The sequence below is a fragment of the Vibrio sp. LQ2 genome (assembly GCF_023920125.1).
Taxonomy (GTDB): Bacteria; Pseudomonadota; Gammaproteobacteria; order Enterobacterales; family Vibrionaceae; genus Vibrio; species Vibrio fluvialis.
This window is the reverse complement of record NZ_CP085308.1, coordinates 4,258,237-4,488,922: the sequence shown is the minus strand read 5'-3', so window position 1 is coordinate 4,488,922 and position 230,686 is coordinate 4,258,237. Positions and strand designations below refer to the sequence as shown.

227 protein-coding genes, 7 tRNA genes and 2 riboswitches (2 of these 236 running past the window's edge) are annotated in these 230,686 nt (G+C 51.3%); of the genes, 69 read left to right on the top strand and 165 right to left on the bottom strand.

The genetic code is table 11. From position 1 onward, the window contains the following. Positions 1-447: the start of a glucose-6-phosphate isomerase gene (pgi, locus tag LGV68_RS20975; protein ID WP_252535995.1), read on the bottom strand. 1,206 nt of this gene lie to the left of the window's left edge; the window shows 447 of its 1,653 coding nt (coding positions 1-447); it begins with the start codon at positions 445-447; its stop codon lies beyond the left edge, outside the window. Between the two features lie 285 nt (positions 448-732). On the opposite strand from pgi, the gene LGV68_RS20970 reads away from it, so the two are divergent. Beyond that, entirely contained in the window at positions 733-1,152 is a 420-nt protein-coding gene (locus LGV68_RS20970; protein ID WP_020433737.1) for a secondary thiamine-phosphate synthase enzyme YjbQ, read from the top strand. Between the two features lie 10 nt (positions 1,153-1,162). On the opposite strand, the gene alr is transcribed toward LGV68_RS20970, so the two are convergent. Both alr and LGV68_RS20960 read right to left on the bottom strand, forming a co-directional pair. After that, positions 1,163-2,248, bottom strand: coding sequence for an alanine racemase (alr, locus tag LGV68_RS20965; protein ID WP_020332711.1), 1,086 nt, complete (start codon positions 2,246-2,248; stop codon positions 1,163-1,165). 13 nt (positions 2,249-2,261) lie between these two features. Further along, a complete protein-coding gene (locus tag LGV68_RS20960; RefSeq protein ID WP_020332712.1) occupies positions 2,262-3,671 on the bottom strand; it encodes a replicative DNA helicase in 1,410 nt (469 codons plus the stop codon). A gap of 172 nt (positions 3,672-3,843) precedes the next feature. Here LGV68_RS20960 and LGV68_RS20955 point away from each other — a divergent pair, with 172 nt between their 5' ends. Then, positions 3,844-4,611 (top strand): DUF481 domain-containing protein, encoded by a 768-nt coding sequence (locus LGV68_RS20955; RefSeq protein WP_020332713.1) that lies wholly within the window; start codon positions 3,844-3,846, stop codon positions 4,609-4,611. Between the two features lie 75 nt (positions 4,612-4,686). Here the strand turns inward: LGV68_RS20955 and rplI are convergent, their stop codons facing one another. The 15 genes from rplI to fkpA form a co-directional block, all read right to left on the bottom strand. Then, entirely contained in the window at positions 4,687-5,136 is a 450-nt protein-coding gene (gene rplI, locus LGV68_RS20950) for a 50S ribosomal protein L9 (RefSeq protein ID WP_020332714.1), read from the bottom strand. Between the two features lie 33 nt (positions 5,137-5,169). Beyond that, complete coding sequence (rpsR, locus tag LGV68_RS20945) at positions 5,170-5,397, bottom strand: 30S ribosomal protein S18 (RefSeq protein WP_000090472.1); 228 nt, start codon at positions 5,395-5,397, stop codon at positions 5,170-5,172. A gap of 15 nt (positions 5,398-5,412) precedes the next feature. Beyond that, positions 5,413-5,715: a primosomal replication protein N gene (gene priB, locus LGV68_RS20940; protein ID WP_086027247.1), complete on the bottom strand. Its 303-nt coding sequence runs from the start codon at positions 5,713-5,715 to the stop codon at positions 5,413-5,415. An 8-nt stretch (positions 5,716-5,723) separates the two neighbouring features. Next, positions 5,724-6,092, bottom strand: coding sequence for a 30S ribosomal protein S6 (gene rpsF, locus LGV68_RS20935; RefSeq protein ID WP_004723737.1), 369 nt, complete (start codon positions 6,090-6,092; stop codon positions 5,724-5,726). Positions 6,093-6,288: 196 nt separating this feature from the next. Then, positions 6,289-6,765: a bacterioferritin gene (gene bfr, locus LGV68_RS20930; protein ID WP_020433766.1), complete on the bottom strand. Its 477-nt coding sequence runs from the start codon at positions 6,763-6,765 to the stop codon at positions 6,289-6,291. Positions 6,766-6,834: 69 nt separating this feature from the next. Then, entirely contained in the window at positions 6,835-7,023 is a 189-nt protein-coding gene (locus LGV68_RS20925; protein WP_020332718.1) for a (2Fe-2S)-binding protein, read from the bottom strand. 286 nt (positions 7,024-7,309) lie between these two features. Further along, positions 7,310-8,494, bottom strand: a complete 1,185-nt coding sequence (tuf, locus tag LGV68_RS20920) for an elongation factor Tu (RefSeq protein ID WP_061056950.1) — start codon at positions 8,492-8,494, stop codon at positions 7,310-7,312. A gap of 107 nt (positions 8,495-8,601) precedes the next feature. Beyond that, entirely contained in the window at positions 8,602-10,698 is a 2,097-nt protein-coding gene (fusA, locus tag LGV68_RS20915; RefSeq protein WP_020332642.1) for an elongation factor G, read from the bottom strand. 75 nt (positions 10,699-10,773) lie between these two features. After that, entirely contained in the window at positions 10,774-11,244 is a 471-nt protein-coding gene (gene rpsG, locus LGV68_RS20910; RefSeq protein ID WP_014203959.1) for a 30S ribosomal protein S7, read from the bottom strand. A gap of 102 nt (positions 11,245-11,346) precedes the next feature. Further along, a complete protein-coding gene (gene rpsL / locus LGV68_RS20905; RefSeq protein WP_014203960.1) occupies positions 11,347-11,721 on the bottom strand; it encodes a 30S ribosomal protein S12 in 375 nt (124 codons plus the stop codon). Positions 11,722-11,904: 183 nt separating this feature from the next. After that, positions 11,905-12,180, bottom strand: a complete 276-nt coding sequence (gene tusB, locus LGV68_RS20900) for a sulfurtransferase complex subunit TusB (protein WP_252535994.1) — start codon at positions 12,178-12,180, stop codon at positions 11,905-11,907. Between the two features lie 14 nt (positions 12,181-12,194). Next, positions 12,195-12,551: a sulfurtransferase complex subunit TusC gene (tusC, locus tag LGV68_RS20895; protein WP_075989016.1), complete on the bottom strand. Its 357-nt coding sequence runs from the start codon at positions 12,549-12,551 to the stop codon at positions 12,195-12,197. Next, the gene (gene tusD / locus LGV68_RS20890) at positions 12,548-12,940 is read right to left on the bottom strand and encodes a sulfurtransferase complex subunit TusD (protein WP_020332639.1); all 393 of its coding nucleotides are present in this window, start codon (positions 12,938-12,940) and stop codon (positions 12,548-12,550) included. Before tusD ends, tusC begins: the two co-directional genes overlap by 4 nt. Next, positions 12,937-13,659 carry a transcriptional regulator gene (locus tag LGV68_RS20885; RefSeq protein ID WP_020332638.1) on the bottom strand — a complete coding sequence of 241 codons (723 nt, stop codon included), beginning with the start codon at positions 13,657-13,659 and terminating at the stop codon, positions 12,937-12,939. Before LGV68_RS20885 ends, tusD begins: the two co-directional genes overlap by 4 nt. A gap of 178 nt (positions 13,660-13,837) precedes the next feature. Continuing rightward, entirely contained in the window at positions 13,838-14,626 is a 789-nt protein-coding gene (fkpA, locus tag LGV68_RS20880) for an FKBP-type peptidyl-prolyl cis-trans isomerase (protein ID WP_252535993.1), read from the bottom strand. A gap of 139 nt (positions 14,627-14,765) precedes the next feature. On the opposite strand from fkpA, the gene LGV68_RS20875 reads away from it, so the two are divergent. Both LGV68_RS20875 and LGV68_RS20870 read left to right on the top strand, forming a co-directional pair. Beyond that, entirely contained in the window at positions 14,766-15,746 is a 981-nt protein-coding gene (locus LGV68_RS20875) for a hypothetical protein (RefSeq protein WP_252535992.1), read from the top strand. 2 nt (positions 15,747-15,748) lie between these two features. After that, positions 15,749-15,976, top strand: coding sequence for a SlyX family protein (locus LGV68_RS20870; RefSeq protein WP_020332635.1), 228 nt, complete (start codon positions 15,749-15,751; stop codon positions 15,974-15,976). Positions 15,977-15,992: 16 nt separating this feature from the next. On the opposite strand, the gene LGV68_RS20865 is transcribed toward LGV68_RS20870, so the two are convergent. The 9 genes from LGV68_RS20865 to tsaE all read right to left on the bottom strand — a co-directional run bounded on the left by LGV68_RS20865 (position 15,993) and on the right by tsaE (position 25,323). Continuing rightward, a complete protein-coding gene (locus tag LGV68_RS20865) occupies positions 15,993-16,181 on the bottom strand; it encodes a DUF2065 domain-containing protein (RefSeq protein ID WP_024374461.1) in 189 nt (62 codons plus the stop codon). A gap of 71 nt (positions 16,182-16,252) precedes the next feature. Further along, complete coding sequence (gene hflC / locus LGV68_RS20860; protein WP_020433624.1) at positions 16,253-17,236, bottom strand: protease modulator HflC; 984 nt, start codon at positions 17,234-17,236, stop codon at positions 16,253-16,255. Between the two features lie 2 nt (positions 17,237-17,238). After that, entirely contained in the window at positions 17,239-18,429 is a 1,191-nt protein-coding gene (hflK, locus tag LGV68_RS20855; RefSeq protein ID WP_020332631.1) for an FtsH protease activity modulator HflK, read from the bottom strand. 45 nt (positions 18,430-18,474) lie between these two features. Then, positions 18,475-19,764 (bottom strand): ribosome rescue GTPase HflX, encoded by a 1,290-nt coding sequence (gene hflX, locus LGV68_RS20850; protein ID WP_020433626.1) that lies wholly within the window; start codon positions 19,762-19,764, stop codon positions 18,475-18,477. A gap of 41 nt (positions 19,765-19,805) precedes the next feature. After that, positions 19,806-20,069, bottom strand: coding sequence for an RNA chaperone Hfq (gene hfq / locus LGV68_RS20845; protein WP_020332629.1), 264 nt, complete (start codon positions 20,067-20,069; stop codon positions 19,806-19,808). Between the two features lie 195 nt (positions 20,070-20,264). Continuing rightward, positions 20,265-21,197 carry a tRNA (adenosine(37)-N6)-dimethylallyltransferase MiaA gene (gene miaA, locus LGV68_RS20840; RefSeq protein WP_020433627.1) on the bottom strand — a complete coding sequence of 311 codons (933 nt, stop codon included), beginning with the start codon at positions 21,195-21,197 and terminating at the stop codon, positions 20,265-20,267. After that, positions 21,194-23,134 (bottom strand): DNA mismatch repair endonuclease MutL, encoded by a 1,941-nt coding sequence (gene mutL, locus LGV68_RS20835; protein ID WP_252535991.1) that lies wholly within the window; start codon positions 23,132-23,134, stop codon positions 21,194-21,196. The genes miaA and mutL overlap by 4 nt, the downstream gene beginning before the upstream one ends. 12 nt (positions 23,135-23,146) lie before the next feature. Next, positions 23,147-24,865, bottom strand: a complete 1,719-nt coding sequence (locus tag LGV68_RS20830; RefSeq protein ID WP_222750471.1) for an N-acetylmuramoyl-L-alanine amidase — start codon at positions 24,863-24,865, stop codon at positions 23,147-23,149. Then, positions 24,859-25,323, bottom strand: a complete 465-nt coding sequence (gene tsaE / locus LGV68_RS20825; RefSeq protein ID WP_020332624.1) for a tRNA (adenosine(37)-N6)-threonylcarbamoyltransferase complex ATPase subunit type 1 TsaE — start codon at positions 25,321-25,323, stop codon at positions 24,859-24,861. Before tsaE ends, LGV68_RS20830 begins: the two co-directional genes overlap by 7 nt. A gap of 211 nt (positions 25,324-25,534) precedes the next feature. Here tsaE and queG point away from each other — a divergent pair, with 211 nt between their 5' ends. Continuing rightward, positions 25,535-26,647 carry a tRNA epoxyqueuosine(34) reductase QueG gene (gene queG, locus LGV68_RS20820; protein WP_020332623.1) on the top strand — a complete coding sequence of 371 codons (1,113 nt, stop codon included), beginning with the start codon at positions 25,535-25,537 and terminating at the stop codon, positions 26,645-26,647. Positions 26,648-27,225: 578 nt separating this feature from the next. Here queG and LGV68_RS20815 read toward each other — a convergent pair. The 8 genes from LGV68_RS20815 to orn form a co-directional block, all read right to left on the bottom strand. After that, positions 27,226-27,302: transfer RNA gene (locus LGV68_RS20815), tRNA-Met, on the bottom strand. 42 nt (positions 27,303-27,344) lie between these two features. After that, positions 27,345-27,420, bottom strand: a tRNA-Gly gene (locus LGV68_RS20810). A 34-nt stretch (positions 27,421-27,454) separates the two neighbouring features. After that, a tRNA-Gly gene (locus tag LGV68_RS20805) sits at positions 27,455-27,530 on the bottom strand. Between the two features lie 33 nt (positions 27,531-27,563). Continuing rightward, positions 27,564-27,639 (bottom strand) — tRNA-Gly (locus LGV68_RS20800). Positions 27,640-27,673: 34 nt separating this feature from the next. Continuing rightward, a tRNA-Gly gene (locus tag LGV68_RS20795) sits at positions 27,674-27,749 on the bottom strand. Between the two features lie 33 nt (positions 27,750-27,782). Beyond that, positions 27,783-27,859: transfer RNA gene (locus tag LGV68_RS20790), tRNA-Met, on the bottom strand. Between the two features lie 55 nt (positions 27,860-27,914). After that, positions 27,915-27,990 (bottom strand) — tRNA-Gly (locus tag LGV68_RS20785). 213 nt (positions 27,991-28,203) lie between these two features. Beyond that, positions 28,204-28,749 carry an oligoribonuclease gene (gene orn, locus LGV68_RS20780; protein WP_020332621.1) on the bottom strand — a complete coding sequence of 182 codons (546 nt, stop codon included), beginning with the start codon at positions 28,747-28,749 and terminating at the stop codon, positions 28,204-28,206. 160 nt (positions 28,750-28,909) lie between these two features. Here orn and rsgA point away from each other — a divergent pair, with 160 nt between their 5' ends. The 7 genes from rsgA to LGV68_RS20745 all read left to right on the top strand — a co-directional run bounded on the left by rsgA (position 28,910) and on the right by LGV68_RS20745 (position 38,701). Beyond that, a complete protein-coding gene (gene rsgA, locus LGV68_RS20775; RefSeq protein WP_020332620.1) occupies positions 28,910-29,971 on the top strand; it encodes a small ribosomal subunit biogenesis GTPase RsgA in 1,062 nt (353 codons plus the stop codon). Positions 29,972-30,101: 130 nt separating this feature from the next. Next, entirely contained in the window at positions 30,102-30,959 is an 858-nt protein-coding gene (asd, locus tag LGV68_RS20770; protein WP_020332619.1) for an archaetidylserine decarboxylase, read from the top strand. Between the two features lie 167 nt (positions 30,960-31,126). Then, positions 31,127-32,542: an SLC13 family permease gene (locus LGV68_RS20765; protein WP_222777368.1), complete on the top strand. Its 1,416-nt coding sequence runs from the start codon at positions 31,127-31,129 to the stop codon at positions 32,540-32,542. Positions 32,543-32,807: 265 nt separating this feature from the next. Beyond that, positions 32,808-34,688 (top strand): methyl-accepting chemotaxis protein, encoded by a 1,881-nt coding sequence (locus LGV68_RS20760; RefSeq protein WP_238828481.1) that lies wholly within the window; start codon positions 32,808-32,810, stop codon positions 34,686-34,688. A 122-nt stretch (positions 34,689-34,810) separates the two neighbouring features. Further along, a complete protein-coding gene (locus tag LGV68_RS20755; RefSeq protein ID WP_020332616.1) occupies positions 34,811-35,698 on the top strand; it encodes a DMT family transporter in 888 nt (295 codons plus the stop codon). A gap of 164 nt (positions 35,699-35,862) precedes the next feature. After that, positions 35,863-37,395: a 2,3-bisphosphoglycerate-independent phosphoglycerate mutase gene (gpmM, locus tag LGV68_RS20750; RefSeq protein WP_024374077.1), complete on the top strand. Its 1,533-nt coding sequence runs from the start codon at positions 35,863-35,865 to the stop codon at positions 37,393-37,395. Between the two features lie 169 nt (positions 37,396-37,564). Further along, positions 37,565-38,701: a murein hydrolase activator EnvC gene (locus LGV68_RS20745; protein ID WP_024374076.1), complete on the top strand. Its 1,137-nt coding sequence runs from the start codon at positions 37,565-37,567 to the stop codon at positions 38,699-38,701. 50 nt (positions 38,702-38,751) lie between these two features. Here the strand turns inward: LGV68_RS20745 and LGV68_RS20740 are convergent, their stop codons facing one another. The 4 genes from LGV68_RS20740 to nudC all read right to left on the bottom strand — a co-directional run bounded on the left by LGV68_RS20740 (position 38,752) and on the right by nudC (position 42,638). Then, positions 38,752-39,708: a DHH family phosphoesterase gene (locus LGV68_RS20740; protein WP_222787368.1), complete on the bottom strand. Its 957-nt coding sequence runs from the start codon at positions 39,706-39,708 to the stop codon at positions 38,752-38,754. A 93-nt stretch (positions 39,709-39,801) separates the two neighbouring features. Then, positions 39,802-40,437 carry a TetR/AcrR family transcriptional regulator gene (locus tag LGV68_RS20735; protein WP_020332612.1) on the bottom strand — a complete coding sequence of 212 codons (636 nt, stop codon included), beginning with the start codon at positions 40,435-40,437 and terminating at the stop codon, positions 39,802-39,804. Positions 40,438-40,533: 96 nt separating this feature from the next. Next, the gene (hemE, locus tag LGV68_RS20730; RefSeq protein ID WP_020332611.1) at positions 40,534-41,601 is read right to left on the bottom strand and encodes a uroporphyrinogen decarboxylase; all 1,068 of its coding nucleotides are present in this window, start codon (positions 41,599-41,601) and stop codon (positions 40,534-40,536) included. Between the two features lie 251 nt (positions 41,602-41,852). Continuing rightward, positions 41,853-42,638, bottom strand: coding sequence for an NAD(+) diphosphatase (nudC, locus tag LGV68_RS20725; RefSeq protein ID WP_222761322.1), 786 nt, complete (start codon positions 42,636-42,638; stop codon positions 41,853-41,855). A gap of 176 nt (positions 42,639-42,814) precedes the next feature. On the opposite strand from nudC, the gene LGV68_RS20720 reads away from it, so the two are divergent. Beyond that, the gene (locus LGV68_RS20720; RefSeq protein ID WP_032080022.1) at positions 42,815-43,309 is read left to right on the top strand and encodes an Rsd/AlgQ family anti-sigma factor; all 495 of its coding nucleotides are present in this window, start codon (positions 42,815-42,817) and stop codon (positions 43,307-43,309) included. 94 nt (positions 43,310-43,403) lie between these two features. On the opposite strand, the gene rpoC is transcribed toward LGV68_RS20720, so the two are convergent. The 12 genes from rpoC to LGV68_RS20660 form a co-directional block, all read right to left on the bottom strand. Next, entirely contained in the window at positions 43,404-47,606 is a 4,203-nt protein-coding gene (gene rpoC, locus LGV68_RS20715) for a DNA-directed RNA polymerase subunit beta' (RefSeq protein WP_020332607.1), read from the bottom strand. Positions 47,607-47,708: 102 nt separating this feature from the next. Further along, positions 47,709-51,737 carry a DNA-directed RNA polymerase subunit beta gene (rpoB, locus tag LGV68_RS20710; RefSeq protein ID WP_020332605.1) on the bottom strand — a complete coding sequence of 1,343 codons (4,029 nt, stop codon included), beginning with the start codon at positions 51,735-51,737 and terminating at the stop codon, positions 47,709-47,711. Between the two features lie 230 nt (positions 51,738-51,967). After that, on the bottom strand, positions 51,968-52,336 hold the full coding sequence (gene rplL, locus LGV68_RS20705; RefSeq protein ID WP_020332604.1) for a 50S ribosomal protein L7/L12: 369 nt from the start codon (positions 52,334-52,336) through the stop codon (positions 51,968-51,970). Between the two features lie 59 nt (positions 52,337-52,395). Beyond that, positions 52,396-52,890, bottom strand: coding sequence for a 50S ribosomal protein L10 (gene rplJ / locus LGV68_RS20700; RefSeq protein ID WP_020332603.1), 495 nt, complete (start codon positions 52,888-52,890; stop codon positions 52,396-52,398). A gap of 282 nt (positions 52,891-53,172) precedes the next feature. Further along, positions 53,173-53,874, bottom strand: a complete 702-nt coding sequence (gene rplA / locus LGV68_RS20695) for a 50S ribosomal protein L1 (RefSeq protein ID WP_020332602.1) — start codon at positions 53,872-53,874, stop codon at positions 53,173-53,175. Positions 53,875-53,878: 4 nt separating this feature from the next. Next, entirely contained in the window at positions 53,879-54,307 is a 429-nt protein-coding gene (rplK, locus tag LGV68_RS20690) for a 50S ribosomal protein L11 (protein WP_020332601.1), read from the bottom strand. 144 nt (positions 54,308-54,451) lie between these two features. Beyond that, positions 54,452-55,000, bottom strand: a complete 549-nt coding sequence (gene nusG / locus LGV68_RS20685) for a transcription termination/antitermination protein NusG (RefSeq protein ID WP_020332600.1) — start codon at positions 54,998-55,000, stop codon at positions 54,452-54,454. Between the two features lie 12 nt (positions 55,001-55,012). After that, positions 55,013-55,393 carry a preprotein translocase subunit SecE gene (gene secE / locus LGV68_RS20680; RefSeq protein ID WP_020332599.1) on the bottom strand — a complete coding sequence of 127 codons (381 nt, stop codon included), beginning with the start codon at positions 55,391-55,393 and terminating at the stop codon, positions 55,013-55,015. Positions 55,394-55,641: 248 nt separating this feature from the next. Beyond that, complete coding sequence (gene tuf / locus LGV68_RS20675) at positions 55,642-56,826, bottom strand: elongation factor Tu (protein WP_075989032.1); 1,185 nt, start codon at positions 56,824-56,826, stop codon at positions 55,642-55,644. A gap of 411 nt (positions 56,827-57,237) precedes the next feature. After that, positions 57,238-57,762 carry a menaquinone-dependent protoporphyrinogen IX dehydrogenase gene (gene hemG / locus LGV68_RS20670; RefSeq protein ID WP_222737248.1) on the bottom strand — a complete coding sequence of 175 codons (525 nt, stop codon included), beginning with the start codon at positions 57,760-57,762 and terminating at the stop codon, positions 57,238-57,240. A 10-nt stretch (positions 57,763-57,772) separates the two neighbouring features. Then, positions 57,773-59,230, bottom strand: a complete 1,458-nt coding sequence (locus LGV68_RS20665) for a TrkH family potassium uptake protein (protein ID WP_024374751.1) — start codon at positions 59,228-59,230, stop codon at positions 57,773-57,775. A gap of 33 nt (positions 59,231-59,263) precedes the next feature. Further along, entirely contained in the window at positions 59,264-59,887 is a 624-nt protein-coding gene (locus LGV68_RS20660; RefSeq protein ID WP_047461738.1) for a YigZ family protein, read from the bottom strand. A gap of 216 nt (positions 59,888-60,103) precedes the next feature. Between LGV68_RS20660 and fadB the strand changes: the two genes are divergently transcribed. Beyond that, positions 60,104-62,275: a fatty acid oxidation complex subunit alpha FadB gene (gene fadB, locus LGV68_RS20655; protein WP_252535990.1), complete on the top strand. Its 2,172-nt coding sequence runs from the start codon at positions 60,104-60,106 to the stop codon at positions 62,273-62,275. A gap of 25 nt (positions 62,276-62,300) precedes the next feature. Next, complete coding sequence (fadA, locus tag LGV68_RS20650; RefSeq protein ID WP_024374754.1) at positions 62,301-63,464, top strand: acetyl-CoA C-acyltransferase FadA; 1,164 nt, start codon at positions 62,301-62,303, stop codon at positions 63,462-63,464. Positions 63,465-63,518: 54 nt separating this feature from the next. Here the strand turns inward: fadA and punR are convergent, their stop codons facing one another. Next, on the bottom strand, positions 63,519-64,424 hold the full coding sequence (gene punR / locus LGV68_RS20645) for a DNA-binding transcriptional activator PunR (RefSeq protein ID WP_047461745.1): 906 nt from the start codon (positions 64,422-64,424) through the stop codon (positions 63,519-63,521). Between the two features lie 153 nt (positions 64,425-64,577). Between punR and punC the strand changes: the two genes are divergently transcribed. Further along, entirely contained in the window at positions 64,578-65,780 is a 1,203-nt protein-coding gene (gene punC, locus LGV68_RS20640; protein ID WP_047461748.1) for a purine nucleoside transporter PunC, read from the top strand. Between the two features lie 31 nt (positions 65,781-65,811). On the opposite strand, the gene LGV68_RS20635 is transcribed toward punC, so the two are convergent. Then, on the bottom strand, positions 65,812-66,585 hold the full coding sequence (locus LGV68_RS20635; RefSeq protein WP_252535989.1) for a transporter substrate-binding domain-containing protein: 774 nt from the start codon (positions 66,583-66,585) through the stop codon (positions 65,812-65,814). 96 nt (positions 66,586-66,681) lie between these two features. Between LGV68_RS20635 and LGV68_RS20630 the strand changes: the two genes are divergently transcribed. Then, positions 66,682-67,416, top strand: a complete 735-nt coding sequence (locus LGV68_RS20630; protein WP_143683435.1) for an amino acid ABC transporter permease — start codon at positions 66,682-66,684, stop codon at positions 67,414-67,416. Between the two features lie 30 nt (positions 67,417-67,446). Here the strand turns inward: LGV68_RS20630 and glmU are convergent, their stop codons facing one another. From glmU to LGV68_RS20515, 23 genes are all read right to left on the bottom strand, one after another. After that, the gene (gene glmU, locus LGV68_RS20625) at positions 67,447-68,808 is read right to left on the bottom strand and encodes a bifunctional UDP-N-acetylglucosamine diphosphorylase/glucosamine-1-phosphate N-acetyltransferase GlmU (protein WP_143683436.1); all 1,362 of its coding nucleotides are present in this window, start codon (positions 68,806-68,808) and stop codon (positions 67,447-67,449) included. Between the two features lie 153 nt (positions 68,809-68,961). Then, the gene (locus LGV68_RS20620) at positions 68,962-69,384 is read right to left on the bottom strand and encodes a F0F1 ATP synthase subunit epsilon (protein ID WP_024373977.1); all 423 of its coding nucleotides are present in this window, start codon (positions 69,382-69,384) and stop codon (positions 68,962-68,964) included. Between the two features lie 18 nt (positions 69,385-69,402). Further along, positions 69,403-70,806, bottom strand: a complete 1,404-nt coding sequence (gene atpD / locus LGV68_RS20615) for a F0F1 ATP synthase subunit beta (protein ID WP_032082197.1) — start codon at positions 70,804-70,806, stop codon at positions 69,403-69,405. Positions 70,807-70,840: 34 nt separating this feature from the next. After that, a complete protein-coding gene (gene atpG, locus LGV68_RS20610) occupies positions 70,841-71,707 on the bottom strand; it encodes a F0F1 ATP synthase subunit gamma (protein WP_020430349.1) in 867 nt (288 codons plus the stop codon). Between the two features lie 43 nt (positions 71,708-71,750). After that, positions 71,751-73,292 (bottom strand): F0F1 ATP synthase subunit alpha, encoded by a 1,542-nt coding sequence (atpA, locus tag LGV68_RS20605; protein WP_020430350.1) that lies wholly within the window; start codon positions 73,290-73,292, stop codon positions 71,751-71,753. Between the two features lie 13 nt (positions 73,293-73,305). Next, positions 73,306-73,839, bottom strand: coding sequence for a F0F1 ATP synthase subunit delta (gene atpH / locus LGV68_RS20600; protein WP_020430351.1), 534 nt, complete (start codon positions 73,837-73,839; stop codon positions 73,306-73,308). Between the two features lie 15 nt (positions 73,840-73,854). Next, positions 73,855-74,325 carry a F0F1 ATP synthase subunit B gene (gene atpF / locus LGV68_RS20595; RefSeq protein ID WP_024373978.1) on the bottom strand — a complete coding sequence of 157 codons (471 nt, stop codon included), beginning with the start codon at positions 74,323-74,325 and terminating at the stop codon, positions 73,855-73,857. A gap of 78 nt (positions 74,326-74,403) precedes the next feature. Then, positions 74,404-74,658, bottom strand: a complete 255-nt coding sequence (atpE, locus tag LGV68_RS20590) for a F0F1 ATP synthase subunit C (protein ID WP_002540812.1) — start codon at positions 74,656-74,658, stop codon at positions 74,404-74,406. A gap of 54 nt (positions 74,659-74,712) precedes the next feature. Beyond that, positions 74,713-75,525: a F0F1 ATP synthase subunit A gene (gene atpB, locus LGV68_RS20585; protein ID WP_020430363.1), complete on the bottom strand. Its 813-nt coding sequence runs from the start codon at positions 75,523-75,525 to the stop codon at positions 74,713-74,715. 3 nt (positions 75,526-75,528) lie between these two features. Next, positions 75,529-75,924: a F0F1 ATP synthase subunit I gene (locus tag LGV68_RS20580; protein ID WP_024373979.1), complete on the bottom strand. Its 396-nt coding sequence runs from the start codon at positions 75,922-75,924 to the stop codon at positions 75,529-75,531. 187 nt (positions 75,925-76,111) lie between these two features. Beyond that, entirely contained in the window at positions 76,112-76,993 is an 882-nt protein-coding gene (locus LGV68_RS20575; RefSeq protein WP_222740300.1) for a ParB/RepB/Spo0J family partition protein, read from the bottom strand. A gap of 23 nt (positions 76,994-77,016) precedes the next feature. After that, positions 77,017-77,790 carry a ParA family protein gene (locus LGV68_RS20570; protein ID WP_252535988.1) on the bottom strand — a complete coding sequence of 258 codons (774 nt, stop codon included), beginning with the start codon at positions 77,788-77,790 and terminating at the stop codon, positions 77,017-77,019. A 15-nt stretch (positions 77,791-77,805) separates the two neighbouring features. Beyond that, positions 77,806-78,438, bottom strand: a complete 633-nt coding sequence (rsmG, locus tag LGV68_RS20565) for a 16S rRNA (guanine(527)-N(7))-methyltransferase RsmG (RefSeq protein WP_020430370.1) — start codon at positions 78,436-78,438, stop codon at positions 77,806-77,808. Beyond that, positions 78,438-80,333 carry a tRNA uridine-5-carboxymethylaminomethyl(34) synthesis enzyme MnmG gene (gene mnmG / locus LGV68_RS20560; RefSeq protein WP_047461791.1) on the bottom strand — a complete coding sequence of 632 codons (1,896 nt, stop codon included), beginning with the start codon at positions 80,331-80,333 and terminating at the stop codon, positions 78,438-78,440. The genes rsmG and mnmG overlap by 1 nt, the downstream gene beginning before the upstream one ends. A 496-nt stretch (positions 80,334-80,829) precedes the next feature. Then, positions 80,830-81,264: an FMN-binding protein MioC gene (mioC, locus tag LGV68_RS20555; RefSeq protein ID WP_024373982.1), complete on the bottom strand. Its 435-nt coding sequence runs from the start codon at positions 81,262-81,264 to the stop codon at positions 80,830-80,832. 299 nt (positions 81,265-81,563) lie between these two features. Beyond that, on the bottom strand, positions 81,564-82,925 hold the full coding sequence (gene mnmE, locus LGV68_RS20550; protein ID WP_100268764.1) for a tRNA uridine-5-carboxymethylaminomethyl(34) synthesis GTPase MnmE: 1,362 nt from the start codon (positions 82,923-82,925) through the stop codon (positions 81,564-81,566). A gap of 94 nt (positions 82,926-83,019) precedes the next feature. After that, on the bottom strand, positions 83,020-84,642 hold the full coding sequence (yidC, locus tag LGV68_RS20545) for a membrane protein insertase YidC (RefSeq protein WP_020430377.1): 1,623 nt from the start codon (positions 84,640-84,642) through the stop codon (positions 83,020-83,022). 2 nt (positions 84,643-84,644) lie between these two features. Continuing rightward, positions 84,645-84,902 carry a membrane protein insertion efficiency factor YidD gene (gene yidD, locus LGV68_RS20540; protein WP_075989131.1) on the bottom strand — a complete coding sequence of 86 codons (258 nt, stop codon included), beginning with the start codon at positions 84,900-84,902 and terminating at the stop codon, positions 84,645-84,647. Next, the gene (gene rnpA, locus LGV68_RS20535) at positions 84,869-85,192 is read right to left on the bottom strand and encodes a ribonuclease P protein component (protein ID WP_020430379.1); all 324 of its coding nucleotides are present in this window, start codon (positions 85,190-85,192) and stop codon (positions 84,869-84,871) included. Before rnpA ends, yidD begins: the two co-directional genes overlap by 34 nt. A gap of 46 nt (positions 85,193-85,238) precedes the next feature. Next, entirely contained in the window at positions 85,239-85,376 is a 138-nt protein-coding gene (rpmH, locus tag LGV68_RS20530; RefSeq protein ID WP_004728723.1) for a 50S ribosomal protein L34, read from the bottom strand. Positions 85,377-85,630: 254 nt separating this feature from the next. Next, complete coding sequence (locus tag LGV68_RS20525; protein WP_252535987.1) at positions 85,631-86,368, bottom strand: amino acid ABC transporter ATP-binding protein; 738 nt, start codon at positions 86,366-86,368, stop codon at positions 85,631-85,633. Further along, positions 86,365-87,036, bottom strand: coding sequence for an amino acid ABC transporter permease (locus tag LGV68_RS20520; protein WP_024373985.1), 672 nt, complete (start codon positions 87,034-87,036; stop codon positions 86,365-86,367). Before LGV68_RS20520 ends, LGV68_RS20525 begins: the two co-directional genes overlap by 4 nt. Positions 87,037-87,109: 73 nt before the next feature. Continuing rightward, complete coding sequence (locus LGV68_RS20515) at positions 87,110-87,856, bottom strand: amino acid ABC transporter substrate-binding protein (protein ID WP_100268763.1); 747 nt, start codon at positions 87,854-87,856, stop codon at positions 87,110-87,112. A gap of 309 nt (positions 87,857-88,165) precedes the next feature. On the opposite strand from LGV68_RS20515, the gene dnaA reads away from it, so the two are divergent. The 5 genes from dnaA to LGV68_RS20490 all read left to right on the top strand — a co-directional run bounded on the left by dnaA (position 88,166) and on the right by LGV68_RS20490 (position 94,995). Beyond that, positions 88,166-89,572, top strand: a complete 1,407-nt coding sequence (gene dnaA / locus LGV68_RS20510; RefSeq protein WP_020430386.1) for a chromosomal replication initiator protein DnaA — start codon at positions 88,166-88,168, stop codon at positions 89,570-89,572. A gap of 63 nt (positions 89,573-89,635) precedes the next feature. Next, complete coding sequence (gene dnaN, locus LGV68_RS20505) at positions 89,636-90,736, top strand: DNA polymerase III subunit beta (RefSeq protein WP_020430388.1); 1,101 nt, start codon at positions 89,636-89,638, stop codon at positions 90,734-90,736. Between the two features lie 17 nt (positions 90,737-90,753). Further along, positions 90,754-91,833: a DNA replication/repair protein RecF gene (gene recF / locus LGV68_RS20500; RefSeq protein WP_020430389.1), complete on the top strand. Its 1,080-nt coding sequence runs from the start codon at positions 90,754-90,756 to the stop codon at positions 91,831-91,833. A gap of 18 nt (positions 91,834-91,851) precedes the next feature. Continuing rightward, entirely contained in the window at positions 91,852-94,269 is a 2,418-nt protein-coding gene (gene gyrB, locus LGV68_RS20495; protein ID WP_020430391.1) for a DNA topoisomerase (ATP-hydrolyzing) subunit B, read from the top strand. 288 nt (positions 94,270-94,557) lie between these two features. Then, a complete protein-coding gene (locus LGV68_RS20490) occupies positions 94,558-94,995 on the top strand; it encodes an Hsp20 family protein (RefSeq protein WP_020430395.1) in 438 nt (145 codons plus the stop codon). A 40-nt stretch (positions 94,996-95,035) separates the two neighbouring features. Here LGV68_RS20490 and LGV68_RS20485 read toward each other — a convergent pair whose 3' ends face one another. The 3 genes from LGV68_RS20485 to glyQ form a co-directional block, all read right to left on the bottom strand. Next, the gene (locus LGV68_RS20485) at positions 95,036-96,286 is read right to left on the bottom strand and encodes a valine--pyruvate transaminase (protein WP_222756884.1); all 1,251 of its coding nucleotides are present in this window, start codon (positions 96,284-96,286) and stop codon (positions 95,036-95,038) included. A gap of 186 nt (positions 96,287-96,472) precedes the next feature. Further along, positions 96,473-98,539 (bottom strand): glycine--tRNA ligase subunit beta, encoded by a 2,067-nt coding sequence (gene glyS / locus LGV68_RS20480; RefSeq protein WP_047461808.1) that lies wholly within the window; start codon positions 98,537-98,539, stop codon positions 96,473-96,475. Between the two features lie 14 nt (positions 98,540-98,553). Further along, entirely contained in the window at positions 98,554-99,471 is a 918-nt protein-coding gene (glyQ, locus tag LGV68_RS20475) for a glycine--tRNA ligase subunit alpha (RefSeq protein ID WP_024374365.1), read from the bottom strand. A 213-nt stretch (positions 99,472-99,684) separates the two neighbouring features. Continuing rightward, positions 99,685-99,799: riboswitch (yybP-ykoY riboswitch) on the top strand. A 91-nt stretch (positions 99,800-99,890) separates the two neighbouring features. Between glyQ and LGV68_RS20470 the strand changes: the two genes are divergently transcribed. Together LGV68_RS20470 and LGV68_RS20465 are read left to right on the top strand one after the other, a co-directional pair. Then, positions 99,891-100,445, top strand: coding sequence for a TMEM165/GDT1 family protein (locus LGV68_RS20470; protein WP_020332593.1), 555 nt, complete (start codon positions 99,891-99,893; stop codon positions 100,443-100,445). Between the two features lie 141 nt (positions 100,446-100,586). Next, a complete protein-coding gene (locus LGV68_RS20465) occupies positions 100,587-100,847 on the top strand; it encodes a hypothetical protein (protein WP_020332592.1) in 261 nt (86 codons plus the stop codon). Between the two features lie 35 nt (positions 100,848-100,882). Here LGV68_RS20465 and tusA read toward each other — a convergent pair whose 3' ends face one another. Beyond that, positions 100,883-101,131, bottom strand: a complete 249-nt coding sequence (tusA, locus tag LGV68_RS20460) for a sulfurtransferase TusA (RefSeq protein ID WP_020332591.1) — start codon at positions 101,129-101,131, stop codon at positions 100,883-100,885. A gap of 137 nt (positions 101,132-101,268) precedes the next feature. Here tusA and LGV68_RS20455 point away from each other — a divergent pair, with 137 nt between their 5' ends. Both LGV68_RS20455 and LGV68_RS20450 read left to right on the top strand, forming a co-directional pair. Continuing rightward, positions 101,269-101,454, top strand: a complete 186-nt coding sequence (locus tag LGV68_RS20455) for a hypothetical protein (RefSeq protein ID WP_024374367.1) — start codon at positions 101,269-101,271, stop codon at positions 101,452-101,454. A 135-nt stretch (positions 101,455-101,589) separates the two neighbouring features. Continuing rightward, the gene (locus LGV68_RS20450) at positions 101,590-102,546 is read left to right on the top strand and encodes a LysR family transcriptional regulator (RefSeq protein WP_020332589.1); all 957 of its coding nucleotides are present in this window, start codon (positions 101,590-101,592) and stop codon (positions 102,544-102,546) included. 34 nt (positions 102,547-102,580) lie between these two features. On the opposite strand, the gene LGV68_RS20445 is transcribed toward LGV68_RS20450, so the two are convergent. The 6 genes from LGV68_RS20445 to ilvG form a co-directional block, all read right to left on the bottom strand. After that, positions 102,581-103,561, bottom strand: a complete 981-nt coding sequence (locus LGV68_RS20445) for an MDR family oxidoreductase (RefSeq protein WP_158125553.1) — start codon at positions 103,559-103,561, stop codon at positions 102,581-102,583. A 161-nt stretch (positions 103,562-103,722) separates the two neighbouring features. Next, positions 103,723-105,255 (bottom strand): threonine ammonia-lyase, biosynthetic, encoded by a 1,533-nt coding sequence (gene ilvA, locus LGV68_RS20440; RefSeq protein ID WP_158125554.1) that lies wholly within the window; start codon positions 105,253-105,255, stop codon positions 103,723-103,725. 3 nt (positions 105,256-105,258) lie between these two features. Then, positions 105,259-107,100, bottom strand: coding sequence for a dihydroxy-acid dehydratase (gene ilvD, locus LGV68_RS20435; RefSeq protein WP_222728527.1), 1,842 nt, complete (start codon positions 107,098-107,100; stop codon positions 105,259-105,261). A gap of 12 nt (positions 107,101-107,112) precedes the next feature. Continuing rightward, the gene (ilvE, locus tag LGV68_RS20430) at positions 107,113-108,054 is read right to left on the bottom strand and encodes a branched-chain-amino-acid transaminase (protein ID WP_020332585.1); all 942 of its coding nucleotides are present in this window, start codon (positions 108,052-108,054) and stop codon (positions 107,113-107,115) included. Between the two features lie 11 nt (positions 108,055-108,065). Further along, positions 108,066-108,350: an acetolactate synthase 2 small subunit gene (ilvM, locus tag LGV68_RS20425; protein ID WP_014204160.1), complete on the bottom strand. Its 285-nt coding sequence runs from the start codon at positions 108,348-108,350 to the stop codon at positions 108,066-108,068. A gap of 11 nt (positions 108,351-108,361) precedes the next feature. After that, positions 108,362-110,008 carry an acetolactate synthase 2 catalytic subunit gene (gene ilvG, locus LGV68_RS20420; RefSeq protein ID WP_020332584.1) on the bottom strand — a complete coding sequence of 549 codons (1,647 nt, stop codon included), beginning with the start codon at positions 110,006-110,008 and terminating at the stop codon, positions 108,362-108,364. A 483-nt stretch (positions 110,009-110,491) separates the two neighbouring features. Here ilvG and LGV68_RS20415 point away from each other — a divergent pair, with 483 nt between their 5' ends. Together LGV68_RS20415 and LGV68_RS20410 are read left to right on the top strand one after the other, a co-directional pair. Then, entirely contained in the window at positions 110,492-112,015 is a 1,524-nt protein-coding gene (locus LGV68_RS20415; protein ID WP_222747590.1) for a YifB family Mg chelatase-like AAA ATPase, read from the top strand. Positions 112,016-112,118: 103 nt separating this feature from the next. Continuing rightward, positions 112,119-113,012 (top strand): acyltransferase, encoded by an 894-nt coding sequence (locus LGV68_RS20410; RefSeq protein WP_222757769.1) that lies wholly within the window; start codon positions 112,119-112,121, stop codon positions 113,010-113,012. 40 nt (positions 113,013-113,052) lie between these two features. Here the strand turns inward: LGV68_RS20410 and LGV68_RS20405 are convergent, their stop codons facing one another. The 4 genes from LGV68_RS20405 to LGV68_RS20390 all read right to left on the bottom strand — a co-directional run bounded on the left by LGV68_RS20405 (position 113,053) and on the right by LGV68_RS20390 (position 116,666). Then, complete coding sequence (locus LGV68_RS20405; protein ID WP_061057048.1) at positions 113,053-113,652, bottom strand: thiol:disulfide interchange protein DsbA/DsbL; 600 nt, start codon at positions 113,650-113,652, stop codon at positions 113,053-113,055. Between the two features lie 30 nt (positions 113,653-113,682). Continuing rightward, positions 113,683-114,669: a serine/threonine protein kinase gene (locus LGV68_RS20400; protein ID WP_252535986.1), complete on the bottom strand. Its 987-nt coding sequence runs from the start codon at positions 114,667-114,669 to the stop codon at positions 113,683-113,685. Between the two features lie 44 nt (positions 114,670-114,713). Next, a complete protein-coding gene (gene ccoG, locus LGV68_RS20395; protein ID WP_020332579.1) occupies positions 114,714-116,138 on the bottom strand; it encodes a cytochrome c oxidase accessory protein CcoG in 1,425 nt (474 codons plus the stop codon). A gap of 261 nt (positions 116,139-116,399) precedes the next feature. Beyond that, positions 116,400-116,666 carry a DUF1040 family protein gene (locus tag LGV68_RS20390; RefSeq protein ID WP_020332578.1) on the bottom strand — a complete coding sequence of 89 codons (267 nt, stop codon included), beginning with the start codon at positions 116,664-116,666 and terminating at the stop codon, positions 116,400-116,402. A 600-nt stretch (positions 116,667-117,266) separates the two neighbouring features. Here LGV68_RS20390 and LGV68_RS20385 point away from each other — a divergent pair. Both LGV68_RS20385 and LGV68_RS20380 read left to right on the top strand, forming a co-directional pair. Next, the gene (locus tag LGV68_RS20385) at positions 117,267-118,058 is read left to right on the top strand and encodes a sporulation protein (protein WP_252535985.1); all 792 of its coding nucleotides are present in this window, start codon (positions 117,267-117,269) and stop codon (positions 118,056-118,058) included. Between the two features lie 77 nt (positions 118,059-118,135). After that, on the top strand, positions 118,136-118,780 hold the full coding sequence (locus LGV68_RS20380) for a hemolysin III family protein (RefSeq protein WP_020332575.1): 645 nt from the start codon (positions 118,136-118,138) through the stop codon (positions 118,778-118,780). Here the strand turns inward: LGV68_RS20380 and LGV68_RS20375 are convergent. From LGV68_RS20375 to def, 6 genes are read right to left on the bottom strand one after another with little or no spacing between them, the layout of a single operon-like run. Beyond that, positions 118,777-119,355 carry a DUF3157 family protein gene (locus tag LGV68_RS20375; RefSeq protein WP_061057044.1) on the bottom strand — a complete coding sequence of 193 codons (579 nt, stop codon included), beginning with the start codon at positions 119,353-119,355 and terminating at the stop codon, positions 118,777-118,779. The two genes, LGV68_RS20380 and LGV68_RS20375, sit on opposite strands and share 4 nt — an antisense overlap. Positions 119,356-119,363: 8 nt before the next feature. Further along, complete coding sequence (locus LGV68_RS20370) at positions 119,364-120,809, bottom strand: TrkH family potassium uptake protein (protein ID WP_252535984.1); 1,446 nt, start codon at positions 120,807-120,809, stop codon at positions 119,364-119,366. Between the two features lie 12 nt (positions 120,810-120,821). Further along, positions 120,822-122,198: a Trk system potassium transporter TrkA gene (gene trkA / locus LGV68_RS20365; protein ID WP_020332571.1), complete on the bottom strand. Its 1,377-nt coding sequence runs from the start codon at positions 122,196-122,198 to the stop codon at positions 120,822-120,824. Positions 122,199-122,257: 59 nt separating this feature from the next. Then, positions 122,258-123,538 carry a 16S rRNA (cytosine(967)-C(5))-methyltransferase RsmB gene (gene rsmB / locus LGV68_RS20360; protein ID WP_158129878.1) on the bottom strand — a complete coding sequence of 427 codons (1,281 nt, stop codon included), beginning with the start codon at positions 123,536-123,538 and terminating at the stop codon, positions 122,258-122,260. 50 nt (positions 123,539-123,588) lie between these two features. After that, on the bottom strand, positions 123,589-124,536 hold the full coding sequence (gene fmt, locus LGV68_RS20355; protein WP_024374491.1) for a methionyl-tRNA formyltransferase: 948 nt from the start codon (positions 124,534-124,536) through the stop codon (positions 123,589-123,591). Between the two features lie 18 nt (positions 124,537-124,554). Next, entirely contained in the window at positions 124,555-125,067 is a 513-nt protein-coding gene (def, locus tag LGV68_RS20350) for a peptide deformylase (protein ID WP_208552002.1), read from the bottom strand. 139 nt (positions 125,068-125,206) lie between these two features. On the opposite strand from def, the gene LGV68_RS20345 reads away from it, so the two are divergent. The 4 genes from LGV68_RS20345 to LGV68_RS20330 are packed head-to-tail and all read left to right on the top strand — an operon-like array spanning position 125,207 to position 128,537. After that, positions 125,207-126,325 carry a LysM peptidoglycan-binding domain-containing protein gene (locus LGV68_RS20345; protein ID WP_252535983.1) on the top strand — a complete coding sequence of 373 codons (1,119 nt, stop codon included), beginning with the start codon at positions 125,207-125,209 and terminating at the stop codon, positions 126,323-126,325. After that, positions 126,325-127,440: a DNA-processing protein DprA gene (gene dprA, locus LGV68_RS20340; RefSeq protein WP_252535982.1), complete on the top strand. Its 1,116-nt coding sequence runs from the start codon at positions 126,325-126,327 to the stop codon at positions 127,438-127,440. The genes LGV68_RS20345 and dprA overlap by 1 nt, the downstream gene beginning before the upstream one ends. Positions 127,441-127,442: 2 nt before the next feature. Then, entirely contained in the window at positions 127,443-127,919 is a 477-nt protein-coding gene (locus tag LGV68_RS20335) for a DUF494 family protein (RefSeq protein WP_020332565.1), read from the top strand. Between the two features lie 30 nt (positions 127,920-127,949). Next, positions 127,950-128,537, top strand: coding sequence for a type I DNA topoisomerase (locus tag LGV68_RS20330; protein WP_024374494.1), 588 nt, complete (start codon positions 127,950-127,952; stop codon positions 128,535-128,537). A 33-nt stretch (positions 128,538-128,570) separates the two neighbouring features. Here LGV68_RS20330 and LGV68_RS20325 read toward each other — a convergent pair whose 3' ends face one another. Further along, positions 128,571-129,704 (bottom strand): 5-(carboxyamino)imidazole ribonucleotide synthase, encoded by a 1,134-nt coding sequence (locus LGV68_RS20325; RefSeq protein ID WP_222783821.1) that lies wholly within the window; start codon positions 129,702-129,704, stop codon positions 128,571-128,573. A gap of 3 nt (positions 129,705-129,707) precedes the next feature. Continuing rightward, positions 129,708-130,193 carry a 5-(carboxyamino)imidazole ribonucleotide mutase gene (gene purE, locus LGV68_RS20320; protein ID WP_020332562.1) on the bottom strand — a complete coding sequence of 162 codons (486 nt, stop codon included), beginning with the start codon at positions 130,191-130,193 and terminating at the stop codon, positions 129,708-129,710. A 198-nt stretch (positions 130,194-130,391) separates the two neighbouring features. Here purE and LGV68_RS20315 point away from each other — a divergent pair, with 198 nt between their 5' ends. The 4 genes from LGV68_RS20315 to LGV68_RS20300 are packed head-to-tail and all read left to right on the top strand — an operon-like array spanning position 130,392 to position 133,043. Beyond that, entirely contained in the window at positions 130,392-130,949 is a 558-nt protein-coding gene (locus tag LGV68_RS20315) for an L-threonylcarbamoyladenylate synthase (RefSeq protein ID WP_154183775.1), read from the top strand. A gap of 19 nt (positions 130,950-130,968) precedes the next feature. Continuing rightward, positions 130,969-131,883: an oxygen-dependent coproporphyrinogen oxidase gene (hemF, locus tag LGV68_RS20310; RefSeq protein WP_252535976.1), complete on the top strand. Its 915-nt coding sequence runs from the start codon at positions 130,969-130,971 to the stop codon at positions 131,881-131,883. Between the two features lie 60 nt (positions 131,884-131,943). Further along, positions 131,944-132,774 carry a shikimate dehydrogenase gene (aroE, locus tag LGV68_RS20305; RefSeq protein ID WP_024374801.1) on the top strand — a complete coding sequence of 277 codons (831 nt, stop codon included), beginning with the start codon at positions 131,944-131,946 and terminating at the stop codon, positions 132,772-132,774. Positions 132,775-132,776: 2 nt separating this feature from the next. Continuing rightward, positions 132,777-133,043, top strand: coding sequence for a DUF1488 domain-containing protein (locus LGV68_RS20300; RefSeq protein ID WP_165881602.1), 267 nt, complete (start codon positions 132,777-132,779; stop codon positions 133,041-133,043). On the opposite strand, the gene LGV68_RS20295 is transcribed toward LGV68_RS20300, so the two are convergent. Then, positions 133,036-133,584 (bottom strand): gamma carbonic anhydrase family protein, encoded by a 549-nt coding sequence (locus LGV68_RS20295; protein ID WP_020332557.1) that lies wholly within the window; start codon positions 133,582-133,584, stop codon positions 133,036-133,038. The two genes, LGV68_RS20300 and LGV68_RS20295, sit on opposite strands and share 8 nt — an antisense overlap. A 977-nt stretch (positions 133,585-134,561) precedes the next feature. Between LGV68_RS20295 and LGV68_RS20290 the strand changes: the two genes are divergently transcribed. Continuing rightward, positions 134,562-135,023, top strand: a complete 462-nt coding sequence (locus tag LGV68_RS20290; RefSeq protein ID WP_024373767.1) for an RNA-binding protein — start codon at positions 134,562-134,564, stop codon at positions 135,021-135,023. On the opposite strand, the gene murI is transcribed toward LGV68_RS20290, so the two are convergent. The 3 genes from murI to LGV68_RS20275 form a co-directional block, all read right to left on the bottom strand. Further along, entirely contained in the window at positions 134,986-135,786 is an 801-nt protein-coding gene (gene murI, locus LGV68_RS20285) for a glutamate racemase (RefSeq protein ID WP_024373766.1), read from the bottom strand. The two genes, LGV68_RS20290 and murI, sit on opposite strands and share 38 nt — an antisense overlap. A 73-nt stretch (positions 135,787-135,859) precedes the next feature. Beyond that, positions 135,860-136,534, bottom strand: a complete 675-nt coding sequence (locus LGV68_RS20280) for an ATPase (protein WP_024373765.1) — start codon at positions 136,532-136,534, stop codon at positions 135,860-135,862. Positions 136,535-136,577: 43 nt separating this feature from the next. After that, positions 136,578-138,401, bottom strand: coding sequence for a TonB-dependent receptor (locus LGV68_RS20275; RefSeq protein WP_252535975.1), 1,824 nt, complete (start codon positions 138,399-138,401; stop codon positions 136,578-136,580). Between the two features lie 48 nt (positions 138,402-138,449). Beyond that, a riboswitch (cobalamin riboswitch) is annotated at positions 138,450-138,648 on the bottom strand. 150 nt (positions 138,649-138,798) lie between these two features. Here LGV68_RS20275 and trmA point away from each other — a divergent pair. After that, positions 138,799-139,908, top strand: coding sequence for a tRNA (uridine(54)-C5)-methyltransferase TrmA (trmA, locus tag LGV68_RS20270; RefSeq protein WP_032081106.1), 1,110 nt, complete (start codon positions 138,799-138,801; stop codon positions 139,906-139,908). Positions 139,909-139,957: 49 nt separating this feature from the next. Here trmA and LGV68_RS20265 read toward each other — a convergent pair whose 3' ends face one another. Together LGV68_RS20265 and fabR are read right to left on the bottom strand one after the other, a co-directional pair. Further along, positions 139,958-140,329, bottom strand: a complete 372-nt coding sequence (locus LGV68_RS20265; protein WP_020331975.1) for a YijD family membrane protein — start codon at positions 140,327-140,329, stop codon at positions 139,958-139,960. After that, a complete protein-coding gene (gene fabR / locus LGV68_RS20260) occupies positions 140,329-140,970 on the bottom strand; it encodes an HTH-type transcriptional repressor FabR (RefSeq protein ID WP_020331974.1) in 642 nt (213 codons plus the stop codon). Before fabR ends, LGV68_RS20265 begins: the two co-directional genes overlap by 1 nt. A 289-nt stretch (positions 140,971-141,259) precedes the next feature. Between fabR and sthA the strand changes: the two genes are divergently transcribed. Continuing rightward, the gene (gene sthA / locus LGV68_RS20255; RefSeq protein ID WP_020331973.1) at positions 141,260-142,660 is read left to right on the top strand and encodes a Si-specific NAD(P)(+) transhydrogenase; all 1,401 of its coding nucleotides are present in this window, start codon (positions 141,260-141,262) and stop codon (positions 142,658-142,660) included. A gap of 59 nt (positions 142,661-142,719) precedes the next feature. Here sthA and dinF read toward each other — a convergent pair whose 3' ends face one another. The 4 genes from dinF to LGV68_RS20235 all read right to left on the bottom strand — a co-directional run bounded on the left by dinF (position 142,720) and on the right by LGV68_RS20235 (position 146,112). Then, positions 142,720-144,024, bottom strand: a complete 1,305-nt coding sequence (gene dinF / locus LGV68_RS20250) for an MATE family efflux transporter DinF (protein WP_222756765.1) — start codon at positions 144,022-144,024, stop codon at positions 142,720-142,722. A 110-nt stretch (positions 144,025-144,134) separates the two neighbouring features. Next, positions 144,135-144,947 carry a class I SAM-dependent methyltransferase gene (locus LGV68_RS20245; RefSeq protein WP_252535973.1) on the bottom strand — a complete coding sequence of 271 codons (813 nt, stop codon included), beginning with the start codon at positions 144,945-144,947 and terminating at the stop codon, positions 144,135-144,137. Positions 144,948-145,033: 86 nt separating this feature from the next. Continuing rightward, a complete protein-coding gene (lexA, locus tag LGV68_RS20240) occupies positions 145,034-145,660 on the bottom strand; it encodes a transcriptional repressor LexA (protein WP_047459704.1) in 627 nt (208 codons plus the stop codon). Positions 145,661-145,749: 89 nt separating this feature from the next. After that, positions 145,750-146,112: a diacylglycerol kinase gene (locus tag LGV68_RS20235; RefSeq protein ID WP_158125508.1), complete on the bottom strand. Its 363-nt coding sequence runs from the start codon at positions 146,110-146,112 to the stop codon at positions 145,750-145,752. 203 nt (positions 146,113-146,315) lie between these two features. Here LGV68_RS20235 and plsB point away from each other — a divergent pair, with 203 nt between their 5' ends. Beyond that, complete coding sequence (gene plsB, locus LGV68_RS20230; protein ID WP_020331966.1) at positions 146,316-148,739, top strand: glycerol-3-phosphate 1-O-acyltransferase PlsB; 2,424 nt, start codon at positions 146,316-146,318, stop codon at positions 148,737-148,739. Positions 148,740-148,795: 56 nt separating this feature from the next. Here plsB and ubiA read toward each other — a convergent pair whose 3' ends face one another. Both ubiA and LGV68_RS20220 read right to left on the bottom strand, forming a co-directional pair. Beyond that, entirely contained in the window at positions 148,796-149,650 is an 855-nt protein-coding gene (gene ubiA / locus LGV68_RS20225) for a 4-hydroxybenzoate octaprenyltransferase (protein ID WP_252535972.1), read from the bottom strand. Then, entirely contained in the window at positions 149,651-150,190 is a 540-nt protein-coding gene (locus tag LGV68_RS20220; protein WP_020331964.1) for a chorismate lyase, read from the bottom strand. It lies immediately after the preceding gene. A 166-nt stretch (positions 150,191-150,356) separates the two neighbouring features. Between LGV68_RS20220 and LGV68_RS20215 the strand changes: the two genes are divergently transcribed. Then, positions 150,357-150,764, top strand: a complete 408-nt coding sequence (locus LGV68_RS20215; RefSeq protein ID WP_020331963.1) for a flagellar basal body-associated protein FliL — start codon at positions 150,357-150,359, stop codon at positions 150,762-150,764. 54 nt (positions 150,765-150,818) lie between these two features. Here the strand turns inward: LGV68_RS20215 and glpG are convergent, their stop codons facing one another. The 6 genes from glpG to ftsY form a co-directional block, all read right to left on the bottom strand. Beyond that, a complete protein-coding gene (gene glpG, locus LGV68_RS20210) occupies positions 150,819-151,664 on the bottom strand; it encodes a rhomboid family intramembrane serine protease GlpG (RefSeq protein ID WP_020331962.1) in 846 nt (281 codons plus the stop codon). 3 nt (positions 151,665-151,667) lie between these two features. Beyond that, positions 151,668-151,988 (bottom strand): thiosulfate sulfurtransferase GlpE, encoded by a 321-nt coding sequence (gene glpE, locus LGV68_RS20205; protein ID WP_024373756.1) that lies wholly within the window; start codon positions 151,986-151,988, stop codon positions 151,668-151,670. A gap of 397 nt (positions 151,989-152,385) precedes the next feature. Further along, positions 152,386-153,243, bottom strand: coding sequence for an RNA polymerase sigma factor RpoH (gene rpoH / locus LGV68_RS20200; protein WP_020331959.1), 858 nt, complete (start codon positions 153,241-153,243; stop codon positions 152,386-152,388). Between the two features lie 167 nt (positions 153,244-153,410). Continuing rightward, the gene (gene ftsX / locus LGV68_RS20195; RefSeq protein ID WP_061057099.1) at positions 153,411-154,379 is read right to left on the bottom strand and encodes a permease-like cell division protein FtsX; all 969 of its coding nucleotides are present in this window, start codon (positions 154,377-154,379) and stop codon (positions 153,411-153,413) included. Next, positions 154,369-155,043, bottom strand: a complete 675-nt coding sequence (ftsE, locus tag LGV68_RS20190) for a cell division ATP-binding protein FtsE (protein ID WP_020331957.1) — start codon at positions 155,041-155,043, stop codon at positions 154,369-154,371. The genes ftsX and ftsE overlap by 11 nt, the downstream gene beginning before the upstream one ends. Positions 155,044-155,110: 67 nt before the next feature. After that, entirely contained in the window at positions 155,111-156,280 is a 1,170-nt protein-coding gene (gene ftsY / locus LGV68_RS20185) for a signal recognition particle-docking protein FtsY (protein WP_252535968.1), read from the bottom strand. Positions 156,281-156,563: 283 nt separating this feature from the next. Here ftsY and rsmD point away from each other — a divergent pair, with 283 nt between their 5' ends. Both rsmD and LGV68_RS20175 read left to right on the top strand, forming a co-directional pair. Beyond that, positions 156,564-157,163, top strand: a complete 600-nt coding sequence (rsmD, locus tag LGV68_RS20180) for a 16S rRNA (guanine(966)-N(2))-methyltransferase RsmD (protein WP_100268550.1) — start codon at positions 156,564-156,566, stop codon at positions 157,161-157,163. After that, entirely contained in the window at positions 157,160-157,426 is a 267-nt protein-coding gene (locus LGV68_RS20175) for a DUF1145 domain-containing protein (RefSeq protein ID WP_020331953.1), read from the top strand. Before rsmD ends, LGV68_RS20175 begins: the two co-directional genes overlap by 4 nt. Positions 157,427-157,450: 24 nt before the next feature. Here LGV68_RS20175 and LGV68_RS20170 read toward each other — a convergent pair whose 3' ends face one another. The 4 genes from LGV68_RS20170 to LGV68_RS20155 form a co-directional block, all read right to left on the bottom strand. Then, positions 157,451-158,038 carry a YhgN family NAAT transporter gene (locus LGV68_RS20170; protein WP_020331952.1) on the bottom strand — a complete coding sequence of 196 codons (588 nt, stop codon included), beginning with the start codon at positions 158,036-158,038 and terminating at the stop codon, positions 157,451-157,453. A 97-nt stretch (positions 158,039-158,135) separates the two neighbouring features. Then, entirely contained in the window at positions 158,136-158,372 is a 237-nt protein-coding gene (locus LGV68_RS20165) for a YecH family metal-binding protein (protein WP_020331951.1), read from the bottom strand. 67 nt (positions 158,373-158,439) lie between these two features. Beyond that, positions 158,440-159,075: a lysoplasmalogenase gene (locus LGV68_RS20160; protein ID WP_226976467.1), complete on the bottom strand. Its 636-nt coding sequence runs from the start codon at positions 159,073-159,075 to the stop codon at positions 158,440-158,442. A gap of 877 nt (positions 159,076-159,952) precedes the next feature. Further along, positions 159,953-160,321, bottom strand: a complete 369-nt coding sequence (locus tag LGV68_RS20155; RefSeq protein WP_252535965.1) for a DUF4145 domain-containing protein — start codon at positions 160,319-160,321, stop codon at positions 159,953-159,955. A gap of 227 nt (positions 160,322-160,548) precedes the next feature. Here LGV68_RS20155 and LGV68_RS20150 point away from each other — a divergent pair, with 227 nt between their 5' ends. Continuing rightward, positions 160,549-160,878: a DUF2500 domain-containing protein gene (locus LGV68_RS20150; RefSeq protein WP_020331947.1), complete on the top strand. Its 330-nt coding sequence runs from the start codon at positions 160,549-160,551 to the stop codon at positions 160,876-160,878. Here LGV68_RS20150 and LGV68_RS20145 read toward each other — a convergent pair. Then, positions 160,875-161,888, bottom strand: coding sequence for an acyltransferase (locus LGV68_RS20145; protein WP_047459720.1), 1,014 nt, complete (start codon positions 161,886-161,888; stop codon positions 160,875-160,877). The two genes, LGV68_RS20150 and LGV68_RS20145, sit on opposite strands and share 4 nt — an antisense overlap. Positions 161,889-162,117: 229 nt before the next feature. On the opposite strand from LGV68_RS20145, the gene LGV68_RS20140 reads away from it, so the two are divergent. Continuing rightward, positions 162,118-162,588 carry a Dps family protein gene (locus LGV68_RS20140; RefSeq protein WP_055452912.1) on the top strand — a complete coding sequence of 157 codons (471 nt, stop codon included), beginning with the start codon at positions 162,118-162,120 and terminating at the stop codon, positions 162,586-162,588. 21 nt (positions 162,589-162,609) lie between these two features. Here the strand turns inward: LGV68_RS20140 and arsJ are convergent, their stop codons facing one another. The 6 genes from arsJ to rhtB all read right to left on the bottom strand — a co-directional run bounded on the left by arsJ (position 162,610) and on the right by rhtB (position 167,695). Continuing rightward, complete coding sequence (gene arsJ, locus LGV68_RS20135) at positions 162,610-163,836, bottom strand: organoarsenical effux MFS transporter ArsJ (protein ID WP_032372310.1); 1,227 nt, start codon at positions 163,834-163,836, stop codon at positions 162,610-162,612. 48 nt (positions 163,837-163,884) lie between these two features. Further along, the gene (locus tag LGV68_RS20130) at positions 163,885-164,382 is read right to left on the bottom strand and encodes a cyclin-dependent kinase inhibitor 3 family protein (RefSeq protein ID WP_222750149.1); all 498 of its coding nucleotides are present in this window, start codon (positions 164,380-164,382) and stop codon (positions 163,885-163,887) included. Then, the gene (locus LGV68_RS20125; RefSeq protein WP_252535964.1) at positions 164,379-165,383 is read right to left on the bottom strand and encodes an ArsJ-associated glyceraldehyde-3-phosphate dehydrogenase; all 1,005 of its coding nucleotides are present in this window, start codon (positions 165,381-165,383) and stop codon (positions 164,379-164,381) included. Before LGV68_RS20125 ends, LGV68_RS20130 begins: the two co-directional genes overlap by 4 nt. 10 nt (positions 165,384-165,393) lie before the next feature. After that, positions 165,394-165,729 (bottom strand): metalloregulator ArsR/SmtB family transcription factor, encoded by a 336-nt coding sequence (locus tag LGV68_RS20120; protein ID WP_020331937.1) that lies wholly within the window; start codon positions 165,727-165,729, stop codon positions 165,394-165,396. Positions 165,730-165,820: 91 nt separating this feature from the next. Continuing rightward, positions 165,821-167,047 carry an EAL and HDOD domain-containing protein gene (locus LGV68_RS20115; RefSeq protein ID WP_020331936.1) on the bottom strand — a complete coding sequence of 409 codons (1,227 nt, stop codon included), beginning with the start codon at positions 167,045-167,047 and terminating at the stop codon, positions 165,821-165,823. Between the two features lie 30 nt (positions 167,048-167,077). After that, a complete protein-coding gene (gene rhtB / locus LGV68_RS20110; RefSeq protein WP_020331935.1) occupies positions 167,078-167,695 on the bottom strand; it encodes a homoserine/homoserine lactone efflux protein in 618 nt (205 codons plus the stop codon). An 84-nt stretch (positions 167,696-167,779) separates the two neighbouring features. Between rhtB and LGV68_RS20105 the strand changes: the two genes are divergently transcribed. Then, positions 167,780-168,760, top strand: coding sequence for an alpha/beta fold hydrolase (locus tag LGV68_RS20105; RefSeq protein WP_252535962.1), 981 nt, complete (start codon positions 167,780-167,782; stop codon positions 168,758-168,760). 114 nt (positions 168,761-168,874) lie between these two features. Next, complete coding sequence (locus LGV68_RS20100) at positions 168,875-169,702, top strand: Cof-type HAD-IIB family hydrolase (RefSeq protein ID WP_020331931.1); 828 nt, start codon at positions 168,875-168,877, stop codon at positions 169,700-169,702. An 86-nt stretch (positions 169,703-169,788) separates the two neighbouring features. Here the strand turns inward: LGV68_RS20100 and LGV68_RS20095 are convergent, their stop codons facing one another. Then, positions 169,789-170,250, bottom strand: a complete 462-nt coding sequence (locus LGV68_RS20095; RefSeq protein WP_061057093.1) for an EVE domain-containing protein — start codon at positions 170,248-170,250, stop codon at positions 169,789-169,791. A 41-nt stretch (positions 170,251-170,291) separates the two neighbouring features. Here LGV68_RS20095 and LGV68_RS20090 point away from each other — a divergent pair, with 41 nt between their 5' ends. Together LGV68_RS20090 and LGV68_RS20085 are read left to right on the top strand one after the other, a co-directional pair. After that, positions 170,292-171,821: a hypothetical protein gene (locus tag LGV68_RS20090; protein WP_252535961.1), complete on the top strand. Its 1,530-nt coding sequence runs from the start codon at positions 170,292-170,294 to the stop codon at positions 171,819-171,821. Next, entirely contained in the window at positions 171,818-172,414 is a 597-nt protein-coding gene (locus LGV68_RS20085; RefSeq protein WP_252535959.1) for a DTW domain-containing protein, read from the top strand. Before LGV68_RS20090 ends, LGV68_RS20085 begins: the two co-directional genes overlap by 4 nt. Positions 172,415-172,442: 28 nt before the next feature. On the opposite strand, the gene LGV68_RS20080 is transcribed toward LGV68_RS20085, so the two are convergent. The 7 genes from LGV68_RS20080 to LGV68_RS20050 form a co-directional block, all read right to left on the bottom strand. Beyond that, entirely contained in the window at positions 172,443-174,926 is a 2,484-nt protein-coding gene (locus tag LGV68_RS20080) for an EAL domain-containing protein (RefSeq protein ID WP_252535957.1), read from the bottom strand. A 107-nt stretch (positions 174,927-175,033) separates the two neighbouring features. After that, on the bottom strand, positions 175,034-175,753 hold the full coding sequence (yigB, locus tag LGV68_RS20075) for a 5-amino-6-(5-phospho-D-ribitylamino)uracil phosphatase YigB (RefSeq protein WP_165881492.1): 720 nt from the start codon (positions 175,751-175,753) through the stop codon (positions 175,034-175,036). Between the two features lie 3 nt (positions 175,754-175,756). After that, a complete protein-coding gene (gene xerC, locus LGV68_RS20070) occupies positions 175,757-176,686 on the bottom strand; it encodes a tyrosine recombinase XerC (protein WP_020433058.1) in 930 nt (309 codons plus the stop codon). Further along, entirely contained in the window at positions 176,658-177,362 is a 705-nt protein-coding gene (locus LGV68_RS20065; RefSeq protein ID WP_020433060.1) for a DUF484 family protein, read from the bottom strand. The genes xerC and LGV68_RS20065 overlap by 29 nt, the downstream gene beginning before the upstream one ends. A 12-nt stretch (positions 177,363-177,374) precedes the next feature. After that, complete coding sequence (dapF, locus tag LGV68_RS20060) at positions 177,375-178,205, bottom strand: diaminopimelate epimerase (protein ID WP_020331923.1); 831 nt, start codon at positions 178,203-178,205, stop codon at positions 177,375-177,377. Positions 178,206-178,216: 11 nt separating this feature from the next. Then, the gene (gene lysA, locus LGV68_RS20055) at positions 178,217-179,470 is read right to left on the bottom strand and encodes a diaminopimelate decarboxylase (RefSeq protein WP_020331922.1); all 1,254 of its coding nucleotides are present in this window, start codon (positions 179,468-179,470) and stop codon (positions 178,217-178,219) included. A gap of 30 nt (positions 179,471-179,500) precedes the next feature. Then, positions 179,501-179,713 carry a lipoprotein gene (locus LGV68_RS20050; RefSeq protein WP_171934015.1) on the bottom strand — a complete coding sequence of 71 codons (213 nt, stop codon included), beginning with the start codon at positions 179,711-179,713 and terminating at the stop codon, positions 179,501-179,503. Between LGV68_RS20050 and cyaY the strand changes: the two genes are divergently transcribed. After that, positions 179,693-180,007, top strand: coding sequence for an iron donor protein CyaY (cyaY, locus tag LGV68_RS20045; protein ID WP_020331920.1), 315 nt, complete (start codon positions 179,693-179,695; stop codon positions 180,005-180,007). The genes LGV68_RS20050 and cyaY overlap by 21 nt on opposite strands. Before the next feature lie 64 nt (positions 180,008-180,071). On the opposite strand, the gene LGV68_RS20040 is transcribed toward cyaY, so the two are convergent. Next, positions 180,072-182,600, bottom strand: coding sequence for a class I adenylate cyclase (locus LGV68_RS20040; RefSeq protein WP_024373660.1), 2,529 nt, complete (start codon positions 182,598-182,600; stop codon positions 180,072-180,074). A gap of 351 nt (positions 182,601-182,951) precedes the next feature. Here LGV68_RS20040 and hemC point away from each other — a divergent pair, with 351 nt between their 5' ends. Genes hemC through LGV68_RS20020 form a run of 4 tightly spaced genes read left to right on the top strand, consistent with a single transcriptional unit; the run spans position 182,952 to position 187,039 of the window. Beyond that, positions 182,952-183,890, top strand: coding sequence for a hydroxymethylbilane synthase (gene hemC, locus LGV68_RS20035; RefSeq protein WP_020331918.1), 939 nt, complete (start codon positions 182,952-182,954; stop codon positions 183,888-183,890). 3 nt (positions 183,891-183,893) lie between these two features. Further along, on the top strand, positions 183,894-184,622 hold the full coding sequence (locus LGV68_RS20030) for a uroporphyrinogen-III synthase (RefSeq protein ID WP_252535956.1): 729 nt from the start codon (positions 183,894-183,896) through the stop codon (positions 184,620-184,622). Between the two features lie 18 nt (positions 184,623-184,640). Beyond that, positions 184,641-185,858 carry a uroporphyrinogen-III C-methyltransferase gene (locus LGV68_RS20025; RefSeq protein ID WP_233921242.1) on the top strand — a complete coding sequence of 406 codons (1,218 nt, stop codon included), beginning with the start codon at positions 184,641-184,643 and terminating at the stop codon, positions 185,856-185,858. After that, positions 185,858-187,039 carry a heme biosynthesis protein HemY gene (locus LGV68_RS20020; protein WP_158125524.1) on the top strand — a complete coding sequence of 394 codons (1,182 nt, stop codon included), beginning with the start codon at positions 185,858-185,860 and terminating at the stop codon, positions 187,037-187,039. Before LGV68_RS20025 ends, LGV68_RS20020 begins: the two co-directional genes overlap by 1 nt. A 67-nt stretch (positions 187,040-187,106) precedes the next feature. On the opposite strand, the gene hemN is transcribed toward LGV68_RS20020, so the two are convergent. From hemN to LGV68_RS19995, 5 genes are all read right to left on the bottom strand, one after another. Then, positions 187,107-188,495: an oxygen-independent coproporphyrinogen III oxidase gene (gene hemN, locus LGV68_RS20015; RefSeq protein WP_020331914.1), complete on the bottom strand. Its 1,389-nt coding sequence runs from the start codon at positions 188,493-188,495 to the stop codon at positions 187,107-187,109. Positions 188,496-188,633: 138 nt separating this feature from the next. Further along, positions 188,634-189,122: a DUF2489 domain-containing protein gene (locus LGV68_RS20010; RefSeq protein ID WP_020331913.1), complete on the bottom strand. Its 489-nt coding sequence runs from the start codon at positions 189,120-189,122 to the stop codon at positions 188,634-188,636. Between the two features lie 9 nt (positions 189,123-189,131). After that, positions 189,132-189,698, bottom strand: a complete 567-nt coding sequence (gene yihI, locus LGV68_RS20005) for a Der GTPase-activating protein YihI (protein ID WP_222778496.1) — start codon at positions 189,696-189,698, stop codon at positions 189,132-189,134. Next, complete coding sequence (locus LGV68_RS20000; RefSeq protein ID WP_020331911.1) at positions 189,698-190,336, bottom strand: class I SAM-dependent methyltransferase; 639 nt, start codon at positions 190,334-190,336, stop codon at positions 189,698-189,700. The genes yihI and LGV68_RS20000 overlap by 1 nt, the downstream gene beginning before the upstream one ends. Positions 190,337-191,028: 692 nt before the next feature. Further along, a complete protein-coding gene (locus LGV68_RS19995; RefSeq protein WP_020433074.1) occupies positions 191,029-191,646 on the bottom strand; it encodes a c-type cytochrome in 618 nt (205 codons plus the stop codon). Between the two features lie 146 nt (positions 191,647-191,792). Here LGV68_RS19995 and yihA point away from each other — a divergent pair, with 146 nt between their 5' ends. Next, the gene (gene yihA, locus LGV68_RS19990) at positions 191,793-192,458 is read left to right on the top strand and encodes a ribosome biogenesis GTP-binding protein YihA/YsxC (RefSeq protein ID WP_047459763.1); all 666 of its coding nucleotides are present in this window, start codon (positions 191,793-191,795) and stop codon (positions 192,456-192,458) included. A 725-nt stretch (positions 192,459-193,183) separates the two neighbouring features. Here the strand turns inward: yihA and polA are convergent. From polA to hemB, 3 genes are all read right to left on the bottom strand, one after another. Further along, positions 193,184-195,982 (bottom strand): DNA polymerase I, encoded by a 2,799-nt coding sequence (polA, locus tag LGV68_RS19985; protein ID WP_252535955.1) that lies wholly within the window; start codon positions 195,980-195,982, stop codon positions 193,184-193,186. Positions 195,983-196,670: 688 nt separating this feature from the next. Next, positions 196,671-197,105 (bottom strand): GNAT family N-acetyltransferase, encoded by a 435-nt coding sequence (locus LGV68_RS19980; protein ID WP_055452926.1) that lies wholly within the window; start codon positions 197,103-197,105, stop codon positions 196,671-196,673. Between the two features lie 117 nt (positions 197,106-197,222). Continuing rightward, positions 197,223-198,266: a porphobilinogen synthase gene (gene hemB, locus LGV68_RS19975; protein ID WP_020331906.1), complete on the bottom strand. Its 1,044-nt coding sequence runs from the start codon at positions 198,264-198,266 to the stop codon at positions 197,223-197,225. A gap of 184 nt (positions 198,267-198,450) precedes the next feature. Here hemB and LGV68_RS19970 point away from each other — a divergent pair, with 184 nt between their 5' ends. Beyond that, positions 198,451-199,212, top strand: coding sequence for a TatD family hydrolase (locus LGV68_RS19970; RefSeq protein WP_024373651.1), 762 nt, complete (start codon positions 198,451-198,453; stop codon positions 199,210-199,212). A 307-nt stretch (positions 199,213-199,519) separates the two neighbouring features. On the opposite strand, the gene tatC is transcribed toward LGV68_RS19970, so the two are convergent. The 7 genes from tatC to rmuC form a co-directional block, all read right to left on the bottom strand. Next, positions 199,520-200,263, bottom strand: a complete 744-nt coding sequence (gene tatC / locus LGV68_RS19965) for a twin-arginine translocase subunit TatC (protein ID WP_020331904.1) — start codon at positions 200,261-200,263, stop codon at positions 199,520-199,522. 63 nt (positions 200,264-200,326) lie between these two features. Further along, entirely contained in the window at positions 200,327-200,728 is a 402-nt protein-coding gene (tatB, locus tag LGV68_RS19960; protein WP_055452929.1) for a Sec-independent protein translocase protein TatB, read from the bottom strand. 3 nt (positions 200,729-200,731) lie between these two features. Then, positions 200,732-200,974: a Sec-independent protein translocase subunit TatA gene (gene tatA, locus LGV68_RS19955; protein WP_020331902.1), complete on the bottom strand. Its 243-nt coding sequence runs from the start codon at positions 200,972-200,974 to the stop codon at positions 200,732-200,734. A 50-nt stretch (positions 200,975-201,024) separates the two neighbouring features. Continuing rightward, a complete protein-coding gene (gene ubiB, locus LGV68_RS19950; RefSeq protein ID WP_032082410.1) occupies positions 201,025-202,659 on the bottom strand; it encodes a ubiquinone biosynthesis regulatory protein kinase UbiB in 1,635 nt (544 codons plus the stop codon). A 7-nt stretch (positions 202,660-202,666) separates the two neighbouring features. Then, positions 202,667-203,275, bottom strand: coding sequence for an SCP2 domain-containing protein (locus tag LGV68_RS19945; RefSeq protein WP_032082409.1), 609 nt, complete (start codon positions 203,273-203,275; stop codon positions 202,667-202,669). A gap of 10 nt (positions 203,276-203,285) precedes the next feature. After that, positions 203,286-204,068, bottom strand: coding sequence for a bifunctional demethylmenaquinone methyltransferase/2-methoxy-6-polyprenyl-1,4-benzoquinol methylase UbiE (gene ubiE / locus LGV68_RS19940; protein ID WP_020331899.1), 783 nt, complete (start codon positions 204,066-204,068; stop codon positions 203,286-203,288). 49 nt (positions 204,069-204,117) lie between these two features. Then, a complete protein-coding gene (gene rmuC, locus LGV68_RS19935; RefSeq protein ID WP_252535953.1) occupies positions 204,118-205,650 on the bottom strand; it encodes a DNA recombination protein RmuC in 1,533 nt (510 codons plus the stop codon). 146 nt (positions 205,651-205,796) lie between these two features. Here rmuC and LGV68_RS19930 point away from each other — a divergent pair, with 146 nt between their 5' ends. Then, the gene (locus tag LGV68_RS19930; protein ID WP_055452932.1) at positions 205,797-206,702 is read left to right on the top strand and encodes a DMT family transporter; all 906 of its coding nucleotides are present in this window, start codon (positions 205,797-205,799) and stop codon (positions 206,700-206,702) included. A 26-nt stretch (positions 206,703-206,728) separates the two neighbouring features. Here the strand turns inward: LGV68_RS19930 and LGV68_RS19925 are convergent, their stop codons facing one another. From LGV68_RS19925 to LGV68_RS19900, 6 genes are all read right to left on the bottom strand, one after another. After that, positions 206,729-207,559, bottom strand: a complete 831-nt coding sequence (locus LGV68_RS19925) for an HDOD domain-containing protein (protein ID WP_222738738.1) — start codon at positions 207,557-207,559, stop codon at positions 206,729-206,731. Between the two features lie 80 nt (positions 207,560-207,639). Further along, a complete protein-coding gene (araC, locus tag LGV68_RS19920) occupies positions 207,640-208,479 on the bottom strand; it encodes an arabinose operon transcriptional regulator AraC (protein WP_024373648.1) in 840 nt (279 codons plus the stop codon). Between the two features lie 65 nt (positions 208,480-208,544). Continuing rightward, entirely contained in the window at positions 208,545-209,060 is a 516-nt protein-coding gene (locus tag LGV68_RS19915; protein WP_055452934.1) for a hypothetical protein, read from the bottom strand. A gap of 44 nt (positions 209,061-209,104) precedes the next feature. Continuing rightward, positions 209,105-210,607, bottom strand: coding sequence for an L-arabinose isomerase (gene araA, locus LGV68_RS19910; protein WP_238856224.1), 1,503 nt, complete (start codon positions 210,605-210,607; stop codon positions 209,105-209,107). 13 nt (positions 210,608-210,620) lie between these two features. Further along, positions 210,621-211,370, bottom strand: coding sequence for an L-ribulose-5-phosphate 4-epimerase (gene araD, locus LGV68_RS19905; RefSeq protein ID WP_047459789.1), 750 nt, complete (start codon positions 211,368-211,370; stop codon positions 210,621-210,623). Then, a complete protein-coding gene (locus LGV68_RS19900) occupies positions 211,363-213,066 on the bottom strand; it encodes a ribulokinase (RefSeq protein WP_252535951.1) in 1,704 nt (567 codons plus the stop codon). The genes araD and LGV68_RS19900 overlap by 8 nt, the downstream gene beginning before the upstream one ends. Before the next feature lie 362 nt (positions 213,067-213,428). Here LGV68_RS19900 and LGV68_RS19895 point away from each other — a divergent pair, with 362 nt between their 5' ends. Genes LGV68_RS19895 through araH form a run of 3 tightly spaced genes read left to right on the top strand, consistent with a single transcriptional unit; the run spans position 213,429 to position 217,010 of the window. After that, positions 213,429-214,430 carry an arabinose ABC transporter substrate-binding protein gene (locus LGV68_RS19895; protein WP_020331889.1) on the top strand — a complete coding sequence of 334 codons (1,002 nt, stop codon included), beginning with the start codon at positions 213,429-213,431 and terminating at the stop codon, positions 214,428-214,430. 60 nt (positions 214,431-214,490) lie between these two features. Beyond that, entirely contained in the window at positions 214,491-216,005 is a 1,515-nt protein-coding gene (gene araG / locus LGV68_RS19890) for an L-arabinose ABC transporter ATP-binding protein AraG (RefSeq protein WP_055452938.1), read from the top strand. Between the two features lie 18 nt (positions 216,006-216,023). Beyond that, on the top strand, positions 216,024-217,010 hold the full coding sequence (gene araH / locus LGV68_RS19885; protein WP_024373643.1) for an L-arabinose ABC transporter permease AraH: 987 nt from the start codon (positions 216,024-216,026) through the stop codon (positions 217,008-217,010). A gap of 73 nt (positions 217,011-217,083) precedes the next feature. Here the strand turns inward: araH and LGV68_RS19880 are convergent, their stop codons facing one another. The 3 genes from LGV68_RS19880 to ftnA all read right to left on the bottom strand — a co-directional run bounded on the left by LGV68_RS19880 (position 217,084) and on the right by ftnA (position 219,301). Further along, positions 217,084-218,271: an NAD(P)/FAD-dependent oxidoreductase gene (locus LGV68_RS19880; protein ID WP_020433408.1), complete on the bottom strand. Its 1,188-nt coding sequence runs from the start codon at positions 218,269-218,271 to the stop codon at positions 217,084-217,086. A 104-nt stretch (positions 218,272-218,375) separates the two neighbouring features. Next, positions 218,376-218,699, bottom strand: a complete 324-nt coding sequence (gene uspB / locus LGV68_RS19875; protein ID WP_020331884.1) for a universal stress protein UspB — start codon at positions 218,697-218,699, stop codon at positions 218,376-218,378. 74 nt (positions 218,700-218,773) lie between these two features. Continuing rightward, positions 218,774-219,301, bottom strand: a complete 528-nt coding sequence (ftnA, locus tag LGV68_RS19870; RefSeq protein WP_020331883.1) for a non-heme ferritin — start codon at positions 219,299-219,301, stop codon at positions 218,774-218,776. 163 nt (positions 219,302-219,464) lie between these two features. Between ftnA and uspA the strand changes: the two genes are divergently transcribed. Both uspA and LGV68_RS19860 read left to right on the top strand, forming a co-directional pair. Continuing rightward, positions 219,465-219,890, top strand: a complete 426-nt coding sequence (gene uspA / locus LGV68_RS19865; RefSeq protein WP_020331882.1) for a universal stress protein UspA — start codon at positions 219,465-219,467, stop codon at positions 219,888-219,890. A 56-nt stretch (positions 219,891-219,946) separates the two neighbouring features. Continuing rightward, complete coding sequence (locus LGV68_RS19860; RefSeq protein ID WP_047459799.1) at positions 219,947-220,831, top strand: carboxylate/amino acid/amine transporter; 885 nt, start codon at positions 219,947-219,949, stop codon at positions 220,829-220,831. Between the two features lie 53 nt (positions 220,832-220,884). On the opposite strand, the gene LGV68_RS19855 is transcribed toward LGV68_RS19860, so the two are convergent. The 3 genes from LGV68_RS19855 to LGV68_RS19845 form a co-directional block, all read right to left on the bottom strand. After that, complete coding sequence (locus tag LGV68_RS19855; RefSeq protein ID WP_252535950.1) at positions 220,885-221,292, bottom strand: hypothetical protein; 408 nt, start codon at positions 221,290-221,292, stop codon at positions 220,885-220,887. A 77-nt stretch (positions 221,293-221,369) separates the two neighbouring features. Next, complete coding sequence (locus LGV68_RS19850; RefSeq protein ID WP_020331879.1) at positions 221,370-222,158, bottom strand: class I SAM-dependent methyltransferase; 789 nt, start codon at positions 222,156-222,158, stop codon at positions 221,370-221,372. Positions 222,159-222,222: 64 nt separating this feature from the next. Further along, positions 222,223-224,514: an EAL domain-containing protein gene (locus LGV68_RS19845; protein WP_252535949.1), complete on the bottom strand. Its 2,292-nt coding sequence runs from the start codon at positions 224,512-224,514 to the stop codon at positions 222,223-222,225. A 100-nt stretch (positions 224,515-224,614) separates the two neighbouring features. On the opposite strand from LGV68_RS19845, the gene asnC reads away from it, so the two are divergent. Further along, positions 224,615-225,079 carry a transcriptional regulator AsnC gene (gene asnC, locus LGV68_RS19840; RefSeq protein ID WP_020331877.1) on the top strand — a complete coding sequence of 155 codons (465 nt, stop codon included), beginning with the start codon at positions 224,615-224,617 and terminating at the stop codon, positions 225,077-225,079. Between the two features lie 40 nt (positions 225,080-225,119). Here asnC and LGV68_RS19835 read toward each other — a convergent pair whose 3' ends face one another. Beyond that, positions 225,120-225,401 carry a hypothetical protein gene (locus LGV68_RS19835; RefSeq protein WP_004724296.1) on the bottom strand — a complete coding sequence of 94 codons (282 nt, stop codon included), beginning with the start codon at positions 225,399-225,401 and terminating at the stop codon, positions 225,120-225,122. Between the two features lie 104 nt (positions 225,402-225,505). Beyond that, positions 225,506-226,666, bottom strand: a complete 1,161-nt coding sequence (locus tag LGV68_RS19830) for a multidrug effflux MFS transporter (RefSeq protein ID WP_172560585.1) — start codon at positions 226,664-226,666, stop codon at positions 225,506-225,508. Positions 226,667-226,810: 144 nt separating this feature from the next. On the opposite strand from LGV68_RS19830, the gene LGV68_RS19825 reads away from it, so the two are divergent. The 4 genes from LGV68_RS19825 to betB form a co-directional block, all read left to right on the top strand. Then, positions 226,811-227,752: a LysR family transcriptional regulator gene (locus LGV68_RS19825; RefSeq protein ID WP_252535947.1), complete on the top strand. Its 942-nt coding sequence runs from the start codon at positions 226,811-226,813 to the stop codon at positions 227,750-227,752. A gap of 114 nt (positions 227,753-227,866) precedes the next feature. Beyond that, positions 227,867-229,657 carry an aminopeptidase P family protein gene (locus LGV68_RS19820; RefSeq protein ID WP_252535946.1) on the top strand — a complete coding sequence of 597 codons (1,791 nt, stop codon included), beginning with the start codon at positions 227,867-227,869 and terminating at the stop codon, positions 229,655-229,657. Between the two features lie 286 nt (positions 229,658-229,943). Continuing rightward, positions 229,944-230,549, top strand: coding sequence for a transcriptional regulator BetI (gene betI, locus LGV68_RS19815; RefSeq protein ID WP_158142509.1), 606 nt, complete (start codon positions 229,944-229,946; stop codon positions 230,547-230,549). Positions 230,550-230,557: 8 nt separating this feature from the next. Then, on the top strand, positions 230,558-230,686 hold the 5' end (the start) of the coding sequence (gene betB, locus LGV68_RS19810) for a betaine-aldehyde dehydrogenase (protein ID WP_222761251.1). The gene runs 1,332 nt beyond the window's last position; only the first 129 of its 1,461 coding nucleotides appear in the window; it begins with the start codon at positions 230,558-230,560; the stop codon falls past the right edge of the window.

The following is a 230,686-nucleotide window of genomic DNA, read 5'->3' as shown; positions in this document are numbered from 1 at the left end:
AGTGATCGCTTTGCCAGTAAAGCCTTTCCACTCACCGCCAATGATACGTTCAGAGAAAGATTTCATTTTCTCAAGCACAGCATTCACTGCTGGCATGACATCTTCGCCTTTCACCATCACTGGCGTATTGCTGCGATTACGCAACGCGGTGTGCAGCACAGAACGGCCTTCAGTCTGGTTGATCGCTTCACCACTGAACATCGCCTGAATCGCGCTTTTCACGTCGGTCTCTTCAGCCAGAGCGAACAGGTGCTTCATGGTTTCTTCATTGACCAGGTTCTTAGAGTAGTCGACCAGAATGTCGTTACCGAAACGAGTCGAGTATTTTGCGAAACGCTGGCTGTCCTCTGCGAACAGAGTTTTGAGGTCCATATCCTGCGCCGATTCAAAATGCGCGGTCAGTGCTTTCCAAGCTTGAGTTTGCGTTGGATTGATATTTTTCAACATGGTATCTATCCCGATGTTACTGTCGATTTTATTCCACTAATCTTAGTCACTGGCGCCAAGAATGCAGAATCCCCGATTAAGCAAAAAGAAAATGATAAAATTCTCTGCCTGAAGCAGATCAAAGTGTAATAAATTTTCAATGCACAATTATGACTCAGCTCATGTACCCCCACATTGAGTTAAGTCACGTAAACGCCGAGTGTTTACCCAATTGTGTTGCAATCACTTGGCGCCAACCATAGCGTTTATCTGCCCGTTTGCCAATCAGATTATGGAGAGATGAGAATGTGGGCTCAACAGCAAATTCACCTGCGTGCATATCCACGAGGCTTTCATTTGATTACTGATGAAATTGAACAACAATTACCTCAGTTGGCTGATATTTCTGTCGGTTTGCTACATCTGTTTATTCAACATACATCCGCCAGTCTGACCATCAACGAAAATGCGGATCCAACGGTTCGTTCGGATATGGAACAGCACTTTAATCACTTTGTTCCCGAACGCGCACCGTATTATGTCCACACCTACGAAGGTGATGATGACATGCCCGCTCACATCAAAGCGTCGTTGCTCGGCTCCAGCGTGACGATTCCCATTTCGCAAGGTCGTTTAGCTTTGGGAACATGGCAAGGCATTTACTTGGGAGAGCACCGTAACCACGGCGGTAAACGCCGCATCATTGCCACCCTGCAGGGCGAATAAAAAAGCAGGCCTATAGGCCTGCTCCGTAATACGACATGTCGACGCGGGATGTCAGTTTGGTCACCAGCTCATAGCCCAAGGTACCAATATGACTGGCGACTTCTTCTACGGGAAGCTCACTGCCCCACAAAATGGCTTCATCACCGACTTTGTCCTTGGCGTCCGGTCCTAGATCGACCGTCAGCATATCCATCGAGACGCGACCAGCCAAAGGCACAATACGACCATTGACCACCACGGGTGTACCATTCGGTGCCGTGCGTGGATAACCATCACCGTAACCAATCGCAATCACACCGATTTTGGTGTCACGTGCGCTGGTCCAGATAGCGCCATAACCGACACTCTCCCCGGCTTTCACATCACGAACCGCAATGAGGTGTGATTTCAGAGTCATCACCGGTTGATAACCCAGCTGCTGAGCATTCTTGTCAGCAAAGGGCGACACGCCGTACATGATGATTCCAGGGCGAACCCATTCCATCTGGCTTCGCGGCCACGCCAGCAAGCCTGCCGATGCCGCCATTGAGCGTTCACCTTCACAGCCGTTAGTCAACGACAAAAATAGTTCAATTTGTTCGTTTGTCGTGGATTTATCCAGCTCATCGGCACAACCAAAATGGCTCATATAGCGCAGTGGCTTCGCCACATTGTTGCAAGCATGCAACCGTTCCACAAACTGCGCGTACTGCTCCGGACGTACACCCAAACGGTGCATGCCACTGTCGATTTTCAGCCACACCACCACCGGCGTTTCCAGCTCGGCGCTTTCCAGTGCCTGCAACTGTTCTTCGCAGTGCAGCACGGTTTGAATATTGTTGGTCACCAAAACTGGTAAATCACCCGCTGAATAGAACCCTTCAAGCAGCAGAATCGGTTTAACCACACCGCTGGCACGTAATTGCAGCGCTTCTTCGATACGAGCCACGCCAAAGGCATCTGCACCTAAAGCATGTTTAGCAACATGACGCAGACCATGCCCGTACCCGTTTGCTTTCACCACGGCCATCAATTTACTGTTGGGCGCTTGCTGCTTAATCTGTTGCAGGTTGTGCTGTAGAGCGTCCAGGTTAATACAGGCCGTCGCGGCTTTCATGTAACTCATCGTTTTACTCATCGTCGTCAAATGCCGGTCCTGCATAATTATCAAAGCGGGAGAACTGGCCCTGGAAGGTCAGACGTACAGAACCGATAGGGCCGTTACGCTGTTTACCGATGATGATCTCGGCGGTGCCTTTGAGCGCACTGTCAGGATGGTAAACCTCGTCACGGTAGATAAACATAATCAAGTCCGCGTCCTGCTCGATGGAGCCGGATTCACGCAAGTCCGAGTTAACCGGGCGTTTGTCGGCTCGTTGTTCCAGCGAGCGGTTGAGCTGCGACAGCGCCACCACTGGCACATTCAGCTCTTTCGCCAGCGCTTTCAGCGAGCGGGAGATCTCAGCGATTTCCAGCGTTCGGTTATCCGACAACGCAGGTACACGCATCAGCTGCAGGTAGTCGACCATGATGAGCGACAAACCGCCATGTTCACGGGCAATACGGCGCGCACGTGAGCGCACGTCGGTCGGCGTCAGACCGGAGCTGTCATCGATGTACATGTTCTTCTTCTCCATGAGAATACCCATGGTCGAAGAGATTCGCGCCCAGTCCTCATCATCGAGCTGACCGGTACGGATTTTGGTTTGATCGACGCGAGACAGCGAAGCCAGCATACGCATCATGATCTGTTCGGCGGGCATCTCCAGCGAGAAGATCAGCACCGGCTTTTCCTGCTCCATCGCCGCGTTTTCACACAAGTTCATCGCAAACGTGGTTTTACCCATCGATGGACGTGCCGCGACGATGATCAAATCAGACCCCTGCAAACCTGCCGTTTTCTTGTTGAGGTCAGTAAAGCCGGTATTCACCCCGGTCACACCATCCTGCGGCGTTTTATAAAGCAGCTCGATACGCTCAAGCGTTTTTTCCAGAATGTTGTCGACGTTCTGTGGGCCTTCATTTTCGGTGGTGCGCGCTTCTGCAATCGCAAATACTTTACTTTCCGCCAGATCGAGCAGGTCTTCAGAACTGCGGCCTTGCGGATCGTAACCCGCATCGGCAATTTCATTCGCCACCCCAATCAGATTGCGCACCAGCGCACGTTCAGCCACGATCTCCGCATAGGCGTTAATGTTGGCCGCACTCGGAGTATTTTTAGCCAGATCCGCCAAATAGGCAAAACCGCCCACGTCTTCCAGCTGTTCACGTTGCTCAAGAAATTCCGACAGCGTGATCAAATCGAGTGGCTTACCCGCATCCAGAATCGACTTCACACCATCAAAAATCAGGCGGTGCGGACGGCTGTAAAAGTCCGATGTCAATACACGTTCAGAGACCGTGTCCCAGCGTTCGTTATCCAGCAGCAAGCCGCCGATCACGGACTGCTCAGCTTCTAAGGAATGGGGAGGAACTTTAATCGCATCGACCTGCGCATCGGAAGGTTTACGGTTTCGGTTATCTGTTCGGGGATCAGCCATGACTTCACTCGGTAACTCTTTAATGACCGTCCATTATAGCGAGAATCCGTAATTTGTAATTAACGATGCGAAAGTTTGTGTGTAACAACAGCAGAATTAACCGTCACATGACCCAATTGGCCAAACAGATGCTTATCATGCAACGATTCAACCCGTTTATCAGAGGTAACGCGTGTCCAAAGTCTGGCTTCTTAGTCTTAGCCTGTTGACGAGCTACAGCGTCTATGCGAACGAGGATCCCAAGAACGATAAGGACATCGAGAAACCTTCTTCTCATTGGAGTAGTCAGGTCGAATTCGGCTACCAGTCGCATACCGGCAATACCAGTTCGGAGTCTCTGAATACCCGCCTGAAAGGTGAATACATTCAAGGTCGTCACCGGACCAACGGCGAATGGCGTTTTTACAAGCTGGATAAAAATGGTAAAGAGAATAAGCGCCAATCGAACTACTCATTGCAAACCGACTACAAGCTTGGTCCCAAAACCTATTTGTACGGCAGCTTTAAAGGCATTGATTCACGCTACAGTGCTTATTTTAAAGATTACACCTTATCTGGCGGTCTGGGTTATCAGGTGACGCACACGGAAAGTTTGTTGGTCGAACTGGAACTGGGTCCCGGCTATCGATATCAGGAACCGAATCTGGATGAGATTGACAAGACCGACGTCGTCTTTCCTGACATCGTGCAGGAACCGATTTTCCGCAGCAATTTGAAGACCGAATGGCAGATACTAAAATCGCTTAAGTTTGCCGCCGACCTGACGTTAGTCAATGGTGAAAGCAATACCCGTTTGGATTCAGAACTGAGTGTAATCAACAACATCACCGACGATATCGCGCTCAAAATCAACCAGTCTCGCCAGTACCATACCCGTGTACCAGACGGCATGAGCAAGGCCGACAGCGTACTGTCTGTAAACCTGATCTTTCTGTTCTGACAAGCGAATACTTTTCTTCAGACATAAAAAAACACCAGCCGAGGCTGGTGTTTTTGATTCGTCTGTATACTGAAATTACTCAGCAACAACCTGTACTTTCGCAGTTGCGAAAACTTCAGAGTGAAGTTGAACGCTAACTTCGAATTCACCAGTGTTGCGCAGAGCGCCTTCAGGTAGGCGAACTTCGCTCTTAGAAACTGCAACACCAGCCGCTGTGATAGCGTCAGCGATGTCACGAGTACCGATAGAACCGAACAGTTTACCTTCGTCACCAGCTTTAGAAGCAATAACAACTGCTTCAAGAGCGTTAACTTGGTCAGCGCGAGCTTGTGCAGCAGTCAGTTGCTCAGCAACTTTCGCTTCTAGCTCAGCACGACGGCCTTCAAACATTTCAACGTTAGCTTTAGTTGCCATTACTGCCTTACCTTGTGGGATAAGGAAGTTACGAGCGTAACCAGATTTAACGTTAACTGTATCGCCAAGACCACCTAGGTTACCGATTTTATCAAGTAGAATAACTTGCATTGCTTAATCCTCTTTCTTAATAAACGGTGCCAATTACTGATGTTTGTCAGTGTATGGCAGTAGAGCTAGGTAGCGAGAACGCTTGATTGCACGAGCTAGTTGACGCTGATATTTAGCGCTAGTACCAGTGATACGGCTTGGTACGATTTTACCAGCTTCAGTGATGTAGTTCTTAAGAGTTGCTACGTCTTTGTAATCAATCTCTTGTACGCCTTCTGCAGTAAAACGGCAGAATTTACGACGACGGAAGAAACGAGCCATGGGCTATCTCCTGATCTAAATTTGGATAATGTTGTCGGCATGTAGCACCAATTTCCCCACGCCATTTCGGCCGGTTTGGTAAGCCAAGAAACCACTTACCTGAATGATGCTGCCTTGTACTAAATTTTGAGTTAACGCTTTTGACCTTTGCCCACTGACAACCACCGGGATTCGGCAATACACCTGTCGCGGTAGGTCAGCTTCGATCACCGTAGAGCGATGCTCTAGCCAGAAACGGCAGTGTTCGATGCCCGAAGGGCTTTGGCTTCGAATCGGAGGTTTAGCGATGGAACCACTTAACTCCATTCGATTGGTCATCAATGAAATTACTCAGCGTCTGCTTCAAATTTCGCTTCGTCACGCTTAGAACGCTCTTCTTTAGCTTTCAGCATGATTGAAGGTTCAGTGATAGCAGCTTTAGTACGCATAATCATGTTACGCAGAACCGCATCGTTGAAACGGAAAGCAGTTTCCAGTTCATCGATAACAGCTTGGTCAGCTTCAACGTTCATCAGAACGTAGTGAGCTTTGTGAAGCTTGTTGATTGGGTAAGCCAGTTGACGGCGGCCCCAGTCTTCTAGACGGTGTACTTTACCGCCAGCTTCAGTGATTGAACCAGTGTAACGTTCGATCATGCCAGCAACTTGCTCGCTTTGATCTGGGTGCACCATGAATACGATTTCGTAATGACGCATTATTTGCTCCTTACGGATTATTCAGCTTCCAGAGTTGGCCCGGTCATCCAGAGGAAGCAAGGAACTAATGATAATTGACCGAGAATTAAGGAGCGGGAATAGTACAGAAAGACAGCAGCTTTAGCAAGGGAAATATTAGCGCGGAAAAAGCAGGGAAAACAGCCAGAGCCGGGGAATGACTCTGGCTAGATTACAGTTAATCTTCGTCGACAATTTGCGCCTGAAGATAGTTTTCGATGCCCGTCATTTCTATCAGGCCGAGTTGGGTTTCAAGCCAGTCAACGTGCTCTTCTTCGTCTTCAAGAATGTCTTGGAACAAGTCACGTGACACATAATCACGAATATCTTCCGCATAAGCGATCGCATCACGCAGATCCGGAATGGCAGCCAACTCCAGCTTGAGGTCACACTCCAGCATTTCCTTAGTGTCTTCCCCAATCATCAGTTTGCCAAGATCTTGCAGGTTAGGAATGCCTTCTAGAAACAGAATGCGTTCGATCAGATGATCTGCATGTTTCATTTCATCGATGGACTCGTGGTATTCCTTATCCGCGAGATGTTTCAAGCCCCAATCTTTATACATACGGGCATGAAGAAAATATTGGTTGATGGCAATCAGTTCATTACCGAGAATTTTATTCAGGTGTTGGATGATGATTGGATCACCTTTCATGACAAAGCCCTCCTCTTTGGCTCTTATAACTGTAGAACCAATTGAGAAGGTGTCAAAAAGGTCGTGCGCTTAGCTGGCCTGTTGATACTGAACGACTATCGTTTCGCTAAGGATCTCCTTCGCCTGCTTGACGCATTTACCACATTGCGAACCCAACGCAGTGCAACGTTTAATGCCGCGAATATCTGTGATCCCCTGCTCCAGAGCAAGCTTCTTGATCTTCTTATCCGATACACCGTGACACAAACAAACGTACATACTGCAACCTCAAAATCATTGTTGCCAGAACTATAAAAAAGAATCGTTCTTATTACCAGTTGGTTTTATGCTTCATTAAGATCGTTTCGTTATATCAAACCACGGAATTTTGATGGCTGGATCACTTAGCTTCAGTGCAAGAAATAGAGGTAAATCTAACCCTTTGTTTAATCTCTAAAGCCTTTGCATCTCACTTTCTTTGCCGCAAATTTTTTTATAACCGAAATGCAAAAAGGGAAGCCGAAGCTTCCCTTTTTTAATGCGAGGTTCGCAGTAAGATTATCGATTAAGCGATGATCTTAGCAACAACACCAGCACCAACTGTACGGCCACCTTCACGGATCGCGAAGCGTAGACCTTCGTCCATTGCGATTGGAGCGATCAGTTCAACAACCATTTGTACGTTGTCGCCTGGCATTACCATCTCTACGCCTGCTGGCAGTTCGATGTTACCTGTTACGTCAGTTGTACGGAAGTAGAACTGTGGACGGTAACCTTTGAAGAATGGAGTGTGACGACCACCTTCATCTTTAGACAGTACGTATACTTCTGATTCGAACTTAGTGTGTGGAGTGATTGAACCTGGTTTAGCCAGTACTTGACCACGTTCTACTTCATCACGCTTAGTACCACGTAGTAGCGCACCAACGTTCTCACCTGCACGACCTTCGTCCAGCAGTTTACGGAACATTTCTACACCAGTACATGTAGTGGTTGTAGTGTCGTGGATACCAACGATTGCTACTTCATCACCTACACGTAGGATACCGCGCTCGATACGGCCAGTTACTACTGTACCACGACCTTGGATTGAGAATACGTCTTCGATTGGCATCAGGAACGGCATGTCTACTGCACGCTCTGGCTCTGGAATGTACTCGTCCAGTGCTTTAGCCAGCTCAAGGATTTTCTCTTCCCACTGTGCTTCGCCGTTTAGCGCGCCTAGTGCAGAACCTTGGATAACTGGTAGGTCATCACCTGGGAAATCGTATTCAGACAGAAGTTCACGAACTTCCATTTCTACTAGTTCTAGCAGCTCTTCATCATCAACCATGTCACATTTGTTCATGAATACGATGATGTAAGGAATACCAACCTGACGGCCTAGTAGGATGTGCTCACGAGTTTGTGGCATTGGACCATCTGTTGCAGCAACAACTAGGATACCACCGTCCATTTGCGCAGCACCAGTGATCATGTTTTTAACATAGTCAGCGTGTCCTGGGCAGTCTACGTGTGCGTAGTGACGGCTTGGAGTGTCATACTCTACGTGAGAAGTAGAGATTGTGATACCGCGCTCGCGCTCTTCTGGAGCGTTGTCGATTGACGCGAAGTCACGTGCTGCACCGCCGTATACTTTAGACAGAGTAGTACAGATTGCTGCAGTTAGAGTTGTTTTACCGTGGTCAACGTGGCCGATAGTACCAACGTTTACGTGCGGTTTCGTACGTTCAAATTTTTCTTTAGACACGATCGTGTTCCTTCCTAGTTATGATTCGCCTTAAGTCACGTACACTCAAGGCGCGCCAGAAATTGCTATTTTATGCGCCAACTCTCGTCAGCGCAATAGATTCATTATTAACCGCGCTCTGCCACAATTGCATCAGCAATGTTTTTAGGCACCTCGGCGTACTCAGAAAACTCCATAGAGTAAGAAGCACGACCTTGGGTTGCAGAACGTAGGTCAGTTGCGTAACCGAACATCTCAGAAAGTGGTACGCGCGCACGAATGATTTTCAGGCCAGCAGGACCTTCATCCATACCCTCGATGATGCCACGACGACGGTTCAAGTCACCGACCACATCACCCATCCAGTCTTCCGGAGTGGTTACTTCAACTTTCATCAGCGGTTCAAGAATGACAGGTTTTGCTTCAAGCGCACCTTTCTTGAATGCCATTGAGCCAGCGATCTTAAACGCCATCTCACTTGAGTCGACATCGTGGAATGAACCGTCGAATAGTGTTGCTTTGACATCCAGTACTGGATAGCCCGCCAACACACCGTTGTTCATTTGCTCCTCGATACCTTTCGCTACCGGGCCGATGAATTCCTTAGGAATCGCACCACCCACGATCTCGTCAACGAAGACAAAGCCTTCGCCTGGTTCAGAAGGTTCAATCTTCAGCCATACGTGACCGTATTGACCACGACCACCTGACTGACGAACAAACTTGCCTTCTACTTCCGCTTTGCCACGAATGGTTTCACGGTATGCAACCTGAGGTTTACCCACGTTGCAATCAACGTTGAATTCACGTTTCATACGGTCAACGATGATGTCTAGGTGAAGCTCACCCATACCTGAGATCAGAGTCTGACCGGTTTCATTGTCGGTTTCGACACGGAAAGATGGATCTTCTGCTGCCAGTTTACCCAGCGCGATACCCATTTTTTCCTGGTCTGCCTTAGAACGAGGTTCTACTGCGATCTGAATTACCGGCTCAGGGAATTCCATGCGTTCCAGAATCACTTTATGGTCCTGGTCACACAGAGTATCACCTGTCGTCACATCCTTCAGGCCGATCGCTGCTGCGATGTCACCTGCGCGAACTTCTTTGATTTCTTCACGTTTGTTTGCGTGCATCTGTACGATACGACCAAAACGTTCTTTCTTCTCTTTCACAGAGTTGTAGACAGCATCACCTGAATTCACAACACCAGAGTAAACACGAATGAAAGTCAGCGTTCCCACAAATGGGTCAGTCGCGATCTTAAATGCCAGCGCAGAGAACGGTTCGTTGTCGTCAGCGTGACGCTCAACTTCGTTCTCACGTTCATCGATACCTTTGATAGACGGTACATCAACCGGTGATGGCAGGTACTCAACGACTGCATCCAGTACGGCCTGTACACCTTTGTTCTTAAACGCACTACCACAAGTGGCCAGTACGATTTCATTGTTCAATGTACGCTGACGAAGTGCCTGCTTGATTTCAAGCTCAGTCAGTTCGCCTTCTTCCAGGTATTTTTCCATCAACTCTTCGTTAGCTTCAGCAGCCGCTTCAACCAGATGGTTGCGCCACTCTTCTGCAAGCTCGAGCATGTCGGCCGGAATGTCTTCGTATGTGAACGTCATGCCTTGATCGGCATCATTCCAGTTGATGGCTTTCATCTTGATCAGGTCGATGACACCCTTGAACTCCTCTTCCGCACCAATGTTCAATTGGATTGGAACTGGGTTCGCACCAAGACGATGTTTAATTTGGTCTACAACGCGTAGGAAATCTGCACCCGCACGGTCCATCTTGTTCACAAATACCATACGTGGAACGTGGTACTTGTCTGCCTGACGCCATACAGTTTCAGACTGAGGTTCAACACCAGATGAGCCACAGAACACAACCACTGCACCGTCAAGTACACGAAGAGAACGCTCTACTTCGATCGTAAAGTCAACGTGTCCTGGGGTATCAATGATGTTGATGCGATGATCTTGGAACTGTGCTTCCATACCACGCCAGAAGGTAGTCGTCGCAGCCGAGGTGATGGTGATACCACGCTCCTGCTCCTGCTCCATCCAGTCCATGGTTGCGGCACCATCGTGAACTTCGCCGATTTTGTGAGAAAGGCCAGTGTAGAACAGAATACGCTCAGTAGTGGTTGTTTTTCCTGCATCTACGTGAGCACAGATACCGATGTTACGGTAGCGCTCAATAGGAGTTTTACGAGCCACGATTGTATCCTCTTACTAAGGTTCACCTTAGAAAATAGAAATGTGCTGCGAGAGAACCTCGCAGCACAGAAGGTATTACCAGCGGTAATGAGCAAACGCTTTGTTCGCTTCTGCCATACGGTGAACGTCTTCACGTTTCTTAACAGCAGTACCTTTGTTCTCTGACGCATCTAGCATTTCAGCAGCTAGGCGTTGAGCCATAGATTTTTCACCACGCTTACGCGCAGCTTCAACCAACCAACGCATAGCAAGTGCGTTACGGCGAACCGGACGTACTTCTACTGGCACTTGGTAAGTTGAACCACCAACACGGCGAGATTTAACCTCTACCGCTGGGCGAACGTTTTCAAGAGCTTCTTCAAATACAGCTAAGTGATCTTTACCAGATTTCTCAGCCATAGCATCTAGTGCAGTGTAAACGATTTTTTCTGCAGTAGATTTTTTACCGTCAACCATAAGGATGTTAACGAATTTTGCCAGCAGTTCAGATTTGAACTTTGGATCTGGAAGGATCTTACGCTGACCAATGACGCGACGACGTGGCATGGAATATTCTCCGTTGTCTTCTTCAGGTTTTATCCAAAACTTTTCAGTTTTTTCAAAAAATTAAAAAATAATTTAGTGTTTGGCCTTACTTAACGGAATCCATTAAGACTTAGGACGCTTCACACCGTACTTAGAACGAGCTTGTTTACGGTCGTTCACGCCTGCACAGTCAAGTGCACCACGAACAGTGTGGTAGCGAACACCTGGAAGGTCTTTAACACGACCACCGCGGATCAGAACAACTGAGTGCTCTTGAAGGTTGTGACCTTCACCGCCGATGTACGATGTTACTTCGAAGCCGTTTGTCAGACGTACACGACAAACTTTACGAAGTGCTGAGTTAGGTTTTTTAGGTGTAGTAGTGTAAACACGAGTACATACACCACGTTTTTGTGGGCACGCTTCTAGTGCTGGCACGTTGCTTTTAGCAACTTGCTTTGCACGAGGCTTACGTACCAACTGGTTAATAGTTGCCATTAACTAGCTCCTGAATTTACTTGAAAGTAAGCTTTGTGAAAAATCTAGCCCCAAATGCACTTTGCGCAAATAGGGACGCAAAATTCTATGCAGCAGTGAGAGGTGTGTCAAGAAATATACAGATCTTTTTTGCGGGGTAGAAAAAGCAGGATGGACAATGTGGTGTACAGCTCATGGCTACCACTACCAACTTATTGATTTGTCGTAATTAACCGTTAATTCGACCCAATCAGCCACATTCATAATCTGAATGTTCTGCGCGCAACGATTCAACCAACCTCTGGCCTCGAGATCCTCTTTGAGCACATAAACCGGATTGTGGTTGTTGAAATAGCCAAAAAATGGCGATTGTTCGCTCGTTGCGTACACCGCATTTTCGACCAGCACGATAGCGTCATTCGGCTGAAGATACCGACTGGCGATCGCGAGTTGCAGAGGATGTTTAATAATGTGTAACACAAACGTTCCTGTGATTAGAAGGTAACAATCTGATCGAAAGCCTGCCATTGCGAGCCGATGGCTTGTGGATCCAGACTTTCAACGTCCACCAGCAGATCCTCGCAAGTCAATCCCCACTCAGCCAGGCTGGCGGCACACACGAAGCGCTGTTCAATGTCATACAGATCCAGTAACTTAAACGCGCTGATGTAATCGCGGCTGAGCACCGACTGTGGTTGCTGATCTTTGACCAGTTGCAACACGCCTTCGCCGACGAAATACACCGCCAGATCTTCGCTGTACGCCGACGCGGCTAACAGCGCATCTAAACCTTCACGGCCAGCACTGATGGCGTGCGGCGCGGAATGAAATACAAACGCGACTTTTTTCAAAACTGTACCACTCTGTCCTGGCTTAATAGCGCTTCTGCCAGACTACCCAACCCGGTTTGCTCAAACGGGGCCGCCAAGTTCGCGCCTGGCAATTGGTGCTGCTCAGCTTCACTCTGACTCACCACACCACGGCGTAGCGCTGCTGCCACACAGGTTTCCAAACGCACCTGATGCTGCTCAGCCAGTTGTTGCCACGCTTTAACCAAATCAAACTCATCGTTGGCTGGCGCAGTGAGCGCCGAGCCATTTTGTACGCCGTCCTGATAGAAAAAGACGCTCTTGAGAGTATGGCCTTTTTCTATCACTGCCTTGGCAAATAAATAAGCGTTGCGCGCCGACTGCGTACCGTAGACCGACCCATTCACCAATAAGGTGTAGGTGAGGCTCACTTTTCGTCATCCTCAGTTTTGCGCTGACGGATGTAAAGATACACCGTGTGCTTCGAGATATTGAGGCGATCCGCCACGCGGTTAATCGCATCTTTAATATCAAAGATACCCTTATCAAACAATGCCATGACGATCTGACGGTTTTTAGTGTTGTTCGACACCGATTTGTCCGCATTGATCTCTTCAATCGTCCGCTCAACCGTTTGGTCAACCAACTCTTCCACATCGCTGGCGAAGTTGACTGATGACGCGGCTTCCTGCGCTTCCTGAGTTGGCATGAACGATTGCAAGACCTGAGAGAAAGGCGCATCAAGGTTGACGTTGATACACAACAAGCCGATCACACGATTCTCACCATTGCGAATGGCAATCGTGATCGACTTCATCAGCACACCGCCTTTGGCGCGCGTAAAGTAAGAACGTGAGAAGTTTCGCTCCGATCCTTCAATATCACGCAGCATCTTCAACGCCAGATCCGTGATCGGCGACCCCACCTGACGGCCCGTGTTTTCGCCGTTAGCAATTTTGATCGCCGAGGTGTTCAGATCTTCCAGCGAGTGCAGAACGATTTCACAAAAAGGGCCAATCAAGCTGGCGATCCCATCCACCACGGCTTCGTATGAGCGCAGAATTACTTTGTCATGCTCTGTAAATGGTTTCACATGCACGGATTCCATCTCAAGCAACATATCGGCATTAATAGTATCTGTCGTTGTCACTGTACTTTGACCTTAGAACGAAAAATCAACAAATTGGTGTAAGTTTATCAGAAAATTTTAGCCGAAGACTCTGCTATATTGCCAACAAGTGATTTAGAACAACTTCTGTTGCAGTTCTCGACCGGGATCAAAAAGGGCCTGAACAAGTCAGGCCCTATTTCGTTCCAAACCGTGACGATTATTGCGCAGCTTTGTCGCCGTTGTCGATTTTCAGCAGCTCAACTTCGAACACAAGTGTCGAGTTAGCAGGAATGGTCGGGGTATCTTGTTCGCCGTAAGCCAGCTCTGGCGGAATGACGAACTTGTATTTTGAACCGACTTGCATCAGTTGAACACCTTCTGTCCAGCCAGGGATCACGCGGTTCAGCGGGAATGTCGCTGGCTCACCACGATCGTAAGAGCTGTCAAACTGAGTACCGTCGGTCAATGTGCCTTTGTAATGCACTTGCACGGTGTCAGTATCTTTTGGTGAATCACCTTGTGCTGGCGTCAGAACTTGGTACAGCAGGCCGGTTGAAGTTTTCTTCACGCCTTCCCGCTTTTCGAACTCAGCGCGGAATTCATCGCCAGCTTTCTTGTTCGCTGCCGCTTTTTCAGCCGCTTGAGCTTTCATTTTTTCTGCTACACGTTTGTCCAAAGCTTCCAGAGCCGCACGGGTCTCTTCTTCGGTCATTTCCGCTTTCCCAGCAAATACATGCTGGATACCCTGAAGAACCATATCTTTGTTCAGATTGATGCCAATTTCACTTGGTTTTTCAATGCTGCTGCTCAGGTAGTTCGCAAACGAAACACCAATTGCGTACGCTGCTTTGTCATCTTCAGACTGGAAAGTTACGGTTTTCGCTGCCGTAGCTTGCTCAGCTGCGGCTGGTGCTGCCGTTTCTGGTTTCGCAGCTTCTTCTTTCTGACAGCCGACTGCCAACACAACGGTAGCGGCCAGTAGCGACACTTTAAAAAGTGATTTCATTGAATTCTCCAATTTGTAGGCAAACCTTTTGTCGTTGTGCACAAATCTTGGTTTCAAGCTGGTGCACAGCACAGAGTTGTACCAATATAGCCTTATGTTTTCAGATTGTCTTTACACACTTGGCGGATAATTAGAACTGATGCGAATAATTTCTCATTCCATCCTGCTGTTTGTTGTCATTTCCTTGTTAAATGGCTGTTTTTTCTCTGACCAGAATGTCGAACGCTGGGATTTAGAGCCTGAAGGGTCCACCAGTTTCGGACTCAGCCGGGATGGTCGATTTGCCCTGATTTACTCCAAGGAGCATCAATTGGTGCTGTGGGATCTCAGTGAGCACAAAAAACTCGCGGACCTCGGCGCGCAGGATCCTCAAGCGAGCACAGTTTCTCAGATCCGCCTCTCCGATAACGGCCGTTATGCCGTGACCGCCAGCCAAATCAACTTCGCGGTCTGGGATCTCGCCTGGACGCAGGCCAAAGGCCTTTGGTCTATTTCAGACGGTTTAATTCGTGACGTCGACATCACCAGCGACGGCGAACAAGTGCTGCTTGGTCTCTCCAACGGCAAAGCCATTTACGTCGATTTAGTCACCGGACGACGCCTTGAGTTCCTTGCCCACCAGGAAAAAGTCAATTCCGTCGCGATTTCCCCCAATGGTCGCTATGCCCTGACGGGAGGGAACGACTACGCCGCTTATTTGTGGGATACCAAAACAGGCCAGATTCTGCATAAATTTGAACACGAACAACGGGTCAACCGCGTGGCTTTGCAGCGTGACGGCAAGCTGGCGTTTACCTCTGATGGCGGTAATCAAGCCATTGTGTGGGATTTAGAGACAGGGAAAAAACGCAGCGCGCTCAGCAGTTTCTCACGCCAGCTGATATTTTCCGCAGCCCGCTTTTCCGACGATGGCTCGCGCCTGGTCACTGGCACTCCGTCCAGCCGTGTCGATATCTGGAACACCGAAACCGGTAGGAAGCTCGACAGCTTTGAAGCGGAACCGCGAAAAGATGCCCGCCCGCCGCGTGCGGTAGTGTATGATGCGGCTTTCGATTCACAGCAGCGTGTCATTTCCGGCACGTCTGCCGGTATAGCTCAAGCCTGGAAACTCGACGATTAATCATGAAAGACGATATGTTGACTTCGCTGCGACAGCGCATAGATGACCTGGAATGCAAAGTGGCGTTTCAGGAGCAGACCATTGACGACCTCAATGAAGCGTTAAGTCATCAGCAGCTGTTGATTACAAAAATGCAGGATCAGATGAAATTTGTGGTGGGTAAGGTGAAGAATATGGATACATCCAATCTGGCCGACCCTTCACAGGAAACCCCGCCCCCACATTACTGAGCGCGAGAACGGGTGTTTAGCGGATAAAGCAATAAGCGATGACGGCACCCGCCACCACCAGACAACCGCCAATCCGGCGCAATTGGTTGTCTGGTTGCTCACTCAACTGAGCCACCATTTGTCGCCAGCCATTCGGTGCAATCAAAGGACCGAGTCCTTCGGCAATCAACACCAAACCAATTGCGACCCAAATTGAATTAGACATGGGCTCTCCCATCGGTTGATAGACAAACAATAAAGGCTCCTTACGGAGCCTTTATGTTATCTGCTCAGCGATTATTTCGCTGTCGCAGCACCTTTCGAGTTATTCATGTACTGGAAGAAGTCACTCTTCGGATCCAGTACCAGAATGTCACTCTTCTGGCTGAATGATTTTTCATACGCACGTAGTGAACGTAAGAAGCTGAAGAATTCCGGATCTTTGTTGTAGGCATCCGCATAAATCTTCGCCGCTTTCGCGTCCGCGTCACCGCGTGTTACACGAGCTGTTTTATCCGCTTCGGCCAGAATGGTCGCCACTTCAAGCTCAGCTTGTGCTTTGATAACTTCGGCTTTTTCACGGCCTTGAGAACGGTGTTTACGTGCTACCGACTCGCGCTCTGCGCGCATACGACGGTAGATAGATTCACTGATCTCATCCGGCAGGTTGATTTTCTTCATACGGAAGTCAACCACACGCACACCCAAGTCTTTCATGGCGCTCTTACGGGTATCTTCCAGTACGTTTTCCATGATCTGGTCACGTTGACCATCAATTTCTAACGCCTGTTTTGCCGCTTCAGTCGTCACAACATCGGCATCCGGGCTCGCTGGCAACACATCGCTGTTACGAGGACCAGATACGATCTGCTTGATTTCACGCGCACCAATTTCCGAACGCAGCACGTCTGTCACTTTACGTTCCAGCAGAGCTTCGGCTGTCAGCGTGTTACCGCCACCAGTCGCCAGATAGTACTGACCGAAATCTTCAATACGCCATTTCACGTATGAGTCGATGATGACGTCTTTTTTCTCAGAGGTCACGAAACGGTCTGAACGGCCGTCCATAGTCTGAATACGTGCATCCAGCGTTTTCACACGATCGAACAGAGGCATTTTGAAATGCAAACCCGGTTCGTAAATTCTCGATACATCATTGTTGTCTTTCAGCACTCGACCGAAACGAATGACGATACCACGCTCTCCTTCCGGGATAACGAACATCGACATCAGCAGCAACGCCAGAACAACAACGACAACAGGGATCATTAACTTACGCATTCTTAGTATCTCCCTTGACGTGTACTGGTTGAGCGAGATTGGGTATCGGTTTCCGTATCAGTGCGCTGAGATTCCAACTCAATCTGATCGTAAGCAGACGATGACTTCGTTTGGCGCTTAGTCGCTTCACCTTCCTGACCTGCTAATTTGTCGATTGGCAGGTACAGCAGGTTACCGCTGGATTTCGAGTCAATCAGCACTTTAGAGGTATTCGAGTACACTTCCTGCATCGCATCCAGATACAGACGATCACGCGTAACTTTTGGTGATGCCTGATATTCTGGCAACAGTTTCTCAAACTGCGCTACCTGACCGAGAGCTTCATTCACGGTACGTTCGGTGTAACCCTGAGCTTCTTTCTTCAGACGCTCAGCACGACCGGTCGCTTTTGGCAGAATTTCGTTTTTGTACGCTTCGGCTTCACGAATGAAACGCTCTTCATCTTCTCGCGCAGCAATCGCATCATCAAACGCGTCTTTCACCTGTTCTGGTGGACGCGCTGACTGGAAGTTCACATCAACGATGATCAGCCCCATGTCGTAACCGTCGATGATCTGGTTCAGGGTTTCCTGAGTGCTTTGACGAATTTGCTGACGACCACTCGTCAGAATGCTATCCATCAGAGAGTCACCGATCACGGCACGCAATGCAGAGTCGGTCGCCTGGCGTAGGCTGTCATCTGCGTTGGTTACTTTGAACAGGTACTTGTACGGATCCGCTACACGGTACTGAACGTCCATCGATACCGTGACCACGTTTTCGTCTTTAGTCAACATCAGACCAGACGCACGCAGCGAACGAATCGCTTGCACGTTAACCGGTGTCACTTCATCGATAAAACGTGGGCGCCAGTTCAGGCCCGGATCGACGATACGATCGTATTTACCGAGGCGCAGCACGACACCACGCTCAGCTTCACCAATTGTGTAGAAGCCAGCAAAGAACCAGATAGCGACAGCAATCGCAGCAATGACACCAAAGCCGATTGCACCACCACCGGAGAAAGATGGTCCTTTACCGCCGCCTTTCTTACCAAACTTGCCACCCAGCTTCTGACTCAGCTTATTAAACACTTCGTCTAAATCTGGCGGACCTTGTTCACGGCCACCTTTACCGCCGCGATTATTATTACCCCATGGGTCATTATCGCGGCCGTTGTTGCCGTTGTTATTTCCGGGCTCATTCCACGCCATTAGAAAGCTCCATCATTTGATATGACGTTATACTCTAGCAGTCCTTTAAGTAACTATAAAGTCACGTAAAACTGCCTCTTCTCTTTTTTCTAGTCTAGACCAATCCACTTGCTGCATACGAACTGTGATCAGTAAATTGCCTTCCGGATCATACTCTTCTTGTTGTATGCACTTCATTTGGAAGAAAGTACTACGGATTCTGCCCTGATGTTGAGGCGGAATTCGCAAGCGGTATTGGACAATCTGACTGACCAAACGCTCAGTCAGCGCTGCAAACAGCAAATCAATGCCCAGACCATCCATGGCCGAGATCCACACCGCTCTCGGTACGCCCTCGTCATCTCTCTCTATACGAGGTTTCTGGTCTTCCAGATTATCGATTTTATTCATCACCAGCAGGGTTGGGACTTCATGCGCCTCAATTTCCTGCAGAACTTCATCAACAGCTTGGATATTCTCACGAAATCGTTCGTCACTGGCATCCACAACATGTAACAAAATGTCAGCTTCCTGAGTTTCTTGTAACGTTGCTTTGAATGCAGCCACCAGATCGTGCGGCAGATGACGAATAAATCCTACGGTGTCTGCCAGTACTGCCGGGCCGACATCGTCTAAATCAATTTTACGCAAGGTCGGATCCAACGTCGCAAACAATTGGTCTGCGGCGTAGACGCCTGCTGATGTAATACGGTTAAACAGGGTCGATTTACCTGCGTTGGTATAACCGACTAAGGAAACCGTAGGTATTTCCGCCCGGTTTCGTGCACGTCGACCTTGTTCACGCTGTTTAGCGACTCGCTCTAAACGGCGCAAAATTGCTTTGATACGTTCACGCAATAAACGACGGTCCGTCTCCAACTGGGTTTCACCCGGACCACGTAAGCCGATACCACCCTTTTGACGTTCCAAGTGCGTCCAACCACGAATCAGACGAGTAGAAATATGGCGCAACTGGGCCAGTTCCACTTGTAATTTACCTTCGTGAGTACGCGCGCGCTGAGCAAAGATATCCAGGATCAAACCGGTACGGTCAATCACTCGACACTGGCAGAGGTGTTCAAGGTTACGTTCTTGGGCAGGAGAGAGGGCATGGTTGAAAATCACCACATCAGCGCCAGTCAACTGGACTGCCTGAGCAATTTCTTGGGCTTTGCCCTCACCGACATAATATTTAGGGTGAGGAGTCTGTCGGCTACCGGTAATCACCTGTAGTGTCGACACTCCTGCGGAAGAGACCAGCATTTCACATTCTCTGAGATCTTCCCATTCACCCTCTTGCGTGAAGTTGATATGAACAAGTACGGCTCGCTCACCGGCTTCATAACGGTCAAACAAGCTACCAACTCCTTAATAAATAATAATTTGTGTACAGAGAATTAATCTTCTGATTTCTCTGCGCCGCGATCATTCGAAGGACGTTCGCCGCTGTGGTGGCTAACTGGACGCGCCGGTACCACGGTTGAGATAGCGTGCTTGTAAACCATTTGGTTCACAGTGTTCTTCAATAGGATCACAAACTGATCAAACGATTCAATTTGGCCTTGCAGCTTAATGCCGTTCACAAGGTAGATCGAAACCGGAATACGCTCGCGACGTAGTGCATTTAAGAATGGGTCTTGTAGAGATTGCCCCTTAGCCATTTTATTTTCCTTATTTGTATTTTGTTGTAGTTATTTAGCTAGCGGTGCACGAAAATCTGTGCGGCCTTTGCATCTGAGCTAAACGAATAAAAACTCCCCGTTGTTACTGATCATTGGGGCTTGCGCACCAAAAACAAGTAACGGATCCTTTACAGGGCACATCACGCAAAAGCGATCACATTATACACAGCTAACTCAATCAGATGCTATGGCATTTGAGAGAGTTTCCAATGCTTGTTCAACGTTTTCGCTATCTAACCAAGTTAAATCATCCCAGCTGCGTAACCAGGTGATCTGTCGCTTGGCCAATTGACGAGTTGCACAGATTCCGCGAAAAATCGCTTCATCAAGCGTACAGTTCCCGTCTAAGTAGTCCCACATTTGTCGATATCCCACACAACGGATCGACGGTAAATCAGGGTGAAGATCTTTTCGAGCATAGAGTGCTTTTACTTCATCTTCAAACCCTGCTTCGACCATCTTTTCGAATCGGAGTTCAATTCGACGGTGGAGCTCAGCCCTTTCCTTGGGAGCTATAGCGAACTGCTTGACGCGAAATGGCAATGCTTCGCCTTTCGTTTGGGTCAGTTCAGTAAGAGTTTTACCTGAAATCCGATAAACTTCCAATGCCCGAGATAATCTTTGTGGATCATTTGGATGAATTCGCTCGGCAGAAATGGGATCAATCTGACGTAATTGTTCGTGCAACGCCGCCCAGCCCAGTTGCTGAGCCTCTTGTTCGATCTGCTGACGAATCTCAGGATCGGCCGCTGGCAATGGCGATAAGCCTTCCAGCAAAGCCTTGTAGTAGAGCATGGTTCCGCCCACCAGCAACGGAATTTTGCCTTGTTCAACAATCGCCTGCATCTCTCTCAGCGCATCGCGGCGAAAATCAGCCGCCGAATAGGCTTCACTCGGATCGAGAATGTCGATCAAGCGATGTGGCGCCAACGCCAGTTCATCTTGGTCTGGTTTGGCAGTACCGATATCCATGCCTTTGTAGATCAACGCAGAATCCACGCTGATGATCTCAACCGGAAATTTTTGACGCAGGCGAATGGCCAGATCGGTTTTACCGGAAGCGGTCGGCCCCATCAGAAACAGGGCTAAAGGTAATTGTGTGCTCATGAGTTTAGTGCTGCAATGGTCGCGGAAAAATCCACAGGTCGGACAAAACGCTCGTCGTGCAGTGGGAGGTTGCCCTGCCACATCTGCTCAATCTCTGCAATCAACTGGATCGCTTCTGACAAAGTGTAGTCAGCTTTCGTGCTCACCACACGATCGCTCAGCCAATCAGCGAGCGAATTCAGATCCAGCGGCTTGTCGGCCTGCTCAAAATTCAAAGACGCGTAAGATAACAGATCTGGGATCAGAATTTGTAGATTTTGCTGTCTGAGTGGCTGCGGCACGCCCATCACCATCAAGGATCCCGGATTGCGCGGTTTAAGTTCCAAGCCTAATTGTGTCAGCAGCGGCTGATAATGATCCAAAGCCTGGGCTTCCTGCGCCGACATCTTCAACGACAGCGGCACCAAGAGTGGCTGACTCTTCAATGCGCCTTGCTGTGCATTTAACTGGCCGCGCACTTTCAGCCACGCAGCCTGACTGAGTGACAACAGCACGCAGCCTTGCGGAGCATTCATCAGCAGATAACGCCCACGTACCACCGCCACCGCTTTCCCCAGTTGCTGCACCGTAAAAATGTCCGCTGGTGCCTGCTTCGCCACTACGGTGGCCGGTTCCTGCTTGGGCGTCGCGGGCAATTCCGGTGTTTGCATCAGCGCCTGATAGGCGCGTACTTCAGCCCGAGAAGGCGAAGGTGCACTGACTCGTTCTTGTACTGGTTTACCTTTTGCTTTCGGTGATTCAACCCAGTCACTGTGTCTAGGGGCTTCGCGCACCTGATCACGAGTCGATTCACGCGCTGGCTGTTCATAGTCGCTGCGACCAGGATAAGCAGGCGTGCTCTCGACAGCCTGTATCAACCGCTCTGGCACCGCTGACGCCAGTTCAGGCTCGTCGTGATAGTGGAAAGCCGATTCGTTGTGCGCTGGCGCATCAATGTGCTGACTTTCAGCCAGCGCGCTGCTCAGCGCCTGATAAATGAAATCGTGCACCAGACGCGCCTGATGGAAACGCACTTCGTGTTTGGCAGGATGCACGTTGACATCGACCTGATGCGGATCCAGCTCGATAAACAGCACGTAAGTGGCAAACTGATCTGGGCGCAGGCTGGTTTCATAGCTCTGACGAATCGCGTGGTTGATCAGTTTGTCACGTATCATGCGACCATTGACGTAGCAGTATTGCAGATCGCTCTGCTGGCGAGCGCCTTCCGGCGTAGTGATCCAGCCATGCAGCGTCAGCCCTTGATGTTCCAGCTCGATTTTCAGCATATGGCGCACAAACGGCGCACCACACACTGCCGCAATGCGTTTCTCCATCTGAATATCGGTTTTTGCCGCTCGGTACTGACGCACTAATTTGCCGTTATGACGCAGGTTGAACGTGACGTCAAAGCGGCTGAGTGCGATCCGCTTCAGCAGTTCATCAATATGGGTGAATTCGGTTTTTTCAGTGCGCAGAAACTTGCGCCGTGCTGGCGTATTGAAGAACAGATCGAGCACTTCCACTGTGGTACCAATCGGGTGTGCCGCAGGTTGCAACTGCACTTGCATGTCCCGACCTTCACTGTACGCCGACCAAGCTTCTTCCTGAGTTGCCGGGCGTGAAGTGAGCGTCAAACGCGACACCGAACTGATACTCGCCAGCGCTTCGCCGCGAAACCCGAGGCTGATGATGGCTTCCAGATCATCCAGTGTATGGATTTTCGACGTAGCATGACGACTCAGCGCCAACCCGAGTTCCTCTTTATCAATACCGCAACCGTTATCACGAATACGGATCAATTTGGCACCGCCCTTTTCAATATCAATATCGATACGGGTTGCGCCGGAATCGAGGCTGTTTTCCACCAGCTCTTTCACCACCGAAGCGGGTCTTTCGACCACCTCTCCGGCAGCAATCTGGTTCGCCAGTCGCGCTGGCAGAATGCGAATCGTCATACTCGCCCTGTGTTATTTGTTCGGAATAATCAGTACCTGACCAACCGCCAGCTGATCAGAACGCAGTTTGTTAGCATCGCGGATGCTCTGCACACTGACGTTATACTCACTGGCGATTTTGCCCAGAAACTCACCGCGTGCCACTTTGTGTTTACGCAACGGCTTGTCTTTGAGACTAACGGTAATTTTCAGTTTCTGACCCAGCTTGAGTGTGTCGGACTTAAGGTTATTTTCCCGCTTAATTGTCTCGACGGAGACTTTGTAAGTACTGGCAATCTTGCCAAGGTAATCCCCCGATTTGACCACGTGAGTGATGGTTTCGGTTTCGACCGGATTACTCACCACAGGCACGGGCACCGGACCTCGACTGCCACCAGGAATCGTCAGCACCTGACCAACCGCCAGACTGTTACTTTTCAGTTTGTTAGTCTGAACAATTTCATCCACACTAGTGCCATATTTGCTGGCAATCACCGACAGCGATTCGCCACGCTGCACTTTGTGTTTCTGCGTCTTACCGCGGTTAGCAAACAGGGTACCTTCCGGTGGGTTGTCTTCAAAATATTGCACCAAGGCTTTGGTCAGAGCATGCGCCAATTTGTCCTGATGACTGCGCTGGAACAGCAGCTTCTCTTCACTTGGGTTGGAAATAAAGCCCGTTTCGACCAGCACCGATGGAATGTCCGGCGATTTCAGCACCGCCAGACTGGCATTGACCGGCTCACGTTTATGCAGATACGCGACTTTACCCATTTCACGGAGAATATTGGTCGCAACTTTATAGCCTTCTTTTTGTGAATGGCTGAACTGCAAATCCAATAACGTTTGGCTCACATTGCGGTCGGCATTGTTTTTCGCCAGCACTTCCCCGGCACCGCCGAGCAGTTCCGATTGCTGCTCATGGTTTTCGACCCAGCGGGCAATTTCGGTGTTGGCACGACGAGTATTCAGTACGAAGACCGAACCACCACGCGGCTGCGGCGTATGGAAAGCATCGGCGTGAATCGACACCAGCAGATGCGCTTTATTCTTCCGCGCAATCTCAGAGCGTTTATTCAGGTTAACGAAGTAGTCACCGCGGCGGGTCAACACCGCTTTCATACCCGGAACTGCATCAATCTGGTCTGCCAACTTTTTGGCCACACTCAGCGTGACATCTTTTTCGTACTTGCGGGTTGGCCCGATAGAGCCCGGGTCTTCACCACCGTGACCCGCATCAATCGCAACAACAATATCGGCAGTACCATACAACTGAGAGGCATCGCGACTGACTTTAGTTTCGCTGCTCGGTTTGGCCGCTGGCTGGCTGCTGCTTTCGCCATGGGGCAGATCGATCACCAGACGATGGCCGTACTGGCCACCCGGCGTCGGTGCCAGTTTGAATAGCTGAGGTGCGGATTTCTTTTTGAGTTCCAGCACCAGACGATAGGTCGATTTTTCTGGTGGCGAACTGGCGCGGATTTTGGTCAGGATCGCGCTGTCGCTGACATTGACCGGTAATTTGGTGCCGAGTGAGGTCTGTTTGAGATCGACCACCAGTCGGTCGGGTCCGCTGAGGGTGAAATAACTGAAATCAACTTCGGACTTCACGTCGATCACGACGCGCGTTTCGTCCGGAGAGGGCCAGACTCGAACCCCCTCCAACACATTAGCCTGCGCAGCACTGGCAAGGAAAGCGGTCGCCAGGGCAAGCCAGACGACCAAAGAACGACAAACTTTAACGATCAACATAACTCCAACTGACTCAGTAATGTACGCCCATAGTCGTTGTTGGCGGTCAGTACCGCCTGACGCTGGCTGCCATCGTAACGCATTTCGAGATCAATATCCGACGTCGGTAGCATGCCATAGCCCTTTTCCGGCCATTCCACTAAACAAATCGCGTCGTCGGTAAAATAGTCACGGATCCCCATAAACTCTAACTCTTCAGGATCCGCCAAGCGGTAAAGATCGAAGTGGTACACCTGCCACTGTGCCAGTTGATAAGGTTCTACCAAGGTATAGGTCGGGCTTTTCACATTGCCTGCATGACCCAGTGCTCGAATAAAACCGCGGCTGAACGTCGTTTTACCTGCACCAAGATCGCCGTGTAAGTACAAGGTGGTTTGTTGAGTACACAGTTTTGCCAGCGCTGTGCCTAGGTCTACCGTCGCTTGTTCATCTTTAAGGGTGAAGGTCTTAGTGCTCATTGAAAATATCTCTAACGTGTCGGACATCGACTATATAAAAACCAAAAGAAACCGAATAGTAAACTGGGTTGGATTTGAGAGACAAGCTCTCTTCTGTAAGCAAACCGAAAAATATTCGCCAATTGGGTAGGAAAAAAGCGAGATCGTGCCGCTGGATCCACCGCCAGAGATCCGCTAAGATCCCCGCCCCCTTTTACCGAGCTGAACCGTTATGGACTATCACGCACTTGCAGATCAAATCAAAAGCTGGGCTATTGAGCTCGGGTTTGAGAAAGTCGGGATCTGCGATGTGGATCTGAGCCAACATGAAGCCAAGTTGCAGCAGTGGCTTGATGCCGGTTATCACGGTGAAATGGATTGGATGGCGCGTCACGGCATGATGCGCGCGCGCCCTGCAGAGCTATTACCCGGTACAGTACGAGTGATCAGCGCCCGGATGAACTATCTGCCGCCGCAAGCCCAGTTTGCCAGCAACCTGAATAATCCGGCACATGCCTACATCAGTCGCTACGCTTTGGGTCGCGACTACCACAAACTGGTGCGTAATCAGCTCAAAAAGCTGGGTGAGAAAATCGAAGCCGCAGTTGGTGAGCTCGGTTATCGGCCGTTTGTCGACTCCGCGCCAATTCTGGAGCGCCCGCTGGCACAGAAAGCCGGACTGGGCTGGACTGGCAAACACTCACTGATTCTGGATAAAGACGCCGGCTCCTGGTTCTTTCTTGGTGAGTTGCTGGTTGATATTCCGCTGCCCGTCGATACGCCGTCTGTAGACCAATGTGGTAAATGCCGCGCCTGCGTGACGTCCTGCCCGACAGGTGCCATCGTCGCCGATGGCGTGGTCGATGCGCGGCGCTGTATTTCTTATCTCACGATAGAATACGATGGCGTGATTCCTCTGGAGTTTCGCAAAGCGATGGGCAACCGCATTTATGGTTGTGACGATTGCCAACTGGTGTGCCCATGGAATCGATACGCCGACCTCACGCAGCAATCTGACTTCCACCGCCGCCCGGCTTTCAACGAGCCCGATCTGGTCACTTTGTTTGAATGGGACGAAGCCACGTTTCTGCGCAATATGGAAGGTTCTGCCATCCGCCGCATTGGCCACCAGCAATGGCAACGCAATCTGATTATTGCCATGGGGAACGCACCTTATTCCTCCCGCATCATCGATGCCTTAACGCGTAAGCAAGGCCAGTCTGAGCTGCTGGACGAACATATCCAATGGGCGCTTGAGGAACAAGAGCGTCAGTTACCGTTCAGCAACACGAAACACCAGCGACTGGTACGTATCGTTGAGAAAGGACTGCCAAGAGATGCGTAGATGAGAACCGTTTGCACAAACAGTACGCACAGACTTTGATATGCTTCTCAAATATTCCAAATGTGGAAAAAATTTTTAATGAGACATTGTTTTCTAAATCTCAGAAAAGTTAGTCACATCAGCAGGAAATGATTAGGATCAATGAAAATACAGTTAATGATCGTTTTTTGTTGGAATGCTTGTTGCAGAGAAATGAATTAAGCTCATAAAAAACAATGAGTTAAGTGACATCCTCTAATATTTCAGAATCTGAATTGCCGAAAAAGATCCTGCCGCAAGTCACCATTCCAGCTACTGAAAAACACTTTATGCACCAAGTTATCCACAGAAAAAAAATGTGGATAAGTCTGTTAATGAACAGTACAAAGTGAGTCTGTATCCGGTTAAACAGGCTACCCGGCTGGGTATCACGTTCAGAAAGACAAAAAAATCACACTACTTTTCAGCAGCGCGTTTCTTTTAGGGGGGCTTATGCTTCACAGCATTATAGAAAGAGCATTGGCGATTTGCCAAACTTTTGCCGTTTTAAGAGTAAAAAAATCTGCGTCTAGCGCAGTGATCTCTTGAAACGAAGAAATTGGTTGCGGGGGCCGGATTTGAACCGACGACCTTCGGGTTATGAGCCCGACGAGCTACCAAGCTGCTCCACCCCGCGTCCGTATTGTGTCATCGTTAAGCACGATGAGGGCTTTTAAACTGGAGCGACACACGAGGTTCGAACTCGTGACCTCAACCTTGGCAAGGTTGCGCTCTACCAACTGAGCTAGTGTCGCATGTCATCGTTGAGCACGATAAAAGCTATCAATCTGGAGCGACACACGAGGTTCGAACTCGTGACCTCAACCTTGGCAAGGTTGCGCTCTACCAACTGAGCTAGTGTCGCATGTCACCGTTGAGCACGATGAAGGCTATCAACTGGAGCGACACACGAGGTTCGAACTCGTGACCTCAACCTTGGCAAGGTTGCGCTCTACCAACTGAGCTAGTGTCGCATGTCACCGTTAAGCACGATAAAAGCTGTCAATCTGGAGCGACACACGAGGTTCGAACTCGTGACCTCAACCTTGGCAAGGTTGCGCTCTACCAACTGAGCTAGTGTCGCAAAGATTAAATGCCGTGGCACTCAATCTGAATTTGGTTGCGGGGGCCGGATTTGAACCGACGACCTTCGGGTTATGAGCCCGACGAGCTACCAAGCTGCTCCACCCCGCGTCCGTATTGTGTCACCGTTAAGCACGATGAAGGCTATCCACTCTAACAAAGAAAGTGGAGCGACACACGAGGTTCGAACTCGTGACCTCAACCTTGGCAAGGTTGCGCTCTACCAACTGAGCTAGTGTCGCATCAACAACGTTTTCCGTCGTTTAGGGCTGCGAATTATAAGAGCATTTCTGTGTGATGCAAGAACTTCTCGCGAAAAAAATCTAATTTTTTTTCAGTTGATGAAAAAGCACTCAAATCAGGCGATTCAACAACCAGAATGTGCTGAACTAACCATCAACACTCTCTTTCACAGCCCTTTGGAACAAGCTGATATTCGGCATGGGCGCCGGAAATTAGATGTTGAAAATGGTGCCGCGGTAAAATTTCAGCTCCGCAATCGACTCTCGAATGTCATCCAAAGCCAGATGGCTGCCCTGTTTAGAGAATCCATCCAATACTTCTGGCTTCCAGCGACGAGTCAGTTCTTTAATCGTGCTGACGTCGATATAGCGGTAATGGAAGTATTCTTCCAGGCGCGGCATGTGTTTGTACAGGAAACGGCGATCCTGGCCAATGCTGTTACCACAAATCGGCGATTTACCGGCAGGTACCCACTGCTCAAGAAACGCGATGGTCTGCGCCACTGCATCGTCTTCATTTACTGAGCTTTGACGCACGCGCTCAACCAAACCACTGTTGGTGTGAGTATTGGTACACCAATCGTCCATTTTCTGCAGCTCAGATTCCGGCTGATGCACCGCCAGTACCGGACCTTCCGCCAGAATATTAAGCTGGCTGTCAGTCACAATGGACGCAATTTCAATGATTTTATGGGTTTCAGGATCTAAGCCTGTCATCTCTAAATCGATCCAGATTAGGTTTTGATCGCTAAAAGACATAGAGGAGTACCTATATAGGTTTGCCGATAAAGCAGGTACTATATACCCAAGTCTGTACAATTCAAATTATCAGCTCACGCTGGTAAGTAGGATTTCAACCGGACGGGTGCGACGTATTACGCGTCCTACATCCCGTCCTGCAACGCGAAAGTAGAACAGAGTGGCAAAGAAAAAGAAGCTGACAAAAGGCCAGGTAAGGCGTGTACGAAGCAACCAGCATAAGAAACTGAAACAGGAAGAAACCGTTCAGTGGGATGAATCGATGCTGGAAAACGCAAAAACTGGCTTGGTGATCACCCGTTTTGGTCAACATGCGGATATTGAAGATCCTGAAACTCAGGCCATTCATCGCTGCAACCTGCGCCGCGGCATTGAGAGTCTGGTCTCTGGCGACCGTGTGATCTGGCGTCCGGGTATCGAAACGATGGCGGGCATTTCCGGCGTGGTGGAAGCGGTCGAACCGCGCAGTTCGGTGTTAACCCGTCCGGATTATTACGATGGTTTAAAACCAGTGGCCGCCAACGTCGACCAGATGGTGATCGTCTCTTCCGTGTTGCCAGAGCTGTCGCTGAATATCATCGATCGCTATCTGATCGCTGCTGAAACCCTGTCGATTGCACCGCTACTGGTGCTCAACAAAGTCGATTTGCTGGATGAAGAAAAGCGCGCACTGTACCAACAATGGCTCACTGAGTACGAGAAGATCGGTTATCAGGTACTTTACGTGAGCAAAAACAGTGGGGAAGGTATCGAAGCACTGGAAGCCAAGCTGCGCGATCGTACCAACATTTTTGTTGGCCAGTCCGGAGTGGGGAAATCCAGCCTGGTGAATGCCCTGATGCCCGAACTGGAAGAGATGGTCGAAGAGGGTGAGATTTCAGAAAACTCGGGCCTTGGCCAGCACACGACTACCGCAGCACGTTTGTACCATATTCCGTCCGGTGGTGACCTGATCGACTCACCGGGAGTGCGTGAGTTCGGTTTGTGGCACTTAGAAGCGGAAGACGTTACCAAAGCCTTTGTCGAATTTCGCCCTTACTTAGGTGGCTGTAAATTCCGCGACTGCAAACACGGTGATGATCCGGGCTGCTTGTTGCGTGAAGCGGTGGACAAAGGCGAAATCAGCGCCACTCGCTTTGAGAACTACCACCGTATCATCGAAAGCATGGCCGAGAATAAAGCCAACCGACAGTATTCACGCAACAAAAAAGCGGACCTGTAATCACATCCCGCTCTTGGCTTTGAGATAAAACGAGAGCGGTCTTTCTTCTCGCGGGGATAAATGCTGACATCACTAACGAATTTCAGTAACATTCCGCGCCCAAAGATTAAACACATTGGAATGACTTACAATGGACAAGATTAAAGTTGGACTGCAATACTGGATTCCACAACACGGCCTGACCCGTTTGATGGGTAAACTGGCTTCAGCCAAAGCCGGCGGTCTGACCACAGCCATCATTCGCTGGTTTATCAAGCAATACAACGTCAACATGGACGAAGCATTGCATTCAGATCCTAAGCATTTTAAAACTTTTAACGAATTTTTCGTGCGTGAACTCAAGCCAGGAATGCGCCCGGTCGCAGAGGGTGCTGATGTGATTACGCACCCGGCCGATGCCTGCGTGAGCCAGTTTGGTCCCATCAATGATGGCAAACTGATTCAGGCCAAAGGCCACGATTTCTCAGCCCAAGAACTGCTGGGCGGCGATGCCAAACTGGCAGAAGAATTCCGCGACGGTGAATTCGCCACACTGTATCTCTCGCCTCGCGATTACCACCGCGTCCATATGCCATGCGATGGTACCCTGCGTCAGATGATTTATGTACCGGGCGATCTGTTCTCTGTGAACCCACTGACGGCAGAAAACGTGCCAAATCTGTTTGCCCGTAATGAACGTGTCGTATGTATTTTCGATACCGAATTCGGCCCAATGGCTCAGGTACTGGTTGGCGCAACTATCGTTGGCAGCATCGAACTGATCTGGGCAGGTACAGTCACGCCACCGCGCGGCAATACCGTTTACCGCTGGGATTATCCGGCGACGGGCAACACATCTGTGGTGCTGAAGAAAGGCGAAGAAATGGGTCGCTTCAAGCTTGGCTCAACGGTGATTAACCTGTTCGCGAAAGACGCGATTCGTTTTGATGACAGCATGCAGCTTAATGCTCCGACTCTGCTCGGTACCCCATACGCGCACAAAGCTTAATCGCTTTAACATCCCGGCTCTGGCCGGGATGTTTGTTTTTGACGTTCTGCACACTTCCTGGTGCGAACGGCGCATAAAATGCAAAACTTTGTCTCCCCTCTAAGACCTTTTTGTTTCAAAGCTTTACCCTGTCTGCAGTCATATTCTCATTCATCAAGGAAGACGCTATGCAGACTCTGGATAAGGGCCTCCTCCTGCGGCTCGCGCTCAGTTTCGGGCTCCCTCTACTGGTGCTGATGCTGCCCATCGATGCCATTCCGATCAACGACCTCACGCTGGTGCAACATCGTCTGTTGGCGATATTTCTGCTGGCCGCACTGTTGTGGGTATTGGAACCAGTGCCCGTCTTTGCCACCTCGATTCTGATCATTGCCCTTGAACTGGTGATGATTTCCGACAAAGGGCTGCATCCGTTTCGCGCCCCTGTCGAGGGCCATGACCTCGGCCATCTGTTGCCTTACACGGAAATTTTCAGCGCCTTTTCATCACCGATCATCATTCTGTTTATGGGCGGCTTTGCACTGGCCATCGCCGCCTCGAAGTATGAACTCGATAACAACCTCGCCCGCGTGCTACTCAAGCCGTTTGGTAATCAACCGAAATACATCATGCTCGGCCTGATGTTAATCACTTCCGTGTTTTCGATGTTCATGTCCAACACCGCAACCACCGTGATGATGCTGGCACTGTTGGGGCCGATTGTCGCATCGGCACCGAAAGGTGACCTCGGCATTAAGGCGCTGGTGCTGTGTATCCCGATTGCAGCCAATACTGGCGGTATCGCCACCCCCATCGGCACACCGCCCAACGCGATCGCACTGCAATATTTGACCGGTGAGAACAGCATCAGCTTTTTGTCGTGGATGATGATGGGTTTACCGTTTGTGCTAATCCAACTGACGATTGCCTGGTTCCTGCTGCAAAAACTGTTTCCTTCTTCACAACCGACCATGACGCTCAAACTCGATGGCACCTTCCAGCGTAACTGGCGGGCAGTTGTGGTTTACGTTACCTTCGCCGCCACAATTTTGCTGTGGATGACCACCTCACTGCACGGCATGAACACTTACGTGGTATCGATTATTCCGCTGGCGGTATTTACGCTGACGGGCATCATGGGCAAAGAAGAACTCAAGCAGATCAACTGGGATGTTCTGTGGCTGGTTGCCGGGGGGATTGCGATCGGTATTGGTCTGGAACAGACCGGACTGGCGACAGCACTGGCGCACGCCATCGATTATGAATCCCTGTCACCGATGTCGGTGGTGATCACTCTGTCGCTGGTGTGCTGGGTCATGGCCAACTTTATGTCCAACACCGCAACCGCCAACCTGCTGATGCCCATCGCAGCAGCGATTGGTGCGACCATGAACAGCCTGAGCGATGTCGGCGGCCTGCAAGGCCTGTTAGTGGTCGTGGCCTTTTCCGCCTCACTGGGGATGATTCTGCCGGTATCGACACCGCCTAACTCACTCGCCTACTCAACCGGCCTCATTCAGAGCAAAGACATGGCCAAAACCGGCTTAATCATCGGTGTTATTGGCCTGACGATTGTCTACATCGCCGCCGCCATTCTCGGCTGAAACGCCAGCCCGTGACTTGTATTTTATTGGACACAAGTCACGGGCTCGAAATTTTCGTCCATAATTCCCTTATTAACCGGGTTGCTGAGCAATTAATAATCGATCGCGATCAAATTAATCCGCACGATAATTTCTTACGCTTTTGCTGAACAATCACTAAAATTAACCGCATTTCAGTAATTTAAATTAACTATTCACGCTTATTGGATTAATTTTCAGTTATTTCTATCAGCAGGATGAGATTGTCCTGCAGGAAGGGCAGAGTATGAGACATACGATTAAATTCAAAATTCAGGTCGCGATTGCGATCATCATCGCCATCGTCAGTGGCGTGCAGGCATGGAACTCCATCAGTCAGTTACGTCAGGAGACCACCAAATCCATCAACAGTGAAATGGCTAACGTCAGCCTGGCCACCAGCCGCTATATCAGCGACTGGTTGTCGATTCGCAGTGACATGATGCTGGCCAACGAATCCCGCATCGCCAGCGGTGAAAACACCGACCGTGAGCTGCTGGTGACCAAACACGCCGGTCAGTTTCTCTCGGTGTACGCTGGTTTCAGCGATGGCGCGATTGCCTACGGCGATAAAAGTGAAGACTGGCCCGCCGATTACGACCCTCGCACTCGCCCTTGGTATCAAGATGCGATGGCCAATTCCGGCTTAGTATTGACTGAACCTTATCAGGATTTCGATGGCAGTATCGTGGTCAGTTTTGCCAAAGCATTTCGCGGCAGTCGTCAGGGCGTGTTGGCCGCTGACCTGACCGTCACCAACCTGATCAAGCAAGTGTTGAGTATCAAGCTCGACAACAACGGCTTTGCATTTTTAGTCGACGGTAACAATAAAATCGTCGCCTATCAGGATGAAAAACTGAGCCAGAAACCGCTGACCGAACTCAACCCTCAACTGTCCGCACAGACTATGCAACAACTGGCGGCGGCAGATCACGCCAGTCAGATACAGTGGCCGAGCCGCGATGATCAGTTGATCTACGTGAGCAAAATTGCGGGCACCAACTGGCTGCTGGGTATCGTGGTGGATCACGGCATGGCTTACGCGTCGGTCAGCGACCAGATTACTTTTACTTCAATCGCTACGCTGATTCTGTACGTGCTCATTGCCCTGGTCAGCACCTGGGTGGTCAATCGCCTGCTGCAACCGCTGCAAGTACTGTCCGGCGCCCTGCAAGAGCTGTCACGTGGTGAAGGTGATCTGACCCAGCGTGTCAACATTGAACGCAAAGATGAAATTGGTGAACTGGCGGAGAAGGTCAATCAGTTCATCAGCCAGATGCAAACCATGCTCAAAGACATTGTGGAGCACAGCCATAGCCTGTCGTCTCAGGCGCAACACGCCAAGTCTCTCTCGATTCAGTCCACTGATCGCGTTAAACGCCAGCAGGATGACGTCAACCAAATCGCCACCGCGATTCATGAGATGTCAGCGACGGCGGCTGAAGTCGCCAGCCATGCAGAGCTGACCGCGAATGCTTCGCAAGCCTCGGCGTCGGCTTGTGAAGAAGGTCAATCCGTGATTGGTAAAAACCGTCAGGCGATCACCGATCTGGCCAATCAGGTCACCAATGCGGCGAGCGTGATCCGCGAACTGGAAAGCAACGCACAGAGTATCAACCAGATCCTGTCGACCATTCAGGGCATTGCCGAGCAAACAAACCTACTTGCTCTCAACGCAGCGATTGAAGCGGCGCGAGCGGGCGATCAGGGCCGCGGTTTTGCTGTGGTGGCCGATGAAGTGCGCGTGCTGAGCCAACGTACCCACGGCTCGACAGAAGAGATTCGCACCATGATTGAAACCCTGCAGCGCAACACGCAGCAGGCGGTCGAAAGCATGGAAAGCAGTACCTCACTGGCCGACAGCAGTGTCTCCTATGCCCAGCAGGCTCAAGACAGCCTCGCGAGCATCACTCAAGCCATCACGGAAATCAACGACATGGCATTGCAAATCGCCAGCGCGGCCGAAGAACAACGTGCGGTGAGCGAAGACATCAGCCGCAATACACAAGGCATCAAAGATGCCTCAGACGATCTGGCGTATCAGGCACAACAGAGCAGTGAAAGTGCAAGCGAGATGCACAGCGCTGCCGATGCGATGCGTCATGAGATCAGTCGATTTAAAGTCTGATTTCATTGGCCCTCATGCCCTGTAAATACAGGGCATGATCGACCGTGAATTTGCTTTGTTTTACCTATCCTTAATGGCATATTGAGAGCCTATTTCTCCCGCGCACTGTCAAGGACGATTCTATGGGATTCGAGTGGCTGGCTCTCGCCGCTGCCTTTCTGTGGGCCATTGCTGGCCTGATGTCTGTTACCCCTGCCCGCCATCTGGGCACCTTTGCCTATAGTCGCTGGCGCATGGGATGTACTTCTGTGATCCTTGGCACCATTGCGCTGCTCAGCGGAGGCTGGTCGAGTGTCGATACCAGCGCCGTCACTCCGATGATGCTCTCGGGCTTGATCGGTATTTTCATTGGTGACACCGCACTCTTTGCCTGTTTAAACCGCATGGGACCGCGTCAGGCTGGCCTGCTGTTCTCTTGTCATGCTGTTTTTTCTGCCATTCTCGGCTACTTCCTGTTCAGTGAAAGCATGACACCGGGGGAATTACTGGGTTCTGCACTGGTCTTTTCCGGCGTATTGACTGCAATCTTTTTTGGTCGCCGTGGTCAAACCAACAATAGTCTGGAGACGATCAGCGGCAGCGTTTGGGTCGGCGTCGGCCTCGGCCTGACGGCAGCGATGTGCCAGGCGCTGGGTGGCATTATTGCGAAACCGGTTATGCAAACAGCGATCGACCCGGTGGCGGCTTCTGCGATTCGCATGATGACCGCGTTTGCAGCTCACTCACTGCTGCGCGCCAGCGGCGCGCGGATTGCCCGCCCAACTCAGCCGATGAATGGCAAAATATTTGCTATCACCGCCGTGAACGGTTTTCTGGCCATGGCGGTGGGCATGACTCTGATTTTGTATGCACTGCGTGAAGGCAATGTCGGGATGGTGGCGCTACTTTCCTCCACCACACCTATCATGCTTTTGCCTATACTTTGGGTCTATACCAAGCAAAGGCCGAACCGATTCGCCTGGCTTGGCGCACTGGTGGCCGTGATGGGTACCGGAATATTGGTGTACTAAGACCGAGCCTGTCCTGACAGACGGTCAATTTTGATCAATAGGCAACGTTTTATTGCATTGATAGGGAGAATCATTGATCTTAACCTACTGCAAGCACACCAAAGTGTAGTAAAATTACGCTAATTTCGATTTCTAGTTACTTTGAATTTGACGAGGTCATAACTATGTCAGCTAAGAAGCCTATGGCTCTGGTGATCCTGGATGGATGGGGTTACCGTGAAGACAACTCAAGCAACGCGATCAACAACGCAAATACTCCGGTTCTTGATGGTCTGATGGCGAATAACCCACACACTCTTATCTCGGCTTCAGGTATGGACGTAGGTCTGCCTGACGGTCAAATGGGTAACTCTGAAGTGGGCCACACTAACATCGGTGCCGGTCGCATCGTGTATCAAGATCTGACTCGCATCACTAAAGCGATCTCAGACGGCGAATTCCAACAAAACCCAGTACTGGTTACCGCTATCGACCAAGCAGTCGCAGCGGGCAAAGCCGTACACCTGATGGGTCTGATGTCTCCGGGTGGCGTTCACTCTCACGAAGATCACATCTACGCAGCCGTTGAAATGGCAGCAGCACGTGGCGCTGAGAAAATTTATCTGCACTGCTTCCTGGATGGCCGTGATACTCCGCCTCGCAGCGCAGAAGCATCACTGAAACGTTTTGACGAACTGTTCGCAAAACTGGGTAAAGGCCGCATCGCCTCTGTGGTTGGTCGTTACTACGCGATGGACCGTGACAACAACTGGGAACGCGTTGAAAAAGCTTACGATGTACTGACTGCGGCGCAAGGTGAATTCACTTACGGCTCTGCGGTAGAAGCACTGCAAGCGGCTTACGCTCGCGACGAAAACGATGAGTTCGTAAAAGCCACTGAAATCCGTGCTGAAGGTCAAGAGTCTGCAGCAATGCAAGACGGCGACGCGGTACTGTTCATGAACTACCGTGCTGACCGTGCACGTCAAATCACTCGCACTTTCGTGACGGATTTCGCGGGCTTTGAGCGCAAAGTCTTCCCAGCCCTGAACTTTGTTATGCTGACTCAATACGCAGCAGACATTCCACTACCCGCTGCTTTCCCACCAGCATCACTAGAAAACACTTATGGTGAATGGTTGTCTAAAGCAGGTAAAACTCAGCTGCGTATCTCTGAAACTGAGAAATACGCGCACGTGACGTTCTTCTTCAACGGCGGTGTTGAAAACGAATTTGACGGTGAAGAGCGTCAACTGGTGGCATCTCCAAAAGTTGCGACCTACGATCTTCAGCCTGAAATGAGCTCTAAAGAGCTGACTGACAAGCTGGTTGCCGCGATCAAATCAGGTAAATACGATGCGATCATCTGTAACTACCCGAACGGCGACATGGTAGGCCACACTGGCGTTTACGAAGCTGCGGTTAAAGCGTGTGAAGCGGTTGACGAATGCATCGGTCGTGTTGTGGAAGCCATCAAAGAAGTGGATGGTCAACTGCTGATCACTGCAGACCACGGTAACGCGGAAATGATGGTGAACCCAGAGACTGGCGGTGTGCACACTGCGCACACCAACCTGCCAGTACCGCTGATCTACGTGGGTAGCAAAGACATTGCTCTGAAAGAGGGCGGTAAACTGTCTGACCTTGCCCCAACCATGCTGGCACTGACGGATCAAGAGATCCCGGCTGAAATGTCTGGTCAGGTTCTGTTCGCGTAATTCACGCGCACGAACGATTGCACAAGCCCCGATATCATCGGGGCTTTTTTTATCTTTTTTACCGTTCACATCGGAACAATTGCAAACTTTTTACCTGCCACACTCGCCTCATGCGTCACATTGGGTATACTGAGTGCTCAGTGATTCCAATCGTGATTATCGTAAAAACATGACGTTATCAACTTTCCAGCCCTCTTCGCGTCTCTGCCGAAGCCTGTTATTGGTGTGTCTCAGCGCCGGATTACTGCCGTCCAGCGTCTTGGCTGCCTCACAACAGGAGCTGAAAGGCGTTAAAAGCGAAATCTCGCGCCAGCAACAGTCGTTATCACAACAACAGAAAACACTGGATCAACTGCAACAGGCCCTCAAACAACAGGAAGTGGGTATTTCCGGTTTGGAAAACCAGATCAAGCAGACCAAAAACCAACTGGCTGAAGCCAACGCCAACATTGGCCGCTTGAAACAAAAAATTGCCGCACTGGAAAGCCAACGTAAACAGCAGGCGGATAAACTCGCTGAGCTGCTGCAGACTTACTACATTACTCAGCGTGCCAAAGCGAGCGGCGATTTACTCAACAACGGTGTTGAAGAAGACCGTATCAGCCAGTATTACCAACATTTGGCCAAAGCCCGAACCGATACCATTGCCGAATTAGAGGCCACGCGTCAGGCTCTGAACGACAATGAACGCCAACTGCAACTCGAGCGCGATCAGATCACCTCACTGCTGGAAGAACAGACGCGCAAGCGCGATCAATTAGCCAAGACGCAATCTGACCGCCGTCAGACTCTGGGCAAAATTCAGAAAAGCATTTCTGGTGACAAAGTGTATCTGGCAGAACTGCAACGCAACGAAACCCGCCTCAAAGCGGAAATTGCCAAAGCAGCCAAACGCAACGCCGTGCCGATGGACGGAATCAGTCAGCAGCGCGGTAAACTGCCGTGGCCACTCAAAGGTCAGGTGCTGCATCAGTTTGGTGAGCGACAAACCGGTCAGATCGATTGGAAAGGTTTAGTGATTGATGCCAATTACGGCCAGCCTGTTAAAGCCGTCTATTCCGGCACTGTGGTGTTTGCCGAATATCTGCGCGGTTATGGCTTAGTCGTCTTGCTTGATCACGGTAAAGGCGATATGACGCTGTACGGCTTCAACCAAACGCTGATGAAAAAAGAAGGCGATAAAGTCACTGCTGGTGAAACACTGGCACTGGCAGGCGATACCGGCGGTCAGTCCCGCCCGGCACTCTACTTTGAAATCCGCCGCAACAGTAAAGCGGAAAACCCACGTAACTGGCTGACCCGCTAAGCTAACCTATGTTTTTAAACAAGGCCGCTCTGTGAGCGGCCTTGTTACTTCTAGGCGTAATACGCTTCAACGCTGGCGATCAAGCACGCTAAATCTTGCTTTGGCAGCCGATTGATCCCCGCTGCCGCTTCCCGCCCCCCCCCCGTAGCGAACTGACTGCACAGCGTGCCCGCGCCGCGCTTTTTGTTCAAAGGGGCACGCAGCGAGACCGTATAGCTCTCATCGTCTGCCACCGTCAACACCACATGCGCTTGATCCGGCTTTTGATTCGCCAGCAAATTACCATATACCCCACTCACCCGGTGTGATGCCGCTTCATCGGCAAGTGCAAATACGCGCAGTGTTTGGCTCTCATACACAGCTGGTTTGGCCAGCGCCTGAGCAATATCCTGTTCGTACGCCTGTTTGAGTACAGCATAAGGCGATGTCGGGTCAGCAATCACCTCAAACGGCGATGAGTAGCCTAGTAGTGCACGGAACAACTCTGCGGGATGGTAATGTAGGTCACTGACGGATTGACCATAGCCGTTATAGTTGATCAGGGTGCCCAACTCTTTTAACTGCTCGGCTTGTTCAGGACGTAAACCCGCCTTGGCTGCCAGAGCATCGGCAACTCTGAGCAAGTTATCTCCGTAAGCTGCGGTGATGGCCCAATGGTGAAACTGGCCTTCGAGCAGCGTATCCACAATCAATGCGGTACACACATTGGCATCCAGATTGATGTGAGCATCTAACAGCTCATGCTGAGGAATGTCACCAGCCTGATGGTGGTCGGCATAGAATACCTGAGCGCCGCTGGCCAACACAGTTAACAGTGCATCCCGGTTTTTTGCCATAGAGATATCCAGTACCGTCAACGAATCGCCGCGCTGGGCGGTTACATTCGCCAGAAGCTCAATATCGCGTTTGACGCCGGTTATCAACTGACTGTCTCGGGGCTTAGCCAGACGCAGCTGAAGAAGTGCGATGATGCCATCGGCATCACCATTAAATATGTCGTAATGCATAATGAGCGCTACTTTTAATCCCTTGTAATAACATCAGAAATTAGCAGTTTCACGCCCACCAGCACAAGAATGAAAGGTTATATGTCATCCCTTTTAGGCATGCATCGCTCGCACGCCATCTTCCAGCAATTGTAGCTGCTCCAGCCCCTGCTCGGTCGCATTCGGCTTCATCACCGAAATGATTTGCAGCATCCCCTGATGAATCACCTGCTCGGTGATCTTAGTTTTTGGTGACATCGCTGACTGATAAGCCAGCCAGCTGCAGGCGATCAGATGCAAAGTGGTGACCAGTTTTTTCATCTCATCTTCATTGAGCGCCAGCAACTGCATCTCGACAAAAGCACGCATAATGTTGACTAAGTTGGTTTGCAGCTTTTCCTGCACGCGAATGTAATCGTCGTGCAACTCTTCATCCCGCTGCAGAATTTCGGGCAAATTGGCGTAGAAAAAACGGTATTTCCACATCAGGGTGAAGATAGAGTCGAGGTAGTGTTTGAGCAGAGTCAGGCTTTCATACTGACCTTGCAGCGGCGTAAAGCGCTCAATCAGTTCTGCTGAGTAGAGTGCAAATATCTCACGCACAATCTCCTGCTTATTGCGGAAATGATAATAGAGATTACCGGGGCTGATCTCTATGTGCGCAGCAATATGGTTAGTGGTCATCGGGCGTTCACCATGCTCGTTAAACAGCTCTAACGCCGCATGGACAATTCTGTCTCTTGTTTTCATTAATGGTTCACATTCCTTCCTGATTACCTGCAGTATAAAACAGCTCCATTGAATGGTAAAAAAAAGCGCCCGTTTCCGGACGCTGATGTCATTGGTTTATTTATGATATGGCTTAGATAGCTCATGGACCGCGTTGACAAACACGCCTGCGTTTTCTGGCGGTACATCCAGATGGATACCATGGCCAAGGTTGAAGACGTGACCAGTACCACCGTGACCAAAACCGTCCAGAATGGAAGCCACTTCTTCACGAATACGCTCGTGCGGGGCATACAGCATAGAAGGATCCATGTTGCCTTGCAGCGCCACTTTGTCACCCACGCGCGCTTTGGCATCGGCGATATTGATGGTCCAGTCCAGGCCTACTGCATCACACCCGGTTGCCGCAATCTGCTCCAGCCACATCCCGCCGTTTTTAGTAAACAGTGTCACTGGCACTCGGCGGCCTTCGTTTTCACGGATCAGGCCATCAACAATCTTGTGCATGTATTGCAGTGAGAACAGATTGTAGTCACGCGGAGTCAGTACGCCGCCCCAGGTATCAAATACCATTACAGACTGCGCGCCAGCTTTGATTTGCGCGTTAAGGTATTCAATCACGCTGTCCGCCAGCTTATCCAATAGCAGATGCAGAGTCGCAGGCTCAGCGTACATCATCTTTTTAATCTTGGTGAATGCCTTAGAGCTGCCACCTTCAACCATATAGGTTGCCAGTGTCCAAGGGCTGCCAGAGAAACCAATCAGCGGCACTTCGCCTTGCAGATCTTTGCGAATCTGACGCACAGCATTCATAACGTACTGCAGTTCACCTTCCGGATCCGGCAGGCCAATCTTGTCGACGTCTGCCTTGCACGTGATTGGGCGGTCAAACACCGGGCCTTCACCAGCAGCAAAGCGCAGCCCGAGTCCCATCGCATCAGGAATAGTCAGGATGTCAGAGAACAGAATCGCGGCATCGAGTGGAAAACGGCGCAGTGGCTGTAAAGTCACTTCAGAGGCCAACTCAGCGTTTTTACACAGAGACATAAAGTCGCCCGCCTGAGCGCGCGTGGCACGGTATTCTGGCAGATAACGTCCAGCCTGACGCATCATCCATACTGGCGTGCAATCAACAGGCTGCTTGAGCAGAGCGCGTAGATAGCGGTCGTTTTTTAATTCAGTCATTCCGTATTCCACTTCTTTTCTAGGCTTATTAGTTTGGGGCGTATTCTAGCACTGATTTGCCCTCAGGAGCGGAGAGCTTTGCAACCCAGATCAAGTTATTAACTTTTAAATCAATGCTTAATTTGCGTACAATCTTTTTCGATGTTACAAATTTGTTCGCTAGCGAAAACTACAATTATAAACTGAGTATTCAGTACTCAGCATCTCATAACGACATCTTACTTACCCCCTCCCTAATCGGAGGGTTTTTTTTATCCCTTGGACGACGTGAGACGAATATCTTCCAGAGTTCGTTCGATCAATGCCCGGGCGATGGTGCCTTCTGGCGCAACAGGTGGCATGGTTTCGGGAGTAAACCACTGTGCATCGCTCAATTCAGAGTAATCCGGTTTAATATCACCGCCTGCGTAATCCGCCAGAAACCCCATCATCATGCTCGATGGAAAAGCCCAGGGCTGACTGCCGAAGTAACGAATATCGGTCACATCAATGCCCGTTTCTTCTTTGATTTCGCGTGCCACGCATTGCTCGAGCGTCTCTCCGACTTCCAGAAAGCCAGCAATCACAGTATACATGCCACCACGATGGCGCGGATGCTGAGCCAGCAAAATCTCGTTGCCCTTACGCACCGCGACAATAATGCACGGGAAAATACGCGGATAATGCAAAGTACGACAGTCATGGCACTGCATCGCTAAATCGCGATGGTTGAGATAATTTCGTCCCCCACACTGTGGGCAAAAACGCAAGCTTTGGCTCATATGGCCATACTGAATAGCCTTGCTCGCCATCAAAAACAGGGGTTCCGGCAGATGCAGCAAATCACGCAGTGACGTCAGTTCAAGATCGCGATCCAGATCCGAGACATTGACCCAATAGACTGGCGCGCCCTGATGATGATCGATTTTGATCGCGGCATCTACGGGCAGATCCCACTGCTCACCCCGGCCAAAAGGGAGTGCTCCGTCAACGGTCCAGATCTCACTGCCTGAAACGACGCACCAATAAGCGGATTTTGTGTCACTGTTTTTTAACATGCCAACTCCTGTTTGCTTGCAGTTCGTTCATTTTACTGGCAATCTAAATTCATACCAGAGTTTGTACAGATTTGATTTTAAATCTATAAATTCTAGTAAGGACAATGAGTTGTGCTGTACCACTACAACAGACGTGCAAAGGAAAGATCATCGTTGAATGATCGGATCATGAGGGCATGGTCATGCTAAAAAAATTCAAAAGAACGCAAGAACAATGGGGTGGCTCGAGTGATGTTATTGATCATTGGCTGGATAAGCGCCAGCATCTGATCGTTGAATACTGTAAACTCGCTGCGCTGCAACCCTGCGCAACCAAAGCCGCTGTCACCGAACTCCCTTCCCCGAAAGAGCTGCAGTATTTCTGTCAGGAGCTCGTCGATTACATCTCTGAAGGTCATTTTAAAATCTATGACATGGTCATGAACAAATGGCATGCCACTGGCTTTCAGGCAACGGATGAAATTAACCGGGCATACGCACAGATCATCGAAACGACCGATCCGCTACTGAACTTCACTGATCAGTATGCTGCGATTCACGAAGAGGATGATCTGGAGACACTGGATGACGATTTGTCGCAAGTCGGCGAGCTGCTGGAATCACGCTTTGAAACCGAAGATGGTCTGATTCAACTGATCGCAGACAGCCTCGCGATTCCACCGGGCGCTTAACGTAGTAGACTTAGTCGCCGTCAACGAAAACCACCAGCGCAAATAGCAGGCAATAAAAAAGGCACCCTAAGGTGCCTTTTTGCTATCAGAACGATTACTCGTCAGCTGAGAAGCCTGCGTTTAGCAGAGCTGCCAGGTTGTCAGTAGCCTGTTCCGCAGAAGGACCATCTTTCTGAGCTTCACGCTTAGATTGACGATCTTGGTGGTACGCAAAACCGGTACCAGCCGGGATCAGACGACCCACGATAACGTTCTCTTTCAGACCACGTAGGTCATCACGCTTACCAGAAACCGCTGCTTCAGTCAGTACGCGAGTCGTTTCTTGGAACGATGCGGCTGAGATGAACGATTCTGTTGCAAGAGACGCTTTCGTAATACCCAGTAGTTCACGCTCAAAACGTGCTGGTTCTTTACCTTCTGCTTCCAGATTACGGTTCGCAATCTTCACTTGTGAGTATTCTACTTGCTCACCTGGCAGGAACTCAGAGTCACCTGCGTGAGTAATAGTACACTTACGTAGCATCTGACGAACGATAGTCTCAATGTGCTTATCGTTAATCTTAACGCCTTGCAGACGGTAAACTTCCTGAACTTCGTTCGCGATGTAAGTCGTTACCGCGTGGATACCACGTAGGCGCAGAATGTCATGTGGAGATTCTGGACCATCTGCGATTACATCACCACGTTCGATGCGCTCACCTTCAAACACGTTCAACTGACGGTGCTTAGGAATCATCTCTTCGTAAGTTTCACCGCTGTCGCGAGTGATGATCAGACGACGCTTACCTTTGGTCTCTTTACCGAAGCTTACAGTACCTGTGTACTCAGCAAGAATCGCAGGCTCTTTAGGCTTACGTGCTTCGAACAGGTCTGCTACGCGTGGTAGACCACCGGTGATGTCCTTGTTACCGCCAGATTTCTGAGGAATACGAGCCAGTGTGTCACCCACATTCACTTCAGCGCCATCGTCGATGTTCACGATCGCTTTACCAGGCAGGAAGTACTGTGCTGGCATATCAGTACCAGGGATCAGTACATCATTACCTTTCTCATCCACAAGTTTGATAGCTGGACGCATATCTTTACCTGCTGCTGGACGAGCCGCGGCATCTGTTACTTCACTTGAAGACAGACCAGTCAGGTCATCAGTCTGGCGAGAAACGGTAACGCCATCGATCATGTCAACGAACTGGATGCGACCTGCCACTTCAGTGATGATTGGCATGGTGTGCGCTTCCCAGTTAGCTACGGTTTCGCCCGCATCTACTGCATCGTTGTCTGCTTTGCTCAGCAAAGAGCCGTATGGCAGTTTGTGTTTCTCTTTGGTACGGCCAAATTCGTCAATGATGGTTAGTTCAGAAGCACGAGAAGTGATTACCAGTTTGCCATCTTTGTTGATTACGAATTTCGCGTTGTGCAGTTTAACAGAACCCTTGTTCTTCGCTTGGATGCTGTTTTCTGCTGCTGCTGTTGATGCCGCACCACCGATGTGGAACGTACGCATCGTCAGCTGTGTACCAGGTTCACCGATTGACTGAGCCGCGATAACACCCACAGCTTCACCTTGGTTAACCAGATGACCACGAGCCAGGTCACGACCGTAACACAGTGCACAACAACCGAAGTCTGCGTCACAGGTTACCACTGAACGTACTTTAATACGGTCAACAGAGTTGTCGTTTAGAATCTGACACCATTTCTCATCCAGAAGCGTGTTACGAGGAACAAGCACCTCTTCTGTACCTGGTTTCAGAATGTCTTCAGCAACCACACGACCCAGAGCAAGCTCAGTCAGTGGAACTTTAACGTCACCACCCTCGATGTGAGGCATCATGTCTACACCCTCTTGGGTGCCACAGTCGTGCTCATAAACGACAACGTCTTGAGCAACGTCTACTAGACGACGTGTTAGGTAACCTGAGTTCGCTGTCTTCAGTGCTGTATCCGCCAGACCCTTACGAGCACCGTGCGTTGAGATAAAGTACTGTAGTACGTTCAGACCTTCTTTAAAGTTCGCAGTGATTGGCGTCTCGATGATCGAACCATCTGGACGAGCCATCAGACCACGCATACCAGCAAGCTGACGAATCTGAGCTGCAGAACCACGAGCACCTGAGTCAGCCATCATGTAGATGCTGTTGAACGACTCTTGTTTCTCTTCTTCGCCGTCACGGTTAATCACCATTTCAGACGACAGGTTCTCCATCATCGCTTTCGCTACGCGATCGTTGGTTGATGCCCAAATATCGATCACTTTGTTATAGCGTTCACCGGCAGTTACCAGACCAGACTGGAACTGTTCCTGGATTTCACGTACTTCTTCTTCCGCTTCGGAGATTTCAGTGTATTTCGCAGGTGGTACAACCATATCATCGATACCAACAGAAACACCTGACAGTGCCGCGTAAGCGAAACCGGTGTACATGATTTGGTCAGCGAAGATAACGGTGTCTTTCAGACCCAGTTTGCGGTACGCCTCGTTCAGCAGGTTAGAAATCTGTTTCTTACCTAGCTTCTGGTTCACGATGCTGAATGGCAGACCTTTCGGTACGATTTGCCACAGCATTGCACGACCAACAGTGGTATCCACCATCTTGGTCTCAGTTGTGCGATTACCGTCTTCATCAACCACAGTTTCAGTGATACGAACTTTAACGCGTGCGTGCAGTGCCGCTGTCTTAGTGCGGTAAGCCTTCTCAGCCTCAGCTGGGCCGGCCAGGTACATACCTTCACCTTTCGCGTTGATCTTCTCACGAGTCATGTAGTACAGACCCAATACAACGTCCTGAGAAGGTACGATGATCGGATCACCTGACGCTGGCGACAGAATGTTGTTTGTCGACATCATCAGAGTACGAGCTTCTAGCTGTGCTTCCAGAGTCAGAGGCACGTGTACCGCCATTTGGTCACCATCGAAGTCCGCGTTGTACGCCGCACACACAAGTGGGTGTAGCTGAATCGCTTTACCTTCGATCAGTACAGGTTCAAACGCCTGAATACCTAGACGGTGAAGAGTTGGTGCACGGTTAAGTAGCACTGGGTGTTCACGGATAACTTCATCCAGGATATCCCATACAACTGCTTCTTCACGCTCTACCATTTTCTTAGCCGCTTTGATCGTCGTCGCCAGGCCACGAGTTTCCAGCTTGCTGTAGATGAATGGTTTGAACAGCTCAAGTGCCATCTTCTTAGGAAGACCACACTGGTGCAGACGCAGGTAAGGACCAACTGTGATTACAGAACGGCCTGAGTAGTCTACACGTTTACCTAGCAGGTTCTGACGGAAACGACCTTGTTTACCCTTGATCATATCAGCAAGAGATTTCAGAGGACGCTTGTTCGAACCTGTGATCGCACGACCGCGACGACCGTTATCCAGAAGCGCATCAACAGACTCTTGTAGCATACGTTTTTCGTTGCGTACGATGATGTCCGGAGCAGCAAGCTCTAGAAGGCGTTTCAGACGGTTGTTACGGTTAATCACACGACGGTATAGATCGTTCAGATCTGAAGTCGCAAAGCGACCGCCATCTAGTGGTACCAGAGGACGTAGATCTGGCGGAAGTACCGGAAGCACAGTCAGAATCATCCACTCAGGTTTGTTACCTGATGCAACGAATGCTTCAACCAGTTTCAGGCGCTTCGTAACTTTCTTACGCTTAGTTTCTGAGTTAGTCGTATCCAGCTCTTCGCGCATCTGCTCAGCTTCAGCCAGCAGATCCATAGATGACAGCAGATCTTTGATCGCTTCTGCACCCATTTTCGCAGTGAACTCGTCGCCCCACTCTTCCAGGCGATCCAGATACTCTTCTTCAGTCAGCATCTGACCACGTTCCAGGTCAGTCATGCCTGGTTCAGTCACCACGTACATTTCGAAGTAAAGAACACGTTCGATGTCGCGCAGTGGCATATCCATCAACAGACCGATACGAGACGGCAGTGATTTTAGGAACCAGATGTGAGCAACTGGAGAAGCCAGCTCGATGTGGCCCATACGGTCACGACGAACTTTAGTTTGCGTTACTTCAACGCCACACTTCTCACAGATAACACCACGGTGTTTCAGACGCTTATATTTGCCACAAAGACATTCGTAGTCTTTTACCGGGCCAAAAATACGCGCACAGAAAAGACCATCGCGTTCAGGTTTGAACGTACGATAGTTGATGGTCTCAGGTTTTTTCACTTCACCAAATGACCATGAACGAATCATGTCAGGTGAAGACAGACCGATTTTGATTGCATCAAATTCTTCGGTCTTATGCTGTGCTTTTAGAAAGTTTAATAAGTCTTTCACAATCAGCTCCTGTAAGGAGTTAAAAGGAACTCGCCGCGTGAACTAGCGAGCTCCTTCCTACCAGAAAACCGGTTAGGCTCCCCGAATGGGGAACCTTAAGGTTTACTCTTCGTCTTCTAGCTCGATGTTGATACCCAGCGAGCGAATCTCTTTCAACAGTACGTTGAACGATTCTGGCATACCAGGTTCCATCGCGTGGTTTCCGTCAACGATGTTCTTATACATCTTCGTACGGCCGTTAACGTCATCCGACTTAACGGTTAGCATTTCTTGTAGGGTGTAAGCTGCACCGTATGCTTCCAGTGCCCATACTTCCATCTCACCGAAACGCTGACCACCGAACTGAGCTTTACCACCAAGTGGTTGCTGAGTTACTAGGCTGTAAGAACCTGTTGAACGAGCGTGCATCTTGTCGTCAACCAAGTGGTTCAGTTTCAGCATGTACATGTAACCTACAGTTACCGGACGCTCAAACGCATCACCAGTACGGCCATCAAACAGAGTCAGCTGGCCAGATTCTGGCAGATCACCCAGTTTCAGTAGCTCTTTGATTGACGCTTCGTTCGCACCATCAAAGACTGGAGTCGCGATTGGCAGACCTGCGCGCAGGTTATTTGCCAGTGTACGTACTTCCTCATCAGACAGAGCCGCAATGTCGACTTGTTGACGAGTTTCGCCCAGATCGTAAACCTTCTGCAGGAACTCACGCAGCTTAGCCAGCTCTTGTTGTTCCTTGATCATCTGGTTGATCTTGTCGCCGATACCTTTCGCAGCCAGACCTAAGTGAACTTCTAGGATCTGACCGATGTTCATACGTGAAGGTACACCCAGTGGGTTCAGTACGATGTCGACCGGTTGGCCTTTCTCATCGTATGGCATGTCTTCAACAGGGTTGATCTTAGAGATTACACCCTTGTTACCGTGACGACCCGCCATCTTATCACCCGGTTGGATGCGACGTTTCACTGCCAGGTACACTTTAACGATCTTCAGAACGCCAGGTGCAAGGTCATCACCTTGGGTGATCTTGCGACGCTTGGTTTCGAATTTCTTATCGAATTCCGCTTTCAGCTCGTCGTACTGCTCAGCCATTTGCTCTAGCTGAGTTTGCAGTTCGTCGTTTTCTAGCGTCTGTTCTAGCCATTTCTTACGATCGATAGAGTCCAGCTTCGCTTCGCTATAACCGCCAGTGATCAGCAGAGAACGAACACGAGCAAGCAGACCGCCTTCCAGAATCTGGAATTCTTCAGTCAGGTCTTTCTTCGCTTCTTTCAGCTGCATCTGTTCGATTTCAAGCGCACGTTTGTCTTTCTCTACGCCATCGCGAGTGAAGACTTGAACGTCGATAACCGTACCCGCAACAGAGTTAGGTACACGCAGAGAAGTATCTTTAACGTCCGATGCTTTCTCACCGAAGATAGCGCGTAGCAGCTTCTCTTCAGGTGTCAGTTGGGTTTCGCCTTTCGGCGTTACTTTACCAACCAGGATGTCGCCACCCTTCACTTCAGCACCGATGTAAACGATACCTGACTCATCCAGCTTAGACAGCGCAGCTTCACCTACGTTTGGAATATCCGCAGTGATCTCTTCTGCACCCAGCTTAGTATCACGAGCCACACAAGACAGTTCTTGAATGTGGATAGTCGTGAAACGGTCATCTTGAACAACACGTTCAGAAACCAGGATCGAGTCTTCGAAGTTGTAACCGTTCCAAGGCATGAACGCGATACGCATGTTTTGGCCAAGCGCCAGTTCACCAAGGTCAGTTGATGGACCGTCAGCCAGTACGTCACCGCGAGCCACAGGTTCACCCGGCATCACACATGGACGCTGGTTGATACAAGTGTTCTGGTTAGAACGGGTGTATTTAGTCAGGTTGTAGATATCGATACCCGCTTCGCCAGGAATCAACTCTTCTTCATTAACCTTAACTACGATACGTGATGCGTCTACAGACTGAATCATACCGCCGCGTTTCGCGACTGCAGTTACGCCTGAGTCTACCGCTACGTTACGTTCAATACCGGTACCAACGAAAGGCTTCTCAGCTTTCAGCGTTGGTACTGCTTGACGTTGCATGTTCGCACCCATCAATGCACGGTTCGCGTCATCGTGTTCCAGGAATGGAATCAGCGATGCTGCGATCGATACAACCTGGTTCGTTGCAACGTCCATGTAGTTAACGTGTTCACGTGGGTGAAGACCAGATTCACCTTTTTGACGTGCTGTAACCAGCTCATCAGCAAAGCCACCTTCTTCAGTCAGTTTCGCGTTCGCCTGTGCGATAACGAATTGACCTTCTTCGATAGCTGACAGGTAATCCACTTCATCCGTAACAACGCCATCTACAACGCGACGGTATGGGGTTTCTAGGAAACCGTACTCGTTGCAGCGTGCAAACGCAGACAGCGAGTTGATCAGACCGATGTTCGGACCTTCAGGCGTTTCGATAGGACATAGACGACCGTAGTGAGTTACGTGTACGTCACGTACTTCGAAGCCAGCACGCTCACGAGTCAGACCGCCAGGACCCAATGCAGAGATACGACGTTTGTGCGTAACTTCTGACAGCGGGTTGTTCTGGTCCATAAACTGAGACAGCTGTGAAGAACCGAAGAATTCTTTAACAGCAGCAGAAATTGGTTTCGCGTTGATCAGATCTTGTGGCATCACGTTGTCCAGATCGCCAAGGCTTAGGCGTTCCTTCACTGCGCGTTCAACACGTACAAGACCAACACGGAATTGGTTCTCTGCCATTTCGCCAACAGAACGGATACGACGGTTGCCAAGGTGGTCGATATCGTCCACTTCGCCTTTACCGTTACGGATCGCGATCAGTTTCTTCATCACTTCGACGATGTCTGTTTCGTCAAGAGTGCCTTGCTCTTCTGCGTCTGCACGCTCGATAGAGCTGTTGAACTTCATACGGCCTACCGTAGACAGGTCGTAGCGTTCTTCAGAGAAGAATAGGCTTTCAAATAGGGCTTCAGCCGCTTCTTTTGTTGGCGGCTCGCCAGGGCGCATCATGCGGTAGATTTCTACCAGCGCTGAAATACGGTCATTCGAGCTGTCGATACGCAGGGTTTCAGACATGAACGGACCGTGGTCTAGATCATTCGTAAACAGAACTTCTAGTTTTTTGTAACCTGCTTGTGACAGGTTCGCCAGCGATTCAAGGCTAATTTCCTGGTTCGCTGCAACGATGATCTCGCCAGTTGCTTCGTTGATGTAATCTTTAGAAGAAACTTTGCCTACGATGTACTCAACCGGTACTTCGATAAAGCTCACGTCATCTTTTTCAAGTTGACGGATATGACGAGCCGTTACGCGACGACCTTTCTCAACATAAACCTTACCGTCTGCTTCGATATCGAAAGACGCAGTTTCACCGCGTAGACGCTCAGGGACCAACTCCATCATCAGAGTCTGGTCTTTGACTTCGAAATTAATTTTCTCGAAGAAGATGTCGAGGATTTCTTCAGTCGTCTTACCCAGCGCACGCAGGATAATAGATGCAGGTAGCTTACGACGACGGTCAATACGTACGTACAGGTTATCTTTAGGGTCGAATTCGAAATCCAACCAAGAACCGCGGTACGGGATGATACGTGCGTTGTAAAGCACTTTACCTGAAGAATGGGTCTTACCCTTATCGCTGTCGAAGAACACGCCTGGGCTTCGGTGCAGCTGGGATACGATAACCCTCTCGGTACCATTGATTACAAAGGTACCATTATCTGTCATGAGTGGAATTTCACCCATGTAGACTTCTTGTTCTTTAATATCTTTGACAGTACCTGCTGGCGCGTCTTTATCAAAGATCACTAGGCGTAGTTTCACGCGTAGCGGTTTTGAATAAGTTACACCACGGATTTGACATTCTTTAACGTCAAAAACTGGCTCACCAAGACGGTAGCTAACGTATTGCAGCTCTGAATTGCCGTTGTAGCTCTGGATTGGAAACACAGAACGAAAAGCGGCTTCAAGACCGTATTGTCCTTCAGGATCCTGTTCGATGAATTTTTCGAACGAATCGAGCTGGATCGATAGCAGGTATGGAATGTCCAACACTTGTGGACGAGTACCAAAGTCCTTACGGATGCGCTTTTTCTCGGTATAAGAGTAAACCATGGGGTTCCTCAGCTCGCTGATAAGTGACCCAAACTGTCCGCTGAAAAGGGGACAGTGACTAAATCGCTGTTTACTGTAGTGACGGCTCATTACGTTAGAATGAGACGTTTTTTGCAAGGATATGAGACGCTTAAACAGCGGGAAAATTCGCTCATACCCTACAGCGCAAAAAGGCCGGTGGTCAATAAACCACCAGCCATTAGCCTTACGGCTAAGAAATTAAGTAATTATTACTTAACTTCAACAGTTGCACCAGCTTCTTCAAGCTCTTTCTTCAGTGCTTCAGCTTCTTCTTTAGATACAGCTTCTTTCAGAGCAGCTGGAGCGCCGTCAACTAGAGCTTTAGCTTCTTTCAGACCTAGGCCAGTTGCGCCACGTACTGCTTTGATTACAGAAACTTTGTTCGCGCCAGCAGAAGCTAGGATTACGTCGAATTCAGTTTGCTCTTCAACAGCAGCGCCTGCAGCAGCACCACCAGCTACAACTGCAGCAGCAGCAGTAACACCGAATTTCTCTTCCATTGCAGAGATCAGTTCAACAACTTGCATTACAGTCATTTCTGCAATAGCGTCTAGGATTTGCTCGTTAGTAATAGACATAACAATTCTCTTTTAAGTCAACAATAAGTTTATTTTGCAACCAGTAAAAAGCAAGGCAATTAAGCCGCAGCAGCTTCTTTTTGGTCACGGATAGCAGCGATAGTGCGAGCCAGCTTAGCAGCAGAAGCTTCTTTCATGCACATCATCAGACGTGCGATTGCTTCGTCGTAAGTTGGTAGCGTCGCTAGTACTTCAACGTCAGTCAGTGCGCCTTCATATGCAGCTGCTTTGATCTCAAACGCTTTGTTCTCTTTAGCGAAGTCTTTGAAAAGACGCGCTGCAGCACCTGGGTGCTCGTTAGAGAAGCCGATCAAAGTAGGACCTACGAATACGTCTTGTAGACATTCGTAAGCTGTGCCTTCTACTGCGCGACGTGCTAGTGTGTTACGAACAACACGTAGGTAAACACCCGCTTCGCGAGCTTGTTTACGTAGAGTTGTCATCGCAGCAACTTGTACACCACGAGAGTCAGCTACAACTGCAGAAAGTGCACCACTGGCCGCTTCGTTGACTTCAGCGACAATTGCTTTTTTGTCTTGAAGATTTAAAGCCATCTTGGATTACTCCTGGTTGTCGTTACACCACTCACTATTATCACAACAGTGAGAGATTATTAGGTGCAGTCCCAGAAGAAAGTTAACCCATTCTTTAAAATAAAAAATGAAATCTTTCTGTCAGGTTCGGGCACCATCTACGTAGGTTGCATTAAGTTATCAAGTGATAACGCCTACGGTCTTGGACGGAGACTGAACATTCATTCGAGGAATGAACTATCAGCCCCAACCACAAATATTAGGCGCGAAATTATACACAAATTTCACGCCTAAGCAAATGCATTATACTTGAGCAGTCAGAGTAGCCTGATCAACAGCAACGCCAGCACCCATAGTAGTAGAGATGCTTACTTTCTTCACGAAAGTACCTTTCGCAGAAGAAGGTTTTGCTTTCTTCAGAGCAACTAGCAGAGCTTCTAGGTTCTCTTTAAGTTGTTCAGTTTCGAAAGACACCTTACCAATGGTAGTGTGGATGATGCCGTTCTTGTCGTTACGGTAACGAACCTGACCTGCTTTAGCGTTCTTAACCGCTTCAGCAACGTTAGGAGTTACAGTACCAACTTTAGGGTTTGGCATAAGACCGCGAGGACCTAGGATAGTACCTAGTTGACCTACAACGCGCATTGCATCTGGAGATGCGATAACTACGTCGAAGTTCATTTCGCCTTTCTTAACTTGCTCAGCAAGATCTTCCATACCCACTAGGTCAGCGCCAGCTTCTTTCGCAGCTTCAGCGTTAGCACCTTGAGTGAATACAGCAACGCGGATATCACGACCAGTACCGTGTGGCAGTACAGTTGCACCGCGAACGTTTTGGTCAGATTTACGAGCGTCGATACCTAGGTTAACAGCAACGTCAACAGATTCTACGAATTTTGCAGTTGCAAGTTCTTTCAGAAGAGCAACAGCTTCGTTGATGTCGTACTCTTTAGTTACATCCACTTTTTCGCGGATAGTACGCATGCGCTTAGTTAGTTTTGCCATTGTCTTAACCCTCAACCACTAGGCCCATTGAACGAGCAGTACCTGCGATAGAACGCTTCATTGCTTCGATATCAGCACCAGTCATGTCCGCAGCTTTAGTTTCTGCGATTTCTTGGATTTGAGCGTCAGTGATTGTACCCACTTTATCAGTGTTTGGACGACCTGAACCAGACTTGATACCAGCTGCTTTCTTAAGAAGAACTGCTGCAGGTGGAGTCTTAGTTTCAAAAGTGAAAGAACGGTCGCTGTATACAGTGATAACAACTGGAGTAGGTAGACCTTTCTCCATAGATTCTGTACGTGCGTTGAACGCTTTACAGAATTCCATGATGTTCACACCACGTTGACCTAGAGCAGGACCAACTGGTGGACTTGGGTTAGCCATACCCGCTGCAACTTGCAGCTTGATATAAGCTTCAACTTTCTTAGCCATGATATTTCCTAGATTGTGGGTTCAAACGCTAATCTACTGATCAGCTCCCCGTTAGAGCAAAAAACTTTTCACTTCGACAGAAGTAAAAAGGCGCGAAATTATAGTCAGATTTCGCGCCTTAAACAAGCCTACAAAGCTGTTTTTTTAATCAAGTTTATCCACCTGACCAAATTCAAGCTCAACCGGTGTTGCACGACCAAAGATCGATACAGACACTTTCAGACGGCTCTTCTCATAATCCACTTCTTCAACCGTACCGTTGAAGTCAGCAAACGGACCTTCGTTAACACGTACCACTTCACCCGCTTCGAACATAGTCTTAGGACGTGGAGCTTCGCTCGCTTTCTCAAGACGGTTCAGAATAGCGTCAGCTTCTTTATCTGTGATAGGTGCAGGACGATCAGAGGTACCACCAATGAAGCCCATTACACGAGGAACGCTACGTACTAAGTGCCATGATTCATCATTCATGATCATTTGCACTAACACGTAACCAGGGAAGAATTTACGTTCGCTTTTGCGGCGTTGACCGGCGCGCATTTCTACAACTTCTTCAGTTGGAACCAGAACTTCACCGAACAACTCTTCCATGCCATGCATTTTGATATGTTCACGAAGTGACTGGGCGACACGACCTTCAAATCCCGAGAAGGCTTGAACTACATACCAGCGTTTTTTTGGAGCTTCACTCATGTATTAAACCCTCTATACCCCAGTTGCAAAGGCAACAAGACGAACCATAATGCCGTCAATGCCCCAAAGCACTAGAGCCATTACAATACTTACAGCTAACACGATCAATGTCGTTTGCATTGTTTCCTGACGCGTAGGCCAAACAACTTTGCGAACTTCCATACGAGATTCGCGTGCAAAAATAATCGCGGCTTTACCTTTTGATGTGGTTGCAGCAACGCCAAGCGCGGCAGCAATCAACACAATCACACCTGCAGCGCGAATCACTACAGACAATTCACCATACAGGTAATTACCCACAACAGCGGCAGCTAGCAGTACAAAAGTGACGATCCACTTCAATGTATCCGCTGCACTTGAGCTATCAGGAGTCTCAGCATTGTTTGCTTTCATAAACCAACCTGTCACAAGTCTTACTATAGACGACAACAACCCCGCTGTTGCAGGGCAAATCCATTCCATCAACACTAAAAAGTGTCGATCGATCGTTCAAGACCAAGAGGAACTCTCAGCCCCGGAATTCCTTGCTGAGTGCGATTCGATTAATAAATCAGCACAAAAAACTACAGCGCAGAAAAAGGGCATCAAATGATGCCCTCTTTGCTACTGCGTAGTCAAATCATTCTTCACAGAATCTGTGATTAAGCGATGATCTTAGCAACAACACCAGCACCAACTGTACGGCCACCTTCACGGATCGCGAAGCGTAGACCTTCGTCCATTGCGATTGGAGCGATCAGTTCAACAATCATTTGAATGTTGTCGCCTGGCATTACCATCTCTACGCCTGCTGGCAGTTCGATGTTACCTGTTACGTCAGTTGTACGGAAGTAGAACTGTGGACGGTAACCTTTGAAGAATGGAGTGTGACGACCACCTTCATCTTTAGACAGTACGTATACTTCTGATTCGAACTTAGTGTGTGGAGTGATTGAACCTGGTTTAGCCAGTACTTGACCACGTTCTACTTCATCACGCTTAGTACCACGTAGTAGCGCACCAACGTTCTCACCTGCACGACCTTCGTCCAGCAGTTTACGGAACATTTCTACACCAGTACATGTAGTGGTTGTAGTGTCGTGGATACCAACGATTGCTACTTCATCACCTACACGTAGGATACCGCGCTCGATACGGCCAGTTACTACTGTACCACGACCTTGGATTGAGAATACGTCTTCGATTGGCATCAGGAACGGCATGTCTACTGCACGCTCTGGCTCTGGAATGTACTCGTCCAGTGCTTTAGCCAGCTCAAGGATTTTCTCTTCCCACTGTGCTTCGCCGTTTAGCGCGCCTAGTGCAGAACCTTGGATAACTGGTAGGTCATCACCTGGGAAATCGTATTCAGACAGAAGTTCACGAACTTCCATTTCTACTAGTTCTAGCAGCTCTTCATCATCAACCATGTCACATTTGTTCATGAATACGATGATGTAAGGAATACCAACCTGACGGCCTAGTAGGATGTGCTCACGAGTTTGTGGCATTGGACCATCTGTTGCAGCAACAACTAGGATACCACCGTCCATTTGCGCAGCACCAGTGATCATGTTTTTAACATAGTCAGCGTGTCCTGGGCAGTCTACGTGTGCGTAGTGACGGCTTGGAGTGTCATACTCTACGTGAGAAGTAGAGATTGTGATACCGCGCTCGCGCTCTTCTGGAGCGTTGTCGATTGACGCGAAGTCACGTGCTGCACCGCCGTATACTTTAGACAGAGTAGTACAGATTGCTGCAGTTAGAGTTGTTTTACCGTGGTCAACGTGGCCGATAGTACCAACGTTTACGTGCGGTTTCGTACGTTCAAATTTTTCTTTAGACATGATAACATTACTACGTAATGTTGAATTGACTGTGCTCGATACCGAAGTATCAAATTGGTCACTCAGTTCATTGATAAATCTTTTGCGATTATCATCAACGAGTGCCCACACAGATTGATAGGTTTAAGTTGTTAAAGAACGTTGCTTTTCGAAGCTTTCTTCTCAAAGCGGACGGCCATTTTAGCGAGTTAAGTTTTAGTGTCAACCACTTTTTTCAAAACTTTTTCATCATATTTGACGAAGCTAAGTGACCTGCTAATCAAGGACTTTTCTGTCGAACCGTTCCCGTGTCAGCGAGGCGGCATTATAGGGAGACCTAGAATTTTGGCAATAGTTTTTGAGGCGAATTTTACGTATTTTTTGTCGTTCGGCTAAAAAAGAGGCAAAAGACCACAAATCTGCTGGTTTTCTTTACATCTTTTTAAATTTTATCGCGAATTGAGTCACTTTTTCCCAGTTGGTGTACTCCACTTCTTTTGTGGTATCCGTTTCGCCGCCTGTCAGCGTCATGATTAAACGAATCATCATTTTGTCGAAAAAGCGGTACCTAGGGTAATAGAGTGCACCAGCAAACACACCTATCAGTTCCGGCTGCCACGGTGATTTTTTCAAAAACGTCTGTACATAGACACTCCCCTCAGGCGTGTCTTTGCCCTGATCCTCTTTGCGAGCGGTCAGATTGACACAAAAGAACGCGGCTTTGCTTTGCTGCAACTGGGTAAGATGACGCGCGATAAACTCATAGAGCTTTTTATTCAGGTGACCATAACGAATGGACGCCCCAATCAGAACTTTGTCATATGCGGCCAGATCCAATGAGGCACAATCGTGCAGGTTGCGAATGTCACATTCATACCCTTCAAGCTGACCTGCAATGTTGTGTATGATTTTTTGCGTTTGCCCTTCCCGGCTGGAATATAATAATAGTGCTTTCACGAATGCTTCCTCAGCTGCGCCAGAACGTCGGCGTCAACAATATTAATAGTGTGAAGATCTCTAATCGGCCAAACAGCATCGATACCACAAGAATCCACTTGGCTGTATCGTTCACGTCAGCAAAGTGTACCGCGACTTCACCCAAGCCTGGGCCCAGGTTATTAAGTGTGGCCGCGACTGCCGAAAACGCGCTTAGTTCATCCATACCAGTAGCAATGAGCGCCAACATACAAACGACAAACACCAGAGCGTATGCGGAGAAGAATCCCCAAACGGCATCCACAACACGTTGTGGCAATGCGCTGTCTCCAATCTTAATGTGGTAGATCGCACGCGGGTGCACCAGGCGCTTCATTTCACGTGCCCCCTGCAGCGTTAGCAAGAACACGCGAATCACTTTCATTCCGCCCCCCGTCGATCCTGCACATCCACCTATAAAAGAAGAGAACAATAGCAATACAGGTAAAAACAGTGGCCAATCGGAAAAGCCCGTAGTGGTAAATCCTGCCGTGGTCGAAATGGAGACTGTCTGGAATAGCGCCTGATCAAATGCATCATAAAGCGAGTCATAAGAGTGGTGCTTGAGCAGCATCAGGAAACAGACGCTAAACAAAATCGCCTGAATCACAACAAACGCTCGAAACTCCGGGTCTTTCCAATAGTACTTCGGGTGCACGCCTCCGGTCGCGAACGCGGCATAGTGCAGAGTGAAGTTACACGCCGAAATCAGCAGGAACACCACCGTAATCATATTAATCGCGTAGCTATCGAAATAACCAATGCTGGCATCGTGAGTAGAGAAGCCCCCAATCGCAATGGTAGAAAAACTGTGACAAATCGCGTCGAACAACGTCATACCTGCCAGCCAGAACGCGCCCGCACAGGCGATGGTTAAGCTCAGATAGATATACCACAGCGCTTTAGCCGTTTCGGCAATGCGTGGCGTCACTTTGTTGTCTTTCACCGGCCCCGGAATTTCCGCTCGGTAAAGCTGCATGCCACCGATACCCAGCACGGGCAGAATGGCCACGGCCAAGACGATGATCCCCATCCCGCCGAACCATTGCAGAAACTGACGATAAAACAATACCGCTTTCGGCAGATTATCCAGCCCGACAATCACCGTGGCTCCCGTGGTTGTCAGCGCAGAAAAAGATTCAAAAAAGGCATCCGTGACGGAAATATTCGGATTGTCGGCAAGCAGAAACGGCAGCGATCCCGCACTGCCGATAACGGTCCAGAACAGAACCACAATCAGAAAGCCATCGCGCGCTTTCAATTCATGGCGATAGCGACGGTTAGGAAACCAGAACAGGCCGCCACACATCAGCAGAACAAAAAAGGTCGAAACGAACGGAACACCAGCACCGTCGCGGTAGATCAAAGCCACCAGCGCGGGCGCCAGCATAGACACACTGAATAACGCGAGCAGCAGCCCGACGATTCGAATGATTGAACGAAATTGCATGAATAGACTTAACGAAGCTGCGCTTCTGAGTTCCTAACTGTTTTCCACACCAGCAACAAGAATCTTGGCGCCGCTCTTGTTAATGATGCTCTGAGTAAACGCCTCAACATGAAGGCATTCCAATTCCACGGTAAGGCAGACACTTTCTCCATACTCAGCGTCCACTTCCGCGGCTTCAAACTGGCTCATGATCGACTGCGCCAGAGCAACCAATCCGTAGTCTAGCGTCAGGTGCAGTTTTGTGGTGATTTTTTTCTCAATAGTTTGAAGCAACTTGAGCGCTTGCTGCACACCGCCGCCATAGGCTTTCACTAAACCGCCGGTTCCGAGTCGAATCCCGCCATAGTAACGCGTCACCACCGCAGTCATCTCTCCCACGCCCGACCCGGACAGCTGAGCCAGAATCGGCTTTCCCGCAGTACCGGATGGCTCACCATCATCACTGAACCCCCACAGCATAGAATCCTGTGGCCTGCCAGCGACAAACGCCCAGCAGTTGTGGCGCGCATCGGCATGACGCGACTTGATCTCATCGACAAACGCTTTCGCTGCGTCAATTCCTGGCGTATGAGCTAAATAGGTAATAAAGAGGCTCTTTTTGATCTCTTCTTCAAAGCGAACCGGAGCTGCAGGAATGTGATAAGGCTGAACGTTCATTTTTCTCGCCGATGATGAAAAGGTCGCCAAGTGTAACACGAGGATTTGAAAAATGACTCAGGATTGGCATGGCGCACAATGTTAAACAGTTGTTTAAAAAATGTATTGAAATTAATCAATCTCAGGTTCACACTAAATCGACTGGTCTAACCAGAATTTTAAATACAATAAAAACTCTCACACACAATCGTGGATTGTATGTCACGGAGATAGACAATGATTTACCAAGCCAAAACCCTACAGGTAAAGGAATTACATGATGGCATTGTGGAGCTGAGTTTCTGCTCTCCAGAATCCGTCAACAAGCTTGACCTAGCAACACTGACGTCTCTGGACGAAGCGCTGGATGCGCTAAAGGCACATGCCGGACTGAAAGGCTTAGTCCTGACATCGGATAAAGAGGCATTCATCGTTGGTGCAGACATCACCGAATTTCTCGGCTTATTTGCTAAGCCGGAAGCAGAGCTCGATGAATGGCTGATCTTTGCCAACCGCATCTTTAACAAACTGGAAGATCTTCCGGTTCCGACGCTGTCAGCTCTGAAAGGATTCACATTGGGTGGCGGATGTGAGTGTGTACTCGCTACCGACTTCCGCATTGGTGATAAAACCACCAGCATCGGTTTACCTGAAACCAAACTGGGTATCATGCCAGGGTTTGGCGGCACGGTACGTTTACCTCGTGTGATTGGCGCAGACAGCGCAATGGAAATCATCACGCAAGGTAAAGCCTGCCGCGCAGAAGAAGCATTAAAAATCGGTTTGCTGGATGCTCTGGTCGACAGCGACAAACTGCTGGAATCTGCTCTGGCGACATTAACGCAAGCCATCAATGAAAAGGTCGACTGGCAAACACGTCGTCAGCAAAAAACATCGCCTCTGACGCTGAGCAAGCTGGAAGCCATGATGAGCTTTACCATGGCCAAAGGCATGGTCGCGCAAGTGACTGGCCCGCATTACCCGGCGCCAATGACGTCTGTCGTGACGATTGAAGAAGCCGCTCGCTGCGCGCGCGATGAAGCACTGGCGATTGAACGCAAACATTTCATCAAGCTTGCGAAATCTCAGGAAGCACAAGCGCTGGTCGGTATTTTCCTCAACGATCAGTACATCAAAGGCCTGGCGAAAAAATCCGCGAAAGCGGCCAGCAAAGCCACAGAGCGTGCAGCGGTACTGGGTGCCGGCATCATGGGTGGCGGCATTGCTTACCAGTCTGCCAGTAAAGGCGTACCGGTACTGATGAAAGATATCGCGCAGAAATCACTGGATTTAGGCATGACTGAAGCATCCAAGCTGCTGAATAAACAGCTGGAACGCGGCAAAATTGATGGTTTTAAAATGGCCGGAGTTTTGGCTTCCATCACGCCAAGCCTGCATTACGCAGGTATCGAACAAGCCGACGTTATCGTCGAAGCGGTGGTAGAGAATCCAAAAGTTAAAGCTGCGGTATTGAGCGAAGTGGAACAAAATGTTTCTGCTGAGACCATCATTACGTCCAACACCTCAACCATTCCGATTAACTTGCTGGCCAAATCGCTGCAGCGCCCGGAAAACTTCTGTGGCATGCACTTCTTCAACCCGGTACATCGCATGCCGCTGGTTGAAATCATTCGTGGCGAGCATACCTCTGAAGACACCATCAACCGCGTTGTGGCTTACGCCGCCAAGATGGGTAAATCGCCGATTGTGGTCAATGACTGTCCGGGATTCTTCGTCAACCGCGTCCTGTTCCCCTACTTTGGCGGCTTTAGCCTGCTGATGCGTGACGGTGCGGACTTCACTCAGGTTGATAAAGTAATGGAACGTCAGTTCGGCTGGCCAATGGGTCCGGCGTACCTGCTGGATGTGGTCGGTATTGATACCGCGCATCACGCCCAGGAAGTGATGGCGCAAGGCTTCCCGCAACGTATGGGTAAACAAGGCCGTGACGCGATTGATGCCCTGTATGAAGCGAACAAATTTGGTCAGAAGAACGGTTCAGGCTTCTATCAGTACACGATTGATAAGAAAGGCAAACCGAAAAAAGCGTTCTCAAGCGATATTCTGCCAGTGCTGGAAACCGTGTGTGGTGCGAAAGCGGAGTTTGACGCACAAACCATTATCGCTCGTATGATGATTCCGATGATCAACGAAGTCGCCCTGTGTCTGGAAGAAGGCATTATCGCGACACCACAAGAAGCTGATATGGCGCTGGTCTACGGCCTAGGTTTCCCTCCTTTCCGCGGCGGCGTGTTCCGTTACCTTGACAGTATTGGCTTGGCTAATTATGTCGCGATGACGAAACAGTATGAACATCTGGGCGCCATGTACCAAGTACCACAACTGCTGATCGACAAAGCAGAGAAAGGCGAAAGCTTTTACCAGTCACAGCAAGCTGGTTCGCTATAACCCCGTTTGGAAAAGGAATGACAAAATGAATAATGTAGTGATTGTTGATTGCCTTCGTACCCCGATGGGTCGCTCCAAAGGCGGGGCGTTTCGCCACCAGCGTGCGGAAGATTTGTCGGCGCATCTGATGAAAGGCCTGCTGTCGCGTAACCCTCAGGTTAACCCGCACGAAATCGAAGACATCTATTGGGGCTGTGTACAGCAAACGTTGGAGCAAGGCTTCAATATTGCCCGTAACGCCGCGCTGCTGGCGGGTCTGCCAATTGAAATCGGTGCCGTAACAGTCAACCGTTTGTGTGGTTCATCCATGCAGGCGCTGCATGACGCTACGCGTGCGATCATGGTGGGTGATGCGGAAATGTGTATCGTCGGCGGTGTTGAACACATGGGTCACGTACCGATGACGCACGGCGTGGATTTCCACCCGGGCATGTCGAAAAACGTCGCCAAAGCCGCTGGTATGATGGGTTTGACAGCCGAAATGCTGGGTAAACTGCACGGTATCAGCCGTGAACAACAAGATGCCTTTGCCGCCCGCTCTCACCAACGTGCGCAGGCAGCAACACTGGAAGGTCGTTTTAAAAACGAAATCCTGCCAACTGAAGGCCATGCGCCAGACGGCACTCTGTTCACGCTCGATTACGATGAAGTGATTCGCCCGGAAACCACAGTGGAAGGCCTGTCTGAACTACGCCCGGTGTTTGACCCGGCCAACGGCACCGTGACGGCGGGCACCTCGTCGGCATTGTCGGATGGTGCGTCTGCGATGCTGGTGATGAGTGAAGCCAAAGCCAACGCACTGGGCCTGACCATTCGAGCACGCGTGAAATCCATGGCCATTGCAGGCTGCGATCCCTCCATCATGGGCTACGGTCCGGTCCCAGCGACGAAAAAAGCGCTGCAACGCGCCGGTCTGAGCATCGATGATATGGATGTGGTGGAGCTCAATGAAGCGTTTGCGGCTCAGTCACTGCCATGTGCCAAAGATCTGGGTCTGCTGGATAAGATGGATGACAAGGTCAATCTCAACGGCGGCGCGATTGCACTCGGTCACCCGTTAGGCTGTTCCGGCACACGCATCTCCACCACGCTGATTAACCTGATGGAAGCCAAGAATGCCAAATACGGCTTAGCTACCATGTGTATCGGCTTGGGCCAAGGGATTGCCACCATCTTTGAACGCCCATAAGCGGCAACTGAAAAGCCAGCATCTGCTGGCTTTTTTATTTCCTGTGATTCTGGCTCAATACGCCTGCAACCAATCTTGATGTAACTGCTCACTGGTGCCGAGATAGTTCACCATCCACTCAATCAGCTTATGGTTGTCATCTTTACGCCACACCAAACAACACTGGCTGAGCGGCTTTTCGTCCGGCAACATTTTCTCCACTAACTGACCACTGGCCAATAACGGCTGCGCCATATGACGAGGCATATACCCCACGCCCACACCATTTTTCAGGCACTCGATAGCGCTATACCAGTTGGGCAGCAGCAGACGTCGCTGCTGCGGATAGTGCCCGGTATGCCTTTTTGGCAATACACTGGAAGTGTCATCAAGACAGATCGCCGGAAACTGACTGACAAACGCTTCAGTAAGCACTTGCTCACGTACACACGGATGGGCCGGCGACATCACAAACGCCCAATCAAGAATCCCCATATCCCGCACTTCAAAATCGCCCCCGACAGGCACCGCAGAGGTCGCCCCAATCACAATATCCGCCCGCCCCTGAGAGATGGCTTCCCAAGAGCCATTAAACACTTCCATGTTGATTTGCAACTCGGCAAATTCAAACGTGCGGTAGAAATCTTCCACCAGCGGCTTCATGCGATCCAATTTGACCACATTGTCCAACGTGACTTTGAGGGTTTTCTGCCAACCGTGCGCCGCCCGCCGCGTTTGCGCTTTCAGCTCTTCCATCTGGCGTAATAACGACCTTGCCTCTTGCATAAACAGTTCACCTGCGGGAGTCAGCTCCACTTTTCGTGGCAGACGGCGAAACAGCACCACCCCGAGTTCCACTTCCACCTGACGCACACCATAGCTGATCGCCGAGGGGACTTTATGCAGCACATCCGCAGCGGCGGTGAAACTGCCCAAACGAGCTACGGTGTCGAGCATTTCCAGTGAGGATTTGGAAAACATGATTTTTACCCATCAAATTTTTTGAACGATAACTAACAAATTTCGCGTTTCAATTCATCTTAAACCAAAAATAGAATGAGGGCGCTCAGAAATCCTGGTTGGCGCCAAGAGATACAGGGTCAAATTGAATTAATTTTTTTGATGGGAACAACAATGAACGTATCACCCTTACAGCTTTTTTATTTAGCAGCGCTCTCTATGCTCGGCTTCATCGCCACCGATATGTATCTGCCGGCGTTTAAAATCATGGAACAGGACTTTGCCACCGGGCCGGAACAAATCGCGCTGTCACTGACCGTGTTTCTGGTTGGAATGGCGTCGGGTCAGTTATTGTGGGGCCTGGCATCGGATAAATTTGGTCATCGTAATACATTGATCACTGGTCTGGTGGTGTTTACTCTTGCCTCTGCTGGCCTGGCGTTCTGCGATCAAGTGTGGCAATTGCTCTCTTTGCGTTTCGTGCAAGCGATTGGGGTTTGTGCACCCGCAGTGATTTGGCAAGCCATGGTGATCAAACGTTACCCAAGCCAGACCAGCCAACAGATCTTTGCTACCATTATGCCACTGGTCGCGCTTTCTCCGGCCCTCGCGCCCCAATTAGGCGTGTTGCTGGCGGACCAGTTTGGCTGGCACAGCATCTTTCTGGCACTGACGGTCATGGGAATTGCACTGGTGATCAGCACTGGCGTACAGAAAAATGCCGTTAGTGAACCGAAAACGACGTCGATCACTCAGGACATCAAACATCTGCTGAGCAGTAAATCCTATCTTGGCAACGTACTGATGTTTGCAACCGCATCTGCCGCGTTCTTCGCTTACCTGACTGGCATGCCAGAAATCATGGCTCAACTGGGCTATGAAGCAAAAGACATTGGCCTGAGCTTCATTCCGCAAACCATCGCGTTTATGGTCGGTGGTTACATGGGCAAATGGTGTGTGCGTAAGTTCGGCGATGAAGCGGTGCTGAAACAGCTGATCGCTCTGTTCACGCTATCAACAGTACTGATCTTCATCGCATCGCAATGGACACTGACGTCGATCTGGCCGATTCTGGCGCCGTTCTGCCTGATTGCTGTGGCTAACGGTGCACTATACCCAATAGTTGTCAACCGCGCGCTGTCCAGCGCTAAAGACAGCCCGGCTACTGCTGCAGGTTTACAAAACAGTCTGCAAATCTGTGCCGCAAGTTTAGCCAGTGCGCTGGTAGCGGCCTTTGCCAGCCAGGCTCAAATGGTCACGGGGATTGCGATTGTGGTCTGTATGCTCGGCTTGTGGGTGGGCTACATCATTGCCAATCGTCAGCTGAACCAGCATTTCACTACGCCGGACAATGCTCGTGTAGTTCAGGATAAATAAACCATAAGCGCCTCAACTGAGGCGCTTTTTATTACAGACTTTTCAGCCCCCACTTCTCTGCGGTTTGACGGAAAAACCCTTGCGTTTTTTTCAGTTTCACCCAGTGATTCACGTAGTTAATCCATACCTGATCGTCCTGAGGTAACAGCATCGCAATCGGGGTTGGGCGGCGCGCCTCTTTCACCGGAACGATCGCCAACTGATTGAATTTTTCTACCAGCGTTGCCGCCTCGACATTGGACGTCACCGACACATCGGCACGTTTGGCCAACAGTTCCTGATAATCACGTGCCGGCGCTTCAATCACGATGTGCTGAGCATTGGGGAAAAACTCTTTAACCATTTTTTCCTGCACCGTGCCGAGCGTCGCGGCCACTTTTATCTCGGCGTTATCAAAATCACTCCAATCCTGATAGCGGCTGAGTTCACTTTTTTGCACCACCGGTACAAACGCCAGATAGAAATAGGGCTGGCTATAACCCGCTACTTTTGCCCGCGACATATTGAGTGACGCACTGCCGGTGATGTCATATTTGTTGGCGGTAATACCATTGACCAGGGTTTTCCAATCGGTCGCGACGTACTCCACTTTAACGCCGAGATCTTTGGCCAACTCAGCCGTCACATCAATATCAAAACCACGGTAACTGTTGGTCGCCGGATCTTTCATCGTCATCGGATTCCAGTCACCCGTCGTCCCAACGCGTAACACGCCTGTGTTCAAGACGTCCTGAAGACGGCTCTGCGCATACACCTGACCCACTGACAACAAACATAACCCCAGCACTGCTATTATTTTTTTCATCGTTTTTTCCTTAAAAACTGTTCACTGAATGTACTGCATCATTGTTAACATAGCAGTATCAAAGGACTTTTTTTAGTCAGACTACGGAGGAGTGTGATGCTGCGATACAGTGCCTGGCTATTGCCGCTGCTGTTAACCGGGTGCAACCAGTACCAGTGGGGCTGGTACGTTCTGGATCCATCGACAGAGCAAGGCATGCGTAACCTCAAATTCCTCGTCGCGGGCTTTGGTGACACCTTGAGTATTTCTCTGCTGAGCATGGTGTTGGCAATGTTGGTAGGGCTGGTGATTGCTCTGCCAGCACTATCGCGTTATCGCTCGCTGCGCCGTGCCAATCGGGTGTACGTTGAAGTCGTGCGCGCCATTCCCGTCTTGGTACTGCTGTTGTGGGTCTACTACGGATTACCTGCGCTGTTTGACGTGTCACTTAATCATTTTACCGCGGGGGTTATCGCGCTCAGCCTGGCGGAAAGCGCATTCATGGCTGAGGTGTTTCGAGGTGGGATTCAAGCCATCGCCCGCGGCCAACATGAAGCAGCAGAAGCCTTGGGGCTGAATTATTGGCAAAAAATGCGTCTGGTGATCCTGCCTCAGGCACTGAGACAAATCCTGCCGCCGCTGGGCAACCAGTTTATCTATATTCTGAAAATGTCATCGCTGGTCAGCGTCATTGGTCTGAGCGATCTGACCCGTCGCGCCAATGAACTGGTGGTCACAGAGTACTTGCCGCTGGAAATCTACACTTTTCTGGTACTGGAGTATCTGGTGTTGATTTTGTTGGTGTCACAAGGGGTGCGCAGTCTGGAGAAAAAGCTGGCCCTGCCGCAATAAAAAAGCCTGCTATTAGCAGGCTCTCTAGGTCTATTTCTTTTTAACCGGACGCTGCCAGCCAGAGATTTTCTTCTCTTTAGCGCGAGTAATGACTAACTCACCTTCCGCAACATCGCGCGTCAGAGTAGTACCTGCACCGATGGTAGCCCCGTTTGCAATCGTCACAGGAGCCACCAGCTGGCTGTCAGAACCGACAAAAACGTCGTCGCCAATCACGGTTTTATGTTTGTTGGCACCATCGTAGTTACAGGTGATCGCACCTGCACCGATGTTGACGCGTTGGCCAATTTCCGCATCACCAAGATAGGCCAGATGGTTGGCCTTTGAGCCCTGACCCAAACGCGCATTTTTCACTTCAACAAAGTTGCCGACATGTGCATCGTTTTGGAGCTCAGCGCCTGGACGCAGGCGCGTAAACGGCCCTACCGTACAATCTTCACCGACGGTTGCACCTTCAATCACACTGTACGGGCGGATCACAGTATTGTCGTCAATTTCACAATCTTTCAGAATTGAACCGGCACCGATCACTACATTGTTGCCGATCGAAACAGAACCTTCGATGATCACGTTCACATCGATTTCAACGTCCGTACCGCACTGCAGTTCACCACGCAGATCAAAACGCGCCGGATCGCGCAGCATCACACCTTGCTCCAGCAGCTTGTTCGCCTGACGCGCTTGGAATGCACGCTCAAGACGCGCCAGTTGAATGCGGTCGTTGACGCCTTCCACTTCTATCGAACTGACCGGATGCACGGCTTCTACAGCGCGACCTTCATCGTGCGCTGCCGCAATCACGTCCGTCAGGTAGTACTCGCCTTGAGCGTTGTTGTTATTGAGACCAGATAGCCAGCGCTTCAAATCGCCGCCCGTTGCGACCATCACACCCGTGTTGATCTCTTTAATCAGTTTCTGCTCTTCTGTGGCATCTTTTTGTTCTACGATCGCCACCACAGGGCCATTTTTACGTACGATGCGGCCGTAACCCGTCGGGTTATCGAGCACCACGGTCAACAGTGCAATACCGCCCGTAGGCTGAGCGTCCAGCAAGCTATCGATGGTTTCTTCTGAAATCAGCGGCACATCGCCGTACAACACCAGAATTTTCTCATCATCCTGAAACTGAGCAGACGCTTGATCCACTGCGTGTCCAGTACCCAACTGCTCTGCCTGCAATACCCAATTGACGCTCTCTTCAGCCAATGCGTGTTGCATTTGATCGCCGCCGTGGCCAAAGACTAAATGGATATTTTGTGCCCCTAAACTGTTACAGGTGTCGATAACATGCTTCACCATTGGTTTGCCCGCAAGGGTATGAAGCACTTTGGGCATATTAGAATGCATACGGGTGCCTTTGCCCGCGGCAAGAATCACTGCGCTAAATTTCATTGGGTACCTAACTTACCTGACGTTAAACCTAATACTGTCCGCATTTTAGCGGCTCAATGAAGGGGTGTTAAATGAATGGCGTAAATTTCTATTAAAAATTAAGCAAAAAGGCGACCTTTCGGTCGCCTTTTGGTCTCAACGTAGTTAATTGGCTTAACGACGTTTCTTCGTCAACTCGATCACTCGAAGCTGAGCAATGGCTTTAGCCAGTTCACTGGCCGCTTGCGCGAAGTCCATATCGCCATGCTGATTCTGAATGTGTTCTTCAGCGCGACGTTTGGCTTCTGCTGCCTTCGCTGCGTCTAGATCTTCACCACGGATTGCCGTGTCAGCCAGCACAGTCGCTGTGCCAGGCTGAACTTCAATGATACCACCAGAAACATAAATGATTTCTTCGTGGCCGTGCTGTTTCACAATACGCACCATACCAGGCTTAATAGCGGTCAGCAGCGGTGTGTGGCCGTGGAAAATACCCAGCTCACCTTCGCTACCGGTCACCTGGAACGTTTCAACGAGGCCTGAGAAGATTTTCTTCTCAGCACTCACAACATCCAGATGAAAGGTTATTGCTGCCATATCGCCTCCTAGTTAGCCTTATAGCTTCTTCGCATTCTCAAGAGCTTCGTCGATTGCACCGCAGTACATGAACGCTTGCTCTGGAACATCGTCGTAGTCACCAGCTAACAGGCCTTTAAAGCCACGTAGAGTTTCTTTTAGTGGTACGTAGATACCTGGGTCGCCCGTGAAGACTTCCGCTACGTGGTAAGGCTGAGTTAGGAAACGCTCAATCTTACGCGCACGAGCTACCACTTGCTTATCGGTTTCAGACAGTTCGTCCATACCCAGAATCGCAATGATGTCTTTCAGCTCTTTGTAGCGTTGCAGAGTCTGTTGAACGCCACGCGCAATGTCGTAGTGCTCTTGACCAACAACCAATGGATCTAGCTGACGAGAAGTCGAATCCAGTGGGTCGATCGCTGGGTACAGACCCATTGCTGCGATGTTACGGTTAAGTACAACCGTTGCATCCAAGTGAGCAAACGTGGTTGCTGGTGACGGGTCGGTCAAGTCATCCGCAGGTACGTATACCGCCTGTACAGACGTGATAGAACCTTTCTTAGTTGACGTGATACGTTCCTGAAGTACACCCATCTCTTCAGCCAGTGTTGGCTGGTAACCTACCGCAGATGGCATACGACCCAGAAGTGCCGATACCTCTGTACCCGCAAGGGTATAACGGTAGATGTTATCGATGAACAGCAGTACGTCACGACCTTCATCACGGAAACGCTCAGCCATAGTCAGACCAGTCAGAGCTACACGCAGACGGTTGCCTGGTGGCTCGTTCATCTGGCCGTAAACCATCGCTACTTTTGATTCTTCAGGTTTCTCGATGTTTACAACACCCGCTTCCTGCATCTCGTGGTAGAAGTCGTTACCCTCACGAGTACGCTCACCAACACCAGCAAATACAGACAGACCTGAGTGTTGCAGTGCGATGTTGTTGATAAGTTCCATCATGTTAACGGTCTTACCTACACCTGCACCACCGAACAGACCGATTTTACCACCCTTAGCGAATGGACAAATCAGGTCGATTACCTTAACACCAGTTTCCAGCAGCTCAGTTGCGTTAGACTGCTCTTCGTAGCTTGGTGCTGCACGGTGAATCGAGTAAAGCTCTTCAGCACCGATTTCACCACGTTCATCAATCGCATCGCCAAGTACGTTCATGATACGACCTAGCGTTTTAGTACCTACTGGCACTGAAATTGGAGCGCCAGTGTTTTCAACTGTCATTCCACGACGTAAACCATCCGAGCTACCCATTACGATTGCGCGTACAACGCCACCGCCAAGCTGTTGCTGAACTTCAAGAACCAGACGTTCTTTTGCTTCAACAACTTTCAGAGCATCGTAAACACCTGGTACTGCGCTCTGTGGGAACTCTACGTCGACTACCGCACCGATGATCTGTACGATCTTACCTGTAGCCATCGTTAATCCTCTAAACTGTTTGTTTTACCTAAGCTTAAACCGCTGCTGCGCCGCTCACGATTTCTGACAGTTCTTGTGTGATCGCAGCCTGACGGGCTTTGTTGTACACAAGTTCTAAGTCATCAATCAGATTTGAGGCGTTATCCGTTGCAGCCTTCATCGCAACCATTCGAGCCGCTTGCTCACAAGCAAGGTTCTCAACCACACCTTGGTAAACCTGAGACTCTACGTAGCGCAGCAATAGCGCATCCAGCAGAGGTTTTGGTTCAGGTTCATAGATGTAGTCCCATGAATGCTCACGCTGCATCTCTTCGCTGTCCGATTTAGGCAAAGGTAGCAATTGATCGATCTTTGGTTGTTGTACCATGGTGTTCACGAATTCGTTGAACACTACGTACAGACGATCCAACTCGCCGTTATCATATTTCTTCAGCATCACGCCAACAGAACCGATCAGGTCTTCCAGTGATGGGCTATCGCCCAGACCAGATACCTGAGCCGCTACTTTAGCGCCGCTGTTGTTGAAAAATGCCGTTGCTTTTGAGCCAATAATGGCCAAATCAATTTCAGCACCCTTCTCTTTCCACGCTTGCATGTCTGTAACAGCTTTCTTGAACAGGTTAATGTTCAAACCACCACACAAGCCACGGTCGGTAGAAATAATGATGTAACCAACACGTTTCGCTTCACGCTCTTCTAGATACGGATGACGATACTCTAGATTCGCGTTGGCGACATGACCGATCACTTTACGCATAGTTGCCGCGTATGGACGAGAAGCTTCCATGGCGTCTTGAGAACGACGCATTTTTGAAGCTGCTACCATTTCCATCGCTTTCGTAATTTTCTGAGTGCTTTTCACACTACCGATTTTATTACGTATCTCTTTTGCGCCGGCCATCGTTACTCTCCATTAGTTGGTGGCAAAACTTGCCACCGACCTATTACCAAGTTTGGGTTGCTTTGAAATCGTCAACCAGCTTCTTCAGCTGAGCTTCGATGTCATCGTTGTAAGCACCCGTCTTGTCGATCTGCGCTGCTAGTTCAGCGTGTTGACCGCGAGCGTACGATAGTAGAGCCGCCTCGAAATCCAGAACTTTGCTCAGTTCTACATCTGCAAGGTAACCGCGCTCTGCTGCGAAGATAGTCAGAGCCTGATCAAAAACAGACATTGGAGCGTACTGCTTCTGTTTCATCAGTTCTGTTACTTTCTGACCGTGCTCAAGCTGACGTTTAGTCGCATCATCCAGATCCGAAGAGAACTGCGCGAATGCTGCCAGTTCACGGTACGCTGCAAGTGCAGTACGGATACCGCCTGACAGCTTCTTGATGATTTTCGTCTGAGCTGAACCACCTACACGAGAAACTGAGATACCTGGGTCAACTGCTGGGCGAACACCCGCGTTGAACAGTTCAGTTTGTAGGAAGATCTGACCATCGGTAATCGAGATTACGTTAGTCGGTACGAATGCGGATACGTCACCAGCTTGGGTTTCGATGATAGGCAGAGCAGTCAGAGAACCGGTCTTACCTTTCACTTCACCGTTAGTGAAACGTTCTACGTAGTCAGCGCTTACACGAGCAGCACGCTCAAGTAGACGTGAGTGGAGGTAGAAAACGTCACCAGGGAAAGCTTCGCGACCTGGCGGACGACGTAGCAGTAGAGAGATCTGACGATAAGCAACAGCTTGCTTAGAAAGATCATCGTAAACAATCAGTGCATCTTCACCGCGATCACGGAAGTATTCACCCATTGCACAACCTGCGTAAGGCGCAAGGTATTGCAGAGCTGCAGACTCAGAAGCTGACGCTACCACAACGATAGTGTTCTTCAGAGCGCCATGCTCTTCAAGTTTACGTACTACGTTCGCGATAGTAGAAGCTTTCTGACCAATCGCTACGTAAATTGAGTAAATACCTGAATCTTTTTGGTTGATGATCGCATCGATCGCCATCGCTGTTTTACCAGTCTGACGGTCACCGATAATCAGCTCACGCTGGCCACGGCCGATTGGAATCATCGAGTCCACTGATTTGTAACCCGTTTGAACAGGCTGATCAACTGATTGACGGTCGATTACGCCTGGTGCAATCACTTCTACAGGAGAAGTCAGAGTTGCATTGAGTGGACCTTTACCGTCGATTGGTTCGCCCAGTGTATTCACTACGCGGCCAAGCAGTTCAGGACCAACTGGCACTTCAAGAATACGACCAGTACCAGTTACTTTTTCGCCTTCCTTAAGGTCAGCATATGGGCCCATTACAACCGCACCAACCGAGTCACGCTCAAGGTTAAGTGCTAGTGCAAAACGGCCACCCGGTAATTCAATCATTTCACCCTGCATCACGTCCGCTAGGCCGTGAATACGGATAATACCATCGCTTACCGATACGATAGTACCTTCATTACGAGCTTCACTAACAACGTTGAAAGACTCAATACGCTGTTTAATCAGATCGCTAATTTCCGTGGAATTAAGTTGCATGCTCCAATCCCCATTAAGACTGCAAGGCATCGCTCAGGCGGTTCAAACGACCACGCGCTGAGTTATCGATGACTAGGTCTCCGGCTCGAATTACTACCCCACCAAGTAGGGTCTCATCTACACTGCAATTCAGCTGAACTTTGCGTTCCAGACGCTGCTCAAGTTTGCTGCTGATGTCTGCCAGTTGCTGCTCTGAAAGTTCAGTTGCTGAAATAACTTCAACATCGACTTTCTTCTCATGCTCTTGTTTCAGGGCATGGAATTGAGCACAAACATCCGGAAGGGCCTGTAAGCGGCCATTCTCAGCCATTACCTTCAGCAGGTTCTGACCATGTGCATCAAACTGATCGCCACAAATTGCGACAAAGATTTCTGCCAATTTCTCAGCAGACGTCGAACTGGTTAACAGTTCTTTAATCTGGTCGTTCATTGCGACTTCGGCAGCGAAAACAAGCATCTGGCTCCATTGATCCAGTTGTTGTTTTTCCACCGCAAATTCAAATGCTGCTTTAGCATAGGGGCGTGCAATTGTAGTCATATTAGACATTCGGCGCCCCCAGACTTAAAGTTTTGCAGTAATGTTGTCGAGAATATCTTTGTGCGCATCTTTATCGATAGTACGCTCAAGGATCTTCTCAGCACCAGCAATAGCCAGAGTTGCAACTTGTTTGCGCAGCTCATCGCGGGCACGGTTACGCTCAGACTCAATTTCAGCATCAGCTTGAGCAAGGATTTTCTGGCGTTCTGCCTGAGCTTCCTCGCGCGCTTCATCCAAAATTTGCGCTTTACGTTTGTTCGCAGCCTCAATGACCTCAGTTGCTGTGCGCTTCGCTTCTTTTAATGAATCAGAAGCGTTGGCTTGTGCTAGGTCCAAATCTTTCTTTGCACGCTCAGCAGCTTGCAAACCGTCAGCAATTTTCTTCTGACGCTCTTCAATCGCTTTAATGATTGGCGGCCATACATACTTCATGCAGAACCACACAAACAGTGCGAATGATATTGCTTGACCTAGCAGAGTTGCGTTCATATTCACAACAGCTACCCCTCTATATGGACTAAGTGTTAATCAAAGACAAACCACCAAACGGGGTTTGTCGCTGGCAAAACGTGATTAACCTAGTTGACCAACAAATGGGTTCGCGAATGTGAATAGCAGTGCGATTACGATACCGATCATTGGAACCGCATCCAGCAGACCTGCGATGATGAACATCTTAACTTGTAGCATAGGAGCCATTTCTGGTTGACGAGCAGCGCCTTCCAGGAATTTACCACCTAGAAGTGCGAAACCAATCGCAGTACCAAGAGAAGCAAGACCGACGATGATACCTACGGCGATTGCAGAAAAGCTCAGTAAAGTTTCCATTACTATCTCCAATTATAGTTGTTGGCTTAATGTGCCCAAATAAAAGCTAATTTATTAATGATCACTGTCTTCGTGTGCCATTGACAGATAAACGATTGTCAACATCATGAACACGAAAGACTGAATCAGGATTACCAGAATATGGAAAATAGCCCACGGTAGTGAACCCATCCATTGTAGCCACCATGGTAGCATTGCTGCGATTAGAATGAATACAACCTCACCCGCGAACATGTTACCGAATAGACGCATACCTAGAGACAGCGGTTTTGCTAGTAGCGAGACCACTTCAATAAGTAGGTTAAACGGAATCATCACTGGGTGGTTAAACGGATGTAGTGCTAATTCTTTCGCAAACCCACCTAGACCTTTCACTTTGATGCTGTAGTAAATCATCAGAGCGAACACGCCTAGAGCCATAGCCATGGTGATGTTCACATCAGCAGACGGAACCACTTTTAAGTAAGGGATACCGAGCCAATGCTGTGCTGGATACGGCAAGAAATCAATTGGCACTAAGTCCATGATGTTCATTAGCAATACCCAACAAAAGATAGTCAGTGCCAGCGGTGCTATTAGTGGATTGCGTCCATGGAAGGTGTCTTTGACGTTGGTATCGACAAATTCAACCACTATTTCAACAAAACACTGTAGCTTGCCTGGTACACCCGCTGTTGCCTTCTTCGCCACTGAACGGAACACCCAAAGGAAGATCAGTCCGGTAAACAAAGAAAAAAACAGGCTATCGATATGTACGTTCCAGAAACTTGTTTCCTCCGCAACCAGACCTAACTTGTAAAGAGATAGGTTGGAAAGGTGGTGTTCAATGTATCCGGACGATGTTAGCGCTTCACCTGGCGCAGCCATAACTCATCCTATTTTTTTGTTGTTAATGAATAGCACTGGCGCACAGATATTAATACCTAGTGCCAGCAAATAGGTTAGTTTTAGGGGAACAAGTTCCACCTGCATATACATGTAGGCGACAGAGAACAGAGCGACAGTGATGAGAATTTTAAGTGCTTCGCCTGTGTAGAAAGAGGCCGTGATTCGCTTTGCAGCGCGAGCTCCACTATACATAAAAGCACACAGCGCAAAAACTGCATTGGCAAAGACAAAAATGCCTCCACCAACTAGCGCTGAAAATCCCCATTCAGCATTTACGGCAATCGCCATCCCTGCTGCCACAACTATAACCGCGCCAAACTGGATCATTAACAATTGCTTTGCAAGCGCTCGTCCTGGCCTAGCTAACGCAGCTACCATGTATTCGTACCTCTAGTAATATCCAACACACCACTCAAAAACGGGGCTGGAAATTGGCGAAAATTATACGGTGACGGCAACTGATTGCAATTACAACGCCGCAAAAAGTTACAATTTTGTTTACACACCGACATATTTCGCTAAAGAAAACTTATTTTTCACAATTGATTTAAATCAATTATCTCACTTAGCCCTGCAGCTTGGCAATTAGTTGCTCCAATTTGTGAGGCTCATCAAGACTTATTGTGACTTTTGACTTTCCGCTTTTCGAGCGGACGATTGAAACTTTTGCCCCAAGTTTTTCACTCAGATTTTGTGACATTTGTTGTATTTCTACGTCTTCTGGCACATTTTTTACATCAGAGCTCTCTGAGAGGCATTTTTTCACTAATTGCTCTGTCTGACGTACGGTCAATTGCTTCTTGGCCACGCGCGCAGCCACTTCAATTTGTTGCTCGCCTTCCAACATCAGCAAAGCGCGGGCATGACCCATTTCCAACTGACGGGTTTCCACCAAACGCTTGACGCTGTCATCCAGCTGATTCAAGCGCAGCAGGTTACTTACCGTTGCACGCGATTTACCAATCACATCGGCGACTTGCTGATGCGTTAGCTTAAATTCGTCTTGTAACCGCTCCAACGCTTGCGCTTCTTCGATCACATTGAGATCTTCGCGTTGAATGTTTTCGATCAACGCCATCGCGATCGCCGCGCGATCTTCTACGCGTTTGATCAGACACGGGACTTGCTTCAGGCCAGCCTGACGAGCGGCACGCCAGCGACGTTCACCAGCAATAATTTCGTAGCCACCAAACTCCAGCGGACGCACCACAATCGGCTGAATGATGCCTTGCGACTGAATCGAAGCCGCGAGCTCTTCCAGCGCTTCTGGAGACATATCTTTACGGGGTTGGTAAATGCCCGGCTTGAGGTTGGTGATCGCAATATCGGTCAACTCGCCGTCACTGGACATAGCCTGACTTTGAGAAGCCACATGTTGTTTTTCACGAGCCAGAGAGCTGGTGGACAGCAGTGCATCCAGCCCTTTTCCTAAACCACGTTTAGACATGCAAACGAATCCTTTAGTTGGTGTTATGCGGGTACTTCTTCACGACGTAACATTTCGCCAGCTAAAGCAAGATACGCTTTGGCCCCTGCGGAGTACTTGTCGTAATACATGGCTGGTTTGCCATGACTTGGCGCCTCAGCGAGGCGAACATTGCGAGGAATAACTGTGCGGTACACTTTGCTACCAAAGTGTTTTTTCAATTGATCAGAAACTTCGTTAGCGAGTCGGTTACGCGGATCGTACATGGTACGAAGCAGACCTTCGATCTTCAGATTGTCGTTCACCACTGCGGCTAACTTGCTGATGGTGTCCATTAACGCAGTTAAACCTTCCAAAGCAAAATACTCACATTGCATCGGCACTAAAACCGAATCGGCCGCCGCCATCGCATTGATTGTAAGGAGGTTTAAAGAAGGAGGACAATCGATAAAGATGAAATCATAGTTATCGCGAACTGGCGCGAGGGTGTTTTTGAGGCGGACTTCGCGGGCAAACACTTCCATAAGTTTGATTTCTGCCGCGGTGACGTCACCGTTGGCGGCAATCAGGTCGTAATGGCCTGTGGTTTTACGGCACACCACTTCTTCAAATGGCGCTTCTTCCACCAACAACTCATACGCGGTGGCATCCACCTGATACTTATCGACGCCGCTGGCCATGGTTGCATTGCCTTGCGGGTCCAGGTCGATCACCAGAACTTTGCGTTTAGTGGCTGCCATGGAGGCCGCCAGATTAATACAAGTCGTTGTTTTTCCTACGCCACCTTTCTGGTTGGCGATCGCTACGATTTTGCCCACGGTAATGCCTCGCTATTATCCCTTGCGCGATAAGATTACAAGATGACGCTCACCTTCCAACTCTGGAACATTCAAAGCTTTGATGTCGGTCACAGAACACCATTCCGGCAACTGTGCGATCTCTTCTTGCGGCAATAGGCCTTTCAACGCCAAGAATACGCCAGTATGAGCACGCGGCAGGTGATGACACCACTCCACCATGTCTGTGATGGAAGCAAATGCACGGCTCAGAACGCCATCGAAGCCTTCTTCGCCATCGTAGTCTTCCACCCGGCTTTGAACTGGGGTGACATTCGCAATCTTGAGTTCATGCAATACCTGCTTGATGAAGCGAATGCGCTTACCCAGGCTGTCGAGCAGAACAAAGCTTTTTTCCGGATTCATGATGGCCAGGGGAATTCCCGGCAAACCAGGTCCGGTACCAACATCGATAAAACGCTCACCCACCAATAGCGGGCTGACCACGATGCTATCCAGAATGTGTTTCACCATCATTTCCATCGGATCGCGCACCGATGTCAGGTTGTAGGCTTTGTTCCATTTGTTGAGCAGCTCAACGTAGCCGACCAACTGCTCACGCTGATGCTCAGACACCTCTAGGTCGGTCTGAGCAATCAGAGCATCGAGTTTAACTCGTAGCGAATTCATTACGCGGCTTCTCCTTTTTTGAGCATGCCGTGTTTTTTCAGGTGCACCAGCAGAATAGAAATGGCCGCTGGCGTAATACCGGAAATGCGCGAGGCGATACCGATGGTCTCCGGCTTCGCGTTATTCAGTTTCAGTACGACTTCATTCGACAAACCTTTGACTGCTTTGTAATCAAGGTCGACAGGCAGCTTGGTGTGTTCATGGCGCAGGGATTTTTCAATCTCATCCTGCTGACGCTGAATATAACCTTCGTATTTAACCTGAATTTCAACTTGTTCCGCCGCTTCAAGATCGTCCATCGCCGGAGCAAAGGTTGGCAATGACGTCAGCATTTCGTAAGTCATTTCAGGACGACGCAGCAGATCTTCGCCGCTGGCTTCACGCGACATTGGCGTTTTCAACAAGGCGTTCAGTGCATCCACACTGTCAGAATTCGGGTTCATCCAGGTCTCTTTCAGACGCTGACGTTCCGTTTCCATATTTTCAATCTTCTGATTGAAACGCGCCCAACGTGCATCGTTGATCAGACCCAGTTCACGGGCTTTTTCAGTCAAACGCAGATCAGCGTTGTCTTCACGCAGCAGCAGACGGTATTCCGCACGTGAGGTAAACATGCGGTACGGTTCTTTGGTGCCCATGGTCGACAAATCGTCAATCAGAACGCCCATGTAAGCCTGGTCACGACGAGGACTCCAGCCCTCTTTGTCCTGACTGAACAAACTCGCGTTCAGACCAGCCATCAGACCTTGTGCCGCCGCTTCTTCGTAGCCGGTAGTGCCGTTAATCTGACCCGCAAAGAACAGACCTTGAATAAACTTGGTTTCGTAAGTCTGTTTCAGATCGCGCGGATCAAAGAAATCGTATTCGATCGCATAGCCCGGGCGGACAATATGCGCGTTTTCAAAGCCTTTCATCGAACGCACGATCTGCACCTGCACATCAAATGGCAGACTGGTGGAAATACCGTTCGGGTAGAGTTCTGTGGTTGTCAGACCCTCTGGCTCGATGAAAATTTGGTGACTGTTTTTATCCGCAAAGCGCATCACTTTGTCTTCTATCGACGGGCAGTAACGTGGACCAATGCCTTCAATCACCCCCGCATACATCGGGCTGCGATCCAGGTTGGCACGAATCACGTCATGCGTTTTTTCGTTAGTGTGCGTGATGAAACATGGAATCTGACGCGGATGCTGTTCGCGCTTACCCATGAATGAGAACACTGGCGTAGGATTATCACCATGCTGTGCTTCCAACACAGAGAAATCGACACTGTTGGCGTCGATACGTGGTGGCGTGCCGGTTTTCAGACGATCCACGCGGAATGGCAGTTCGCGCAGGCGCTGGGCCAATGCGATCGATGGCGGATCCCCGGCACGGCCACCTGAGAAGTTTTCCAGTCCAATGTGGATCTTACCGCCCAGGAAGGTACCAACGGTCAATACCACCGCCTTAGCGTGGAATTTGAGGCCCATTTGGGTGACGACACCGCGTACCTGATCATTTTCAACGATCAGATCGTCAGCGGCCTGCTGGAACAGTGTCAGATTCGGTGTGTTCTCGAGTGCATGGCGAACGTAAGCTTTGTACAGCGCACGGTCAGCCTGAGCACGAGTTGCACGTACTGCTGGGCCTTTGGAGGCGTTCAGTGTGCGAAATTGAATACCCGCATGATCGATAGCTTCCGCCATCAGACCACCCATCGCATCCACTTCTTTAACTAAGTGGCCTTTGCCAATACCGCCGATTGCCGGGTTACAGGACATCTGGCCCAGGGTGTCGATATTGTGAGTAAGAAGTAACGTACGTTGGCCTGTACGAGCGGCTGCGAGCGCGGCTTCCGTTCCTGCGTGACCGCCACCAACCACAATGACGTCAAATGTTTCGTGATAAAGCATGAACGACCTCAGGTATTCATTGAGACTAAGGGATAAAATAAAAGAGACGTATTCTACCTTCTTTCCAGTGGCTAGAAAATCGCTTTTCTGCTTTTTTCCATTCAGGGCTTTTAAGTAAATAATATATAAAGATCTATATAGAGATCTTTTTATTGGATCTACTATTAGGATCGACGATCTCTGTGGATAAGTGAAAAATGATCAACAAGATCATGGATCTTGATTGGATCAGAACATGTGATCATCAACTGATCTGATCGAGGATTAGCTGGGATCAAAATAGCCACTTATGCACAGGGGTAGATTTGGATCTAAGTTGTTATTTGGATAACTATAGGTTGATCACCGGATAAATGCAGAGTTATACACAGATGTTTGGGTTAAAAAAAACACCAATCTGTTGACGCATCAATGCTGAATATTATTCACAGCGGTTTGGCTGGTGGCTTTGCTGAATGAAAAAAGCGACCTTTGGCCGCTTCGGGGAAGTGTTTAGTCAGAACTTTTCGATGATCTCATTGAGCCATATTTCCGCGGCATCTTCCGGTACCGGATGTTCTTGGACGTCAATCGTCAAACAGTCTGCCAGTGGCGTGGCACCGATGTCTTCTAGTAAATCAAAGGCGTGCTGACCTGCTGCGCAGAAAGTGTCATAGCTTGAGTCACCAATCGCCACCACGGCAAACTTCAGCTCGCGAGTGTTGGGTGGTGTGGTTTGCAGGGCCTGAATAAATGGCTGGATATTATCCGGATACTCACCGGCACCATGAGTTGAAGTAATGATCAACCAGGTACCCTGAGCCGGAATGTCGGCCAATAACGGCTGATTGTGAATCGTGGTCTCTTTACCCTGCGCCTGCAGCAAATCGCTGAGGTGATCTCCGACGTATTCCGCGCCGCCTAAGGTACTGCCTGTGATGATATGAATCATATAAACCCCGGTGAATTTCGTGTGAAACGAAAGAAGTGAATAATCGACTTGGGGTAGAAGAATACAGGGGTAAGTTGTGGATAGTAAAGCCTGAGATCGTGCGAGTGGCTGATTTAATAAGGATCCTGTCTGTGCACAAGCTCATCCACAATGTGGATCGCCGTTGTTTGATCGTATGAGCGGTTTAGAGTATGTGTCGTCAATCTTTGTCGGGGAGCATAAACCAAGGAAAGGCATGGTGGGCGAGGGGAGTAGAGAGGAAAACGGGCTAAGAGCCGAATGACTCTTAGCCGCGAAGTTTATTTACCGATACAGAATGACGAGAAAATACGACCAAGCAGGTCATCTGAGCTGAACTCACCGGTGATTTCATTCAGGTGTTGCTGCGCCAGACGCAGTTCTTCTGCCAGAATCTCTCCCGCCATATAGCCTTCCAGCTGTTGCTGGCCGATATCCAGGTGCTCAGCGGCACGCTCCAGCGCATCCAGATGACGACGGCGAGCCATAAAGCCACCTTCCTGATTGCCGGCAAAGCCCATGCACTCTTTCAGGTGTGAACGCAGCGCATCGACACCTTCACCAGTCTTCGCTGACAAGCGGATCAGGGTCGGTTGATTGACATGGCAGATCCCTAATGTTTCGCCGGTTTGATCGACTTTGTTGCGGATCACCGTCATACCCATGCTGTCTGGCAGGCGATCGACAAAATCTGGCCAGATGTCTTGGGGATCGGTGGCATCGGTCGTGGTGCCATCGACCATAAACAGTACGCGATCGGCTTGGGCAATCTCTTCCCAGGCGCGCTCGATACCAATTTTTTCCACTTCATCCGACGCATCACGCAAACCAGCGGTGTCGATAATGTGCAATGGCATGCCGTCGATGTGAATATGTTCACGTAAGACATCGCGCGTGGTGCCGGCGATATCCGTCACAATCGCGGACTCTTTGCCAGACAGCGCATTCAGCAGACTAGACTTGCCAGCGTTAGGACGACCCGCAATGACCACTTTCATCCCTTCACGCATGATGGCGCCCTGATTAGCTTCCTGGCGCACCGCGTTGAGATTATCAATGATGGCCTGCAAGTCAGCAGACACTTTGCCATCGGCGAGAAAATCAATTTCTTCTTCCGGAAAATCAATCGCCGCTTCGACGTAGATGCGCAGGTGAATCAGTGACTCCACCAGCGTATGAATGCGTTTGGAAAACTGGCCCTGCAGCGATTTGAGTGCCGATTTGGCCGCTTCTTCTGAACTGGCATCAATCAGGTCGGCAATCGCTTCTGCCTGAGTCAGGTCCATCTTATCGTTGAGGAACGCGCGCTCAGAAAATTCCCCGGGGCGTGCCGGACGTACACCCGTAATCGTCAGAATACGCTTGATGAGCATGTCCATGACGACAGGGCCGCCGTGACCTTGCAGCTCGAGTACATCTTCACCGGTAAATGAGTTGGGATTCGGGAAGAAGAGGGCGATACCCTGATCCAGTTCCACGCCAGACTCGTCTTTGAAAGGCAGGTATTCTGCGTAACGTGGTTTGAGTGTACGGCCTGTTACCGCCAGAGCTACCTCTGCGGCTTTCGGACCAGAAACACGAATAATGCCGACGCCGCCGCGGCCCGGAGCCGTGGCCTGCGCGACGATAGTATCGGTAGTCATAACCTTTACCTGTATAAAATCGAATTAGCGTCATTGTAATCAGCAAGCAACAAAAAGGCGACCTTTTGGCCGCCTTTGCTGATTCGCTTAATGCTTACTTGGTGTGTAAGCCTTTCTTCTCCAGCCCTTTGTAAATCAAAGTCTGCTGAATCAGAGTCACGATGTTCGATACCAACCAGTACAGAACCAGACCTGACGGGAAGAACAGGAAGAAGAAGGTGAACATAACCGGCATAAAGGTCATGATCTTCTGCTGCATTGGATCCGTCACGGTGGTTGGGCTCATCTTCTGGATGAAGAACATACTTGCACCCATCAGCAGTGGCAGGATGTAGTACGGGTCTTGTGCAGACAAGTCGTGAATCCAGCCAAAGAATGGTGAGTGACGCAGTTCGACCGATTCCATCAGTGCCCAGTACAGAGAAATGAAGATAGGCATCTGCAGGAAGATTGGTAAACAGCCGCCCAGCGGGTTCACTTTCTCTTTCTTGTACAGTTCCATCATTTCCTGGCTCATGCGCTGACGGTCATCGCCGATGCGCTCACGCATAGCTTGCAGTTTTGGTTGCAGCATGCGCATTTTCGCCATTGAGGTGTACTGTGCTTTGGTCAGCGGGTACATCGCACCACGTACGATGAAGGTCAGACAGATGATTGCCACACCCCAGTTGCCAACGAATGTCTGAATCACAGACAGCAGCCAGTGCAGTGGTTTCGCGATGAACCATAGCCAACCGTAGTCAACCACGAGGTCAAGGTTTGGCGCGGTAGCGGCCATTTGATCTTGCAGTTTAGGACCTACCCACAGGGTGGCTTTGAAATCCGCTTGCTGGCCATCGGCGATGGTTTTGTTTGGCATACGTACGCCAATATCACCCAGGTTGCCGATCACGCGCGAGTACAGGTTGGTACCTGGTTCATTGCGTGGAATCCAAGCTGAAGCAAAGTAGTGTTGAATCATTGCCGCCCAACCCTGACCGTTTGGCAGGTTCATCGCTAGGTTGCGATCCTGCATATCGTCAAAGCTGTATTTTTTGTAACGGGTATCTTCAGTTGAGTAAGCACCGCCACGGTAAGTTGGCATTGCCAGGCTACCGCCTGAATCCAGCAGGTTTTGACGCAGGTGCGCGTACATGCCCAGAGTGGCATTGTTACCTGAATGGTTGACCACGTTGTATTCAACGTCGATAGCGTAATCACCACGCTTCAGCACGAAAGTTTTGGTGTATTCGATGCCGTTGGCCTGGTAAGTCATCGGAATGCGCAGTTCATCCTGACCATCAGCCAGAGTGAAGCTATCCGCGTCAACCGTGTAAGTCGGGCGGTCGCTGCTGCTCAGATCGATACCTTGTGGACCGATCAGGCCGCTTTGCGCGATGAATTGATGACCTTGAGTATTTTTCAGAAGGACGAATGGGTTTTCTGAGTCCAATTCTTCAGAGTATTGGTTCAGTTTTGCCGTGACGACATCGCCGCCAACTGTGTCAATTGACAGAGTCAGTACATCCGTGGTGACAGTAATCACTTTTGCCGCAGCACTGCTTTGCGATGGTACTGGATCGAACTCATCGGCTAAAGACGGTGCAGGAACGGCACTGCTGGTTTGAGCCTGCTCAACCGCTTGAGGTGCCGGATTCTTTGCTACTTGCCACTGTTGGAAAAGTAAAAAAGAAACCAGAGCCAAAGCGATTAACAGGATATTACGTTGAGAATCCATCGTTATTTATCTCTGTCGTGTTTTTGGACTGGTGGAACGGGGTCAAATCCCCCTTCGTTCAAAGGGTGGCATTTTAATAGACGTTTGCCGGATAACCAACACCCTTTTACAAATCCGTGAGCTCTCAACGCTTCTATCGCGTAAGTAGAGCAAGTGGGAGTAAATCGGCAACGCGGGCCGATCAGCGGACTAATAAACCACTGGTAGAGTCGGACTAAACCAATGGCTAGCCACGTGAAGGGCGAGAGAGGCGATGCCATAACTTGTCGAACAAAGTGAACATTTCTTCATTGCTCAAATCTTGGGCGCTTTTCTTCGCAATGACAACAAAATCTTTGTGTGCAAGTTTATGTTGATTGAGACGAAAGCTTTCGCGGGCCAAACGCTTAAAGCGGTTACGACCGACGGCTGTTTTGATTTGTTTCTTTGGAACCGCTAACCCTAAACGAGGATGAGAAAGGTTATTATCGCGTGCAATGATGGTGAAATGGGGGGAGCCTGCTCGATGAGCTTGCTGAAAGACATTTTGATAATGCTCGGGAGTTAACAAACGTAACTCCCGATTAAATGCGTACGTACTCAAAATAAGCTAGCGATTATTTTGACAGGCGCTTACGGCCTTTTGCACGACGTGCATTGATTACTTTACGACCGTTCGCAGTCGCCATGCGTGCACGGAAACCGTGAGTACGCTTGCGCTTTAGAACTGTAGGTTGAAAAGTGCGTTTAGACATGGTTATTACCTTTACTGATCAGTAGTTTTTAGGTTCATAAAACCCGGCGTGGGCAATACGTCTTCTCTTTATATAAAAGAAAGGACATTCCGACGCCTCTCAACAAAGAGGCGGAATTGTAATCACAGTCACAAAAGGTGTCAATGATTGGGTTTGCCAAAACCCCAGTGCGATGAACGAAAAACGGTCAATCGCGGGCTTCCTTCTTTCCGGTCGGCCGATTATACGGAGTCTCGATAAAATCTCAAGGATCCTTAGTCGATCCCAACCTGATTGAGGAATTTTCTTAAGCGCGGATCCTGTGGACGGTCAAAGATATCCTGTGGAGAACCTTGCTCAACAATATTCCCTTCTGCCATAAAGATCACGCGATCGGCGACCTCTTTGGCAAATTGCATTTCATGGGTCACCACCAGCATCGTCTGGTGCTGAGTGGCGAGTTTCTTCATTAAACCAAGTACTTCGCCTACCCATTCCGGGTCCAGCGCAGAGGTCGGCTCATCAAACAGCAGCAGTTCCGGTTGCAGCGCCATCGCGCGACCAATACCGACGCGTTGTTGCTGGCCGCCGGACAGTGCTGCCGGGTAGCTGTCGCCGCGATCGCCCAGACCGATATCTTCTAGGATCTGCTGCGCGCGGTTCAGTGCTTGATCTTTCTTCCAGCCGCGTACGGTCATCAGGCCTTCGGCAATGTTCTGACGTGCGGTCAGGTGGGCAAACAGCGCGTAGTTCTGAAATACAAACCCGGTTTTACGCCGCAGGGCCAGCACTTCGGATTTGGTGTGTTTTTGCGTATCCACGCTGACATCATCAATCGTGATGCTGCCCTGATCGGCCTGCTCAAGAAAGTTCACGCAGCGCAGCAGGGTGGATTTACCCGTGCCGCTCGAGCCGATAATCACAATGATTTCGCCCTGATTGATCGTAATATCGATGCCTTTCAGCACTTCGGCGTTACCGAAACGTTTATGAATATTGGATAACGTGATCATCGTACATACGCCTTATTCAGTTTGTTCTCAGCCCAGATTTGCACGCGGGTCAGTACAACCACCACTGCCCAGTAAATCAGTGCCACTGCCAGGAAGGCTTCAAAGAAGCGAAAGCTGGAGGACGCTTCCATCTGCGCTTTGGCCATGATTTCCGCCACGCCGAAGGTAAACGCCAGCGAAGTCGATTTGATCATGTCGATGAAGTAGTTCATCAGGGACGGCAGCGCGACGCGGCTGGCTTGCGGCAAAATAATGCGGCGCATCGCCTGGCCAGTGGTCATACCGACTGACAGACTCGCTTCCATTTGACTGCGGTCGATACCGATGATGGCTGCGCGAATGGTTTCAGCCATGTAAGCGGCGAAGTGCAGCGTCAAACCAATCACGGCTGCGCTGAACGCATCAATACCGATTAATAGTGGGAAAATCTGTGGCAGGCCGTAGTACAACAGGAACATTTGTACCAGCAGCGGAGTGCCACGAAAGAAGCTGATGTACAACTGGCTCAGAGCGTTTAATACCGGCACCTTAAAGACGCGGATATTGGCCAGCAGCACGGACAGAATCAGTGCGAAGAACATGCCCCACACTGCCATTTCCATGGTGGTGCCCAGATACTTGAGCAGTATCGGCATCAGCCCCAGCATGTATTGAAAATCAAACCCCATTTACATCCCCTTAAAGACAACAAAAGGCGGAATCCTGCGATTCCACCTTATTTATTCGGTTTGCTGGTCTAAGTTATTTCGTAATATCCGTACCGAACCATTTTTCAGAAATCTGGCTCAGTGTACCGTCTGCACGCATTGCAGCAAGTGCTTGGTTTACTTCAGACTGCAATTTATGGCCTTTATCGTTGTTCAGGAATGGCCACGCGTTTTCGATGGTTTCGAATGGAGAACCAGCCAGTTGCAATGGCAGACCCGTTTTGTCGATCACTTCCAGTACCGACAGACGGTCCATGACGAATGCATCGATTCGGCCCAACGCCACGTCGCGCTCAAAACCGGTATCGTAGGTTTTGATGTCGATTTTGCCGTCTTTATCGTAGGCACGCAGCAGTTGTTCGAAGTTTGAACCCAGGTTAACCGCCACGGTTTTACCGGCCAAGTCTTCAATGCCTTGGATGCTGTCGTTGCCTTTACGTACCGCGATTTGCGCGCCATCAATCACGTAAGGTGCTGAGAACAGGTATTTCGCCTGGCGCTCTTTAGTGATTGTGATCTGGTTGGAGATGGTGTCGATACGACCGGTTTCCAGCAGGCCAAACAGGCCAGAGAAATTAGAGGTTACATATTCCACGTGGTAATCGTTACGTTTACCGATCTCGTTCCACACATCCACTTCAAAACCTTGCAGTTGGTCCTGTTTAACAAACGTGAATGGGAAGTAGCGGCCAGACATACCCACTTTCACGTCGGTTGCCGCTTGTACAGTCGCTGCGGATAGGACCAGCGCAGCCACTGCTAATTTAATCCAGTTTTTCATCTTGTGACTCCTTATGATTATGGGACGTGATGTTACTGGTAAATAACTCAATAGAATAAATAACCAGTTGTTATTAATCATAACTGGACGATCGCCCGTTTTGGGGATAACTCCTGATGATCATAGAATATGTGGATCAATGTGTGAGTAAATTTAGGACGCTCTGTGTGGATCTTGCCAAATGATGAGAAAATATTGTGAATAACTTGGATCTTATTCACTGGATCGTCGATCAATCGCTGGCGATCTGAGTTATCAACAGGTAGAATTGCCAGTCTTTACCGATCATTGATTTAGAGTGAGGGAATCGTGTCATCTTCGCTTTGGTTGCAGTGTCTGCAACAGCTTCAAGAAGAGCTACCAGCCGCAGAATTCAGCATGTGGGTTCGTCCGCTACAGGCGGAGCTCAATGACAATACTCTCACTTTGTTTGCCCCGAACCGCTTTGTGCTCGATTGGGTGCGTGACAAGTACATCAACAACATCAATCGTCTGCTGCAAGAGTTTTGCGGGCATGATGTTCCGAGCCTGCGTTTTGAAGTCGGCAGCCGCCGGGTTGTGGCGCCAAAACCTGCGCCAACCCGCACCGCCGCTGATGTGGCCGCGGAATCTTCGGCGCCGGCGCAACTGGCACAACGCAAGCCGATTCACAAAACCTGGGACGACGACGCAGCCGCTGCGGCGGACATTGCACACCGTTCCAACGTGAACCCGAAACACAAATTCAATAACTTCGTCGAAGGTAAGTCGAACCAGCTTGGCCTCGCGGCCGCACGTCAGGTGTCTGATAATCCGGGCGCGGCGTACAACCCGTTGTTCCTTTATGGCGGTACGGGTCTGGGTAAAACTCACCTGCTGCACGCGGTCGGCAATGCCATCGTCGATAACAATCCGAACGCCAAAGTGGTCTACATGCACTCGGAACGTTTTGTGCAGGACATGGTAAAAGCGCTGCAAAACAACGCGATTGAAGAGTTCAAACGCTATTACCGTAGTGTGGACGCACTGCTGATCGATGACATTCAGTTCTTTGCTAACAAAGAGCGTTCGCAGGAAGAATTTTTCCATACCTTCAACGCGCTGTTGGAAGGTAACCAGCAAATCATTCTGACATCCGACCGTTATCCGAAAGAGATCAACGGGGTGGAAGATCGCCTCAAATCCCGTTTTGGCTGGGGTCTGACCGTCGCTATTGAGCCGCCAGAGCTGGAAACCCGCGTCGCGATCCTGATGAAAAAAGCGGAAGATCACCAGATTCATCTGCCGGATGAAGTAGCGTTCTTTATTGCGAAACGTCTGCGTTCGAACGTGCGTGAACTGGAAGGGGCGCTGAACCGCGTGATTGCCAACGCCAACTTTACCGGTCGCCCGATCACCATCGATTTCGTGCGTGAAGCGCTGCGCGATCTGCTGGCGCTGCAAGAGAAGCTGGTCACCATCGACAACATTCAAAAGACCGTTGCCGAGTACTACAAGATCAAAGTCGCGGATCTGCTGTCCAAACGTCGTTCACGTTCGGTGGCACGCCCACGCCAACTGGCGATGGCGCTGTCCAAAGAGCTCACTAACCACAGTTTGCCGGAAATCGGCGATGCGTTTGGGGGCCGTGACCACACGACCGTGCTGCACGCCTGTCGTAAGATTGAGCAACTGCGTGAAGAAAGCCACGATATTAAAGAAGACTATTCGAACCTGATTCGTACCCTTTCTTCTTAAAATCGCGCTATGCTTAGCGCTGATTTTTCACGTCGTTTATCCAATATCGTTTAAGAGCACACTATGAAATTTACGATTGAACGTAGTCACTTCATTAAACCACTGCAACAAGTCTCCGGTACGTTAGGCGGACGAGCAACGTTGCCGATTTTGGGTAACCTGCTGCTGAAAGTAGAAGACAATCAGCTTTCCATGACTGCGACCGATCTGGAAGTCGAACTGGTGAGCCGAGTGACGCTGGAAGGCGATTTCGAAGCGGGCAGCACCACCGTGCCTGCGCGTAAATTCCTCGATATCTGCCGTGGCCTGCCGGATGCGGCGGTGATCACTGTGGTGTTGGAAGGCGATCGCGTGCAAGTGCGCTCAGGTCGCAGCCGTTTCTCTCTGGCGACATTACCGGCCAGCGATTTTCCGAACATTGAAGATTGGCAAAGCGAAGTGGAACTGTCGCTGACTCAAGGCGAACTACGTGGTCTGGTCGAGAAAACGCAGTTTTCGATGGCGAACCAGGATGTGCGTTACTACCTCAATGGTATGCTGTTTGAAATTGACGGCAGCACGCTGCGCAGTGTGGCGACCGATGGTCACCGTATGGCGGTGTCGCAAGCCGAGTTGGGTGCTGATTTCGCCAACAAGCAAATTATTGTGCCACGCAAAGGTGTACTCGAGTTGGTAAAACTGCTGGATGCACCGGAGCAGCCTGTGGTTCTGCAAATCGGCAGTTCTAACCTGCGTGCTGAAGTGAACAACTTTGTCTTTACGTCCAAGCTGGTTGATGGCCGTTTCCCGGATTATCGCCGCGTATTGCCGCAAAATACCAACAAAACGCTGCAAGCAGGTTGTGACGAACTGCGTCAGGCGTTTTCACGTGCCGCGATTCTGTCAAACGAGAAATTCCGTGGCGTACGCGTCAATCTGGATGGCGGCGAAATGCGCATTACCGCCAACAACCCAGAGCAGGAAGAAGCGGAAGAGATGCTCGACGTCAATTTTGATGGCGAGGCGATCGAAATCGGTTTTAATGTCAGCTACGTGCTGGATGTGCTCAATACACTGCGCTGTGAGAATGTGCGCGTGTCGATGTCCGATGCAAACGCCAGTGCGCTGATTGAAAATGTCGACGATGACAGCGCCATGTACGTGGTGATGCCAATCCGTCTGTAACGGATGATTATCGCGCAATGCCGCTTACCCGACTGATTGTTCAGCAATTTCGCAACATTAAAGCCTGTGATATTCAATTGTCATCAGGCTTTAACTTTCTTATTGGCCCCAATGGCAGTGGCAAAACCAGCGTGCTGGAAGCCATCTATCTGCTTGGTCATGGCCGCTCTTTCAAAAGTGCTCTGACCGGGCGCGTAATTCAGAACGAGTGTCCGGAACTCTTTGTTCACGGTCGTTTTTTGACCTCGGATCAATTTGAGCTACCGATTGGCATTAATAAGCAGCGCGACGGCTCAACAGAGGTTAAAATAGGCGGTCAGTCCGGACAAAAGTTGGCGCAATTGGCTCAGGTTCTGCCATTGCAACTGATTCACCCGGAAGGGTTTGAATTGCTCACGGACGGACCGAAACAGCGCCGCGCGTTTATCGACTGGGGCGTGTTTCACACCGAAGCGGCATTCTTTGATGCCTGGGGTCGGTTCAAACGGCTCAACAAACAGCGTAATGCGCTGCTCAAGACCGCGAGCAGCTATCGCGAGCTCAGCTATTGGGATCAGGAACTGGCCAGACTGGCGGAAAATATCGACCAGTGGCGCAGTGCGTATGTTGAGCAGATGAAAAGTGTGGCAGAGGAGTTGTGTCGCACATTTTTGCCAGAATTCGAGATTACATTGAAGTATTATCGGGGCTGGGAAAAAGAGACGCCGTATCATGAGATACTGCAAAAAAACTTCGAGCGTGATCAATTGCTTGGATACACGTTCAGCGGTCCTAACAAAGCAGATTTAAAGATTAAAGTGAACGGAACGCCAGTGGAAGATGTTCTGTCACGAGGCCAGCTCAAATTGATGGTTTGCGCCCTGCGTGTCGCGCAAGGGCAGCATTTGACCGAGCTGACCGGGAAGCAATGTATCTATCTTATCGATGATTTTGCTTCCGAACTCGATAGCCAGCGTCGCAAGCGTCTAGCCGATTGCTTGAAAGCGACGGGGGCTCAAGTTTTTGTAAGTTCTATTACTGAAAGCCAGGTTGCCGACATGATCGAGCCTAACAGCAAGATGTTTCATGTGGAACATGGCACAATAGGGCAAGGATAAATAGTGAGAGAGTAACTCATGTCGAATAATTACGATTCATCGAGTATTAAAGTACTGAAGGGTCTAGACGCGGTACGTAAGCGTCCGGGTATGTACATCGGCGACACTGATGATGGCACCGGTCTGCACCACATGGTTTTTGAGGTGGTGGATAACTCGATTGATGAAGCGTTAGCGGGTTACTGTAAAGACATCATCGTGACCATTCACGAAGATAACTCGGTATCGGTCAGCGATGACGGTCGTGGTATTCCGACCGAGCTCCACCCTGAAGAAAAAGTCTCTGCGGCAGAAGTTATCATGACGGTTCTGCACGCTGGTGGTAAGTTTGATGACAACTCCTACAAAGTTTCCGGTGGTCTGCACGGGGTAGGTGTGTCAGTGGTGAACGCGCTGTCGGAAAAAGTGGTACTGACCATTCACCGCGGTGGCAAAGTTCACACCCAAACCTACCGTCACGGCGTTCCTGAAGCGCCGCTGGCTGTGATCGGCGAGACTGACCGCAGCGGTACCATGGTGCGTTTCTGGCCAAGCGCTGAAACCTTCACCAACATCGAATTCCATTACGAAATTCTGGCAAAACGCCTGCGTGAGCTGTCGTTTTTGAACTCTGGCGTTTCCATCAAGCTGGTGGATGAGCGCGAAGAAGACAAACAAGACCACTTTATGTACGAAGGTGGTATTCAGGCATTCGTGACCCACCTCAACCGCAACAAAACACCAATCCACGAAAAAGTGTTCCACTTTAACTCTGAACGTGAAGACGGCATCAGCGTAGAAGTGGCAATGCAGTGGAACGATGGTTTCCAGGAAAACATCTATTGCTTTACCAACAACATCCCACAGCGTGATGGTGGTACTCACTTAGCTGGTTTCCGTGGTGCGTTGACCCGTACTTTGAACAACTACATGGACAAAGAAGGCTTCTCGAAGAAAGCCCAAGCGGCAACATCAGGTGATGATGCGCGTGAAGGCTTAACGGCTGTGGTGTCGGTGAAAGTGCCAGATCCTAAATTCTCGAGCCAAACCAAAGATAAGCTGGTTTCTTCGGAAGTGAAATCCGCGGTTGAGTCAGCCATGAATGAGAAGCTGGCGGATTTCCTGGCGGAAAACCCAAGCGAAGCGAAAAACGTTTGTTCGAAGATTATTGATGCGGCGCGCGCGCGTGAAGCAGCGCGTAAAGCACGTGAAATGACGCGTCGCAAAGGCGCACTGGATCTGGCTGGTCTGCCAGGCAAACTAGCGGACTGTCAGGAAAAAGATCCAGCGCTGTCTGAACTCTACATAGTGGAGGGTGACTCAGCGGGCGGTTCTGCAAAACAAGGTCGTAACCGTAAGAATCAGGCGATTCTGCCGCTGAAAGGTAAAATCCTTAACGTAGAGAAAGCGCGTTTTGACAAGATGCTGTCTTCGCAAGAGGTGGCCACGCTGATCACCGCACTGGGCTGCGGTATCGGCCGTGACGAGTACAACCCGGATAAACTGCGTTACCACAACATCATCATCATGACCGATGCGGACGTCGATGGTTCGCACATTCGTACGCTGCTGCTGACGTTCTTCTACCGTCAAATGCCGGAGCTGATCGAGCGTGGTTACATTTACATTGCTCAGCCACCACTGTACAAAGTGAAGAAAGGCAAACAAGAGCAGTACATCAAAGATGAAGATGCGATGAACCAGTACCAGATTTCTCTGGCGCTGGATAACGCTGAGCTGCACGTGAACCCGGATGCGCCTGCACTGGCGGGTGAGCCTCTGGAGAAACTGGTACAGCAGTACAATGCCGCCATCAAACTGATTGAACGTATGAGCCGCCGCTACCCGCACTCGCTGGTACACGAATTCATCTACATGCCTCGTCTGACTGCTGAACAGTGTCAGGATCAGGCTGCAGTGGAAGCGTGGAGCCAACAGCTGATTGAACAGCTGAACGCGAAAGAAGTGGGCGCGAGTCAGTACAACTGCGTGGTTGAGCACAACGCCGAACAGAACGTTTACTCGCCAAAAGTGAAGGTACGTACGCACGGTGTGACTCACGATTACCTGCTGAGCGTGGATCTGCTGAACTCACGAGAGTACGGCAAACTGGCTGAGCTGTCAGAAGCGTTGCACGGTCTGATTGAAGAGGGTGCGTACATTCAACGTGGTGAGCGTACACAACCTGTGACCAGCTTTGCTGCTGCACTGGACTGGTTGATCAAAGAGTCACGTCGTGGCCTGTCTGTACAGCGATACAAAGGTCTGGGTGAGATGAACCCGGATCAGCTGTGGGAAACCACCATGGACCCGGAAACTCGTCGTATGATGCAAGTGACCATCGATGATGCTGTGGGTGCCGATGAGCTGTTTACCACACTGATGGGTGACCAGGTTGAACCGCGTCGTGCGTTTATCGAAAACAACGCACTGAAAGTGGCGAACCTGGACGTATAAGTCCGCTCCCTCTCTGATATACAAACGGCGCACTTTGGTGCGCCGTTTTTCTTTACTGCAGATGCCAAAGCTCGCTGTACAGCACCTTACCCACCACCGATTTCGGCCTTTGCCATCGGTGCTGCAAAAAATTTTCTTTATGCGCCTTGAAAGCGTAAATGATGACCATATATCTATTAGTGAAGCAGGAAATGCTGCGGTAAGCGGGTTTCCAGAGATTCGTCCTAAGGGAGAGTCGGCTTCATCTGTTGATCATCAATAATATTGCTTCATAGAAGGATAGCGATTATGAGAACTGTAGATTTCACACCTTTATACCGTAACGCGATTGGTTTTGACCGTCTGCTGAACATGATGGAAGCCAGCGCCGCGAAAAATGCTCAGGGCGGTTACCCTCCATACAACATCGAACAACAAGAAGAGAACAAATACCGTATTACCATGGCGGTAGCTGGATTCGCGGAGGAAGAGCTGGACATTACTCAGCAAGAAAATACGCTGATTGTCCGTGGTGAACGTCAGCCGGAAGAGAACAAAAACTACATCTACCAGGGCATTGCGGAACGCGATTTTGAACGTAAGTTCCAACTGGCAGATTACGTGAAAGTGATTGGTGCAGTGATGGAAAAAGGTTTGCTGCACATCGACTTAGAACGTGAAATTCCGCAGGCGATGCAGCCACGTAAAATTGCCATCAACGGCAAGAATTTACTTGAGAATCAATAATGAAAAAGCCCGCTTCGGCGGGCTTTTTTGTGTGCGGAGATTAACCTTCCAAATATGCTTTCTGCACTTCTGCAGCGATGATGGCAATGCCTTGCTGCATCGCGTCATCGCTCTGCACGTAGTTCATACGTAAGCATTGATGGGCATGCGCCCAGTCCTCTTTCTGGCCAATAAAGAAATACTCACCCGGCACGATCAGTACGCCACGTGCTTTGAGGCGGCGGTACAGTTCCATGGTGGTGATTGGCAGCTCATCAAACCACAGCCACAAGAAAATAGCGCCTTCTGGTTTATGAATGCGAAAACGCGGGTCGTTGATAGCCTGTTGCAACAATTCCACCGCACGTTGCGATTTCTGGCGGTAGAACGGTTTGATCACCTCCTGGCTTAGACGCAGCAGATCACCTTTTTCAATGATGCGGTGCGCCAACGCTGGGCCGACACTGCCCGGGGCGAGGCTGATGATACCATTCATATTGGTCAGCGCCTGAGTGATGGCTTCGCTGGCAATCACAATCCCGCAGCGCACGCCTGGCAGGCCCAATTTGGACAGACTCATGCACAAAATGGTGTTGTCGTTCCAGAACGGTTCCACATCTTCAAAAATGATGTTGGGAAACGGCACGCCGTAAGCGTTGTCGATGATGAGCGGAATGTTGTTGTCGCGCGCCAGTTTGTCTAGCTTATGTACCTCTTCTTCCGTCAGTACGTTGCCGGTCGGGTTGGTCGGGCGGGATGCACAAATGGCGGCCACGGACTCATCGACTTTAAGCTGCTCAAAGTCAACGTGATATTTGAACAGGCCATTGTCGAGCAGTTCGATTTCCGGATGGTAGGAGACAAAGATATCCTCGTCGATGCCCGCATCGCCATAGCCGATGTATTCCGGTGCCAATGGCAGCAGAATTTTCTTAAAGCTGCCGTCAGGCTGACGGCCGGCCAGCAAATTGAACAGATAAAAGAAACCGCTCTGGCTGCCATTGGTCAGGCTGATATTTTTTTCGCTGATGTCCCAGCCGTAGGTGTCGCGCAGCAGTGTGGCCAATGCTTTCACCAGCACATCTTTGCCCTGTGGGCCGTCGTAGTTGGTCATGGCGGCAATCAGAGAGCCGTCGGCGAGCATCTCTTCACTGGTGAGTTTGAAGTAATCGAGCATTTCCGGAATGGCGGCCGGGTTACCACCTCCGAGCATGATGGCACCCGGTGTGCGCAAACCATCATTCAAATCGTCCATTAACTGGGTAATACCGGAATACCGATTAAATTTCTCGCCAAAAGTTGAAAACTGCATTGTTCGACTGCCTAAAAGAGTTGTGTTTGTATATTGTCGTTTAGCGGGAGGAATCTCCGCCATTTAGAGTAGTTCTTGAACATACCGCAATGCTTTTGCGAGGCAAAGTACTATTTTGTCTTAGATCAAAAAACAAAGCCCAACTCCGAGGAGTTGGGCTTGAACAGTTTACTGCTTAATGAGCACTTATTTCTGCAGCAGCGAGATATCCGCGATTTGCAGGAACAGGTTACGCAGGTTATTCAGCAGCGTCAGACGGTTTTTCTTCAGCGCTTCATCATCGGCCATGACCATCACGTTGTCGAAGAATGCGTCAACAGGTTCACGCAGACCCGCCAGTTGGCTCAGTGCCTGCTGGTAGTTACCAGTGGCAAATGCTGGTTCCAGCGCTTCAGTCATCACTTCTACTGCTTCAGCCAGCGCTTTTTCCGCATCTTCTTGTAGCAGAGCCAAGTCAATCTCTTGCGCCAGTTCGCCGTCGAATTTCGCCAGGATGTTACCCACACGTTTGTTCGCCGCCGCCAGAGCTTCAGCGGCTTCCAGTGCACGGAAGTGCGATACCGCTTTCACGCGTTGGTCGAAGTCAGCTGGTTTGGTTGGGTGACGTGCCAGCACGGCCTGAATGATGTCCACGCTGAAGCCTTCGTCCTGATACCAGGCACGGAAACGGCCCAGCATGAATTCGATCACTTCCTGCTCAACGTTGTCGTTGCTCAGGCGATCGCCAAACAGCGATTTCGCTTTTGCGACCAAATCCACCAGATCCAGGTTGTAGCCGTATTCCACGATGATACGCAGTACGCCCAGAGACGCGCGGCGCAGAGCAAACGGGTCGCTGCCTTTTGGTGCCTGACCGATACCGAAGATACCTACGATGGTATCCAGCTTGTCGGCCATGGCCAGTGCAGATGAAACACCGTTGCTTGGCAGTTCATCGCCAGCAAAACGCGGCATGTATTGCTCGTTCAGTGCAACAGCTACTTCTTCCGCTTCACCGTCGTGGCGAGCATAGTGCATACCCATCACGCCTTGGGTGTCGGTAAATTCAAACACCATCGAGGTCATCAGGTCACACTTGGCCAGCAGACCTGCACGTTTGGATTGCTCCACATTCGCACCGATTTGCTCGGCAATGTAGCCAGCCAGTTCGGTAATGCGATCGGTTTTGTCTTTGATGGTGCCCAGTTCTTTCTGGAAAATCGCATTTTCCAGCTGTGGCAGACGGTCAACCAGCGGCTTCTTACGGTCCGTATTGAAGAAGAACTCCGCATCCGCCAGGCGGGGACGAACCACCTTCTCGTTACCTTCGATAACATGGCGAGGCTCTTTGGACTCGATGTTTGACACGAAGATAAAGTTTGGCAGCAGGTGCTTGTGGGCGTCGTAAACCGGGAAGTATTTCTGGTCACCTTTCATGGTGTATACCAGCGCTTCTGCCGGAACTTTGAGGAATTTCTCTTCAAATTTCGCCGTCAGGACAACCGGGAATTCCACCAGCGAGGTCACTTCTTCAACCAGATCGTCTTCCAGATCGGCGATACCGCCCAGTTCTGCCGCGGCTTTTTGTGCGCCGTCGATGATCATCGCTTTACGGGTTTCGTAATCAGCAATCACTTTACCGCGCTCCAGCAGAATCGCTGGATACTGCTCAGCCGAATCGATGGTGAATTCAGGTTCACCCATGAAACGGTGACCACGGATGATGCGGTCTGATTTCACGCCCAGAATTTCGCCTTCGATCAGTTCGTTGCCGAACAGAATCGTCAGGGTTTTTACCGGACGGATGAATTGAGTTTCTTTATCGCCCCAACGCATTGGCTTGGCGATTGGCAGGTTTGCCAGTGCTTTGGCGGCCATATCAACGACCACAGCAGACGTGTCCTGACCTTTTACCTGCTCTTTGAACAGTAGCCATTCACCTTTGTCGGTGACCAGGCGTTCTGCTTGCTCAACGGTAATACCGTTGCCGCGTGCCCAGCCTTGCGCTGCTTTGGTTGGGTTGCCGTCAGCATCGAATGCCACGCTAACCGCAGGACCACGTTTTTCAACCACTTTGTCTGGCTGACCTTCGGCCAGGTTAGCCACTTTCAGTGCCAGACGACGTGGGGTGGCGTACCAGGTTACGCCATCGTGTGCGATGTCTGCGCTTTGCAGTTCTGTTGCAAAGTTTGTTGCAAACGCTTCAGCCAGGGTACGAAGTTGTTTTGGAGGCAGTTCTTCCGTACCCAGCTCAATCAAAAATTCTTTTGCCATGTGACGTCTTCCCCTTACTTCTCTTCGGACTTTTTACACATTGGGAAGCCCAGAGCTTCACGAGATGCGTAGTAAGCTTCGGCAACTGACTTGGTCAGGTTGCGAATACGCAGAATGTAGCGCTGACGTTCGGTTACGGAGATCGCTTTACGCGCATCCAGTAGGTTGAACGCGTGCGCCGCTTTCAGAATGCGCTCGTACGCTGGCAATGGTAGCGGTTTTTCCAGTTCCAACAGGTGGACACACTCTTTTTCGCACTGATCGAAGAAGGTGAACAGGAAATCAACATCTGCATGTTCGAAGTTGTAAGTAGACTGTTCCACCTCGTTTTGGTGGAAGATGTCACCGTAGGTGACTTTACCCAGAGGGCCATCGGTCCATACCAAGTCATACACAGAATCCACGCCCTGAATGTACATGGCCAGACGCTCAATACCGTAAGTGATTTCACCCGTTACCGGTTTACACTCCAGGCCGCCTACTTGCTGGAAGTAAGTAAACTGCGTCACTTCCATGCCGTTCAGCCACACTTCCCAGCCCAGACCCCAAGCGCCCAGCGTTGGGTTTTCCCAGTTGTCTTCCACGAAGCGAATGTCGTGTACACGTGGGTCAACGCCCAGCACTTCCAGAGAACCCAGGTACAGTTCCTGAATGTTGTCTGGTGACGGTTTAATGATGACCTGGAATTGGTAGTAGTGTTGCAGACGGTTTGGGTTCTCACCGTAGCGGCCGTCAGTCGGACGACGTGATGGCTGAACATACGCCGTGGCAATTGGCTCAGGACCAAGAGCACGCAAGCATGTCATTGGGTGAGACGTACCTGCGCCCACTTCCATATCTAATGGTTGAACAATGGTACAGCCTTGTTGGGCCCAATAATCCTGCAGCGCGAGGATCATACCCTGAAAGGTTTTGATATCGTATTTTTGCATAGTCAGGTTCGCGCGATTCTTCTGTCTGAATTGATAAAAAATAACGATCAAGTATACCGAGTTATTCCCCGACAAAGTAGAGGAAATCTTGCTTAATTAATCGGCGAAAATCTCTTTTAATGGAGTTTTTGTCGTTTAAGCGGCGCAAATTTCTCAATGTTGCGGCTTTTCGCCATCTTGGGGTTGAGATTCGTGGCGAGGCTGGATAGAATTCATCCCGTCTTTGGGGAGTAGCTTATCGATCAAATCACTTCATTTGGTCGGTTCGTTCGTCAACACAATTGGTGCACAATCACCATGGCGTTCGAGACTCGGTGCCTACCGGGTTTAGCAAGACCTTAGACAAACATCACGAACCGGGGTGGGGCGTGTCTGTTTGTCTATGGTTATATAATTATCCCTGCCCCAATGAGCAAGTCGTGAGCGTTTTAGCTATCTCTATTACTACTGTTGCACTGGCCGAAATCGGGGATAAAACCCAGCTTTTGTCGTTATTACTCGCCAGTCGATACCGTAAACCGATCCCTATTATTGCTGCTATTTTTCTGGCTACTATCGCCAACCATGCCTTGGCGGCGTGGCTCGGGGTTGTCGTGGCCGATTATCTGTCGCCTGACGTATTGAAATGGGTGCTGGTGGTGAGCTTTTTGGCGATGGCCGCCTGGGTACTGATCCCGGATAAACTCGATGATGACGAAGACATTTCCAACCGTGGCCCGTTTGTCGCCAGCTTCATTGCGTTTTTTGTGGCGGAAATTGGCGACAAAACCCAGATCGCGACTTCGATTCTGGGGGCGCAGTACGCGGATGCTTTGTCGTGGGTCGTGCTCGGCACCACTATCGGTATGTTGCTGGCGAACGTGCCAGTGGTGCTGATCGGTAAATTGTCGGCCGACAAAATGCCGCTGGGGCTGATCCGTAAAGTGACCGCAGCGCTGTTTGCCGCGTTAGCGGTTGGCGCGGCGTTTTTCTGAAAAATAAACGTTCGTTGAAACAAACCATTAGCACAGATCACGCTCTGATGATTTCCGGTGCAGAGAGTGATATTCGCCATATTCATGTCATACTTGTCATGCTAGTGTAAAGGTCAACCATCATCGCGAGAGGGTAGGTTTATGCTGACACGTTATATGGGAATGAGCGCTAAAAGTCAGAGTTACTTGTTTACTTTTGGTTTGGCGTTAACTTTGCTTGGCATGTCGTTAACGGATATGTGGTTACCGATGGTGGCGGGTGCCATCATTATGGCCGGACTTACGGTTGAGTCCTGGATTCGAGTGGCTCACATCATTCCGATGCATGAAGAAATGCGCGCGATGCAAAAGCAGATTCATCGTTTACAGGCGGAAATCCGCTCAATCGAACAGCAAGAATAAACAAAAGGCTGCCATTGGCAGCCTTTTTTGTCTCTCTACTCCAGCCCTTTTTTTATCAGGTACTGGTAGGGTAGCTCGTCGGTCTTTGCCGCGAGCAGCTGATGATCCATAAAGCGGCAGAAGCTCGGAATGTCGCGTGTCGTCGATGGGTCATCGGCTTTGATCAGCAGCACTTCACCGTCTTTCATCGTACGAATCGTCTTCCTGACCATCATCACTGGCTCTGGGCAGCGTAATCCTTCCGCTTCTAAAACTAACGTGGCTAATTCAGGATTAAAAGTCATGGTCAAACCTAATGGATGTCACAAATTAGGCCTAGATAATACTGGCGAGGAAAAAATATTCAATAAGCGCTTGGCAAAGTGATCTTTTTGTTTTAATTTGGTTAACAAGTTGGTAACAAATCGCTAAGGAGTGCAATATGTTGACAGCACTGGACAGACTGACCATCTACTCGGTTCTGTGTTTTATTTCCTTTTGCGCCCTTGTGATGCGATCACCAGCCGAAACCTCATTAATGCCGCTACTCGGCGTGAGTGCTTCGATATTTGGGATTTGGCTCGAGATGCATCGCTGGCAAGGTGCATCTGGTGAGCAAGAACATTAACACACACTTGTCAAACTACGCTCAATTACATTCCGACACTATCCCCATTTTTCTTGGGCTTCCCCGCCGAAAGGCGGGATTTTTTTTGCCTATTGGTTACACTCTCCCTATTCGTCATAAACCCCGGACTTCAGTGTGGAATTGGAAGATATTTATCGCCGCGATCTCAATCTGTTGATTGCATTGCGGGTTTTGGTGGAAGAGTGCAGCGTCAGTAAAGCGGCGGAGCGGCTTAATCTCAGTCAGTCAGCCATGAGTCGTGTGCTTGGCCGCCTGCGCAGCCTGCTTGATGATCCGCTGTTTACCCGTCAGGGGCAGCATCTGATCCCGACCGAAAAAGCACTGGCGTTTAACCGTGAACTCGGTGAGCCGCTGGAAAGCCTGCGTCAATTGTTGTCACCAGCCGAGTTTGATCCCAAGTCCTGTGCTCAGACGTTTACCATTGCGACCACTGATTACGCGATGCAGACCATTTTGCCGTTTGCGTTGCCGCGTATTTATCAGGAAGCGCCCAATGTGGCGTTTGAGTTTCTGCCGCTGCAACACGAACGTTTAGTGGATCAGCTCACTTACGATGGCGCCGATCTGGCGATTTGTCGTCTGATTCGTTCGGTCGAACCGCTGCAAAGTGAAGTGCTGGGGCGTGTCGGGGTGCTGTGCTTACTCTCGCGTCACCATCCGTTGGCGCAGCAGTCGATGACCTTGCAGGATTATCTCGATTTCCCTCATGCAATGATTGCCATCAGTGATGGGGTAAAAGCGCTGCTTGATCAGGCGTTGGAAGGATTACCTTCCAGACGAATGGTGCTCAGGGCGTATCACTTGGAAGCGGCGTTGGCGATTATCGACACCATGCCGCTGATCATCACGGTACCGGCAGACTTGGCGTATCTGGTCGCGGAACGTTATGACCTAGTGGTGAAGCCACTGCCGTTTTCCTTTACGCCGTTCGATTATTCGATGATTTGGCATCCGCGCTGCGAACATTCCCCGGCGCAGGAGTGGCTGCGTAGCATGGTGAAGGAGGAGTGCAGCAAATTGATTGCCAAGCGGGTTGAAGATATGGGCTTAGACGAATCAAGGCCCGATTAGGGCCTTGAGATAGAGAACGTCGTGAGCGCGAAAATTACAGCTTGATCACCACGCGGCCGGTGACTTGACCATTAGTGATATCTTGCGCGTATTGCGGCGCTTGCTCCAGACCAATTTCGGTACACGCTTGCTCGAAGTAACTCGCAGGCAGCAGTTCAACCAGTTTTTCCCATGCGGCAATGCGTTTTTCGCGCGGACAGTTGACCGAATCGACACCTTGCAGGCGCACGTTGCGCAGAATAAATGGCATGACGGTGGTGGGCAGATCAAAACCACCTGCCAGACCGCACGCGGCAACGGCGCTGTTGTAGTCCATCTGTGCCAGGACTTTCGCCAGCACTTTGCTGCCAACAGTATCAATCGCACCGGCCCACACTTGTTTTTCCAGCGGGCGTGCTGGCTCTTCAAACTCGCTGCGGTCGATGATGCGGCTCGCGCCCAGTTTTTCTAACAGCGGACCGTTTTGTTCCGCGCGACCGGTCACCGCGGCCACTCGATAACCCAGCGTGGCCAGCAGAGTCACTGCGACAGAACCCACACCACCACTGGCGCCAGTCACCACAACTTCGCCGTCCTGCGGTTGGATACCGGCATCAAGCAGTGCTTGGACACACAACATCGCGGTAAAACCGGCGGTGCCGATCATCATCGCTTGTTTGCCATCAAAGCCTTGTGGCAGCGGAACCAGCCAGTCACCTTTGAGGCGTGCTTTTTGCGCCATACCGCCCCAGTGGTTTTCGCCCACGCCCCAGCCAGTGAGGGCCACATCGTCACCTGCCTGATAGCGTGCATCCTGTGAGCTGATCACTTTGCCTGCCAGATCGATGCCCGGCACCATTGGAAACTGACGAATAATTTTGCCTTTGCCCGTGATGGCCAGGCCATCTTTGTAGTTCAGTGATGAATAATCGACGGCGATCAGCACGTCACCTTCCGGCAACTGCGCTTCATCAATCTGCTCAATACTGGCCAGAGTACGTTTATCTTCTTGATTCAAAATCAAAGCTTGAAACATGGGGTTCTCCACACATGGCTAAACATTAACTCTAGTCTAGATCTGATAGGTCTATGAATTAAATGAAACTTTAGCATTATATCTATGCGCAAAAAGCATAGTCATAGTAAGGGTATTGTGAAGAGAGAAAAAACAAGCCACCGCAATGGGTGGCTTGAGTCTTATTTGGCGAGGAAGAAGCGATAGGCCGGGTTGTCGGTTTCATCTTTATAGTGATAACCGAGTTCGACCAAATGCGCTGAGAAGCGCGCCAGATCGTCATCACTGAGTTCAAAGCCACACAGCACACGGCCGTAATCGGCACCGTGGTTGCGGTAGTTGAACAGGCTGATATTCCAGTGGGTACCCAGCGTGCTGAGGAATTTGAGCAGCGCGCCCGGATATTCCGGAAACTCAAAGCTGTACAAACGTTCTCTGAGTGGCTTGGACGGACGCCCGCCAATCATGTAACGAATGTGCAGTTTGGCCATTTCATCATCGGACAGGTCCTGAACCGGATAGCCGGACTGACGCAGTTCGTGAATGATGGTTTTCAGCTCTTCCTGGCCGCCCATCAGACGTATACCGACAAAAATGTTAGCCAGTTGGTCGTCACTGTAGCGGTAGTTGAACTCGGTGACCGCCCGGCCGCCGATGATTTGGCAAAATTCAAAGAACGCGCCTTTGCGCTCTGGAATGGTGACCGCCAGCAGACCTTCACGTTTCTCACCCAGTTCGCAACGTTCGGACACGTAGCGCAAACCGTGAAAGTTGGTGTTGGCGCCGGACAGCACAGTCGCCAGTTGCTTATCTTTCAGCCCATTCTGTTCTGCAAATTTCTTCAGCCCTGCCAGAGCCAGCGCGCCAGACGGTTCGGCAATGGCGCGGGTGTCTTCGAAAATATCTTTTACCGCCGCACAGATTTCATCGCTGGACACGGTAATGTGGCCATCGAGATACTGCTGACACAGACGAAACGTTTCATCGCCGATGCGTTTTACGGCTACGCCGTCGGCAAACATGCTGACTTGATCGAGCACCACTGGTTCACCAGCATCCAGCGCTGCTTTGAGGCAGGCCGAATCTTCCGGTTCAACCGCAATCACTTTGATTTCCGGCATCAGCTGTTTGACCAGCACCGCAACACCTGCCGCAAGGCCGCCACCGCCGACGGGCACAAAGATGTAATCGAGATGGCCGTTTTGCTGCAGCATTTCCATGCCGATGGTGCCCTGACCGGCAATCACCAGCGGGTGATCGAACGGCGGCACAAAGGTGTAGCCACATTCCTGCGACAAGCGCTCAGCTTCGGCTTTGGCTTCGTCAAAGTTGCTGCCGTGCAGTACGACATTGCCGCCAAAACCGCGCACCGCTTCGACTTTGATGTCCGGCGTGGTACGAGGCATGACGATAGTGGTACGAATGCCCAGTTTGGTGCCAGAGAGCGCCATACCCTGAGCGTGGTTACCTGCGGAAGCGGCGATCACGCCAGCATTTTTCTGTTCTTCCGTCAGACTGGCCACCATGTTGTACGCGCCGCGCAGTTTGAACGAATGCACCGGCTGGCGGTCTTCACGTTTGATTTGCACCTGATTGCCAATGCGCGCCGACAGACGCGGCATGGCTTGCAGGGGCGTCACGTTCGCCACTTCATACACCGGCGCACGCAATATCTGGCGCAGGTAATCTGCGCCAGTTTGTTGAGTGAGCGTCATAAGCTAGCCCTCTAGCTTGGATTTGTCTCGCACCGCTCCTTTGTCAGCACTGGTTGCCATGCTGGCGTAAGCTTTAAGTGCAAAAGAGACTTCACGTTGACGATCGACCGGTTTCCAGCCGAGCTTATCTTGCGCTTCGCGACGCGCCGCCATCTCTGCATCAGAGATTTGCAGCACAATCGAACGATTCGGAATGTCGATCGCGATGGTATCGCCATTTTTCACCAAACCGATCGCACCGCCGTTCGCCGCTTCCGGAGAGGCGTGACCAATCGACAGACCCGAAGTCCCGCCGGAGAAGCGGCCGTCGGTCAGCAGCGCACACGCTTTGCCAAGGCCCATGGATTTGAGGTAGGTGGTCGGGTAGAGCATTTCCTGCATGCCCGGACCGCCTTTAGGGCCTTCGTAACGAATCACCACCACATCACCGGCTTTGACTTTGCCGCCCAGAATGCCTTCAACCGCATCTTCCTGGCTTTCAAACACCACGGCTGGGCCTTCAAATTTAAGAATGCTGGCGTCCACGCCGGCGGTTTTGACGATACAGCCATCAAGGGCAATGTTGCCTTTCAGTACCGCCAGACCACCATCCTGACTGAATGCATGCTCTTTGGTACGAATACAGCCTTCCTGACGGTCGTCATCCAGCGTATCCCAACGGCAATCTTGCGAGAATGCCTGAGTGGTACGAATGCCCGCCGGTCCGGCGCGGAAGAAGGTTTTCACAGCTTCAGAGTCGGTTTGTTTGACGTCGTATTGTGCCAACTGCTCGGCAAGCGAAATGCCCAGCACGGTACGAGTGTCATCATGCAGCAGGCCTGCGCGTTGCAGTTCACCCAGAATACCCATCACGCCACCAGCGCGGTGCACATCTTCCATGTGATATTTCTGCGTCGACGGCGCCACTTTACACAGGTGCGGAACCTGACGTGACATGCGATCGATGTCGGTCATGTCGAAATCCACTTCACCTTCTTGCGCCGCGGCCAGCAGATGCAGCACGGTGTTGGTCGAGCCGCCCATCGCGATATCCAGCGCCATCGCGTTTTCGAACGCATCTTTGGTGGCGATGTTGCGTGGTAGTGCGGTGGTATCCTCTTGCTGGTAGTAACGCTTGGTCAGATCGACGATGCGACGACCTGCACTCAAAAACAGCTCTTTACGGTCCGCGTGCGTGGCCAGCAGTGAGCCGTTGCCTGGCTGAGAAAGACCCAGCGCTTCCGTCAGACAGTTCATGGAGTTGGCGGTAAACATGCCAGAGCACGAACCACACGTCGGACACGCGGAACGTTCCACTTGCTGGCTCTGCTCGTCCGAAACGTTTGGATCGGCACCCTGAATCATGGCATCCACCAGATCCAGCTTGATGATTTGATCGGAAAGCTTGGTTTTACCCGCTTCCATCGGACCGCCAGAGACAAAAATGGTCGGAATATTGAGGCGCATGGACGCCATCAGCATTCCCGGGGTGATTTTGTCACAGTTGGAGATACACACCATGGCGTCGGCGCAGTGGGCGTTCACCATGTATTCTACCGAGTCGGCGATCAGTTCTCGTGATGGCAGCGAGTAAAGCATGCCGCCGTGGCCCATTGCGATACCGTCATCGACTGCAATGGTATTGAATTCTTTGGCGATGCCGCCCGCGGCTTCGATTTCACGCGCCACCATCTGACCGAGGTCTTTGAGATGGACGTGACCCGGCACGAACTGGGTGAATGAGTTCACCACGGCAATAATCGGTTTACCGAAATCTTCTTCTTTCACACCGGTTGCGCGCCACAGTGCGCGTGCACCAGCCATGTTGCGTCCATGAGTGGTGGTGGCCGAACGATACTTAGGCATAATCTTGTCTCCTTACTTCGCTTGCTCTGGGTATACGTAATCCAACCAGCCCCACTTATCTTCCGTGGTGCCGTTGAACAGGCCGAAGTAGGCCTTCTGCATCGCTTCGGTCACAGGACCGCGTTTGCCGATACCAACGGTGATTTGGTCAATGCTGCGTACCGGTACGATTTCCGCCGCCGTGCCAGTCATGAACACTTCGTCGGCCAGATACAGGGCTTCACGGGAAATATTGGCTTCACGCACTTCATAGCCCATGTCTTTTGCCAGCGTCATGATCGAGTCACGTGTGATGCCCGGCAGGATTGAGCTGGTGGTCGGTGGCGTCAGGATCTCGCCGTTCTTGACCACAAAAATGTTCTCGCCCGCGCCTTCAGACAGGTAACCATCCACGCTCAGTGCAATCCCTTCTGCGTAGCCGTGACGACGTGCTTCGCCGCCTACCAGCAGAGAAGACAGGTAGTTACCGCCCGCTTTGGCCGCGGTTGGAATGGTGTTTGGTGCGGCGCGGTGCCAGCTGGAGATCATCGCATCCACGCCATTTTCCAGCGCTTCTTCACCCAGATAGGCGCCCCAAGGGAATGCGGCGATGATGACTTCCATTTCGGTGCCAGCCGGCGGACATACGCCAAGGCCCACGTTGCCGACAAAAGCCAGCGGACGAATGTAGGCGCTGTCGAGTTTGTTGGCGCGCAGTGTTTCGCGGGTTGCTTCCATGATCTCTTCTTGAGAATACGGAATCGGGAAGCGGTAGATCTTGGCAGAATCAATCAGGCGCTGAGCATGCTCACGGTGACGGAAAATGATCGGACCTTTTGGCGTGTTGTAGCAGCGCACGCCTTCAAATACGGAGGTGCCGTAGTGCATGGCATGGGTCAACACGTGAACGGTCGCGTTTGCCCATGGCATCAGTTCACCATTGAACCAAATATAATCTGCAGTTTTAGTTGCCATGATTGCCTTCCTTAAGCACAAATCTTTTGTTGTAAGTTGTTATTTGGGAGCTCGTTGCTCTTGATGGGGGTCACATCAACGCTGCGGATATCCCATAATTTCTCAATCTGGTTAATCAGTGTGTTTATCGGACGATCGCTGTCGACGATGATTTCCACACTGGCAATTTTGCTTTCGTGGTTTTGCGTTGCCGCTACCTGTTTAATGATAAAGCCACGGTGGCGAACCACACGGAGAACACGCTCCAGCAGCACCGGTTTATCGTCTGCTTTGATGTCGAGTAAGTATCTTTGCATGATGGCGTCTCCTAGGTGTTCTCTAACATATCATTGTTGGACGCGCCTGGCGGTACCAACGGCCACACGTTCTCTTCTTCGTCGATCGCAACGTGCAGCAGGTAAGCGGTTTTACTCTCCAGCATCTCTTTCAGAGCGGGTTCCACTTCTTCTTTTCTTGTGATGGTTTTGCCCGGAATATCGAAGGCTTTCGCCAGCATGATGAAATCCGGGTTGTCATCGAGAATGGTTTCACTGTGGCGGCCGTCAAAGAACAGCGATTGCCACTGGCGCACCATGCCCAAACGCTGGTTATTCAGCAGCACCATCTTGACCGGGATCTGGCGACGTTTAAGCGTGCCCAGTTCCTGAATGTTCATCATAAACGAGCCGTCACCGGTGATGAGAATCGATTGGTCATTCGGGCGAGCCACCGCCGCACCCATTGCGGCTGGCAGGCCAAAGCCCATGGTGCCAAGGCCCGCGGATGAGATGAAGTTTTGCGGATCGCGCGGCTGAATGTGCTGCGCTGCCCACATCTGGTGCTGGCCGACATCGGTCGACACCATGGCGCTGTCCGGCATCATGTCAGACAGTTGTTTGAGCAGCAGCGGGGCAAAAATCGCTTCACCCGGGTGGTCGTAACGCCATTTGAATCCGCTGCGCAGGCTTTCACTGTGGTGAACCCAAGGCGAGATATCGTGGCTCAGTTCAAGCTGAGGCAAAATGGTGTTGATGTCGCCGCGCAGTGCCGCATTGGCCTGACGCAGTTTGTTAAATTCCGCCGCATCGATATCAATGTGAATGACTTTGGCGTGGGGTGCAAAGGTATCCAGCTTACCGGTCACACGGTCATCAAAACGTGCGCCAACAACGATCAGCAAATCGCTTTCCTGTACCACTAAGTTACCGGCTTTGGTGCCGTGCATACCCAGCATGCCAAGATAATGCGGATCGTGACGCTCGATGGTGCCCAGGCCTTTTAATGTGCTGACCGATGGCATCGGATTGAGACGCAGAAATTCGCGTACCGTGTCGGTGGCTTTGGCCAGTTGCACACCGCCGCCGACATACAATACCGGACGTTTGCTTTGAGCCAGCAGCGCTTGCGCTTGCGCCAGTTGCTGGGGATCGACCTGAGGTATCGCAGGAGGAGTAAAAGCGGGCAAAACGGAAACCGGTGCCTGACCCAGTTGCACATCTTTAGCGATATCAACGATCACAGGGCCTGGACGGCCGGTTTTGGCGACTTCAAATGCTTCCGCCAGGGTTGGCGCAAGTTCATTAATATCGGTAACGAGGTAACTGTGTTTGGTACACGAGAGTGACATACCAATCACATCCATTTCCTGGAAGGCGTCAGTGCCGATGTGAGAACTGGCAACCTGACCGGTAATTGCAACGAGAGGGACTGAATCGAGGAAGGCATCGGCAAGGCCGGTGACTAAGTTGGTAGCGCCTGGGCCGGAAGTGGCCATACATACTGCCACGTCCTGTGTGGCTCTTGCCATGCCGATAGCGGCCATGGCGGCTCCCTGTTCGTGTCGACACAAAATGTGTTCAACACCACCATCATACAAAGCATCATAGATTGGCATGATGGCGCCGCCGGGGTAACCAAAAACGGTTTTGATTCCCTGCTGTTTTAATGCGGCTACGACTAATTGAGCTCCGGTCATCGTAAGCCTCCCGAACAGCGATCCGACTCGCTGTTTTCTGTTGTGTTGTGCTTGCACCTCATGTGCTGCTCCCCATTCTTCCTGCCATGTCTGATGAGAGATTCATCAGCATGTGCTTTTTTTAAGTCTAACAGTTGTAAAAAAACCCCCGGACTTTTCAGTGCGGGGGTTTTTCGAATCTGGTGTTTATTTTGCGCCCACAAGCCCCCGCGCGGTCATAATCAGGACCACGATAATAAGGCTAATCAGAGAGTTGAAACGGGCGTATAAGTTCATCGTAATAATTCTAAATGTTGTCGTAATATCATACGAAATTGTTTGCGTCTCTAGTGGTAACACACATCTCCGTTACATGACAAGCAAAAACTCATTCTTTTTTCACATTCCCGTTTTAACCCTCCGCGTTATATAACAACTTTCGCAGCCCGCAGTCGAACTCAATCTGTGTGGTGAATGGTTTTTAATCAATAACTAAGGAAAGTCATGGGGCTTGCTATCATTCATAGCCGTGCCAGCATCGGTGTTCAGGCACCAGCGGTGACGGTGGAAGTACACATCAGTAACGGTATGCCGGGGTTTACGCTGGTTGGTTTGCCGGAGACAACCGTCAAAGAATCCCGCGATCGCGTGCGCAGCGCCATCATCAATTCCAAGTTCGAATTTCCCGCCAAACGCATTACCGTCAATTTAGCGCCCGCTGATCTGCCCAAAGAGGGCGGCCGTTTTGATTTGCCGATCGCGCTCGGCATTCTGGCTGCCTCGGATCAGATTGCCCGCACCCAATTGAGCGACCATGAATTCATCGGTGAGTTGGCGCTGTCGGGGGAAATTCGCAGCGTGAAAGGCGTGCTGCCCGCAGCCTTGGCGGCCAATCAGGCGCGGCGCAGTTTGGTGGTGCCCCATTTCAATGGCGATCAGGCGGCGCTGGTGGGGAAAGAGCAACATAAATCGGCGCGCACTCTGCTTGAAGTGTGTGCCGATCTGTGTGGTCAACAGACGTTATCGCTGTTTCAAAGTGACGCGCATGACGCCAGCGTACCGCGTGAGCGCGATTTGCAGGACATCATTGGTCAGCAGCAAGGCAAGCGGGCGTTGGAGATCGCGGCGGCGGGCAACCACAACCTGCTGTTTCTCGGCCCGCCGGGCACAGGTAAAACTATGTTGGCCTCGCGTCTGTGCGATCTGCTGCCAGAGATGACTGAGGCCGAGGCGATGGAGACTGCATCAGTGGCCTCGCTGACGCAGCAGGAAATCAACCAGCACAACTGGAAACAGCGTCCGTTTCGCGCGCCGCATCATTCCAGCTCCATGGCTGCACTGGTAGGTGGCGGCACTATTCCCCGCCCCGGAGAAATCTCACTTGCTCACAATGGCCTACTGTTTCTGGACGAAATGCCGGAGTTTGAACGCAAAGTGCTCGATTCACTGCGCGAGCCGCTGGAGTCCGGCGAGATTATTATTTCCCGCGCGCAGGGTAAAACCCGTTTCCCAGCGCGTTTTCAGTTGGTTGGCGCGCTCAATCCCAGTCCGACGGGGTATTACGAAGGCAATCAGGCGCGGGTGAATCCGCAGGGGATTTTACGCTATTTGAGCCGTTTGTCGGGGCCGCTGCTGGATCGCTTTGATATGTCGATTGAAATTCCGGCATTGCCCAAAGGCACTTTGTCACACGGCGGCGACCGCGGCGAGCCGACGGCGGTGGTGCAGGCGCGGGTCTTTCGCGCACGTGAAACCATGCTGGCACGCAGTGGCAAAGTGAATGCGCTGTTGCAAAGCCGTGAAATCGAAACTTATTGCCCGCTCAGTCAGCCGGATGCGGAATTTCTGGAAAATGCGCTGCACCGCCTGGGGTTGTCAATCCGGGCCTATCACCGCATCATCAAAGTCGCGCGCACCATTGCCGATTTGAGCGGTGAGGCACACATTCAACGGGCGCATCTGGCCGAAGCGCTCGGGTATCGCGCTATGGACCGGTTACTCAAACAGCTCACCGCCCAATCGGTCTAGGGCGGCAGTACTCTGACCATTGGCAGACGTATTTCTTTCAGCGGGCAAGCGAGTATAATTGCTCGCTGTTTTTTTATTCAATTTTTTGAAAACCATAAATTCTATGCTCGCTTACCTTCTGCTTGTCCTCAATATTGTGCTGGTGATCCTCAATACCATGTTCAGTTCGTTATTGATCTGCGCGATTGCGCTGGTCAAACTGCTGCTGCCGACGCCGAGATTGAAAGCGATGGCGACCAGCATGGCGGATAAAGCGATGTGGCTGTGGGCGACACTTAATGCGCGTATTCTGGCGATGTCAAACCGCGTCGAGTGGGACATTCAGGGCGGGGAAGGACTGAGTAAGCAGGGCTGGTATCTGATGATCAGCAACCACCTCAGCTGGACGGACATTGTCGTGCTGTGTTGTGTGTTCAAAGATCGTATTCCGATGCCGAAGTTTTTCCTCAAACAGCAACTGTTGTATGTGCCGTTTGTCGGCATGGGGTGTTGGGCGCTGGATATGCCGTTCATGCGTCGCTATTCGCGGGAATACTTGATTCGCCATCCACACAAGCGCGGCCAGGATCTGGCGACCACGCGTCGCTCGTGCGAAAAATTTAAGTTTCATCCGACGACGGTGGTGAACTACGTCGAAGGTACGCGTTTCACTCAGTACAAACAGCGTGCGACCCGTTCGCCTTACCAGCATCTGCTGGCGCCGAAAAGCGGCGGGATTGCGTATACGTTGGCAGCGATGGGTGAACAATTCTCCAATATTATCGATGTTACGCTGGCCTATCCGGATAACACCGATAAGCCGTTTCGCGATATGTTAATGGGCCGGATGCACCGCATTGTGGTGCGTATTCGCGTGTTGCCGGTCGATGAGCAGGTACGCGGTGACTATTTTCATGACAAACCGTATAAACGCCAGTTCCAGCAGTGGCTGACTGCGCTGTGGCAACGCAAAGATCAGCAGTTGGCAACGCTGTATCAGTCAAAAGCGGACGTATAAAAAAAGGAGCCTCAGGCTCCTTTTTTCTTGGCGGGCAAACTTACTTGCTCAGCAGGTAGTTCACCAGATCAAAGTACTCGTCCATCGTTTTGATGCCTTGCGCCTGAACCAGATAGTGGTTGTTCACCACGACAGAAGGAACGCCGGTCAGGCCGCTTTCCTGGAACTGCTTGTCAAAGCGGCGCACCATTGAGTCCACCGCGAAGCCGTTAAACGCAGCGTCGAATTTCGCACCGTCGATGCCTTCATCAACGAAGATCTGACGCAGCTCGGCATCATTTTTTGGTGGCTTGCGCAGGTTGTGAATGCGGTCAAACATCACCGGGATCATTTTGTCTTCAACGTTCAGTGCAATCATGGTCGCGTAGGCTTTGCTCATCGATTTGCCCATGTCACCACCCATGAATGAAACGTGGTTTTTTTGCAGCTTCACGCCTTCTGGCAGCTTGGTTTTTAGCTGAGAGATGATCGGTTCGAACGCGTTACAATGCGGACAGTAGAACGAAAAGTACTCAGTGACGCTCGGTTTTGAGGAAGGCTCTAAGTTGAGCACTTTGTATTGTTCCCCTTCTTTGAACTGCGCGGCATGGGCCGACAGGCTTAACATCAGGGTTGCAACCAGTGCAAACAGCTTTTTCATTGTGGACTCCATTATTCCTTTGAAGGCTTGTTACCATTGTGGCATCAGCGAGAGCGGAGGCTCTTCTAATGCTGCGATTTGTTCTTTGAATGCCAGTACCTGACTCTCCCAGTATTTTGGATCATTAAACCAGGGAAAGGCGAGCGGAAAGGCCGGATCTTGCCAACGTTTTGCCAGCCATGCCATGTAGTGCACCATTCGTAGACCGCGAAGTGGCTCGATAAGTTTCAATTGATTAAAGTTAAAATCGCAGAACTCTTGATAGCCTTCAAGCACAATATCGAGTTGGGTAAGCTTGTCGTTGCGATCGCCATTGAGCAACATCCACAAATCCTGTACCGCCGGGCCATTACGAGCATCGTCAAGATCGACAAACATCGGGCCATCCCGCCACAAAATATTGCCCGGGTGGCAGTCGCCATGCAGGCGAATTAAGGCTTGATCCGGTTTCCAGTGCTGCTCAATTCTGCTGATCAACATATCCAGATCGTGGAAAAAACTGTTTTCTAAATGCATCGGAATACATTGTGCGTTATGCAGCAGCGCGCGCGGCTGATAGAGATACTCATCTAGGCTGATCGTCGGGCGATGAATGAACGTTTTGCTCGCGCCCACTTTATGAATGCGGCCGAGAAAGCGTCCGACCCATTCCAGCTGTTCTTCATTGTCGACTTCAAACTGGCGCCCGCCAACGCTGTTAAACAGCGCAAAATGGTAACCCTGATAGTGGTGCAGTGAAGCGCCGTTGATCACCAGTGGTGCGGCGAGCGGGATCTCGGCGTCGGCCAGCTCCAGTGCAAAGTCGTGCTCTTCCTGAATCTGTTCGATGCTCCAGCGCTGCGGGCGGTAAAACTTGACCACAAAACGGCGGCGATCTTCATCGCTGAACTGATACACGCGGTTTTCGTAACTGTTGAGCGCCAGAAAACCCGATTCAGCGCGAATACCGATGCTCTCTAAGGCGTACCACATAAAGTCGGGCGTCAGGGCATCAAAATGAAAGGTTGCTTGTGTCATTGATTAAAAAGGGCTCATTGCTGAGCCCTTTTCCATGTCGAGTGTTAAAGCTTTTTAATAAACCGGCTTTCCACTTGCATTGTGAATTGGTTGCTGTCATCGGTGAGTATAAACTGAATTGTCGCAACCGGAGAGCTGAGATTGTCAGGTTTGACCCCCAGACTCATAGGCAGGTTGAGCACTTCGCCCGGTTCCACCTGCACGGTTTGTTTGCCATACCACGATACATCCGTCAGACCACTGACATCGAGTTTGTAGGTTTGGATGTGCTGAGTTTTGTTGATCACCTTGAGGGTGTAAGTATTTTCAATCTCGCCGGAGCTGTTAGTTCGGAACAGCTGATTACGGTCACGAATAACGCTGAGGCCGGCTGGATCAACCGCCGCCACCTGCGCAAAGAACAGCCCGATCATCACCAGTAACACCGCACCGTAACCCAGCAGTTTCGGCCGCATCACTTTGGTATGCTTGCCTGACAAACGGTGCTCGGTGGTGTAGCTGATCAGCCCTTTGTCGTAGCCCATGCGCTCCATTGTGGTGTCACATGCGTCAATGCAGGCACCACAGTTGATGCACTCATATTGCAGGCCGTCACGAATATCGATACCGGTCGGGCACACCTGAACACACAAATCACAATCGATACAGTCACCCAGACCGAGCGCTTTTTTGTCGGCTTTACGTGAGCGAGGGCCGCGCTGTTCGCCGCGCTCGGTGTTGTAGCCGACGATGAAAGTATCTTTGTCGAACATCGCCGATTGGAAACGTGCGTACGGGCACATGTGAATACACATGATAGAACGCATCCAGCCTGCGTTACCGTAGGTACAGACGGCAAAGAACATCACCCAGAACACCGGCCAGAAGGTCGAGTTGAAGGTAAAGAAGTCGATAACCAGATCGCGCACTGGCACAAAGTAGCCCACGAACGTGAAACCCGTCGCCAGAGCGATCGCAAACCAGGCGATGTGTTTGGCGGTTTTGCGCATCGCCAGATTGGCGGTCATTTTACTGCCGTCTTGCTTACGGCGCTTGTTGGCACTGCCTTCCAGTTTTTCTTCAAACCAGATATACATGAACGTCCATACGGTTTGCGGACACAGGTAACCACACCACACCCGGCCTAAAAAGGTAGTGATAAAGAACAGGCCGAACGCCGCGATCATAAACAGCAGTGCCAGCAGGGTCAGATCCTGCGGGTAGAGCGTTGTGCCGAAGAAATTGAACTGCTGGTGGCCGATATCGAGCAGAATGGCCTGGCGATCGCCGTAGGAAATCCACGGTACCAATCCAAATAACAGCAGTAGAAACCAGCCTCCGTAACGGCGCAGCTTCTGGTAGGTCCCTTTGCTTTCGCGCACGTAAATGCGGTTGCTCGGGTTGAACCGGTCTCCTTCCTGACCTTTATGGGTCTTCGGGTTAAAGACTTTCGGAGTCACATCTTTGATGTCGATCTTGTCCTGACTCATCAAACTATCCTTTTGGGCATCATGGTGCGATTTCTGGTGCTCACACTCTTTTTGACATTGCTTAACCCTTTTTACGCAAATGGCGTAGAAGGGGGGAATAAGGTTGCTTCATAAAGTGGTGATTATAGCGGCAATAACGTTTTTATTTCTTTAACGCAATCAACCTTTAACAACAAATATCCTTACATTTTTGCCAGTTATCCTTCACGCGGCGGATAAAAGAAGAGCGGCCGTTGGCCGCTCTGTGCATTATGAGAGGGTTTATTCAATGATGCCGCGTGCGCGCAGGATCGCGGTTTTGAAATCTTCTTCGTAGTCTTTTTTCAGGCCGGGAATCACTTCATCTTTGGCACTGTTGCGCATTTTGAGATGGTAGATCAGCACATCGTCAGTCAGCTCTTCCAATCGCCCTTGGTAACCCGCTTCGCCAGCCAGTTTGACGATAAACTGAATCAGGTTCAGTTCAGAATCTTTATGCCATTCCGGCTCCAGCAGTTGCAGTAATTCTTCGACGCGATGACACTTCATGGCTTTCTCCACAAACTTTGTAATGATTTGCAGTAAAGGTATCAAATTGCGCAGGGAATACAATGTGTAGCGTGGACGTTAGCTGAAATGAACGAAAAGAAAAAAGCGCAGGATAAACTGCGCTTTTCTATTAAGCGGCCTGGACCACTTTTGTTGTTGGCGATGCAGAGACTGCATTTTTCTCGACAAGAGTAGGCGCGGGCGCGATTTTTTTCGCAACCGGTGCAGTAGCAAAACCACTGCGACGGCGCATTGCACTACGGTTGGTGTGCGAAAACCTGACAGCTGTTGGGCGCATTCATTAACCTAACGGTCAGGCATATCCATTGCCGATGTAATGGCCTGAACAACTATGAGTTGATCTTCTGCATCTGAATAAAAATGAAGAAGGGTGGCTCTTTCTGGCGAGCGCCAATCCAAATAATTGTTCAGGAATAACGATATGCTTGCATATCGAAGTTAGAGTAGCACCAAGTTTGCAAATGATCGATAGTTAACCAATGTTTATGCTAAAGAAAAATGGATGCGTAGTGTGAGGCTCGCCATTGTGTTCGGAATCTTTTCCGCTTTACACTGGCTGCTCATCAACAGGAGGTGTGTATGTCATTTCTGAAGAAAACCCTCGCCAGTTTCGGGATCGGATCGGCGAAAGTTGACTCTGTCTTGCAGCAGGAAACGCTGATTCCGGGCCAGAAAGTGAAAGTGACGATTCACGTGTATGGTGGTGCGACGGAACAAGCGATCGACAATATCGAACTCAAACTCTGCTGTCGCTATATCGAAGAAGCGCCGATTGAACGGGGTCAGCAAGAAAGACATCGCACTCGCCGCGTGGCGCAAACCTACACACTCGCCGATTGGTCGCTGCCTTATGCCTTTACCATCATGGCCGGAGAAACCCGCGATTTTGAAGTGGAACTGGATGTGCCGTGGAATACGCCCGTGACGATCGGGGATGCCAAAGTGTGGCTCGAAACCGGATTGGATATTGCTATGGCTCTCGACCCGGGCGACAAGGACATTCTGACTGTGCGTCCGGATCCGTTGATGGATGGCATTTTCACTGCCTTGGAAGAGCAGGGCCTGCGCCTGCGCCAGGTTGAATGCGAAGCCGCCAAAGGTTTTGCTCTGCCGTTTGTGCAAGAGTTTGAATTTGTGCCGACCGATGGCCCGTTCCATGGCCGTTGGCGTGAATTGGAAATCGTTGCTTACCGCGACAAAGACCAGCTGCAGATGTGGTTTGAAATCGATCGCTTCCAACGGGGGGCGAGCGGCATGCTGGCAAGCTTGCTGGGCAAAGGTGAGCTCAAACGCCAACTGACGATCGCCAGTTCGCAGTCGCCTGCACAGGCGGGCGAGCAAGTATTACAGTTTCTTGATACGACATCGTAAGCATAAACTCGAGCTTACATGTGTACGCTGAGTGTGCCATACTAGAGCGAAGTTATCGCTCTGGTTATGGGAATCGTATGTCGAATACTGCTTACAGCGTCAAAGAAGAAGTCGCCAATGCGATCAGTCATGGCGTCGGGTTAATCCTCGGCATTGTCGGTCTGGTGCTGCTGCTGGTCAAAGCGGTCGATCACCGGGCTGATGCACTGACGATTGTCAGTATGAGCATCTATGGCGGCAGCATGATTGCGCTGTTTCTCGCCTCGACGCTCTATCATGCAATCCCACATCAGAACGCCAAACGCTGGCTGAAAACTTTTGACCACTGCGCCATCTACTTACTGATTGCCGGCAGCTACACACCGTTCCTGCTGGTCAGTCTGCGCACGCCATTGGCGTTTGGTCTGATGATTGTCATCTGGTCGATTGCGCTGATCGGAATCATCATGAAAATCGCTTTTGTCTATCGCTTCAAACGCTTGTCATTGGTGACGTACCTGACGATGGGGTGGTTGTCGCTGATTGTGATTTATCAGTTGGCACTGAATCTGGATGTGGGTGGGTTGACGTTGCTTGCCGCGGGCGGGGTGGTGTATTCGCTGGGCGTTATTTTCTATGTGGCGAAGCGCATTCCGTACAATCATGCCATCTGGCATGCGTTTGTGCTGGCCGGATGCGCCTGCCACTTTCTTGCGATTTATCTCTATATCGACCCGGTTTAACGCGACTCAACCTGAGTAACGCTGGCGCGGATCTGATAGCGCGGCGCCTCGTCGACTTTCACTTCAATCGCCTTGCCTGCCACAGAAGCTTGCGGACGTAAGTAGGTGTCGGCCATACGTTTGATCGATTGCCAGATGGTGGTGGTCTGCGTGGTCAGCAGGTTGCCCTGTTCATCCAGAATCTCGACCTGAAGCACAATGTTGATCACCGATTGCGTGCTCTGGTTGGTGATGGCAGTCGGTAAAATCAACTGGCCATCGCGGTAACGGGCGCTACCCAGCACGATATCCACCCCAGAATTGCTCAGTTGCAGGGTCGGTTTGGTGCTGCCAAGTTCAATCATGCTGCCGCGTTGCGCTTTGACCAGTGGAGCCGCCAGGACGGGAGCCGCCGCAACAACCTCAGGTTTCGCTGGCGCGACGGACATTGAGTTTGACGTCTCAACTGGTTGCACATATTGCCAAGTAAAGTCATCATTAAGCTGCACGTCGCGGCCATCTTGCAGAGTGACGATTTCGCCCGCCAGCGCCACAGGCGCCCAGCTTGCCATCATCAGAGTGATCAGATTTTTCATGTGTATCCTTAACGTCGCCAGAACGCCGGAAAGAACAGCACCAGAATGGTGAGGATTTCCAAGCGTCCCATCAACATACCAAAACTTAAAATCCACTTCGCGCTATCAGGCAGCGAAGCAAAGTTACCCGTTGGACCAATCACGCTCCCCATACCCGGGCCGACGTTGGCGACCGCAGTAATCGCGCCGGAGATACTGGTGATTGGGTCGAGTCCCATGGCCGACAGCGAGCCGGCGATGGCGATAATCGTAATAATAAACGTCAGACCAAACGCCACCACCGAACGGACGATGTCTTCGTTCACCGGGCGCTGATTGTAACGCTGAACGAACACTCCGGACGGGTGGATCAGTTTCATCATCTGCTTATTGAGCAGCGCAAAACAGATTTGAAAACGGAAAATCTTGATCCCGCCGGAGGTGGAACCGGAACAGGCACCCACCATCATCAGAAATGCAAAAATGGTACTTGGCAGCGCACCCCAGGCGGTGAAGTCATCGAGACCATAACCTGTGGTCGTCACCACTGACACAATGTTGAACATCGAGACGCGCAGCGCATCCAGCATCGCATAGCCATTATTGAAGTGCAGCCAGGCGGCGACAATCAGGCTGCTGATGACAAACAGCAGGAAGAAGCCCTGCACCTGAGCGTCTTTAAACAGCTCTTGCGGGCGGCGTTTACGCATGGCGGTGACAAACAGCAGAAATGGCAGACCACCAAGGAACATAAACAAAGTTGCGACCCAGTGTGAACCGTTGGAGAAATGGTTCATTGAACTGTCGGAGGTCGAATAGCCGCCGGTAGAAAGAGTGGTGAACGCGTGGTTGATGGCATCAAACAGACGCATGCCGGTAACCATATAGCCGATGATGCACAGACCAGTCAGCACCAGATACACCACCACGATGTTCTTCGCCACGGTTTTGGCGCGCGGGCTGCTTTTATCTGACCAGTCGGACGATTCGGTTTGGAACAGGCGCATACCACCGACGTTGAGCATCGGCAGCACCGCTACCGCCATAACGATAAAGCCGACTCCGCCAAGCCACTGCAAAATAGAACGCCACAGCAGAATGCTGGGAGCCATGTCATCGAGGCCGCTGAGCACCGTGGAGCCAGTGGTGGTGATACCGGACATGGTTTCAAAGTAGGCGTCGGTGAAACTGATGTGGTTGATGAACACGAACGGCAACGCGGCGAACGCGCTGGCGATGGTCCACACCAGACTGGTGATGAGGAACATGTCGCGCACACTGAGGCGGAAATTCGCTGTCCGGCCAATCGACAGACAGATAAATGCCGCGATGTGCGTGATGATCACCGCCTGAGCAAAGTCGAGAAAGCCGCCCGTCCCGGTGAAAAATGCCACCAGAGTCGGGACGTACATAAACAGAGCCAGTTTCGATAAAACCAGCCCGATGACAAACATGATGGGGCGTAAATTGAGCATAACGCCGGGGACCTATAGGAAGAACGGACTCGGTTGGAACAGGGCTTCCACGTCGGGCACGTATTTCTTGTCGACGAGGAACATCACGACGTGATCATCCTGTTCAATAACAGTGCGATCGTGGGCGATCAGCACTTCTTCACCACGCACGATGGCACCAATCGTCGTGCCCGGAGGCAGTTTGATGTCGCCCACGGCGCGGCCAACCACTTTGGAGGTGGTTTCATCACCATGCGCGACAGCTTCAATCGCCTCTGCTGCGCCACGGCGCAGTGAAGATACGTTGACGATGTCGGCGCGGCGAACGTGAGTCAGCAGGGCTGAGATGGTCGCTTGCTGTGGTGAAATCGCCACGTCAATCACGCCGCCCTGAACCAGATCGACGTATGCTCCGCGCTGAATCAGTACCATCACCTTTTTCGCGCCCATGCGTTTCGCCAGCATGGCGGACATGATGTTGGTTTCATCTTCGTTGGTCAGAGCGATAAACACATCCACTTGATCGATGTTTTCTTCGGTCAGCAGCTCCTGATCGGCGGCATCACCACAGAAGACGATGGTGTTTTCCAGCTCTTCTGACAGCTGTTCTGCACGCTGGTAGTTGCGCTCAATCAGTTTCACGCTGTAGCTGTGTTCCAGACGCTTGGCGAGGCTGGCACCGATGTTACCCCCACCGACAATCATGATGCGGCGATACGGTTTTTCCAGGCGTTGCAGCTCACTCATCACTGAACGGATGTGGTTGCTGGCCGCGACGAAGAACACTTCATCGTCGGCTTCAATAATGGTGGTGCCTTGCGGACGAATCGGGCGTCCTTGACGGAAAATCGCCGCCACACGGGTATCGATGTGCGGCATGTGTTCGCGCAGTGCAGATAGCGCATTGCCCACCAGCGGGCCGCCATAATAGGCTTTGACCGCGACCAGGCTGACTTTCTCTTCCGCAAAGCTGACGACTTGCAGCGCGCCAGGGTATTGCACCAAGCGCTCGATATAACTGGTCACCAGCTCTTCTGGGGCGATCAGGTGATCGACCGGGACCGCGCCGGACTGGAATAAGGCTTCTTTCTCCGCCAGATACTCCGGCGAACGGATGCGGGCGATACGGTTTGGCGTGTTAAACAGAGTGAACGCGACCTGACAGGCCACCATGTTGGTTTCATCGGTGTTGGTCACCGCAACAAGCATGTCGGCGTCCTGAGCGCCGGCTTCGCGTAGCACGTCCGGGTGGCTGGCATGGCCGTTCACCACGCGTAAATCATATTTATCTTGTAGTTCGCGCAGACGGTCGCTGTTTTTATCCACGACAGTGATGTCGTTGTTTTCCCCGACCAGGTTTTCCGCCAGCGTACCGCCGACCTGACCTGCACCAAGAATGATGATTTTCATACCTTATTCTCTTGTTATTGCACGCCAAAGGCAGCCCGAGAGCTGCCTTTGCATCGTTTTTACGCTTGTTTAGTCAGAACGGCATAGTAGAAGCCGTCCATATCCTCTTCACCAGGCAGAATCTGACGGCCCGGATTATCCAGCTCCGAACCCACAAGCTGCGCGTCAGATGTGCGCGCTAAGAAATCTTTCACCTGCAGCACGTTTTCCTGCGGTGTAATTGAACACGTTGCGTACACCAAAGTACCACCCGGTTTCAACTGTTGCCACATTGCGTCGAGAATTTCGCGTTGTAGCTCCGCTAATGCCGCAATATCTTCCGCGCGGCGCAGCCATTTGATGTCCGGATGACGGCGAATTACGCCCGTTGCCGAACACGGTGCATCGAGCAGAATGCGGTCAAACTGGCTGCCCTGCCACCATTCTTGAGGGTAACGGGCATCGCCGCACACCACTTTGGCGCTCAGGTTCAGGCGTTTGAGGTTGTCATGCACGCGTTTGAGGCGGGTATCGTCACAGTCGATGGCAACCACTTCGCTCCCTTGCGTCCGTTCCAGAATATGGGCGGTTTTGCCGCCCGGTGCGGCGCAGCAATCAAGAATCAGCTCGCCATCCTGAGGCTGCAGATAGTGCAGAGACAACTGCGCGGCTGCGTCCTGAACGGACACCCAGCCTTTTTCAAACCCCGGCAGTTTGGTGACATCACACGGCGCGGCTAATTTTAGTGCGTCTTCAGCCTGTGAATGTACGCTGCTATCAATGTTTTCATTATTGAGCAGCGCCTGATACGCATCGCGGTCGTGGTGCTGATGGTTCACTCGCAACCACATGGGCGCTTTGCTGTTGTTGGCTTCAACGATCGCTTCCCACTGCTGTGGGTAGGCGCTTTGCAGCAATTTCAGTAGCCAGCTTGGATGGCCGTATTTACCGGCATTGTGGCTGACAGCCTGAGCATCCAGTTGTTCCTGGTTGCGCTGATAGTTGCGCAACACGGCGTTAATCAGGCCACGCAGGCGCGGACCTTTGAGATCTTGGGCGCCTTCAACCGTTTCACCCACGGCCGCATGCGCAGGAATACGCATAAAGCTCAGTTGGTAAATGCCCACCAGAATCAGGTGGTGGAACACACGTTGTTTGCCTTTGAGCGGGTTATCCATCAGTGCGTTGGCGATGGATTCCAGTCTTGGCAGGTAGCGCAGCGCACCGTAGCAGATTTCCTGCAACAGAGCGTGATCGCGAGGACGGATGTTTTGTTGAGCCGCCGGAAGTGCCATCGACAAAGATTGACCTTTATCGACAACTTGGAACAGAACCTGAGCGGCAGCAGCGCGAACATTCATAGTTAAACCTAATACAAAAAGTAACGACCCTACTCAGTAGGGCCGTGAGATTAATTCAGTTGGGAGCCAACTTCAAACCAGCTTGCTCTGGCGTTGAGGATGTCCTGCACCGGCAGGGCTTTTTTGCCCGGAATCTGCAGGCTTTCCAGTACCAGAATCTCTGCACCAGTGGCGACATAAATGCCGGTTTTGTCTGCTTTGAGAATGGTCCCTGCCGCTTGGTTGGAACTGCCCGCTTCGACGCGCGCCTGCCAGACTTTGATCTGGTTGTCAGCGACCGCGAAGTGGCTCATTGGCCACGGGTTGAATGCACGTACGCAGCGCTCAATCGCCTGAGCACTCAGAGTCCAGTCAATTTTGGCTTCTTCTTTACTCAATTTTTGTGCGTAGTTCGCTAGGGCGTCGTCCTGTTTGACCGCGACTGCCGTGCCTTGTGCGATATCGCTCAGGCATTCAACCAGAGCTTGCGGGCCGAGTTCTGCCAGCTTGTCGTACATGGAGCCGCTGGTGTCGCTGGCTTCAATCGGCAGCGTGGCAATCTTGAGCATGTCGCCGGTATCAAGACCGACATCCATCTGCATGATGGTCACGCCTGTTTCCGAATCACCCGCCCAAATCGAGCGTTGAATCGGTGCGGCGCCGCGCCAGCGTGGCAGAATCGAACCGTGCACGTTGATGCAACCCAGTTTAGGTGTATCAAGCACAGCTTTTGGCAACAACAAACCATAAGCCACGACGACCATGATGTCGGCATTCAGTGCAGCCAGCTCTTGCTTGGCTTCATCAGATTTGAAATTTTCTGGTTGATATACCGGAATGTTGTGCTCGAGCGCCAGGTTTTTGACCGGGCTGGCGGTGAGTTTTTTACCGCGGCCGGCTGGGCGATCCGGTTGAGTGTAGACCGCGATCACCTCGTGCTCCGAAGACAATAACGCCGCCAAGTGACGGGCGGCGAAATCCGGAGTACCTGCAAAGACAATACGTAATGATTGGCTCAAGGTCACCTCTCTGTATGTTTATTGATTCTTTTCGTTGAAGCGTTTGATTTTTTCCAGCTTCTCTTTGATGCGGTTGCGTTTGAGTGGCGACAGGTAGTCGACAAACAGTTTGCCTTCCAGGTGGTCCAGCTCGTGCTGTACACAGATCGCCAGCAGGTCATCGGCTTCAAAGCTGTATTCGTTACCGTTGCGGTCTAACGCTTTGACGGTCACTTCTGCGGCGCGAGGGACCAGAGCGCGAGCGCCAGGTACAGATAGGCAGCCTTCTTCAATGCCGTCTTCACCGCGTTTTTCTAGGATGACCGGGTTGATCAGAACCATTGGCTCATCACGAGTTTCTGAAATATCGATAACCACGATACGCTGGTGAACGTCAACCTGAGTTGCAGCAAGGCCAATGCCTTCTTCGTCGTACATGGTTTCAATCATGTCGTCGACGATCTTCTGAATCTCTGGGGTGACTTTCTCAACCGGCTTAGCAACGGTGCGAAGACGATCATCCGGGAATGTTAATACTTGTAATACAGACATATACACTCGAAAAATTGAACTGTGCCGAAACAGCTTAACGCTTGTTGGCTCAATTCTAGACATTTTATGACCTAAATGACAGCATCCTGCGAGATTTCTCCGAATCCTTCTTAATTCTTTCGACCAGGGAAGCAAGGTCATGACCAGACTGACACGTCGTTTCGCCTCAGTATTACAACCTCGTTTGTTGCCGCTATTTCTGGCTGCATTCGGTGCCTGCGCGCAGTCGGCTCCGCCGTTGGTGCTGAAAGATAATGCGCCGACGACGTATACAGTGGTGAAAGGGGACACCTTGTGGGATATCTCTGCGTTGTATCTCGACAGCCCTTGGCTGTGGCCACGGTTATGGCAAATCAACCCTGATATCAATAACCCTGATCTTATCTATCCCGGCGATAAACTGACGTTGGTTTGGCGTGATGGCCAGCCCACGCTGAGCCTGAAACCGATGGTGAAACTCAGCCCGAAAGTTCGCGTTATGGAGAAACAGTCGCTACCGACGGTCGACGAAGCGTTGTTGTTGCCCTATCTGCACACCGATCGCCTGGTTGACGCTACGGAGATAAAAGAGAGTCTTCGTGTTATGGGCGCGGGTGATGGGCTGCAATACCTGACGGCAGGCGAACCTGTTTATATTGCCGGACCTCAAACTCATGCGCAGTGGGGAATATATCGCCCGATGACGGAGTTTGAACGCGACGGCCAGGTGATGACTGCTCTGCGACTGATTGCGACTGCCCAGCTTGGCAGTAACCAGCAGCAAACCAGTGCGCTGCTGGTGCGTCAGCAACGGCATGAGATTCGCGTAAACGACATTGCATTGCCGGAAACCGGGTTGGAAGGGTTAAACTTAACGACGTCCTTTTTCCCAAGGCCTGCACCGCAATCGCTCACAGCCCAGATTTTGGGTTCGTTGGAAGGCAGCCAGTATGCGGGTCAAAACCAGGTCGTGGTCATCGACAAAGGGACAGATGACGCGCTGGTCCAGGGCAGTATGTTTGAACTCTTCCGCTCAGGAGTGGCGGTGTATGCCGATGAAGGACACTACAGCTATGAGTCTCAACACGGTGACAATGCATTGGTATTGCCTGCGCACAAAATTGGTAGCCTGATGGTGATTCGTCCTTATGCGGCGTTTAGTCTTGCGCTTATCACCGAAAGTATGGAGCCGATTGATACCGCGGTGCAGGCACAATCTCCGCAGACGCCAGAGCTTGAAGCCACCGCAAGTGTGGTGCAGGCAGAGCCTGCCAGTTGATGCTCGAACGCGATCTGGCTGCTTGGCTGGCTTTCAGTTTTACTCCTCAACTCGGTATCCGAACACTGCAGCGTTTAGCCAGTCGTTACGCGCTGTCTGACCTCAAACAACACCTGAATCGTGACGGCTTGGCCGTAGGGCTGAAAGACAACCAGATTCAGTATTTGCAGCGGCAGGCCGATCAAGACGTCGATGCCTGCCTGCGTTGGAGTGATCAGGCTGATAATCGCCATATTCTGACGCCGTTTCATGCGCACTATCCCTCGTTATTGACCGAAATCGCCGCCGTTCCGCCAGTGCTGTTTGTGGAGGGGCGGCTTGAAGCGCTGCGTGCGCCGCAAATTGCTATTGTCGGAAGTCGCAACGCCAGTATCGACAGTCAGCAAATCGCTCATCAATTTGCCACGCAATTGGTCGAATACGGTTTGGTGGTCACCAGTGGTCTGGCGCTTGGTATTGATGGCTATGCGCATGATGGCGCACTCAAAGCGGGTGGGGAAACTATTGCGGTGCTGGGCTCGGGGCTGGAATGTATTTATCCGGCTCGCCATCGCGCGTTGGCGGGGCGTATTGTTGACAGAGGCGCCTTGGTGTCGGAATTTCGCCCTGATGCCAAGCCTCGACCTGATCATTTTCCGCGTCGTAATCGTATTATCAGTGGGTTGTCATTGGGCGTTCTGGTGGTGGAAGCGGCGGAAAAAAGTGGCTCGCTCATCACCGCGCGTTATGCCGCCGAACAGAGCCGAGAGGTGTTTGTCGTGCCGGGCTCAATTCGCAACCCGAATAGCCTCGGCAGTAACCAGTTGATTCGACAAGGGGCGTGTTTGGTACAACATGTCGATCATATTCTCGAAGAAGTCAGCAGTTTGATGGACTGGAGCCGAAATCAGTCACAACCTGAGCAGACAGAACTTTTTTCTGGCACATATAACGAAGAAGAATTGCCATTTCCCGAGCTGTTAGCTAACGTAGGGGGAGAGGCTACACCAGTTGATATTCTTGCAAACAGGACCAATATACCTGTCCAGGATGTCATGATGCAGCTCCTGGAGCTTGAGCTTTCAGGGCATGTTGTTGCAGTTTCCGGTGGCTATATTCGTAAGGGGAGGGGCTAGCTATGATGATGGATATTCTGATGTATCTATTTGAAACTTATATCCATAGCGATGCAGAGTTGCAAGTGGACCAAGACGAACTCGAAGATGAACTGCTTCGGGCCGGATTTCACCAAAAAGACATCTACAAAGCCCTTCACTGGTTAGAAGAGCTGGCTGCGCTGCAGCAGACCGATGCACATTCCGCGATCGCAACCAGCGCGGCCACATCAGTGCGTATCTTTACCGCGCAGGAAATGGAGCGTTTGGATACGGAATCGCGCGGCTTTTTGATGTTCCTTGAGCAAATCAAAGTGCTGACACCTGAAACGCGTGAGATGGTGATTGATCGCGTCATGGGCTTGGAAACCAATGAGTTCGAACTTGATGACCTCAAGTGGATCATTCTGATGGTGCTATTTAATGTGCCAGGGAATGAAAATGCTTACACGCTAATGGAAGAGCTGCTGTACAGCAAAGAGCAAGGTATTGTTCATTAAGCAAGGTTAGTGGCAACGTAAGTAGTACACATGAGCGGTAAAAAAATCGATCACCAGTTGTTTTCAGCCCATGAGCAGGCGCTGAATCACGAACCGTGTCCCAAATGCGGCGCTGCGTTGCAGCTTCGACACGGCAAACACGGTCCTTTCTTGGGTTGCAGTCAGTATCCTGGTTGCGACTTCATTAAACCCCTACATCAGAATGACGGCCATATCATCAAAGAGCTTGGCGTGCCGTGCCCGGAGTGTGGACATGAACTGGTGTTGCGGCAGGGACGCTACGGTATGTTTATCGGCTGTAGCCATTATCCTGAATGTCATCATATTGAGTCGCCGGACACGGCACCACAAGAATTGGTGGTAGAAACCCAGATTACTTGCCCCGAATGTGGCAAAGGCCATTTGGTTGAACGTAAGAATCGCTTTGGCAAGGCATTTTTTGCTTGTGACGCGTTTCCAAAATGCAAATTTGCACTCAATCAACCACCCGTGATGGGGCAGTGCCAAGCGTGCGGTTATCCGTTGCTGATTGAAAAGAAACTCGCCAGTGGTACCAAGTATCAGTGTGCCGACAAAAAATGTGGTCACACTCAAACTGAAATGAAAAACGGCGCTTAATCGCGCCGTTTTTGTTGGTATTGAATTCAGGGTCTAGTGCTTAATCTGCTGCGCCACTTCCTGTACCGCCGGAAAGGCTGTTGGATCGAGAACTGCTGCCAGTTGACATAGCTTACGTTGCAATTCGCCACTGTAATCGGCGGTGACGTTGATGTGACCCATTTTGCGTCCGGGACGTTTGTCTTTGCCATACCAGTGAATATGGCAACCTTCCATCGCCAGCAGGGCATCAGGCAAGGTGTCTTCACCCAGAATGTTGATCATCGCAGTTTCGCGAATCAGTTTGGTGCTGCCCAGTGGCAGTCCGCACACTGCGCGTAGATGATTTTCAAACTGACAGGTTTCTGCGCCCTGCTGAGTCCAGTGGCCAGAGTTGTGCACGCGCGGCGCAATTTCATTGACCAGCAACGTCCCCTGGACGTCGAAAAACTCCAGCGCCAGCACGCCGACGTAATTCAGGCTTTCAGCCACGGCGGTAAACATCTGCTTCGCTTGTTCTTGTAATTCTGGCGCATCAATAGCGGTCGACAGGCTGAGGACGCCGTTCACGTGCACGTTCTCAGCCAGTGGATACACCGCGATCTCGCCATCTTTGCCACGCGCGCCAACCAGCGACACTTCGCGATCAAAGGGCACGAACTCTTCCGCCACAATCGCCTGTTGCTCAGATGCCGCCAGTGCTTGTGCCATGTCGGCCCAAATCGCGTCGCTATCTTGTGGGGTTTTGAGACGCCATTGGCCTTTGCCATCATAGCCACCCAAGGCGGTTTTCAGCACCATGGGAATACCGACGTAATCAATCGCAGCATCAAATTCAGCACGGTTGGTGATCACTGCGTATTTGGCGTTGCGTACGCCCGCGTTGTCCAGCAGTGCTTTTTCCAGACGGCGATCGCCACCGGCTTTAATCGCGTCGGTACTTGGCAGAAATTTTCCGCTGCGTTCACACACGGCCAGCACATCGTGAGGAATGTGTTCAAATTCGGCGGTAATCACATCCGCACCGGCAATTGCCTGTTCCAAACCATGGCCAATTACAGCCTGAGTCAGCGGATGCACCACGTTCTGGGTATTGACGTCAAAGGCGGAAATGTCAATGTTGAGCGGCGCCCCGGCCAGAGACATCATGCGCGCGAGTTGACCGGAACCTAATACCAATACGTGCATGATTTATTCCTCGGCTGGGTTTGGGTTAGCCAGCACGGCTTCGGTTTGTGCGGCGCGGAACGCTTCCACTTTCGCCATCACGCTTTCATCAAACGCACCAATGATTTGTGCGGCCAGCAGCCCTGCATTCGCAGCGCCAGCTTCACCAATCGCCAGAGTGCCGACCGCGATGCCTTTAGGCATCTGAACGATAGAATAAAGAGAGTCGATGCCCGACAACGCACGCGACTGTACCGGAACTCCCAGTACGGGTAGGCTGGTGAATGCTGCGGTCATGCCGGGAAGGTGCGCCGCGCCGCCAGCGCCAGCGATGATCACTTTTAGTCCACGCTCTTTGGCACTGGTGGCGTAATCGGCCAGAAGTTGAGGGGTACGGTGCGCGGAAACCACTTTGGTTTCGTAAGCAACACCAAATTGATCCAGCATCTCTGCTGCAAGCTTCATGGTTGGCCAATCCGATTTTGAACCCATGATAATGCCGACTTTCATCTCAAACTCCTTCAAGCGTTATAAATTAGGTGAGCTTTTGTGCGCGCATTATACGGGGATTTTATTTTCAAGCAAACGTTTGCGCAGTGATTGAAAGCGTGGCGGTATAATTTATCCCGAATTAGATTTAGCCGTTGCGCCGGATAATTTGTACACTAGGCCGCAAATAAAAAAGTCAGCTCAACTTAGGAAACTCTGGTGAATAATTTTGAACATACACTGCAAGCGTTGCAGTCCGGTGAAGTGATCGCTTATCCCACTGAAGGTGTGTTTGGTGTCGGGTGTGATCCGGACAATCCGCAGGCGATTGAAAAGTTGCTGCAACTCAAGCAGCGTCCGGTCGAGAAAGGCCTGATTCTGATCGCTGCGTCGTACCAACAACTGCTGCCTTATATTGATGAAAGCCAACTGACTCAAGAGCAGTTGGAGCGAGTGCAGTCGACCTGGCCGGGGCCGGTGACCTGGATCATGCCAGCCAGCGAGCGTGTCTCGCATTGGGTGAGCGGACAGTTTGATACCATCGCCGTGCGCGTGACCGATCATCCGTTGGTGCAGAAGCTGTGCCTTGCGTATGGCAAGCCGCTGACCTCAACCAGCGCGAATCTGTCGGGTTTGCCACCGTGCATGACCACACAGGAAGTCGAACAGCAGCTCGGTGATAAGCTGGTGGCGATTCTGCAAGGCGAAACTGGTGGCCGTAATAAGCCCAGTGAAATTCGCGATGCCAAAACGCTCCAAGTACTGAGACAAGGCTAAGTCAGCAAAGGAAGTAACGATGCCAACCATCAATAAAGAAGCCGTCAAACAATTTCTGTTGTCGCTACAAGACAGCATTTGCCAACAGTTGGAAGCCGTCGATGGCGGTGCCACATTTGAAGAAGATGCCTGGCATCGTGAACCGGGCGAAAAGCTCGGCGGCGGCGGTCGCACGCGCGTGATGCGTCATGGTCATGTGTTTGAACAGGGCGGGGTGAATTTCTCCCATGTGGAAGGTCAGCAGATGCCCGCATCGGCAACCGCACACCGCCCGGAACTGGCCGGGCGCCGCTTTGAAGCCATGGGCGTGTCATTAGTGATGCACCCCAATAACCCGTATGTACCGACTTCGCACGCGAACGTGCGCTTTTTCATTGCGGAAAAAGAGGGTGAGGCGCCGATTTGGTGGTTTGGTGGCGGATTTGATCTCACGCCCTTCTATCCGTTTGAGCAGGATTGTCATGAGTGGCACCGTGTGGCAAAAGCACTGTGCGCGCCGTTTGGTGAGGACGTTTACGCCGAGCATAAAGCATGGTGCGATCGTTACTTCTATCTGCCGCATCGCGAGGAAACACGCGGTATCGGCGGGTTGTTCTTTGATGATCTCTATCAGTGGAGCTTTGAGCAGTGCTTTGACTATATTAAGGCGGTCGGCGAAGGGTACACGCAGGCGTATCTGCCGATTGTCGAGCGCCGCAAAGCGACTCCGTATGGCGAACGCGAACGCGAGTTCCAGCTCTACCGTCGTGGCCGTTATGTCGAATTTAACTTGGTCTTTGACCGCGGCACTTTGTTTGGCCTGCAATCGGGTGGACGCACCGAGTCGATTCTGATGTCAATGCCGCCGTTGGCGCGCTGGGAATATCGTTATCAGCCACAGGCGGGGAGCGCCGAAGCGGAATTACAGCAATTTTTAGTACCGCGCGAGTGGTGACAGAGCCAGTGGTGAGTGATAGGGTCGCATACAGCGACCCTCTTTCTTTCAGGCAGGAACATGGATTTTCAACACGATCAGTATGCGGTGTTCGGCAACCCGATCGGCCACAGTAAATCACCTTTCATTCATACCTTATTTGCCCGTCAAACCAATCAGGCCATGACCTACACCGCGCAACTCGCGCCCGTGGATGGTTTTGTGCAAGCCGCGACAGATTTCTTTGCCCACGGCGGTAAAGGGTGCAACATCACCGTTCCGTTTAAAGAAGCGGCGTTCACGTTTGCCACCCGCTTGACGGAACGGGCGCAACTGGCTGGCGCGGTTAACACGCTTAAAAAACTCGATGATGGCGGCATTCTGGGGGACAACACGGATGGTGAAGGTCTGGTGCAGGATCTGATGCTGCATCAGGTGCCGTTGCAAGACGCGCGAATTCTGTTGATTGGTTCCGGCGGCGCGGCGCGTGGTGTGCTCAAGCCTTTATTAGATAAACAGCCAGCCAGCATCACCATTACGAACCGCACCTTTGCCAAAGCGCAGCAGTTAGCGGAGAGCTTTGCTCCGTACGGTAATGTGAACGCTGTGGAAATGGCGCAGCTGAATTCCGGTTTTGATGTCATCATCAACTCGACGTCGGCCAGTCTGGATGGTGCCTTACCTGATATCTCCGCCGCGATTTTCCAGCCGACCAGTGTGGCGTACGACATGATGTATGGTAAAGGCCACACCATTTTCAACCAATGGGCATTAGACAGTGGGTGTGCTCAGGCGTATGACGGTTTGGGGATGCTGGTGGGGCAGGCGGCAGAAAGTTTTATGTTATGGCGTGGTTTACGTCCGGGGACGAAACAGATTCTGCGTGAACTGCGCAAAAACTTAGAAGGTTAATCATGAACCAATCGATCTTATTTCCGGATATGCAAACTTGGAATGATGAGCTGCAAGCCGTGATGTTTCCTGCACAGCAGGCCGGAGCGCTCATTGAATGTGTCGTGACGCTTGCCGCACTCAGCCGTCTGTCGGCACAGACGATTGATGGTGAGCAACAGGCTCTGGCTATTTTTCAGATACTGCGTTTTGATTTGGAAGAAATAGCGGAAGCGCTGATTGAAGAAGAAGACTACAACCAGCGCGGACAAATCGAAGTGGTTAGCTAACGGCTTCAACCGACGTCAGGTAGTCATTTTTATTCTGAACGTAGTTTTGTGCGGACTTAACTAAAAAGGCTCTTTCTTTTTCATTTAGAGGACGAGCCTGTTTCACCGGGCTGCCTATATATAGATAGCCGCTTTCTAAGCGTTTTCCAGGTGGGACTAAACTGCCCGCACCGATCATCACGTCACTTTCTACTACTACGCCATCCAATACAATAGCGCCCATGCCGACTAACACGCGATCTTGGATGGTGCAGCCATGCAACATCACTTTATGCCCGACGGTCACGTCTTCACCGATAATCAGCGGATAGCCGTCTGGATTTTCGTTATTCTTGTGCGTCACATGCAACACACTGCCGTCCTGAATATTGGAGCGCGCGCCGATCACAATGTGGTTCACATCACCGCGAGCCGCCACCAGAGGCCAAATACTGGCGTCATTACCAATCTTGATGTCGCCAACGAGAACGGAACTCTCATCTATATAGACACGTTCACCGATCTGTGGAGTGATTCCTTTATAACTACGAATAGCGCTCATTACGCCTCCTTATCTGGGCTGTTGAGGGCAGTTTAGAAGTGAAAGAGTAGTAGAAATAGCCCTTGGTGAATAAAAAACAGTCAAACAGTTAAAAAATCAAAAAAAACGTGAAAAAGCGCTTGCCAATGTGAGCTCGATCTCTATAATGCCCCCTCGCTGACACGGCAAAGCTTCGAAAGAAACAAAAGCAGTTCAGCAAGGTCGTTTTCAAAGCTGAAAAGCTCGCGAAAATAAACTGAAAAAAGTGTTTGACACGACAGTTTATCTCGCTAAAATGGCCGCCTCTTCCACGGTGACTCGGTCGCTGAAGTAGGAAGGAAGCTCTTTAACAATATAAACCTATCAATCTGTGTGGGCACTCGTTGATGATAATCGCAAAAGATTTATCAATGAACTGAGTGACCAATTTGATACTTCGGTATCGAGCACAGTCAATTCAACATTACGTAGTAATGTTATCATGATAACATTACTACGTAATGTTGAATTGACTGTGCTCGATACCGAAGTATCAAATTGGTCACTCAGTTCATTGATAAATCTTTTGCGATTATCATCAACGAGTGCCCACACAGATTGATAGGTTTATATTGTTAAAGAGCTTTTCCGCTATCGACCTTGCCTTCAAAGCACTGTCGCTAGGGGTGCGTATAATACGCTTAAATTTCTGAGAGTCAACAGTTATTTTCAAACTTTCTTAACTCTTTACCGCTAACCACTTTGTGATGTTTGTCTCACTCCGTGTCGGTGAGGCGGCATTATAGGGAGGTCTGGAATGATGACAAGCACTTTTTTCAAATAATTTTTCGTTCGATTAAAAAACCAGCAAACCGCTGTTTATCGAATAAAATTCCAACATTTGAGGGGGGTCACAGCAATTGGTTGGAAAAAAACCAAGCATATACGTAAGATTCATGTGTCTATTTTGTTAATCGTAGACATGCATCTTATTTTTATCTGATAAGTAGTATTTCAATATGAACTCTAATAAATCGATGTTATGGATTATCGCGCTGGTTATTCTGGGCGCTGTTATTTTCTCTCAGGTATCAACTCATCCTTCGGTGAGTTTTGTTCTTGGTGTAGTGGCTGCAGCTATTATCTTTAAACTTTTTACTTCTACTTCTTCACCCAAGGAGTCTCACGACGAGTCTTCGACTGCAACCAAAACACTGTATGTGGGTAACCTGCCTTACAAGGCGAATGAATCCCATGTGCGCGATCTGTTCGCTGAACATGGTGATGTGTTTGCTGTTCGCTTAATGAAGGATAAACGTACGGGTAAGCGTCGTGGGTTTGGTTTTGTGGTTATGGCCGCCGGTCATGCACAAGCGGCCATCGATGCTTTAAATGAGCAGGATTATATGCAGCGTACATTAAAGGTACGAATTGCGAATGATCCTAAGCACCCTGAAGAGGGAATGGACGAACAGGACTAAATCCTAGTTGTTCCAGCTTTTCATTCAGTGCGTCTTCCTCCCAGGGAGGCGCACTGGAGAAAATGCTGTGTCGATGTCCTTGTGCACAGCCTGTCTCTAAACGCAGTAAATCTTGTACCCGCCTTGCAATCGCTTCTCCCGAATCCACCAGCATGACATCCTTGCCTAATACCGCCTGAATTTCTTCTTTAATAAGAGGGAAATGCGTGCAGCCAAGTACAGCGACATCAATTTGCTGACGAAGCGGACTTAAGATACTTGCCAATTCATCCATATCAACGGCTTTACCACGCAGCTTTTCTTCCGCCATATCGACCAGACGTGTTGAGCCCAGCAGTTCGACATTTTTATCAGAAGAGAAATCGCGGATCAGATCATGCGTATACTGACGTGTAATTGTTGCAGGAGTGGCGATAAGCCCAACTGCTTTACTGGCTAACATGGAGGCTGGCTTTATCGCCGGCACGACACCAACCACCGGAATAGAGAGTTTCGCCCGCAGACGTGGCAGAACAACCGTGCTGGCAGTATTACAGGCGATAACGACGATATCGAACCCTTGCTCGGCCACCAACTGAGTGATCAGCATATCAACGCGCTGCAGTAACGTTTCCTGAGCCAACTCGCCATAAGGATAGGCAGCGTTATCAAACAGGTAGGTGTAACTTACTTGCGGCAGACGCGCCTGTATCTCTCGATAGACAGACAATCCACCCACGCCGGAATCAAAAATAAGCGCTTTATATTGAGGATGTTCAGACACGCAATACCTCGATGGTTAGCATCAGTCGGAAAAGAAAACGCTCCGATCATACTCCCTCTTTGTGAATAGGCAACTACTGCTCAATCTCCTCCAGCGATGCCTGATAACGTTGATGGCAAAACCGCTCGCCACGTTGCACATGCGTCAAAGTAAGCTGAATAGGCTCTCGGAACCCAGGCGCAAATGTTACTAATGTGTGGAATTCACCATCTTCACCACAGGGATCCACATCCTCCGGTAAGCTTTGGATAAACTCAGTGCTGTACCATTGCCCACAATAGGATGCATCCAACGCCTGACCATCCGTGGTGACCACCAGCGTTACAATGCCGCGCGCTACGATTTCCTGAGCCAGCGCAGACGAGTCTTCGCCCAGTAACGGCAACACGCATTCCCAGCCAGCGGGCTCAATGTAGCTTTTGCGATACTCGGCAATGCCGTTACAGAACATGTCGCCAAACGCGACAGCTTCCACACTCAGCCCACAGCGCTTAATCCCGTCAACAATCAGAGATTGATAGACCGGGTTACTGGGAAACACTTCGGGTAATGCAATCTTGACCAAGGGTAACCCGAGTGCCTCGGCCTGCATCTCGACCACATTCAATGGCGTGGCCTGAAACGGCACTTCATCAGCCACATACGTGGTGTACAACCCCACCACTTCGTAGCGTGGGTCTTCTTGCAATCGCAACAGTGTCAGCGTCGAGTCTTTGCCGGATGACCAGCTCACAATCACTTTTTTCATCTTTGCCTCTGGATAACAAAAGCCGCCCGAAGGCGGCTTGAGGTTAGAACTGGTAACTCGCGTTCAGGTAGTACGCTCTTTCTGGCGAACGATACCCAACTGCCGTTTCATACTGTTCATTGAATAGGTTTTCAACTCGGGTACGCACAACAAAAGCGTCACTGACCCAGTAACCCACCGAGACATCCCATAAATTAGTGGCTGGAATGTAATCCTCATCGGTCGCCTCTGTTTTTGGCAGATCCAGACGTTTACCCGTAAAGGTGTAAGTGGTGTTGACTTCAACGTCGCCAAATTGCGCTGAGGTGATCCACTTATAGTTTTGTTTCGCACGGCGAGCCAATTGAACACCGTTATCATCTTCATGATCTTTAAATTCAGCCACGAGCGTATGGTTAATTGGACCGGTATCGAAGTTAACATCCATCTCCAGCCCTTTTATGCGGGCGTCCACGTTATCTGAATACCAACCGCTGCTGCCTTCATACCAAATAATCAGGTTGTCGACTTTGTTATCGTAAGCAGAGATGTTCCAACGGGCGAATGAGTAATCACCTGACACACCGACTTCAATGTTGCGTGATTCTTCTGCTTCCAGATCTGGGGTGGTCGTCAGGTCGCTGTAGCTCGGCGCTTTATAAGCCGTACCGTACGACGCTCGCACACGGTGATACTCACCAAGCTGATAGCCTGCGGCAACAGACCAGGTCGTATGTTCATCATACTTATCATGCTTGTCATGACGAACATTAGCTTCCAGTACCCAATCGCTGATGGTTAGCTTGCCTGAACCGAAGATACCTTTCGTGTCACGGCTCTCTCCCGCCAACGAATGAGCAGAACCGTAGCTCAGTGCATCATCACCAAGAGATTCACGGCGCCCATCAACACCACCGCCCAACTCAACGTACTCATTCAATTGATAGATGTTGGCCCATTGAATCTGGGTCAGATCGATATGGGCACGGGTGCTGGCGTTATCCTTACCTTCACTCTGGCTGTAGTCCAGATTCTCTGTTTGTTGGTAGTTGAGGGTAACGAGGCTCTTTAGTTTCGCGCCTTCATAGTTCAGTTGACCCGTAAAACTCTGGTTATCAGAAAAACCATGGTACACACTGCCTGATGAGTTGTACTCCACATCACTGTCAAACCAGCTGGCCGACACATAACCCAGCCAGTTGTCATTAAAGCGATGCTCGTAACCACCCATCAGATTCTGGCTTTCATAACCGTAATCGACACCCGTCTGTGTGCTTTTGATATCGTAACCGTCGGTTTTCTCAAAACCAGCCGCCAGTTGCAGATGGCCTTGCTCATTCACATCCGCCTTAGCAACCACATCACCTTTACGGGTCTGGTTGCTACCAATGCCAGCTGTCACTTGCTTAAGATTATTGCCACGATGAGAGCGGGTAATAATGTTGATCACACCACCTACTGCATCGGAGCCATACATAGCCGCGCCGGGACCACGGATCACTTCTAAGCGTTCAACCAAACCTAGCGGAAAATGGTTAATCGCCACACCACCGGCTGCAGAGTCAATACGCACACCATCAACCAGCACCAGTACATGATCGCTGTTGGTACCGCGCATAAACACTGACGCGTTGTGACCACGGCCACCATTCTGGGCAATTTCGACACCCGGAACTCGGCGCAGCACTTCCGTGAGCGAGTTAGCTTGGTACTGTTCGATTTCCTGACGGCTAATCACCGTAGTTGCAGATAAAACAGAAGCTTGCTTTTGCTCAAAACGGTTCGCAGTCACCACAACGGTTTCGTCTGCGGATGTGTCCTGAGCGAATGAAAAAGAGGCGTAAGGAAGCAGCGACGCCACTGCCACCGCTAGAAGGGATTTATTCATTATATTGTCCTAAATCGCGTTAATCCGACTGAGCATGGCTTCTTGCCGCTTCTTCGCTCAGTTGCTGGCAGGTCTTCGGACTTGAGAGCACTGTCACCTACTAACTCGACTTCCCGCACATTGCAGTGTCACCTGAGTGTTCGTTCTCTCTTACCGCTGCGCGTCAGTTCTGGATTCTCACCAGATTCCCTTTTCAGTCATTTAGCCATCTAGGCAGCTAAATCACACCAGCTTGGCGCTGATAGTATTGAGCAATTAATGAATTGTCTAGCTCAGATTGGCATAAGCTATAGTTTTACAGACGCGATTTTCACCAATTCAGGGACAAAACTGGACAAGCGCGAGGGATTGAATAAAATCTGCGCTCTTTATTTGAATGCACCCAAAAGGTAAAACCATGGCGACTCTCGACGTAAACCCGAACCACTACCAAGCTCAGCTGGACGACAAGGTCACTCGCCTGACCGACATGTTCCAGGCCTATCAGGTACCGGAGCTGGAAGTGTTTGAGTCGCCGCAGCAACACTACCGTATGCGCGCTGAGTTCCGCGTGTGGCATGAAGGCGAAGACATGTACTACATCATGTTCAACCCGGAAACCCGCGAAAAGTACCGTGTCGATCAGTTCCCGGCGGCAAGCCGTTTGATCAATGATCTGATGCCTCTGCTGATGGATGCCATGAAAGGCGATGACACGCTGCGTCGTAAACTGTTCCAGGTCGATTTCCTTTCGTCGCTGAGCGGTGAAGTGCTGGTATCGCTGCTTTACCACCGCCAGTTGGATGACGCGTGGACCGCGGCTGCGAAGAAACTCAAACAGCGCCTGAATGATGAGGGCTTCAACCTCAACCTGATTGGCCGCGCACGCAAAATGAAAATCGTGCTGGATCGCGATTACGTGGTGGAAAAACTGCACGTGAACGGCCAGCCGTACATTTATCAGCAAGTTGAAAACAGCTTTACCCAGCCCAACGGTAAAGTGGCGGAAAAAATGCTGGAATGGGCCGTCGACTGCACCCAGGAAAGTAAAGGTGACTTGCTGGAGCTGTACTGTGGTAACGGCAACTTCTCTCTGGCTCTGGCACAAAACTTTGAGCGTGTACTGGCCACCGAACTGGCCAAGCCTTCTGTAGAATCAGCGCAATACAACATTGCCGCGAACCATATCGACAACGTACAGATCATCCGTATGTCAGCAGAAGAGTTTACTCAGGCAATGGAAGGCAAACGTGAGTTTAACCGCCTGAAAGATGCGGGCGTAGATCTGAAGAGCTACAACTGCAACACTATTTTTGTCGATCCACCGCGCTCAGGTATGGATATCGACACCTGTAAGATGGTGCAAGGTTACGAGCGTATTCTTTACATCTCGTGTAACCCGGAAACACTAAAAGAGAACTTGGATGTCTTGTGCGAAACCCACAATGTGACCCGTTTTGCACTGTTCGACCAATTCCCTTACACCCACCACATGGAAGCAGGTGTGCTGCTGGAACGTAAAGCTTAACCATAAAAAAACGAGCCGATTGGCTCGTTTTTTTTCATTCGTTTGCCTCTCAGGCGGCGCGGCCGAGATAACCCAGCTTGCGGCCAATCCACACCAGCAGCAGCAATGCGACCACAATCGCAAAGAAGTTGGAGCCGGAATCCGGATACTGCGCTTTCACAAACGCATTGTGGCCAAACGCGCCAACAAAGAAACACGCTAAGCCGACCAGAGGAATATCCTCTGACACCGGATGACGCAGGTATTCCTGATACAGCGCCTGCACCGAGAGCACCAGCGCAATCAGAGGGAAAATAGAAAAAGAGACTTCGCTCATCGTCATCCACGACAACAATGCGTCGCCACACATACCAGCAATCAATGCCAGTACCAGCGTTTTACGTTCTGAACCGTGATTGGTTTTATTGCTTTCCTTCGACATTAATCTATCCCGCCTTTCAGTCGATTACGTTCACGTTCTTTGCGATACCAGAAAGCCCCTTTGGCAATCATTCGCAATTGTAATATCAGACGTTCAGCCAGTTCCTCGCGAGAACGTCTGTCTAAATCCAGAGCTTCTGCTCCCGAGCTGAATACCAGTGTAACCGAGGCTTCCGCCTGCGTTATTGCTTCTTCGCGGTTCATACCCGTATTCACCAGATATTCGGTCAGTTCAGCCGAGAAGTGCTGAATCTCGCGCGCCACTGCAGTACGAAACTCAAACGAAGTACCGGAGCGCTCACGCAGCAGCAAACGAAACACGTTCGGGCTGCTCTCAATAAATTCCATGAAGGTTTCGATCGAGGTACGAATCACGCTGCCCTCTTTGACGATGCGCTGGCGCGCCTGACGCATCAATTGACGCAGCAGCAAGCCACCTTCATCCACCATGGTTAAACCCAACTCATCCATATCTTTGAAATGGCGATAGAACGATGTCGGGGCAATCCCCGCTTCACGGGCCACTTCCCGCAAGCTTAAATTAGAAAAACTGCGATCAGCACTTAATTGGCTGAAGGCGGCATCAATCAGTGAACGACGCGTTTTCTCTTTTTGTTGTGCACGAATACCCGTAGATTTCATACTGCGTAAGTTCTCTGCCTGTTCCAATAGTGGCCCATACTATAACGCGAATGTGAAACTTGTCTAAGAGACAAAATGCGTCCGTTTGAGCCAGCAGACAATTTATCCTGCCGTGTGGTTCCCTGTTACTCGCGTGCAGCCACCCGGCCAGCACTAGAGTGAAACACCTAATATTTCTTGCGATGACGTGATCCCCTGCACTCTCTGATGGGAACACGATTTACCGCATCGCGGAATCAGTTAAAATCTCGCTACAGCAATGTTAAGCGAAAATAACAAGGAAATCCTTATGGCACAGAACAACCACTTTGACGTCATCGTAATCGGCAGCGGACCAGGCGGAGAAGGTGCCGCGATGGGGCTCAGCAAAGCGGGATTGAATGTCGCCATTATCGAGAAAGAGAGCAGCGTCGGTGGCGGTTGTACTCACTGGGGTACCATTCCGTCTAAGGCACTGCGCCATGCGGTCAGCCGTATCATCGAGTTCAACAGCAATCCGCTGTTTTGTAAGAACAACACCAGTCTGCATGCCACCTTCTCAACCATTCTCGGCCACGCCAAAACCGTCATCGACAAACAAACTCGCCTGCGTCAGGGGTTTTATGACCGCAACCAGTGCTCGCTGATTTTCGGCACCGCACAGTTTGTGGATGCCAACACCGTGGCGGTAACCAAAAGCGACAACACGGTCGATCTCTACACCGCTGATAAGTTTGTGATTGCCACCGGCTCTCGCCCTTACCGTCCGAATGATGTCGACTTCAACCACGCTCGCGTGTACGACAGCGACTCGATTCTTAATCTGAAACACGACCCGCGCCACATCATCATTTACGGAGCAGGCGTGATTGGCTGTGAGTACGCGTCGATTTTCCGTGGCCTGGGCGTGAAGACCGATCTGATCAATACCCGTGACCGCTTGCTGGCGTTTCTGGATAACGAAATCTCCGACGCGCTGTCGTACCATTTCTGGAACAACGGCGTGATCATCCGTAACGACGAAACCTACGAGAAAATTGAAGGCACGGAAGACGGCGTCATTGTGCACCTGAAATCTGGCAAGAAGATGAAAGCCGACTGCCTGCTGTATGCCAACGGCCGAACCGGTAACACCGATAAACTCAATCTGGAAGTGGTTGGCCTGTCACCGGATTCACGCGGTCAGCTCACCGTCAACACGAACTACCAGACCGAGGTTGACCACATTTACGCGGTCGGTGATGTGATTGGTTACCCAAGCCTTGCCAGCGCGGCTTACGATCAGGGCCGTTTTACCGCGCAAGCGATCGCCAAAGGCAACGCGACCAATCAACTGATTGCCGATATTCCAACTGGTATTTACACCATTCCGGAAATCAGCTCGGTTGGTCGTACCGAGCAGGAACTGACTGCGGCGAAAGTGCCGTACGAAGTGGGCCGCTCGTCGTTCAAACATCTGGCGCGCGCTCAGATCTCAGGAAAAGACGTCGGCAGCCTGAAAATCCTGTTCCATCGTGACACCAAAGAGATTCTCGGCATTCACTGTTTTGGTGAACGCGCGGCAGAAATCATTCACATCGGTCAGGCGATCATGGAACAGAAAGGTTCGGCTAATACCATCGAGTACTTCGTAAACACGACCTTCAACTACCCGACGATGGCTGAAGCGTACCGCGTGGCAGCGTTGAATGGTCTTAACCGCCTGTTCTGACGCTGACGCCAAGCAATAAAAAAACGCAGCCTTGAGCTGCGTTTTTTTATTGGCTGTGATCAGGCGAGAAAAGTCCCCAGCCGCCACTGACGAAGCAACACAATACCCAAACTTAAACCGCGCATTGCCATAAAGCTCAGCATCGCCAGCCACAGGGCATGGTTACCCCAGAAAGCAAAGCCGTAGAACACCACAAAGAAGGTGCAAGCAGCGACGAACATACTGTTACGCATTTCGCGCCCCTTGGTCGCGCCAATGAAAATACCATCCAACAAAAAGCACCACATAGAAGTCAGCGGCATCGCCACCAGCCAAGGTAGATAAACCTGCGCCGTTTGCTGCACCGCGCTGATATCAGTGATCAGCCGGATCAGCGCCGATCCATACCAGCCAAACGCCAACGTTAACAGCAAGCAGATGATCACACTCCAGAACGCACTGCCAATCATCGCGGCTTTGAGCTGAGTTTCACTTTTCGCGCCAATCGCCTTACCCACCATGGCTTCCATCGCGTAGGCGAAACCGTCCATGCCGTAGGAAATCATCATCAGGAAACTCATCAGCACGGCATTGGCCGCCACCGTTTGATCGCCAAACGCCGCGCCCTGAAACGTCATAAAACTAAATGCCGCTTGCAGGCACAGTGACCGCAGAAAGATATCGCGATTGAGACGCACAAAGCGACTCAGCCCCTGAGTGGATTCACGCAGCAGGGCCAGCGGCGATGGCAACTGATGTTGCAGCCAATAACGCCACACACGCCACAGACCAAACCCCATGCCCGAATAATCGGCGATCACCGAGGCTAGCGCCACACCCTGCACTTTCCAGCCAAGGCCAAGCACAAACAGTAAATCGAGAACAATGTTGACCACGTTCGTGATGATCACCATCCACATCGGCGCACGTGAGTTTTGTGTCCCCAGCAGCCAGCCGAGCAGCACAAAGTTAACCAGCGAAGCAGGCGCGCTCCAGGCACGAATGACAAAATATTGCTGCGCGTAAAGTTTCACCTCGGCACTGGCCGAACTGAAACCGAACACCCCATCAGCGATGAAGCGATGGAGCAGCAAAAACACCGCTGCAAACCCAAGCGCCATCAGCATGCCTTGCAGCCACACGCGCGCCAGCCCGGCGCGGTTATCAGCACCAAACGCCTGCGCAGTCAGTCCAGTCGTCGACATGCGCAGAAAGCCCAGCAACCAGAACGTCACACTGATGACGGTACTACCCAGCGCCACCCCACCCAGGTACCAAGCGTGTTCAAGGTGACCAATCACTGCGGCATCGACCAGTCCCAACAACGGTATGGTGATGTTCGACAGCACCATCGGAATGGCCAGCCACAGCACCTGCCGATGCATGGTTTTGTTGGAAAGAGTCTGGAAAAGAAATTGCACTGCTTCGCCCTCAAGTCATTGAGAGCAAAGTGTATCGAAGATGAGCTGCAACGGCTATGTTTTGCGCGGCGTGATTACCAGCGGGCGTAAACCACCACGGGCGTATAGCGATGTTTGAGCACACCGATTTTACTGATCACGCGCTGCCAGAATTTCCAGCGGCCGCAATGGCGATCCAGCGGTGAGTGAGTGCTGACTGAGCGTGCCCATGGCAGACAATCTAACACTGCTTCACCCGCATGAGTAAAACCATGCTGATACTGACCCGATCCCATTTTCTGCCCCAGACGTGTTGCGGTGCGATCGCCCGCCAACACCAAACACGCACTGGCATTGACGAAGTTTAACCCCAACGCGCGAATAAAACGGGACACCTGCGCACGGTCACCATCAAGCAGCGCATGCTCACAAACAATCAGGATAGGTGCGTACTCCGGAACAGGTAAGCTGTCGAGCCAGGATAAATCGGTCACGCTACCACAGCAGTGCTGGTAACGCTCACTGCTGTGAAACAGCTTCTGACGCCACAACAGGTTTTCCGTAATATCCAATTCCAACCAGTGACAGCGGCCGTTGTCGACGCGATAAAAACGCGTATCCAGCCCCGCGCCCACATTGATAATCCAGCCGTCCGGGTGCGCTTCAAGGAAGCTGCGGACCTGCTGATCACACAGTTGGGTCAGAGTGACGTGCAGAAGTTGTTTTTGATCGATATCGCCAGACAGGCATTCCGGCGCTAGAAGACAACGCTGACAAGCGGTCGCCGCAATCGGGTCATAAACCAAACCGTTATCAACCAAGCTTTCGCGACTACGCAACCACAATGGCTGCATCAAATTCGCAGGTATCGGATAACGTCTTGCTGAGGGGGAACGAGTTGAGCGCATTATCATCTTCCTTACATCGCACAAAGAAGATGATAATGAATATCAATTAGATTGACAAGTTATTGAGAATGGCTCTCAAGAGTATTTTACATCCAGTCGGTATTACGGATGATGCCAACCGCGATGCCTTCGATGGTCAGTTCCTGACAACTCAGGTCGACTTCGATCGGAGCAAACTCTTCGTTTTCCGCATGCAGCAGCACTTTCGCGCCTTTACGCTCCAGGCGTTTCACGGTGACATCGTCTTCAACGCGGGCAACCACAACCTGACCGTTGTGTACATCCTGCGTTTTGTGTACCGCCAGCAGATCGCCATCCATGATGCCGATATTTTTCATACTCTCACCGTGCACACGCAGCAGAAAGTCTGCTTGTGGACGGAACATCGCCGGGTCGACCTGATAATGCGCTTCGACATGTTCCTGAGCGAGAATCGGTTCACCTGCAGCCACACGGCCAATCAAAGGCAGGCCAACGTCATCAGCACTGTCGTTCGCCGCGTCCACCAGAATACGGATACCGCGAGAGGCGCCCGGTACGATTTCAATCACTTGTTTACGTGCCAGAGCTTTCAAATGCTCTTCCGCCGCATTGGCAGAACGGAAACCCAGTTCACGCGCAATTTCAGCACGAGTGGGTGGCATTCCGGTTTCATCGATCTTGCTTCTGATAAGATCGAACACTTCTTGTTGGCGTGGCGTCAACGGCTTCATAAGTCACCTGTCTTTTTATACAGTTGCCTGTGAGTATATCCAGTATTTGGTGAAATGCAAACCAATTGCTCGTTTTTTATATCAACGGGTTAGATAAACAACGCTTCCACCCAGATGTAGCCACTGATGACCATCGCGATAAACACCGCCGCTGAGCCCATATCTTTGGCGCGTCCGGCCAGTTCGTGATGTTCCGGGCCGATGCGATCCACCACCGCTTCCACTGCGCTGTTAAGCAGTTCCACCACCATCACCAACAATACGCTGCCAATCATCAGCATGCGTTCCAGTTGAGAGACGTCGACCCACACCGCCAGCGGAACAAGTACGCAGGCGAGGATGACTTCTTCACGAAAAGCAGCTTCGTTTTTAAACGCCGCACAGAGCCCTTGATATGAGTAGCGCGTAGCCTTGATGACGCGTTTGATTCCTTGAGGATTTTTCTGATGCACGTGTATTTCCCGTTCCAGACATTTCACGCAGAAATGACGTTTTGGTAATCAATAAAATTAAAAGGTTCGACCAGTTTCTGTTATGCTTGCTGCTCAAAAAAAGACACCGATTGAAGTGTATCTCAATTTTCATGCTCTCTGTTTCTTATGAAAATAGACATGCGCTTCAGTTTTTGCATGTATTCTTGAGGCCTTGAACTCTTATGTCTTCCGGACACTCATTTTCGCGTTCCTTGCTAAAGTTACCACTGTCTGTGTTGGTAAAAGGAACCGCCATTCCATCAAATCCGATAGATGATCTCGACATCGATATTAACAAGCCGATTGTCTACGCACTACCGTTTCGCTCCAATGTCGATCTGCTGACGCTGCAAACACACGCACTGCAGGCTGGTCTGCCCGATCCACTTGAGCCGCTGACCATCAACGGCCAGACACTCAAGCGTTACGTGTTTATCTCTTCGCGCCCAACGTTGCTGCAGGATGATAACTATGTTCCAACCGACTCCATCGCAACATTCAGCGAGCTGCTGAGCCTGCATCAAACCGATTCAGAGCTGGATGTGCAGGTCATTCCTGCCACCGTGCTGTGGGGACGCAAACCGGGTAAAGAAGGCCGCGAGCGTCCTTATCTGCAGGCACTCAATGGCCCACAAAAAGCCAAAGCGGTGTTTACTGCCGGACGTGATTGTCTGGTGCGTTTCAGCCCGGTGGTCTCGCTGCGCTACATGGCCGACTCACACGGCACCGATGCATCAATTGCCCACAAACTGGCACGCGTAGCGCGGATTCACTTCTCGCGTCAGAAGCTGGCAGCGTCAGGCCCTAACCTGCCGCAACGCTATCAGCTGTTCCAGCGTTTGATGAACTCTCCGGCGATTGAGAAAGCCATCGCGGATGAAGCGGCATCAAAAAACATTTCGCTGGAAAAAGCGCGTAAAGAAGCGCACGACATGCTTGATGAGATTGCGGCCGACTTCTCCTACTCACTGGTGAAAAAAGGCGATCGCATTCTGGGCTGGTTGTGGAACCGTATTTATCAGGGCCTGAACATCAATAACGCCGCGACCGTGCGTCGCCTGGCGCAAGATGGTCACGAGATTGTGTATGTGCCGTGTCACCGAAGTCACATGGACTACCTGCTGCTGTCGTACGTGCTGTATCACGAAGGCATGGTACCGCCGCACATTGCTGCGGGGATTAACCTCAACTTCTTCCCGGCGGGTCCGATTTTTCGTCGTGGCGGCGCGTTCTTTATCCGCCGCAGCTTTAAAGGCAACAAACTGTACTCAACGATTTTCCGTGAATATCTGGCTGAGCTGTTTGCCAAAGGCTATGCGGTTGAATATTTCAGCGAAGGTGGCCGTTCACGTACGGGTCGTCTGCTGCAGGCCAAAACCGGCATGCTGGCGATGACCATTCAGGCTATGCTGCGCGGGCTCAACCGTCCGGTCACGCTGGTCCCAGTGTACATCGGCTATGAGCACGTGATGGAAGTGGGCACTTACGCCAAAGAGCTGCGCGGCAAACGTAAAGAGAAAGAGAATGCCAGCCTGGTGCTGCGCACCATTCGCAAACTGCGCAACTTCGGCCAGGGTTATGTCAACTTTGGTGAGCCGATTCCACTCAATCAGTTCCTGAACGAGCAAGTGCCAGAGTGGACTCAGGATATCGATCCGATGGGCGCCAGCAAACCACAATGGATGACACCTGTGGTAAACAAGCTCGCGACCAAGATGATGACGCACATTAACGATGCGGCTGCGGCTAACGCAATGACGCTGTGTGCCACAGCGCTACTGGCGTCCCGTCAGCGCGCACTGGCACGCGACAATCTGGTCAAGCAGATCGACTGTTACCTGCAACTGCTGCGCAACGTGCCTTACTCCAGTACATTCACCGTGCCGCAAGATAATGCCGAAAGCCTGGTGCAACACGCGGAGTCGCTGGATAAATTTGTGGTAGAAACCGACACCATGGGCGACATCATTTCGCTCGATCGCAATCAGTCGATTCTGATGACTTACTACCGCAACAACATCATTCATTTACTGGCGCTGCCATCACTGATTGCGCAGATGCTGATCCGCCAGCAGCAGATGCCAGTTGAGCAGATTCAGACGTGCGTCGCAAAGGTGTACCCGTTCCTCAAACAGGAGTTGTTCCTCAGCTACGACGAGTCGCAGTTGGATGATGTGGTGATGCACTATCTGGCCGAACTGCAACGTCAGGAACTGGTGACGTTGGACAACGGCGTTGCCACCATCAACCAGTCCAAAACTCAGGTTCTGATGCTGCTGGGCCGCACGATTTCGGAAACGCTGCAACGTTACGCGATTGCGCTTAACTTGCTGGTTGCCAATCCGGACCTGGGCAAATCGGACCTGGAAAACAAGAGCCAGGAAATTGCGCAGCGTCTGGGTCGCCTGCATGGCATCAACGCGCCGGAATTTTTCGATAAGGGCGTGTTCTCCGCGCTGTTCGTCACGCTAAAACAGCAAGGCTACCTCGACAGCGACGGTAACTGCCATCTGGAACAGACCAAACACTTCTCGCGCATGCTCTATACCATGCTCTATCCGGAAGTGCGTCTGACCATTCAGGAAAGTATCTGTCAGGTTGAATAACTCAGCGTCAGAAACACAAAAGGCATCCCGAGGGATGCCTTTTTCTTGTGCGAGGTTTACAGGAAAGAGATAAACAGGCCCACAGCAATCGCCATACCGACGTAGTTGTTGTTGAGGAAAGCCTGAAAACACGGCATACGTTCGCGATGGCGAATCAAATGCTGCTGATACACAAACAGGCCACTGGCCGCCAGCAATCCCCAGTAGTAGCTGGCGCCCAATTGGTAGCTGTAACCCAACGCAATCAACATGGCGACGGTCAGGAATTGCAACACCCCGATGATCAGCTTGTCAAAGCGGCCGAACAAAATCGCCGTGGATTTCACACCAATCAGCAGGTCATCATCTCGGTCCACCATCGCATATTGAGTGTCATACGCCACCGTCCACAGCACGTTAATGACAAACAGATACCACGCCACCAGCGGCAACTCTCCCGCCTGAGCAGCCCACGCCATCGGAATCGACCAACTGAATGCCAATCCCAGAAAGAACTGCGGCAAATGAGTATAGCGCTTCATAAACGGGTAGATGAACGCCAGCACCAGACCAGCAAACGACAGTTTGATCGTCAGCGGATTCATGGTTAGAACCAGCAGAAAAGACAGCAACGACAACACCAGAAACAGCGTAAACGCTTCACGCGCCGTGACTTTACCCGCAGGTAACGGACGCTGCGCCGTTCGTTTGACATGGCCATCGACTTTGCGGTCAGCGAAATCATTGATCACACACCCCGCCGAGCGCATGGCAAACACACCAATCACAAACACAGCCAGTACCTTCAAATCCGGCATGCCGCGCGCAGCTAAAATCAGAGCCCAAATCGTCGGCCACAACAGCAATAGTGAGCCAATCGGACGATCCATGCGCGTTAACTGCCAGTACGCGCGGGCTTTTGCAGCGATCATTTACACTCTCTCCTTAGAGTAAATTGGTGAGTCGGGCAGAAACAGTTCTGCCACCAGCATAGGTTTGTGATTCATCCACAAGCGGGAGCGGCGCGCCAGCAGCGGGCCGTGTGACGTTTGCGCCCAACCGACCTGCAACGCGTCACGTTTGGCATTGTCGGAGCTGAACACCGTTAAGCCAAGCGGAATCTCACCCTGTTGAGTGAAATCGTGGGGTTGATCCTGCAAGGAGGAACGCGGAATCAGCGTGCTCCCCAATACCCAGGGCACCTCGTCGCCAAGCAGCAAAACTTGGCGCAGCAGGCAATCTTCTTGCGTCAGCAGCGTCATTTCATCCGCCTGCAGTGAACCATGTCCCGTTAACTGATTGTGTAACAGGTTCACGCTGAAATGGTCGCAATGCTGCGCCATCAAATGCGACAATGACCCCTGCTCAAGCAGCCAGGTTCTGGCATTCTCATCAGGATATTGGAAGTTTTCCGGCTGCTGCCACGTGACCTGGCGCAAAGCAGTCAGATAAAGCGAAGTTGTTTGATTCATACTAGTATTCAATATGACGCTTAATCGTCATACAATAAGGCCCAAACAGGGAGGTTTCCCTGACCTTTCGAACCCTATCAAGCATTTTGTTTACAATTAGATGCGCTATTGTAACAAGACTCGGGCGTTTCGAGTATCGTGAACCGAAGAAAGAACAGACAGAAATATGCTTAAACGTTACCTAGTCCAAACAATGCTCGCTGTCAGCCTGCTGATCCCATTCGTTGCCGGCGCCAGCGAAGAAGATGCGCCCAAGCTCGCCTACTTCACACTCGAACCCGATCTGACCACCAACTTTTATACCAAAGGCAAAAAGCTCGGCTACATTCAGGTGCGCATCGATATTATGGTTGCCAACAGTGTCGATCTGCCGCTGGTTGAACGTCACCAACCGCTGATCCGCGATGCCGTGGTGGAACTGCTCGGTAAACAGACCGAAGACACCATTAAGTCTCTGGCCGGACGCGAAGACTTACGTAAAACGCTGGTTGAGCAGCTCAACAATATTCTGTTGCCGGAAACCGGCCGTCCGCTCATCGCAGACTTACTGTTTACCAAATACATTTACCAGTAACAGTAAGTACAACGTCATCAATGAAAAAGCGGCCCATCAGCCGCTTTTCTTATCTTATTGCTGCGTCGCCTTGGACTGAAAACGTCCGGCATCATGCAGCCCCAATACCACACCCGTAATCAGTCCCGCCAGATGAGCGGTGTTGGCGATCGCCATAAACGGCTGCACATAACCGAGCACCAGCCACACCAACATAAAACCGACCAAGGGTTTGGGCATGCCGAGGCCAAGATGCGGCGCGCGCAACCCGAGCATCCATAAATAGCCAACCAGCGCATACACCACACCAGACAGGCCACCAAAGTTGGCACCTTCCACCCAATACTGGCCAGCGCCCGACAGTGCGGCTGAGATCAGAAACACTTGCAGCAACTTACCGCTACCAAGTCGCTTTTCAATATCGCCGCCTAATTGCCACCACCATAGCAGGTTAAACGCAATGTGGATCACCGAGAAATGCAGCAACGCGTGGCTGAACCAGCGCCACAGCTGCCATTGCTGACCCGCATGCGCCGGAAAATGCAGCGCATCAAAAATCTGATTACCCATGCCCAAAAACGCCAGTGCGAATATGACGGCGCAGACAGCCATCACCGACAGCGTCAGCGGGCCGGCTTTCGCCCGAATCATGGCCATCATGCTCGGTGACCGATAATAGAATTTGGATTGGCGGGATTCGGCCATCGTCCAGGAGGCGGCCTGATATTTCGCATCACGCGGGTTTTGCAGAAACAGATTCAGCTCAGCCTCGGCTTCCACCTGATGCTGATCGTCCACCAGCCACAACGCAAACTGATTCCCCCCTTCCGGCATCATCTGAATCTCAATATGGCGAGAGGCCATATAGTCGATGAAGGCTTGCGCCACGCGCGGGTTATTGAGGGCAATCAGTCTAATCATAAATCAGCTCGCTTCGACAGGCAGGTTGGCACGATGCCAGGCTTCAAAACCACCATCGACACTATACACCTGTTCAAAGCCCTGGTTAACCAGGTATTGCGCCGCGCCCTGACTGCTGATGCCGTGATAGCACATTACCAATACCGGTTGATCAAACTCGACTTGATCCATGAAAGAAACGATCGAGTCGTTGGTCAGGTGGTAAGCCGTTTTGGCGTGCGCCACAGCAAACGACTGCGGATCACGAATGTCGACAAGCTTGGCATCGTGTTGTTCGATGAGCGCTTGCGCACCCGCAACATCGATATGCTGAAATTGTTCCATGTTGAGTTCTCATTTGAGCGTTATTTTACGGCACACATTGTAACCTATCCAAAGCTGAACAAGTACACGAGCGGAGTAAGGTTATCCACCAGCGATCAAATTCTCATCATTTGTGGATAATTCTGTGGATTGCGTTGATAAAGTGGTTTGAATCTATTCGATCCACAACATCTTGTGATGATCCTTATTTAGTTGTGTGTAAAGAGAAACATATCCCCAAATAGAAAACAGCGTTCAAGCCTTGATTTGCCCAGCTTGATGACAGTCAGGAAATAATTTTGTCACAGAGTTATCCACAGAAAGTTTCCTACTTCTGATCGCGCATTTCGATCAGACATAAAAAAACCGAGATCCGGAGATCTCGGTTTTCAGCAATTTGCTAGAAGCTGTTGGCCGCTTAGAATTCGCCAACCGCATCCTTCAATTTCTTCATCGCATTCTTTTCTAGCTGACGAATACGCTCTGCAGAGACGTTGTACATTTCCGCTAACTCTTGCAGCGTCGCTTTCTGGTCATCCAGCCAGCGTGAACGCACAATGTGTTGACTGCGCTCGTCTAAACTCGACAGAGCCAACGCCAGACGCTGGTTAGTATGCGCTTCCCAGTTCTGTGCTTCGACGTTTTCAGCCAGATCGGAATGTTTGTCTTCCAGATACAACATCGGCGCGGTGTACGCATTCGGGTTATCATCATCATCGTTCGACATTTCGAACGTGGCATCTTGTGCCGCCAGACGCGATTCCATTTCTCGCACTTCGGACGGTTCAACGCCCAGCTCGCGTGCCACGGTTTCAACTTCACCGTTATTGAACCAACCCAGACGCTTTTTCGATTTACGCAGGTTGAAGAACAACTTACGTTGCGCCTTAGTAGTGGCGATTTTCACGATGCGCCAGTTACGCAGCACGTACTCGTGAATTTCGGCTTTAATCCAGTGCACGGCAAACGACACCAGTCGAACACCCACATCCGGGTTGAAGCGTTTGACCGCTTTCATCAGACCGATATTCCCTTCCTGCACCAAATCCGCCATTGGCAAACCGTAGCCGGAATAACCACGAGCAACATGAACAACAAATCGAAGATGCGACAGGATCAACCCTTTCGCGGCTTCAATATCACCTGAGTAATGTAATCGCTCTGCCATTTCACGCTCTTCTTCAGCGGTCAGCATTGGGTAGCTGTTCACTGAACGGATGTAGCTGTCTAAGCTGTCCTGTGAAACGAGAGCCATTGGATACGCTTGGTTAGTCATTCAAATCCTCATCAATCTCTGATCTGGAGTAAGTTTTAACCCATCAATCTTGAACCCAAAATGAACAGGTTTCAAGACTCGATTGGTCATTATGCACAAACTGTCGGTGGTGACAAGTCAGTCAGTAGCTCTGATTTTTGCACACTGCCATTTATGACACGCCAACCTTACACCGGTTCAATTTCTTTTAGATGACGGCGTGCCGACACCCGTGCAGCAATGCAGCCAAGGAAAGTGCCCAACATCAACAGCAACAGAGATTCGTCCCAGCCAAGGCCAATTAAACGAAAACGGCTGTCGTACAACTTCGCCAAATCTTCCACAGCACCATTCAGCAAAATGGTGATCAGCGCGGTCAGCAGCCAGGCCGATAATGCTCCCAATAACCCAAACCACATGCCGGAATACAGATACGGACGCAGAATGTAACCATCGGTGGCGCCAATCAGCTTCATGGTCTGAATCTCTTCTTTATTGGCCTGAACGTTAAAACGCAGTGTGTTGCCGACAATCAGGAATACCGACGCCAGCATCAATATCGACAGGCTGACCACAACAATGCTGGCCAGATTACGAATCGCGTCCAGCCTTGCCAGCCAGTCTTCGTCGAGACGTACGTCGGTGACATCGTCTTCACCATGAATTGCACGCGCGATGGCTTTAATCTGCTCTTTGTTGTCCACTCCCGGCGTGATGACCAATACACCCGGCAGCGCATATTCATCCAGTAGGCTGATCGCTTGATCGAATCCGGCGTACTGACTTAAATCATCCAGCCCCTGCTGCGGTGAAATGTAGTCGACCACCGCCACATCACTGCGACTTTCGATTTGATCCTTAAGCACCATGATACGCGGCTCTGGCGTGCCCTCTTTTATATACACGCTGATTTGTGACGGACTGGCGACATTATCCGCCACCGACGCAATGTTTTTGCTCAGCAGATACAGACAAGCTGGCAGCGACAACGCCATCGAAATCACCGCCAGTGTCAGCAGGTTACCCAGCGGGCGCTGCCACAACGCGGCAAATGACGCTTTGGCCTGCTTAACATGCACAGTAAAAAAGCCGTCGGTCTGGCCACGTTTGTTTTCCCGAATTTTGGCGGGTTTCTTGGCTTTCGGCTTAATGGCCATAGTCTTCTACCTCACTCAAAAATCCCTGATTCAGTTCCAGATGGCGGTACTGAGGACGCGAGTTGACCAGATTGATGTCGTGGGTGGCGAGCAAAATGGTCACGCCAGCACGGTTAAACTCTTCAAACAGACGCAGAATTCGATTCGACAATTCCGGATCCAGGTTCCCAGTCGGTTCGTCAGCCAGCAGCAAGGTCGGGCGGTTAACGACTGCTCGGGCAATACCAACACGTTGTTGTTCACCACCGGACAATTGAGTCGGCAGACAACGCGCTTTGTCCAGCAGGCCGGTTTTATCCAGCGCCGCCGATACACGGCGTTTGATGTCGTTTTCAGAAATCGATTCGATGCGCATTGGCAGCGCCACGTTTTCAAACACAGTGCGGTCCATCAACAAGCGGTGATCCTGAAATACGATACCGATGTTGCGGCGCAGAAAAGGAATGTCTTTAGCAGGAATTCGCGTAATGTCGTGACCATTAAAACTGATCTTACCATCAGTCGGGCGCTCAATTGCACAAATGAGTTTCAGCAGCGTACTTTTCCCCGCTCCCGAGTGGCCGCCTAAAAAGGCCATTTCACCACGGCGCAAATGAAAGTCGACTTTCTGCAGCGCCTGTCGTCCGCCGCGGTAGGCTTTACTGACTTGTTGGAACTTGATCACGCATCCTTCCCCTGTTGACCGTAAACCAAAACCAGAAGCAATGCTTCTGGCGATTTGGCGGATTCAATTACTCGTCGCGGCTGAACAGCGCGTCGATAAACTCCTGCGTTGCAAATGGACGCAGATCGTCAATGCCTTCACCGACACCGATGTAACGAATTGGAATCTGGAACTGATCGGCAATCGCAAAAATCACCCCGCCTTTGGCGGTGCCATCGAGTTTGGTCAGTGTGATCCCGGTCAGCGGCGCGACGTCGCTGAACAGTTTCGCCTGACTGATGGCATTCTGGCCGGTACCGGCATCAAGCGTCAGCATGATCTCGTGCGGTGCTGAGTCGTCAATCTTCTTCATCACGCGCACGATTTTGCGCAGCTCTTCCATCAGGTTCGCTTTATTCTGCAAACGACCGGCGGTATCAGCAATCACCACGTCCACGCCACGCGCTTTCGCCGCTTCAATCGCATCGTAGATGACCGAGGCGCTGTCGGCGCCAGTGTGCTGCGCAATCACCGGTACGTTGTTGCGTTCGCCCCAGATTTGCAGCTGTTCTACGGCCGCGGCGCGGAAGGTATCACCTGCCGCCAGCATCACTTTCTTACCCTGCGCTTGGAACTGTTTGGCCAGCTTACCGACGGTGGTGGTTTTACCCACACCGTTCACGCCGACCATCAGAATTACGAATGGTGTTTTGCTGCTATCGACCACCAATGGCTGTTCGACTTTGGACAGAATCTCCGCCATCTCTTCTTTGAGCAGACCATACAAGGCTTCGCCGTCACGCAGTTGCTGGCGTGACGATTTCTCCGTCAGGCTTTCGATGATCTTCAGCGTGGTGTCCATACCAACATCGGCCACCAACAGTTGTTCTTCCAGCTCTTCAAACAGGTCGTCGTCGATTTTCTTGCCTTTAAACAGGCCAAAGAAACCGGCGCCAATGTTGGCTTTGGTGCGACTCAGGCTGCGTTTCAGGCGCGCAAAAAAGCTTTCGGTTGGCTTTTCCTGCTCTTGAATACGTTCTGGCTGAGCGGCGACCGGAATGTCTTCTTCAATCTCACCTTCTGCTTCTGCTTCTGCTTCTGCTTCTGCTTCTGCTAATTCAGTTTCTGGTTCCGCGACAGGCTCTTCAACCGGGTTCTGTTGTTCGTCTTGTTCTGTTTCGGTTGTTGGTTTCTGGCTCTGTTCTTCATCACCAAAGCCAAGCCATGACAGTAAGCCACGCTTCTTCTTTTCCGTCATCTGGGGATATCCTGGATTTAATTAACTCACATACCTAAGTCAACTGTACCTTGCGCTGTTGAGCCAGCGAAGGTTTGGCTCTGGGCCGCATCAAAGTGACTTGGGTGTGTCTTCTTTTCTTAAAGAATTATCGCTTTTGCACAAAGAATAATGACAAAGCAGTGAAAACTTTTACGCTTGCTTGATACACTTTGCCATAATTTTGAATGCCAAACTTCTGTTCGCCCGGCGAAAAGGCGCACAGACTGGCTATAGTAACACTTAATTAGCGGTCAAAAAATCTATGCTAAGACGTCGTCAGCAAAACCCATCACAAAAACGCGCGCCAAGCGGTCAGGTTCGCATCATCAGCGGCCTGTGGCGCGGACGTAAACTACCGGTGCACGATGCCGAAGGCCTGCGCCCGACCACCGATCGCGTCAAAGAAACTCTGTTTAACTGGCTCGCTCAGGATATTCCGCACGCCAAGTGTCTTGACCTGTTTGCCGGCTCCGGCGGTTTAGGCTTTGAGTCAGCCTCTCGCCAGGCTGATAAAGTGACCATGCTGGAGATGAATCCGCAGGCCTTTGCACAGCTCAAAACCAACATCGCGGCGCTCAAAGCCAGCAACATTGAAGCAGTCAACACCGATACACTCGCCTACCTCAAGCAACCCGGCCAAGCGTACGATGTGGTCTTTATCGACCCGCCCTTCCGTCAAGGTTTGTTACAAGAAACGGTGCAGTTACTCGAGCAAAACGGGTGGCTAGCCGCTAACGCAATGATTTATATTGAGAGCGAAAAAGAACTGCCCCTGACTGAGTTGCCGGAAAGCTGGCAACTGTATCGAGAGAAGCTCGCGGGTCAGGTGTGTTACCGACTGTTTGAAAGGACATCCGAATGAAAATTCTGCTGACATTGGCCAAAGCCGCCATCGCGTTTGTCTGGCTGGTACTGCTGATCAACATCGTTATGCCATTTCCGGGCAAAGCGGCGATCGCCTTGTACATCATGACCGCTTTCCTGTTCTTCATGCACGGTTTGCAGATGCTGATCTTCGTTGGCGCGTTTGGTGACAAAGTCAAAATGAATGGCTGGGAAAAATGGTCCATTCTGATTTTTGGTATCTTTGCGCTGCTCGATATTCGCCGCAAACACATGATGTAAAAAAACCGCCGAATGGCGGTTTTTTTACATCCCTACGTAACTCTTAATACCGTTGAGGAACATCTGCGTCGACATCATGACCAACAACAGGCCCATCAGACGCTCAACCGCCTTGAGACCACGCTCGCCCAGTACCTTGTGAAAGAAGCCATAGAACATCAAAATCAGGAACGTACCCGACCAGGCAAGAATCACCGCCGCCGATAATTCCATCAGATTATCCGGGTACTGGGTCGACAGCAGCAATAGCGCTGCAATCACTGACGGGCCGGCGATCATCGGAATCGCCATTGGCACGATAAACGGCTCTTCACCCGCCGCGAGACCAGTAATGCTACCTGCACTCGGGAAAATCATCTTAATCGCGATAATAAACAGAATGATACCGCCAGAGATGCTTAAGGTTTCCGGCTGCACATGCAAGAAGCTGAGAATCGATTTCCCCGCAAACAAAAACAGCATCAGAATCACCAGCGCGAAACAGAGCTCGCGAACCAGCACAACACGGCGACGTTTGGGATCAAGGTGCTTTAGGATAGACAGAACAATAGGCAGGTTGCCCAGCGGGTCCATGATCAGAAACAGCATGGTTGCAGCCGATAAAATCTCCATAACACCTCAATACCACAACAAAAATTTTGCGCAGTATATCAGCGTCACTTATCGATTTCGATGTGTATTCCTGCGCTAAATGGCCATTTTGCCACCCTTAATGCTGGCAAATGCGCGCTTCATTCAGATGCCAGATCCCCGCTTCAATTATCACTTTGCGTTTGTCCTGCAAGAAAGCCAGCAAAGCATCTAAATCCATCCCGTTCAGCTTGCAGGTGTGGAAACGGGCATGCGTACCAAATTCCCGGCTGACCGCTTCACGCAGCGCCGCTTCCGTCATTGGCATTTGTTTGAGTAGATTGAGTACTTGGTGGGCATGGATTTCAATTGTCATCGTCGTTCTCGCAAGGATGGAAAACTCAGACTGTAACCAAAGGCGCCCTATCCGGCTTTGATTTAGCTCAGGGCAGCAGCACCACAGACGCCACAATCAGCCCCTGGGCCAGCAAATAGCTGCCGGAGATTAAGTACTGACCCAACGGCAGTGGACGCCGATAGTCATGGATTGCCAGCAAAAGCGCCGACAGCATGAGCAGCAGACTGCCGATGAATCCGGCCAGCGATGCAGATGATGGTAACTTCAGCCACACTTCTCCGGCAGCCCACGTCATTTGCAATAACATGATGCCCATGATGGTGACTGGAAAAATCAAGGTATCCAGTTGAGGTAGCAATAAGAAGAAGGCGACGATGCTGGTTGCGATCAGCAGGGCAGGCAACCACCAGACAATTGAACCGGAAATCTGAACCCAAAACGCTTTGCTGTAGAACAGCTGGGCCAGCAGAAAAGCGCCAAAACAGGCTTTGGGGCGAAATCTCAGCAGATGCAGTGAATCACCGACCAAGGCAGAACTCAACCCCACCGTCACCCACAGAACCGGAGCCGAAAAGGCGGCGGATTGCGTGACAGTGATGGACAGAAGCAAGGCTAAACTCACCGCTTTAAAAAACAGAGCGTGCTTTAGTTTATTGTTTTCAAAAGCAGAAATGCTGATAAGTCCCGATACCGCGACAGAAATCCAGCTCCACATGCCTATACCTCTTCTAAAATCTGCCGCCAGTGTAGGCATGTGACTTTCGATGTCCAGAACCAAGCTGCAAAAGTTGGATCTTGATTGCGATTCCTTGTTGAGGCAAAAAACGGACGAACATTTACACTGTTTACTCTTTCATCAACAAAACAGAAAAACCCTCCTCAGAGGCCATCAACAATGAAAAACAACGTTTTAAATGATACAAACCAGATTAAATTACACTTAAAGCCACTAATAAATTAAGAATTAATTTAATCAAAATCGATTAAAAACAATAAGATAAACTCAATAAAAAACAAACAAACCAATAAAGACCCTCCCAAATCAACAATGAGCCTCACCAACCAGTTTACCTTCCAATACTACTGGTTAGACCATACACAAATGACATTAAATCTCATCTATGATTTTTTATTTCTTAAAAAATGGGAATTCATGGAAAAATGACAACATACCAACCTCTAGCAAGCAAAAAACTGACAAAACGATTAATGAAACATTAATTTAACTTAATTAAATTAATTAAAAACAATAAGTTATACCAAAATGAGATTATTTAAAACTCACTATGATTATTTGATAATCGCACCAAAACCATACATCTAACTCACCATTTCAGGGCAGATCTTAAGATATAGAATGGTATTTTTAAGCATTTTGAAAAGATGGGCTTGATCAAGCCGTTAAACTAGTGCTATTCTGATCTCACTGAATGAAACCGAATAAAGGAGCAGTGTTATGATTTCTTCATCTCAGAAACAAGGATTAGTAATGATCGCAGTAATCGTTGGCTTAATGACACTGCCGATGATGTACTAAACATCTGTTACAAAACAAAAAAGGACGCCAAGGCGTCCTTTTTTAGTTCTTCACTCTTCAACTATTGCAGATGTTGTGACAACTCTTCCCAGTGCAGGTAGTACACCACCATCGCCGCGAGCGTCATCAGCATCATTAGCATGAATGCCACACGCCAGATAAACCGACCACTTCTTGGGGTCAGTTCCTTTTCACATTCGATACACACTGCGACAAACGCCTTTCTGTCTTCCAACTGATAGTGCTCTTCTTCCACCACTTGATTACTAATCGTGGCCACGTAATGCAGTTTGGCCAGCACATCATGTGGCAGGCGCTCTTCACAGCTGTTGATCAGCTCTTCCAGGTTTTGTCCCTGCGCGTGATATTGGGTCCTCAGCAAGGTTTCCAGTTTCCGCGTTCGCTCGACAACTTGTTCAATATCAGACATCACTGCCTCCCTGCTCATCCGCTTGTGTTTATAGTTGTTTCAGAATCTGTTGATCTATAGATAAGGGTGAGCAAAGCTCACTTCTAGCTTAGCCTTCAAATAGCAGGTCAAAGTGTGACACCAGCCGAAAAACTCACCTCTCTCACTGTGCATTTACCGGTTTATTTCGTCAAAGTGCTTATAAAATCAGATTATTAGCTTCCACTTGCTGCCAGATGGGGACGACGATGCCGAGCGTATTTTGGATTGCGATTATTGTACTGTTGCTGCTGGGGCTCTTTCTGTTCAGCCAGTTTTACCGCCGCCATATTCAGGGGGAAAACGCCCCAGAGCGCAGCACCGAAGTTATCATTCTCGATAAACAAAGCATCTCGGTTGAACATCCCCTGCCGGGGCAGGAAGATCGAGAGTACTGGATTTACGTGCAACAAGGAAAACTGGGGCCCAAACGCGAGTTTCAGGTCGGAGTGCACTACTTTCACGCTCTGAATCCAGGGGATCGCGGCGTGCTGACTTATCGCGGTACCCAGTTCTTACACTTTGCCTTGCAGCGCTAAGGCAACAACCAGCGGGTCTTGCCACTGCGAGAGACCAACCAGCTAACCCACAACGAAGCCGCGCCGCTCAATACAACCCACAGCGGAATCACCCAACCCGGATGCCCTTGATACCAGCCGTAAGCTTTCATCGGCCACAGGAATATCGGATGCAACAGGTAAATCCCCAGGCTGTGCTGGCTGATAAACGCCACTATCGTCTGCGCCCGCTGCGACAGATGCTCTGCCCACGCGCGACAAAGAATAAAAATCATACTCGCCGCCAGAATGGTATTGAGTGTCTTGTAAGAGAGCCAGCGCCCGACCGTGTAACCCTGATACTCCAGGCTTAACGTCACCACCGAATACACGGTGGTATAGAGAGCACCGCCGCCCAAGAGCAGCGCAGTCCAGACTACCCAAGGCGTATTCGGCACTTTCTGATACAGCAAATAGCCGAGCAACAGGTAGCCGCTGTAGAGCCACAATTCCGCGCTCCACACGCCATCAATGAAGAACAGGAACAGCGTCGCACTACCAAGCCAAATTGCCACCCACGCACAAATCGCCAGCGTATCGACCCGTTTCACCAACCACTGCAGCAACGGAATGACAAAATAGAGCGGAATGAAGTAATAGAAAAAGCCCAGATGGTAATAGGTTTCGTGTTGCGGGCTATGTTTGAGCGTATCGAGCGCCAGTGCGCCGTCAAACCCATTCGCGCTCCAACCGGAAAGATAAGCATAGAACAGCGACCAAATAATGAATGGCACCAGCACCTTGCCCAAGCGACGTCGCAAATAGTAGTGAAGATCAAAAGGACGCGGATCGCTGAGCATCAAAGCACCGGAGATCAGAATAAACACAGGCACCGCCCAGCGGCTGATCCCGTTGATGGTGACCGCCGTCAGCCACTCCGAAAACGGGATATTCCCCAGCTCCTGTCGATACGGCGCCAGCACGTGAATACCAATCACAGCCACGGCCGCGACACAACGCAACAAATCAAAAAAAATCACTCGCTTAGTCATAAACCACGCTCTCAAGCCGCCATAGAACTCACTATAGAACGATAACCATGTGCTGTGTAAGAGAAAGGTTAATGATTGGTGAGATCCTTAACTTATTTTCAGAACGATAGTTATTGCCTATCACAACAATGCACACAATCGAATATAGTTATACAAATCACAAGGTTATTATGCACTCAACGATTTCACAGAAATCCATCTATTTTCAATTACTAATGAGGTGAGTGTTATGACTACTAATCTGATCGGCCTGGACCGCAACCACAGCCAACAACTTGCTCAGTCACTCAACCGCCTGCTGGCCAACTACCAGGTGTTCTACATGAACACTCGCGGTTACCACTGGAACATCAAAGGTAAAGAGTTCTTTGAGCTGCACGCAAAATTCGAAGAGATTTATACCGATCTGCAAACCAAGATTGATGAACTGGCTGAGCGTATTCTGACGCTGGGTTACCAGCCGCTGCACAGCTTCAGCAGCTATCTGGACAGCACTGAGATTCAGGAACACATCAACGCGACCGACGGCAAAAGCACCATGCAAGGGCTGGTCAACGGCTTTGGTGCATTGATCACACAACAACGCGCCATTCTGGCTCTGGCTTCTGAGGCTGGTGATGAAGGGACTGCTTCACAAATGGGTGACTACATTCGCGAACAGGAAAAACTGGTGTGGATGTTGAATGCGTGGTTGCAATAAGCCAATAAAAAACAAGCCCGTTTAACGGGCTTGTTGTGACAGTTTCGGTAATCCGAGCGAAATTAGGCTGGTCAGCATGAGGAAGCCCAAAGACACCCAAAGACATGCGGCCAGCCCCCCGACCTGAAACAGATAACCCGACAGAATCGTACCAATCAAACGTCCCATCGCGTTGGCCATGTAGTAAAAGCCCACATCGAGCGACACGCCATCGCCCTTGGCATAACTGACAATCAGATACGAATGCAGGGATGAGTTGACCGCAAACACCGCGCCAAACAGCATCAACCCTACCGTGATCACCCATTGCGGGTGCCAGTTCAGCGTGACACCGAGCGCCACCCCTGCCGTCACCACACACAGCATCACCGCCCAACGCAGTGCAGCATGACCATCCGGCAATTTACCCTGCGCTTTACCCGTAATGCGCGGCGCGATGCTTTGAATCACGCCATAACCGATGACCCACAGCGCAAGAAAGCCGCCAACCCAGATGTGATCCCAACCAAACACGGTGCCAAGATAGACCGGCAGCGCGACCACAAACCACACATCGCGCGCGCCAAACAAAAACAGACGCGCCGCCGACAGAATGTTCACCGACGTCGATTTAGAGAAAATCTCCGAGAACTTGGGTTTGGCCTTGGCTTTGCCGATATCTGAACTCAGCCAGGTCAGGCTGCCAATCAGCACCAAAACCAACACCGCCGCCATGCACGCCACCGCGAGCTGGAAGCCGAGCAACGTCAGCAGCACACCACCTAAAAAGAATCCTGCGCCTTTGAGCGCGTTTTTCGAGCCGGTCAGAATCGCAATCCAACGATACAGCGCGCCCTGTTGCTCATCCGGCACCAACGTTTTGATCGCGCTTTTCGCGCTCATCTTGTTGAGGTCTTTGGCGATGCCGGACAGCGCCTGCGCGGCCATGACCCAGGGAATGGTCAGCCACACGCTGGGCAGCGCCAACATCCCCAACGCAACGATCTGCATCGCCAGCCCGACGTTCATGGTGCGATTGAGCCCCAGTCGCGCGCCCAGCCAGCCACCGATGAGGTTAGTGACCACGCCAAAGAACTCGTAAAACAGAAACAACGAAGCGATCGCCAGCGTGTCGTAACCGAGCTGATGGAAATAGAGCACCACCAGCATGCGCAGCGCGCCGTCCGTCAGCGTGAAGTTCCAGTAGTTGAACGTCACCAGCATGTACTGACGGATCGAGTGGTCTAATTTGGCATAAGTTTTCAACATATTCCGATCCAAAATGAGCTTGGGGATCATGATGATCCCAAAGCCCGATTAGCTGATCACACCCGCGACGTGTTCGATGTAACAGCGCTGCTCCGCTTTAGTAAACGCGCCCGGACGCAGGGCCTGAATGCGTTCAATACACTGATCCAGCGGCCAGCCGATATCGAGCAGCAAATGCCCGGCCAGCAAACCGGTACGGCCCGAGCCACCCATACAGTGGATCGCCACTTTGTCGCCGCGTTTGAGCACACTGCGCAGTTGCGGGCTGACGGTTGGCCAGTGCTCAGTAAAGAGCTCATCCGGCACACTGTCGTCTTCAATTGGCAGATGAATCCACATCATGCCAAGCGCTTGGGCGGTATAACCGAGTTGCTCAACCTGTTTGGCCTCCATCTCTTCACGCGTGATCGCGCTGACAATCACACTGACGCCGCTCGCTTTCAGCTGCGTGAGGCTGTCAAACAGGCTGACGTCTTTGGTGCCCGGGCACGGCATCAGCACCAGCGCCGCGTTCTCGACCGGCAATTCCCATGTCGGATGCATCATTTCGCCAGCCCAACCTTACGCACCAGTTCAGCGGTGCGGGTCGCGTAACCCATTTCGTTGTCGTACCACGCATAGATTTTCACCATGCGCGTGCCCACCACCATGGTCGACAAAGCATCAACGATGGTCGAACGTTGGTCACCGCGGTAATCAATCGACACCAGCGGTTTTTCTTCGAAGCCGAGAATACCTTGCAGCTCACCTTGCGAGGCTTCTTTCAGCAACGCATTGACTTCTTCGGCGGTGGTATCGCGTTTCACATCAAAAATGATGTCGGTCAGCGACGCATTCGCCAGCGGTACACGCACCGCATGACCATTAATCTTGCCCGCCAGTTCCGGGAAAATTTCCACAATCGCCGTCGCGCTGCCGGTGGTGGTCGGGATCAGGCTCATGCCGCACGCACGGGCACGACGCAAGTCTTTGTGCGGCGCATCCAAAATGGTTTGCGTGTTAGTCAAATCGTGAATGGTGGTGAACGACGACTGCTCAATGCCGAGTTTTTCGTGAATCACTTTCACTACGGGTGCAATGCAGTTGGTGGTGCACGAGGCCGCGGTGACAATGCGATGCTGCGCGGGGTCGAAAATGTGATCGTTCACACCGACCACGATGTTGGCAATGCCCGGCTCTTTGACCGGCGCCGACACCACTACACGCTTGACGCCCTGCTCCAGATACTGGTTCAAGAACGCCGTTTTGCGATGCACGCCCGTGGCTTCAATCACCACATCGCAACCCGACCAGTCCACCGCGCTGATGTCACGCTCCTGACTGGTGGTGATGCGCGCGTCACCAATCAGCATGGTATTACCTTGCGCTTCCACCGCATGGGACCAGCGCCCTTGCACCGAATCGAACTCCAGCAGGTGTGCCAGTGTCGCGGTATCGCCAGCGACATCGTTGATGTGCATAAATTCGACTTCTGGCCAGTCAAATGCTGCACGCATTGCCAAACGGCCAATGCGGCCAAATCCGTTGATTCCGACTTTAATGGTCATTTTTCTCTCCTTAACAGCACGGGCGGTCGGCCATGGTCGCCAGTCGCTGACTGTCGACGCCGTATTGTTGTTGCAAACAGTTAGATTGTTTTAATCCGTCGATAATTTTGTTCAGCCAGCCTGGCAGCTGGTCTGAAATCTGGTAGTAGACCCATTGGCCCTGGCGTTCGTCCACCAGCACACCGCTCTGGCGCAGCTGCGCCAGATGGCGCGACACTTTCGGCTGGCTCTCTTGCAGCGCATGCGTCAATTCGCACACACACAGGCGTTTTTCACGGGCAATCAGCAACAGGCAACGCATACGCGTTTCATCCGCCAGCAGCTTAAAAAATTGGTGAGGTAGCATTGGTGACTCCAATATATTCACATATCCATATATCTTAAATGCAAAAAAGCACGCGTCAATGCGCGTGCTCTCGTTGTCATAAAAGTTTCATCTATTCGACGCGGTTGACATCCTGGCTCCAGCGTGCCGCCGCGGTGAGATCTTGAGTGACATCATTGACTTGCAATCCCAGTTGCAGACAACAGTGTTCCACCCCTTGCCAATCGGCCTGCTCAAAGCATTCTTCCAGATTGAGTAGTTCACCAAACGGGCCGACGCGCTGATTCAGCGCATCTTTGATCGCTTTGCTGAGCGGCAATTGCTCTACCAGTTCATCCAACGACGTATCCAGCAGGACATCAAGCAGCGAAAACAACCCGACCAGAAATGCCTGATCTTTATGTTCCGTAAAGGGGCGCTTGGCGGCCATCAGTTGGCAGAACTGCGCCCGTTGCAGCGACAGGTTGTACAGCTCTTTCGGTTTGTTGGCCGAAATGTACGATGCTACCGCCAGCGACACGAAAATTTTCAGCCGATCCTGCCCCAGATACACCAGTGCCTGGCGAAAAGAGGAAATCGGCACTGCAATCCGATCTGACATGCTGTTCACAAAGCGCAGCAGCTTGTACGACAACGCTAAATCCTGCGCCACAATGTGTTCAATACGTTCGAAATTGACGTCGGGGCGGCACACTTCCTGAAACAGTTGCATCGCCAGCACGTGTTCCGGGCTGACATAGCGCTGTTTCATGATTTGCGGCTTGCTAAAAAAGTAGCCTTGGAAGAAGGTAAAACCGGCGCGACGGGTCTGTTCAAACTGCTCCTCGGTTTCTACCCGTTCAGCAAGAAAACGGCGACGACTGCCACGCTCAAGACGTTGTTGAACAATGGCGCACGCTTCGTCAATGCCCAGCGCCATAATGTCGAGTTTGACGATGTGCACGTAAGGCAGAAAACGCTCCCACTCCGGCGCGAACACAAAATCGTCCAGCGCGATCAGATAACCGCGTGAACCGAGTTCACGGATTGCAGCTAAGAGTTCATCGGTCGGCTCACAAGTCTCCAGCACCTCGACCACAATCTGGTCTTTGGGCAACGTCAGCGGCAACCTGCGCAACAAGCTTTTGTAGGGAAAGTTAATAAAACAGCGGGAACGGGCGATGGACGGATTCGTGCCCATCGCCAGAAAATTTTCGACAATCAGTCGATATGTCGCACGATCAGAGTCCATGTGCTCAGGAAACGCATTCTCTTCCCCATCACGAAACAGCAGCTCATATCCTAATGTCTGCCGCTTCGCATTTAAGATGGGTTGTCGTGCTACATAAGTGGTATACATGTCACCCTCAAGCGCATTCGGCGTGGGTTATCAGGCTTTAGCCGCCGCCAGCAGCGCGCCACAACCCATAAACATCGAGCCGAATACTCGGTTAATTTTACGCATGATGCGATCGGAACGAATAAAGCGTCCCATTTGTGAGGCCAGCGAGGTATAGCCCAGCATCACGAAAGAATCTATGGTAACGGTTGTGATGCCCAGTACCAAGAGCTGGGTCATCTGATCTCTGGCCGGATCAAGAAACTGCGGAAACAACGCAACCAGAAACACAATCGATTTCGGGTTGGTCAGGTTAATCAGAACCGCTTTGCGCAGCAAAGTTCCGGCACTCAGCGTTTGTGTGGCCGCATCGGCGACCAGGCTGGAGCGATCGCGCCATTTCTGAATGCCAAGCCACACCAGATACACCGCACCGACCCATTTGATGATGGTAAATGCCAGCGCCGATTGCGCCACCAACGCACCAATGCCGGCGCCCACCAGCATAATGTGAATGGCAAGGCCAATTTGCAGGCCGGCGATCGACGCCAGCGACTTGCGCGTGCCGTAACTCAATCCGTTACTGATCGAGTTCACCGTACCGGACCCCGGCGCCAGACTAAAAACAATAGCAGTGGCCACATAGGCCAGCCAAACATGCGTATCCATTGCAATTCCTCTCAACTCGCTTATTCTAGCGACCTTAGACAACCAATTTGATACTCACCCCATGTGATGAACCGAGCGAGTGTTATGACCTCACCTTATACTCAAGAGTCAAACTTTGAGCAAGCGATCCAACATGAGATCGCCGATTTCTGGCACACTCGCGCCGAAGGATTTTATCGTTCTTTTGATAAAACAAAGCTTTACTGGTGCTCCCTCACCAAGCCGGAACACAGCAAAGCGATTGTGGTGGTCAATGGCCGCATCGAATCGGCCTGGAAATATCAGGAACTGTTCTACGATCTGTTCCGCCAGGGCTACGATATTTACTCTTATGATCATCGCGGTCAGGGGTTATCGGATCGATTAATCGACGAGCGAGAGATGGGGTTTGTCGGCGATTTTCACGACTACGTACAGGACCTGTCCGGCCTGCTCGAACTGTGGGATCTGCGTCGTTATCAGCAACGTTTCCTGCTGGGGCATTCCATGGGGGGCGCTATTGCGACCCGTTATGTGCAAACGCACCCGCATCATGATTTCGCGGCGATGGCACTCAGCGCGCCGATGTTTGGGGTCAACATGCCTTGGCAGCTGCGTCCGGTGGCTTTGTCGCTGTCACAGATGTTAACCACGCTGTACAGCAAACCCACTTACGCCCCCGGTTATAGCGCTTATCTGCCCAAACCGTTTGAGATTAACGCGCTCACTCAGAGCGAAGTGCGCTACCGCTGGTTCCGCGAGCTTTACGAGACCAAGCCGGAACTGAAACTGGGCGGCCCCAGCACCCGCTGGGTCTGGCAGGGCCTGATGGCTGCCAAACAGTGCATTCAGCTTACCCGCCAAGTACGCCTGCCAACGCTGGTGCTGCAAGCAGAAGCCGATACGATTGTCAGCAACGAAGCGCAAACCCGCTTTGTCACCAAGCTGGCGCGCACCAATCCACACAGTGCGATTGAAGTGATCCTCGGCTCGCGCCACGAGCTGCTGTTTGAACAGGATCAGTATCGCAATCAGGCGCTGGATGCATTACTCGACCACTTTGCGAACGTGAACCAAGCCAAATAGAGGAAATTTTGCTCCGTCAGGTTTACCCTCTTTTTCCTCTTTCGCTTCACGTACACTAACCACCCAGAGACGCGCCTGCTTCTCCGCTATTTCACCTGTGATTAAGAGGGTTTTATGACCACTGAACGTAACGCATCACCATTTCGCATTGTGGCTTCCGATCTTGACGGCACGCTGCTGGCACCGAATCATCAACTGAGTCCGTTTGCCAAACAGACACTGAAAGATCTGCACCAGAAAGGGTTCACGTTCATTTTCGCTACCGGTCGTCACCACGTTGACGTGGCGGGCATTCGTGAAATTGCGGGCATTCCTGCCTATATGATCACCTCGAACGGTGCGCGCGTACATGATCAGAATGACCAAGAGATGTACAGCAAAAACGTTCCGCCACACTTAGTGCAGGCGATCATTGATCTGGTGAAAGAAGAGCAAGACATCTACGTTCACATGTACCGCGATGACGAGTGGTTACTGAACCGCGAAGATGAAGTGCTGCGCGACTTCCATGAGGATTCCGGTTTTACCTACCAAATTTTCGACGTAAATGCAGCGCCGACCGACGGCGTGGCCAAGGTGTTTTTCAGCAATGAGAGCCACGACCACGAGCAACTGGTGAAATACGAAACGCTGATCAATGAGCATTTTGGCGATCAGGTCAACGTCGCTTTCTCAACCCCATGGTGTCTGGAAGTGATGTGTGCCGGCGTGTCGAAAGGCGATGCGCTGCAAGCGGTCGCAGAATCACTGGGTCTGACGCTCGACAACTGTATCGCGTTCGGCGACGGCATGAACGACGTTGAAATGTTGTCGATGGCCGGCAAAGGTCTGGTGATGGGGACTGCTCACGAGAAAGTGATGCGCGCCCTGCCAAATAACGAAGTGATCGGCAGCAACGCCGATGACGCGGTGCCGCACTATCTGCAAACGCACCTGATTTAATCTCGCGCTTGTTTCGATAGCGCACAAAAGGCAGCCTCGGCTGCCTTTTGTGTATCGGTGACGGATTCACCTGTAAATTGCTGACATCAGCGCAGCGTTTCTTTACTCAGAATCGCCTGCCACTCCGCTTCACTGACTGGCATCACCGACAAACGATTGCCACGTTTCACCAGCGCCAGTTCACTCAGCTCTGGCATCGCTTTTAGCACGCTCAGCGGAATCACACGCTGCGTTTTACGCACAAACTCGATATCGACCATCACCCAGCGCGGGTTGTCCGGCGAGGATTTCGGATCAAAGCAATCACTGCTTAGGTCAAAGGCAAAGTGATCCGGATACGCCTCACGCACTACGCGCGCGATGCCAGCCACCCCAACCTGTTTGCACGAGGAGTGATAAATCAGCACTTCATCGCCCACTTTGATCGCATCACGCAACATATTGCGCGCCTGATAATTGCGCACGCCTTCCCAGCACGAAACCTTTTGTGTCCGCAGAGTGTCAATAGAGAAGGTGTCTGGTTCTGTTTTGAACAGCCAATATGCCATAATGAAACCCGTTTAATGTTCTGTCACGAGGAAGATATAACATGAAGGCGCTGAGAAACCCAGCCGCAATCCTGACCGCCCTTATCCTGCAAGCCTGTTCCAGCAGCCAGGCCCCTCAGCCGACCGAAACTGAGCAGCCCAAAGCCAGCCTGGATCAACCCGCGTCGATTCAGCCACAACAGTTTGTGTTGCGTGGCCAGATGGTCGTCGGTCCGGAAGTGCGCGCTCTGACCCCTTGTGGCAGCAATCAGCAGTTGTTACTCGATATGCCGGAAGCGCTGGTGAAACAGGCGACCGAGCTGAGCCAGTCGCCGTACCAAATCATGTATGGCGAAGTCATTGGTCACCTAGCGCCGCCAAGCCAGACTGGCTACAACGGTGATTACGCCGCACGCTTTGTGGTAGAGCAGGTGAATATGCTGAGTGCTGAAAACCCGCAGCGCTGCAACTTAGCCGCCACGCCAACCCGCGCGTTTGGTACCGAACCGTTCTGGAACATGAATTACACCGCCGATGGCCTGACTTTCCAGCCGCTCGGTGGCCCTAAACAGACGTTCAAGATTGACAGCAGTCGTTTGTCTGCCAACCAACGCCTCTACCGTTTCAACGACGGTGAACTGACCCTGACGCGTGAATCCTGCTCCGATGGCATGAGCGACACGCTGTATGGCTGGCGTTCTGAACTGAGCCTCAAAGGCGGCGAATACAAAGGCTGCGCGACGTTGGGCAACAGTGACCCGACGCTGGAGTGGGTTGGCACTTACTTTGCCAGTTCCACCCAGAACAACGGCTTTAGCGTCACACTCAATCTCAATGCCGATCATATGGCCACGACCCGCTATCACTACAGCAGCGGAGAAGCCGATATCGTTGAGCGCGGTTATTGGCAGCAGTTGAATCCGCGTCAGATTCAAGTGGTGATGACCCAGCATCAGCAACAGTATTTACTGTCAGAACGCGTCTTCACCCGCGACGGCAGCACGCTCAGCGCCGACAAAGAGAAAGTCGGCAGCGTGGTCTACCCGATCGCCAACGGCGGATTGGTGCTGTTTTCTGCCAGTCAGGTAACGGCTCCGCAAGCAATGCTGTTACCGATAGACGAACAGCAGATTGCCTCCCGCGATGACTACGAAGAAGATGTTGACCAAGCGCTGCGCCGCTACTTTGCACTGCATAACACCGCGCCGGAAAACACGCAGTACCGCTGGCTGAAATACGATTTGAACGGCGACAGCCAGCCTGAACTGCTGGTACAGCTGGACTGGTGTGGTTCCGGTGGCTGCACGCTGCTGGTGTTCCAGCAGCAGAATCAGGAGTGGCGCTTTAACAGCCGCATTACGCTGGTCCGCACACCCTTTCAACTCGGTAAGCAGAACACTCACGGATGGCAGGACCTGATGCTGCCGGTCAGTGGCGGCGGCGCGCAAGCCGCAACCCACCGTTTGCAATACAATGGCATCAGCTACCCGGTCAATCCGAGCATCGCTGACGTTGCCAACCAAGATGACATCAGTGGCGTCACCCTGTTTACCGACGGCTTATCACCCAAGCAGGCCGGAGTGAAACTGTGACACCTTGCCCGCAATGCCTGTTGGTACACCAATGCGTGTGCCCTCAGGTACCTCAGCTTAGCAGTACGTTGCAATTGTCCTTATTGATGCACGACAACGAAGCTCAGCGTGACACCAACACCGGGCGCTGGCTTAATGCAGCCCTGCCTGACTGCCACAATTTCAGCTGGAGCCGGGTTGAGCCTAACGCCGCACTCAACGAGCGCATCGCCGACCCTGGCTATTACTCGCTGTTGGTTTACCCGGGAGAACAGAGTCTGAGCTTGGATGACGCGCTGAAGCAGGCACGCATACTGGAGCGCCAGCCGCATTTTATTCTGCTCGACGGCACCTGGCAGGAAGCGAAAAAGATGGAGCGCAAAAGCCCGTGGCTCGAGGATTTGCCTCGAGTCACCCTCAGCCCGCAGCAACTGTCGCGCTATCGGCTGCGGCGCAATCAGAGTGACGGCCATCTGTGTACACTGGAAGTGGGGTGCGAGCTGCTACGCGCGATTGGCGAAGCGCACAATGCCGAGCAACTCGACGCTTTTTTTGCGGAATTTATGGCGATTTTTCAGGCCGATAAGAGCGGCCATCGCTGGCAGCGCCCTTAATCATGAATGTTAAGCGTGAATCTTCACCTTAGCTGAGGCGCTGCGGCGCGCCCAAATGGAAGCCTTGCAGATAATCGACGCCCATCTCTTCGCTGATGCGGCGCACGTCATCATTGTGGACAAACTCAGCCACAGTTTTGGCATTCAGCACCTGACACAGCTGCACCAGTTGCTGAGCGATACGGCGCTGCTTCACATCCTGATCGATATTACGAATCAGGCTGCCATCGAGCTTGATCACCTGCGGTTCCAGTTTGACGATTTCATCAATGTTGGAATAACCGGAACCAAAATCGTCGACGATGATGCTCACGCCCAGCGAACGGAAATGGTTACACACTTCGATCATGTGGCCATAATCTTTAATCTGTTCGGTTTCCAGCACTTCCAGACCAACCCGACTCGGATCCGGCAACGATTTGATCGCCTCTTCCAGATTGAGCAGCGTGCGCTCACTCATAAAGTCCTGCGGCGCAAGGTTGATGGAAAAGGCTTCGCTGCGATCGCGCATCAAATCAAAGGTACGATTAATCATCTGACGACTGAGACGAGTGTAGAGATGCGTGCCTTCGATGATCGGCAAAAAACGCCCCGGCAAAATAATTTCGCCGTCATCTTCAATCCGCACCAGACATTCATACGACGCGAGTTCATGGCTGTGTGCCTTGAAAATCGGCTGCGCGTAGACCAGCACGTTGTTATCCAGCACTGCCCGGCTCACACACGATAACCAACCCAGCCGCTCCTGACGCATCTGCTCTTGGGCGCGCAATTGGCTGGCGTTACAGAAATGGCGGTTGTGCTGCTGTGCGTGTCGACGTGCCTCTATCGCGCGCAGCAATAAATCATCCGGATCTTTGTCCGGAAAATCACGGCGGCTGACCAAACCGGCACACAGCGACACCGAGACATAATCCACCTCCGGCAGACCGAAAGGTTCGAAGTTCACATGCTCCAGTTGGTCAACAAACTGAGAGAACGTCAGGTGAATAAACTCTTCATCCGCTTCACTGCGAAACAGTGTGGCCCACTCGCCCACACCGATAGCAAACAGCTCGCTGCGTCCCGCCAGATGCTGATGCAGATAGTGCTGAAAATGAGCGCTGAGATCCTGCAGCAGACGGTCGCCGACTTGATAGCCATACTTTTCATTAATCTGGTTGAAGTTCGTCAGTTTGAGTGCCAGCAGATGATGGTTGCCAGCCATGCGCAGTAATTTCTCACGCAGCACGACCCGGTTCGGCAATCCGGTGCGCGGGTCGACACGATAACTGGCCGTCAGCATGCTGGCCTGACTCTGAATCTTGTGCGCCAGGTTGAGGTTCATCTCATCCAGATCCGACAGCGAATTACGAATCAGACTGAACAGAGGAGCAATGACATCATGGCGGCCAAAGCTAAAAGGCTCGCTCGGCCGTTCCACCACGTCGCCTTCACGCAGGGCGAGATAGGTCATGCTGTGATGCAGCGTGCGCTGCATGGTGCCGTCATGCCACAGCTCGCCAAAGCAGTAACAACCTTGCGTCGGTGCGACGGCCTGCAATGGTAAAAGCTCTTGGTTTTCTTCGATAAATTCCAACCGCGAAGTGCAGTTGTAGACAAAAATCTGTTCAGGCTGAAAAGTGCGCAGTTGCTCAGCGCCAAGGTACACTTGCTCAAGCGTCAGTGACGGATGGTCAAAACAGAAGCGGACTTCATCGCCCACCGACAACGGCTTATTCAGGACCAGACCAGGCTCATCCTCATACATCGGCACGTACACGTCCTGACGCTGTAAGTCCCCTTTGATGAGCGGAAAGTTGTGCAGCAGCTCAAACGGCACATGCTGACCATCGCCCAGGTAGCGGTTATATACGTCCTGCACTGGCAAATCATCAAGACGATACAGCGTATTGCCATCAGCTTTGGTGACGCGGAAATTACGCCCGATCGGGTTCCATTCCGTGTAAGCCGCATTGCTGACATGCAAATTGTCACCATGCAGCGCCACCGACACCATCGCATGCTGGTAGGTTTTGGTGCCAAGCAACACCCAGCGCTCGCCATCAACCTGCCCCGCCGCACCACCAGCCACCGGCACACCCGGCGTCAGATGATTGAACGCACCGATACGTTCGGTCCGCTCCATGCTCATGCGCTCTGCAAAGCAGATGATCGCCCGCGTATTGGCCTGCACCGCTAAATCGCTCACCAAGTTCTGCGTATCACGCACCGGATTACTGCTGTAGCGACTCACCGCGCTGCTGAGCGTCGTGTCATCAAAGCGGCTGAACAGCAGCAGCGTACCCTGATGGTGAATATCACCGTGATGAATGAGTTGCCCTGAACTCAGACCAATCAGCGTGGCTTGTGGATAAATATGCACAAGTTGCTCAGCCAAGGGCTCGATCTCCTGCGCAGGCAGACTGGAGAACAACTGAATAAGCGTACTGCCATGAGCAGAAAAGGAGAAGTCCGATAAGGCTTGATTAAGCGATTGATGTGCTGGAATAAAAAGCGAGGATGTGAACATGTAATCCAACTAACTCATCATGAGTGACTGGCGATCCGGTGGACTGGTTACCATAAAACATACTGATTAATAAGTTAATTGCAGAGCACAAAAATAACAATCTTTATTCAAATAATTAACTGATTAAGTTGAGATAGCTTATGGATCTCGATATCTGGCAGTAGTCTTGCCTTGGCTGTTGCACGTAAGGTGAGACCTTGATCGTTGTACCAGCAGGCTTGAAAGCCGTTCTGCTTAGCGCCCTGCACATCTGTCACCAAGTGGTCACCAACGTGCAGGATGGCGTGAGCGGGTAAACCAAGGAAAGTGCGCGCTTTATCAAACATGTCCGGATACGGCTTGGCGTGCCCATCCGGGCCCGCCTTCAGCACCAACTGAAAATAGTGGCCGAGACCGATTTTTTCGACATCGACGTTGCCGTTAGTGATCGCCACCAGCGGAATTTTTGCTGCCAACTGAGCCATCACGCGGTGCGTTTCCTCCGGCACATCGACCAGATTACGCAGTCGCATCACTTCCTCAAGCGCATCACTGGCCGCTTGTTCCGCCTGTTGCGGGCCATAACCGAGCGCAATCAACCCCTGACGAATCTGCTCAAAACGCCACAGCGTGACATCATGAGTCAACCATGGGTTGTCTTCGGCGAGGCGCATTTTCAGCGCTTTCCACCACGGCATCGGCTGCGTCGCCGTAACCGGATGTTGACGATGCAACCACAACGCCGCCTGCTGCTCGACGTGACGAATCACCGGACGGTTATCGTACAACGTGTCATCCAGGTCAAAAGTCATGGCCTGAATCGGCTGCAGGTTGCGATAAATCAGCATCGGTTACTCCTTGTCTTTTTTGCGGGCACGCGGGTGAGCTTGGTCATACACCTGAGCCAGATGTTGGAAATCCAAATGCGTATAGATTTGGGTGGTCGAAATGTTCTCATGCCCGAGCAACTCTTGCACCGCACGCAGGTTGTTGCTCGATTCCAGCATATGTGTGGCGAATGAGTGACGCAGTTTATGCGGGCTGATGTGACTGGCCACCGACTGTTTGTGCCCCCATTCCGCCATACGTTTTTGCACGTTGCGATGCGAAATCCGTACGCCCAGTTTGGAGATAAACAGCGCGGGTTCGTCGCCTTTGAGCAACGAACTACGCACCTTGAGCCATTTACCAACCCACTCTTTGGCCTGACCGGCAAACGGCGCTTTGCGTTCTTTGTTACCTTTACCAACCACGCGGATTTCTCCGGCGCTGAGGCTGACATCACGCACATCAATCGCCACCAGCTCTGCCAAACGCAGGCCAGCGCCGTACATCAGTTCCATCATGGCACGATCGCGGATCGCCAGCGGGTCATCTTCGTTCACTTCCAGCAACTGCGCCATTTCATCGACATCAAGGTTTTTCGGTAGCGGTCGTTTCTTACGTGGCGCCGATACCCCTTTGGCTGGGTTGGCACTCAGCTCTCCGCGCAGGATCAGGAAATCAAAAAAGCTGCGCAGCGACGACAACCGGGTCGCCAAACTGCTGGCTTTCATCCCTTCACGCATGCCTTTGCTCGCCAACTGGCGTACCCAGGCGGCATCGACCTGTTGCCAGCTCTTGAGCCCCATCTGGTTAAGATGCTGCGCCATGGTGGTGAGTTGCTGCTTGTAGTTGCGCTGGGTGTGCAGGCTGAGCCCCTTTTCACTGCGCAGATACTCGTAAAAGCGCTCCAGAGGACGGCCAAGACTATCAGGCAGAAGGTTGGCTGAGTCGATCATGCTCGGTCACCTGCCAGGGTAGAATGTCTATCAGATGCGACAGTACCAGCGCCAGATGACGCAGGAACAGCGTGTCCATGCACGGCTGGAAATGGCCGCCATCGTCACTGGCAAACGCCAGCACGCCCTGCGGGCTGCGTTTCACCAGCGGCAGAATCACGTACGAGCCCATTTCCGGAGCCAGATTATCTTCGCCGAACAGATGATGACGATCCACCTGACGCAGACGGCCCAGATACGCGCTTTTGCCGTTGAAGTGATTGGTTGAAAAACGTTGCCACTGCTCTTTACTCAGTGCATAACGCGGGTGGTCATGACCGATGAGACGCACATAGGCCGTCAAACCCAGCAATTGTGCTTTGGCTTCAATCGCGCGGCAGACTTCGGTCAGACTGGCGCATTGCAGAATCTGCTCCTGCAAGTCCATAAATTCATGGAAAGTGCGATCGTTGTTGGCAGCCAGAGACATCAAGGTGGTGATCTCTTCTTCCAGCTCTTCGATCCGCTGGCGCTGACGCGCCATCTGAATGTGTACCAGCGACACTGACCCCATCTCCTGATGAGGCAGTGCCAGCCTGTCCACCAGATCCGGACGATGAGAAAAGAAGTCCGGATGGTCTTTGAGATACTCTGCGACCACTTCGGCCGTCAGTGCATCAGCTTCCAGTTGCGACAAAACAAATCCTTATTAGCAAGAGAGTTGGCCGTCAAAGACGTGTGTCGCCGGACCAGTCATGTACAGCGGTTTGCCCGGACCTTTCCAGCTGATTTCCAGATCGCCACCCGGCAAATGTACCGTCACGGTCTCATCCAGCAAATCCTGCACAATGCCGATAGCCACCGCGGCACACGCGCCACTGCCACACGCCTGCGTTTCGCCCGCGCCGCGTTCATACACGCGCAGATTCACTTCGCTGCGATTGAGCACCTGCATAAAGCCGGCATTGACGCGTTCAGGGAAACGTTCATGCGATTCCAACAGCGGACCCAGCGTTTCAACGTTGGCGGTTTTGACATCATCAACCACGGTCACCACGTGCGGGTTACCCATGCTGACCGCGCCACAGAACAGCGTCTGCTCTTCAACGCGCATGATGTAGGTCTTTTCCGCTTGCTTGGCGCGGAACGGGATTTTGCTCGGTTCAAACTCCGGCACACCCATGTTGACGGTGATCTGGTCATCGTCTTCCACGTTGAGCACCATTTTGCCTTTCTTGGTGCTGACGCTGATGCTGTATTTGTTGGTCAGGCCTTTCATGCGCACAAAACGGGCAAAACAGCGCGCGCCATTGCCGCACTGCTCCACTTCACTGCCGTCAGCATTGAAGATGCGGTAGTGAAAGTCCGTTTCCGGATCGTAAGGTGCTTCGACCACCAACAGCTGATCAAAGCCCACCCCGGTATGACGATCCGCCATGCGGCGGATCAGCTCAGGGGAAAAGAATACGTTCTGGGTAATGCAGTCCACGACCATAAAGTCATTACCCAAACCGTGCATTTTAGAAAAATGGAAATGCATAATGCGTCACTTTACTCCGGCAGAAGGCTCTCAAGGGCCCACAGGCTCGACAGCTCTTCGCGTTGACGCACTAAGTGGGTTTTGTCACCGTCGACAATCACTTCCGCCGCACGCGTACGGGTGTTGTAGTTTGACGACATCGCAAAACCATATGCGCCAGCAGAACGAACCGCCAGCAGGTCACCCTGCTTGAGCACCAGTGAACGGTCTTTACCCAGGAAGTCCCCGGTTTCACACACAGGCCCTACTAAATCATAGGTCAGCGCAGCACCTTCGCGCGGAGAAACCGGCACGATATCCTGCCATGCCTGATAAAGCGCCGGGCGCATCAGGTCATTCATCGCTGCATCAATGATGGCGAAGTTTTTGTGTTCCGTGTGTTTGAGGAATTCGACTCGGGTCAGTAGCACACCCGCGTTAGCGGCAATCGCACGGCCCGGTTCAAAAATCAGTTCCAGATCCTGATGGTTGGCCAGACGCGACAGCAGCGCCTTGGCGTACTCTGAAGGTTGAGGTGGTAATTCATCACGATACACCACACCCAGACCGCCACCCACATCCAGGTGTTTGATGTTGATGCCTTCCGCTTTCAGGCTGTCAATCAGTGCCAGCAGGCGGTCGGTAGCATCAATGAAAGGTTCAATCGCCGTCAGCTGTGAGCCGATGTGGCAGTCGATACCGTGAATTGAAATGTTTTCCAGACGTTGTGCCAGACGGTACACATCCGGCGCACGGTCAAACGCGATACCAAATTTGTTGTCGCGCAGGCCGGTGGAAATATAAGGGTGAGTTTTGGCATCCACATCCGGGTTAATACGCAGCGAAATTGGGGCTTTCACGCCCATTTCGCCTGCCACCTGGTTCAGACGTTCCAGCTCAGGTTCCGATTCAACGTTGAAGCACTTAATGTTGAGCTCCAGTGCGCGTTTCATCTCCGCCGCGGTTTTGCCCACGCCCGAGAATACCACTTTCGCCGGGTTACCGCCCGCCGCCACCACACGTTCCAATTCACCAGCCGACACGATATCGAAGCCAGAACCCAGACGAGCCAGAGTGTTGAGCACACCCAGGTTCGAGTTCGCTTTCACCGCATAACAAACCAGATGGGGATGATCGCCGACCGATTTGTCAAACGCGTGCCAGTGACGCTCCAGCGTCGCACGTGAATAAACATACAGCGGGGTGCCATAATCCTCAGCCAATTGAGCCAGTGATACGTTTTCCGCCCAAAGTTGGCCATCATCCTGATAATTGAAGTAATCCAAAATACTTTCCCTTAATATAATTGTTTGAATTTACTGATTTTGTTCACTCTGTTGAGCGTCATCAGGCATGTACAGCGGGCCTGTTTGACCGCAGCCTGCCAATGTCAGAAGGGACAGTAAAAACAGTGCGGTGATGGACTTTTTCATTTTGCATATCGTGATTATTGAATCAATGCCCCCTATAATCGCACCACAATCAGGAAAAGCAATAGGATAGACAGGATGAACGAGACTGAATTTCATCAACTGGTCGACAGCCAGATGCAAATCATTGAAGAAGCCATTGATGAATCCGGTGCGGACATCGATTTCGAAACCTCCGGCAACGTGATGACGCTGGAATTTGATGATGGCAGCCAGATCATCATCAACCGTCAGGAGCCGATGAAAGAGATTTGGCTGGCGTCGAAATCCGGTGGCTTTCACTTTCAGTGGAAAGAACAGCAGTGGATTTGCTCTAAGACGGGAATGGAACTGTTTACGATGGTGAAGCAAGAGTGTGAAAAACACGCGGGTGAAAGCATCGACTGGGCTTAATCGCCCAAAACGCAAAAAGAGCACTTCAAGTGCTCTTTTTTATTGGTTTGAATCAACGCAGGGTTCAGGCGTTTACGGCTTTGGAAGGCTTGGAATACACCGCTGAGTCGTTGCGGTACGGCACAACATAGCTGCCGCCCTCTTCCGGATGAATGATCTGATAATACTGCGGCAGATTGAAGTTAATCAGCTTCGACGCCAGCTGGCTGTCATCACGTACCGAGGTATAGAAGCTGTTGACGCTGGCAATCATCTCATCTTTTTCACCACTGAACTGGTGATACACTTCCACCCGGTTGGTTTCATCCAGCACATAAATGTTGAAACCTTTATCGGTATCTTCAAAGAAGAACTGCACCAACCCTTCACTGGCAAAACCATCCACCACGTCCGGCAGTTGATAATCCTGCTCGCGATCCAGCATCAGCAGTGGAGAACCTTTGAGCTTGTTGCTTGAAATACTGCGGTAGAAATCAACCGAGTTTTCCAAACGCTGCACCGATACGCCGCGACGTTCAAAGAACAGACCGTACATTTGCGAGCCGATACGCAGTGCTTTAAAGCGGCGACGTTTTTCCTGCTCAACCGGTTTGAGGCGCAAATCAATGCACTCGGCCAGCAACTGATACACCAGATTACGCATCACGCCACGCAGGTTTTTGCTGTAGCAGAACACATCCACCGATTCCGGAGGCAAAGCATCCTGATGCATTTTACCCAACACGGTTTTCAGCGCGTCGAGCATCGCGGTTTCGCCTTCAAAGTGCAACGTCCGCACTTCCTGCCACGAGTTGCGATAGACCAAATCCACACTGCCGACCAGACAGCGCTGCTCCGCGCCGAAGCTGAAGATATCCACGTTCTTGAGATCCACTTTGAGCGACTTACCACTCAGTTCAGCGGTCGGGTCATTTTCAAAGTTGATGAACATCGCCAGCTGGCTGATCTCACACGGACTCGCCAGCGCCGACATGGTCGGGCGACGTTTGTGCAGTGAGAAGGTGTTTCGCAGGTCGCTCACCATCTGATAGAACTTGTCGATGTCGAGATGCGCTTCACGCACTACCGAATGCAGACGCGTCGATTCGGTGATCAGGCCGTTGAAAAACGCCCACGCCACCAGCTTACTCAGGTATTCGTTGTGCTCAAGATACGGCTGGCCCAGAATGCGATGCGGCACCAGCGGCTGCTTATACAGATACCAGCCCGCTTTGTTGGTACGGCCTTGACACACTTCGATGAAGGTCAGATCCGGCTCATGCAGGTCGGGAGAAATCTGGGGATTAAGCAGCGTGACTTTACCCGGCAGTACCTCAAACGCGGCATACAGTTTACGCGCCAGAATCGAGATATCCTGCGGGCTGATCGCCGAGGTAATGTCGTTGCGGCGTGCGAACTGAATCAGGTTGCGGTAGCTGAGCATCAGTGCATCCAACAGCGCGTGGTGCACGCCTTTCACCTGCTCAACTTTCCAGTTACGGCGGTTGTCGAGTTCCTCAATCACGTCCGCTCCCCAGTTCCAGGTTTTGATCATGTCGCTCAGCGCTTCACGGCGCCAAGCCACCGAACCAACACCCGGCTCACGTGAGAGTTTTTCGTGGGTTTTGAGGTAGAAACAGCGACGCACCAGATCGAGGCGGGCATGATCGCCGATGCGTTCCAGATAACAGGTCACTTTCGCCAGCATCAGATAGTAGGCGTCCATGCTGTAGAGATCAGGCTCATGAGCAAAGAAACGACGCTTGGTATCGATACTTAATAGTTGAGTGTGCGGGTACTCCCACGAATACGCTTCGAGCAGAGTCGCTTTCAGCACCGATTTGTACGGTGAGTCGATACTCTTGTATAGCTGCCACAAGTTGGCACCGAAGTACTCTTCGGCCGGTATGCGATTCAGACGACCAAAGTCGATCCATTCGCAGCAGTTGATGTACTCATTGGCACACAGTTGCTTAACGTATTCGTCGTAGCACTCTTCCATTTCAGGCGGCACGATTTGCCACAGCAGACGTTTCCCCGCCAGTCGCACCGCAGAACGGTAGAACTCATCGAGCAGCAACAAATGCTGAGAAGAACCGCAGTTCTCGCCCGTCATTTCGTCTGACTGCTTATGGCGGAAACGCTGCTCATCCATAATAAAGAAATTCGCTTCCACCCCCTGGCTTTTCGCCCAGTCGGTGATCAGCAAACACTTGTTGCCGAGACGTTCACGCGCATCACACCCCATAGTTGCATCGACACACACCCAGATATCGAGATCGCTCGACGTACTCTGGCCAATCGATGAGGTACTGCCCATGGTATACAAACCGAGAATTTGCGGATGTGCGGCCGTTGCCAATGCCTGATTCAGTGCCAGCTCGGTATCATCGACCATCTGTTGCTGAATCTCGTTCAGCTCAAATTGGTGTACGCCATGCGGAACATCGTCGGCAAAATAACCGGGAATTAACGGGTGATTGTAATGAAACAGTGCGGGGATCAGATGGAAAACACGCTGACCTTGTAAATCCATAAGCGCCAGCGCACGCTCAGTGCGTTGCCGGTTCAGCTTATCCAGTCTCTGTATTAAGGTCGTTGTGTAAGCCTGCAAGGTGGATTCCTTGGTTGAAACATAAATGCGCGTTTTGGTTATGTTTTACGCGAATGCGCCAACAAAACGTGATCAATTTAACACTTTAATTTGTGTTGGTAAAGCTATCTGCACGCCATGTCACACCAAAGTCGTAGAGCCAGAAGATGCAGATTTCCGGCCCGCCATAGTGTCGGCGCTAACGGTTGCTTTGTAATAATAGCTCAGTTTACAAACGAGAGCCTAGTCACACTATTTTGCGTGATCAGTGTGAATCGTCCATCAAACCAGCATCACGGTGATCTTGGAGTGAGAATTTCCCCACCCTTAATGGTAGGATGAGGCCATTATTGACTGTCTAACGGGAATATCATGACCTCTACCACCCCCATTCGAATTGCCACTCGTCAAAGCCCACTCGCCCTATGGCAGGCGCATTATGTAAAAGACGCGCTGCAGGCTGCCCATCCCGGGCTCGAAGTGGAACTGGTAACGATGGTGACCCGTGGCGACGTGATTCTCGACACCCCACTGGCGAAAGTCGGCGGAAAAGGCCTGTTCGTCAAAGAACTGGAAGTGGCGATGCTGGAAGGCCGCGCTGACTTAGCGGTGCACTCAATGAAAGACGTGCCGGTCGATTTCCCGGAAGGACTTGGCCTGGTAACCATTTGTGAACGCGAAGATCCGCGCGATGCGTTTGTCTCCAATACGTATGCGTCACTGGATGAGCTGCCACATGGCGCCATCGTCGGTACCTGTAGCCTGCGCCGCCAGTGCCAGCTGAAAGAAGCGCGCCCTGATCTGGTGATCAAAGAGCTGCGCGGCAACGTCGGTACTCGTTTGGGCAAACTCGATGCGGGCGAATTTGATGCCATCATTCTCGCCGCAGCGGGTCTCAAACGTCTGAAACTGGAGCAGCGTATTCGCAGCTTTATTGAACCAGAGCAGTCGCTGCCAGCGGTCGGACAAGGCGCGGTCGGCATTGAGTGCCGTCTGGATGATGCGCGCCTGCGCGAACTACTGGCACCGCTAAGCCATGCAGAAACCACCGATCGCGTGCTGTGTGAGCGCGCAATGAACCTGACGCTGGAAGGCGGTTGTCAGGTGCCGATTGGCAGCTACGCGCTGCTGGAAGGCGACGATTTGTGGCTGCGAGCTCTGGTCGGCGAGCCGGACGGTTCCCACATTGTGCGTGGCGAAATCCGTGGCCCGCGTCAGGATGCCGAACGTCTGGGTGTCGAACTGGCCAATCAACTGCTGGCCAACGGCGCGCGCGACATTCTGACCAAGTTGTACGCCGAGCACGAATAAGCCATGGCCGTATTGGTGACGCGCCCCGATGCGCAGGGACAGGAGTTGTGTCAGCAGTTGACACAACTTGGTATTGATGCCCTCCACCATCCGCTCATCGCCATCGAGGCAGGTGCCGACCTGCCTCTGCTACTTCCCGACCTTTATCACTGCGATATACTAATTGCCGTCAGCCAGCATGCGGTGACATTTACCCACCAGTTTTTGCAATCTGAGCGATCTTTGTGGCCAACTTCAGCTATTTACCTTGCCGTTGGTCAAAAAACTGCACACGTTTTAAGCAAACTTTCTGCGCAACCAGTACACTACCCGGACATCAGCGACAGCGAACATTTACTGGCTCTGCCTGAACTGCACTCGGTGCAGGGAAAATCCATCACCATCTTACGTGGCAACGGCGGGCGTGAACTGATTTTCGACACACTGGGCGAACGTGGCGCGCGCGTCTGTTATCGCGAAGTGTATCAGCGGGTTGATCTGCCATTTGCCGGTGATACCTGCGTCGCTGCCTGGCAGCAAGCTGGCGTAGATACGCTGGTGCTCACCAGCAGCCATCAACTGATGTTTTTTGTTTCGCAACTGACCGCATCCAGCCTGAGCTGGGTGCTTGGTCTGAAATTACTGGTTCCCAGTGACCGAATCGCCCACGATGCCAAAGCCTTGGGATTTCAAACTATCGTGACTACAGGAAGTGCGGCGAACCCAGATTTAGTGGCGGCTCTCCAGCCCTAACACACAGGACTCTTAGCAATGACAAGTAAAAACAACAATCCTCAGCAGGAACCTGAACAACAACCAAAATCTGTCCCTGCTGCCGATAACACTCCCCAAGATAAAACGGACAAAGCCTCTGCTGCTGACAGCACAATGGCGGCGCCAACCAACACTGAAGCTAAACCTCAGAGTCAGCCAGACTCCACACCGGTTTTTGAAGAGAAACAAGGTAAGCGCGGTGTCAAACTCGGCACCATCGCTATCGTGCTGGCCGTGCTGTTTGGCGGAGGCCTGACGCTGCACAGCCAGCAACAACAAGCCGAATACCAGGCGCAGATCCAAGCGCTGCGCGCCGAACTCGAACAGACGCGCAGCAGCATCAACGAACAACTCGATGCGACGAAGCAAGAAGCACTGAGTAAAACCACTGAGATGACTCACCGCGCCGAAGTGGTGCTGGCCCAGCAGCAAAAGAGCATTGAAAGCCTGCAACTGGCCGTAGCGGACATGAAAGGCCGCCGCCCGAACGACTGGCTGCTGGCCGAAGCCGATTACCTGGTTAAGCTTGCCGGACGTAAACTGTTCCTTGAGCACGATGTCGACAGCGCAACCCAGCTGATGGAAAGCGCCGACCAGCGCATCGCCGCATTAAACGACCCCAGTCTGACACCGTTGCGCAAAGCCATGGCGAACGACATCACGACACTCAAAGCGATTCCTCTGCTGGATCGTGACGGTCTGGTACTGCGTCTGACCAGCCTGCAACAGCAAGTTGATCACCTACCGCTGGCCAACGCCATTCTGCCAGATGCGCCGCAGGAAACCGAGCAAGCGGTTTCAGAAGACATCAACAACTGGCAACAGAACCTGATGACATCGCTGAAAGACTTCGCCGACAACTTCATCACTTTCCGTACCCGCGATGGCAACGTCGTACCGCTGCTGTCACCGCAGCAACATTTCTATCTCAAAGAAAACCTCAAAGCCAAACTGGAAACGGCGATCAAGTCGGTCTATACCGAGCAGCAGGAAATCTACACCGTCTCACTCACCACCGCCGATCAATGGTCGAAGTCGTTCTTCAATCAAAGTGACAACCGTGTGAAAACCTTCAACCAGACACTGGAGCAACTGGCGAAGCAGCAGGTGCAGGTTGAATATCCGGTCAAGCTGGAAACCCAGAAGCAACTGGCGGATGTGATCACTGAACGTCTGCGCCGCTCGGTCAGCTCGATGACAACGGAGGCTAACTGATGGTCCGTTTACTGTTTCTGTTTGTCATATTAGGCTTAGGCCTGTTTGCAGGCACACAATATGCCGGCCAGCAGGGTTACGTGCTGATCTCGGTCGCCAGCCACACCATTGAAATGAGCGTCACCACGCTGGTGATTTTCGTGATTGGCGCTCTGGCGGGTTTGTTCGCGCTGGAATATCTGCTGAAAAAACTGATTTATGCCAGCTCCAATACCTGGAACTGGTTCAGCGTACGTAAGCTGCGCCGCTCGCGTCGTTACACCAACGAAGCGATCATCAAACTACTGGAAGGTGACTGGAAACAGGCGGAGAAGAAAGTCACGCGCTGGGCCAATCACCATGACATGCCGCTGCTGTGCTATCTGGTAGCGTCTGAAGCCGCAAATGGAATGGGCGATCGCGCCAAACGCGACCGTTACCTGGCGCTCGCCGCGCAGCAGGAAAATGCGGCATTGGCGGTAGAACTGACTCGTGCCAAACAGCAATTAAGTGATGGCGAACTGCAAGCCGCGCTGAGCACGCTAAGCGCACTGCAAGCTGAGCATCCGAATAATACGATTGTGCTCAATCTGCTCAAACAGACTTACACTCAGCTTAAACAGTGGCAACCGCTGCTGGATCTGCTGCCAAAACTGGTCAAAGCCAAACGCATGACGCAGGATGAAGCCGATAAGCTGGCACTCACTGCCCAGCAAGGGGTGATGGAAACCATTGCCAGCCAGAAAGGCAGCGAAGGATTGATTGCGCACTGGAACAGCTTGCCTCGTAAACTGAAAGCCGAAGCTCAGTTGGAACTCAGCCTGATTCGCCAGCTGATTTCGCGCAAAGCCGACTACGAAGCCTTCACCCTGATCAAGGAGAGCCTGAAAAAACGCCCATCGCCAGAACTCTACGCATTGCTGCCGGAGCTCAACATCAGCGACCGCCATCCGGCGATTGTACTGCTTAAAGATGCGCTCAACCGCGATGGCAACAACGCCGAGGCGCACAGCGCCTTGGGCCAGTTCTATCTGCGTGAGCAGCAATGGGCCGATGCGCAGCAGCATCTGGAAAAAGCCTTGTCACTGCGCTCGAGCGTGTCGGATTACGCCTATCTGGCCGATGCGTTAGAAAAACAGAACCTGACCAAAGCCGCTCACGAAGTGACGCGCAAAGCGTTGTCGCTACTGGAATCGGCGTAAGTTTTAACGCGCACCGCATAACAAAAAAGCCAGCAGAGATGCTGGCTTTTTTCATGCTGAGTCGTGCTTAAATCACGCGTGAGAACTGCTGCTGACGCGCGCGATCGCGCAGGTATTTGTCAAAGCACATACAGATGTTGCGGATCAGCAAGCGGCCACGCAACGTCACACTGATGTGCCGCTCATCGACTGTCACCAGCTCATCGTCGATAAAGGTTTGCAGCAGCGCCAAATCTTGGCGGAAGTAGTCATTGAAACGCACTCGGAACTGGCGCTCAATCGCACTCTTATCGAGTTTAAAGTTACAGATCAGTTGCTTAATCACTTCACGGCGCAGCAGGTCATCGCTGTCGAGCGACACCCCTTTCCACAGCGCATGACGCATTTCGTTGACCTGAGCGTAGTATTTTTTCAGCTCTTTCTGGTTCTGCGCGTAGGCATCGCCAATCATCGAAATCGCCGAGACCCCAAAGCCGACTAAATCACATTCGCCTTGGGTGGTGTAGCCCTGGAAGTTACGATGCAGCACACCATTGCGCTGCGCCACCGCCAGTTCATCATCTGGTAAGGCAAAGTGGTCCATACCGATAAACTGATAACCCGCATCCGTCAGCGTGTTGATGGTGTATTGCAGAATCGCCATTTTCTCTTCTGGCGCGGGCAGGTCTTCGTCTTTGATTTTACGTTGTGCGGCAAACAGTTGCGGCATGTGCGCGTAGTTAAAGACCGACAAACGACCCGGTTTCATCTCCAGCACCTGAGCCAGAGTTTGACTGAAAGTTGCCAACGTCTGCTTAGGCAGGCCGTAAATCAGGTCAAGGTTGGTGGAGCGGAAACCCAAGGTTTTCGCGCGCGCGACCAAGTCGATAATAAACTGCTCATCCTGCTCGCGGTTCACCAGCTTCTGCACTTCTTTATCGAAATCCTGTACGCCGATACTCAGGCGGTTAAAGCCTTCGCTGCGCAGGTGATCCAACACATCGAGCTGAATCTCCCGCGGATCGACTTCGATGCTGATTTCCGCATCCGCTTCGAACTGGAACTCTTCACGCAGCAGCGTCATCAGACGGCTGATCTGCTTGTTGGTCAGAAATGTCGGAGTGCCGCCGCCAAAATGCAGTTGAGTCACATGACGCCCCACCAGCAGCGATGCACGCTGGCGAATTTCATGTTCCAGAACATCTAGGTATTCGTCGGCTTTGTGCGAATGACGGGTGATGACTTTGTTGCAGCCACAGTAGTAGCAAAGCTTGTGACAGAACGGAATGTGAATATAGAGCGATAACGGTCGCTCAGGGTACTGGGTACACGCCATATCGTAATCCGCAATGGTGAACGCTTCATGAAACTCCACAGCGGTCGGATAGGAAGTGTAACGCGGCCCCGAGTAGTTGTACTTGTCTAAAATGGCTTGATCCCAAACGATCTGCTGACTGGGTACGACTTGCGACGACATAGTAACTCTTTCCGTTTTCAATCTTTGACGGGCTATTTTGCCACACGACTTTGACACGTCGGGTGGCAAAAATAGGATTTGCGAACAAAATGTTCGAAACTGCTAGCGTGATCACTCACTCGAAAGAGGGAGTATCACTTATACCATTTGGATGGCAATTTGGTTGTTCAGTGGCTGAACGCGTTTCTGCAGCGCTTTTAACTCTTCGACGATGGCGTCGTTGAGGCGGGTTTCTGCTTTCTGGCGAATCAGGTTGTGTTGCATACGCTCCTTCTTCACCATCTGCTGGCGGGCTTCACCACGCGGCATGTCTTTGACAATGTGGTACAACTCGGCCGTTGCCGGGTACTCACGGTCAAAATCAACGCGGTTCTCGCCCTGTACGTAATCCATGATGCAGTAGACGCGGATGCTGATTTCCGACAAATCACACTGCCCTTGAATTCCGGCCATGCACAGAATGTTGACGTTCTCGAAAATGTTCGCATTGCGCTTTTCGATCGCCAACGCCTGGTGCTGCTGTTGCAGCTCCTTTTGCTTTTTCAGTTGCAACAAAAGGTAACCCGCGTAGGCCGCTAAGCCCAGAATAATCACAGCTCCAGCTATCGCTAATAGGGTTACATTCATTGTGGCACCTTATCCTTTGTAATCGTTCAGATCGAGATTTTCAAACTGAGACAGCAGGTCGTCATCGGTTTTCGCCTTGGCTTTGGCCGCTTTAGCTTGTGGCTGTGACGCGATGGCTTCCTCTTCTTCTGGCTCTTCTGCGTCTTCAAACAGACCCAGTTGATTCATCAGAACTTCAATGCGATCCAGTTTCTCGTCCACGTATTTCTGCAGACCGGCACCCAGTTTTTCACCGTTGTCGATACGATCCAGCAACACGTTCAGCTGCGCATCATTTTCCAGCATCGCCAGCTCTTTCTCTGCTGAGATGCGGCGTTCTTGCTTGTTCAGCTTCTTCGGTGCATCCACGATCAGTGGGATTTGCTTCTTACTGCCCAGACGCGGATCGCGTTGCTGCGCAGCCTTACGTTCAGCGACTTCCGAACCTTCTGAATGACGGCTGCCCGTTTTCAGACCTTTACGTTTTTTCGCTTTCTTACGCAGGCGTCCTTCCAGTTCACCAGAAGTACGGTTGTGTTTGCGTGCAAAAACCAGATCGCCATTGATGCCGGTTTTGGATTTCTTTTCTCGAGACATTACTGGGGCTTCCTCAGTAAAATTACATCATTGCCTATAAATTCAAGTTCGAGCTGATCCCGCTCTGCCAGATATTCAAACGTGTGGCGACTGAAAAAGATCACGTGGGTGAGATCGTTTTTGTAGTGCCATGTCGCGAACGCGTCCACGTCTTTGACCATCTTGGTCATCAGACCAATCCAGCCACCCGGCTTAACTAAATTTAACCATTGCTGCCACACTCGGTGCGGATCGTGCAGATGCTCAATCACTTCCGTGGCAGTCATAAAATCGTAAGTGGTTGCCAACGCCTGTTCGTTCGGATGATAGAAAATATCATACAGCGCCACCTGATGGCCGGCTTCTTCCAGCATCAGAGAGAGCGTCGGGCCAGGGCCGCAACCAAAATCTAACCCTTGTGAGTGCGGTGCTACTCTTTCAAGCATAGGCGTACACACACGAGATAAAAAGCGGCGATAGCCGGCATCATTCGGGTCATTCTCGTGCAGGTCGTAAAACGCTTTTTCGCGTTGCGCACTCAGTCGATGTTCAGGATTAACGAACACCAGTTGGCAAGGCTGACATTGCAGATAAGCACGATGCGCGTCTTCATAGTAAGCGTGTATATCGTCACTGTGACATAAAGGGCATGAGTGCATTCTGACATCCTTCCAACGGGGGATGCGAAACATACCAGAAACTGGCTGGAGAGTGGAGAGTGATCGTACAAAATCTCAGCGATTTTGCAAAAAAAGCCGTCAAAGATAAAAAAAGCGATAGGTTTCCCTATCGCTTTCTAAGTGGTCACAGAGCGTGACAAAACTGGGTCGCACTCAATCGGTGCACCAAGAGTCCCTTTGTTTTTCGAGCTTTCCCTGCCAAAAAGTGTGGTTTGTCATCGTCCTGATGAGTTTTGGCTGTCCGTTGTTACTTCCTGTAGCTAGGCGAATCCGTTGCCTGAATCCTTGTCACTGTCTACACCTTTAGACCAGTTGACCATCCCTATCCCGGCTCCCATCCTGGAAACCGTTATCCCTGTCCTGTTGCCAGATTCCTTCCGGCTCCCTGGAGACCTGCCTAGTCTGAATTCCTCGTCAGCCTCTTGCCGACCTAGACACTTTACGCCAACCACCCCAGCAAACAACGGATCGAGTGCACATTTTTGCGCCTTTTTTGCCGAGCTAGAATCAAGTTATTTATTTTCAATCAGTTATAAAGATCGCTACCCAAATTCCGACAGTCGCTATGGCAAATGTCTTACACGAAAGATGGCAATCTGGCGCAGAAATAGAAACAGCCCCGATAGACGGGGCTGTTTCTTACCACTTATGCTCGAACACGTGTAGGGCTATTAGTGCAGGCCGCCAACGTATTTAGACAGAATTTCGATATCAGCGTCGGTCAATTTCTTCGCTACATCACGCATCATCTCGTTCATGTCATTACCGCGGTTGCCATCGCGGAATTTCTGTAGCTGAGCTTTGATGTAGTCCGCGTGTTGACCGGAGATTTTAGGGAATCCAGAAAGTTCGGTTCCGTTACCGCGCGGGCCGTGACAAGCGGTACATGCAGTCAGACCGCGCGACGCATCGCCAGCGTTGTACAGAACTTTCCCTTTCGCGACCACGTCTTCCGGTGTAGAGTTCGACGAAATAGGCAGTGAAGAGAAGTACGCCGCTAAATCAGCCATGTCTTCTTCACTCAGTGGCATCGCCATGCCACTCATCACAGGATCGTAACGACCTTGTTTGCCACCGCTCGTCATACCAAGCTTGAGATCTTTTAGCTGCTTCTCAATATACTTAGCGTGCTGACCGGCAAGTTTAGGGTAAGTTGTAATTTGACTGTTGCCATCCGCACCATGGCAGGCAACACACGTTTGGGATTTTGCTTTACCAGCTTCAATGCTGCCTTGGGCCCATACAGAGCAGCTGGCTAAAAGACTTAAGATTAGCGCTAATTTCTTCATGACATTCCATTTATAATTATCAAGCTTCCAGTACCACGGGGTACCACTCATGGTACAATAAGCGACCTTATGCCGAGCACGGTTATTTTACACAATTTCACAAAAAAGTAATCAATCGACTACACAAAGTCGAGATGGAGTTAACAGTGAGCGTAAAAATTCATTATCAAAACACGCATTTCATCACCAGTGCGCCAGACATTCGCCATCTTCCCACTGATGAAGGTATCGAAATCGCGTTTGCAGGACGCTCAAACGCTGGAAAATCCAGTTCTCTCAACCGGTTAACTAACCAGAAGAGCTTGGCCAAAACCAGTAAAACTCCCGGCCGTACTCAGCTGATCAACCTGTTTAAGGTGACTGAAGGCTGCCATATTGTCGATCTACCTGGCTATGGTTTTGCCCAGGTACCACTGGAAATGAAGAAAAAGTGGCAGAAGTCACTGGGTGAGTACCTTCAGAAACGCACCTGCCTGAAAGGTCTGGTGGTGCTGATGGATATTCGTCATCCAATGAAAGATCTTGACCAACAATTAGTCATTTGGGCCGTAGAATGTGGCATTCCGGTTCAGGTACTGCTGACCAAAGCCGACAAACTGAAAAGTGGTGCCCGTAAAGCTCAGGTGTTGAAAGTGCGTGAAGCAGCATTGTCGTTTGGCGGCGATGTGAGTGTGGATGCGTTCTCTTCTCACAATGGTATCGGTGTCGATGTACTGCGCAACAAACTCGACAGCTGGTTTGCTCCGATGCTGGCACAGTTGGCAGCAGAAGCTGACGCTGAACCAGAGCAGGACGACTCTCAAGACGCCTAATCCGTTCCGCGCTCACACAAGCCTCGCCTCTGGCGGGGCTTTTTGTTATCTCAATTTGGTCTTTCCCGCCATCGGCAGACGCCAGAAATAAAAATCCCCACCATCCTGGTGGGGCAACGGGAGAGAAATAGGAGGTAATTATTGTTATGGCGCTAGAATTCCTTAATCGCCGCAAGATTACAATATGCTCAGATCACGATTTCCACTCAGCCGTTTTTGGCGGTAATTTTCGCATTATCAAATAAATTCAGCGTGTTATGAAAAAAACCATGCAAATACATGCTTAGTTTTCTTTTAGAAATAACCAAAACTGTGATTGAAGATTAGTTACAGAAATGAACTTTGCTGTCAGAAGTTTCACCACGTTACGCGCAGGAAAAATTGGGGTGTCTGAGGTTTGAAATGCAAGAGGTTTTGCGAGGAAAAAAGTGGAATGCGGCCCAATAAAAAACGCCCCAGTCAAATGGTGACTGGGGCGGCTGAATCAGCCTAATCCAATAACGTGAAACAAAAGGTCTGAAAGATAGAACATCTTACCTCTGTACCCTACGGAAGCTAATGTACAACAATTGGTCACAAATGAAAACTGTTTTTGTAGTTTATTTTCATTAAATTTTTATTAAGCAACATAAATAGATACATGGTGATTACTTTTTTTATTGATAAAAAAAGCCAGCGACTGTGCGCTGGCTCATATAATTTCAGTAATTTAGACGATTTTAGGCTTAATGTGCTTCATCCCAGTTATCGCCATGCCCTACCTCAGCCACCAAAGGCACCTTCAGCTCTGCCGCAGATTCCATCAGTTTCTGTACTTTACTTTCAATTTCGGACAAAGCTGACTCTTCGACTTCAAACACCAGTTCATCGTGTACCTGCATCAACAGCTTAACGCGCCCTGCACCTTCCGCTTCGATCCACGCATCCACGAGCAACATCGCTTTCTTAATGATGTCGGCCGCAGTGCCCTGCATCGGCGCGTTGATCGCCGCACGTTCCGCCGCTTTCCGACGCATGCCGTTACGCGAGGTGATTTCTGGCAGATGGAGACGACGACCAAACAAAGTTTCCACGTAACCCTGCTCTGCAGCGGTACTGCGTGTGCCTTCCATGTATTGCATCACGCCAGGGTAACGCTCAAAGTACTTATCCATGTACTCTTGCGCTTCACCGCGCGGAATGCCGAGTTGTTTCGCCAAGCCAAACGCACTCATGCCGTAAATCAGGCCAAAGTTGACCGCTTTGGCACGGCGACGCTGTTCACTGGTCACCTGATCGATGCTGATACCCAGAATTTCGGCCGCGGTGGCGGCGTGGATATCTTTACCTTGCTGAAAGGCTTCCAGCAGCGCTTTATCGCCCGACAGGTGTGCCATGATGCGCAGCTCGATTTGCGAGTAGTCGACCGCCATGATTTTCCAACCATGCGGCGCGATGAACGCCTGACGAATGCGACGACCTTCCTCATTACGAATCGGAATGTTCTGCAGGTTCGGATCGGTCGAAGAGAGACGCCCGGTGGCGGTGACCGCCTGATGATACGAGGTGTGCACGCGGCCCGTGGCCGGGTTGATCATCTTCGGCAGCTTATCGGTGTAGGTCGATTTGAGCTTCGCCAGACCGCGGTATTCGAGAATGACCGCTGGTAACGGGTAATCCAGCGCCAGCTCTTGCAGCACTTCTTCGTTGGTCGATGGCGTACCGGATGGTGTTTTCTTGATCACCGGCAGTTTCATCTGTTCAAAGAAGATGGTTTGCAGTTGTTTTGGCGAGCTGAGGTTAAATTCTTGGCCCGCGATGTCGAACGCTTTCTTCTCCAGCTCATCCAGACGCTGCGCAATCTCTTGCGATTGCGCGCCCAGCAGCATGTCGTTGATCAGCACGCCAGTGCGTTCAATGCGCGACAGAACCGGCACCAGTGGCATCTCGATGTCGCGATACACGCTCAGCAGTTTGTCGTCTTGTTCCAGCAGCGGCAGCAGACGATGATGCAAACACAGCGTGACATCGGCATCTTCTGCGGCGTAAGGCGCCGCTTGTTCAAGGTCAATCTGGTTAAAGGTCAGTTGGTTCTTACCTTTACCCGCCACCTGCTCAAACGAAATGCAGCTGTGTTGCATGAAACGCAGCGCTAGGCTGTCCATATCGTGCTTACCAGCCACGCTGTTGTAAACGTATGACGCGAGCATGGTGTCGTGCGCAATGCCGCGCATGTCGATGTCGTAACGCGCCAGAACGCTGGCATCGTACTTGAGGTTCTGGCCGACTTTGGCTTGCTGCGCATCTTCTAAAATCGGTTTCAGTTGTGCCAGCACCCAATCGCGATCGAGTTGCTGTGGCGCATCCAGATAATCGTGCGCCACCGGCACGTAGGCGGCTTCACCTTCCGCGACTGCGAAAGAGACACCCACTAGATTGGCCACCATGTAATCGAGGCTGTCGGTTTCGGTATCAAACGCAAACACCTCAGCGCTGCGCAGTTTGTCGAGCCAACGGCTGAATGCCGCTTCGTCCACAATAGTCTCATAGTGGCTGCGATCGATTTTCACTGCGGCCATATCCGCTGCAGGCGCGGCTTTAGGTGTGCCGCTGACAGCGGCGCTAGCCGCGCTTTTCTCGGCCGCTTCGACCACACCGGTGCCGCCATCAAGCAGCTCGGTCAACCAAGATTTAAACGCCAGCTGGCCGTAAAGTTCAATCAGCGCATCGCGATCCGGGGTGGCTTTGAGCAAGGTTTCTGGCGTGCAATCTAGCTCGACATCAAGTTTGATGGTCGCCAGTTCGTAAGACAGCTCGGCATTAGCACGGTTGTCTTCCAGCTTCTTAGCCATGGTTTTGGACCCACGGAAACCCAGGTCAGCAATTTTATCCAGATTGTCGTACAGCGCCGTCAGGCCACCGATCCCTTGCAGCAACGCGGTCGCGGTTTTATCACCCACCCCCGGCACGCCCGGAATGTTATCGACTTTATCGCCCATCAGCGCGAGGTAATCGATGATCAGCTCGGGCGGAATACCGAATTTTTCAATCACGCCTTCGCGATCCATCACGACGTTAGTCATGGTGTTGATCAGGGTGATATTGTCGTCCACCAGCTGGGCCATATCTTTATCGCCCGTACTGATCAGCACCGGAATGCCCGCCTGAGACGCCTGATGAGCCAGCGTGCCGATCACGTCGTCCGCTTCCACACCTTCAATCGACAGCAGTGGCAGCCCCATGGCACGAATCACTTTATGCAGCGGTTCGATCTGACAACGCAGATCATCCGGCATTGGCGGACGATGCGCTTTGTACTCAGGATACAGATCATCGCGGAAGGTTTTGCCTTTGGCATCAAAGACGACCGCCATTCGATCACTGGCGAACTGACGCATCATGGCGCGAACCATGTTGATCACGCCATACACAGCGTTAGTCGGGATCTCACCGTTGCTCATCGTGCCCGGGTAGGCATGAAATGCGCGGTATAAATAAGAAGAGCCGTCGATCAGAATTAACGGGTTATCAGGGATGCGAGCCATAGTTTTGCTATCCAACAAGAAACAATGGGGCTTAGGATGCCATGACTGATGATTGGTTTCCATGCTCAAGGCGGAAACCCGCTGGCCTGGCACGGTGAATTATTCTACGCCACCCTTTGCCATCTGTGGATAACTCTGTTTATAGAATTTATCCACCGGTTATTAAACCGCGTACAAAGTCACTATTTGTGTTTTTAATTTATTGTTTTTATTAATTTTTTACAAAGATCGATCATTCCCATCACGATCCTTTTGCGATCATGAATTGTGGAAAAGACACTCGCTGCCCTTTTACTCAACCTGAGATCTGGATCCAGACACTCTGCTGAACATTTGCACAGATCAGGATCGAAAGTTGGACATTTTTGCGTGCGGGTTCGTTGCGCGGTGGATAACTGACATAAAAAAAGCGACACCCGAGGATGTCGCCTAGCAATAACAGGTCAAAGCCAATACCGATTGTTCAGCCTTACCATAAAGCTTAAATATTACACTGGAAGCAATGTGAGCAATGTCGTGTCAAAAAGAACGTGTGCAAGTTCAAATGGGTTTGTTGATTACCGGATACCTAAAGAACCATTCAGGCGGGTAACTCAACGTCCTGGTGAACTTCACTCATTCCCTAAGACATGGTTAATAATAATTATTCTCATTTAACAGTCAAGCATTAAATGAGAAAAAATCTCATTTAATTTGAAAAATGTTTGACGAAATGAATCCGACTTTCCGCTAATGGTTCTATTTTTTCAAAATTTTCAATGAGATAACCATTCCTCAGCAATAGGCGTAACATGGCCGGAAATTGATTGCGTGATTTCACTGTGAGCTTGCCGTAACCCTGTTCTGCCACCCATTGCTCTTGCGCATCCAGCAGTTGCTGCGCTACGCCGCGATTGCGTGCCAGAGACGATACGCCGCCGAACCAGCTGTAAAACGTTTCGCTATCCAGTTCATAGCCAATTTTAAACCCCAACAGTTGGCCATTTTCTTCGGCGATCAGGATCAAATCTCGCTTGCCTGCTAAACGCTGCGCCAGAGTTTCGACCGTTTCTTTGCGAATGAACTCGCCAATCTCCTGCACCACCTGCGCCGCTTCAGCCAATGTGCCTAAACGAATCTGCATTCACCACCTCATGATTTTCTTGAACATCGGGCCTGGCGAGCCCCCAAGGTTGTCACTCTAACCCTAAAAAAGAAAAGGCCGGCACAGAGCCAGCCTTCGTATGTCGTTCGAACACAGTTATTCTGAACGCAGATGCTGCGCCGCTTGTGCGTTCTCTTCTGCCAGCCACTCAGCCACATCTTTGGCAAAGTAAGTCAGAATGCCGTCGGCACCTGCGCGTTTGAAGCACAGCAGTGATTCCATTACGGTCTCGCGCTCTTTGAGCCAGCCGTTCATAATCGCCGCTTTATGCATCGCGTATTCCCCCGACACCTGATACGCAAACGTCGGTACTTGCAGCTCACTCTTCACGCGGCGCACCACGTCCAGGTATGGCATGCCTGGTTTCACCATCACCATGTCCGCGCCTTCATTGACGTCCATCGCCACTTCATGCAGCGCTTCATCGCTGTTGGCCGGATCCATCTGGTAGTTCTTCTTGTTGCCACCTTTCAGGTTGCTGGCGGAACCGACCGCATCACGGAACGGGCCGTAATAGCATGATGCGTATTTGGCCGAGTAAGCCATGATTTGTGTATGAATGTGTCCCGCTTCTTCCAGCGCGTCACGAATCTTGCCAATGCGGCCATCCATCATGTCTGACGGTGCCACCACATCCGCGCCTGCCGCCGCGTGTGACAACGCTTGCTTGATCAGCACTTCCGTGGTTTCTTCATTGAGTACGTAACCCTCATCGTCGATGATGCCGTCCTGACCGTGGGTAGTGAACGGATCCAGCGCCACATCGGTAATCACACCAATTTGCGGCACGTGTTCTTTCAGCAGGCGTACCGCGCGCTGCACCAAACCGTCCGGGTTGTAGGCTTCGGTCGCACACAGGCTTTTTGCATCCTGATTCACGACCGGAAACAGAGCGATTGCCGGCACGCCAAGGTTCGCCAGATACAGCGCTTCTTCCAGCATCAGGTCGATAGACAGACGCTCAACGCCCGGCATCGATTCCACCGCTTCACGACGATCTTTGCCCATCAGAATAAACATCGGGTAGATCAAATCACTCACAGACAACTGATTCTCGGCCACCAGACGACGGCTGAAATCGTGCTTGCGCAGACGGCGCATACGACGCCCCGGAAACTGACCTTGGATAGATACAGACACTCGACTCTCCTTATTTGTCTACCTGAACCACAGCGCTGGCGCGCAATATCAGGCTTTTTGTGTTGGCGAAATCATATCACTCTGATTGCACGACGCTAGGCTCAAAGCGGAAAAATGCAAAAAATGACCCCAAGCTCACACTCACGTATACTGCCGCCAAGCTTACCGAAAACGAGACGTTGCCATGATTGATACCCACGCCCATATTTATGCCAGTGAATTTGACCACGACCGCGATGACGTCGTCAGTCGGGCGTTGGCGCAAGGCATTGAACGCATTCTGTTGCCGAACATCGATCTGGAGTCAATTGCACCAATGCTGGCAACCGAAGCCGCCTATCCGACGATATGCCGCTCCATGATGGGTCTGCATCCGTGCTACGTGGATGGCAACGTCACTCAGACGCTCGACACGATCTACAGCTGGTTTACCAAGCACGATTTCATTGCCGTAGGCGAAATCGGTATCGATCTGTACTGGGACAAAACGTTTCGCGCTGAGCAAGAAATGGCGTTTGTTACCCAGCTCAACTGGGCTAAAGAGATGAACCTGCCGGTGGTGATCCACACGCGTGATTCGATTGAAGAGACACTCACTCTGCTCAAACAGGAGCAAAATGGTCAGCTACGCGGCGTATTCCACTGCTTTGGCGGTACGACGGATGAAGCCAAAGCAATCAACGATCTCGGCTTTCACCTCGGCTTGGGCGGCGTGTCGACATTTAAAAACGGCGGCATGGATCAGGTGATCCCACATCTGGATATGAACTACGTGATTCTGGAAACTGACTGCCCTTATCTCGCGCCCGTCCCTCACCGCGGCAAACGCAACGAGCCGGCGTACACTCAGTTGGTCGCCCAGCGTGTCGCAGACCTGCGCGAACTGTCATTGGCCGAGGTCGATACCCTTACAACGACTAATGCTAAATTATTGTTTAGTTTATAAATTACTAAAATATAGATAACTAGATCACATTTATTAATGGGAGCAGGATCACATTAATAAATATGCACCCTGTGTATTATCTTCGGCCAAATTTTAGAACTATATTCATACAAACGTCATGGCTAAGTGTAATCACACCAATCAACTGCAGCGACTACGTCGAACGCTCTGGCAAAAATTGCTGGGCATCAAGGAAGTGTATGTCTGCAAGCAATGCGGGCAGACAGTTAAAATTAAGTAATCCCAGCGACGGATTCGATAGCAAATAAAAAAGCGGCCACTGGCCGCTTTCTTTTTCTCTTCAGGTTTACTCTTCCACATCGCTCTCGTCGTCTTTGCGCGTGTAGAAACGGGCAAAGAACAGACCGATTTCAAACAGCAAACACATCGGAATCGCCAACAGTGTTTGTGAAATCATGTCCGGTGGTGTCAGCAGCATACCGACCACAAACGCACCAACGATGATGTACGGGCGCTTTTCGCTCAGCGCTTTGGGTGTGGTGGCACCTGTCCAGCACAACAGAATAATCGCAACTGGCACTTCAAACGCAATACCAAACGCCATAAACAGCGCCAGTACGAAATCAAGATAGCTGGCAATGTCGGTAGCAAACTCTACGCCGCCAAGCGATATCGCGGTAAAGAACCCAAACACCAACGGGAACACCACGTAATAGGCAAACGCCACACCGCAGTAAAACAGCAGTGAACTCGACACTAACAGCGGAAAGATCAGTCGGCGTTCATGCTTGTACAGGCCCGGCGCCACGAACGCCCATACCTGATAGAGAATAAACGGCACGGAAAGAAACACCGCGACAATCAGCGTCAGCTTAAGCGGGGTGAAAAACGGCGATGCCACATCGGTCGCGATCATCGTTGCCCCTTCCGGCAAACGGTCAACCAGCGGCCGAGAAACAAATTCGTAGATGTTATTGGAGAAATAAATCAGCCCGACAAACACCACAATCACCGCGGCAATACTGCGCAGCAGGCGATCACGGAGTTCCAGTAAATGGCTGATCAAAGGTTGAGTCTGTTCGACTGACATTGAAACCTCATGTAACCGATCAAAAAGAGTTACCGCGCTAGGGGTAACTCTTTACAAAGACTATTAGTCGGCTTTCTTTTCTGCCGTTTTCGGCTGATCTGACTCAGACGCGACGGACAGGGTTTCCGCCGGGGTTTGCGGCTTTTCATCCTCTGTCTGGCTGGTTGCCGCAGTCGAGTACGGACGCTGAACGTCCTGCGCCGCCTGCTTGAGCTTGTCGACGGATTCCTGCAGCTCGGGCGACAGGTTTTGCATCCCCATCTGCTCGGCTTTACGCAGGTTTTCCTGCAGCTCCTGCACTTTCAGCTCGTGCGCCAGCTCATCTTTGACACTGTTGGCCATGTTTTTGGCCGCAGAGACAAACTTAGCCACACTGCGAATCGCATGCGGCAGTCGCTCCGGGCCGAGCACAACCAGTGCCACGACAGAAATTAATACCAGTTCCCAAAAACCGATATCAAACACGATTTAAGCCTGCTCTTTGTCTTTCTTTGTTTCAGCAGTTGCGTCTGTTTTCTGCTGTTCCAGATTCTTCTGTTCAAAATCGGCATCTTTCTTCGCTGCAGACTGATCGTCGTCTGACATCGCTTTCTTGAAGCCTTTCACTGCGCTACCGAGATCGCCACCGATACCACGAAGTTTCTTCGTACCGAACAGCAATACAACGATGACAGCAATGATAAGAAGTTGCCAAATACTGATACCACCCATTCTTTCTACCTCGGGTTATGTGTTACACAAACATTTCAAGAGTTTAACGTTTATTGACGATAAGCTCGCCAACTAAACAACCAAAATGTGACGCCCGCAATTGCACTGCCGGCGGCCCACGGTTCGTAGTGACTGGACACCAATATAGCCGAGCATACGACTAAAGTGGCGCCAACACCAAACAAAAACTTGCCCGTCGCCTGCTGGCGCTTGCTGTCACGGTAGCCCTGATAAAACTGCTCCATACGCAGATTCAGGTTTCGCCCTTGTTTCAGGCTGTCGTACAGCAATTCGGGTAATTCCGGCAATTTTTCTGCCCAGAACGGCGCACGCTCTTTGATGGCATTCACCACCGCTTGCGGACCGACCTGATTCATCATCCATTTTTCCAGGAATGGTTTCGCCGTCTGCCATAAATCCAGTTGCGGATACAGCTGACGTCCTAACCCTTCTACGTACAGCAACGTCTTCTGGAGCAAGACCAGTTGCGGCTGCACTTCCATATTAAAGCGACGCGCGGTGTTGAACAGGTTCAACAGCACATGGCCAAAGGAGATGTCGCACAACGGTTTAGCAAAAATCGGCTCACACACAATACGAATCGCCACTTCGAACTCATCGATATTGGTGTTTTGCGGTACCCAGCCTGAGTCGACGTGCAGCTGCGCGACTTTGCGGTAATCGCGGTTAAAGAACGCGAGGAAGTTTTCCGCCAGATAGCGTTTGTCTTCCGCATTCAGCGTACCGACAATACCGCAGTCGAGACCGATCCATTGTGGGTTGTCCGGATGATCAGGATTCACAAACACATTGCCCGGATGCATGTCCGCATGGAAGAAACTGTCGCGGAACACCTGAGTGAAGAACACACTCACTCCGCGTTCAGCCAGCAGCTTCATATTGGTGCCGTTGGCACGCAAGCGTTCGACATCGGAAACCTGAATGCCATATATTCGCTCAGAAACCATGACAGTTTTATTACTGAAATCGGTAATGACTTCAGGAACATACAATTCTTCGCTGTCTTCAAAGTTGCGGCGCAGCTGAATCGCATTGGCCGCTTCACGGCGCAAATCCAGTTCATCGAGCAGCGTTTTCTCGTATTCACGCACCACTTCAAGCGGTTTCAAACGACGTGCTTCAGGCATTGCCCGAGCGACTATACGCGCTAAGCGGTACATCAGTTTTAGATCTGCATCAATCACCGGGCGAATATCCGGGCGAATGACTTTCAGTACCACTTCTCGCCCGTTGGACTTAAGAGTCGCGGTGTGCACCTGGGCGATAGACGCAGAGGCGAGAGGTTTGAGATCGAAGTCGTTGAACCAGGTCTCCAGCGGGCCACCGAGCGCTTTTTCGATTTGCTGCTTGGCCAGTCCGCCGTCAAACGGGGCGACTTTGTCTTGCAGCAGCGCGAGCTGATCAGCAATGTGCGGTGGAAACAGATCACGGCGGGTCGACATCATCTGGCCGAACTTAATCCACACCGGGCCAAGTTCTTGCAGAGCCAGACGCAGACGTTCGCCCAGAGGTTTATCGGCGTGTTGGTTACGAATCCAGAAGATGGATTTGCGCGCCAACAGCGGCGCTTTGGTCAGTTGATGCTCGGGTAACAACTCGTCCAGCCCGTATTCGAGCTGAACTTTGATGATTCGGTATAAACGCTTGATTTCGGCGGGAGTCATACAGGGTCTACGCGCCTTTTTCCAATAACTGGTTAAGACGGCTTTCCAGGCGAGCGGCCTGACTTTTCACGTCGTCGACCTGATCGCAGAAGTAAGCAATTTCCAGAGGCCCGGGCGCCACGCGCCACTCTTCAGTCAGCACCTGCGCCAGATGGTTCTGGTGTTTACTCACTTGCGCGCTCAGCAATGCACCGACGTTTTTCGCGCCTTGCACCACCGTGTGGGCCACCACATCCCCCGTCACCCGCGACAACCACTCTTCGATGTCTGGTTTGCAGTCGGTCATCAACTGCGAAAATTTCTGCGCCAGCTGAATGTCGCCTTCCAGCACCAATTTGTCTTGTTTGATCAGCTTGGTGATGTTGGCCTGTTCGCGCAGTTCCGGCAACACCGACAGATTGAGTGACAGATAACAATCCGGCTCACCTTCGTAGTTGGCCAGTACATCGATCTGCTGGCTGAAAATGAAGGTCAGGGTTTTATTGATTTCTTTGAGATGGACCTGAATCACTTGGCCTTTGAGGCGAGCAAGACGACGACCCAGTTCCGGGTCGTCTTTGATCAGGGTATTGAGCGATGATTCAATCACCGCAGTGATCAGCGGTTCAAACGGCATACGCAAGTCCTCAGAACTTGTAGCCGCGGTGCAGAGCCACGATACCGCCGGTCAGGTTGTAGTAGCTGGCCTGTTCAAAGCCGGCTTCCATCATCATGCCTTTCAGCGTTTCCTGATCCGGGTGCATACGAATCGATTCCGCCAGGTAACGGTAACTGTCGGCGTCGTTGGCGATCAGTTGACCCATTTTCGGCAAAATGTGGAATGAATACGCGTCGTACACTTTTGATAGCGGATCCAGCACCGGTTTCGAAAATTCCAGTACCAGCAGACGACCGCCCGGCTTCAGCACGCGGAACATCGAACGCAGCGCTTTGTCTTTATCCGTCACGTTACGCAGACAGAAACTGATGGTGATGCAGTCGAAGTAGTTGTCTGGGAACGGCAACTCTTCCGCATTCGCTTGCACGTAATGGACGTTACCGACGATGCCACGGTCGCGCAGCTTGTCACGGCCCACATTGAGCATGGAGTTGTTGATGTCCGCCAGTACCACGTGGCCTTTGTCACCCACGATGCGAGAGAATTTTGCGGTCAGGTCACCCGTACCACCGCCCAAGTCCAGAATACGTTGCCCCGGACGCGCGCCGGCACAATCAATCGTGAAACGCTTCCACAGACGATGAATCCCGCCCGACATCAAATCGTTCATGATGTCGTATTTCGCCGCAACCGAGTGGAATACTTCCGCTACCTTGGTTACTTTTTCTTCTTTACGTACGGTCTCAAAGCCGAAATGAGTGGTGTCTTGATTCTCTACTGCTGTATTCGTTTGCACGCTGGTATCCGTCATTGTGTTTCCTCTTGGGCAGTTTTCACGACCAAACTGCGACTGCGGGCGATTAGTTTACTTTATCCTCAGCGTGATGTCTTTCTACTAAAGGGCCAATTTCCGAATCTGGCTCACGCTGCGCCTTTTCTACCCACTCATTGCTGATAGAACGCTTAATTTCCACCCCCAATTGTTTGAAGCGTTCAGCCTGACGAATGGCGTTGCCGCGTCCGGTGGCGAGCTTATTCATCGCGCCTTGGTAAGTCTGGTTGGCTCTGTCGAGCGCGCCGCCCAAACCTTCCATATCTTCTACGAACAGGCGCAACTTATCGTACAAACGACTCGCCCGTTCAGCGATCAGCTGTGCATTCTGGTTCTGGCGCTCGTTACGCCACAGGTTGTCAATCGTGCGCAGTGCCACCAGCAGCGTGGTCGGGCTGACCAGAATGATGTTCTGCTCCATCGCATCTTTCACCAGGCTCGGGTCGGCCTGAATCGCAACCTGAAACGCGGGCTCGACCGGAATAAACATCAGCACGTAATCGAGCGACTGAATGCCTTTAAGCTGGTGGTAATCTTTCTGCCCCAAGCCTTTGATGTGGTTGCGCAGCGCCAGTAAATGATCGCGCAGAGCGACATCGCGCTCGGCATCGGTGTCGGCGTGGTAATAACGCTCGTACGCCACCAGCGCCATTTTGGAGTCGATCACCACCTGCTTGTTGTGCGGCAGATGGACGATCACATCCGGCTGATAACGCTTGCCCGCTTCATTTTGCAGGCTGACTTGAGTTTGGTATTCGTGCCCTTCACGCAGACCTGATTCCGCCAGCACGCGTGCCAAGACTACTTCGCCCCAGTTGCCCTGCTGCTTGTTGTCACCTTTCAGCGCTTGAGTCAGGTTGAGCGCTTCTTTGGCCATCTGCTCATTGAGGCGCTGCAAATTACGCAGCTCATGCACCAGAGTGTGGCGCTCTTTGGCTTCCTGATTGAAGCTGTCGTTGACCTGCTTCTTAAAGCCATCCAACTGCTCACGCAGCGGCGACAGCAAACCATCGAGGCTTTGGCGATTCTGCTGATCGACCTTGGCTGTTTTGGCTTCAAACACCTGATTGGCGAGGTGCTCAAACTGCTGCTTGAGGCGCTCTTCAGCGCGTTCGAGCAGTTGCAACTTATCCTGGCTGGCTTCGAGTTGCTGCTGATGACGCGCTTCCTGCTCGCGTAGTTGCACCTCGAGCTGCGCTTTCTGTTCACGCATGCGATTGAGCTCGTCGGCGTATTGCTGGCGCTCTTGTTTGATCGCTTCGAAATAGCGCAGTTTCTCCATCACCGCCATCACTTTACCGTGCGATTGCTTGAGCTCAAACTCCGCCTTGTCGCGCTCTTGGTCGAGTTCATCCAGCTCCTGCTGCGCAGCGCTCAGCGTCTGTTTGAGCTGCTCAATCTGCTGTTCATGCCAGCGTGCATCGCTTGCCAGCTGCTGTTCGAGCAGTTGCGCCTGCAGTTGATATTTCTGTTTCACCCACCAACCAGCGGCGGCGGCCGACACAACGGCAGCAGACAAGGTAGTGATCCACAGAGCGGGGTTATCGAGAATCCATTGCATAATAATGAGTTACTTGATGTTGGTTGTTGATAAAAAGAGTATTTCGATACTGGATAAATGTCCAGTTTGCCGGGCAATTATTCAGCCGATAGACTAGCGATTCACCTGAAAGCAGGTTTACCTAACATGGATATGGGGAATTTGGAATGAATGAAGGCCGCGCCCTCGGACTGGGCTTGTCTGCTGTATTGCTTTGGTCAACGGTCGCCACCGCGTTCAAGCTCACGCTGGCAGAGTTCTCACCCATTCAGATGCTGACCATCGCCAGTATCGTCTCTGCCTTAGCCCTGTTGGTGATTTGTGCGCTTCAGGGCAAGCTGCCTCTGGTGATGAGTACCTTCTTTGCCAATCCTTGGTATTACCTGCTGCTGGGCCTGATTAACCCGCTCGCCTATTACCTGATCCTGTTCAAAGCCTATGCGTTGCTGCCCGCCTCACAAGCACAGGCGATCAACTACAGCTGGGCGATTACCCTGACGCTCATGGCGGCGGTGTTTCTCGGTCAGAAAATCCGTAAACAGGACTGGATTGCCTGCGCGCTGAGTTATTTCGGCGTGGTAGTCATCGCCACCAAAGGCGATGTGCTCGGCATGCAGTTCGATAGCCCGCTGGGTGTCGGGCTGGCGCTGCTGTCTACGCTGCTGTGGGCCGGTTACTGGATTCTCAATACTAAAAATCAGGCCGATCCGGTGGTGGGCGTGCTGTTGGGGTTTGTGATTGCGATTCCGTTTGCGATTGCGCTCAGCGTTTACGAGGGTGCGCCTTGGCAGCACATCAGCCCGCAAGGCTGGGCGGCAGTGACTTACGTGGGTTTATTTGAGATGGGCATTACCTTTGTGTTGTGGCTCAGCGCGCTGAAAAACACCAACAACACCGCTCGCATCAGTAACCTGATTTTCGCCTCACCGTTTATTTCGCTGATCCTGCTCTCCACCATCATCGGTGAAGAAATTCACCCCACCACCTTGTTCGGTCTGGTGCTGATCATTGCTGGTCTTGTGGTGCAACAGGTCAAACGCAAACACAAAAAGCTCGCCGCCGAAAAGGCGTGAGCGACTATCCTGCCTGCCAAGGCGCGTCAGAACAGCTGATGCGCCAATTCGGCTCCCCGACCGCGTACCTGATCGATCAAGCCGTAACTTTCCGGAGCCAACGCCAACGCCTTCGCGGCAGGGTGACGGCTGAGAAACGCCTGCTTCTCCTGCGCATCAAATAGCGAATCCCAGCGTTTGTGAATATCGCGCGCCAGATACAACACGCACGCTAAACGTTTGGCTTCCCCCGCCTGACCGGGATGATTCACGTGTTCTATCGCATCGGCCATGTCGGCCGGGAAGTTCCACTCCTTGGCGAGCTGCGCGCCGAGCTGCTGGGCGTCAACGCCGAGCAAGTCCTGTTGCACCTCGGCCAGTTTTTCGCCTTGCCTGACCCGCTGCTCGATCTGCTCGGCGAGGTCCGGCTCGAGCGCATGAATCATCAACTCGCCGATGTTATGCAGCACGCCAGTGGTGAACACTTCGTTGGGGTCGAGCTTGAGCGGTTTGGCGAGCTTACTGGCGATCATGGCGATTTCAAACGTGTTGGACCAGTAATCTTTGATATTGAGCGTGCGCAGCTGGGGAAACACCCCGGATACCACTGAAGACGAAATCAGCGTGCGCACCGCGCTGCTGCCGACGCGAATGATAGCGTCACTGATAGTCGAGACGCCTTTGCCGTTCGAGCCACCAAATTGCGCTGAATTGGCCATGCGTAACACACGGGCACTGAGGACCTGATCCATCGACATCTTGCGCGACAATTCGCTGAAGTCGACGTTGTCGCGATTGACCATATTCAGAAGTTCTTGCTGGATACTTTCGATGCGGGGCAATTCATTCAGGCGGGAGATCAGGGCTTCTTGATTCATTCGTTCACTCCTTCTAGCAACCAACAGATTTACTATAGGACAGAAATCCCGCTTTGGAATGATAAGTGTTGAGAGTTTTATCAGGTAATTTGCTCGCGATAGAGCTTCGGACTGACCCCGGCTTTGCGCTTGAATACGCGCGAGAAATAGAGCGGATCGGAATAGCCGATAATCCGCCCAATGTGGTTAACCGAGTAGTGAGTAGTCACTAACAATTGTTTGGCGCGGCTGATACGCTGATCATCCCGCCACTGGGTAATGGTCATCTTCATCTCATCGCGGAACAGATGGCCAAGGCGCGACGGAGACAAACAGGTGTGCGCGGCAATCTCTTCCAAGGTGAAGTCCTGATTGAGGTTCTGCGTCATATAGTTGATGGCCTGAATGATGCGCGGATCGAGCGGCTTGCTCACCACATCCGGCTGCACGGTTTTGCAGCGGATCAGCAGTTGTTCCAGCAGGTTAATCGCCAGATCATCGCGATACGGCATGTCCGATTTGGCGGTGTACTCGATATCAACAAACAGGTTTTCGATGTGCTGCATGGTCTGCACGTCCAGCCCACGGGTCAGGTAAACACCGTTGCGCTCTTCCTGCCAGTTAAGCCAGTCATTCCAGAACGCGCGCGGACGGAAATAGACCCAGCGATGAAACCACGATGCGCTGTCGCTTTTACGGTGATAAAAGTGGGTCGCACTGGGCGGAAACAGCAACAAGTCACCAGGTTTCACATGAAACATCTGCTCACCGGAAAAGATGGTGCCCTCGCCTTTACTGGTGAAGTTGATGATGTAGCCTTTCATGCCGTTCGGGCGGTCGATGGTGTAATCCAGTTCATCGCCTTCGATAATCGGTGTCAGGCCGGCCACCAGATGGGCGTCGAAGTTGTATCCCGGTTTGAGCGGATCGGTTGTTTGCATAGACCAACAGTTGCTGAGTTTTTGCTTAGTGTATGTTGCACCTTGCCGCATTGCGATTTCTGAGTTCACACTTTTCCTAATACGATCCATTGGGTGGCGGAAAACGCCTCGCGAAACCAGTCGGTTTTGGCTGACTGACGAATAAAATCGCTTGGCAGCCCGTGGCGTGTGCGTTGCCAGTCCGGTTGTGCCGTATCAGTAGATGGGGGCATGACCCGCGCCGCATTGAGCGGCTGGATAACATGACGAATGTCGAGCCGGGTCGGAATGCTGTTGCGCGCCAGATATTCAATCACCACGGCATCCTGATGAAAGTAGTAATTCATATTGAGCGACAGCTGAGCGGCGTGATGCCACTGGCACCACTGCTCTATCCGGTCCGGTCGGTGACGGAACTTCCACTGTGCGTGCGACACATCCAGCACTTCACCGTTGTTGGTCAGCTCCAGTGTGCCTTCGTACATCAGTTGATTGCCATGCAGCAACTGAAAGCGGGTCGGACACACCCGCGCAACCCGCAGCGTCCAGCGCTGATAGTGAATGTCGAACCCCGACACTAAACTCGATTCGTCAACCGTCATAAGTACCTCTACAACGCCCCCTCATCGCTGAGGGGGCCGATTTATTACACGCCAGACGCCAAGCGGTAGTACAAGCTGTTAGTTTTCAACTCTTGTTTGAACTTGCGGGTTTCGGTGTGTTCATCAATCACCACCATTTCCATGCCGAGAATGTCAGCATAGTCAGCCAGCGAGTCGACACTCACCTGTTGGCTGTAAGCACTGTGGTGCGCCGCGCCCGCGTGAATCCAACTCGCCGCCGCGACTTGCAGATTCGGCATCGGTTCCCACAACGCATGAGCCACCGGCAAATGCGGCATACCTTGTGGCGGCGCGACGGTGTTAACACGGTTCACTACCATGCGGAAGCGATTACCCAAATCGATCACCGACACGTTGACGGCCTGCCCTTCGCGGCCACTAAACAGCAAACGCGGCACGTCGCAGCGCAGGCCGATGGTATGCAGATGCACTTCGAGTTTTGGTTTCGCCGCAGCAATCGACGGACACACCTCCAGCATGTGCGCACCCAGCACCTGATCGGTGGCGCCGAAGTTGTAGGTGTAGTCTTCCATAAACGAGGTACCGCCCTGACGCCCTTTGCCCATCTGTTTCATGATGTGCACCATAGCCGAGGTTTTCCAGTCGCCTTCGCCGCCGTAACCAAAGCCTTTGGCCATCAAACGCTGGGTGGCCAAACCGGGCAGAGAGCCGAGGCCAGTCAGGTTTTCAAACGTGTTGGTAAACGCCTGCGCGCCGACCTCAGTCAGAAAACGTTCCATGCCCATTTCCAGACGCGCTTCGTGCTGCATCAGTTTGAGCAGCGCCGGATCATTCAGCAGTTGCGGGCTCATGTCGTAGGTGGACGCGTATTCATCGAGCAAACGCGCGATATCCGCATCCGACACCGACTGCACCACCTCACTCAGTTCGCCCAAACCATACGCATTCACTTCATAACCAAATTGAATTTGCGCCGAGACTTTGTTGCCTTCGGTCACCGCCACTTGGCGCATGTTGTCGCCAAAGCGCGCCACTTTCAGGTTCTGCCCGGCATCAATCCCGATCGCTGCGCGGCACCAGTCATCGATCTCCTGATGCACCTGCGGGTTCTGCCAATGCCCGACCACCACTTTGCGGTCAAGATCGAGGCGAGTACCGATAAAGCCGAATTCGCGGCAGCCATGCGCACTCTGGTGAGTGTTCATGTAGTTCATGTTGATCTCATCCCACGGCAGCGCCGCATTAAACTGGGTATGCAGATGCAGGAACGGTTTGTTGAGCTGCGACAAACCCGCGATCCACATTTTCGCCGGGGAGAAGGTGTGCATCCACAGCACCAGACCAATACACGCCGGATCGTTGTTGGCCGCGCGGCATACTTGCAGAATTTCGTCCGGTGATTTCACCGTGCCTTTATCGACCATAGGTACGGAAATCGCGTCGGTCTGGTTAAAGCTGGTCACGATTTGTGCGCTGTCCTGCGCCACTTGTTCCAGCACTTTTGGGCCGTAGAGGGTTTGCGAGCCGGTTACGAACCACACCTGTTTGTTGTCGAATACTTTCATAACTTTCCCTTGATTATTTTTTGTTCGTCGCAGTCTGACCGTAATAAGCATTCGCGCCGTGTTTGCGCAGGTAATGCTTATCGAGCAGAGCCTGATTGATGAATTGCACCGCCGGGTTGATTTGCAGCGTTTGCAGCGCCATCGACGCCACCACTTCCATCACCACCGCGTTGTGCACCGCTTGATGGGCATCTTTCCCCCAACTGAACGGGCCGTGTTCATTGACGATGATGCCGGGGATCGCCATCGGGTCTTGCTCTGCGATGGTTTCGACAATCACCACTCCGGTATTGAGCTCGTAATCGTGGGCGATTTCGCCATTGGTCAGCGGGCGGGTGCACGGAATGCTGCCGTAGAAGTAATCGGCGTGGGTGGTGCCAAGAGCCGGAATGGCTTTCCCCGCTTGCGCCCACGAAGTGGCGTGCGGCGAATGGGTGTGCACCACGCCGCCGATGTGTGGGTAGGTGCGATACAGCACCAGATGGGTCGCGGTATCGGACGACGGATTGAGGTCGCCCTCCACCACGTGCCCCGCCAAATCCACCACCACCATATTGTCGGCAGAGAGATCTTCATAAGCCACGCCGCTCGGTTTGATCACCACCAACCCCGATTCTCGGTCGATGGCCGAGACGTTGCCCCAGGTAAAGGTCACCAGATTGTGACGTTGCAGATCGAGATTGGCCTGCCACACGTCATGGCGCAGTTTGCGCAGCCGTTCACTCTGGGTCGACACGGGTTGCATCAAGGTGTGTTCACTCATGATTACACTCCTTGGCTTGATGAAATTCGGCCAACTGTTCTAAGTGCTGACCCAGCTCGCGATAGCCGACGTAACGTTCACGGCGCAGCGTTTGCGTGTCGGCATTGGGCGTATACACCGCACTGATGGGGCTCGCCATCGCCGCCTGCGCTTGCCGGGCGTTGTCATACACACCCGCTGCCACAGCGGCGAAAATCGCCGCGCCCAATGCGCAGCACTGCTCAGAGCGCACCACCGCGATATCGCGGCCAATCACATCGGCACACATCTGCATCACGTACGGGGATTTTTGCGAAATGCCACCAATCGCGATCACGCGCTCCACCGCCATGCCTTGGTTGACAAAACAGTCGACAATCGCTTTGGCGCCGTGGGCGGTCGATTCCACCAGCGCGGCAAACAACGCCGGCGCGCTTGAGCCTAAATTGAGATCCGACAGAGAACCTTTCAGACGCTGGTTGGCGTAAGGGGTGCGACGACCATTGTGCCAGTCCATTGCCAGCGGCGAATGAACGTTGAACTCGTAGCTTTCCGCCGCTTGAGACAGCAGCGGAATCAGAGCGTTATCTAAGGCGTCTAACGTGGCTTGCGCTTCGGGCTGCTGCTCCGCCAACGCTTGCAGCGGCCACAACAACACGCGTTTGTACCAGGCATAAATATCACCAAACGCCGATTGGCCGGCTTCAAGCGCCATCAGATTCGGTAGTGCGCTGCCTTTGACCTGACCGCAAATGCCGTGAATGGTGCGCTCGCCCACGTTGTCGGCGTCCACCATCAAAATGTCGCAGGTGGAGGTGCCAATCACTTTGACCAAATCGTGCGCGCCCGCGCCCGCACCGACAGCGCCCATGTGGCAGTCAAACTCACCGACCGCGACCGCGATCCCCTCCGGCAAGCCCAGCGTTTGCGCCCACTCAGATGACAAAGTGCCTGCTTGCTGCTCGGCGGTGTAGACCTCGCTGAACATGCGCTCGCGCATGCCATCCAAGGTCGGGGAAATCGCCGACAAAAACGCTTGATCCGGCAAACCGCCCCAGCTTTCATGCCACATCGCTTTATGCCCGGCCGCGCAGATGCCGCGGCGCAGGTGGTGTGGGTGCTGATTACCACTGAGCAGGGCCGGAATCCAGTCACACAACTCCACCCAGCTGTAGGCGTGTTTGGCCACATCGGCATCTTGCTCACTGACCCACGCGGCTTTGGCCCAAAACCATTCCGACGAATAAATGCCGCCGATGAATTTGGTGTAGTCGGTAAAGTCGCCGCTGTGCGCCAATTGGTTAATGCGTTCCGCTTTGACGACCGAGGTGTGGTCTTTCCACAAAATGAACATCGCGTGTGGGTTATGTTCAAACTCCGGCCGCAGCGCCAACACATTGCCTTCAGCATCGATCGGTGCCGGCGTCGAGCCGGTGGTGTCGACGCCAATGCCCACCACCGACTGCGCGACCTCAGCCGGCACGGCGGCCAATGCCTCACGCACCGCCTGCGTCATCGCTTCAATGTAGTCCTTCGGGTGGTGGCGAAATTGCGACTGCTCCGGCTGGTTATACAGCCCCTGCATCCAACGCGGGTAGTAAGTCACGCCGGAGGCGACTTCTTCCCCGCTGACTGCATTCACCAGTAAGGCGCGCACCGAATCGGAACCAAAATCGAGGCCGATGACGTGCGCTGGTTGAGTAGCGAAATGCTCCATAACAACTCCATGTAGGGTGATATTTTTCATTTGTTATAACGCTCAACCCCATTTTCAACCATGAACCGCACCGCTAGATTCATGGATAAAAACGCCACATGGATAAAATCGTGCAGTTGTTTAAAAAAAGCTCACCGTGAATAAAATCTGATTAAAATAGCCAGTTAACCGTTTACACTTGCACCATTTATATGAAACATCGCACCACAAAACAGCAATTGAGATCTGCATCATGGCTACTCGCGCTAAATGAATGGACTATTTTGCTACAATTTTTTGGTGTGATTTTGGTCACTTCAACCCAACATCGAATCAACAAATATGGATAGCGAAACAAACCCCTACCAGCGGATGGAATAACAATGAAACTAAAAACCTTACTCTCGACCGCAGCCCTCTCCGGGCTGACGCTGCTCAGTGCTTCTGCCAACGCTTTTTTTGGATCCAGTGACGACACCCTGAAACTGGGCTATCTGGTCAAACAGCCAGAAGAACCATGGTTCCAGACTGAGTGGTCATTTGCAGAAAAAGCCGGCAAGGACATGGGCTTTGAAGTGATCAAAATGGCCGTGCCTGATGGCGAGAAAACCCTGAACGCGATCGACACTCTGGCCGCCAGTGGCGCCAAAGGCTTTGTGATCTGCACCCCCGACCCGAAATTGGGTCCTGCCATCATGGCCAAAGCCAAAAGCTATGATTTGAAAGTCATCACCGTCGATGACCAGTTCCTCAACGCCAAAGGCGAGCCGATGAAAGACGTACCGCTGGTGATGATGGCTGCCAGCGCGATTGGCGAACGTCAGGGCCAGGAGCTGTACACCGAAATGCAAAAACGCGGCTTTGATGTCGCCACTACCGGCGTGATGGCGATTACCGCCGATGAACTGGATACCGCACGCCGCCGTGTGGACGGCTCAATCAAAGCGCTGAAAACCGCCGGCTTCCCAGCCAACCAAATCTATCGCGTACCCACTAAAACCAACGACATTCCAGGGGCATTGGATGCCGCCAACTCCCTGCTGGTGCAATACCCTGGCGTGAAACAGTGGCTGGTGGTTGGCATGAACGACAACACCGTATTAGGTGGCATTCGCGCCACAGAAGGCCAAGGCTTTGCCGCTGACAAAGTGATCGGCATTGGTATCAACGGCGTGGACGCGGTCAACGAACTGGCGAAATCACAAGCGACCGGCTTCTACGGCTCGCTGCTGCCAAGCCCGGACGTACACGGCTACAAATCGATTGAGTCCCTGTACAAATGGGTGAAAGACGGTGTGGAACCGAACAAGTTTGTTGAAGTGACCGACGTTGTCCTGATCACCCGCGACAACTTCAAAAAAGAACTGGAGAAAAAAGGACTGTAAGTCCGGTTGGGGTGGCAGTCCTTTTACGCTGCCACCCGTTATTGGAACGGAGAGAATGTTATGGCGATGTCCCCCTCTTACCTCGAGTTTCGCAACATTTCAAAGCACTTTCCCGGTGTTAAGGCGCTGAGTAACATCAGTTTTCGCGCCAACGCAGGTAGTATTCATGCTCTGATGGGCGAGAACGGTGCAGGTAAATCGACGCTACTCAAAACCTTAAGCGGGCTACACCAGCCAACGGAAGGTCACATTGCGATTGACGGCCAGGAGCTGTCATTATCCGGCACCACAGATGCGCTGACACAAGGCATTGCCATCATCTATCAGGAACTCAATCTGGTGCCTGAACTGAGCGTGGCGGAAAATATTTATCTCGGTCAGCTGCCGACCAAAAACGGCCGCGTGGATACCGAAACCCTCAATCGTCAGGCGCGCGAACAGTTGCTGCGTCTGGGCGAAGATTTTGATCCGTCACGCCCGCTGAAAGAGTTTTCCATCGGCCAATGGCAGATGGTCGAAATCGCCAAGGCGCTGAGCCGCAACGCGCAAATCATCGCGTTTGATGAGCCGACCAGCAGCCTGTCACAACGTGAAATTCAAAACCTGTTCAAAGTCATTCGCGAGTTGCGCGATGACGGCAAAATCATTCTGTATGTCTCGCACCGCATGGAAGAGATTTTTAACCTGTGCGATGCGATCACCATTTTTAAAGACGGCACTCATGTGCAGACGTTTGATGACCTGTCGCAACTGACCCACGATCGCCTGGTTGAACTGATGGTCGGACGCGAAATCAGCGACATCTATAACTACCGTTCACGTGAGCTTGGTTTAAGTGGCCTGCGATTGGAAAATTTTCAAGGCCCCGGACTGACGGCGCCCGTCTCACTCGATATTCGTCAGGGCGAGATTCTCGGCTTGTTTGGTCTGGTTGGCGCCGGGCGTACCGAACTGACCCGACTGATTTTCGGCGCGGAGAAACGCACCGCTGGCGAGCTGTACCTGCATGACGTCAACATTAATGTGCGTAAGCCGGGCGACGCCATCAAAGCAGGCATTACCTTGTGCCCGGAAGATCGCAAAGCCGACGGCATCGTGCCGATCATGTCGGTGGCGGAAAACACCAACATCAGTGCACGTCCGTGGCACCTGAAACTCGGTGGCCTGATCGATTTTGGCTGGGAAGCGAAAAACGCCGACACTCAACGTCAGGCACTCAACGTCAAAACCGCTTCGCTGGATCAGCCCATCGGCAAACTCTCGGGCGGAAACCAGCAAAAAGTCATTCTCGGTCGCTGGCTCTCCACCGACATGAGCGTCATTCTGCTCGATGAACCCACCCGTGGCATTGATGTCGGCGCCAAATCGGAAATCTACGAACTGATCTTTAAGCTGGCCGAGAACGGCGTCACCGTGCTGGTGGTATCGAGCGATCTGCCGGAAGTGCTGGGCATCTCCGATCGCCTGTTGGTGATGAAAGACGGCGCGATTTCCGGAGAGCTCCAACGCGACGAATTTAAAGAACAGACTGCACTTCGCCTCGCTATGCTGGGCCAAGAACAAGCCGCAGCTTAAGAATGAAGGAATATCACTATGTCTCTATCAAGTTCTACCAAAATGGTTAATTCCGAACAGAAGTCTGGCGGGTTTAACTTCTCCCAGATCTGGGATCGTTTCGGCATGCTGATGGTGTTTGCTGGCTTGTTTCTGCTGTGCTGCCTGTTCGTGCCTTACTTCGCGACGTTTGTGAACATGAAAGGTCTTGGTCTGGCCATCTCCATGAGCGGCATGGTGGCGTGTGCGATGCTGTTCTGCCTTGCCTGTGGCGACCTCGACCTGTCCGTCGCCTCCGTCATCGCCTGCTCCGGCGTCGTGACCGCGGTAGCGATCAACGCCACCAGCAGTGTCGTGCTGGGCATTGGTGCCGGCCTGTTGTCGGGCGTGCTGTTTGGCCTGCTGAATGGCTTTGTGATTGCCAAACTGCAAATCAACGCGCTGATTACCACTCTGGCGACCATGCAGATTGCCCGTGGCCTCGGTTACATCATCTCCGATGGTAAAGCAGTCGGCATCACGGAAGAAAGCTTCTTTACCTTGGGTAACTCGTCGCTGCTTGGCATTCCGACCCCGGTGTGGCTGACCATCGTGACGTTTGCCGTGTTTGCCTTCCTGCTCAACCGCACCGTGTATGGTCGCAACACTCTGGCCATCGGTGGCAACGAAGAAGCGGCGCGTCTGGCCGGGGTGAATGTGGTTAAAACCAAGATGCTGATTTTCACCATCTCAGGATTTATCTCAGCGTTGGCGGGGGTAATTCTGGCGGCGCGGATGACCAGTGGTCAGCCCATGACGTCGGTCGGTTTTGAACTGGTGGTGATCTCCGCCTGTGTGTTGGGCGGTGTGTCGCTCAAAGGCGGGATTGGTAAAGTCTCTTATGTCATTGCCGGGGTGCTGATTCTCGGCACCGTGGAAAATGCCATGAACCTATTGAACATGTCACCTTTTGCACAGTACGTCGTCCGTGGTGCAATCTTGCTGGCTGCCGTTATTTTTGACCGCTACAAACAAAAATCACGTTAAGCCAATTCATCGGTTACTTGCTCTCTTATTTCCCACAAATAAGAGAGCTTTTTTATGAAATGAATTCGACCCGCTATACCCACTGCCCCGCCACGTAACCGCTCGACCACGCCCACTGGAAGTTGTAGCCGCCGAGCCAACCGGTCACGTCCATCACTTCACCGACAAAATAAAGCCCCGGCACGGTTTTGCACTCCATGGTTTTCGATGAGAGCGAGTCGGTGTCGACACCACCCAGCGTCACTTCTGCAGTGCGGTAGCCTTCGGTACCATTGGGTACAATGCGCCACTGTTGCAGCGTCTCGGATACGGCGCTCAGCTCTTTCGGGTTGAGTTGTTTGAGCGGTTTATCGCTCAGCAGTTTGCGCTCGATCAGCACTTCCACCAAGCGTTTCGGCAGCACGCGTGCCAGAGTATTTTTCAGGCTTTGATTCGGGTGTTTTTCACGCGAACGGGTCAGCAGCTCATCAATATCCACGTCCGGCACCAGATTGATGGTCACCGCCTGACCGGGTTTCCAGTAAGAGGAAATCTGCAACACCGCCGGGCCGGATAAGCCGCGATGAGTAAACAGCAGCGCTTCTTTAAACACCTTGCCACACTCGGCCTGAATTTCTGACGGCACCGCGATACCCGACAATTCAGCCAGCGCGTCTTTGTCTTCCACATGCAGCGTAAACGGCACCAGGCCCGCCGTGGTCGCGTGCACGGGTAAACCAAACTGTTCAGCAATTTTGTAACCAAATGGCGTCGCGCCAAGTTTGGGCATCGACAAGCCACCGGTTGCCACCACCAGCGACTGGCATTCAATATCGCCGACTGAAGTTTTGAGGCTAAAGCCCTGCTCGGTTTTGGCGATCTCCAGCGTTTCCACCTGATAGCGCTGGCGAATGGTCGGCTGATCGCACTCGGCCAGCAGCATGTTGACGATATCTTTGGCCGAATCGAGACAGAATAGCTGGCCATGGTCACGCTCTTCGTACGCAATGCCGTACTTGCCGACCATGGCGATGAAATCCCAGTTGGTGTACTGCGACAACGCCGATTTGACGAAGTGCGGGTTGCCACACAGGTAGTTGGCTGCCGACACATCGTAGTTAGTGAAGTTACAACGGCCGCCGCCAGAGATGAGGATTTTACGTCCCGGTTTTTTGGCGTGATCGATGATCAGCACTTTGCGGCCACGCTTACCTGCTTCTGCGGCACACATCAGGCCTGCGGCACCCGCACCAATCACGACAACATCGACTTTTTCACTCATCTCGGCTCACTCAACTGCAATAAAAAAGGATGTGCAGCGCACATCCTTACTCACTCGGGGCGGTATTCTAACGGTAAAAACACCGCTTGCCAATTGACCACTGGTCACAGCATAAAGGCTGCTACCGTCGTCAGTACGACCAGTGAAGTCGAGAGGATAAACAGCTCACGCACGCGGTCGCACTTACCGGTAAACACCGGGTCGTGATGGTGGTGATATTCTTTGCTTTTGATGTAGTGGTACAAGCGCACCTGTTTGGTCATATTACCGTGGGTGGTAAAAAAGCCACCGCCGTCAACTTGCTGATAGAGCAAGGGGTGAGCTTCGCGCATGATGTAGATGAGAGAGCGTAATGCGGTGAGGTAACGGAGCACGTTCACACCGGTTACGATCATTAGCGCTAATAGAATGGTATCTCCACTGATCATCTTTTCCTCCCTACATCTTGTGTAAGAATGCCCAGAGAAAAAGACGATCGCTTCAATTGGTCTTTTTGCCGAGATTACTCAGCGGGGGCATCCATTACCGAAGATGAGCCTGCTTTTGCCAATGCTGCCAGGTCTTTATCGATGAAGAACAACGCCTTACCATCTTCGCCGACAAGCTCCAGCTTATCTAAAATCCCTTTAAACAACTTCTCTTCTTCATGTTGCTCCGCAACGTACCACTGAAGGAAGTTAAATGTTGAGTAGTCTTGAGATGTGAACGCCAGATGAGCCAGCTTGTTGATTTTCTGCGTAATCATCTGCTCATGTTCATACGTTTCGCGGAATACTTCGCCTAAGCTTGCGAAATCGTGTTTTGGCGCTGCGATCGCACCCAGGATTGGCATTGAGCCCGTCTCACTAACATACGTAAACAGACGTTGCATGTGCTGCATCTCTTCTACGGCATGAGAGCGTAAAAACTCTGCGGCACCATCAAATCCTTTGTCTTCACACCAAGCACTCATTTGTAAGTATAGATTGGATGAAAAAAATTCGAGATTAATTTGATCATTCAGTTGATCGACCATAGCTTGCGATAGCATCGAAGGCTCCTAATTCATCATAAATCACTGATGCCACTATAACATGTTCGCTGGCTATTGTTAGAACACCTTGTCCGCTCGCGATGGATATTTGATCGCGACGGCAAAAAACTTCTGAGCGAGGTGCTAATCTGTAGTTAGTCACCTACAAGGAGATAGCATTATGAGTTATCAACACATTTTAGTTGCCGTCGATCTCTCAGAAGACAGCAAACTTTTGATCGACAAAGCGGTTGCGCTGGCTAAGCCTCTGAATGCGGAGATCTCTTTTATTCATATTGATGTGAATTATGCCGAGCTCTACACCGGGCTGATCGACATCAATCTGGCGGAGACTCAGCACCACGCGATGGAAGCGTCCCAGAAACAACTGCAGGATCTGGCGAACTACGCAAACTACCCAATCAAACACACCCTGGTGGGCAGTGGCGATCTGAGTAATGAACTGTGTGACACCATCAATGAGTTCAACATTGACTTGGTCGTGTGTGGTCACCATCAGGATTTCTGGAGCAAATTGCTGTCCTCAACCCGTCAGCTTATTAATTGCTCACCTGTCGACATGTTGGTTGTACCACTCAACGACTGACGGCGAAGAAAAACTCAGTTAGACTGCAGGTAATTTTTCATTAAACCATTCTCGTTATGATTTATTTATCTGCAGTCACCCTACTTTGGGCCTTCTCATTCAGCCTGATCGGCGTTTATCTTGCCGGTCAGGTTGATTCTTGGTTTTCTGTACTGATGCGCGTGGCATTGGCCAGTATCGTTTTCCTGCCATTTCTTAAATTCAAACAAGTACCCGGTAAGCTGATCGGCAAACTGATGGCAATTGGCGGAATTCAGCTTGGCTTGATGTACTGCTTCTATTATCAGTCGTTCTTGCTGCTCTCCGTACCGGAAGTGCTGCTGTTCACCGTCTTTACGCCGATTTATGTCACCCTGATTTACGACATGCTCAAAGGACGTTTCTCGCCATGGTATCTGGTCACAGCTGTGATTGCGGTGGCGGGCGCGGCGGTGATCAAATTTGCCGGCATTAACGAAAACTTCTTCCTCGGCTTTATGGTGGTACAAGGGGCAAATCTCTGCTTTGCCATCGGTCAGGTCGGCTATAAATACGTGATGGAACGGGAAACCGTCGAGCTGCCACAACACACCGTGTTTGGTTACTTCTATCTTGGCGCGCTGGTGGTTGCGACGGTCGCATTCCTGCTGCTGGGCAACCCTGGCAAGCTGCCAACCACCTCGGTGCAATGGGGCATTTTGATTTACCTCGGTGTGATTGCCTCTGGCTTTGGCTATTTTGCCTGGAACAAAGGTGCGTGCATGGTCAACGCTGGCGCGCTGGCGATCATGAACAATGTGCTGGTGCCGGCGGGCTTGGTGGTCAATATTCTGATCTGGAACCGCGATGTCGACCTGGCGCGTTTGTCTCTCGGCGGGCTGGTGATCCTGCTGTCGTTGTGGGTCAACGAAACCTGGGTGAAGCGCCGCGTGGAACTGAGCTACCGCGCTTCCGAGCAGTAATCTCTATACGATGAAAAAGCCCACCGAATGGTGGGCTTTTTGTTGAATTCGAATCAGTGCATCTGCGCCATGATGCCCGCTTCGGGCAACACCACACTCGGATTGAGTGCATTGAACTTGGCTTGCAGCGCCTGCTGTTTTTTCATCATTTTCTGCTGCTGTTTGAGCACCTTAGCCAGCTTCTTCTGATATTTTTTCTGCTTTTTCAGCGTCTTCTTCGCCAGTTTCAGCGCCGCTTTTTCAGCCGACTTACTGCGCGATGACCCCACGTTCAGCGCCAGCTTGACATTACCTTTACTCTTCATCTTTGGCAGAGCTTCCGGTTTACACAGCGCATTTTTGTCTGCCGATGAACGCGCACATGAACGACACATAAAGGCCGGCTGCGCGACAAGACGATGAATCTCACCCAAGGATGAGGTGATGTCACGACGATTTAACTTACACAAACGTTTCGTCATGGTAGAGGCTCCAGCTAAGAATAATAATAATTCTTAATCAGATATAACCGCAGGCCAACGGAAACGCAAGTGATGTTTTAGTGGCTGTCACCCATCGCCGCAATCACATACACATCAAAGCGGTTCTTCTTGGTTTCAATCGCCATGCTCGGTTTGTGTTCATCCAGCCATTCAGCGTAGTCCGGGCGTTTTACTACCACGCGTTTGGTCGCCAGTAATAAAGCCGGTGCCAGCAGGCTATCTGCATCGTTATCTGCCCCGACCAAGGATTGAAATACGCGCATCTCTTTTTTGACCAGCGCACTTTTCTTTTTGTTTTCCGGGTGTGGATACATAGGATCGAGGTAGACCACATCCGGGCGTTCAAAGGCGGCATCTTGCGCCAACTGTTGCAGCGCAGAGTGACTCGAGGCGTGCAGCAACGTCACGCGCTCACTGACCCACGGGCCGATTTCTGCATCCAGTTTGGCGCGCATCAGGCCATCGTCCAGCAAAGCTGCGACCACCGGGTGACGCTCCACCATCTGCACTTTGCAGCCCAATGACGCCAGCACAAACGCATCGCGGCCAAGACCTGCTGTGCCATCCAACACGGTTGGCGTCACACCTTTGTTCAGCCCAGCGGCTTTGGCAATTGCCTGACCTTTACCGCCACCAAATTTACGGCGATGCGCCACGGCACCGCTGACCCAGTCGACGTAAATCGCTCCGAGTTTCGGCTCATCGGTTTTACGTAGCTCTAAGCGCTCCGCCGTCAGTACCAGCGCAAACGGACTGCTGGCATCGTGGCTTAAATGCCAGCGCTTGGCGATACGTTGCAGTTCTTCAGCACGTTCGCGGACTTCACAAATCAGTTGTAGCTGCAAAGGTCTCACTCCAGAATCGAGGGGTCAAATCGGCCGCCAGTGTAGCCGATTTTACGCGTGGCGGCTAAGCCTTCTGTGCGGTCAGCAGTTGTTCAACCAGCTCGTCAATCGGCTGTGGTTTACCAATCTGATAACCCTGCGCAAAGTGAACGCCTATCTCTCGCAGGCGCTGCAAAATCGCGTCGTTTTCGACAAACTCGGCCACGGTTTGCTTGCCCATCTGACGCGCCAGATCGTGAATCGAACGTACCATCAGATGATCCATCTCATTCACATCAATGTCGCGCACAAACAGGCCGTCGATTTTGACGATATCAATCGGCAGCTTCTTCAGGTAACCGAATGATGACAGCCCAGAGCCAAAGTCATCCAAGGCGATTCGGCAACCGAGCTCTTTCAGGCGACTGAACAGAGCAATGGCCTGATTGAGGTTTCGCATCGCGGCGGTTTCCGTGATCTCAAAACAGATTTTGCTGCATGGCACGCAGCTGCTTTGCAGGCGCGCGATCAGGTTATCGATGAATTCTGCGTTCCCCATCGAGTGGCCTGAGAGGTTAATCGAGCACAAACCCAGACAAGCCAGTGCCTGTGGGCGTGTTTCAAACCAGCGCAGCGTCTGCTCCACCACCTGTTTGTCCAGCAAATGCGCCACGTTATAGCGCTCTGAAGCGGGCACAAAAATCCCCGGTGATACGTACTCGCCGTCGGCGTTTTTGATCCGCACCAGAATCTCAAAGTGCATGCCTAGCTCATCGGCATTGAGCGCCAGTATTTGCTGGGCAAACAGTTCAACCCGCTCTTTGGCCAGCGCATCGTGTACCAGGTTAACGCTCTCCATCTCCAGCTCGCGGCGGCGCAGGTCCGCATCGTCCTGGCGATACAAGTTATAGCGGTTGCGTCCCTCTTCTTTAGCGGCATGGCAAGCCGTGTCTGCCTGCGCATGCACCATTTGCGGTGAGGTTGCGGTGTGGTCGATCAGGCGAATACCTATCGAACAGGTCAGATTGAGGCGAATCTCCTCCCACCAGAACGCATGCTCCGCCATGGTCGCGACGATGGTTTTCGCCACCTGAATCGCATCCCGCTCTGTGCAGTCTTTAAGCAGAATGGCAAACTCATCACCGCCCATTCGAGCCAGCACCGCGTTATACGGCAGTACCTCTTCGAGCATGCTGGCGCAGAACTGAATAGCGCCATCACCCGCATCGTGACCGGCGGTATCATTGAGCACTTTCAACTGGTCGAGATCGAGATACAACATGGCGTGGGTACGCAGCTCGGTGGCGGTTTCCTGCAATGCCTGCGCCAGTTCGAGTTCAAACTGGTTGCGGTTGAAGGTGTTGGTCAGCATATCGTATTTGGCCTGATACGCCAGTTTGTCGGCCAATTGCCGGGTCTCTGTAACATCCTCGCCGACAATCAGCAGATGACCCGTTTCTACCAGCGCACGAATGTTCTCACGCACCCAGATGGCACGCCCATCCGCGTGGCGATATTCAATTTCGCGCTGCCAGATGCCTTGCAGTGACTGATTAGGTTGTAGCAGAACCTGACGCGCGCTGAGTGCCAGCTCGCTGAGATAAAAGTCGCTGAGGGGATGGCCAAGCAGTTGTGATGCCTGAAAACCAAGCAACTGCTCGGCAAAACGGTTCACCTGCTGAATGCGGTTCTGTTCATCCAATGTCAGCATCATCACAGGTTGCAAATCGTAGTAGTGGCTGAGGCTGGCTTCACGCTGAAACAATTTGTCTTCGGTGATTTTTCGCCAGGTAATGTCCTGACCCTCACACAAATATTGAATAGGTACACCCGGCACGGTCAGCATCGGTTTGAACGCCCATTCAAGCATCATAGAGCCTTGCTCTGCGTGCCAGATTTCCGCCTCAAACTGACGCGGCTGAGTCGACACTTCTTCAAAATACTCTTTAATGCGCTGCGCCGAGGCATCTTCCCAGTGAGGGTGTGTCCACAGGGGCAGCTCCAGGTTCATCCCCTGGCGATAAAACAGTTCCTGAAACTTGTGGTTGCAGGAGATCAGGCGCCCAGAATGGTCAAGAATACCGATGTAGTGATTGCTCTGCTCAAACACCGATTCGAGCAGAATCTGGTTATCGCGGCTCAAGCGCTCACTGCTGCGCAGACGCAGCACATAGTAAAGCAGCAGCGCGATCACCACAGAGAAAAACAGCAGAATGAGGAGTACACCAGCCAGATCCCAGTGCTGGTGATTGTTCAATCCAAAAGCCGGACCAAGAAGTGACTCTGTGTCTGAGGTCGAGAGCGAAGCGGCGAATGCGGGGAAAATGCCCGTCAGGCTCAGTAATAACGATTGCATTAAGAAAGATAAGCGAGCCACAAACGGATTCCTTGGCAGAGTCGATGATTAATGATATCACTCGATATCAAAGAATATCCGCGTGATATTCTGACCAATTGCACAAATCTCAGGAATTCATATGCAAGTAGCCTCGACAAAGCTGGACGAATTGGATCGCGCGATTCTGAAAATTTTGATGGATGATGCCCGCACGCCCTACGCCGAAATGGCCAAGCAGTTCAACGTCAGTCCGGCCACCATTCACGTTCGAATCGAAAAAATGAAGGCCGCCGACATCATTCAGGGAACGGAAGTGGTGGTCAACACCAAAAAGCTCGGGTACGACGTCTGCTGTTTTATCGGCATCAACCTTAACGCCGCGCGTGACTACCATTCGGCGCTGGCCAAACTCAATGCGCTGGATGAGGTAGTTGAAGCCTATTACACCACGGGCGCGTACAACATTTTCGTTAAGCTGATGTGTAAGTCGATCGAAGAGTTGCAATACGTGTTGATTGATAAGTTGCAGGCGATTGATGAAGTGCAGTCGACCGAAACGCTGATCTCGCTGCAAAACCCGATCAACCGCAACGTCAACCCATAAAAAAGCCCGGCACTCAGTCCGGGCTTTTTACGCAATATCGTTATTTATTGAGGTATTTCAACAGCTCGTCTGGAGAGATACCTTGCTTGGCGAGTTCTTTAGCCAGCAAATCCACTTGCTCGTTTTTACGAGAATCAATCACTTGCTGAAACTGGAAAACCAGATCACGCAACACAGGCAGTGGTACCTGTTTCGCCGCACTACGAACACGCTCACTACTTTGGTTACCCAGTTCTGCTAGCAATTTGCCGAACATCACCTTTTCTGGAGACTCATCGAGTTGTTCCCAGATGCGGGCCATTTCATAGGTTGTCATAGACATTGTTTAGTGATTCCAAGTGATTACTAAAAGGGTGAGAGGCAACAATATACACGCCTTATCTCATTTAGAAAATAGCCCTTTGAGTGAATTTACCAAAGCTTACGCTACGACTCCAAAGCCCACTGATGCCAGGCGCGGCCTGCTTTTGAAAACAGAATGATCAAGGCCGGAGCGATAAGCCACATATGCAATGCGATCATCATTTGCGGCTCCAAGTGTAAACGTTGCAATGTTCCGACCACCAGACCAGAACCACTCATTTGGAATAAACCTAACAGTGCCGCCGCCGTACCCGCTTTATCACCGAACGGTGCCAGCGCTTTTCCAGCCGCCGCCCCGAGAATCCAGGCAAACCCAACCGACGAAAGGAAGATAGGCAGCATAAAAGCAAATGCGGTCGCCACACTCGCCAACATCACCATCGCCACGCCAGCCACCAGCAGCGAACTGATGCCCATGACTAAGGTGGTGTGAGTACCGAAGCGATCCATCACGCGTGGCGCAGTCATACAGGCAATGATGTTTACCACGGCGTTGACGCCAAACCAGAACGTAAACTGATTCATCGTCAGGCCGAGGCGTTCCATCAACACCACAGGAGCGGATGTCACGTAAGCCAGAATCACCGCCATCGCCAGCAAACATAATGAGGCATGGAAAACAAATGATGGTGTCTTGAGTACCGACCAGTAACGCGACAGCTTAAACACCGCCTGTTTTTCGGTGCTTGGATTGGTCTCTTTCATACGCATCAGCAGCAACAGGCCGACCGTCAGCGCAAACCCCGCCATAAAACTGAAGTTCGCGCGCCAGCCAAACTGTTGAGTCAGCCAGCTTCCCAGAATCGGCGCAAGAGCAGGAATAAAACAGATCGCACCGTTGAGGTAGCTGATCATTTTGCCGCTGCGTTGTGGACCAAAGATATCGCGAACTGTCGCAAAGGCTGCTACCGATGTCGCACATGCACCTAAGCCTTGTAGCAGACGGGCTGTCAGCATCCATTCAATGCTTTGTGCGCTCCACGCCAATAAAGCGCTCACCGCATAAATGCTGATACCACCCAATGCAACAGTTCGACGACCGAGTTTGTCTGCCAGTGGGCCGGCAAACAGCTGACCGACACCCATAGCAAACAGAAACCAAGTAATCGTGTCCTGAGCCAGAGCGTGTTCCACGTGAAACGTCTGAGAGATCTGCGGCAATGCAGGCAAATAAATATCAATCGCCAAAGGGCTAAACAGGACCAACAGCGTCAGTAATATCATTTGCTGTTTACTCGGTCCGCCAGATTGCGTCACGCTCACGTTCTACTCCAACTAAATTAATGAGACTTCGCGCATAATAGAGCAATCATGATATGCGTAAAAATGGCTTATAATCATCCGTAATATTCCTCAAAGGAAAATCAGATGAAGATTGAAAAGTTAGCGCGCATCGATCTCAACTTACTGGTGTGTCTCAAGGTACTCAGTGAAGAGCTGAGCGTGACCCGCACCGCCAACCGCCTCTATCTCAGCCAGTCGGCGGTGAGTAAATCGCTGGCCAAGCTGCGCGAGCAGTTTGACGACCCGTTGTTCATTCGTACCTCGCACGGCCTGAAACCAACACCTAAAGTGGTGTTTCTCAAACCTAAACTGGACATTCTGGTGAACCAACTCGAACTCATCACTCAGCCGGAACAGTTTTCCCCGCAGTCGAGTGAATACCGCTTTCACATCGCCACGGTGGAAAGTGTCTATCCATTGATCCTGCCGCATTTCTTGCCTGCCATTTTCAGTCAGGGCCCGAATCTCAACATCAGCACACACGCCTGGACAGATCAGACGTTCAAGAAACTACAACTGGGCGAACTCGATTTTGGCCTTACGGGGAAAGACATCGACATCAACGATGCGCGGCTGACCATGATGCCGCCGAACGATATCTGCGAGCAGGAAATTTACCGCGATACCCAGATGTGTGTGGTGCGTCATAACCACCCGGCCCTGAGCCAACCCTGGAATCTGGAGCAGTACCTGTCGCTGCGCCATGTGCAGGTACGGTGCGATGGCAATGACCGCTGGCTGCTCGACTATCGGCTGGCAGACATGGGTTATGAGCGTGATATCGCCATCACCGTGCCGGATTTCAACAGCGCAGCCAGCTTGTGTACCTACACCGACTTTGTGTTTACCGCGCCGAGCCATTTTACTCATTTGGTCGCGCAGCAAATGGGCTTGGTGGTGCTGCCGTTGCCGTTAGAATTTCCGCCGATGGCTTACACTCTGTTCTGGCATCGCGATCGGGAAAACGACCCGGCATTGAACTGGCTGCGCCAGATCATTCAAACCAAAACACTACACTTGAGATAAAGCGACGGATATTTGCACGCCTTTGGTAAAAGGAGTAGCTTATCCGCACTTGTCCCGGGCCAGCTGATCACAGCCTGCGCCGTCACAAAGGACTGTTAATAAGGATAATCACAGATGCCACAATCCATTTCCCAACGTGTTGCCGAACTGCGTAACTGGCTGACACAACAAGGTTTAGATGCACTCATTGTGCCTCACGAAGACGAGTACCTCGGCGAATATGTCCCTGAACACAACGAACGCCTGCATTGGCTGACGGGGTTTACCGGTTCAGCGGGTGCTGCAGTGATCACCGGCGAAAAAGCGGCGATCTTCGTCGATGGTCGGTATACCGTACAAGTTCGCAAACAAGTTCCGGGAGAACTGTTTGAGTATCGTCACCTGATTGAAGAACCGTATCTGGCGTGGCTGAAAAGCGCCCTGCCAGCGGGCAGCAAAGTGGGTTACGACCCACGTATGCACCGTGCAAGCTGGCTGAAAGCCGCGCACACCACGCTGGACGGCGAACTGCAACTGGTCGCCACCCGTGGCAACGCCATTGACCAACTGTGGCATGACCGCCCGGCTCCCGTGGTCTCTGACATGCGCCTGATGGGTAATGAGCTCGTCGGCGTCGACAGCGCAACCAAACGCCGCACCATCGCAGATATTCTGGTCAGCAAAAAGGCCGACAGCGCAATTCTGACTGAACTCGATTCCATCTGCTGGCTGCTCAACATCCGTGGTCTGGATGTCTCTCGCCTGCCAGTCCTGCTGTCGCACGCCATCGTGCATGCGGACGCCAGTGTCGACTTTTTCCTCGATCCGGCACGTCTGGCGGCAGGCTTTGACGCCCACGTCGGTTCAGATGTACGCGTACATCATCCGGAAACTCTCGAATCACAACTGGTGCAACTGCGCGGCAAACGCGTGATTGTGGACCCGGCCACCAGCAACGCTTGGTTTACACTGGTACTGCAAAATGCCGGTGTCGAGCTGCTAAGCGATGCCGATCCGTGTCTGCTGCCAAAAGCCGCTAAGAACGCAACCGAAATTGCCGGCATGAAAGCGTGCCATGTACGCGATGGCGCGGCGATGACCAAGTTCCTCGCCTGGCTGGACAGCGAAGTGGCGGCCGGACGCCTGCACAACGAAGCTGAGCTTGCCGATCAACTGCAAGCATTCCGCGAGCTGGACCCGACTCTGGCAGATCTGAGCTTTGATACCATTTCTGCAGCCTGCAGCAATGCCGCCATGTGTCACTACAACCACATGAACCAGCCGCACCCAGGTCAGCTGGAAATGAATACGCTGTATCTGGTCGATTCAGGCGGTCAGTACACCGACGGCACCACCGACATCACCCGCACTATCGCGATTGGCGACGTGAGCGACGAGATGAAGCAGCAGTTTACTCTGGTGCTTAAAGGCCACATTGCACTGGCCAAAGCCCGTTTCCCGCAAGGCACCTGCGGCCATCAGCTCGATGTGCTGGCACGTCAGCATCTGTGGGCCAATGGCTACGATTACGATCACGGTACCGGCCACGGTGTCGGTCACTTCCTGAGTGTGCATGAAGGCCCGCAACGCATCGGCAAAGTGTTCAACAATGTCGCTTTGCGCCCGGGAATGGTGCTGTCGAACGAGCCGGGTTACTACCGCGCTGATGGCTTTGGGATCCGTATTGAGAACCTGGAACTGGTTACCGAAATTGCCACTCAAGGTGATTTTAACGTGCTCGGTTTTGAATCGCTGACCCGCTGCCCAATTGATGTGCGAGCCATTAACGTCAACATGCTGACCAAGCCGGAACTGAACTGGCTGAATGACTACCACGCCAAAGTATGGAACGAAGTCAGCCCGCTGGTGGAAGGCGACGTTCAAGCCTGGTTGCGTCAAGCAACGCAACCGATCAGCCACGTTTAAGCGCAAATCTTAATTCTATCAATCCCTTAACGAGCCATCGTTAAGGGATTTTTTGTATCCGCTTTCCTCCCTGCCACTTGCCTCTCTGCTATTTTCATACAATTCTAAAGTTTCCACTTCAAATCAAAAAAATATTTATCAGTTATCTCGTTGTTTTTAATAAAAATATCAAGAAACAAAAACCAAACAGAACACCAATTGCACAACATTTTAGTTTGAGATCTAACAATTTTTTGTTTAACGTATATTTAACTAATCGTTCAATTAAAAATGATAAGGAGTGCAGATGCCGAAAGTTGGGATGCCCGACATACGCAAACCGCAATTGGTTCAAGCAACCATGGCCGTTATCGAACGAGTGGGATTGCATGCTGCCAGTATTGCGCTGATCAGCCGTGAAGCCGGGGTATCCACCGGCATCATTAACCACTACTTCGGCGGCAAGCATGGTCTGCTAGAAGAAACCATGCGCGCGATTTTGCGTGAACATTCGGTCACCGTCACTCAGGCACTGGCGAAAATCCCGCAGCACGAGCATCAGGCACGGATCAATGCCATCGTGAATGCCAACTTCGAAGGATTTCAGGCAGAAAGTCAGGTGGTTAAAACCTGGCTGGCGTTCTGGTCCTATTCGATGCACGACGCGCAGTTGAACCGCTTACAACGAGTCAACGAACAACGCCTGATCTCTCACCTTAAAATTGAACTTAAAGCCCTTCTGCCCCGTCACCACGCTCAACAGGTGGCACACGGGATCGCTGCTCTGATCGATGGTATCTGGCTACGCGGTGCGCTGAATCCTGATGGAATCAACGCTCAGCAAGCCCGGTTATTGATAAACGATTACTTAGAAATACAACTGGCGCAGCATGCGCTGACGACAACCAGCTAGGTCTTCAAATGGAAAAAGCATCACTTTATATCGATGGCGCGTTAAAACACGCGTCATCCGGGGAAACCTTTACCTCATACAACCCGGCCACCGGCGAACCGCTTGCGGTTTTGGGCCTTGCGAGCGCTCAGGATGTG

Coding starts and splice junctions, on each gene's coding strand:
- LGV68_RS20760 (WP_238828481.1), top strand. CDS start 32,808: ATGAGACATACGATTAAATTCAAAATTCAGGTCGCGATTGCGATCATC.
- tatC (WP_020331904.1), bottom strand. CDS start 200,263: ATGTCAGTCGAACAGACTCAACCTTTGATCAGCCATTTACTGGAACTC.
- xerC (WP_020433058.1), bottom strand. CDS start 176,686: ATGATCGACTCAGCCAACCTTCTGCCTGATAGTCTTGGCCGTCCTCTG.
- LGV68_RS20635 (WP_252535989.1), bottom strand. CDS start 66,585: ATGAAAAAAATAATAGCAGTGCTGGGGTTATGTTTGTTGTCAGTGGGT.
- mnmE (WP_100268764.1), bottom strand. CDS start 82,925: ATGACTACCGATACTATCGTCGCGCAGGCCACGGCTCCGGGCCGCGGC.
- atpB (WP_020430363.1), bottom strand. CDS start 75,525: ATGGCTGCGCCAGGTGAAGCGCTAACATCGTCCGGATACATTGAACAC.
- LGV68_RS20660 (WP_047461738.1), bottom strand. CDS start 59,887: ATGAACGTTCAGCCTTATCACATTCCTGCAGCTCCGGTTCGCTTTGAA.
- yigB (WP_165881492.1), bottom strand. CDS start 175,753: ATGCTGATTTATCGCAACCTGCAGCCGATTCAGGCCATGACTTTTGAC.
- orn (WP_020332621.1), bottom strand. CDS start 28,749: ATGTCTTTTAGCGATCAAAACCTAATCTGGATCGATTTAGAGATGACA.
- LGV68_RS19980 (WP_055452926.1), bottom strand. CDS start 197,105: ATGCAGATTCGTTTAGGCACATTGGCTGAAGCGGCGCAGGTGGTGCAG.
- alr (WP_020332711.1), bottom strand. CDS start 2,248: ATGAAAGCCGCGACGGCCTGTATTAACCTGGACGCTCTACAGCACAAC.
- cyaY (WP_020331920.1), top strand. CDS start 179,693: ATGAACGAGACTGAATTTCATCAACTGGTCGACAGCCAGATGCAAATC.
- LGV68_RS20165 (WP_020331951.1), bottom strand. CDS start 158,372: ATGACAATTGAAATCCATGCCCACCAAGTACTCAATCTACTCAAACAA.
- asd (WP_020332619.1), top strand. CDS start 30,102: ATGGACAAGATTAAAGTTGGACTGCAATACTGGATTCCACAACACGGC.
- ubiA (WP_252535972.1), bottom strand. CDS start 149,650: ATGATCGCTGCAAAAGCCCGCGCGTACTGGCAGTTAACGCGCATGGAT.
- LGV68_RS20970 (WP_020433737.1), top strand. CDS start 733: ATGTGGGCTCAACAGCAAATTCACCTGCGTGCATATCCACGAGGCTTT.
- LGV68_RS20485 (WP_222756884.1), bottom strand. CDS start 96,286: ATGCAGTTTTCAACTTTTGGCGAGAAATTTAATCGGTATTCCGGTATT.
- LGV68_RS20385 (WP_252535985.1), top strand. CDS start 117,267: ATGTCATTTCTGAAGAAAACCCTCGCCAGTTTCGGGATCGGATCGGCG.
- trkA (WP_020332571.1), bottom strand. CDS start 122,198: ATGAAAATCATCATTCTTGGTGCAGGTCAGGTCGGCGGTACGCTGGCG.
- LGV68_RS20330 (WP_024374494.1), top strand. CDS start 127,950: ATGAGCGGTAAAAAAATCGATCACCAGTTGTTTTCAGCCCATGAGCAG.
- LGV68_RS19900 (WP_252535951.1), bottom strand. CDS start 213,066: ATGGAGCATTTCGCTACTCAACCAGCGCACGTCATCGGCCTCGATTTT.
- rmuC (WP_252535953.1), bottom strand. CDS start 205,650: ATGCAATGGATTCTCGATAACCCCGCTCTGTGGATCACTACCTTGTCT.
- araC (WP_024373648.1), bottom strand. CDS start 208,479: ATGCAAACAACCGATCCGCTCAAACCGGGATACAACTTCGACGCCCAT.
- LGV68_RS20520 (WP_024373985.1), bottom strand. CDS start 87,036: ATGGGGTTTGATTTTCAATACATGCTGGGGCTGATGCCGATACTGCTC.
- LGV68_RS20325 (WP_222783821.1), bottom strand. CDS start 129,704: ATGCACGTATTGGTATTAGGTTCCGGTCAACTCGCGCGCATGATGTCT.
- LGV68_RS20115 (WP_020331936.1), bottom strand. CDS start 167,047: ATGTATACCACTTATGTAGCACGACAACCCATCTTAAATGCGAAGCGG.
- LGV68_RS20335 (WP_020332565.1), top strand. CDS start 127,443: ATGATGATGGATATTCTGATGTATCTATTTGAAACTTATATCCATAGC.
- tusA (WP_020332591.1), bottom strand. CDS start 101,131: ATGACTTTTAATCCTGAATTAGCCACGTTAGTTTTAGAAGCGGAAGGA.
- LGV68_RS20720 (WP_032080022.1), top strand. CDS start 42,815: ATGGTCATGCTAAAAAAATTCAAAAGAACGCAAGAACAATGGGGTGGC.
- betI (WP_158142509.1), top strand. CDS start 229,944: ATGCCGAAAGTTGGGATGCCCGACATACGCAAACCGCAATTGGTTCAA.
- rpsF (WP_004723737.1), bottom strand. CDS start 6,092: ATGCGTCATTACGAAATCGTATTCATGGTGCACCCAGATCAAAGCGAG.
- asnC (WP_020331877.1), top strand. CDS start 224,615: ATGCAAGTAGCCTCGACAAAGCTGGACGAATTGGATCGCGCGATTCTG.
- plsB (WP_020331966.1), top strand. CDS start 146,316: ATGTCTTCCGGACACTCATTTTCGCGTTCCTTGCTAAAGTTACCACTG.
- LGV68_RS20000 (WP_020331911.1), bottom strand. CDS start 190,336: ATGCACTCATGCCCTTTATGTCACAGTGACGATATACACGCTTACTAT.
- ilvE (WP_020332585.1), bottom strand. CDS start 108,054: ATGGCAACTAAAACTGCAGATTATATTTGGTTCAATGGTGAACTGATG.
- LGV68_RS20290 (WP_024373767.1), top strand. CDS start 134,562: ATGAACTCTAATAAATCGATGTTATGGATTATCGCGCTGGTTATTCTG.
- LGV68_RS20870 (WP_020332635.1), top strand. CDS start 15,749: ATGAAAGACGATATGTTGACTTCGCTGCGACAGCGCATAGATGACCTG.
- ftsX (WP_061057099.1), bottom strand. CDS start 154,379: ATGGCCATTAAGCCGAAAGCCAAGAAACCCGCCAAAATTCGGGAAAAC.
- LGV68_RS20575 (WP_222740300.1), bottom strand. CDS start 76,993: ATGTCTAAACGTGGTTTAGGAAAAGGGCTGGATGCACTGCTGTCCACC.
- LGV68_RS20245 (WP_252535973.1), bottom strand. CDS start 144,947: ATGCGCTCAACTCGTTCCCCCTCAGCAAGACGTTATCCGATACCTGCG.
- ilvD (WP_222728527.1), bottom strand. CDS start 107,100: ATGCCTAAGTATCGTTCGGCCACCACCACTCATGGACGCAACATGGCT.
- LGV68_RS19880 (WP_020433408.1), bottom strand. CDS start 218,271: ATGAGTGAAAAAGTCGATGTTGTCGTGATTGGTGCGGGTGCCGCAGGC.
- atpA (WP_020430350.1), bottom strand. CDS start 73,292: ATGCAACTTAATTCCACGGAAATTAGCGATCTGATTAAACAGCGTATT.
- ftsY (WP_252535968.1), bottom strand. CDS start 156,280: ATGACGGAAAAGAAGAAGCGTGGCTTACTGTCATGGCTTGGCTTTGGT.
- rpoB (WP_020332605.1), bottom strand. CDS start 51,737: ATGGTTTACTCTTATACCGAGAAAAAGCGCATCCGTAAGGACTTTGGT.
- LGV68_RS20020 (WP_158125524.1), top strand. CDS start 185,858: ATGGTCCGTTTACTGTTTCTGTTTGTCATATTAGGCTTAGGCCTGTTT.
- LGV68_RS19820 (WP_252535946.1), top strand. CDS start 227,867: ATGCCACAATCCATTTCCCAACGTGTTGCCGAACTGCGTAACTGGCTG.
- yidC (WP_020430377.1), bottom strand. CDS start 84,642: ATGGATTCTCAACGTAATATCCTGTTAATCGCTTTGGCTCTGGTTTCT.
- lexA (WP_047459704.1), bottom strand. CDS start 145,660: ATGAAGCCGTTGACGCCACGCCAACAAGAAGTGTTCGATCTTATCAGA.
- rplA (WP_020332602.1), bottom strand. CDS start 53,874: ATGGCAAAACTAACTAAGCGCATGCGTACTATCCGCGAAAAAGTGGAT.
- LGV68_RS20525 (WP_252535987.1), bottom strand. CDS start 86,368: ATGATCACGTTATCCAATATTCATAAACGTTTCGGTAACGCCGAAGTG.
- atpE (WP_002540812.1), bottom strand. CDS start 74,658: ATGGAAACTTTACTGAGCTTTTCTGCAATCGCCGTAGGTATCATCGTC.
- LGV68_RS20390 (WP_020332578.1), bottom strand. CDS start 116,666: ATGAAGTGTCATCGCGTCGAAGAATTACTGCAACTGCTGGAGCCGGAA.
- LGV68_RS19830 (WP_172560585.1), bottom strand. CDS start 226,666: ATGATATTACTGACGCTGTTGGTCCTGTTTAGCCCTTTGGCGATTGAT.
- glyS (WP_047461808.1), bottom strand. CDS start 98,539: ATGGCAAAAGAATTTTTGATTGAGCTGGGTACGGAAGAACTGCCTCCA.
- priB (WP_086027247.1), bottom strand. CDS start 5,715: ATGACCAATCGAATGGAGTTAAGTGGTTCCATCGCTAAACCTCCGATT.
- LGV68_RS20755 (WP_020332616.1), top strand. CDS start 34,811: ATGGGATTCGAGTGGCTGGCTCTCGCCGCTGCCTTTCTGTGGGCCATT.
- fadB (WP_252535990.1), top strand. CDS start 60,104: ATGATTTACCAAGCCAAAACCCTACAGGTAAAGGAATTACATGATGGC.
- LGV68_RS20865 (WP_024374461.1), bottom strand. CDS start 16,181: ATGTCTAATTCAATTTGGGTCGCAATTGGTTTGGTGTTGATTGCCGAA.
- LGV68_RS20100 (WP_020331931.1), top strand. CDS start 168,875: ATGACCACTGAACGTAACGCATCACCATTTCGCATTGTGGCTTCCGAT.
- ccoG (WP_020332579.1), bottom strand. CDS start 116,138: ATGAGTCAGGACAAGATCGACATCAAAGATGTGACTCCGAAAGTCTTT.
- polA (WP_252535955.1), bottom strand. CDS start 195,982: ATGGCTCGCATCCCTGATAACCCGTTAATTCTGATCGACGGCTCTTCT.
- rplL (WP_020332604.1), bottom strand. CDS start 52,336: ATGTCTATTACTAACGAGCAAATCCTAGACGCTATTGCAGAAATGACT.
- dinF (WP_222756765.1), bottom strand. CDS start 144,024: ATGCATCGGCAGGTGCTGTGGCTGGCCATTCCGATGGTGCTGTCGAAC.
- rplK (WP_020332601.1), bottom strand. CDS start 54,307: ATGGCTAAGAAAGTTGAAGCTTATATCAAGCTGCAAGTTGCAGCGGGT.
- LGV68_RS20170 (WP_020331952.1), bottom strand. CDS start 158,038: ATGGAGATTTTATCGGCTGCAACCATGCTGTTTCTGATCATGGACCCG.
- LGV68_RS20410 (WP_222757769.1), top strand. CDS start 112,119: ATGCTCGCTTACCTTCTGCTTGTCCTCAATATTGTGCTGGTGATCCTC.
- LGV68_RS19895 (WP_020331889.1), top strand. CDS start 213,429: ATGAAACTAAAAACCTTACTCTCGACCGCAGCCCTCTCCGGGCTGACG.
- dapF (WP_020331923.1), bottom strand. CDS start 178,205: ATGCATTTCCATTTTTCTAAAATGCACGGTTTGGGTAATGACTTTATG.
- fadA (WP_024374754.1), top strand. CDS start 62,301: ATGAATAATGTAGTGATTGTTGATTGCCTTCGTACCCCGATGGGTCGC.
- LGV68_RS20400 (WP_252535986.1), bottom strand. CDS start 114,669: ATGACACAAGCAACCTTTCATTTTGATGCCCTGACGCCCGACTTTATG.
- punR (WP_047461745.1), bottom strand. CDS start 64,424: ATGTTTTCCAAATCCTCACTGGAAATGCTCGACACCGTAGCTCGTTTG.
- rsmD (WP_100268550.1), top strand. CDS start 156,564: ATGCTAAGACGTCGTCAGCAAAACCCATCACAAAAACGCGCGCCAAGC.
- def (WP_208552002.1), bottom strand. CDS start 125,067: ATGTCTGTATTACAAGTATTAACATTCCCGGATGATCGTCTTCGCACC.
- rpsR (WP_000090472.1), bottom strand. CDS start 5,397: ATGGCTCGTTTCTTCCGTCGTCGTAAATTCTGCCGTTTTACTGCAGAA.
- gpmM (WP_024374077.1), top strand. CDS start 35,863: ATGTCAGCTAAGAAGCCTATGGCTCTGGTGATCCTGGATGGATGGGGT.
- glpE (WP_024373756.1), bottom strand. CDS start 151,988: ATGGAACAATTTCAGCATATCGATGTTGCGGGTGCGCAAGCGCTCATC.
- LGV68_RS20150 (WP_020331947.1), top strand. CDS start 160,549: ATGCCGAGCGTATTTTGGATTGCGATTATTGTACTGTTGCTGCTGGGG.
- LGV68_RS20030 (WP_252535956.1), top strand. CDS start 183,894: ATGGCCGTATTGGTGACGCGCCCCGATGCGCAGGGACAGGAGTTGTGT.
- rpsL (WP_014203960.1), bottom strand. CDS start 11,721: ATGGCAACTATTAACCAGTTGGTACGTAAGCCTCGTGCAAAGCAAGTT.
- araG (WP_055452938.1), top strand. CDS start 214,491: ATGGCGATGTCCCCCTCTTACCTCGAGTTTCGCAACATTTCAAAGCAC.
- araH (WP_024373643.1), top strand. CDS start 216,024: ATGTCTCTATCAAGTTCTACCAAAATGGTTAATTCCGAACAGAAGTCT.
- glyQ (WP_024374365.1), bottom strand. CDS start 99,471: ATGCAAAAATACGATATCAAAACCTTTCAGGGTATGATCCTCGCGCTG.
- LGV68_RS19855 (WP_252535950.1), bottom strand. CDS start 221,292: ATGACGAAACGTTTGTGTAAGTTAAATCGTCGTGACATCACCTCATCC.
- nusG (WP_020332600.1), bottom strand. CDS start 55,000: ATGAGTGAAGCTCCAAAAAAACGCTGGTATGTAGTTCAAGCCTTCTCG.
- LGV68_RS20380 (WP_020332575.1), top strand. CDS start 118,136: ATGTCGAATACTGCTTACAGCGTCAAAGAAGAAGTCGCCAATGCGATC.
- rhtB (WP_020331935.1), bottom strand. CDS start 167,695: ATGGATACGCATGTTTGGCTGGCCTATGTGGCCACTGCTATTGTTTTT.
- LGV68_RS20025 (WP_233921242.1), top strand. CDS start 184,641: ATGACAAGTAAAAACAACAATCCTCAGCAGGAACCTGAACAACAACCA.
- LGV68_RS20620 (WP_024373977.1), bottom strand. CDS start 69,384: ATGGCAGCAATAACCTTTCATCTGGATGTTGTGAGTGCTGAGAAGAAA.
- rsmG (WP_020430370.1), bottom strand. CDS start 78,438: ATGAATTCGCTACGAGTTAAACTCGATGCTCTGATTGCTCAGACCGAC.
- LGV68_RS20215 (WP_020331963.1), top strand. CDS start 150,357: ATGCTTAAACGTTACCTAGTCCAAACAATGCTCGCTGTCAGCCTGCTG.
- hflK (WP_020332631.1), bottom strand. CDS start 18,429: ATGGCGTGGAATGAGCCCGGAAATAACAACGGCAACAACGGCCGCGAT.
- glpG (WP_020331962.1), bottom strand. CDS start 151,664: ATGATTAGACTGATTGCCCTCAATAACCCGCGCGTGGCGCAAGCCTTC.
- LGV68_RS20080 (WP_252535957.1), bottom strand. CDS start 174,926: ATGTTCACATCCTCGCTTTTTATTCCAGCACATCAATCGCTTAATCAA.
- LGV68_RS20050 (WP_171934015.1), bottom strand. CDS start 179,713: ATGAAATTCAGTCTCGTTCATCCTGTCTATCCTATTGCTTTTCCTGAT.
- LGV68_RS20490 (WP_020430395.1), top strand. CDS start 94,558: ATGAGAACTGTAGATTTCACACCTTTATACCGTAACGCGATTGGTTTT.
- gyrB (WP_020430391.1), top strand. CDS start 91,852: ATGTCGAATAATTACGATTCATCGAGTATTAAAGTACTGAAGGGTCTA.
- LGV68_RS19835 (WP_004724296.1), bottom strand. CDS start 225,401: ATGTCTATGACAACCTATGAAATGGCCCGCATCTGGGAACAACTCGAT.
- recF (WP_020430389.1), top strand. CDS start 90,754: ATGCCGCTTACCCGACTGATTGTTCAGCAATTTCGCAACATTAAAGCC.
- yidD (WP_075989131.1), bottom strand. CDS start 84,902: ATGGCATCGCCTCTCTCGCCCTTCACGTGGCTAGCCATTGGTTTAGTC.
- LGV68_RS20455 (WP_024374367.1), top strand. CDS start 101,269: ATGTTGACAGCACTGGACAGACTGACCATCTACTCGGTTCTGTGTTTT.
- fkpA (WP_252535993.1), bottom strand. CDS start 14,626: ATGAAATCACTTTTTAAAGTGTCGCTACTGGCCGCTACCGTTGTGTTG.
- LGV68_RS19915 (WP_055452934.1), bottom strand. CDS start 209,060: ATGACGGTTGACGAATCGAGTTTAGTGTCGGGGTTCGACATTCACTAT.
- ubiB (WP_032082410.1), bottom strand. CDS start 202,659: ATGACTCCCGCCGAAATCAAGCGTTTATACCGAATCATCAAAGTTCAG.
- mutL (WP_252535991.1), bottom strand. CDS start 23,134: ATGACGATTCGCATTCTGCCAGCGCGACTGGCGAACCAGATTGCTGCC.
- LGV68_RS20960 (WP_020332712.1), bottom strand. CDS start 3,671: ATGGCTGATCCCCGAACAGATAACCGAAACCGTAAACCTTCCGATGCG.
- hemN (WP_020331914.1), bottom strand. CDS start 188,495: ATGTCGTCGCAAGTCGTACCCAGTCAGCAGATCGTTTGGGATCAAGCC.
- LGV68_RS20925 (WP_020332718.1), bottom strand. CDS start 7,023: ATGTACGTTTGTTTGTGTCACGGTGTATCGGATAAGAAGATCAAGAAG.
- LGV68_RS20875 (WP_252535992.1), top strand. CDS start 14,766: ATGCGAATAATTTCTCATTCCATCCTGCTGTTTGTTGTCATTTCCTTG.
- miaA (WP_020433627.1), bottom strand. CDS start 21,197: ATGAGCACACAATTACCTTTAGCCCTGTTTCTGATGGGGCCGACCGCT.
- purE (WP_020332562.1), bottom strand. CDS start 130,193: ATGAAAGTCGGCATTATCATGGGTTCAAAATCGGATTGGCCAACCATG.
- hflC (WP_020433624.1), bottom strand. CDS start 17,236: ATGCGTAAGTTAATGATCCCTGTTGTCGTTGTTGTTCTGGCGTTGCTG.
- rpoH (WP_020331959.1), bottom strand. CDS start 153,243: ATGACTAACCAAGCGTATCCAATGGCTCTCGTTTCACAGGACAGCTTA.
- tatA (WP_020331902.1), bottom strand. CDS start 200,974: ATGGGTGGTATCAGTATTTGGCAACTTCTTATCATTGCTGTCATCGTT.
- ilvM (WP_014204160.1), bottom strand. CDS start 108,350: ATGCAAAGATACTTACTCGACATCAAAGCAGACGATAAACCGGTGCTG.
- mnmG (WP_047461791.1), bottom strand. CDS start 80,333: ATGCTTTATCACGAAACATTTGACGTCATTGTGGTTGGTGGCGGTCAC.
- rplI (WP_020332714.1), bottom strand. CDS start 5,136: ATGCAAGTTATTCTACTTGATAAAATCGGTAACCTAGGTGGTCTTGGC.
- hemC (WP_020331918.1), top strand. CDS start 182,952: ATGACCTCTACCACCCCCATTCGAATTGCCACTCGTCAAAGCCCACTC.
- tsaE (WP_020332624.1), bottom strand. CDS start 25,323: ATGAGCACTAAGACCTTCACCCTTAAAGATGAACAAGCGACGGTAGAC.
- LGV68_RS20515 (WP_100268763.1), bottom strand. CDS start 87,856: ATGAAAAACTGGATTAAATTAGCAGTGGCTGCGCTGGTCCTATCCGCA.
- yihI (WP_222778496.1), bottom strand. CDS start 189,698: ATGTCTCGAGAAAAGAAATCCAAAACCGGCATCAATGGCGATCTGGTT.
- LGV68_RS20090 (WP_252535961.1), top strand. CDS start 170,292: ATGAAGGCGCTGAGAAACCCAGCCGCAATCCTGACCGCCCTTATCCTG.
- LGV68_RS20630 (WP_143683435.1), top strand. CDS start 66,682: ATGCTGCGATACAGTGCCTGGCTATTGCCGCTGCTGTTAACCGGGTGC.
- LGV68_RS19970 (WP_024373651.1), top strand. CDS start 198,451: ATGATTGATACCCACGCCCATATTTATGCCAGTGAATTTGACCACGAC.
- LGV68_RS19930 (WP_055452932.1), top strand. CDS start 205,797: ATGAATGAAGGCCGCGCCCTCGGACTGGGCTTGTCTGCTGTATTGCTT.
- rpsG (WP_014203959.1), bottom strand. CDS start 11,244: ATGCCACGTCGTCGCGTCATTGGTCAGCGTAAGATCCTTCCAGATCCA.
- punC (WP_047461748.1), top strand. CDS start 64,578: ATGAACGTATCACCCTTACAGCTTTTTTATTTAGCAGCGCTCTCTATG.
- LGV68_RS20300 (WP_165881602.1), top strand. CDS start 132,777: ATGAACCAATCGATCTTATTTCCGGATATGCAAACTTGGAATGATGAG.
- LGV68_RS19925 (WP_222738738.1), bottom strand. CDS start 207,559: ATGAATCAAGAAGCCCTGATCTCCCGCCTGAATGAATTGCCCCGCATC.
- LGV68_RS19860 (WP_047459799.1), top strand. CDS start 219,947: ATGATTTATTTATCTGCAGTCACCCTACTTTGGGCCTTCTCATTCAGC.
- LGV68_RS20765 (WP_222777368.1), top strand. CDS start 31,127: ATGCAGACTCTGGATAAGGGCCTCCTCCTGCGGCTCGCGCTCAGTTTC.
- hfq (WP_020332629.1), bottom strand. CDS start 20,069: ATGGCTAAGGGGCAATCTCTACAAGACCCATTCTTAAATGCACTACGT.
- LGV68_RS20740 (WP_222787368.1), bottom strand. CDS start 39,708: ATGCATTACGACATATTTAATGGTGATGCCGATGGCATCATCGCACTT.
- LGV68_RS20120 (WP_020331937.1), bottom strand. CDS start 165,729: ATGCTACCTCACCAATTTTTTAAGCTGCTGGCGGATGAAACGCGTATG.
- LGV68_RS20375 (WP_061057044.1), bottom strand. CDS start 119,355: ATGAAAAATCTGATCACTCTGATGATGGCAAGCTGGGCGCCTGTGGCG.
- LGV68_RS20275 (WP_252535975.1), bottom strand. CDS start 138,401: ATGAATAAATCCCTTCTAGCGGTGGCAGTGGCGTCGCTGCTTCCTTAC.
- rsmB (WP_158129878.1), bottom strand. CDS start 123,538: ATGAATGTTCGCGCTGCTGCCGCTCAGGTTCTGTTCCAAGTTGTCGAT.
- ilvA (WP_158125554.1), bottom strand. CDS start 105,255: ATGACGCTCACTCAACAAACTGGCGCAGATTACCTGCGCCAGATATTG.
- LGV68_RS20140 (WP_055452912.1), top strand. CDS start 162,118: ATGACTACTAATCTGATCGGCCTGGACCGCAACCACAGCCAACAACTT.
- LGV68_RS19825 (WP_252535947.1), top strand. CDS start 226,811: ATGAAGATTGAAAAGTTAGCGCGCATCGATCTCAACTTACTGGTGTGT.
- araD (WP_047459789.1), bottom strand. CDS start 211,370: ATGAGTGAACACACCTTGATGCAACCCGTGTCGACCCAGAGTGAACGG.
- uspA (WP_020331882.1), top strand. CDS start 219,465: ATGAGTTATCAACACATTTTAGTTGCCGTCGATCTCTCAGAAGACAGC.
- LGV68_RS20220 (WP_020331964.1), bottom strand. CDS start 150,190: ATGAATCAAACAACTTCGCTTTATCTGACTGCTTTGCGCCAGGTCACG.
- LGV68_RS20175 (WP_020331953.1), top strand. CDS start 157,160: ATGAAAATTCTGCTGACATTGGCCAAAGCCGCCATCGCGTTTGTCTGG.
- LGV68_RS20580 (WP_024373979.1), bottom strand. CDS start 75,924: ATGGTAGCTGCGTTAGCTAGGCCAGGACGAGCGCTTGCAAAGCAATTG.
- atpD (WP_032082197.1), bottom strand. CDS start 70,806: ATGGCTACAGGTAAGATCGTACAGATCATCGGTGCGGTAGTCGACGTA.
- LGV68_RS20465 (WP_020332592.1), top strand. CDS start 100,587: ATGCTGACACGTTATATGGGAATGAGCGCTAAAAGTCAGAGTTACTTG.
- hemE (WP_020332611.1), bottom strand. CDS start 41,601: ATGACTGAATTAAAAAACGACCGCTATCTACGCGCTCTGCTCAAGCAG.
- ubiE (WP_020331899.1), bottom strand. CDS start 204,068: ATGACGGATACCAGCGTGCAAACGAATACAGCAGTAGAGAATCAAGAC.
- ilvG (WP_020332584.1), bottom strand. CDS start 110,008: ATGACCGGAGCTCAATTAGTCGTAGCCGCATTAAAACAGCAGGGAATC.
- LGV68_RS20125 (WP_252535964.1), bottom strand. CDS start 165,383: ATGACCATTAAAGTCGGAATCAACGGATTTGGCCGCATTGGCCGTTTG.
- aroE (WP_024374801.1), top strand. CDS start 131,944: ATGGATTTTCAACACGATCAGTATGCGGTGTTCGGCAACCCGATCGGC.
- ftnA (WP_020331883.1), bottom strand. CDS start 219,301: ATGCTATCGCAAGCTATGGTCGATCAACTGAATGATCAAATTAATCTC.
- LGV68_RS19995 (WP_020433074.1), bottom strand. CDS start 191,646: ATGAAGAAATTAGCGCTAATCTTAAGTCTTTTAGCCAGCTGCTCTGTA.
- atpH (WP_020430351.1), bottom strand. CDS start 73,839: ATGTCTAATATGACTACAATTGCACGCCCCTATGCTAAAGCAGCATTT.
- rplJ (WP_020332603.1), bottom strand. CDS start 52,890: ATGGCTTTAAATCTTCAAGACAAAAAAGCAATTGTCGCTGAAGTCAAC.
- LGV68_RS20415 (WP_222747590.1), top strand. CDS start 110,492: ATGGGGCTTGCTATCATTCATAGCCGTGCCAGCATCGGTGTTCAGGCA.
- LGV68_RS20095 (WP_061057093.1), bottom strand. CDS start 170,250: ATGGCATATTGGCTGTTCAAAACAGAACCAGACACCTTCTCTATTGAC.
- LGV68_RS20010 (WP_020331913.1), bottom strand. CDS start 189,122: ATGAATGTAACCCTATTAGCGATAGCTGGAGCTGTGATTATTCTGGGC.
- LGV68_RS20345 (WP_252535983.1), top strand. CDS start 125,207: ATGACCAGACTGACACGTCGTTTCGCCTCAGTATTACAACCTCGTTTG.
- LGV68_RS20405 (WP_061057048.1), bottom strand. CDS start 113,652: ATGAAAAAGCTGTTTGCACTGGTTGCAACCCTGATGTTAAGCCTGTCG.
- bfr (WP_020433766.1), bottom strand. CDS start 6,765: ATGAAAGGTGATCCAATCATCATCCAACACCTGAATAAAATTCTCGGT.
- LGV68_RS20130 (WP_222750149.1), bottom strand. CDS start 164,382: ATGATGCATCCGACATGGGAATTGCCGGTCGAGAACGCGGCGCTGGTG.
- hemF (WP_252535976.1), top strand. CDS start 130,969: ATGCCAACCATCAATAAAGAAGCCGTCAAACAATTTCTGTTGTCGCTA.
- arsJ (WP_032372310.1), bottom strand. CDS start 163,836: ATGTTGAAAACTTATGCCAAATTAGACCACTCGATCCGTCAGTACATG.
- LGV68_RS20745 (WP_024374076.1), top strand. CDS start 37,565: ATGACGTTATCAACTTTCCAGCCCTCTTCGCGTCTCTGCCGAAGCCTG.
- rpmH (WP_004728723.1), bottom strand. CDS start 85,376: ATGTCTAAACGCACTTTTCAACCTACAGTTCTAAAGCGCAAGCGTACT.
- sthA (WP_020331973.1), top strand. CDS start 141,260: ATGGCACAGAACAACCACTTTGACGTCATCGTAATCGGCAGCGGACCA.
- LGV68_RS19945 (WP_032082409.1), bottom strand. CDS start 203,275: ATGCCGTTTGAACCGCTGATCACTGCGGTGATTGAATCATCGCTCAAT.
- mioC (WP_024373982.1), bottom strand. CDS start 81,264: ATGATTCATATCATCACAGGCAGTACCTTAGGCGGCGCGGAATACGTC.
- tuf (WP_075989032.1), bottom strand. CDS start 56,826: ATGTCTAAAGAAAAATTTGAACGTACGAAACCGCACGTAAACGTTGGT.
- LGV68_RS20280 (WP_024373765.1), bottom strand. CDS start 136,534: ATGAAAAAAGTGATTGTGAGCTGGTCATCCGGCAAAGACTCGACGCTG.
- LGV68_RS20155 (WP_252535965.1), bottom strand. CDS start 160,321: ATGTCTGATATTGAACAAGTTGTCGAGCGAACGCGGAAACTGGAAACC.
- trmA (WP_032081106.1), top strand. CDS start 138,799: ATGGCGACTCTCGACGTAAACCCGAACCACTACCAAGCTCAGCTGGAC.
- uspB (WP_020331884.1), bottom strand. CDS start 218,699: ATGATCAGTGGAGATACCATTCTATTAGCGCTAATGATCGTAACCGGT.
- dprA (WP_252535982.1), top strand. CDS start 126,325: ATGCTCGAACGCGATCTGGCTGCTTGGCTGGCTTTCAGTTTTACTCCT.
- queG (WP_020332623.1), top strand. CDS start 25,535: ATGGACTATCACGCACTTGCAGATCAAATCAAAAGCTGGGCTATTGAG.
- atpG (WP_020430349.1), bottom strand. CDS start 71,707: ATGGCCGGCGCAAAAGAGATACGTAATAAAATCGGTAGTGTGAAAAGC.
- LGV68_RS20265 (WP_020331975.1), bottom strand. CDS start 140,329: ATGTCGAAGGAAAGCAATAAAACCAATCACGGTTCAGAACGTAAAACG.
- dnaN (WP_020430388.1), top strand. CDS start 89,636: ATGAAATTTACGATTGAACGTAGTCACTTCATTAAACCACTGCAACAA.
- LGV68_RS20105 (WP_252535962.1), top strand. CDS start 167,780: ATGACCTCACCTTATACTCAAGAGTCAAACTTTGAGCAAGCGATCCAA.
- araA (WP_238856224.1), bottom strand. CDS start 210,607: ATGAAAGTATTCGACAACAAACAGGTGTGGTTCGTAACCGGCTCGCAA.
- LGV68_RS20665 (WP_024374751.1), bottom strand. CDS start 59,230: ATGCAATTTCGTTCAATCATTCGAATCGTCGGGCTGCTGCTCGCGTTA.
- LGV68_RS20735 (WP_020332612.1), bottom strand. CDS start 40,437: ATGAAAACAAGAGACAGAATTGTCCATGCGGCGTTAGAGCTGTTTAAC.
- LGV68_RS20145 (WP_047459720.1), bottom strand. CDS start 161,888: ATGACTAAGCGAGTGATTTTTTTTGATTTGTTGCGTTGTGTCGCGGCC.
- LGV68_RS20370 (WP_252535984.1), bottom strand. CDS start 120,809: ATGCTCAATTTACGCCCCATCATGTTTGTCATCGGGCTGGTTTTATCG.
- glmU (WP_143683436.1), bottom strand. CDS start 68,808: ATGAAATTTAGCGCAGTGATTCTTGCCGCGGGCAAAGGCACCCGTATG.
- LGV68_RS20295 (WP_020332557.1), bottom strand. CDS start 133,584: ATGAGCGCTATTCGTAGTTATAAAGGAATCACTCCACAGATCGGTGAA.
- LGV68_RS20445 (WP_158125553.1), bottom strand. CDS start 103,561: ATGTTTCAAGCTTTGATTTTGAATCAAGAAGATAAACGTACTCTGGCC.
- fabR (WP_020331974.1), bottom strand. CDS start 140,970: ATGAAATCTACGGGTATTCGTGCACAACAAAAAGAGAAAACGCGTCGT.
- secE (WP_020332599.1), bottom strand. CDS start 55,393: ATGAAAGCAAACAATGCTGAGACTCCTGATAGCTCAAGTGCAGCGGAT.
- nudC (WP_222761322.1), bottom strand. CDS start 42,638: ATGTTAAAAAACAGTGACACAAAATCCGCTTATTGGTGCGTCGTTTCA.
- LGV68_RS20830 (WP_222750471.1), bottom strand. CDS start 24,865: ATGTTGATCGTTAAAGTTTGTCGTTCTTTGGTCGTCTGGCTTGCCCTG.